230 protein-coding genes and 5 tRNA genes (1 of these 235 only partly in view) are annotated in these 223,887 nt (G+C 64.1%); 99 read left to right on the top strand and 136 right to left on the bottom strand.

What is annotated here, in order from left to right:
- From fsrB to UNPA324_RS04135, 4 genes are all read right to left on the bottom strand, one after another.
- Positions 1–654, bottom strand: the 5' portion of a protein-coding gene (gene fsrB / locus UNPA324_RS04150; protein ID WP_141933640.1) for a siderophore utilization protein FsrB. Its footprint begins 636 nt before the window's first position; 654 of the gene's 1,290 nt are visible here — the first part of the coding sequence; its start codon is at positions 652–654; the stop codon falls past the left edge of the window.
- Between the two features lie 56 nt (positions 655–710).
- Positions 711–2,948, bottom strand: a complete 2,238-nt coding sequence (locus UNPA324_RS04145) for a TonB-dependent siderophore receptor (RefSeq protein ID WP_502705447.1) — start codon at positions 2,946–2,948, stop codon at positions 711–713.
- A 350-nt stretch (positions 2,949–3,298) separates the two neighbouring features.
- Positions 3,299–5,296, bottom strand: a complete 1,998-nt coding sequence (locus UNPA324_RS04140; RefSeq protein ID WP_141933636.1) for a primary-amine oxidase — start codon at positions 5,294–5,296, stop codon at positions 3,299–3,301.
- Positions 5,297–5,311: 15 nt separating this feature from the next.
- A complete protein-coding gene (locus tag UNPA324_RS04135) occupies positions 5,312–6,508 on the bottom strand; it encodes a serine hydrolase domain-containing protein (protein WP_141933634.1) in 1,197 nt (398 codons plus the stop codon).
- Positions 6,509–6,682: 174 nt separating this feature from the next.
- Between UNPA324_RS04135 and UNPA324_RS04130 the strand changes: the two genes are divergently transcribed.
- A complete protein-coding gene (locus UNPA324_RS04130) occupies positions 6,683–7,672 on the top strand; it encodes a helix-turn-helix domain-containing protein (RefSeq protein WP_141933632.1) in 990 nt (329 codons plus the stop codon).
- 6 nt (positions 7,673–7,678) lie between these two features.
- Here UNPA324_RS04130 and UNPA324_RS04125 read toward each other — a convergent pair whose 3' ends face one another.
- From UNPA324_RS04125 to UNPA324_RS04105, 5 genes are all read right to left on the bottom strand, one after another.
- Positions 7,679–8,344, bottom strand: a complete 666-nt coding sequence (locus tag UNPA324_RS04125; RefSeq protein WP_141933630.1) for a methionine ABC transporter permease — start codon at positions 8,342–8,344, stop codon at positions 7,679–7,681.
- Entirely contained in the window at positions 8,334–9,470 is a 1,137-nt protein-coding gene (locus UNPA324_RS04120; RefSeq protein ID WP_246667112.1) for a methionine ABC transporter ATP-binding protein, read from the bottom strand. Before UNPA324_RS04120 ends, UNPA324_RS04125 begins: the two co-directional genes overlap by 11 nt.
- Positions 9,471–9,722: 252 nt before the next feature.
- Positions 9,723–11,195: a DASS family sodium-coupled anion symporter gene (locus UNPA324_RS04115; RefSeq protein WP_141933629.1), complete on the bottom strand. Its 1,473-nt coding sequence runs from the start codon at positions 11,193–11,195 to the stop codon at positions 9,723–9,725.
- 111 nt (positions 11,196–11,306) lie between these two features.
- The gene (locus UNPA324_RS04110; protein WP_128921801.1) at positions 11,307–12,113 is read right to left on the bottom strand and encodes an enoyl-CoA hydratase/isomerase family protein; all 807 of its coding nucleotides are present in this window, start codon (positions 12,111–12,113) and stop codon (positions 11,307–11,309) included.
- A 31-nt stretch (positions 12,114–12,144) separates the two neighbouring features.
- On the bottom strand, positions 12,145–12,903 hold the full coding sequence (locus tag UNPA324_RS04105) for a PA4824 family protein (protein ID WP_141933627.1): 759 nt from the start codon (positions 12,901–12,903) through the stop codon (positions 12,145–12,147).
- A gap of 60 nt (positions 12,904–12,963) precedes the next feature.
- On the opposite strand from UNPA324_RS04105, the gene nthA reads away from it, so the two are divergent.
- From nthA to UNPA324_RS04090, 3 genes are read left to right on the top strand one after another with little or no spacing between them, the layout of a single operon-like run.
- Positions 12,964–13,590, top strand: a complete 627-nt coding sequence (gene nthA, locus UNPA324_RS04100) for a nitrile hydratase subunit alpha (protein ID WP_128921803.1) — start codon at positions 12,964–12,966, stop codon at positions 13,588–13,590.
- Positions 13,587–14,246 carry a nitrile hydratase subunit beta gene (gene nthB / locus UNPA324_RS04095; protein ID WP_128921804.1) on the top strand — a complete coding sequence of 220 codons (660 nt, stop codon included), beginning with the start codon at positions 13,587–13,589 and terminating at the stop codon, positions 14,244–14,246. The genes nthA and nthB overlap by 4 nt, the downstream gene beginning before the upstream one ends.
- Positions 14,246–14,623, top strand: a complete 378-nt coding sequence (locus UNPA324_RS04090) for a nitrile hydratase accessory protein (RefSeq protein ID WP_164936554.1) — start codon at positions 14,246–14,248, stop codon at positions 14,621–14,623. Before nthB ends, UNPA324_RS04090 begins: the two co-directional genes overlap by 1 nt.
- Positions 14,624–14,826: 203 nt before the next feature.
- Here UNPA324_RS04090 and queC read toward each other — a convergent pair whose 3' ends face one another.
- The gene (gene queC, locus UNPA324_RS04085; RefSeq protein WP_128921806.1) at positions 14,827–15,576 is read right to left on the bottom strand and encodes a 7-cyano-7-deazaguanine synthase QueC; all 750 of its coding nucleotides are present in this window, start codon (positions 15,574–15,576) and stop codon (positions 14,827–14,829) included.
- A gap of 126 nt (positions 15,577–15,702) precedes the next feature.
- On the opposite strand from queC, the gene mazG reads away from it, so the two are divergent.
- Complete coding sequence (mazG, locus tag UNPA324_RS04080) at positions 15,703–16,554, top strand: nucleoside triphosphate pyrophosphohydrolase (protein ID WP_128921807.1); 852 nt, start codon at positions 15,703–15,705, stop codon at positions 16,552–16,554.
- Positions 16,555–16,760: 206 nt separating this feature from the next.
- On the opposite strand, the gene hflX is transcribed toward mazG, so the two are convergent.
- The 4 genes from hflX to UNPA324_RS04060 form a co-directional block, all read right to left on the bottom strand.
- Positions 16,761–18,143, bottom strand: coding sequence for a GTPase HflX (hflX, locus tag UNPA324_RS04075; RefSeq protein WP_164936555.1), 1,383 nt, complete (start codon positions 18,141–18,143; stop codon positions 16,761–16,763).
- 11 nt (positions 18,144–18,154) lie between these two features.
- Positions 18,155–18,403, bottom strand: a complete 249-nt coding sequence (gene hfq, locus UNPA324_RS04070; protein WP_007591126.1) for an RNA chaperone Hfq — start codon at positions 18,401–18,403, stop codon at positions 18,155–18,157.
- 313 nt (positions 18,404–18,716) lie between these two features.
- Positions 18,717–20,087, bottom strand: coding sequence for a nitrogen assimilation response regulator NtrX (gene ntrX, locus UNPA324_RS04065; RefSeq protein WP_128921809.1), 1,371 nt, complete (start codon positions 20,085–20,087; stop codon positions 18,717–18,719).
- A 17-nt stretch (positions 20,088–20,104) separates the two neighbouring features.
- Complete coding sequence (locus UNPA324_RS04060) at positions 20,105–22,495, bottom strand: sensor histidine kinase (RefSeq protein WP_141933625.1); 2,391 nt, start codon at positions 22,493–22,495, stop codon at positions 20,105–20,107.
- A 176-nt stretch (positions 22,496–22,671) separates the two neighbouring features.
- On the opposite strand from UNPA324_RS04060, the gene UNPA324_RS34985 reads away from it, so the two are divergent.
- Positions 22,672–22,818: a hypothetical protein gene (locus UNPA324_RS34985; RefSeq protein ID WP_164718604.1), complete on the top strand. Its 147-nt coding sequence runs from the start codon at positions 22,672–22,674 to the stop codon at positions 22,816–22,818.
- 168 nt (positions 22,819–22,986) lie between these two features.
- On the opposite strand, the gene ntrC is transcribed toward UNPA324_RS34985, so the two are convergent.
- From ntrC to dusB, 3 genes are read right to left on the bottom strand one after another with little or no spacing between them, the layout of a single operon-like run.
- On the bottom strand, positions 22,987–24,429 hold the full coding sequence (ntrC, locus tag UNPA324_RS04055; protein WP_128921811.1) for a nitrogen regulation protein NR(I): 1,443 nt from the start codon (positions 24,427–24,429) through the stop codon (positions 22,987–22,989).
- A 9-nt stretch (positions 24,430–24,438) separates the two neighbouring features.
- A complete protein-coding gene (locus UNPA324_RS04050) occupies positions 24,439–25,608 on the bottom strand; it encodes a two-component system sensor histidine kinase NtrB (protein ID WP_128921812.1) in 1,170 nt (389 codons plus the stop codon).
- The gene (dusB, locus tag UNPA324_RS04045) at positions 25,605–26,606 is read right to left on the bottom strand and encodes a tRNA dihydrouridine synthase DusB (protein ID WP_181769641.1); all 1,002 of its coding nucleotides are present in this window, start codon (positions 26,604–26,606) and stop codon (positions 25,605–25,607) included. Before dusB ends, UNPA324_RS04050 begins: the two co-directional genes overlap by 4 nt.
- 280 nt (positions 26,607–26,886) lie before the next feature.
- On the opposite strand from dusB, the gene UNPA324_RS04040 reads away from it, so the two are divergent.
- Both UNPA324_RS04040 and UNPA324_RS04035 read left to right on the top strand, forming a co-directional pair.
- Entirely contained in the window at positions 26,887–28,083 is a 1,197-nt protein-coding gene (locus tag UNPA324_RS04040) for a bifunctional 2-C-methyl-D-erythritol 4-phosphate cytidylyltransferase/2-C-methyl-D-erythritol 2,4-cyclodiphosphate synthase (protein ID WP_141933624.1), read from the top strand.
- Between the two features lie 3 nt (positions 28,084–28,086).
- Positions 28,087–28,692 carry a CinA family protein gene (locus UNPA324_RS04035; protein WP_128921814.1) on the top strand — a complete coding sequence of 202 codons (606 nt, stop codon included), beginning with the start codon at positions 28,087–28,089 and terminating at the stop codon, positions 28,690–28,692.
- A 9-nt stretch (positions 28,693–28,701) separates the two neighbouring features.
- Here the strand turns inward: UNPA324_RS04035 and UNPA324_RS04030 are convergent, their stop codons facing one another.
- The 3 genes from UNPA324_RS04030 to UNPA324_RS04020 form a co-directional block, all read right to left on the bottom strand.
- Positions 28,702–29,520 carry a class I SAM-dependent methyltransferase gene (locus UNPA324_RS04030; protein ID WP_246667110.1) on the bottom strand — a complete coding sequence of 273 codons (819 nt, stop codon included), beginning with the start codon at positions 29,518–29,520 and terminating at the stop codon, positions 28,702–28,704.
- Between the two features lie 18 nt (positions 29,521–29,538).
- Positions 29,539–31,869 carry a TonB-dependent receptor family protein gene (locus UNPA324_RS04025; RefSeq protein WP_141933622.1) on the bottom strand — a complete coding sequence of 777 codons (2,331 nt, stop codon included), beginning with the start codon at positions 31,867–31,869 and terminating at the stop codon, positions 29,539–29,541.
- Positions 31,870–32,197: 328 nt separating this feature from the next.
- Positions 32,198–32,974 (bottom strand): mechanosensitive ion channel family protein, encoded by a 777-nt coding sequence (locus UNPA324_RS04020; protein ID WP_141933620.1) that lies wholly within the window; start codon positions 32,972–32,974, stop codon positions 32,198–32,200.
- Between the two features lie 956 nt (positions 32,975–33,930).
- Between UNPA324_RS04020 and UNPA324_RS04005 the strand changes: the two genes are divergently transcribed.
- From UNPA324_RS04005 to UNPA324_RS03985, 6 genes are read left to right on the top strand one after another with little or no spacing between them, the layout of a single operon-like run.
- Complete coding sequence (locus UNPA324_RS04005; protein WP_141933618.1) at positions 33,931–34,638, top strand: c-type cytochrome; 708 nt, start codon at positions 33,931–33,933, stop codon at positions 34,636–34,638.
- A 46-nt stretch (positions 34,639–34,684) separates the two neighbouring features.
- Positions 34,685–35,902: a cytochrome c gene (locus UNPA324_RS04000; protein WP_430641991.1), complete on the top strand. Its 1,218-nt coding sequence runs from the start codon at positions 34,685–34,687 to the stop codon at positions 35,900–35,902.
- Positions 35,903–35,910: 8 nt separating this feature from the next.
- The gene (locus UNPA324_RS34980; RefSeq protein WP_164936559.1) at positions 35,911–36,087 is read left to right on the top strand and encodes a hypothetical protein; all 177 of its coding nucleotides are present in this window, start codon (positions 35,911–35,913) and stop codon (positions 36,085–36,087) included.
- Positions 36,084–36,647 carry a cupredoxin domain-containing protein gene (locus UNPA324_RS03995; protein ID WP_141933615.1) on the top strand — a complete coding sequence of 188 codons (564 nt, stop codon included), beginning with the start codon at positions 36,084–36,086 and terminating at the stop codon, positions 36,645–36,647. Before UNPA324_RS34980 ends, UNPA324_RS03995 begins: the two co-directional genes overlap by 4 nt.
- Positions 36,634–38,256 (top strand): b(o/a)3-type cytochrome-c oxidase subunit 1, encoded by a 1,623-nt coding sequence (locus UNPA324_RS03990; RefSeq protein WP_141933613.1) that lies wholly within the window; start codon positions 36,634–36,636, stop codon positions 38,254–38,256. Before UNPA324_RS03995 ends, UNPA324_RS03990 begins: the two co-directional genes overlap by 14 nt.
- Complete coding sequence (locus UNPA324_RS03985) at positions 38,256–39,071, top strand: c-type cytochrome (protein ID WP_181769283.1); 816 nt, start codon at positions 38,256–38,258, stop codon at positions 39,069–39,071. Before UNPA324_RS03990 ends, UNPA324_RS03985 begins: the two co-directional genes overlap by 1 nt.
- A 301-nt stretch (positions 39,072–39,372) precedes the next feature.
- Here the strand turns inward: UNPA324_RS03985 and UNPA324_RS03975 are convergent, their stop codons facing one another.
- Together UNPA324_RS03975 and lipA are read right to left on the bottom strand one after the other, a co-directional pair.
- Positions 39,373–39,843: a type II toxin-antitoxin system RatA family toxin gene (locus UNPA324_RS03975; RefSeq protein ID WP_128921821.1), complete on the bottom strand. Its 471-nt coding sequence runs from the start codon at positions 39,841–39,843 to the stop codon at positions 39,373–39,375.
- A 6-nt stretch (positions 39,844–39,849) separates the two neighbouring features.
- The gene (gene lipA / locus UNPA324_RS03970; RefSeq protein WP_141933609.1) at positions 39,850–40,806 is read right to left on the bottom strand and encodes a lipoyl synthase; all 957 of its coding nucleotides are present in this window, start codon (positions 40,804–40,806) and stop codon (positions 39,850–39,852) included.
- Between the two features lie 130 nt (positions 40,807–40,936).
- Here lipA and UNPA324_RS03965 point away from each other — a divergent pair, with 130 nt between their 5' ends.
- Positions 40,937–41,539, top strand: coding sequence for a DNA-3-methyladenine glycosylase (locus tag UNPA324_RS03965; protein WP_141933607.1), 603 nt, complete (start codon positions 40,937–40,939; stop codon positions 41,537–41,539).
- Between the two features lie 5 nt (positions 41,540–41,544).
- Here the strand turns inward: UNPA324_RS03965 and UNPA324_RS03960 are convergent, their stop codons facing one another.
- The 10 genes from UNPA324_RS03960 to UNPA324_RS03915 all read right to left on the bottom strand — a co-directional run bounded on the left by UNPA324_RS03960 (position 41,545) and on the right by UNPA324_RS03915 (position 52,746).
- Entirely contained in the window at positions 41,545–44,421 is a 2,877-nt protein-coding gene (locus UNPA324_RS03960) for a valine--tRNA ligase (RefSeq protein WP_141933605.1), read from the bottom strand.
- 126 nt (positions 44,422–44,547) lie between these two features.
- Entirely contained in the window at positions 44,548–45,309 is a 762-nt protein-coding gene (locus UNPA324_RS03955) for a PopZ family protein (RefSeq protein ID WP_181769282.1), read from the bottom strand.
- A gap of 303 nt (positions 45,310–45,612) precedes the next feature.
- Positions 45,613–46,998, bottom strand: a complete 1,386-nt coding sequence (locus UNPA324_RS03950; protein ID WP_128922018.1) for a TolC family outer membrane protein — start codon at positions 46,996–46,998, stop codon at positions 45,613–45,615.
- 206 nt (positions 46,999–47,204) lie between these two features.
- Positions 47,205–47,867, bottom strand: coding sequence for a protein-L-isoaspartate O-methyltransferase family protein (locus tag UNPA324_RS03945; protein ID WP_141933601.1), 663 nt, complete (start codon positions 47,865–47,867; stop codon positions 47,205–47,207).
- 138 nt (positions 47,868–48,005) lie between these two features.
- The gene (locus UNPA324_RS03940; protein ID WP_141933599.1) at positions 48,006–48,185 is read right to left on the bottom strand and encodes a hypothetical protein; all 180 of its coding nucleotides are present in this window, start codon (positions 48,183–48,185) and stop codon (positions 48,006–48,008) included.
- 214 nt (positions 48,186–48,399) lie between these two features.
- Positions 48,400–48,474: transfer RNA gene (locus UNPA324_RS03935), tRNA-Asn, on the bottom strand.
- A 138-nt stretch (positions 48,475–48,612) separates the two neighbouring features.
- Positions 48,613–48,981, bottom strand: a complete 369-nt coding sequence (locus UNPA324_RS03930; protein ID WP_141933598.1) for a hypothetical protein — start codon at positions 48,979–48,981, stop codon at positions 48,613–48,615.
- Between the two features lie 206 nt (positions 48,982–49,187).
- On the bottom strand, positions 49,188–50,888 hold the full coding sequence (locus UNPA324_RS03925; protein ID WP_141933596.1) for a flotillin family protein: 1,701 nt from the start codon (positions 50,886–50,888) through the stop codon (positions 49,188–49,190).
- Between the two features lie 21 nt (positions 50,889–50,909).
- Positions 50,910–51,572: an OB-fold-containig protein gene (locus UNPA324_RS03920; protein ID WP_141933594.1), complete on the bottom strand. Its 663-nt coding sequence runs from the start codon at positions 51,570–51,572 to the stop codon at positions 50,910–50,912.
- Between the two features lie 10 nt (positions 51,573–51,582).
- Positions 51,583–52,746, bottom strand: coding sequence for a PspA/IM30 family protein (locus UNPA324_RS03915; protein WP_141933592.1), 1,164 nt, complete (start codon positions 52,744–52,746; stop codon positions 51,583–51,585).
- A 734-nt stretch (positions 52,747–53,480) separates the two neighbouring features.
- Between UNPA324_RS03915 and UNPA324_RS03910 the strand changes: the two genes are divergently transcribed.
- Positions 53,481–53,678: a hypothetical protein gene (locus UNPA324_RS03910; RefSeq protein WP_128921832.1), complete on the top strand. Its 198-nt coding sequence runs from the start codon at positions 53,481–53,483 to the stop codon at positions 53,676–53,678.
- Between the two features lie 84 nt (positions 53,679–53,762).
- Here the strand turns inward: UNPA324_RS03910 and UNPA324_RS34975 are convergent, their stop codons facing one another.
- Entirely contained in the window at positions 53,763–53,909 is a 147-nt protein-coding gene (locus tag UNPA324_RS34975; RefSeq protein ID WP_164936562.1) for a hypothetical protein, read from the bottom strand.
- A 385-nt stretch (positions 53,910–54,294) separates the two neighbouring features.
- Between UNPA324_RS34975 and UNPA324_RS03905 the strand changes: the two genes are divergently transcribed.
- The 20 genes from UNPA324_RS03905 (at position 54,295) to UNPA324_RS03820 (ending at position 67,262) form a co-directional block, all read left to right on the top strand.
- Complete coding sequence (locus tag UNPA324_RS03905) at positions 54,295–55,491, top strand: tyrosine-type recombinase/integrase (RefSeq protein ID WP_141933590.1); 1,197 nt, start codon at positions 54,295–54,297, stop codon at positions 55,489–55,491.
- Positions 55,488–56,096 carry a hypothetical protein gene (locus UNPA324_RS03900; protein ID WP_141933587.1) on the top strand — a complete coding sequence of 203 codons (609 nt, stop codon included), beginning with the start codon at positions 55,488–55,490 and terminating at the stop codon, positions 56,094–56,096. The genes UNPA324_RS03905 and UNPA324_RS03900 overlap by 4 nt, the downstream gene beginning before the upstream one ends.
- A gap of 96 nt (positions 56,097–56,192) precedes the next feature.
- Complete coding sequence (locus UNPA324_RS03895; RefSeq protein WP_141933586.1) at positions 56,193–56,453, top strand: helix-turn-helix transcriptional regulator; 261 nt, start codon at positions 56,193–56,195, stop codon at positions 56,451–56,453.
- Complete coding sequence (locus tag UNPA324_RS03890) at positions 56,453–56,758, top strand: hypothetical protein (protein WP_141933584.1); 306 nt, start codon at positions 56,453–56,455, stop codon at positions 56,756–56,758. The genes UNPA324_RS03895 and UNPA324_RS03890 overlap by 1 nt, the downstream gene beginning before the upstream one ends.
- Before the next feature lie 137 nt (positions 56,759–56,895).
- Positions 56,896–57,141, top strand: coding sequence for a helix-turn-helix domain-containing protein (locus tag UNPA324_RS03885; protein ID WP_141933582.1), 246 nt, complete (start codon positions 56,896–56,898; stop codon positions 57,139–57,141).
- Positions 57,125–57,397, top strand: a complete 273-nt coding sequence (locus UNPA324_RS36125; protein ID WP_502705446.1) for a DUF6074 family protein — start codon at positions 57,125–57,127, stop codon at positions 57,395–57,397. Before UNPA324_RS03885 ends, UNPA324_RS36125 begins: the two co-directional genes overlap by 17 nt.
- Entirely contained in the window at positions 57,394–57,732 is a 339-nt protein-coding gene (locus UNPA324_RS36120) for a DUF6074 family protein (protein ID WP_502705445.1), read from the top strand. Before UNPA324_RS36125 ends, UNPA324_RS36120 begins: the two co-directional genes overlap by 4 nt.
- A complete protein-coding gene (locus UNPA324_RS03875) occupies positions 57,729–58,469 on the top strand; it encodes a hypothetical protein (RefSeq protein WP_210246755.1) in 741 nt (246 codons plus the stop codon). The genes UNPA324_RS36120 and UNPA324_RS03875 overlap by 4 nt, the downstream gene beginning before the upstream one ends.
- Positions 58,470–59,228: 759 nt before the next feature.
- The gene (locus tag UNPA324_RS03870; protein ID WP_141933576.1) at positions 59,229–59,537 is read left to right on the top strand and encodes a hypothetical protein; all 309 of its coding nucleotides are present in this window, start codon (positions 59,229–59,231) and stop codon (positions 59,535–59,537) included.
- A complete protein-coding gene (locus tag UNPA324_RS03865) occupies positions 59,530–59,946 on the top strand; it encodes a hypothetical protein (protein WP_141933574.1) in 417 nt (138 codons plus the stop codon). Before UNPA324_RS03870 ends, UNPA324_RS03865 begins: the two co-directional genes overlap by 8 nt.
- A gap of 13 nt (positions 59,947–59,959) precedes the next feature.
- Complete coding sequence (locus tag UNPA324_RS03860) at positions 59,960–60,865, top strand: hypothetical protein (protein WP_141933572.1); 906 nt, start codon at positions 59,960–59,962, stop codon at positions 60,863–60,865.
- Positions 60,866–60,875: 10 nt separating this feature from the next.
- Entirely contained in the window at positions 60,876–62,006 is a 1,131-nt protein-coding gene (locus UNPA324_RS03855) for a S49 family peptidase (protein ID WP_141933571.1), read from the top strand.
- 109 nt (positions 62,007–62,115) lie between these two features.
- The gene (locus UNPA324_RS03850; protein ID WP_141933569.1) at positions 62,116–62,427 is read left to right on the top strand and encodes a hypothetical protein; all 312 of its coding nucleotides are present in this window, start codon (positions 62,116–62,118) and stop codon (positions 62,425–62,427) included.
- Positions 62,424–64,457: a hypothetical protein gene (locus UNPA324_RS03845; protein ID WP_141933567.1), complete on the top strand. Its 2,034-nt coding sequence runs from the start codon at positions 62,424–62,426 to the stop codon at positions 64,455–64,457. Before UNPA324_RS03850 ends, UNPA324_RS03845 begins: the two co-directional genes overlap by 4 nt.
- A complete protein-coding gene (locus tag UNPA324_RS03840; RefSeq protein ID WP_141933565.1) occupies positions 64,454–64,753 on the top strand; it encodes a hypothetical protein in 300 nt (99 codons plus the stop codon). Before UNPA324_RS03845 ends, UNPA324_RS03840 begins: the two co-directional genes overlap by 4 nt.
- A gap of 36 nt (positions 64,754–64,789) precedes the next feature.
- Entirely contained in the window at positions 64,790–65,287 is a 498-nt protein-coding gene (locus tag UNPA324_RS03835) for a hypothetical protein (RefSeq protein ID WP_141933562.1), read from the top strand.
- Between the two features lie 166 nt (positions 65,288–65,453).
- Entirely contained in the window at positions 65,454–65,606 is a 153-nt protein-coding gene (locus tag UNPA324_RS34965; RefSeq protein WP_181769280.1) for a hypothetical protein, read from the top strand.
- A 207-nt stretch (positions 65,607–65,813) separates the two neighbouring features.
- Positions 65,814–66,236, top strand: coding sequence for an ASCH domain-containing protein (locus tag UNPA324_RS03830; RefSeq protein WP_141933561.1), 423 nt, complete (start codon positions 65,814–65,816; stop codon positions 66,234–66,236).
- 246 nt (positions 66,237–66,482) lie between these two features.
- Entirely contained in the window at positions 66,483–66,851 is a 369-nt protein-coding gene (locus tag UNPA324_RS03825; RefSeq protein ID WP_141933559.1) for a hypothetical protein, read from the top strand.
- A gap of 78 nt (positions 66,852–66,929) precedes the next feature.
- Entirely contained in the window at positions 66,930–67,262 is a 333-nt protein-coding gene (locus UNPA324_RS03820) for a hypothetical protein (RefSeq protein ID WP_141933557.1), read from the top strand.
- Between the two features lie 9 nt (positions 67,263–67,271).
- Here UNPA324_RS03820 and UNPA324_RS03815 read toward each other — a convergent pair whose 3' ends face one another.
- From UNPA324_RS03815 to UNPA324_RS03785, 7 genes are all read right to left on the bottom strand, one after another.
- Complete coding sequence (locus UNPA324_RS03815) at positions 67,272–68,801, bottom strand: AAA family ATPase (RefSeq protein WP_141933555.1); 1,530 nt, start codon at positions 68,799–68,801, stop codon at positions 67,272–67,274.
- Positions 68,802–69,017: 216 nt separating this feature from the next.
- Positions 69,018–69,091: transfer RNA gene (locus UNPA324_RS03810), tRNA-Cys, on the bottom strand.
- 141 nt (positions 69,092–69,232) lie between these two features.
- A complete protein-coding gene (locus tag UNPA324_RS03805; RefSeq protein WP_141933553.1) occupies positions 69,233–69,964 on the bottom strand; it encodes a tRNA-uridine aminocarboxypropyltransferase in 732 nt (243 codons plus the stop codon).
- 37 nt (positions 69,965–70,001) lie between these two features.
- On the bottom strand, positions 70,002–73,106 hold the full coding sequence (locus UNPA324_RS03800) for an efflux RND transporter permease subunit (RefSeq protein WP_141933551.1): 3,105 nt from the start codon (positions 73,104–73,106) through the stop codon (positions 70,002–70,004).
- Positions 73,106–76,255, bottom strand: coding sequence for an efflux RND transporter permease subunit (locus UNPA324_RS03795; RefSeq protein ID WP_141933549.1), 3,150 nt, complete (start codon positions 76,253–76,255; stop codon positions 73,106–73,108). The genes UNPA324_RS03800 and UNPA324_RS03795 overlap by 1 nt, the downstream gene beginning before the upstream one ends.
- A 37-nt stretch (positions 76,256–76,292) precedes the next feature.
- The gene (locus tag UNPA324_RS03790; RefSeq protein ID WP_141933547.1) at positions 76,293–77,711 is read right to left on the bottom strand and encodes an efflux RND transporter periplasmic adaptor subunit; all 1,419 of its coding nucleotides are present in this window, start codon (positions 77,709–77,711) and stop codon (positions 76,293–76,295) included.
- Positions 77,701–79,185 carry an efflux transporter outer membrane subunit gene (locus UNPA324_RS03785; protein ID WP_141933545.1) on the bottom strand — a complete coding sequence of 495 codons (1,485 nt, stop codon included), beginning with the start codon at positions 79,183–79,185 and terminating at the stop codon, positions 77,701–77,703. The genes UNPA324_RS03790 and UNPA324_RS03785 overlap by 11 nt, the downstream gene beginning before the upstream one ends.
- A 724-nt stretch (positions 79,186–79,909) precedes the next feature.
- On the opposite strand from UNPA324_RS03785, the gene UNPA324_RS03780 reads away from it, so the two are divergent.
- Entirely contained in the window at positions 79,910–80,944 is a 1,035-nt protein-coding gene (locus UNPA324_RS03780) for a cysteine synthase A (RefSeq protein ID WP_141933543.1), read from the top strand.
- 56 nt (positions 80,945–81,000) lie between these two features.
- On the opposite strand, the gene UNPA324_RS03775 is transcribed toward UNPA324_RS03780, so the two are convergent.
- The 7 genes from UNPA324_RS03775 to UNPA324_RS03745 form a co-directional block, all read right to left on the bottom strand.
- Positions 81,001–83,241 (bottom strand): tetratricopeptide repeat protein, encoded by a 2,241-nt coding sequence (locus UNPA324_RS03775; protein WP_164936563.1) that lies wholly within the window; start codon positions 83,239–83,241, stop codon positions 81,001–81,003.
- A gap of 107 nt (positions 83,242–83,348) precedes the next feature.
- Positions 83,349–85,622, bottom strand: coding sequence for an O-linked N-acetylglucosamine transferase, SPINDLY family protein (locus tag UNPA324_RS03770; RefSeq protein ID WP_181769279.1), 2,274 nt, complete (start codon positions 85,620–85,622; stop codon positions 83,349–83,351).
- Positions 85,623–85,737: 115 nt separating this feature from the next.
- Positions 85,738–87,978, bottom strand: coding sequence for a tetratricopeptide repeat protein (locus UNPA324_RS03765; RefSeq protein WP_181769278.1), 2,241 nt, complete (start codon positions 87,976–87,978; stop codon positions 85,738–85,740).
- Between the two features lie 98 nt (positions 87,979–88,076).
- A complete protein-coding gene (locus UNPA324_RS03760; protein WP_128921839.1) occupies positions 88,077–88,814 on the bottom strand; it encodes an amino acid ABC transporter ATP-binding protein in 738 nt (245 codons plus the stop codon).
- A 12-nt stretch (positions 88,815–88,826) separates the two neighbouring features.
- Positions 88,827–90,347, bottom strand: coding sequence for an amino acid ABC transporter permease (locus tag UNPA324_RS03755; RefSeq protein WP_128921840.1), 1,521 nt, complete (start codon positions 90,345–90,347; stop codon positions 88,827–88,829).
- Complete coding sequence (locus UNPA324_RS03750) at positions 90,344–91,549, bottom strand: amino acid ABC transporter permease (RefSeq protein ID WP_141933541.1); 1,206 nt, start codon at positions 91,547–91,549, stop codon at positions 90,344–90,346. Before UNPA324_RS03750 ends, UNPA324_RS03755 begins: the two co-directional genes overlap by 4 nt.
- Before the next feature lie 24 nt (positions 91,550–91,573).
- Positions 91,574–92,590: an amino acid ABC transporter substrate-binding protein gene (locus UNPA324_RS03745; RefSeq protein ID WP_128921842.1), complete on the bottom strand. Its 1,017-nt coding sequence runs from the start codon at positions 92,588–92,590 to the stop codon at positions 91,574–91,576.
- A gap of 392 nt (positions 92,591–92,982) precedes the next feature.
- Between UNPA324_RS03745 and metC the strand changes: the two genes are divergently transcribed.
- Both metC and UNPA324_RS03735 read left to right on the top strand, forming a co-directional pair.
- On the top strand, positions 92,983–94,167 hold the full coding sequence (gene metC / locus UNPA324_RS03740) for a cystathionine beta-lyase (RefSeq protein WP_141933540.1): 1,185 nt from the start codon (positions 92,983–92,985) through the stop codon (positions 94,165–94,167).
- 199 nt (positions 94,168–94,366) lie between these two features.
- The gene (locus UNPA324_RS03735; RefSeq protein ID WP_128921844.1) at positions 94,367–96,058 is read left to right on the top strand and encodes a Na/Pi cotransporter family protein; all 1,692 of its coding nucleotides are present in this window, start codon (positions 94,367–94,369) and stop codon (positions 96,056–96,058) included.
- 57 nt (positions 96,059–96,115) lie between these two features.
- Here the strand turns inward: UNPA324_RS03735 and UNPA324_RS03730 are convergent, their stop codons facing one another.
- The 6 genes from UNPA324_RS03730 to UNPA324_RS03705 all read right to left on the bottom strand — a co-directional run bounded on the left by UNPA324_RS03730 (position 96,116) and on the right by UNPA324_RS03705 (position 107,345).
- Positions 96,116–96,454 carry a lipid-A-disaccharide synthase N-terminal domain-containing protein gene (locus tag UNPA324_RS03730; RefSeq protein ID WP_128921845.1) on the bottom strand — a complete coding sequence of 113 codons (339 nt, stop codon included), beginning with the start codon at positions 96,452–96,454 and terminating at the stop codon, positions 96,116–96,118.
- On the bottom strand, positions 96,451–97,224 hold the full coding sequence (locus tag UNPA324_RS03725) for a glycosyltransferase family 2 protein (RefSeq protein ID WP_181769277.1): 774 nt from the start codon (positions 97,222–97,224) through the stop codon (positions 96,451–96,453). Before UNPA324_RS03725 ends, UNPA324_RS03730 begins: the two co-directional genes overlap by 4 nt.
- A 45-nt stretch (positions 97,225–97,269) precedes the next feature.
- Positions 97,270–98,115, bottom strand: coding sequence for a phosphatase PAP2 family protein (locus tag UNPA324_RS03720; protein WP_141933538.1), 846 nt, complete (start codon positions 98,113–98,115; stop codon positions 97,270–97,272).
- 1 nt (position 98,116) lies between these two features.
- Positions 98,117–99,859: an ArnT family glycosyltransferase gene (locus UNPA324_RS03715; protein WP_141933536.1), complete on the bottom strand. Its 1,743-nt coding sequence runs from the start codon at positions 99,857–99,859 to the stop codon at positions 98,117–98,119.
- A 50-nt stretch (positions 99,860–99,909) separates the two neighbouring features.
- Entirely contained in the window at positions 99,910–102,018 is a 2,109-nt protein-coding gene (gene pbpC, locus UNPA324_RS03710) for a penicillin-binding protein 1C (protein ID WP_141938673.1), read from the bottom strand.
- 122 nt (positions 102,019–102,140) lie between these two features.
- Complete coding sequence (locus UNPA324_RS03705) at positions 102,141–107,345, bottom strand: alpha-2-macroglobulin family protein (RefSeq protein ID WP_141933534.1); 5,205 nt, start codon at positions 107,343–107,345, stop codon at positions 102,141–102,143.
- Between the two features lie 404 nt (positions 107,346–107,749).
- Here UNPA324_RS03705 and UNPA324_RS03700 point away from each other — a divergent pair.
- The 3 genes from UNPA324_RS03700 to UNPA324_RS03690 all read left to right on the top strand — a co-directional run bounded on the left by UNPA324_RS03700 (position 107,750) and on the right by UNPA324_RS03690 (position 109,461).
- Positions 107,750–107,826: transfer RNA gene (locus UNPA324_RS03700), tRNA-Arg, on the top strand.
- A 9-nt stretch (positions 107,827–107,835) separates the two neighbouring features.
- On the top strand, positions 107,836–108,798 hold the full coding sequence (locus UNPA324_RS03695) for a hypothetical protein (RefSeq protein ID WP_128921869.1): 963 nt from the start codon (positions 107,836–107,838) through the stop codon (positions 108,796–108,798).
- A gap of 444 nt (positions 108,799–109,242) precedes the next feature.
- On the top strand, positions 109,243–109,461 hold the full coding sequence (locus UNPA324_RS03690; protein WP_245471901.1) for a hypothetical protein: 219 nt from the start codon (positions 109,243–109,245) through the stop codon (positions 109,459–109,461).
- Positions 109,462–109,671: 210 nt separating this feature from the next.
- Here UNPA324_RS03690 and UNPA324_RS03685 read toward each other — a convergent pair whose 3' ends face one another.
- Complete coding sequence (locus UNPA324_RS03685) at positions 109,672–110,946, bottom strand: PLP-dependent aminotransferase family protein (RefSeq protein WP_141933532.1); 1,275 nt, start codon at positions 110,944–110,946, stop codon at positions 109,672–109,674.
- A gap of 117 nt (positions 110,947–111,063) precedes the next feature.
- Here UNPA324_RS03685 and UNPA324_RS03680 point away from each other — a divergent pair, with 117 nt between their 5' ends.
- Positions 111,064–111,291, top strand: a complete 228-nt coding sequence (locus UNPA324_RS03680; RefSeq protein WP_128921872.1) for a DUF2171 domain-containing protein — start codon at positions 111,064–111,066, stop codon at positions 111,289–111,291.
- A 149-nt stretch (positions 111,292–111,440) separates the two neighbouring features.
- Here UNPA324_RS03680 and UNPA324_RS03675 read toward each other — a convergent pair whose 3' ends face one another.
- A complete protein-coding gene (locus tag UNPA324_RS03675; protein ID WP_128921873.1) occupies positions 111,441–111,677 on the bottom strand; it encodes a hypothetical protein in 237 nt (78 codons plus the stop codon).
- 694 nt (positions 111,678–112,371) lie between these two features.
- Between UNPA324_RS03675 and UNPA324_RS34960 the strand changes: the two genes are divergently transcribed.
- Positions 112,372–112,533: a hypothetical protein gene (locus tag UNPA324_RS34960; protein WP_164936569.1), complete on the top strand. Its 162-nt coding sequence runs from the start codon at positions 112,372–112,374 to the stop codon at positions 112,531–112,533.
- A gap of 388 nt (positions 112,534–112,921) precedes the next feature.
- Here the strand turns inward: UNPA324_RS34960 and UNPA324_RS03665 are convergent, their stop codons facing one another.
- The 3 genes from UNPA324_RS03665 to UNPA324_RS03655 form a co-directional block, all read right to left on the bottom strand.
- Positions 112,922–113,701 carry a hypothetical protein gene (locus tag UNPA324_RS03665; RefSeq protein ID WP_128921875.1) on the bottom strand — a complete coding sequence of 260 codons (780 nt, stop codon included), beginning with the start codon at positions 113,699–113,701 and terminating at the stop codon, positions 112,922–112,924.
- A 197-nt stretch (positions 113,702–113,898) separates the two neighbouring features.
- Complete coding sequence (locus UNPA324_RS03660; RefSeq protein WP_128921876.1) at positions 113,899–114,105, bottom strand: hypothetical protein; 207 nt, start codon at positions 114,103–114,105, stop codon at positions 113,899–113,901.
- 81 nt (positions 114,106–114,186) lie between these two features.
- Complete coding sequence (locus UNPA324_RS03655) at positions 114,187–114,423, bottom strand: hypothetical protein (protein WP_128921877.1); 237 nt, start codon at positions 114,421–114,423, stop codon at positions 114,187–114,189.
- A 261-nt stretch (positions 114,424–114,684) separates the two neighbouring features.
- Between UNPA324_RS03655 and UNPA324_RS03650 the strand changes: the two genes are divergently transcribed.
- Positions 114,685–115,032, top strand: coding sequence for a DUF6481 family protein (locus tag UNPA324_RS03650; RefSeq protein WP_128921878.1), 348 nt, complete (start codon positions 114,685–114,687; stop codon positions 115,030–115,032).
- Between the two features lie 138 nt (positions 115,033–115,170).
- On the opposite strand, the gene UNPA324_RS03645 is transcribed toward UNPA324_RS03650, so the two are convergent.
- The gene (locus UNPA324_RS03645) at positions 115,171–115,416 is read right to left on the bottom strand and encodes a pentapeptide MXKDX repeat protein (RefSeq protein ID WP_128921879.1); all 246 of its coding nucleotides are present in this window, start codon (positions 115,414–115,416) and stop codon (positions 115,171–115,173) included.
- Positions 115,417–115,748: 332 nt separating this feature from the next.
- Here UNPA324_RS03645 and UNPA324_RS03640 point away from each other — a divergent pair, with 332 nt between their 5' ends.
- Genes UNPA324_RS03640 through UNPA324_RS03630 form a run of 3 tightly spaced genes read left to right on the top strand, consistent with a single transcriptional unit; the run spans position 115,749 to position 118,677 of the window.
- Positions 115,749–116,771 (top strand): TRAP transporter substrate-binding protein, encoded by a 1,023-nt coding sequence (locus tag UNPA324_RS03640; RefSeq protein WP_141933530.1) that lies wholly within the window; start codon positions 115,749–115,751, stop codon positions 116,769–116,771.
- Positions 116,768–117,322, top strand: a complete 555-nt coding sequence (locus UNPA324_RS03635; protein ID WP_128921881.1) for a TRAP transporter small permease — start codon at positions 116,768–116,770, stop codon at positions 117,320–117,322. The genes UNPA324_RS03640 and UNPA324_RS03635 overlap by 4 nt, the downstream gene beginning before the upstream one ends.
- Positions 117,319–118,677, top strand: coding sequence for a TRAP transporter large permease (locus tag UNPA324_RS03630; RefSeq protein WP_128921882.1), 1,359 nt, complete (start codon positions 117,319–117,321; stop codon positions 118,675–118,677). Before UNPA324_RS03635 ends, UNPA324_RS03630 begins: the two co-directional genes overlap by 4 nt.
- 105 nt (positions 118,678–118,782) lie before the next feature.
- Here the strand turns inward: UNPA324_RS03630 and UNPA324_RS03625 are convergent, their stop codons facing one another.
- The 4 genes from UNPA324_RS03625 to UNPA324_RS03610 are packed head-to-tail and all read right to left on the bottom strand — an operon-like array spanning position 118,783 to position 124,514.
- The gene (locus UNPA324_RS03625) at positions 118,783–119,703 is read right to left on the bottom strand and encodes a hydroxymethylglutaryl-CoA lyase (protein WP_141933528.1); all 921 of its coding nucleotides are present in this window, start codon (positions 119,701–119,703) and stop codon (positions 118,783–118,785) included.
- Position 119,704: 1 nt separating this feature from the next.
- Positions 119,705–121,708, bottom strand: coding sequence for an acetyl/propionyl/methylcrotonyl-CoA carboxylase subunit alpha (locus UNPA324_RS03620; protein WP_181769276.1), 2,004 nt, complete (start codon positions 121,706–121,708; stop codon positions 119,705–119,707).
- A gap of 4 nt (positions 121,709–121,712) precedes the next feature.
- The gene (locus UNPA324_RS03615) at positions 121,713–123,317 is read right to left on the bottom strand and encodes a carboxyl transferase domain-containing protein (RefSeq protein ID WP_128921885.1); all 1,605 of its coding nucleotides are present in this window, start codon (positions 123,315–123,317) and stop codon (positions 121,713–121,715) included.
- Between the two features lie 24 nt (positions 123,318–123,341).
- Positions 123,342–124,514 carry an isovaleryl-CoA dehydrogenase gene (locus tag UNPA324_RS03610; protein WP_181769275.1) on the bottom strand — a complete coding sequence of 391 codons (1,173 nt, stop codon included), beginning with the start codon at positions 124,512–124,514 and terminating at the stop codon, positions 123,342–123,344.
- Positions 124,515–124,626: 112 nt separating this feature from the next.
- On the opposite strand from UNPA324_RS03610, the gene UNPA324_RS03605 reads away from it, so the two are divergent.
- The gene (locus tag UNPA324_RS03605) at positions 124,627–125,655 is read left to right on the top strand and encodes an AraC family transcriptional regulator (protein ID WP_128921886.1); all 1,029 of its coding nucleotides are present in this window, start codon (positions 124,627–124,629) and stop codon (positions 125,653–125,655) included.
- Between the two features lie 91 nt (positions 125,656–125,746).
- Here UNPA324_RS03605 and UNPA324_RS03600 read toward each other — a convergent pair whose 3' ends face one another.
- From UNPA324_RS03600 to UNPA324_RS03590, 3 genes are all read right to left on the bottom strand, one after another.
- Positions 125,747–126,040 carry a DUF3551 domain-containing protein gene (locus UNPA324_RS03600; protein ID WP_128921887.1) on the bottom strand — a complete coding sequence of 98 codons (294 nt, stop codon included), beginning with the start codon at positions 126,038–126,040 and terminating at the stop codon, positions 125,747–125,749.
- A gap of 264 nt (positions 126,041–126,304) precedes the next feature.
- Positions 126,305–126,796: an Lrp/AsnC family transcriptional regulator gene (locus UNPA324_RS03595; RefSeq protein WP_141933524.1), complete on the bottom strand. Its 492-nt coding sequence runs from the start codon at positions 126,794–126,796 to the stop codon at positions 126,305–126,307.
- Positions 126,797–127,048: 252 nt separating this feature from the next.
- Positions 127,049–127,354, bottom strand: a complete 306-nt coding sequence (locus UNPA324_RS03590) for an ETC complex I subunit (protein ID WP_128921889.1) — start codon at positions 127,352–127,354, stop codon at positions 127,049–127,051.
- A gap of 249 nt (positions 127,355–127,603) precedes the next feature.
- Between UNPA324_RS03590 and UNPA324_RS03585 the strand changes: the two genes are divergently transcribed.
- Both UNPA324_RS03585 and UNPA324_RS03580 read left to right on the top strand, forming a co-directional pair.
- On the top strand, positions 127,604–128,779 hold the full coding sequence (locus UNPA324_RS03585; protein ID WP_128921890.1) for an OpgC domain-containing protein: 1,176 nt from the start codon (positions 127,604–127,606) through the stop codon (positions 128,777–128,779).
- A 189-nt stretch (positions 128,780–128,968) separates the two neighbouring features.
- Positions 128,969–129,367, top strand: a complete 399-nt coding sequence (locus UNPA324_RS03580) for a translational machinery protein (RefSeq protein WP_128921891.1) — start codon at positions 128,969–128,971, stop codon at positions 129,365–129,367.
- An 82-nt stretch (positions 129,368–129,449) separates the two neighbouring features.
- On the opposite strand, the gene UNPA324_RS03575 is transcribed toward UNPA324_RS03580, so the two are convergent.
- Positions 129,450–129,644 carry a hypothetical protein gene (locus tag UNPA324_RS03575; RefSeq protein ID WP_128921892.1) on the bottom strand — a complete coding sequence of 65 codons (195 nt, stop codon included), beginning with the start codon at positions 129,642–129,644 and terminating at the stop codon, positions 129,450–129,452.
- A 339-nt stretch (positions 129,645–129,983) separates the two neighbouring features.
- Between UNPA324_RS03575 and UNPA324_RS34955 the strand changes: the two genes are divergently transcribed.
- Complete coding sequence (locus tag UNPA324_RS34955; protein ID WP_164936572.1) at positions 129,984–130,142, top strand: hypothetical protein; 159 nt, start codon at positions 129,984–129,986, stop codon at positions 130,140–130,142.
- A 171-nt stretch (positions 130,143–130,313) separates the two neighbouring features.
- On the opposite strand, the gene UNPA324_RS35570 is transcribed toward UNPA324_RS34955, so the two are convergent.
- The 5 genes from UNPA324_RS35570 to UNPA324_RS03550 all read right to left on the bottom strand — a co-directional run bounded on the left by UNPA324_RS35570 (position 130,314) and on the right by UNPA324_RS03550 (position 133,371).
- Positions 130,314–130,688 (bottom strand): hypothetical protein, encoded by a 375-nt coding sequence (locus UNPA324_RS35570; protein ID WP_128921893.1) that lies wholly within the window; start codon positions 130,686–130,688, stop codon positions 130,314–130,316.
- A gap of 235 nt (positions 130,689–130,923) precedes the next feature.
- A tRNA-Pro gene (locus UNPA324_RS03565) sits at positions 130,924–131,000 on the bottom strand.
- 74 nt (positions 131,001–131,074) lie between these two features.
- Positions 131,075–131,560: a DUF192 domain-containing protein gene (locus UNPA324_RS03560; RefSeq protein WP_128921894.1), complete on the bottom strand. Its 486-nt coding sequence runs from the start codon at positions 131,558–131,560 to the stop codon at positions 131,075–131,077.
- A 189-nt stretch (positions 131,561–131,749) separates the two neighbouring features.
- Positions 131,750–132,412, bottom strand: coding sequence for a cold-shock protein (locus tag UNPA324_RS03555; RefSeq protein ID WP_164936573.1), 663 nt, complete (start codon positions 132,410–132,412; stop codon positions 131,750–131,752).
- 197 nt (positions 132,413–132,609) lie between these two features.
- Positions 132,610–133,371, bottom strand: a complete 762-nt coding sequence (locus UNPA324_RS03550; RefSeq protein WP_164936574.1) for an SIR2 family NAD-dependent protein deacylase — start codon at positions 133,369–133,371, stop codon at positions 132,610–132,612.
- Positions 133,372–133,546: 175 nt separating this feature from the next.
- On the opposite strand from UNPA324_RS03550, the gene UNPA324_RS03545 reads away from it, so the two are divergent.
- A complete protein-coding gene (locus tag UNPA324_RS03545; RefSeq protein ID WP_141933522.1) occupies positions 133,547–133,777 on the top strand; it encodes a hypothetical protein in 231 nt (76 codons plus the stop codon).
- Positions 133,778–133,844: 67 nt separating this feature from the next.
- On the opposite strand, the gene UNPA324_RS03540 is transcribed toward UNPA324_RS03545, so the two are convergent.
- On the bottom strand, positions 133,845–134,135 hold the full coding sequence (locus UNPA324_RS03540; RefSeq protein WP_128921896.1) for a hypothetical protein: 291 nt from the start codon (positions 134,133–134,135) through the stop codon (positions 133,845–133,847).
- Between the two features lie 158 nt (positions 134,136–134,293).
- Here UNPA324_RS03540 and UNPA324_RS35565 point away from each other — a divergent pair, with 158 nt between their 5' ends.
- Positions 134,294–134,650 carry a hypothetical protein gene (locus tag UNPA324_RS35565; RefSeq protein ID WP_245471900.1) on the top strand — a complete coding sequence of 119 codons (357 nt, stop codon included), beginning with the start codon at positions 134,294–134,296 and terminating at the stop codon, positions 134,648–134,650.
- Between the two features lie 89 nt (positions 134,651–134,739).
- Positions 134,740–134,865, top strand: a complete 126-nt coding sequence (locus UNPA324_RS35930) for a hypothetical protein (RefSeq protein WP_128921897.1) — start codon at positions 134,740–134,742, stop codon at positions 134,863–134,865.
- Positions 134,866–134,898: 33 nt separating this feature from the next.
- On the opposite strand, the gene UNPA324_RS03525 is transcribed toward UNPA324_RS35930, so the two are convergent.
- Positions 134,899–135,096 (bottom strand): hypothetical protein, encoded by a 198-nt coding sequence (locus tag UNPA324_RS03525; RefSeq protein ID WP_128921898.1) that lies wholly within the window; start codon positions 135,094–135,096, stop codon positions 134,899–134,901.
- A 655-nt stretch (positions 135,097–135,751) separates the two neighbouring features.
- Here UNPA324_RS03525 and UNPA324_RS03520 point away from each other — a divergent pair.
- A complete protein-coding gene (locus tag UNPA324_RS03520; protein ID WP_128921899.1) occupies positions 135,752–135,970 on the top strand; it encodes a hypothetical protein in 219 nt (72 codons plus the stop codon).
- Positions 135,971–136,031: 61 nt separating this feature from the next.
- Here the strand turns inward: UNPA324_RS03520 and UNPA324_RS34945 are convergent, their stop codons facing one another.
- Complete coding sequence (locus UNPA324_RS34945) at positions 136,032–136,169, bottom strand: hypothetical protein (RefSeq protein ID WP_164936576.1); 138 nt, start codon at positions 136,167–136,169, stop codon at positions 136,032–136,034.
- Positions 136,170–136,631: 462 nt separating this feature from the next.
- On the opposite strand from UNPA324_RS34945, the gene UNPA324_RS34940 reads away from it, so the two are divergent.
- Positions 136,632–136,808, top strand: a complete 177-nt coding sequence (locus UNPA324_RS34940; RefSeq protein WP_164936577.1) for a hypothetical protein — start codon at positions 136,632–136,634, stop codon at positions 136,806–136,808.
- Between the two features lie 48 nt (positions 136,809–136,856).
- Here the strand turns inward: UNPA324_RS34940 and UNPA324_RS03515 are convergent, their stop codons facing one another.
- On the bottom strand, positions 136,857–137,153 hold the full coding sequence (locus UNPA324_RS03515; RefSeq protein WP_018323108.1) for an HU family DNA-binding protein: 297 nt from the start codon (positions 137,151–137,153) through the stop codon (positions 136,857–136,859).
- A gap of 341 nt (positions 137,154–137,494) precedes the next feature.
- On the opposite strand from UNPA324_RS03515, the gene UNPA324_RS03510 reads away from it, so the two are divergent.
- Both UNPA324_RS03510 and UNPA324_RS03505 read left to right on the top strand, forming a co-directional pair.
- Positions 137,495–137,977, top strand: coding sequence for a hypothetical protein (locus UNPA324_RS03510; RefSeq protein ID WP_128921901.1), 483 nt, complete (start codon positions 137,495–137,497; stop codon positions 137,975–137,977).
- A gap of 112 nt (positions 137,978–138,089) precedes the next feature.
- Positions 138,090–138,392 carry a hypothetical protein gene (locus UNPA324_RS03505; protein WP_128921902.1) on the top strand — a complete coding sequence of 101 codons (303 nt, stop codon included), beginning with the start codon at positions 138,090–138,092 and terminating at the stop codon, positions 138,390–138,392.
- 448 nt (positions 138,393–138,840) lie between these two features.
- On the opposite strand, the gene UNPA324_RS03500 is transcribed toward UNPA324_RS03505, so the two are convergent.
- Both UNPA324_RS03500 and UNPA324_RS03495 read right to left on the bottom strand, forming a co-directional pair.
- The gene (locus UNPA324_RS03500) at positions 138,841–139,068 is read right to left on the bottom strand and encodes a hypothetical protein (RefSeq protein WP_128921903.1); all 228 of its coding nucleotides are present in this window, start codon (positions 139,066–139,068) and stop codon (positions 138,841–138,843) included.
- On the bottom strand, positions 139,062–139,295 hold the full coding sequence (locus tag UNPA324_RS03495; protein ID WP_141933520.1) for a hypothetical protein: 234 nt from the start codon (positions 139,293–139,295) through the stop codon (positions 139,062–139,064). The genes UNPA324_RS03500 and UNPA324_RS03495 overlap by 7 nt, the downstream gene beginning before the upstream one ends.
- Before the next feature lie 97 nt (positions 139,296–139,392).
- On the opposite strand from UNPA324_RS03495, the gene UNPA324_RS03490 reads away from it, so the two are divergent.
- Together UNPA324_RS03490 and UNPA324_RS34935 are read left to right on the top strand one after the other, a co-directional pair.
- Positions 139,393–139,584, top strand: coding sequence for a DUF3072 domain-containing protein (locus UNPA324_RS03490; RefSeq protein WP_141933519.1), 192 nt, complete (start codon positions 139,393–139,395; stop codon positions 139,582–139,584).
- A gap of 58 nt (positions 139,585–139,642) precedes the next feature.
- Complete coding sequence (locus tag UNPA324_RS34935) at positions 139,643–139,795, top strand: hypothetical protein (RefSeq protein ID WP_155253518.1); 153 nt, start codon at positions 139,643–139,645, stop codon at positions 139,793–139,795.
- A 393-nt stretch (positions 139,796–140,188) separates the two neighbouring features.
- Here UNPA324_RS34935 and UNPA324_RS35925 read toward each other — a convergent pair whose 3' ends face one another.
- Positions 140,189–140,320, bottom strand: a complete 132-nt coding sequence (locus tag UNPA324_RS35925; protein WP_283810218.1) for a hypothetical protein — start codon at positions 140,318–140,320, stop codon at positions 140,189–140,191.
- Entirely contained in the window at positions 140,292–140,471 is a 180-nt protein-coding gene (locus UNPA324_RS03485) for a hypothetical protein (RefSeq protein ID WP_141933517.1), read from the bottom strand. Before UNPA324_RS03485 ends, UNPA324_RS35925 begins: the two co-directional genes overlap by 29 nt.
- A gap of 728 nt (positions 140,472–141,199) precedes the next feature.
- Between UNPA324_RS03485 and UNPA324_RS03475 the strand changes: the two genes are divergently transcribed.
- Both UNPA324_RS03475 and UNPA324_RS03470 read left to right on the top strand, forming a co-directional pair.
- A complete protein-coding gene (locus tag UNPA324_RS03475) occupies positions 141,200–141,652 on the top strand; it encodes a VOC family protein (protein WP_141933515.1) in 453 nt (150 codons plus the stop codon).
- A 289-nt stretch (positions 141,653–141,941) separates the two neighbouring features.
- Entirely contained in the window at positions 141,942–142,580 is a 639-nt protein-coding gene (locus UNPA324_RS03470) for a glutathione S-transferase family protein (RefSeq protein WP_141933513.1), read from the top strand.
- 126 nt (positions 142,581–142,706) lie between these two features.
- Here UNPA324_RS03470 and UNPA324_RS03465 read toward each other — a convergent pair whose 3' ends face one another.
- The 3 genes from UNPA324_RS03465 to UNPA324_RS03455 are packed head-to-tail and all read right to left on the bottom strand — an operon-like array spanning position 142,707 to position 143,439.
- A complete protein-coding gene (locus UNPA324_RS03465; RefSeq protein ID WP_128921908.1) occupies positions 142,707–142,874 on the bottom strand; it encodes a hypothetical protein in 168 nt (55 codons plus the stop codon).
- A 5-nt stretch (positions 142,875–142,879) separates the two neighbouring features.
- Complete coding sequence (locus UNPA324_RS03460; RefSeq protein ID WP_141933511.1) at positions 142,880–143,128, bottom strand: hypothetical protein; 249 nt, start codon at positions 143,126–143,128, stop codon at positions 142,880–142,882.
- A 56-nt stretch (positions 143,129–143,184) separates the two neighbouring features.
- Positions 143,185–143,439: a PilZ domain-containing protein gene (locus UNPA324_RS03455; protein ID WP_128921910.1), complete on the bottom strand. Its 255-nt coding sequence runs from the start codon at positions 143,437–143,439 to the stop codon at positions 143,185–143,187.
- A 226-nt stretch (positions 143,440–143,665) separates the two neighbouring features.
- Between UNPA324_RS03455 and UNPA324_RS03450 the strand changes: the two genes are divergently transcribed.
- Positions 143,666–143,740, top strand: a tRNA-Glu gene (locus UNPA324_RS03450).
- Positions 143,741–143,965: 225 nt separating this feature from the next.
- Here the strand turns inward: UNPA324_RS03450 and UNPA324_RS03445 are convergent.
- Positions 143,966–144,148, bottom strand: a complete 183-nt coding sequence (locus UNPA324_RS03445; protein WP_141933509.1) for a hypothetical protein — start codon at positions 144,146–144,148, stop codon at positions 143,966–143,968.
- 97 nt (positions 144,149–144,245) lie between these two features.
- Here UNPA324_RS03445 and UNPA324_RS03440 point away from each other — a divergent pair, with 97 nt between their 5' ends.
- The 3 genes from UNPA324_RS03440 to UNPA324_RS03430 all read left to right on the top strand — a co-directional run bounded on the left by UNPA324_RS03440 (position 144,246) and on the right by UNPA324_RS03430 (position 146,442).
- A complete protein-coding gene (locus UNPA324_RS03440) occupies positions 144,246–145,427 on the top strand; it encodes a DUF8462 domain-containing protein (RefSeq protein WP_141933507.1) in 1,182 nt (393 codons plus the stop codon).
- A gap of 158 nt (positions 145,428–145,585) precedes the next feature.
- The gene (locus UNPA324_RS34930) at positions 145,586–145,789 is read left to right on the top strand and encodes a hypothetical protein (protein WP_181769274.1); all 204 of its coding nucleotides are present in this window, start codon (positions 145,586–145,588) and stop codon (positions 145,787–145,789) included.
- A gap of 368 nt (positions 145,790–146,157) precedes the next feature.
- The gene (locus UNPA324_RS03430; protein WP_141933503.1) at positions 146,158–146,442 is read left to right on the top strand and encodes a hypothetical protein; all 285 of its coding nucleotides are present in this window, start codon (positions 146,158–146,160) and stop codon (positions 146,440–146,442) included.
- A 691-nt stretch (positions 146,443–147,133) separates the two neighbouring features.
- Here the strand turns inward: UNPA324_RS03430 and UNPA324_RS03425 are convergent.
- Together UNPA324_RS03425 and UNPA324_RS03420 are read right to left on the bottom strand one after the other, a co-directional pair.
- Complete coding sequence (locus tag UNPA324_RS03425; protein ID WP_141933500.1) at positions 147,134–147,421, bottom strand: hypothetical protein; 288 nt, start codon at positions 147,419–147,421, stop codon at positions 147,134–147,136.
- A gap of 3 nt (positions 147,422–147,424) precedes the next feature.
- Positions 147,425–147,724 carry a hypothetical protein gene (locus tag UNPA324_RS03420; RefSeq protein WP_141933498.1) on the bottom strand — a complete coding sequence of 100 codons (300 nt, stop codon included), beginning with the start codon at positions 147,722–147,724 and terminating at the stop codon, positions 147,425–147,427.
- Between the two features lie 420 nt (positions 147,725–148,144).
- On the opposite strand from UNPA324_RS03420, the gene UNPA324_RS03415 reads away from it, so the two are divergent.
- From UNPA324_RS03415 to UNPA324_RS03395, 5 genes are all read left to right on the top strand, one after another.
- The gene (locus UNPA324_RS03415; RefSeq protein WP_141933495.1) at positions 148,145–148,744 is read left to right on the top strand and encodes a hypothetical protein; all 600 of its coding nucleotides are present in this window, start codon (positions 148,145–148,147) and stop codon (positions 148,742–148,744) included.
- Positions 148,741–149,028: a hypothetical protein gene (locus UNPA324_RS03410; RefSeq protein ID WP_141933493.1), complete on the top strand. Its 288-nt coding sequence runs from the start codon at positions 148,741–148,743 to the stop codon at positions 149,026–149,028. Before UNPA324_RS03415 ends, UNPA324_RS03410 begins: the two co-directional genes overlap by 4 nt.
- A 175-nt stretch (positions 149,029–149,203) precedes the next feature.
- On the top strand, positions 149,204–149,746 hold the full coding sequence (locus UNPA324_RS03405; RefSeq protein WP_246667108.1) for a hypothetical protein: 543 nt from the start codon (positions 149,204–149,206) through the stop codon (positions 149,744–149,746).
- A 64-nt stretch (positions 149,747–149,810) separates the two neighbouring features.
- Complete coding sequence (locus UNPA324_RS03400; RefSeq protein WP_141933491.1) at positions 149,811–150,125, top strand: hypothetical protein; 315 nt, start codon at positions 149,811–149,813, stop codon at positions 150,123–150,125.
- A 7-nt stretch (positions 150,126–150,132) separates the two neighbouring features.
- The gene (locus tag UNPA324_RS03395) at positions 150,133–150,603 is read left to right on the top strand and encodes a hypothetical protein (RefSeq protein ID WP_141933489.1); all 471 of its coding nucleotides are present in this window, start codon (positions 150,133–150,135) and stop codon (positions 150,601–150,603) included.
- 180 nt (positions 150,604–150,783) lie between these two features.
- Here the strand turns inward: UNPA324_RS03395 and UNPA324_RS03390 are convergent, their stop codons facing one another.
- From UNPA324_RS03390 to UNPA324_RS03325, 14 genes are all read right to left on the bottom strand, one after another.
- A complete protein-coding gene (locus UNPA324_RS03390; protein WP_141933487.1) occupies positions 150,784–152,598 on the bottom strand; it encodes a hypothetical protein in 1,815 nt (604 codons plus the stop codon).
- Positions 152,599–152,936: 338 nt separating this feature from the next.
- On the bottom strand, positions 152,937–153,176 hold the full coding sequence (locus UNPA324_RS03385; RefSeq protein WP_141933485.1) for a hypothetical protein: 240 nt from the start codon (positions 153,174–153,176) through the stop codon (positions 152,937–152,939).
- 43 nt (positions 153,177–153,219) lie between these two features.
- Positions 153,220–153,459 (bottom strand): hypothetical protein, encoded by a 240-nt coding sequence (locus UNPA324_RS03380; RefSeq protein ID WP_141933483.1) that lies wholly within the window; start codon positions 153,457–153,459, stop codon positions 153,220–153,222.
- A complete protein-coding gene (locus UNPA324_RS03375) occupies positions 153,456–153,785 on the bottom strand; it encodes a hypothetical protein (RefSeq protein WP_141933481.1) in 330 nt (109 codons plus the stop codon). The genes UNPA324_RS03380 and UNPA324_RS03375 overlap by 4 nt, the downstream gene beginning before the upstream one ends.
- The gene (locus UNPA324_RS03370) at positions 153,785–154,291 is read right to left on the bottom strand and encodes a terminase small subunit (RefSeq protein WP_246667107.1); all 507 of its coding nucleotides are present in this window, start codon (positions 154,289–154,291) and stop codon (positions 153,785–153,787) included. The genes UNPA324_RS03375 and UNPA324_RS03370 overlap by 1 nt, the downstream gene beginning before the upstream one ends.
- Before the next feature lie 172 nt (positions 154,292–154,463).
- Entirely contained in the window at positions 154,464–154,676 is a 213-nt protein-coding gene (locus UNPA324_RS03365) for a hypothetical protein (RefSeq protein ID WP_246667106.1), read from the bottom strand.
- On the bottom strand, positions 154,673–155,248 hold the full coding sequence (locus UNPA324_RS03360; protein WP_141933479.1) for a hypothetical protein: 576 nt from the start codon (positions 155,246–155,248) through the stop codon (positions 154,673–154,675). Before UNPA324_RS03360 ends, UNPA324_RS03365 begins: the two co-directional genes overlap by 4 nt.
- Positions 155,245–155,427 carry a hypothetical protein gene (locus UNPA324_RS03355; protein ID WP_141933477.1) on the bottom strand — a complete coding sequence of 61 codons (183 nt, stop codon included), beginning with the start codon at positions 155,425–155,427 and terminating at the stop codon, positions 155,245–155,247. The genes UNPA324_RS03360 and UNPA324_RS03355 overlap by 4 nt, the downstream gene beginning before the upstream one ends.
- A 74-nt stretch (positions 155,428–155,501) precedes the next feature.
- Positions 155,502–155,738: a helix-turn-helix domain-containing protein gene (locus UNPA324_RS03350; RefSeq protein ID WP_141933476.1), complete on the bottom strand. Its 237-nt coding sequence runs from the start codon at positions 155,736–155,738 to the stop codon at positions 155,502–155,504.
- Positions 155,739–156,328: 590 nt separating this feature from the next.
- The gene (locus UNPA324_RS03345) at positions 156,329–157,582 is read right to left on the bottom strand and encodes a virulence-associated E family protein (RefSeq protein ID WP_141933474.1); all 1,254 of its coding nucleotides are present in this window, start codon (positions 157,580–157,582) and stop codon (positions 156,329–156,331) included.
- A complete protein-coding gene (locus UNPA324_RS03340; protein ID WP_141933472.1) occupies positions 157,579–157,806 on the bottom strand; it encodes a hypothetical protein in 228 nt (75 codons plus the stop codon). The genes UNPA324_RS03345 and UNPA324_RS03340 overlap by 4 nt, the downstream gene beginning before the upstream one ends.
- 65 nt (positions 157,807–157,871) lie before the next feature.
- Positions 157,872–158,093, bottom strand: a complete 222-nt coding sequence (locus tag UNPA324_RS03335; protein ID WP_246667105.1) for a hypothetical protein — start codon at positions 158,091–158,093, stop codon at positions 157,872–157,874.
- Between the two features lie 107 nt (positions 158,094–158,200).
- A complete protein-coding gene (locus UNPA324_RS03330) occupies positions 158,201–158,620 on the bottom strand; it encodes a hypothetical protein (protein WP_141933470.1) in 420 nt (139 codons plus the stop codon).
- Between the two features lie 300 nt (positions 158,621–158,920).
- Positions 158,921–160,237, bottom strand: a complete 1,317-nt coding sequence (locus UNPA324_RS03325; protein WP_246667104.1) for a tyrosine-type recombinase/integrase — start codon at positions 160,235–160,237, stop codon at positions 158,921–158,923.
- Positions 160,238–160,638: 401 nt separating this feature from the next.
- Here UNPA324_RS03325 and UNPA324_RS03320 point away from each other — a divergent pair, with 401 nt between their 5' ends.
- From UNPA324_RS03320 to UNPA324_RS03295, 6 genes are all read left to right on the top strand, one after another.
- A complete protein-coding gene (locus tag UNPA324_RS03320; protein ID WP_245471899.1) occupies positions 160,639–161,199 on the top strand; it encodes a hypothetical protein in 561 nt (186 codons plus the stop codon).
- 215 nt (positions 161,200–161,414) lie between these two features.
- Positions 161,415–162,041: a PilZ domain-containing protein gene (locus tag UNPA324_RS03315; RefSeq protein WP_141933468.1), complete on the top strand. Its 627-nt coding sequence runs from the start codon at positions 161,415–161,417 to the stop codon at positions 162,039–162,041.
- A 165-nt stretch (positions 162,042–162,206) separates the two neighbouring features.
- A complete protein-coding gene (locus tag UNPA324_RS03310; protein WP_141933467.1) occupies positions 162,207–162,476 on the top strand; it encodes a hypothetical protein in 270 nt (89 codons plus the stop codon).
- 547 nt (positions 162,477–163,023) lie between these two features.
- On the top strand, positions 163,024–164,064 hold the full coding sequence (locus UNPA324_RS03305; RefSeq protein WP_128921914.1) for a PrsW family glutamic-type intramembrane protease: 1,041 nt from the start codon (positions 163,024–163,026) through the stop codon (positions 164,062–164,064).
- Positions 164,065–164,133: 69 nt separating this feature from the next.
- Complete coding sequence (locus tag UNPA324_RS03300; protein ID WP_128921915.1) at positions 164,134–164,712, top strand: HdeD family acid-resistance protein; 579 nt, start codon at positions 164,134–164,136, stop codon at positions 164,710–164,712.
- 233 nt (positions 164,713–164,945) lie between these two features.
- Positions 164,946–166,031 carry a 3-deoxy-7-phosphoheptulonate synthase gene (locus UNPA324_RS03295; protein WP_128921916.1) on the top strand — a complete coding sequence of 362 codons (1,086 nt, stop codon included), beginning with the start codon at positions 164,946–164,948 and terminating at the stop codon, positions 166,029–166,031.
- Positions 166,032–166,088: 57 nt separating this feature from the next.
- Here UNPA324_RS03295 and UNPA324_RS03290 read toward each other — a convergent pair whose 3' ends face one another.
- The 3 genes from UNPA324_RS03290 to epmA are packed head-to-tail and all read right to left on the bottom strand — an operon-like array spanning position 166,089 to position 168,530.
- A complete protein-coding gene (locus tag UNPA324_RS03290; protein WP_141933465.1) occupies positions 166,089–166,340 on the bottom strand; it encodes a hypothetical protein in 252 nt (83 codons plus the stop codon).
- 31 nt (positions 166,341–166,371) lie between these two features.
- On the bottom strand, positions 166,372–167,469 hold the full coding sequence (locus UNPA324_RS03285; protein WP_128921918.1) for a lysine-2,3-aminomutase-like protein: 1,098 nt from the start codon (positions 167,467–167,469) through the stop codon (positions 166,372–166,374).
- Entirely contained in the window at positions 167,466–168,530 is a 1,065-nt protein-coding gene (epmA, locus tag UNPA324_RS03280) for an EF-P lysine aminoacylase EpmA (protein WP_128921919.1), read from the bottom strand. Before epmA ends, UNPA324_RS03285 begins: the two co-directional genes overlap by 4 nt.
- Before the next feature lie 162 nt (positions 168,531–168,692).
- Between epmA and efp the strand changes: the two genes are divergently transcribed.
- The 3 genes from efp (at position 168,693) to UNPA324_RS03265 (ending at position 171,981) form a co-directional block, all read left to right on the top strand.
- On the top strand, positions 168,693–169,259 hold the full coding sequence (efp, locus tag UNPA324_RS03275) for an elongation factor P (RefSeq protein WP_141933463.1): 567 nt from the start codon (positions 168,693–168,695) through the stop codon (positions 169,257–169,259).
- Between the two features lie 24 nt (positions 169,260–169,283).
- Positions 169,284–170,906: a M23 family peptidase gene (locus UNPA324_RS03270; RefSeq protein ID WP_141933461.1), complete on the top strand. Its 1,623-nt coding sequence runs from the start codon at positions 169,284–169,286 to the stop codon at positions 170,904–170,906.
- 82 nt (positions 170,907–170,988) lie between these two features.
- On the top strand, positions 170,989–171,981 hold the full coding sequence (locus UNPA324_RS03265) for a DUF808 domain-containing protein (protein WP_141933459.1): 993 nt from the start codon (positions 170,989–170,991) through the stop codon (positions 171,979–171,981).
- A gap of 24 nt (positions 171,982–172,005) precedes the next feature.
- Here UNPA324_RS03265 and UNPA324_RS03260 read toward each other — a convergent pair whose 3' ends face one another.
- Both UNPA324_RS03260 and UNPA324_RS03255 read right to left on the bottom strand, forming a co-directional pair.
- Positions 172,006–172,509 (bottom strand): cupin domain-containing protein, encoded by a 504-nt coding sequence (locus tag UNPA324_RS03260; protein WP_141933457.1) that lies wholly within the window; start codon positions 172,507–172,509, stop codon positions 172,006–172,008.
- 21 nt (positions 172,510–172,530) lie between these two features.
- A complete protein-coding gene (locus tag UNPA324_RS03255; RefSeq protein ID WP_141933456.1) occupies positions 172,531–173,010 on the bottom strand; it encodes a carboxymuconolactone decarboxylase family protein in 480 nt (159 codons plus the stop codon).
- 54 nt (positions 173,011–173,064) lie between these two features.
- Here UNPA324_RS03255 and UNPA324_RS03250 point away from each other — a divergent pair, with 54 nt between their 5' ends.
- On the top strand, positions 173,065–173,595 hold the full coding sequence (locus tag UNPA324_RS03250) for a MarR family winged helix-turn-helix transcriptional regulator (protein WP_128921924.1): 531 nt from the start codon (positions 173,065–173,067) through the stop codon (positions 173,593–173,595).
- A gap of 36 nt (positions 173,596–173,631) precedes the next feature.
- Here UNPA324_RS03250 and UNPA324_RS03245 read toward each other — a convergent pair whose 3' ends face one another.
- Together UNPA324_RS03245 and UNPA324_RS03240 are read right to left on the bottom strand one after the other, a co-directional pair.
- Entirely contained in the window at positions 173,632–173,883 is a 252-nt protein-coding gene (locus UNPA324_RS03245; RefSeq protein ID WP_128921925.1) for a hypothetical protein, read from the bottom strand.
- A gap of 67 nt (positions 173,884–173,950) precedes the next feature.
- The gene (locus UNPA324_RS03240) at positions 173,951–174,211 is read right to left on the bottom strand and encodes a hypothetical protein (protein ID WP_128921926.1); all 261 of its coding nucleotides are present in this window, start codon (positions 174,209–174,211) and stop codon (positions 173,951–173,953) included.
- Positions 174,212–174,357: 146 nt separating this feature from the next.
- Between UNPA324_RS03240 and UNPA324_RS03235 the strand changes: the two genes are divergently transcribed.
- On the top strand, positions 174,358–175,587 hold the full coding sequence (locus UNPA324_RS03235) for a lytic murein transglycosylase (RefSeq protein WP_141933454.1): 1,230 nt from the start codon (positions 174,358–174,360) through the stop codon (positions 175,585–175,587).
- Positions 175,588–175,705: 118 nt separating this feature from the next.
- Here UNPA324_RS03235 and UNPA324_RS03230 read toward each other — a convergent pair whose 3' ends face one another.
- From UNPA324_RS03230 to recJ, 3 genes are all read right to left on the bottom strand, one after another.
- Positions 175,706–176,503: an aldolase gene (locus UNPA324_RS03230; RefSeq protein ID WP_181769639.1), complete on the bottom strand. Its 798-nt coding sequence runs from the start codon at positions 176,501–176,503 to the stop codon at positions 175,706–175,708.
- 96 nt (positions 176,504–176,599) lie between these two features.
- Positions 176,600–177,409 carry an SDR family NAD(P)-dependent oxidoreductase gene (locus tag UNPA324_RS03225; RefSeq protein WP_181769273.1) on the bottom strand — a complete coding sequence of 270 codons (810 nt, stop codon included), beginning with the start codon at positions 177,407–177,409 and terminating at the stop codon, positions 176,600–176,602.
- Positions 177,410–177,517: 108 nt separating this feature from the next.
- Entirely contained in the window at positions 177,518–179,359 is a 1,842-nt protein-coding gene (gene recJ, locus UNPA324_RS03220; RefSeq protein ID WP_141933448.1) for a single-stranded-DNA-specific exonuclease RecJ, read from the bottom strand.
- Positions 179,360–179,636: 277 nt separating this feature from the next.
- Here recJ and UNPA324_RS03215 point away from each other — a divergent pair, with 277 nt between their 5' ends.
- The 3 genes from UNPA324_RS03215 to UNPA324_RS03205 all read left to right on the top strand — a co-directional run bounded on the left by UNPA324_RS03215 (position 179,637) and on the right by UNPA324_RS03205 (position 182,605).
- Positions 179,637–180,713, top strand: a complete 1,077-nt coding sequence (locus UNPA324_RS03215; protein WP_141933446.1) for a methyl-accepting chemotaxis protein — start codon at positions 179,637–179,639, stop codon at positions 180,711–180,713.
- 229 nt (positions 180,714–180,942) lie between these two features.
- Positions 180,943–181,380: a hypothetical protein gene (locus tag UNPA324_RS03210; RefSeq protein WP_246667103.1), complete on the top strand. Its 438-nt coding sequence runs from the start codon at positions 180,943–180,945 to the stop codon at positions 181,378–181,380.
- A complete protein-coding gene (locus UNPA324_RS03205; protein ID WP_128921932.1) occupies positions 181,373–182,605 on the top strand; it encodes an HlyD family secretion protein in 1,233 nt (410 codons plus the stop codon). Before UNPA324_RS03210 ends, UNPA324_RS03205 begins: the two co-directional genes overlap by 8 nt.
- 51 nt (positions 182,606–182,656) lie before the next feature.
- Here the strand turns inward: UNPA324_RS03205 and UNPA324_RS03200 are convergent, their stop codons facing one another.
- The 7 genes from UNPA324_RS03200 to UNPA324_RS03170 all read right to left on the bottom strand — a co-directional run bounded on the left by UNPA324_RS03200 (position 182,657) and on the right by UNPA324_RS03170 (position 189,750).
- Positions 182,657–183,145, bottom strand: coding sequence for a YkgB family protein (locus tag UNPA324_RS03200; protein ID WP_141933444.1), 489 nt, complete (start codon positions 183,143–183,145; stop codon positions 182,657–182,659).
- A 237-nt stretch (positions 183,146–183,382) separates the two neighbouring features.
- On the bottom strand, positions 183,383–184,387 hold the full coding sequence (locus UNPA324_RS03195) for a 4-hydroxythreonine-4-phosphate dehydrogenase PdxA (RefSeq protein WP_141933443.1): 1,005 nt from the start codon (positions 184,385–184,387) through the stop codon (positions 183,383–183,385).
- On the bottom strand, positions 184,384–185,922 hold the full coding sequence (locus UNPA324_RS03190; protein ID WP_128921935.1) for a tripartite tricarboxylate transporter permease: 1,539 nt from the start codon (positions 185,920–185,922) through the stop codon (positions 184,384–184,386). Before UNPA324_RS03190 ends, UNPA324_RS03195 begins: the two co-directional genes overlap by 4 nt.
- Before the next feature lie 11 nt (positions 185,923–185,933).
- The gene (locus UNPA324_RS03185) at positions 185,934–186,416 is read right to left on the bottom strand and encodes a tripartite tricarboxylate transporter TctB family protein (RefSeq protein ID WP_141933440.1); all 483 of its coding nucleotides are present in this window, start codon (positions 186,414–186,416) and stop codon (positions 185,934–185,936) included.
- 224 nt (positions 186,417–186,640) lie between these two features.
- Entirely contained in the window at positions 186,641–187,633 is a 993-nt protein-coding gene (locus UNPA324_RS03180; RefSeq protein WP_141933438.1) for a Bug family tripartite tricarboxylate transporter substrate binding protein, read from the bottom strand.
- Positions 187,634–187,692: 59 nt separating this feature from the next.
- Positions 187,693–188,946, bottom strand: a complete 1,254-nt coding sequence (locus tag UNPA324_RS03175; protein WP_141933436.1) for a CaiB/BaiF CoA transferase family protein — start codon at positions 188,944–188,946, stop codon at positions 187,693–187,695.
- Between the two features lie 9 nt (positions 188,947–188,955).
- Positions 188,956–189,750, bottom strand: a complete 795-nt coding sequence (locus UNPA324_RS03170; protein WP_141933434.1) for an enoyl-CoA hydratase/isomerase family protein — start codon at positions 189,748–189,750, stop codon at positions 188,956–188,958.
- Between the two features lie 118 nt (positions 189,751–189,868).
- On the opposite strand from UNPA324_RS03170, the gene UNPA324_RS03165 reads away from it, so the two are divergent.
- Both UNPA324_RS03165 and UNPA324_RS03160 read left to right on the top strand, forming a co-directional pair.
- Positions 189,869–190,609 (top strand): GntR family transcriptional regulator, encoded by a 741-nt coding sequence (locus UNPA324_RS03165; protein ID WP_246667102.1) that lies wholly within the window; start codon positions 189,869–189,871, stop codon positions 190,607–190,609.
- A 151-nt stretch (positions 190,610–190,760) separates the two neighbouring features.
- A complete protein-coding gene (locus UNPA324_RS03160) occupies positions 190,761–191,732 on the top strand; it encodes an MBL fold metallo-hydrolase (protein WP_128921941.1) in 972 nt (323 codons plus the stop codon).
- A 52-nt stretch (positions 191,733–191,784) separates the two neighbouring features.
- Here the strand turns inward: UNPA324_RS03160 and UNPA324_RS03155 are convergent, their stop codons facing one another.
- The 5 genes from UNPA324_RS03155 to UNPA324_RS03135 all read right to left on the bottom strand — a co-directional run bounded on the left by UNPA324_RS03155 (position 191,785) and on the right by UNPA324_RS03135 (position 196,740).
- Positions 191,785–192,504 carry a haloacid dehalogenase type II gene (locus UNPA324_RS03155; protein WP_141933432.1) on the bottom strand — a complete coding sequence of 240 codons (720 nt, stop codon included), beginning with the start codon at positions 192,502–192,504 and terminating at the stop codon, positions 191,785–191,787.
- A gap of 87 nt (positions 192,505–192,591) precedes the next feature.
- Positions 192,592–193,593 (bottom strand): class II fructose-bisphosphatase, encoded by a 1,002-nt coding sequence (gene glpX, locus UNPA324_RS03150; protein WP_128921943.1) that lies wholly within the window; start codon positions 193,591–193,593, stop codon positions 192,592–192,594.
- Between the two features lie 89 nt (positions 193,594–193,682).
- Positions 193,683–194,999, bottom strand: coding sequence for a homoserine dehydrogenase (locus UNPA324_RS03145; protein ID WP_128921944.1), 1,317 nt, complete (start codon positions 194,997–194,999; stop codon positions 193,683–193,685).
- A 29-nt stretch (positions 195,000–195,028) separates the two neighbouring features.
- On the bottom strand, positions 195,029–196,249 hold the full coding sequence (locus UNPA324_RS03140) for an LL-diaminopimelate aminotransferase (RefSeq protein WP_128921945.1): 1,221 nt from the start codon (positions 196,247–196,249) through the stop codon (positions 195,029–195,031).
- A 215-nt stretch (positions 196,250–196,464) separates the two neighbouring features.
- Complete coding sequence (locus UNPA324_RS03135; protein ID WP_141933430.1) at positions 196,465–196,740, bottom strand: hypothetical protein; 276 nt, start codon at positions 196,738–196,740, stop codon at positions 196,465–196,467.
- A gap of 252 nt (positions 196,741–196,992) precedes the next feature.
- Here UNPA324_RS03135 and UNPA324_RS03130 point away from each other — a divergent pair, with 252 nt between their 5' ends.
- Positions 196,993–198,801: a PHA/PHB synthase family protein gene (locus tag UNPA324_RS03130; RefSeq protein WP_181769272.1), complete on the top strand. Its 1,809-nt coding sequence runs from the start codon at positions 196,993–196,995 to the stop codon at positions 198,799–198,801.
- Positions 198,802–198,868: 67 nt separating this feature from the next.
- Positions 198,869–199,267: an MAPEG family protein gene (locus tag UNPA324_RS03125; protein ID WP_128921948.1), complete on the top strand. Its 399-nt coding sequence runs from the start codon at positions 198,869–198,871 to the stop codon at positions 199,265–199,267.
- Between the two features lie 121 nt (positions 199,268–199,388).
- Here UNPA324_RS03125 and argC read toward each other — a convergent pair whose 3' ends face one another.
- The 3 genes from argC to UNPA324_RS03110 all read right to left on the bottom strand — a co-directional run bounded on the left by argC (position 199,389) and on the right by UNPA324_RS03110 (position 201,806).
- Complete coding sequence (gene argC / locus UNPA324_RS03120; RefSeq protein ID WP_141933425.1) at positions 199,389–200,387, bottom strand: N-acetyl-gamma-glutamyl-phosphate reductase; 999 nt, start codon at positions 200,385–200,387, stop codon at positions 199,389–199,391.
- On the bottom strand, positions 200,384–201,049 hold the full coding sequence (locus tag UNPA324_RS03115) for an FMN-binding negative transcriptional regulator (protein WP_128921950.1): 666 nt from the start codon (positions 201,047–201,049) through the stop codon (positions 200,384–200,386). The genes argC and UNPA324_RS03115 overlap by 4 nt, the downstream gene beginning before the upstream one ends.
- Before the next feature lie 226 nt (positions 201,050–201,275).
- Positions 201,276–201,806 (bottom strand): DedA family protein, encoded by a 531-nt coding sequence (locus UNPA324_RS03110; protein WP_128921951.1) that lies wholly within the window; start codon positions 201,804–201,806, stop codon positions 201,276–201,278.
- 241 nt (positions 201,807–202,047) lie between these two features.
- Here UNPA324_RS03110 and parE point away from each other — a divergent pair, with 241 nt between their 5' ends.
- From parE to UNPA324_RS03090, 4 genes are all read left to right on the top strand, one after another.
- The gene (parE, locus tag UNPA324_RS03105; RefSeq protein ID WP_128921952.1) at positions 202,048–204,090 is read left to right on the top strand and encodes a DNA topoisomerase IV subunit B; all 2,043 of its coding nucleotides are present in this window, start codon (positions 202,048–202,050) and stop codon (positions 204,088–204,090) included.
- A 446-nt stretch (positions 204,091–204,536) separates the two neighbouring features.
- Positions 204,537–205,313, top strand: a complete 777-nt coding sequence (locus UNPA324_RS03100; protein ID WP_128921953.1) for an outer membrane protein — start codon at positions 204,537–204,539, stop codon at positions 205,311–205,313.
- Between the two features lie 302 nt (positions 205,314–205,615).
- Positions 205,616–205,801: a hypothetical protein gene (locus tag UNPA324_RS03095; protein WP_018641722.1), complete on the top strand. Its 186-nt coding sequence runs from the start codon at positions 205,616–205,618 to the stop codon at positions 205,799–205,801.
- A 21-nt stretch (positions 205,802–205,822) separates the two neighbouring features.
- Positions 205,823–206,593, top strand: a complete 771-nt coding sequence (locus UNPA324_RS03090; protein WP_128948522.1) for an SDR family NAD(P)-dependent oxidoreductase — start codon at positions 205,823–205,825, stop codon at positions 206,591–206,593.
- A gap of 113 nt (positions 206,594–206,706) precedes the next feature.
- On the opposite strand, the gene UNPA324_RS03085 is transcribed toward UNPA324_RS03090, so the two are convergent.
- The 4 genes from UNPA324_RS03085 to UNPA324_RS03070 all read right to left on the bottom strand — a co-directional run bounded on the left by UNPA324_RS03085 (position 206,707) and on the right by UNPA324_RS03070 (position 212,358).
- Positions 206,707–207,468 (bottom strand): outer membrane protein, encoded by a 762-nt coding sequence (locus UNPA324_RS03085; protein ID WP_141933423.1) that lies wholly within the window; start codon positions 207,466–207,468, stop codon positions 206,707–206,709.
- Between the two features lie 179 nt (positions 207,469–207,647).
- A complete protein-coding gene (locus tag UNPA324_RS03080) occupies positions 207,648–208,895 on the bottom strand; it encodes an FAD-dependent oxidoreductase (protein ID WP_141933421.1) in 1,248 nt (415 codons plus the stop codon).
- Between the two features lie 440 nt (positions 208,896–209,335).
- Positions 209,336–209,770 (bottom strand): hypothetical protein, encoded by a 435-nt coding sequence (locus tag UNPA324_RS03075; RefSeq protein ID WP_181769271.1) that lies wholly within the window; start codon positions 209,768–209,770, stop codon positions 209,336–209,338.
- Positions 209,771–210,849: 1,079 nt separating this feature from the next.
- A complete protein-coding gene (locus tag UNPA324_RS03070; RefSeq protein WP_141933420.1) occupies positions 210,850–212,358 on the bottom strand; it encodes a caspase family protein in 1,509 nt (502 codons plus the stop codon).
- A gap of 201 nt (positions 212,359–212,559) precedes the next feature.
- On the opposite strand from UNPA324_RS03070, the gene UNPA324_RS03065 reads away from it, so the two are divergent.
- The 3 genes from UNPA324_RS03065 (at position 212,560) to UNPA324_RS03055 (ending at position 216,603) form a co-directional block, all read left to right on the top strand.
- On the top strand, positions 212,560–213,522 hold the full coding sequence (locus tag UNPA324_RS03065; RefSeq protein WP_141933419.1) for a helix-turn-helix domain-containing protein: 963 nt from the start codon (positions 212,560–212,562) through the stop codon (positions 213,520–213,522).
- 301 nt (positions 213,523–213,823) lie between these two features.
- Positions 213,824–215,368, top strand: a complete 1,545-nt coding sequence (locus UNPA324_RS03060; RefSeq protein ID WP_141933417.1) for a DEAD/DEAH box helicase — start codon at positions 213,824–213,826, stop codon at positions 215,366–215,368.
- A 167-nt stretch (positions 215,369–215,535) separates the two neighbouring features.
- On the top strand, positions 215,536–216,603 hold the full coding sequence (locus UNPA324_RS03055; protein WP_128921960.1) for a GGDEF domain-containing protein: 1,068 nt from the start codon (positions 215,536–215,538) through the stop codon (positions 216,601–216,603).
- A gap of 84 nt (positions 216,604–216,687) precedes the next feature.
- Here UNPA324_RS03055 and UNPA324_RS03050 read toward each other — a convergent pair whose 3' ends face one another.
- Positions 216,688–217,608 (bottom strand): alpha/beta fold hydrolase, encoded by a 921-nt coding sequence (locus tag UNPA324_RS03050; RefSeq protein WP_141933415.1) that lies wholly within the window; start codon positions 217,606–217,608, stop codon positions 216,688–216,690.
- Between the two features lie 125 nt (positions 217,609–217,733).
- Here UNPA324_RS03050 and UNPA324_RS03045 point away from each other — a divergent pair, with 125 nt between their 5' ends.
- Complete coding sequence (locus UNPA324_RS03045) at positions 217,734–218,261, top strand: winged helix-turn-helix transcriptional regulator (protein ID WP_128921961.1); 528 nt, start codon at positions 217,734–217,736, stop codon at positions 218,259–218,261.
- Positions 218,262–218,438: 177 nt separating this feature from the next.
- Positions 218,439–218,969 carry a bifunctional 3-hydroxydecanoyl-ACP dehydratase/trans-2-decenoyl-ACP isomerase gene (gene fabA / locus UNPA324_RS03040; RefSeq protein ID WP_141933413.1) on the top strand — a complete coding sequence of 177 codons (531 nt, stop codon included), beginning with the start codon at positions 218,439–218,441 and terminating at the stop codon, positions 218,967–218,969.
- A gap of 97 nt (positions 218,970–219,066) precedes the next feature.
- Here fabA and UNPA324_RS03035 read toward each other — a convergent pair whose 3' ends face one another.
- The 6 genes from UNPA324_RS03035 to sufC form a co-directional block, all read right to left on the bottom strand.
- On the bottom strand, positions 219,067–219,519 hold the full coding sequence (locus UNPA324_RS03035) for a TfoX/Sxy family protein (protein WP_128921963.1): 453 nt from the start codon (positions 219,517–219,519) through the stop codon (positions 219,067–219,069).
- 166 nt (positions 219,520–219,685) lie between these two features.
- Positions 219,686–220,084 (bottom strand): HesB/IscA family protein, encoded by a 399-nt coding sequence (locus UNPA324_RS03030; protein WP_018323036.1) that lies wholly within the window; start codon positions 220,082–220,084, stop codon positions 219,686–219,688.
- 47 nt (positions 220,085–220,131) lie between these two features.
- The gene (locus UNPA324_RS03025) at positions 220,132–220,503 is read right to left on the bottom strand and encodes an SUF system Fe-S cluster assembly protein (protein WP_018641712.1); all 372 of its coding nucleotides are present in this window, start codon (positions 220,501–220,503) and stop codon (positions 220,132–220,134) included.
- On the bottom strand, positions 220,500–221,747 hold the full coding sequence (locus UNPA324_RS03020; protein WP_128921964.1) for a cysteine desulfurase: 1,248 nt from the start codon (positions 221,745–221,747) through the stop codon (positions 220,500–220,502). The genes UNPA324_RS03025 and UNPA324_RS03020 overlap by 4 nt, the downstream gene beginning before the upstream one ends.
- A complete protein-coding gene (gene sufD / locus UNPA324_RS03015; protein WP_128921965.1) occupies positions 221,744–223,048 on the bottom strand; it encodes a Fe-S cluster assembly protein SufD in 1,305 nt (434 codons plus the stop codon). Before sufD ends, UNPA324_RS03020 begins: the two co-directional genes overlap by 4 nt.
- Positions 223,049–223,060: 12 nt before the next feature.
- A complete protein-coding gene (gene sufC, locus UNPA324_RS03010; protein WP_164936581.1) occupies positions 223,061–223,813 on the bottom strand; it encodes a Fe-S cluster assembly ATPase SufC in 753 nt (250 codons plus the stop codon).
- Positions 223,814–223,887: the final 74 nt, after the last annotated feature.

Genomic DNA, 223,887 nt, shown 5'->3' with positions numbered 1-223,887 from the left:
GGCGCTGCCCGAGGTCTTGATGATCCAGGCTGGTGCCCAGCGCGCCCAGAAGCCACGCGCGAGCTGACGCGTGACTTCAGGTGCCCGCGCCGCCTTGGCGCGCCTGCGCGAGGGCAACGTCAGATAGAAGCCGACGAAGCAATCGATAGTCCAGATGATGGCGATCACGCCGAGCACGCGCATGCCCCAGCGGTCGCTGCCCCAGAACTCCGGGATGTGCATCGTGTAGTGCAGCTTGTAGAGAAAGGAGACGAAATTCTCCCGCGTCACCGGCCAGACCGCGCCCCAATAGCGCCGGCCAAGCTCCGCGCCGGTGTTCGGATCGAGAAAGACCTGATTAAAGTCGAGCGCGTAACGCTTGCCGGTCGACGGATCGATCCTCGGCATGACGAAGAACCACAGCGAATGGCCCTCCTCCGGCGTCATGAAGAGGTAGACCACACGCGCGCGGGGATCGCGCTGCTCGATCATCTTGGCGAGCTCGATCGAGGGAATCGCGGGGCCCTTGCTGGTGACGTCGAACAAATGGTTGTTCAGGACCTCGTCGATCTCGTGATCCCAGGAGATGATCGCGCCTGTGATGCCGGAGAAGAACAGGAATCCGGCCGTGAGCAATCCCGCCCACCGATGCAGCCTGCCGAATATCGCCCTCATCGTCTTCCACTCTCATCCAGTAGATCCGGCTCCCCATTGCCGAACCGTATTCGAATTCACCAGCGGTACGTCAGCTTGCCGATGGCTTTCCGTCCCTCGGCATACATGCAGCCCGACAGGCCGTAGCAGGCGGCGACATAGCGCGTGTCGGCGAGGTTGGTGACGTTCAGCGACAGACGCCAATTGTCCCTGGTGTAGGCAAGGAGCGCGTCGAGCACCGTGGCCGATCCCACCTTGAACGTGTTGGCATCATCGCCCCAGGTCGCGCCGACATAGCGAACGCCGCCGCCGAACTGCAAGCCTGCCATTGGCCCGGTCTGAAGCGTGTAGTCGCTCCACAGCGACGCGCGGTTGAGCGGCACGGTGACCGGCGCCTTGCCGACATTGACCGGATCCTGCGTGACCATGGCATCGACATAGGCATAGGCGGCCCGCAGGTTCCAGCCGTCGGCGAGCGACATCGAGCCTTCGAGCTCGATGCCACGCGACTTCACCTGCCCGGTCTGTTCGGAATAGGTCGTTGCGGGCACATAGACGACGACATTGTCGCGCGTGAGATCGAAGGCCGCGAAGGTGAACAGGGCGTTCCAGCCGAGCGGCTGGTACTTGACGCCCACCTCATACTGCACGCCGGTCTCAGGATTGAGCAACTGCCCGGACGGACCGGTCGCGAGCACCGGCAGGAACGACTCCGAATAGCTGAAATACGGGGCGATGCCGTTGTCGAAATTGTACATGACCGCGGCGCGGCCGGTGAAGGCCGAGGCATCCTTCGTGACCGACGTTGGGGTGACGACATCAGTATCGACCTGCGTCGTCACGAAGTCCTGGCGGCCGGCGAGCTGGAACGAGAGCCGGCCGAGCTTGATCTGATCCTGCGCGTAAAGGCCGAGCTGCGACTGCTTCACGCCCTTGTTGTCGTATATGTCACCCATAGTCCAGTCGTAGCTGTAGACCGGATTGAAGACGTTGATCTCCGGCGACGACGTCGTGACGGCAAAGGCGGTGTCGCGGAACGTGGTGTTGCGATAGTCGAGCCCGACCAGCGTGGTATGGCTGAGGATTCCGGTTACGAACTTGCCCTGGAGCTGGTTGTCCACCGCGAAGGAGTTGATGTAGGAGTTGCTGTAGCTGCCGAAACGACCCAGCTGCCCCGCCGCCTCGTCGGTGTATCCGGTGCCGTAGAAGGTCTTTTCCTCGTTGTGCTGATAGGCGTAGCGCAGGTTTTGCCGGAACGTGATGTTGTCGGTGAAAGTGTGCGACAACTGATAACCGGCGGTTGCGATCTCGGTGTTGAACGCATTGAAGCTCGGCACGCCCGCGAAGAACGAGACCGGGATGGTGCGGCCGTTGTTCGGCCACACCGTGCCCGAGGCCGGCAGGAATTGCAGGCCCCACCCTGCCCGATCGCGCTGGTAGTTGGCGAGCAGGGCGATGGTGGTGTCCTCGTTCGGCTTAAAGGTAACTGCAGGCGCAATGAAGACGCGGTTGTCCTTGGTGAAGTCGACCTGGGTTTCGCCGTCGCGCACGACGCCGGTGAGGCGCCACAGCACCGTGCCCTCCTTGTTGGCGGGGCCACCCATGTCGAACTGACCTTGGTAGCGGTTGAAGCTGCCGCCGGAGATCGAGACCTCGCCGAATTGCTGCGCGGTCGGCAGCTTGGTCACGTAGTTGAGGATGCCGCCGGTGCCGCTGCCGCCATACATCGCCGATGACGGTCCCTTGAGAATCTCGAGGCGCTCGGCGCCATAGGGATCGAGGCCGTTGAAATGCACGTAATTGCTCGAGGGGATCCGCAGGCCATCGATGTAGAGGCCCGACATGGTCGTGTCAAAGCCGCGGATCTGGAGCGCGCCGAAGCGGGTATCAGAACCGCCATTGACGTCACCGCTGACACCGGCGGTGTAGCGCAGTGCCTCGCCGATCGAGACCGCGCCCTGGTTCCTGACCTGGTCGGTGGTGACGACGGACACCGACTGCGGGGTTTCGATCAGCGGCGTATCCGTCTTGCTGGCGGTGCCGCTCCGTGTGGCCACGAAACCGCGCACAGCACCGTTGGCGCGTTCGGCCGTCGCGCCATTCGATGATGCCGATTGGGTTGGCGCGGCCTGCTGCGCCGGAGAGCGGCGATTGGCGCGCGAGGTGCGCGTCGCCGCACTTCGCGACGGAGCGGTCGCCGCAGGTCGGGCACGCTGGACTGGCGCATCGACGGTGACAGTGGGAATTTGCGTCTGGGCCTCCACGGGACCCAAGGGAACGAGGGAGACCGTGCCGACCGCCCCGAGGAAAAGCATCTGGATGTGTCGAGAACGCGTGTTGCCACGCAAACAAAGTTGGAAGTCGGTCACGTCTTTCGAGGCCCCACGCACTGCCGGCTTTGCCGGTATCGTTCTTGATGTCCCGCCGTAACTCAGGCGGTTTCGGAGTGCGATAGGAACGACGTTAGAATTTCTCCAGAGATGTGCGCAGCAGGTGCGACCAATGCGCTCATGTCGAATGAGCCCCTACGATGCCGCGCGGCACTTGCATGAGAGGCACCGGTCACGGCCATCTCGATGCTTCCGCATTTGGAATGCTTCCAGATAGAAACACTCCCTCACTCTTGGGCAATGCTCGGAAATAATCGGCTTGTTACCGCGAGGCCTTAAGTCTTCCCGGCGCGACAGCACGATTCGTTGCGAGCATTGCTCTCTCCCGCCAGCACGCTGCGACTGTTGCGATCCGGCGGAATGTCTCCGGCCGCATTGGCCGCAAAGAATCCGGTCGGCTTCAGCATGAAGCCGGCATATTCGACCGGCATAACCGGAAAGTCCTCGGGCTTGCAGACGTGGGTATGGCCGAACGAGTGCCACACCACGATGTCGGCATTCTCGATGTTCCGGTTCTGCGCGGCGTAGCGCGGCAGGCCATCACCGCCGGCATGGACATTGGGATAGTCACCGCTGGCGTATTTTTCGCTCGCGTCGAACGCGGTCACCCAGACATGCTTCGTGGCAAAGCCGCCGCGACTGCGTACGTAGCTGCCCTCCTGCGCCAGCATCAGCGGGCTCGGATTGACCACGAGCTTATAGGCGGGAGCATTGCCGACCGAGTTGGTCTCGTTGGGATTGCTGATCTTCCAGAACCGGCCGGTCTCCCCGTTGGCGATCGCTGCTGCGTCACGCTCGCGCGAGAGCACACGCGTGGTGACGTCGAAGACGTTGCCGTGTGGATTGTCGTGGCCCCAGGGCCGCGGCACGAAGTCGTGCTCCGTCACCGTGTTGCCGCCGCCGTCGAGGTCCATGTGCAGGCGCACGTTGAAGAAATGCTGATGCGTCGGGCCGCCCAGATTGTCCTCGACCATGCCGCCCCATTTGTAAGTCTCGCCCGGCTGCACGGCGGCGGTCTGGATGATGCCGGTGAGCTTGGTCTCCAACTGGATCGTGCCGTCCTGGTAGAGGTACCAGTAGAAGCCGTAGTCGTAGTTACCCACGGTCGCAAAGAACGAGATCACGAGCCGCCGCGACCTTCGGACCTCGAACAGGTCATTGCGGAACTCGTAGTGCTTCCAGGCAATTCCATAGTCTTCTTCATGCATGCAGATGGCGTTCTGCATGACGAAGGGCTCGCCCTTGCTGTCGGCGGCCGGGACGTCGAAATAATGGATGTTGCCGAGGCAGTCGCAGCCGAGCTTGAGCGCATTGGCGAGCATGCCAAGGCCGTATTCGCCGGCATCGAACGCCGACTTCCAGAAATGGTTCGCGTTCGGGTCGGCGTAAGGCACCACCATCTCGGTGACGCTGGCGCGATGGATCAGCGAGCGCTTGCGCACGCCATCCTGATAAGCAAGCTGATGCAGCACCAGCCCTTCGCGCGGGGTGAAGCCAACGCGAAAACTCCATTTCTGCCAGTCGACCTTCCAGCCATCGACCTTGAAGCTTGCCCCCTCCGGCTGCTCGATATGCAACGGCTTGATGTCGGTGCGCGGGTTTTCGACCTCATGCGCGCCGTAATTCCGCTTCTTGCGCGGGATCGGGACGATTGGGCTCTCGTCGGTGAGATCAATGACCTTGCCGCCGATCAGGTCGACCACGGCGACCACACCCTCGATCGGGTGCGCATAGCCGTTGTCTTGAAGATGCTCGCGAAAATAACTGACGGCCCGCACGATGCGGGCCCCGCGCTCGAACTCCTTGTCGAAGAAACCCGACGAGAACGGATCGACCTGGACCAGCGCGATGTCCTGGTCGGAGAGCCCGCGCCGGATCATCGCCGCACGCCAGCCGGGGTCGGCCTTCACCACGGCCTCGCATTTGAAGAACTCTTCCAGCATCACCGGCGGCTGCCCATAGGGCGCTTCGCGGTTCGGAATGATTTTGCGCGCGATGATCTCGTTGCGGCCGAGATCGACGATGTGCTCGATCGCCTCGCCGGTGGCCACATCGAGCGTCAGCACGAAGGCGCGGCGCCCTGCTCCGCCGGCCGCCAGCTCCTGCTTGGTCGGCTCCTCCAGGCGGACCGTCGGGAAGCGGCAGTTCTCCACCGAGCTTGCGGCGGCACGCACGAGTGTGCAGGCTGCGGCGATCTCTTCGGCTGTCAGCGGATCGAGCGGATGCGGCGCGGCAACTTGCGCTGACGATTCGGAGGTGACGATATCGAGCATGAGGCAGTCCAGAATTCAGCGCGGGGTGAGATGCGCAGTGATGGCGTTGAAGGCGGCGAACCAGCGCTTGTCGATCGGCACGTCCATCGCCTTCGGCTGCGTGGCGAGCTTGACGATGACGGTGTCGGAGTCCCAATCGACATAAAGATGCTGGCCGTGGATGCCGATCGCGATCATCGCGTTGCGCGACGGATCGATCGTGAACCATTTGCTGCGGTAGCGCGCGCCCGGGAAGAATTCGGCGAGGTCGCCGTCGGCCCAAGCCTGGGGATCGCCGTTCTCGCGGATGTCGTCGATCCACCAGCCCGGCACCACCTGTCGTCCCTGGACGACGCCGCGGCAACGGATCATCTCGCCGAAGCGGATGAGATCGCGCGCCGTGAAGGAAAGGCCGCCGGCGATGCGGCCCATGCCGTGGCTGTCGAGTGTCAGCGAGCCGTCCTCCTCCGCGCCCATCGGCTGCCAGAGATATTCGGAGAGGATGCGCTGGTAGGGCATGCCGCAGGCGCGCTCATAGACCCAGCCGAGCACTTCGGTATTGGGCGAGACGTAGTGGAACACCTTGCCGTGTGGCTTGCCGGTGCCGCGCAACGTGGTGAGATAGGCGCGCTGGTGGCCGGGGTCGACGCCTGGGGGCGGCACATCCCAGCCGGAGGAAAAGCGATAGCGCACGACGTCGCCGGCGGGGGCCTCGTAATCCTCCTCGAACTTGATGGCGACGGCCATGTCGAGGAGATTGCGGACGGTGCAGCCGCCGTAAGCGGAGTTCTCGAGCTCCGGCACGTAGCGCACCACCCTCGCCTCGGGATCGAGCAATCCGCGCGCGGTAAGCACGCCGCCGAGCGTGCCGGCGATCGCCTTGCTGATCGAGCAGATCAGATGCGGCGTTGTCCTGCTCATGCCGTCGCCGTACCATTCGTGGATCAGCGTGCCCCGATGCATGACCAGCAGTGCATCGCCAAAGGTCTCTCGCAGCGTGGCCTCGATCGTCGTCGACTTGCCGCCAGGCGCGGCAAAGTCGAGCTTCGACAGCTCGCGCGGTGCATTCAGTATGGGCGTCGGCTGTGACGAACGTCGGATCTCCGCGGTCGGCAGCACTTCGCGGGTATGGGTGAAGCCCCAGCGTATCGCGGGAAAGCTGCGCCAATTGGCGCGCGTCACCTGGGCCTCGGGCGCTGGCGGGCTGCCGCGCATCACATCGGTTGGTCGCATTCGGTCCTCCGCAAGCATTCCAACCGGAGGTCGGAACGGCTGGAGCGAAGCCTGCACCGCGGCGCCATCAGGCGTTATCGAGATCCGGCAATATTTTGCTGGACTCGGGCACGGGGCGTGCCAGTCTTGGCGCAATTCTTGCGGGTTTCGGCAGGTCAATTTCGACATATCGTCATGGTCTTAGGCGCAGATTCTCAGATTCAAGACTCGGCTGTCTGCCTGCTTCAGGCGAGCAGCACGGATGTCGATGAGCATTGCGCCGGTCTCGGCCGCTGGCGACTGAGCTATGACCAGATCAGCGCCGGCGCGTTTCGAGGCAGCTTTACGCAACTGTCCCTGCCCCACCTCGAGGTGTTCCGGGAAATCACCAGCCAGCAGGTCCGCCAATATGGGCAGCTGGGCGCTGACAGCTTTGGCATCGGCCTGCCTTGGCACGGCGACGGTGAGGTCAGCTGCAACGGGACCAGAGCCAGCGGCGCGCGAGTGCTCGCCAGCATCGACGCCGAGATCGACATGTGCACGCCGAGGGCGTTCGAGCTGCGTGGCATCGTTGCCAGCACGATGCTAATCGCGGAGCTTGCCGCCCGGCTCGATATCGAATTGCCGCGTGCAGTCTGGCACCAATTGCGGGTGATCGAGATGGCGGAAGCGCCGGTCGCGCGGCTGCGCGCGCATCTTGCCGCGATTCAAGAGATGATCGCGACCGCCCCCGAAGGGTTCAATGATCCGGTGGCCCGGCAGGCGCTGGAAGACGCCCTCCTCGTCGAGATCATGGACATGTTGCCGACCGCACGCCCCAGCGATCCCGGTCGCAGCGCAAGTGCGCGCAAACGCACCGTCGATCGCGCGCGCGAGCTGATGCACGGCAACGGCGATCGTTCGCTGTCGCTGCTGGAGGTCTGCAAGGCGGCGGGCGCGAGCCCGCGCAAGCTCGGCTATTGCTTCCAGGAGGTTCTGGGTACGAGCCCGATGCATTATTGGCGCGCGATGCGGCTGAATCGCGTGCGGCGTGACCTCAAGCGCGCCGGCGGCACGGATTCCTCCGTTTACGACATCGCCGTGCAGCACGGATTCTGGCACTTCAGCCAATTCTCGCTCGACTACAAGCGCCACTTCTCCGAAAAGCCCTCGGAGACGCTGCGGCGGGCAAGGCGTGCCGCGTGATCCGGCTCAGTGCTGCCGCAGCCGGCGGTTGACCCGCCGCGCCAGGTAGTCGCCCGCGCTCTGGACGAGTTGCACCAGCGCAATCAGCACGACGACAACCGCCAGCATCATCTCCGGCATGAAGCGCTGGTAGCCGTAGCGGATGCCGAGATCGCCGAGGCCGCCGCCGCCGACCGCGCCGACCATCGCGGAATAGCCGAGCAGGCTGACCACTGCGAGCGTCAGCGCCAGCAGAAGTCCCGGCAGCGCCTCGGGGATCAGCACCTTGAACACGATCTGAAGCGGCGAGGCCCCGAATGAAGACGCGGTCTCGATCAGGCCGCCATCGACCTCGCGGATCGCAGCTTCGACCAAGCGCGCGATGAACGGCGCGGACGCGATCGTCAGCGGTACGATCGCCGCGGTCGATCCGATCGAGGTGCCGGCAACGAGGCGCGTGAACGGGATGATGGCGACGACCAGGATGATGAAGGGGGTGGAGCGCGTCGCATTGACGATGATCCCGAGCACGCGGTTGACAAGCGGGGCCGCGAACAGCTCCCCCTTCCGGCTGGTGGCGAGGAAGACACCGAGCGGCAGGCCGAAGACGGTGCCGAGCAGCGCCGCGATGCCGACCATGTACAGGGTTTCGAAGGTGGCCTGGACGATCAGGTTGATGAGTTCAGGCGACATAGCCGAGATGCTCCGCCGGGAATTGATGTTGAGACAGAAAGGCCAGCGTCCGCGTCGCCGCGTCGTCACGGCCAGAACTACCGAGAGGAATGCCGAGAACGAGCGAGCCGACATGCTGGCCGCCGATCTCGTCGATGCGGGCCGACAGCAGCGACACGTCGAGGCCGAGCTCGCGGGCGAGCCGGACGACCAGCGTGTCGCCGGCCCCCGCTCCGCGCACCTGGAGGCGGATCACGGCCTGCCCGCCGGCAGATGGCTCCGCCACGATCCGGCTCGCCAGCGAGACCGGCAAGCTGTCGCCGATCACCTCGGCCAGGAAGGACTGCGTGATCGGATGCTTCGGGTGGGTGAAGATGTCGGCGACATGGCCGCTCTCGACGACGCGGCCGGCATCGAGCACGACGACTTCCTTGGCAAGCTGGCGCACCACGGACATTTCGTGGGTGATCAGCACGATGGTCACGCCGAGCTCGCGGTTGATGTTCGCGAGCAGATCGAGGATCGCGCGCGTGGTCTGCGGATCGAGCGCGGAGGTCGCCTCGTCCGACAAGAGCACGCTCGGCCGGGTCGCCAGCGCGCGGACGATGCCGACGCGCTGCTTCTGACCGCCGGAGAGTTCCGACGGATAGCGGTCATGCTTGTCGGCAATGCCGACGAGCGCGAGCAGTTCGGCCACGCGCGTCTTGATGTCGGCCTTGGCCCAGCCGGCGATCTCCAGCGGCAGCGCAATGTTGTCGGCCGCGGTGCGCGAGGACAGCAGGTTGAAATGCTGGAAGATCATGCCGATCGAGCGTTGCGCCAGCCGCAACTCGCGGCCCGCCAGCGCCGAGATATCGCGGCCATCCACGATGACATGTCCGGTGGTCGGCTTCTCTAGCCCATTGATGAGCCGGACCAGACTCGACTTGCCGGCGCCGGAGCGGCCGATCACGCCAGTGATGGAACCGCGTGGTATCGCGAAATCGATATTCTCAAGCGCGTTGACCCCGGGCTTGCCGCGGTAAGCCGGATAGGTCTTCGAGATGCCGGCGAAACGGACCATCGCCTCCGACTCGACGGCAGCACGCGAAATCGCTTCGAACCTCTCGATCGGCTGTCCGATCGCGAGCGATTGGTGGGCATTCATGGAAACGGCCTTCATGCACAATAATTGGGTTGCCGCACGCCCCGGGCGTAAGGGAACCAGATCGCATCCAGCGACGGGGGTGGAACAGCGGTGAGGGCTCGGAATGGAACGCACTGCACCGCAGCACGCACCATCGCCCTTTCGGGCCTGTCTTGCAATGTCAGATATTTGCGAGGAGTTGGACGAAGTTTTCCCAATCCTTCCCCGGAGAAGAATATTCCTTCGCCAGGGCGTATCAGCCTCCCGCCCGGCTCATCCCATCTGCAGCCAGGGCAACACGATCAGCAGAAGCCCGGCGAAGTAGAGCAGCCCGAAGATCAGACCAAAGCCCCAGAACTGGCCCTTCCCGATATAGCCGCTGCCGAAATACATCGGCGCGGGTCCGGTCGCGTAAGGCGAGATCACGCCCATCAGGCCGAGCGAGTACATGCAGAGCATGGCGAGGGTCGTGACCGGCAGATCGGGGATGCCCGATCCGACCGCGAGCACGACGGGCAGCACCGCGGCGGCATGCGAGGTAATGCTCGAGAAGAAATAATGGATCCAGAAGAACAGCGCGACCAGGAGCAGCATCGCGGTCGACGGGGACAGCCCGGCGAGCGGCTTTGCGTATTCGGTCGCGAACCATTTGATGAAGCCGATCTCGTTGAGGCCAGAGGCCAGCGTCAGCAGCGAGGTGAAATAGAAGAACACCTCCCAGGCGCTCTTCTCGCTGACGATATCGGCAAACTCGATCACGCCGGTCACCAGCATCAAGGAGATCACGATGAACACAACGGTGGTCGCGTTGACGAAGTTCGAGCCGAGCACGGGCACATGAATGTCCGGGCTCGACCCCGCGATCCACAGGAACATCGCAAGCGCGATCAGGCCGAGCATGATCCACTCGTTGCGCGACATCGGGCCCATCGTCTGGAGTTCTTTCGCCGCCCAGTCGGAAATCTCCGGGCTGCGCTTCACCTCGGGCCGGCACACCAGATAGCTGAGCAGCGGCACGAGCACCATCAGCAGGATGCCGAGCGGCGCGAAGCCGAGAAACCACTGGCCCCAGCTGACCTCGACCCCGACCGTCTTCCTGGCGATCGCCAGCGCCGCCGCGTTGGGCGCGAGCGCCGTGAAGAACAGCGAGCTTGTGACGGCGGTCGCGGCAAAGGCCGTCCACATCACATAGGTGCCGATCCTGCCGGCGGTCGGTCCCGGCTCGGAGCCGTAGATGCGCGGGATGTTGCTGATGATGGGATAGACGATGCCGCCGCTGCGCGCGGTGTTCGACGGCGTTGCCGGCGCAAGCAGGAAGTCCGACATCGCCACCGCATAGCCGAGGCCGAGCGTGTTGCGGCCAAGGCGCTTCACCAGCACCAGCGCGATGCGCCGGCCGAGCTGGCTCTTGCGATAGCCGATCGAGAACACGAAGGCGCCAACGATCAACCAGACCGTGCTTTCGGCAAAGCCTGCCAGCATCCAGCGCAGCGACTTGGTCGGATTGGGATCGATATAGCCGCTGATACCGGCGACCGTCAGGCCGATGAAGCCGACCGCGCCGACCGGCATCGATTCCAGGATGAGTCCGGTGATGACGGCCGCGAACACCGCGAAATAGTGCCATTGATTGACGTTGAGCCCCGAGGGCGCCGGCCACAGATAGATCACCAGCCACACCGCCAGCGGTGCCACCAGTTTCCAGCGAAACCCTTTCGCCTCAGGCGCCTGCGAATTGGCGGTCATGGGCCCTCCTCTCGAATGTCGTCGCATGATGCGGCTCGTTGGCCGAGCCTGCTTTGTCCCAGTGCGGCGTATACGGACTGTCGGGGCTGCGATCAATGGCCTGGCATCAATCTACCGCCCCTTGAAGCGCGGCTTGCGGCGCCCCAGGAACGCTTCGACGCCCTCCTTGTGGTCTTCGCTGAAACTGGCGAGCGCGAACTGGTCGACGTCCATGTGGCTGGCGAGATCGTCCAGCGCATGCGCGAGCCGGTTGACGGTGAGCTTCGTCATCGCAACCGAGAGCGGCGGCTGCGCGGCGACCTTGCGGGCGAGCTCCATGGCGGCATCGAAGGCATGGCCGGGATCAGTCACCTGTTCCACCAGGCCCCACTCATAGGCCTCATCCGCCGAGATGCGCTGATCGGCCAGGATCACCGCCTGCTTGGTGCGGGCGGGTCCGATCAGGTGCAGCATGCGCGGAATGCTCTGCCAGCTCATGTTCATGCCGAGCCCGATCTCGGGCACGCGCAAGTGGGCATCGTGCCCCATCACGCGGAAGTCGAGTGCCACGGCGAGCGCGACACCGCCGCCGACGCAAAACCCCTCGATCGCCCCGATCGTGATCTGCTCCATCTCCTGCCAAGCGTGTGTGAGGCGCGGCCCGAGCTTGAGATGCCGGCGCAGCGTGCCGAGATCCATCTCCTTGCGCGAGCGGCCCTCGGCGTCTTTCAAGTCGAAGCCGGCGCTGAATGCGCTTGTGCTGCCGGTCAGAACCACGACGGAAGTCGCTGCATCGTCTTCGAAGCTCCGCGCGGCCGCGGTGAGCTGCCGCAGCGCCTCGGGCGACAGCGCGTTGATGCCATCGCCCCGGTCGAACCGCACGATCGCGATCCGCCCTTCCGGCCCATGACCTTTCTCGATCGCCACGTAATTGGCCAACGGAAGTCTCCCCTGTTCTTGTTGCTCTTGATCACAAATGCCCAGTGCGCCGGTGCTCCGGCTCGCCGCCGCGAACCGGAAACCGGATCGTCGTCCCGATCGTGATCCAGTTGGCGTTCTCGCCGCCGATGTTGCGGCCGTAGATCACGTCGACGGAAAATATCTCGTTCGGCCGGTAGCGTACACCGGTCTGCAAGCGCGGTTGCACAACGCTCGCGACCTCGGACGCGCCAGCCTGGCCATAGGCCTCGATGGTCCATTGCAGCGTGTCGGTGAACTTCCAGTCGAACCCGACGCCATAGGTCAGGTAATGGCGATCCACGGTGCGATCCCAGAGCCAGCCGCCGTTCACGTTGATGCGCATCGTCTCCGACAGGCGAAAGGTCGCGGGGATGACCGCAAAGGCGGACAGCGCCTCGCCGGTCGCCACGTCGAACGATCCCCCGCCATAAGCCGACAATCCCCATCGCCCCACCCCGGTCGGGATGAAGTTCGTTTTGGCTTTGGGAGCTATCGTCGTGGTCCAGTCGCCATCGCTGCGGGCGCGGATGGTCTGGAGGCTCAGCTCGATCGGCCGGAAGGGGTCGACCACGCAGGAGGGATTGGCGACCGCCAGGAAATCCGTATTGGAAGCAGTCGACATCCAGCTCTCGACCTTGCAGGAGCCGACCTCGGAGATGTCGGCGGCATCGACCGCATAGGCGCCATTCGCAGCGCGCGCATCACGCGCCGCGAATGTCACAAGAGCCGCAATTGCGACAATTATTCCGGTTCGTGCAGCCCAGCCCATGGCTGGATGTTAGCAGAGTCTTCCTCGACAAGGCCCGGATTCTGGGACTATCTTCGCGTCATGAGCGAGCATCATCACGACCACGATCACGACCATTCCGAGCTGTCGGAGACCGAGCTGCGCGTGCGCGCGCTCGAGACGATTTTGACGGAAAAGGGCTATGTCGAACCGGCCGCGCTCGACGCCATCATCCAGGCCTACGAGACCAAGATCGGACCGCACAACGGCGCGTGCGTCGTCGCCAAGGCCTGGAGCGATCCGGCCTTCAAGAAGGCACTGCTGGAGGATGGCAGCAAGGCGATCGGCACGCTCGGCCATGTCAGCCGCGTCGGCGACCATCTCGTCGTGGTCGAGAACACACCCGAGCGCCACAACATGGTCGTGTGCACGCTGTGCTCCTGCTACCCCTGGGAAATGCTGGGGCTGCCACCGGTCTGGTACAAGGCCGCACCCTACCGCTCGCGTGCGGTGAAAGATCCGCGCGGCGTGCTCGCAGATTTCGACGTCACCCTGCCCAAGGAGATGGAAATCCGGGTATGGGATTCCACCGCCGAAACGCGCTTCCTGGTGCTGCCAATGCGGCCTGCGGGTACCGAGGGATGGAGCGAGGAACAGCTCGCCGAGCTCGTCACGCGCGATTCCATGATCGGCACCGGCTTTCCCAAGACGCCGGGAGCACCGTCATGAACGGCGTGCACGACATGGGCGGCATGGACGGGTTCGGCAAGGTCGAGCCCGAGCCGAACGAGCCGATGTTCCACGAGGAATGGGAGTCGCGTGTGCTCGCGATGGTACGCGCGATGGGCGCGGCCGGCGCCTTCAATATCGACACCTCGCGCTACTATCGCGAGACGTTGCCGCCAGACGTGTATCTGTCGAGCTCCTATTACAAGAAATGGTTTCTCGGGCTCGAGGAGATGCTGATCGAGAAGGGCTACCTCACGCGAGAGGAGGTCGCCGCCGGCCATGCGATGCAGCCCGCAAAGGCGCTCAAGCACGGCAAGTTCGATCTCGCCAATGTCGAGCGCGTGATGGTGCGCGGCAAGTTCGCCCGCCCTGCCCCGGCGCCTGCCAGGTTCAAGATCGGCGACCGCGTGCGCGCCAAGAACATCCATCCGGCCACGCATACAAGGCTGCCGCGCTACGTGCGCGGCCATGTCGGTGTCGTCGAGCTCAACCATGGCTGCCACGTGTTTCCGGACACGGCGGCGATGGAGCGCGGCGAACATCCGCAGTGGCTTTACACCGTCGTGTTCGAAGGCCGCGACCTCTGGGGCGATGACGGCGATCCGACCCTGAAGGTCTCGATCGACGCCTTCGAGCCGTATCTGGATCCGGCGTGATGAGCAGCACGGCAGCGGCGGTCGCAACGGCGGCCATTCCGAGTATTCCACGCGATGACGACGGCCCGGTGTTCCGCGCGCCCTGGGAAGCGCATGCGTTCGCCATGGCGTTGACGCTGCACGAGCGCGGCGTGTTCACCTGGCCCGAATGGGCAGCAAGCCTGGCCTCCGAGATCAAGCGCGCGCAGGCCGCCGGCGATCCTGATACGGGCGAGACCTACTATCTGCACTGGCTCGCCACGCTGGAAGGCTTGGTCGCACGCAAAGGCGTCGCCTCGATGGACACGCTGCACCGCTATCGCGATGCCTGGGACCACGCGGCGGATCGCACCCCGCACGGCAAGCCGATTGAGCTTCGGCCGGAGGATTTTGGCTAGCTCGCGCTCCACCCGTCATTGCGAGCGCAGCGAAGCAATCCAGAATCTCTCTGCGGCGGCAGTCTGGATTGCTTCGTCGCAAGAGCTCCTCGCAACGACGCGTTGAGAGAGAACGAGCTCTATCCTCCGTCGTCGCCCGGCTTGACCGGGCGACCCAGTACGCCGCGGCTTCTCGGCTCAAGCATGGTCTCTGGGATACTGGATCACCCGCCTTCGCGGGTGATGACACCGAACGTATGGCCTCGCCCCGCCACGAACTCCCGCCATCCCTTCGCCCGCAGGCTGCACGCCGGGCACTCGCCGCAGCCGTAGCCCCAATCGTGCTGCGCGCCGCGTTCGCCGAGGTAGCAGGTGTGGGAGTGCTCACGGATGAGGTCGACCAGCCCCTCGCCGCCGAGATCCTGCGCGAGCTTCCATGTCGCGGCCTTGTCGATCCACATCAAGGGCGTATGGAGCTCAAACTTCCTCGCCATGCCGAGCGAGAGCGCCGTCTGCATGGCGCGGATGGTTTCGTCGCGGCAATCGGGATAGCCGGAGTAATCCGTCTCGCACATGCCGCCGACGATGTGGGTGATGCCGCGCCGATAGGCCAGCGCCGCCGCAAAGGTCAGGAACACGAGGTTGCGGCCGGGCACGAAGGTGTTCGGCAGGCCGTCGGCGCCCATCGCAATCTCGACGTCGCGGGTCAGCGCGGTCTCTGACACCGCCGCCAGCGTCGGGATCGACAGGGTATGGCTGTCGCCGAGCTTTGCGGCCCAATCCGCGCGCAGGCCCTTGACGCCGTCGAACAGCCGCTCGCGGCAGGCCAGCTCGATGGCGTGGCGCTGGCCGTAGTCGAACCCCAGCGTCTCCACGCGCGCAAAGCGGCTGAGCGCCCAGGCAAGGCAGGTGGTGGAATCCTGACCGCCGGAAAACAGCACCAGCGCAGTTTCCGATGAAAATGTATCGCTCATGGCCCGCGCTTTAGCATTGTGGAACGCATCAGCCAATCGGTGGAAATCGGCCCGTTCCGCACGCCCGCGCTGGGAACGGCCGCCCGGTTTTGGCATAACGCTGGCAGCTAGGAGAATGGCCCCGCAATGACCCCTTCCCGCGACATTTCCCGCCTGATCGAGATCATGGCGGCGCTGCGCACGCCGGTGACCGGCTGCCCCTGGGACCTCGAGCAGAATTTTGCGACGATCGCGCCCTACACGATCGAGGAGGCCTATGAGGTGGTGGAGGCCATCACCCGCGGCGATCTCGACGATTTGCGCGAGGAGCTCGGCGACCTGCTGCTCCAGGTCGTGTTCCACGCCCAGATGGCGTCCGAGCAGAACGCTTTCGCATTCGGCGACGTCGTCGAGGCCATCACGCGAAAGATGATCCGGCGTCACCCGCACGTCTTTGCCGACAAGGACGGCAATCTCGCCTCCTCTCACGTCAAGGAAGTGTGGGACCGCATCAAGGCCGAGGAGAAAGCCGAGCGCGCTGCGCGTCGGCCGCCGGAACAGGCGCCGACGCACAAATCGCTGCTGTCAGGCGTGAAGGCCGGCCAGCCCGCCCTGACGCGCGCGATGGAGCTGCAGCGCAAGGCCTCCACCGTCGGATTCGACTGGAACGACCCGCGCGCGGTGCTGGCAAAGATCCGCGAGGAAGCCGACGAGATCGAGGCGGCGCTCGATCGTGGCAACAAGCAGGAGCTGGCCGAGGAAACCGGCGACCTGATGTTCGCCCTCGTCAACCTCGCCCGCCACGTCGATGCCGATCCGGAAGCCGCCCTGCGTGCGACCAACGCAAAATTCGAGCGGCGTTTTGCCTATATCGAACGCGCGCTGGAAGCGCAGGGCCGGACGCTGGAGCAGGCCTCGCTGGCGGAGATGGACGCGCTGTGGAATGCAGCGAAGGGTGAGGAGACCGCGCCAGAGGAGCGCAATCAAGCCCGCCGCTAACTTCGCCGTCGTCCCGACAAGCGCGCCTCAAGCGCGCGCAGATCCAGGACCCATACTCCCAGGGAGCGGTCGTATCGGCAATCTGATAACCACGGGCCTTCCGTCAAACGACGTCCTGTGGCTATGGGTCCCGGATCAGCGTTTACGCTTGTCCGGGACGACAGCACCGTTGAGGCCGCAGTTGGCGCAACTCGCGCGGCGGGGGCCTATGTCGCATGATGTGGCACCGCGTCGAACCTCGACACCACGATATCCCGCTTGGTCTCGTCCACCCGCACCGTCATGTCGAAGCGACCGTCGTGCAGCTCCTTGGCCAGCACCTCGGAATTGCGGTGCAGCCAGCTGATGCCGGCGCCGTCTGCAGCATCGATCGAGAGATCGAGCGTGGTGCGCTTGGCCGCTAACCGCTCCTCGATCGCGGCGAGCAATGCGTCGACGCCCTCGCCTGACACGGCGGAGACCAGCATGGCTGGATGATCTTCGGGCCGGCGCGCTGCGATGTTCAGAAGCTCTTCGCGCTGTTCAGCGTCGTAGCGATCGATCTTGTTCCAGACCTCGATGATGCGGCCGCTATCGTCCGGGTTGATCCCGAGCTGGCGCAGCACGGCATCGACGTCGCTCTGCTGGGCCTCGGCGTCGTCGTGCGAGATGTCGCGCACATGGAGGATGACGTCGGCCTCGAGCACCTCCTCCAGCGTGGCACGGAAGGCGGCGACGAGCTGGGTCGGCAGGTTGGAGATGAAACCGACCGTATCCGACAGCATCGCCTTGCCGCCATGCGGCAGGCTGAGCGCGCGCAAGGTCGGATCGAGCGTCGCAAACAGCATGTCGGCGGCCTGCACGTCGGCGCGGGTCAGGCGGTTGAACAGCGTCGACTTGCCGGCATTGGTGTAGCCCACCAGCGCAACGACGCGATACGGCACGCGCCGACGTCCCGCACGATGCAGCCGCCGCGTCGCCTGCACCTTCTTCAGCTCGCTCTCGAGCTTGGAGATGCGCTCCTGGATCAAGCGGCGGTCGGCTTCGATCTGCGTCTCGCCGGGACCGCCCATGAAGCCGAAGCCGCCGCGCTGGCGCTCCAGATGGGTCCACGAGCGCACCAGGCGCGAGCGCTGGTAGTTGAGATGCGCGAGCTCGACCTGGAGCGAGCCCTCCTTGGTCTTGGCGCGGCGGCCGAAGATTTCCAGGATCAGCCCGGTGCGGTCCAGCACCTTCGCGTGCAGCTCTTTCTCGAGATTGCGCTGCTGGATCGGCGCCAGCGCGCAATCCATCACCACGAGCTCGACATCGAGGGTCTTGATCAGTCCGGCGATCTCCTCGACCTTGCCCTTGCCGATATAGGTGGCGGGGCGGATCTGGCTGATCGGCGCGATGATGGCGTCGGCGACAACGAGATCGATCGCACGCGCGAGGCCCGCGGCTTCGTCGAGCCGGGCCTCGGCGTCGCGCTGAACATGGCTTTCCGATTGCGCGTCGGCACCGCCCGCGCGCACACGCAAGTAGGGGCCGATGACAAGCACCCGCCCCGTTTGCTTAGCCCCCGCCGACCGCGGACGGTCGGCATCCCCGTCGAAATTCCGGGGTTCCAATCAGATCACTCTCAAGCCGGCTGATCCTCGCCGCCTTCGAACAGCTGGATCGGAGCACCGGGCATGATGGTCGAGATCGCATGCTTGTAGACGAGCTGCGAATGACCGTCGCGCCGAAGCAGCAAACAGAAATTGTCGAACCAGGTCACGATGCCCTGGAGCTTCACTCCGTTGACCAGAAAGATCGTCAGTGGCGTCTTGGTTTTGCGAACGTGATTGAGGAAGGTGTCCTGTAGGTTTTGTGCGCGGTCTGCCGCCATTGTTTTTTTCTCGCTTTGAGTTTCTTTTTATTGCGCCGGTTGCGGCCCTCTTTGTGAGGTTCGGGGCCTCTCCCGGTTGCCGTTCCCTCATGAGATCCCCCTCGGAAGGAATAGCTGTGCGATTAGAGGACAGGTAGGCCTATTAGGCAAGCCGCTTCACGCGGCAGCCCCCGCCCTATTGCCCCGAAAAACTACGGAAATCGATGATTTTCCTGGTTTATCCCTAAGGTGCCGCCGCAATGTCGCGGTGCTAGATTCTTGTTTCGACGTCTTTTTCCTTATGCGGGCCGGTGGCCGCTTCGCGCGAAACGCGCTAGCCGACACCGAGCGCCTTCAGCTTTCGATGCAGCGCCGACCGTTCCATGCCAACGAACTCGGCCGTGCGAGAAATATTTCCTGAAAAACGGCTGATCTGTGCAATCAAATAGTCGCGCTCGAACACTTCGCGCGCCTCACGCAGCGGCAGGCCCATGATGTGCTCGCCATTGTTGCTGGTCGGCATCGCCGGCACCATGGAGCCGACGTCCTGTGGCAACATGTCGGCCGTGATGATGACCTCCGGCCCGCCTGCCGCGAGAATCATGACCCTCTCAACATTATTGCGGAGCTGGCGCACATTGCCCGGCCAGACATGCGACTGCAGCACCGCCATCGCGTCCTGCCCGATCTGCCGCTTGGGCAGGCCGCTGCCGGCCGAGATCTGCTCCATGAAGTAGTCGATCAATTCCGGGATGTCCTCGCGCCGTTCGGAGAGCGCGGGCACGCGGATCGGCACCACCGAAAGCCGGTGATAGAGGTCCTCGCGGAAGTGGCCGGCCGCGATCTCTTCTTCGAGATTGCGCGCGGTCGACGAGATGATGCGGACGTCGACCTGCACCTTGGCGGTGCCGCCGACGCGCTGGAACGACTGCTCCACCAGCACGCGCAGGATCTTGTTCTGGGTCTCGCGCGGCATGTCCGCGATCTCGTCGATGAACAGCGTGCCGCCATGGGCTTCCTCGAGCGCGCCGGCCTTGCGCGGCTGCTCGCCGTTGGACTGTTCGACACCGAACAGCTCGTGCTCCATGCGCTCAGGCGTGATCGCGGCGGCGTTGATGACGACGAAGGGACCGTCGGCACGGCCCGAGGCCGTGTGCAGGGTACGTGCGGCCAATTCCTTGCCGGCGCCGGCAGGGCCGACGATCAGGATGCGGCTGTTGGCCTTGGCGGCGCGCTCGATGGTCTGGCGCAGCTGGTTCATGCTGGGCGAGCGGCCGACGAGCTGGCTGGCGCTCGGCGCGAGCTGCTTCAGCTCCTTCACCTCGCGCTTCAGCCGCGAGTTCTCCAGCGCCCGGGTCGCGACCAGGATCAAACGGTCGGCCTTGAACGGCTTCTCGATGAAGTCGTAAGCGCCGCGCTTGATCGCCGCGACCGCGGTCTCGATGTTGCCGTGGCCCGAGATCATCACGACCGGCAGGTCGGCGTTGTCCTTCTTGACCTGCTCCAGCAGCTGCAAGCCGTCGAGCTTGGAGCCTTGCAGCCAGATGTCGAGGAACACCAGATGCGGCCTGCGGTTGGCGATCTCGGCGAGTGCCGTATCGCTGTCGCGTGCGGTCCGGGTCACGAAGCCCTCGTCCTCGAGAATGCCCGCAACGAGATCTCGAATATCGGCCTCATCATCGACAATCAGAATTTCACTTGCCATGGGTCACGCCTGTCTTGTCAGCTGCCTGTCGAGGCTTCGATCTTCGTTGAATCATTGGTCTTTTCAGCCGGCTCTTTGGTTTCGGCCGCCTGCTCCTTTGTTTCGGGCGCCGCGTCTTTCGCCGGCTCCGTCACAGCTTCCTTGGTGATTTCGGCAGCCACCGGCGCCTGCTCGGCGACCTCGGCCTTCGCGGCTTGCCCGGAGATCGCAAAGCGCATCCGCATCCAGGCACCGCGCTGGCCCTCGCGGAAGTCGGAGGCATCCTTCAGCTCGATGCGTCCGCCATGGTCTTCGAGCACGCGGCCGACGATCGCGAGGCCAAGGCCGGTGCCCTTGGCACGGGTCGTGACGTAGGGTTCGAGCAGCCGCGAGCGCGCGACCTTGGGCAGGCCGATGCCGTTATCGATCACGTCGATCAGTACGTCATCGCCTTCGCGGGAGACCACGACGTCGATACGGCCTTTGCCGAGCTCTTCCGGCGGGACCTGCTCGATCGCCTCGGTGGCGTTCTTGACGATGTTGGTGACCGCCTGGGAGATCAGCCGCCGGTCGAACTGGGCCCGGAGCGGATCCTGCTTGAACTCGGCCTCGATATCGATCTCGGGATGGGCGACCTTCATCAGGAACACCGCTTGCCGCACGGTGTCGGCGACGTCCTCACCCTCCATCACCGGTTTCGGCATGCGGGCAAAGCGCGAGAACTCGTCGACCATGCGGCGGATGTCGTCGACCTGGCGCACGATGGTGTCGGTGCATTGTTCGAAGATCTGCTTGTCCTTGGCCTCGGTGATATCCTTGCCAAACTTGCGGCGGATGCGTTCGGCCGAGAGCTGGATCGGCGTCAGGGGGTTCTTGATCTCGTGGGCGATGCGGCGCGCCACGTCGCCCCAAGCCGAGGTGCGCTGCGCCGAGACCAGCTCGGTGATGTCGTCGAGCGTGATGATGTAGCTGTCGTGCGGCTGGTTCTTCTCGGCGCTGACGCGGACTGACAGATTGCGTTCCTGCCCGTCACGGGTGATCGTGATCTGGCCCTGCACCAGGCGCTGGGTCCCTTCCCGGGCCGCCTTCATCATCTCGTCGAGCTCGGGCAGCACCTCGGAGAGCGGATGGCCGAGAGTTTCGGATTCGGCGTGCCCGATCAGCTTCTCGGCCGAGCGGTTCAAAATGCCGACGCTGCCGGAGGCATCGACGCCGATGATGCCGGCGCTCGCCGAGGACAGCACGGCCTCGATGAAGCGGCGGCGACTGTCGATCAGGTCGCTGGCGTTGACGAGCTCGTCGCGCTGGCTGCGCAATTCCTGCGTCATCTTGTTGAAGGTCTGGCCAAGCTGGGCCAGATCGCCTTCCGACTGGTGCACCGGCACCTGGACATGGAGATCGCCGGTCGAGACGGTATGGGCCGCATTCATCAGCCGCCGAATTGGCGAGACCAGCGAGTTGGCGAAGTTGAGGCCGATCAGCACCGAGGCCATCAGGATGGTCAGCGCGATCACGGCAAACATCAGCGCGAAGGCGACCTGGATACCGAGCCGGCGCGACTCGATCTGGGCATATTCGGCGACGCTGACCTCGGTCTGCTTGAGCTGGTTGACGACATTCGGATCAAGGGGCCGGGCGACATAGAGGAAGGTGTCGTTGAAGGCGCGCAGGCGGATCACCGCGGCGACGAAGCTCGCATCGGGGAGCACCGCGATCTCGGGCTCGTTCTCGTTGACGTTGCTGAGAAAGTCCGGCGCCGGCGGCGAATAGGCGAGCCGCATGCCAGTGTCGGCGGATTCCAGGATGTTGGTGTTCTTGTCGATGATCATCGCGCCCGGCAAATTGCGCGAGCCGGCGCTGGTGGTCAGCATCTCGCGGAACGAGCGGCGATCCTGGTCGTAGAGCGGCCGGGCATGCGCGATGTCGTTCGCCATGCCGAGAATGTCGCCGCGGATCAGCTGGGCATGGTCCTGCATATAGGCCCGCGCGATCGTCAGCGAGTTCTGGATCACCTCCCTGGTCGGCCCGGAGAACAGCCGGTCGAGGCCACGCTCGATGGTGACGTTGGCGACGACGGCGACCAGCACCGCCGGCAGCACCGCCACGATCGAGAACAGGCTGACGATCTGGACGTGGAGGCGTGCCGCCGCCCTGCCCCGCCGCCGCGCCAGGATCAGCTGCCAGAGCTCGCGGACGATGATGCCGACCAGCAGCAGGATCGTGGCCGCATTGATCAGATAGAACGAGCGGACGAGCTCGGGCGTCGGCTCAATATTGGTGAGGCCGGTCAGGACCACGAAGGTCAGGAAGGCCGACAGCAACGCCAGCGCCACGGCAAACGGCGCCAGCCAGCGCCGTGCCGACCAACGCCGGGGCTCTTCCGCTGGGGCCGTGTCAAAGTGTGCGGCCGAGGTATCTGCGCTGGTCATTCCGGCAATGGTGGTGCTGAAAACGGGTCCGCGGGCGCGCGGATACTGATGTATTCGTACCACATTGTTGCCGAATTGCGACAATTCCGCGGCGCTTCCCCCGCGACCGACGCCCACCATCCACAACCACATCGGTTCGACGGGAACGGATTCCCGCTATCCCGGCTTGACCCGGCATGGATAGATATTTTCTCGCGACGATGGTGTCGGCCGTTTTGCTGCTCATTGTGGCCGCCGACCTCCTGGTCAACGGCCTGGGTCTCCAGCAGCCGCTGGTGAATGTCGCCAGCGTCATGCCGGCATCGGGCCGGCTCGTCAGATAGGTGCGACGCCGCGTCTTGCGGCCGAATGACCAATTTGAAGGTGCGGACGGAACATTTCGCCCCGATCCGGACTTCTGCTCACCGCGTCAGCCACTACGGCCAGCGCGATCCGGACAGGCTCAGCTCTGCCTTGGTAGGGGGAGCTGAGCCACCGTTCGTTCCGCCAGATTATCCCCCGCTCCGATAGACCTGGATGTCGAGATCCCGGATCTTCTTGCGCAGCGTGTTGCGGTTGAGGCCGAGCAGGTCGGCGGCGCGGATCTGGTTGCCGCGGGTGGCCGCCAGCGCGGCCGTGAGCAGCGGCACTTCGATCTCCTTGAGGATGCGGTGATAGAGGCCGGGCGGCGGCACGCCGTTCGGAAAGCCCTGGAAGTGCGACGACAAATACGCTTCCACGGCGCCGCCGAGATTATCGACGCCCTGCTGGACCGCAGCACCCGGGCTGACCGAGGGCGGTGCAAGCTCGCCGTCGATGACGGACGCCGTGATGACGTCCTGCGGATAGAGCGCGGCGAGACGCCGGGCGAGATTCTCCAGCTCGCGCACGTTGCCGGGCCAGCGGTGCTGCTTCAGCCGCTCCAGCGCCAGCGCGTCGAGCTTCTTGGGCGGCAGACCGTCCTTCTCGGCGAGTGCGAAGAAGTGCCGCACCAGATCCGGCAGGTCCTCGATGCGCTCGCGGAGCGGCGGCAGGCGCAGCGGCACGACGTTGAGGCGGAAGAACAGATCTTCCCGGAACAGGCCCTGCTGGATCAGGACGCGCAGATCCTTGTTGGAGGCCGCGACGATGCGCACGTCGGTCTTGATCGGCGTGCGGCCGCCGACGGTGGTGTATTCGCCCTGCTGCAGCACGCGCAGCAATCGCGTTTGTGCCTCCATCGGCATGTCGCCGATCTCGTCCAGGAACAGCGTGCCGCCCTCGGCCTGCTCGAACCGGCCGGAGGCGCGGGTGTTGGCGCCGGTGAAGGCGCCGCGCTCATGGCCGAACAGCTCGGATTCGATGAGGTCGCGCGGAATCGCGGCCATGTTCACCGCGACGAACGGGCCGTTGCGGCGCTTGCCGTAATCATGCAGCGCGCGCGCCACCAGCTCCTTGCCGGTGCCGGACTCGCCCGTGATCATCACGGTGAGGTCGGTCTGCATCAGACGCGCGAGCACGCGGTAGATTTCCTGCATCGCCGGCGAACGGCCGACCAGCGGGATCGCCTCCATCTCGGCGTCCTCGTCCGGCGTCGAGACGCGCTCCTTCGGCTCGGCGAGCGCGCGGCCGACGATGGCGATCAGCTCCTTGAGGTCGAAGGGTTTTGGCAGATATTCGTAGGCCCCGCGCTCGGAAGCGCGGATCGCTGTCATGAAGGTGTTCTGCGCGCTCATGACGATGACCGGCAGATTCGGCCGCATCTTCTTGATCCGCGGCAGCAGGTCGAAGGCGTTTTCGTCGGGCATCACCACGTCGGTGATGACGAGATCGCCCTCGCCCTGGCTGACCCAGCGCCACAGCGTTGCGGCATTGCCGGTGAGTCTGACCTCATACCCGGCCCGGGACAGTGCCTGATTGAGAACGGTGCGGATGGCGGTGTCGTCATCAGCTACGAGAATGCTACCTGCGGGCATCGTTAATCCTCATTTCGCCCCCTGTGACACAGGCGACGACTTCCCGGCAGAGTCGGCGCGACTGCTTTGATCGGCATGTTTCGCCGATGTGGAATACATCGGCATCAGCACGCGGAAGGTGGTTTTGCGCGGCTGAGATTCGCATTCGATGATGCCCCCGTGATCGCCGACGATCTTGGCGACCAGCGCAAGACCCAGGCCCGAGCCGGTCTGCTTGGTGGTCACGAAGGGGTCGAACAGGTTGGGCAGAAGATCGTCCGGCACGCCAGGTCCGTTGTCCTTCACGCAGAATTCGAGCGGCAAGGATACCCGGGATTTTTGACCGGGGACTGACAGGCGCACGCCGGGGCGGAACGCGGTGGTGAGCTGGATCTCGGCGTCGGGCACGTCGATCAGGGCTTCGGCGGCGTTCTTCACGAGGTTGAGGAACACCTGGATCAACTGATCCTGGTTCGCCAGCACCGGCGGCAGCGAGGGATCGTAATCCTCGATGAAGCGGATGTTGCGGGCAAAGCCGGACTGCGCCAGCCGCTTCACGTGGTCGAGCACCGAATGGATGTTGACGGGGCCACGCACCACGGGACGCTCGTCGCCGAACACCTCCATGCGGTCGACCAGCGTCACAATGCGGTCGGCCTCGTCGCAGATCAGGCGCGTCAGCATGCGATCCTCGGACGAGGCCTGCTGCTCCAGGAGCTGCGCCGCGCCGCGGATGCCGGAGAGCGGATTCTTGATCTCGTGCGCCAGCATCGCGGCCAGCGCGATCACCGAGCGCGCCGCGCTGCGATGGGTGAGCTGGCGGTCCATCTTGTCGGCAATGGTGCGCTCCTGCAGCATCACCACGATATGGCCGGGCCGCTCGGTGAGCGGGGCGACATGCAGATCGACCTGGCGGTCGCCGCCCATCCGCGGCGTGCCGAGATCGACCTTGTATTCGTTGACGGGCGAGTTCGACGAGCGCACCTGGTCGATCAGCGCCAGCAAGGGACTGCCGAACGGCACCAGCTCTTTCAACGACTGCCGCTTCAGGAACTGCGTCGAGATCTCGAAGAAGGCTTCGGTGGCGATATTGGCGGCGACGATCTTGCCGTCCGGCCCGATCATCAGCACGGGATTGGGAAGTGCATCCAGCATTGCGTCGCTGTCGGATGGACCGCGATGTTCAGCGGCTGAGCTCATGCAGCAGCGCTCCATGCGAAGTCGTCGAACGCATCCTGCAGCGACTGGTGGACGAGGCGCGGATCCTCCGAGGTGAGGATCTTCCGGCGCCAGGATTTCAGCGTCTCGGCCGGCGCACGGCTCGCCTGTGCCGCGACGTCGAGCGCCCAGCCCAGATGCTTGCGGGCATGCTTCAGTCCGACGCGAAGACCATAGAGCGCGCAGACGCCCTCATAGAGCGTGCGGACATAATGCAGCTGGGTTTCGAGCGAGGGCACAGCTTCCTCGGCCCCGCCCTTGAGCCGGCGGCCGATCTGGCCGGGCAGCCAGGGCTGGCCCTGCGCGCCGCGGCCGATCATCACGGCATCGGCGCCCGAGGCCTCGAGCGCCGCGAGCGCCCTCTCGTAGGAGGTGATGTCGCCGTTGACGACGAGCGGAATGGCGATGGCCTCGCGCACGGCGCGGATCGCCTCCCAATCGGCGTCGCCCTTGTAGAACTGGCTGCGGGTGCGGCCATGGACCGTGACGAGCCTGACGCCAGCGGCTTCCGCGCGCCGCGCCAGTTCCGGCGCATTGCGGCTGCGGTCGTCCCAGCCGAGCCGCATCTTCAGCGTCACCGGCACCTTCACCGCCGCGATGGTGGCATCGATCAGGCTGACGGCATGGTCGAGGTCGCGCATCAAGGCCGAGCCGGACTGGCCACCGGTGACGTGGCGGGCCGGACAGCCCATGTTGATGTCGATGATATCGGCGCCTTCGGCTTCGGCGATCCGGGCGCCCTCGGCCATCCAATGCGCCTCGCAGCCGGCGAGCTGGACCACGTGCGGGCCGATTCCCGTGGCCTCGCAACGCAACCGGGACATCCAATGGCCATTGGCGAGCTCATCGCTGGCGGTCATTTCGGACACGACGAGACCGGCCCCGAGCTCCGCGGACAGCCGGCGGACGGGCGAGTCAGTCACCCCCGACATCGGCGCCAGGAAGACCGGGGTAGCGACATCAATATCGCCTATTTTCAACGGCTTAGAGCCGGATACTGCCGAACCGGTCACTGGGGTCTCGTCGACTGGGCAGGGCCTCATCGCGCCTGCCATGACATATCTTGCGCACAATTCTTGTGCAGTCAAGCGTCATGCCTACAGTTTAGACAATTCTGCAAATCTTTCAAGTGCAGTGCAGCAAATTGCTGTTTCCAACAATCCGGGGAAACCCCCTTTTTTTGCGGGCCTGCCGTGCTAGAGGCATGCGGCAATCACCCCACTCCCCGACTCTCCATCACCAACTGAGTATTTGAGTCCTATGGCGAAATCACAGCGCACCGCAGTTGTCCTCGTCGCAGCCGGGCGTGGACTGCGTGCAGGCGCCGGCGGGCCGAAGCAATATCGAGAGATCGGTGGCGTGCCCGTGATCTATCGCGCCATGGAAGCCTTCAGCCGCCATGCCGATGTCTTTGCGGTGCAGCCGGTGGTGAACCCCGATGACAGCGCCATGTTCACGGCCGCCGTCGCCGGGCTCAAGCACGAGGCGACGACCAATGGCGGCGCGACGCGGCAGGCTTCGGTGCTTGTCGGCCTCGAGGCGCTCGTCAAGCACAAGCCCGATATCGTGCTGATTCACGACGCCGCCCGGCCGTTCGTCTCGGCAGGATTGATCTCGCGCGCGATCGAAGCCGCAAGCCGCACCGGCGCCGCAATCCCCGTCGTCCCCGTCACCGACACCATCAAGCTCACCGGCGATGCCGGCCATGTCGAGGGTACGCCGGACCGCGCGCGCCTGCGGATCGCGCAGACGCCGCAATCCTTTCGTTTCGATGTCATCCTCGAGGCGCATCGTCGCGCGGCGAAGGACGGGCGCAGCGATTTCACCGACGATGCCGCGATTGCCGAATGGGCGGGATTGACGGTTGCAACCTTTGAAGGCGATGTTGCCAACATGAAGCTCACCACTCCCGAGGATTTCGTGCGCGAGGAAGCGCGCCTGGCGGCCCAGCTCGGCGACATCAGGACCGGCACCGGCTACGACGTGCACGCCTTCGGCGAAGGCGACCACCTCATGCTCTGCGGCGTGCGCGTGCCGCACACCAGGGGTTTTCTCGCCCATTCCGACGGCGATGTCGGCCTGCATGCGCTGGTCGACGCCATCCTCGGCGCGCTCGCCGACGGCGACATCGGCTCGCACTTCCCGCCGAGCGATGCGAAGTGGAAAGGCGCCTCCTCCGACCAGTTCCTGAAATACGCCATCGAGCGCGTCACGGCGCGGGGCGGCCGCGTAGCCAATCTCGAGGTCACCATGATCTGCGAGCGGCCCAAGATCGGCCCGTTGCGCGATGCCATGCGCGCGCGCATCGCCGAGATATCCGGCGTCGACGTCTCGCGCGTCGCGGTGAAGGCGACCACCAGCGAGCGGCTCGGCTTCACCGGCCGCGAGGAAGGCATCGCGGCCACCGCGAGCGCCACCATCCGTCTGCCATTTAACGAAAAGACCGGGAGCGTCTAGGCCATGGGCGGCAGCGACGCACGCGCCCTCTCCCGCTCGCTGCTCGATCTGTGCCGGATGCGCAAGCTGACGATCGCGACAGCTGAATCATGCACCGGCGGCCTCGTCGCCGGCGCGCTGACCGACATTCCCGGCTCGTCCGACGTGATCGATCGCGGCTTCGTCACCTATTCCAACGACGCCAAGCGCGCGATGCTCGGCGTCGAAGCCGGCACGCTCGCCCATTTCGGCGCCGTCAGCAAGGAAACCGCAACCGCGATGGCCGTCGGCGCACTGGAGCGGGCCGGCGTCGATCTCGCCGTCGCCATCACCGGCATTGCCGGCCCCGGCGGCGCGACGCCCGGCAAGCCGGTCGGTCTCGTGCACTTCGCCGCCGCGGCACGCGATGGCCGGATCATCCACCGCGAGCATCGTTTCGGCGCGATCGGCCGCTCCGCCGTGCGTCAGCGCTCCGTCGTCGAGGCGCTGCGCATGCTGATGGATCTCGCCCGCGGCCCGCAAGCCCAGGTCAAGCCGCGCGCCGCCGCAACCCGCCTGCGCCCGCGCGTCACCCGCTCGCCGCGCCGGCATGCGGCTAAACGCCGAACGCCGCGGTCGCCGCGGGGCTGATCGCTCCGCTTACGGCTTGCGCGCGATCACGCGGATCGCAGCCAGATTGGCGCGATGCTGCTCGAACACCCGCCGCATCGCCAGCACCCGACGTCGCGCCGCCCGATCGAGCAACAGGTTCTTGGCGAGCCGCAACGCACCGACCAGACCCTCGTCCTGCACGAGGCGCCGTGGCCGGAGCAGATGCATCGGCGCGAATTCAACCGCCACGATTTGAAAGCCGACGCTCTCCAGCAGCCCTCGCCAGCCGTCGCCGGACAATGGACGGGCGCCGACATGGATGGCTCCGGAGAGCGCACGATCGATCTGCTGCCTTTGGCCGAACGGCATGTCGTCGGGAATCACGGCGAGCTCGTGGATGCCATAGTGGCCGCCGGAGCGAAGCAGCCGGAACGCTTCCGCCGCGATGCGGCGCTTCTGTTCCTGGGTGTGCATGCTCAGCATGGCCTCGCCGATCACGACCGACGCGAAGCCCGCCGGCAGGGTGGTCTGATCGGCCGTCCCGACGACGACCGAAACATGTCCCTTCGCGGGAAGCTGCCGGCTCGTCCACGCCGCCGCCTGCGCATCGCGCTCGACGCCGACATAGCGCCGTGGGCCTCGCTCCAGGATCATGCGGGCGGTGACGCCAAGCCCAGGCGCAAACTCGACGACGTCGTCTTCAATGCCGATCACCAGGCCGTGCAGCAGCGCGCGCGTCAGGCCAAGGCCGCCGGGACGCAGCACGCGCTTGCCGAGCCGGGCCAGCAGCCAATGGCCCGGCATCTTCGCCACGTCGAGATCACTGCCCGGCAGGTCAACCGGCGGCATCGTGTGGTCCGCAATCATTGGAGTCTCCTTTGCAAGTTAGAACCGCGCCCGAAGGCCGCCGTAATATCCGCGTCCGTCGCCGGGAATGAACGCGGCTTGGTCCGGCCGCGCCTGATCGACGATCAGGGTCGATGCGGCATAGGTCGCGTTGAACAGGTTGGTGATCTCGCCGAACACCGAGAAGCGCTCGCTGATCCGGTATTCGGTGCGCAGATCGGCGACGACGAACGGATCGGCAAACAGCGTGTTCATGTTGTCGATCGGCATGTGACCGGGACTCCAGCGCACCACGCCCTCGAGCTTCCAGGCATCCGTCGCCCGATATTGCAGGACCGCGTTGACGAGATGCGGCGGCGCGCCGGCCAGACGGTTGTTGCCGCGCAGCGGATCGTTGTCGAAGCGGAAGTCCTGATAGGTATAGGCGACGCGGCCGGTCAGCCGCTCCGTGATCCTGACCCCGACGCCGAACTCGACACCGAAATGGGTGGTGCGGTCAGCATTGAACGCCGCCATCAGCGCGCCGGTCGAGTCGCGCAGGCTGAGCAGCTCGTTGTCGACCCAGGAATAGTAGGTGACGGCGTCCCACGACAGCACGCCGTCCCGGCCGCGCCAGCCGCCTTCGACCGTGGTGGCGGTTTGAGCCTTCAGGTCGGGCGTCGCGAACACCGCGGCGACGAGGCCCGGATTGCCCGGCGTCGGCCGCCCGGGACTGCTGTTCGGCGTCCCGTTGATCGTTGCAAGCAGATCGTCATGCGACGGCGGCTCGAAGCTCCGACTGACCGCGGCAAAGATGGTCTGGCCAGACACGGGGCGGAAGGTCACGCCGAGGCTGGGGCTCCACGCCGAATAGCTGCGCGCATAGCTCGAGCTCTGCGTCGGCACCGCCCCGTTCGGCAGCAGCATGGTCGGGTTTGCCGGATTGTAGGCAATCGTCGGCCGTGTCGCACTCCGGTAGATGTCGTCATTGTCGCGCGTGGCATAGCCATAGGCGATCGCCGGCGACATGGTGACCCGGTCCCAGATCGGCAAATTGAGGCCGGTATGCAGCGCGAGCGTGCTCGCATCGAGCCGACTCTCGCCGAACTTGGCGCCGGTCTGCCCGGCCTGGTTGATGAAGTTCTCCCGATCCGCCGATCCCACGGAATATTGCGCCGTCGTTTCCAGCAGCGGCAACGCGGCCGCGCTTTCGGGCTTGTAGGCGTAGCGAAACACGCCCGTCACATCGTCGCCTCGCGTGGCGCGGACGCCCGAGGAGATCGGAAAGCGGAACATGTCGTCGGTGTGGGTATAGCCAAGCGCCACGTCGAACAGATGCGCATCGAACGTCGCGGTGGTCCGCGAGCCCGCCACGAACTGGTCGGCCTCGCGGCGTGGCCTGTCGCGCACGACATTGGGCCCCGGATTGATCGAGGTCGATGGCGGGATGAAGGTTGGTCCCGCGGAGACCTGGCGTGGATTGGCCTCCATCGCGCTCTTGGTCAGCGGCCCAGCCACGTCGAAGCCGAGATCGGTGTAGCCGATGAAGAAGCGTGTGCTGACATTCTCCGACAGCACGGCCCCGACATTGGCGTTGAAGCTGCTGCGCTCGGAGCTGTTGTAGTCACGAAAGCCGTCACGGTGGCTGAAATCGGCCTGGACCAGCGCATCGACATTGTCCTTCCTGCCGCCGGTCTGCGCACTGGCATTGATCTGCCCGAAGCTGCCGCCGCTGACGGCGGCTTGCGTGCCCGGCGACGACGATCCCGTCGGCGACACAAAGTTCAGGGCCCCACCGAGCACGGTGGCGCCGAGGCGGTTGGCCATATAGCCGCGATAGACCTCGATGGCCTCCGCCTGCTGCGGATTGGCAAAGCCGACAATGTAGGAGCCGTCGGCCCGGTTGATGGGCAGGCCGTTCTGGAGCACCAGCAGTCCGCGCTCGACCGGATTCTGCTGCAGGCCGGAGCCGCGGATCTGAATGCGCGGCTGGTCGTTGCCGCCGAAGAAGTTTTGCACCACGACGCCGGGAACGCCGCTCAAGGCGCGCGCCACGGTCGGATTGCCGGTGGGCGAGAGATCTTCGCGCCGGACCAGCGCGACGCCGCCCGCGAGCGCCTCGAAACGCTCTTGCACCGATGCGGCCGCAGCAGCGGCAGACGGCGCCTCTTCGCCGGGCGCGTCACCACCGCGAGGCTGCGGCTTGGCGGCACGGCGCCGTGCCGCGACCCGCTCGCGAGATACCGCCGCCGGCTTCGCCGCGCTGTTCGGCGGAGCCACGACCACCGGATCGAGCTGGATGGCCGTGCCCGGCGTCGCCGATTGCGCGAGGCAGGCTTCTCCGGCAAGCTCCGGCAGCAACAAGACCGATGCCGTCAGGGACAGCCGCATCGTGCCGGGTATCCTGCTTGCGCCTCGTGACCGCCCTCGCCCGGATGAAAAGTTGATGTTCTTACGTCCCACTGCAGCCCCATTTCCTTGCAGCCCATCGCCTTTGCAGCGCGCGCCGGTGTCCGCGCGACGGTGCACGCCGTCGCGATCGGCCGCGAAGCTCGGCGCTGGGCTTGTGAATCTGATTGCGCTGGAACAAACAGCGCGCAGCTTGGAATTAGTTTCGTTCCAATTCGCGCGTCGGCAGGTGTGTCGCTCCGGCAGATGCCCTCGCCGCGAGGGCCATCGCGGCCTTAGCTTTCCTTTGGCGATTTGAGCTTAAGGCGCGTCACGCTACCGCAAGCAGCGCGCTCGCATGGTCAAGCACGCGCTGTTTGACGGCATCGGCGTCGGACGGCTTGACCTTGGCGCTGACCGTCAATTCCACCAGCGGCGCTGCGGGATCGGCCGCGATGACCTTGGACACATTGACCGTGGGTGCGGCCCCCTCGTCGATGCGAGGGTCCTCGCGCAGCTGCTCGAGGATCCGGTCGGCCAACGCATTGGCCGATCCGGCCCTGACCGGGAACGCCACCTTGACCTCACCGGCGCCGGGATAGGCGCTGTGGTTGACGATGGCCGCGCCCCACACTTGTCCGTTCGGCAACAGGATCTGCGTGTTGTCGAGCGCGACCAGCTCGGTCATGAACAGCGACAAAGACTTCACCTTCCCCGCCTTGCCGGCCACCTCGACGTCATCGCCAATGTGAAAGGGCCGGAACAACAGCAGCATCACGCCGGCGGCGAGATTGGAGAGCGTGCCTTGCAAGGCGAGACCGATGGCAAGTGACGTGGCGCCCAGCACGGCAACGAGGCTCGCGGTCTGGATGCCGAAGAGCTGAAGCCCGGCGATGCCGACCACGGCCAGCACACCGTAGCGCACAAGACTGCCGACGAACAATGTGACGAGCGGGTCGACGCGGTGCGTGACGCTCAACACGCGTGTGACGAAGCGCTGCATGGCGCCGGACAGATACCAGCCGATCGCGAGCAGCAGAATCGCGTAGATCGCGTTCAGGCCATACAGGATGAGCGAGGCTTTCAGCGTGTCGAAGTTGACGGTCATGACGGCTCCAACCCGGACAATCGGTTGAGAACGCACTGCGATGCGAAATGATCCCGGCGTTGGCCGAGGCGGGAACTCGGCACGAAACACTGGTAGGGTGGATTAGCGCAGCGTAATCCACCTCTTCTCTTGCCGCCGCGGAAGAAGCGGTGGGTTACGCCTTCGACGAACCCACCCTACGAAATCTTGCGTGGCCCGACGGGCAAAACACACAATGGGGCGGTCAATCGGCGTCCGCAAAAATATTCGTCTTTACAGAATTTCGGCTTTGTCGCATTCTCCCGCCACCTCATCCCAGTCAGAGGGGCGTATCGCGATCGTCACGAAACGCGGGGTGAGCCGTGGTGGACGCTGGCAGCACCGGCGCGACGGGCATCGCAGGGCGGCAAAACCGTGAGCGACAGCCAGCGCGCACACGACCGGTGCAGCCTGCGTACGGCAAAATCGTGTGGTCCTGACGCCCGGGGTCTGTGCGTCAAGTGTTGCGGTGAGGTGGCGGCCCGACCGGGTCCGCAATCTCAGCCATCCGCAAGGCGACGGGGGCAATAGTGCATCGCTCCCCGGGGAGAGCTCGGCATAAGCCGTCAAACCATTGCGCAGGGAAGGCCGGCTGTTTGGCTTCACCTGTATGCCGCTGTGCAGCTTCTTAACACGCAGGTTTCGCACAGTGGACCGCGGGTGCCAGCCGGCATCCGGTCTTCCCTGCACCCTCTGACAAAAGAGGGTGATATGACCACGCAAGACTCGGGCAGGAACTGTCGCGAGACTGCTGCGTTATGTCCAGTTTTCAATGAGCACGCAAGTTGTGTCGAATTCGATCGGGATCGCACATGCGAAGACCGCGGCCAAACGTCGTGACGTGTGCGCGGTCTTGCGCAGGACCATATTGGCGCAATAATGCTTTGCTATCTGGTGATCCGGAATCAACCGGTCCCGTTCTTTGGAGGGTGACGAGAGTGTTCGCTCGCACCATTGCTTTGGCCGTCGCCATTGCCAACTTGGCCGCGTATGATGGTGCGGTCGCACAAACGGTCAACCAGCCGCCCGACACGATGGCGGCACGGGTCGAGGCCTGCACGCCCTGTCACGGCAATCAAGGCGAAGGCACGAGCGACGTCTATTTCCCGCGGCTTGCCGGCAAGCCGGCCGGCTATCTCTACAACCAGCTTCTTGCCTTCAAGAACGGCCGGCGAAAATACCCGCCGATGAACTATCTGCTGGAATTCCTCCCTGATCCCTACCTGCAGCAGATGGCCGACTATTTTGCGGATCAGCATCCACCTCTGCCTCCCGTGGCGGCAAGCGACGCAAGCAAGGAAGTGCTGCAGCACGGCCAGTCGCTGGTGTCGCGGGGCGATCCACAGCGACAGGTTCCGGCGTGCGGAAGCTGCCATGGCCCGGCTCTGACCGGAATGGAGCCGGGAATTCCCGGCCTGCTCGGACTGCGCCCGAACTACATCAGCGCGCAGTTGGGAGCGTGGCGTTATGGCACGCGCACCGCGAAAGCGCCGGACTGCATGCAGCAGGTTGCTGCCCGGCTGACCGAGGAAGACGTGACGGCGGTCGCGGCGTGGCTCGCAAGCCGTCCAGCGCCCGTGACCGTTGCGCCGGCACCGAAGGGCACGTACGTGCTGCCGTTCGCCTGCGGCAGTGAACCGGATTGAGGAGACCGAATTGCGATCGTGTTCACCAATCCTTGCGGTCTGGCTGCTGCTCTTCGCCGGCTCGTCCGCCGAAGCGCAGCGGAAGCCTGATCCTGACGGCGATAGCGTTGTCGCGCGCGGCGAATATCTGGCGCGTGCCGGCGACTGCATCGCCTGTCACACGGCTCCCGAGGGACGCACCTTCTCCGGCGGACGCGCCATGCCGACGCCGTTCGGCACCCTGTATTCCTCCAACATCACGCCGGATCGAGACACCGGGATCGGCAAATGGACTGCCGAAGACTTCTACAAGGCGATGCACTACGGCCGCTTTCCCGACGGCGGATTGATGTATCCGGCAATGCCGTTCGCGTCCTACACCAAGGTCACGCGAGCCGATACGGAGGCGATCTTCGCTTATCTGAAATCAATCCCGCCCGTGAACCAGCGGAATCGCGAGCACGATTTGCGCTTCCCCTATTCGAACCGCCAGCTGATCCTCGGCTGGCGCACGCTGTATTTCTCAGAGGGCGAGTTCAAACCTGACCCGACCAAATCCGCCGAATGGAATCGCGGCGCCTACCTTGTCGAGGGCCTCGGTCATTGCGGCATGTGCCATTCGCCGATCAATGCGCTCGGCGGCACCTCGCAATCGGACGCCTTCAAGGGCGGCCTGATCCCGATGCAGAACTGGTACGCGCCCTCGCTGACGTCAAACCGCGAGGCCGGGCTCGGCGACTGGAGCATCAAGGACATCACCGACCTGCTTCAGACCGGCGTTTCCATGCGCGGCGTCGTCTATGGCCCGATGGCCGAAGTGGTTCACAACAGCCTGCAATACCTCAACGACGACGATACGCGCGCCATGGCGGTGTACCTCAAGGGCATTGCGGAGCCCTCGCCTTCGCCACCGGCAAGCTCGACGCTGCCGACCAGCGAGAGCAGCCTGCTGATCAGCCTCGGCAAGACTGTCTACGACAAACATTGCGCGAGCTGTCACGGCACGCAGGGCGAAGGCAAGCCGCCGCACTGGCCACCGCTCGCCAACAACCAGTCGATCGAGATGCAGTCGGCGGTCAATCCGATCCGCATGGTGCTCAATGGCGGCTATCCGCCCGGCACGAATGGCAATCCCATGCCCTACGGCATGCCGCCGTTCGCGGGGCTCTTGTCCGACAACGAGATCGCCGCCGTCGTCTCCTACATCCGCACCGCCTGGGGCAATCGCGGCGCGCCGGTCTCGGCGCGCGAGGCCAACGAGCTGCGCTCCGCGCCGCTGAACTGAGACATCACATGATCAATTCCGATCCGCCGACCAGCCCAGCTGCCGCCGACCAGGCCGTCGAGGAGGTCGTTTCGCAAGGCCCCTCCGGCGCGATCGTGCTTGCCGGCATCGCCACGGCCTGCGTTGTCGCGATGTGGCTCGCCTTCTATCTGTTCGTGTTCCTGCCACGCGGGTCGCTGCAATGAGCGCACAAGACACCCACGCCAGCGCCGAGGTCGCGGCCCGCGTCGAGCGGCGCTGGGCCACCCTTGCCGTGATCATCATCGTGATGATGGCGCTGCTGGCGGCCTTCGCCGGCATCCATCGCGCGACCATGCCGCAGCCGCGCGTCGAGACCACCGACCCCTCGCGCCTGCATCTGACCGGCGAATTCGTCGAGAGCAATCTCGGCAGCGTGCTCGAGAGCAACGGCAACGTGACCGTGCGCGCGATCGGCCAGCAATATTCCTTCACGCCGGCCTGCATCCTGGTGCCCGCGGACACGCCGATCACGCTGCGCGCCACCAGCGCCGACGTCGTCCACGGCATCCTGATCCAGGGCACCAACGTCAACACCATGCTGGTGCCGGGCTACATCTCCGAGCAGCTGATGCGCTTTGCGAAGACCGGCGACTATCTGATGCCCTGCCAGGAGTTCTGCTCCTTCGGCCACGAGGGCATGTGGGGCAAGGTCAAGGTGATCGACAAGACCGAATTCGCAGGTCGCGCGAAGGGTGGCGGGAGGTTGAGCTGTGTTGGCCAATAGGAAGCTCATCCTCGCCCATTTCTGGCTCGCCTTCGCCGTGTTCGGCATCGCGCTCACGCTCGGCGCCTGGCAGATGTTCATCCGCAGCCCGATCGGCACCTGGCTGTCCAATCCCGAGCTCTATTACCGCTCGCTGACCGCGCACGGCACGGTGATGGGCTACGTGTTCCCGACGCTGGTCGCGATGGGATTCGGCTATGCCATCAGCGAATCCGCGCTGGAGCAGCGCCTGGTCGGCGTGCGCTGGGCCTGGGCCGGCTTCTGGCTGATCGTCACCGGCAGCATCATGGCGGTGATCCCGGTCGCACTGGGGCGCGCCTCGGTGCTCTACACCTTCTATCCGCCGCTGATCGGCAACGTCTTCTACTACCTCGGCGTCGTGCTGGTCGTGGTCGGCTCGTGGATCTGGGTCGCGCTGATGTCGATTAACTTGCGCGTTTGGCGCAAGGCCCATCCTGGCGCGCCGGTGCCGCTCGCGATGTTCGCCAATGTCGCGGGCTCCTATCTGTGGGCCTGGACCGCGGTCGGCGCCGCGCTGGAGCTGCTGCTGCAGATCATTCCCGTCGCGGCAGGCCTGAAAGCCACGATCGATGCCGGTCTTGCCCGCGTGTTCTTCTCCTGGACGCTGCATGCCATCGTCTATTTCTGGCTGATGCCGACCTACATCGCCTATTACACCATCGTCCCGCGCGCGATCGGCGGCCGCGTCTATTCCGACAGCATGGCGCGGATCTCTTTCATCCTGTTCCTGGTGGTGGCGATGCCGATCGGCATGCATCACACCTTCGCCGATCCGCAAGTCGGCGCCGGCTTCAAGTTCATCCATTCGGCCTTCACCGCGCTGGTGGCGTTGCCGACGCTGCTGACCGTGTTCACGATCTGCGCCTCGGTCGAGATCGCGGCGCGGTTGCGTGGTGGGCGCGGCCTGTTCGGCTGGATCAGGGCCCTGCCCTGGGACAATCCGATGATGCTGGCGCTGGCGTTCTCCTTCGTCATGCTCGGCTTCGGCGGTGCCGGCGGGCTCATCAACATGAGCTACCAGCTTGATACCTCCATTCACAACACGCAGTGGATCACCGGCCATTTCCACCTGATCTTCGGCGGCGCCATCGTGATCATGTATTTTGCGATCGCCTACGACCTGTGGCCGCATCTGACCGGGCGCGAGTTGACCAATCTCCGCCTGATCCGAACCCAGCTCTGGCTCTGGCTCATCGGCATGATCGTGACGACGTTCCCCTGGCATTGGGTCGGCATTCTAGGCATGCCGCGCCGCATGGCCTATTTCGACTTCGGCGATCCCGCCATCGCGCCGCAGGCACTCTCGGTCACGTTCTCGGTGATCGGCGGCTTCATCCTGCTGGCCTCGGGCATCATCTTCATCGTCATCCTGGCGCGGGGCATGCGTGCGCCTCAGGCCGAGGCCGGTCCCTATCGCTTTGCGATGGCCGTGCACCAGCCGATAACCGTGCCGGTCGCGCTCAATACCCACGCGCTGTGGGTGGCGCTGATGATCGGCCTGACGCTGACCAATTACGGCTATCCGATCCTCAACCTGGCGCTGAGCGAAGGCACGTCGGTGCCGGCCGTCTACGTGGGGGCGCAGTGATGAGCACGCGCGACCTCTTCACCCTCCGTAACAGCCATTTCAGGATCGGCGTCGGCCTCACCGCCGCGATCCTGATCGTGACCGCGATTGGCGGATTCATCGTGCTGCCCTTCGCGCAGCCCTGGGTGCAATTCGCCAATGTCTGGGATGCGATCTGCAGCGCCGCCGGCCTGCCGCAGCGCGCGGCAAGCGTGACGGCGCCGGAGCAGACCAGGCGCCTGTCGGGGGTCGTGCTCACCTCGAACACGCTAGCGCGCCCGAGCCAGGAGGCGATCGGCCGGGGCGCGACGCTCGCGCAGCGTTGCGCGATCTGCCACGGCCCGACCGGCGTGAGCCGCGCGGACTCGCCCAATCTCGCCGGCCAGTATGCGGCCGTGATCTACAAGGAGCTGCTCGACTTCCGCTCGGGCGCGCGCAGCAATGCGGTGATGACGCCGTTCGCCACCAATTTGACCGACCAGGAGATCGCCGATCTCTCCAACTATTACGCCTATCTGCCGCGGCTGCCGGCCTATCATCCGACGCCGCAACTGCCGAAACCCAACATCGTCATCTACGGCGCGCCGATGCGCGGCATCGCGCCCTGCGGCTCCTGCCATGGCAGCCTCGACAACAAGACTGGCAGCCCATGGCTGGAAGGCCAGTCGGAAGCCTATATGAAAGCGCAGCTCCAGGCCTTCGCCTCCGGTGAGCGGCGCAACGACATCAGCCAGCAAATGCGCAACATCGCGCGCGCAATGACGGCGCAGGAAATCGAGCAAGCCGCTGCGTATTATGCCTCGCAGCCGCCGGATGTCGTGAAGACGGTGGATTGATTAGTTGGCGCACCGGCCTCCCCGCCGTCATTGCGAGGAGCTCTTGCGACAAAATTGCGAAGCAATTTTGCGCTGATGCGACGAAGCAATCCAGAATCTTCCCGTCCGTGTCCCGGACGCAGTGCAGCGCTGAAGGGCGCTGCACTGCGTCCGGGGCACGAGAAGGAGAGAATACGCACTGCTCCCACCCCGTCATTGCGAGCGAAGCGAAGCAATCCAGACTGCTCTGCGGAAACAGTCTGGATTGCTTCGTCGCAAGAGCTCCTCGCAATGACGGTGGAGAGAGCGGTGCCTGCAACAGCTACGTCGGCGCCAGCTTCGGCCGTCCGTAGATCGCGTCGGCCCGTTTTTCGAACGCCATCGAGAACCGCGCGAAGGCGGCGTCGAACATCGAGCCCATCAGCATCGCCAGCATGCGGCTCTTGAACTCGTAGGCGAGGAAGAAACCGACGTCGCAGACGCCCTCACCTTTGGGCTCGAACGTCCAGCGGTTTTCGAGGTTGCTGAACGGACCTTGCAGATATTCGACCAGGATTTTCAGATTGGCGCGGTCGAGCGTCACGCGGCTGGTGAAGGATTCCTTGACCAGCTTGAACGACACCGTCATGTCGGCGACCAGCACCTCGGTGCCGTCGGGCTTCGCCATCCGCTGGCGCACCTTCAGCGCGCTGCACAGCGGCACGAATTCCGGATAGCGCTCGACGTCGGCGACCAGATCAAACATCTCGGACGCGCTGTGGTTGACGCGGTGCTTGCTCGAAACTCGATGCATGATACGTCAGCGGGCGTGAGCTGCCCGCGCAGCCTTCAGTCTCGCGAAATCCTCTCCGGCATGATGCGACGAGCGGGTGAGCGGGCTCGCCGACACCATCAGGAAGCCCTTGGTGTAGGCGACCTTTTCATAAGACGAAAACTCGTCCGGCGGCACGTAGCGCATCACGGCGTGGTGCTTGCGGGTCGGCTGCAGATACTGGCCGATGGTCAGGAAATCGACGTCGGCAGAGCGCAAGTCGTCCATCACCTGCTGCACCTCGTGGCGCTCCTCGCCGAGGCCGACCATGATGCCGGACTTGGTGAAAATGGTGGGATCGAGCTCCTTGACCCGCTGCAACAGCCGGATCGAATGGAAGTAGCGCGCGCCGGGCCGCACCGTGAGATAGCGCGACGGCACGGTCTCGAGATTGTGGTTGAAGACGTCGGGCCTGGCGGCAACGACGACCTCGAGCGCCGCCTCCTTGCGCAGGAAGTCCGGTGTCAGGATCTCGATCGTGGTCGAGGGACAGGCGGCGCGGATCGCGCGGATGGTCTGGGCAAAATGCTCGGCGCCGCCGTCAGCGAGGTCATCGCGGTCGACCGAGGTGATTACGACATGGGCAAGGCCGAGCTTGGCGGTCGCCTCGGCGACGTTCTGCGGCTCGGCTGCGTCCAGCGCATTCGGCAGGCCGGTCTTGACGTTGCAGAAGGCGCAGGCGCGGGTGCAGGTGTCACCCATGATCATGAACGTGGCGTGCTTTTTGTCCCAGCACTCGCCGATGTTCGGGCAGCCCGCTTCCTCGCACACCGTGTGCAGGCCGTTGGACTTCACGATGTTGCGGGTGTCGGCATAACCGCGGGTGTTGGGTGCGCGCACGCGGATCCAGTCCGGCTTCGGCGGGGAAGCGGAATCGGGCCGGTTCACCTTTTCGGGGTGACGCGGGCGCAGCGGGTTCGAGATGGTATCGACGATTACGACCATGGGGTGTCCGGTCTGTTCAGGTCCTACCTAGTCGGTCTGGCGGGGCATCGCAACCCGGCTCGCGCCGCTTCAGGGAACATGGCAGATATGGGCAATATCCTGCTCTGTCCTCTGGCGATTCTCACCTCGAATGGCTCCAAACTCGAAGGCCTCACTCCCGCGGCTCGGCAAACCGTTGAAGCGTGCCTTTTTCGACCGCAGCGTCCACGAGGTCGCGCCCGAGCTGATCGGCGCGACGATGCTGGTCGATGGAATCGGTGGCATCATCGTCGAGGTCGAGGCCTATCATCATACCGACCCCGCGGCGCACTCCTACAACGGGCCGACGCCGCGGAACCAGGTGATGTTCGGCCCACCCGGCTATGCCTATGTCTATCGCTCCTACGGCATCCACTGGTGCATCAACTTCGTCTGCGAGGAGGAAGGCTCGGCCAGCGCCGTGCTGATCCGCGCGCTAGAGCCGACGCATGGCATCGCCACCATGCGCCGCCGCCGTCATCTCCAGGACGTACATGCGCTGTGCTCGGGCCCCGGCAAGTTGACCGAGGCGCTCGGGATCACCATCGCACACAACACCCTGCCGCTGGACCGGCCGCCGATCGCACTGCATGCGCGAACGGAGGATTTGGAGGTCGCAACCGGCATTCGGATCGGCATCACCAAGGCGGTCGAGCTGCCCTGGCGCTATGGCGTCAGGGGCTCGAAGTTTTTGAGCAAGCCGTTTCCGAAGTAGCGTCCTCACGACGCCTGCTTCAGCCGCTCCAAGGCCTCGAGCAGCTTGGCCTTGCGCGCCAGCGCGGCCTCGCGCTTTTCGCGCTCCTCCTCGACGACCTCCTCGGCCGCGTTGGCGACGAATTTCTCGTTCGCCAGCTTGGACTCCGCGCGCTTGATGTCGGCGTCGGCCTTGCCGATCTCCTTGTCGAGACGCGTGCGCTCGGCGGCCACGTCGATCACGCCCTTGAGCGGCAGCGCGGCGACCTCGCCGCGCACGAGCAGCTGGACCGCACCGTCCGGCGCACGGTCGGCGAAGGAGATCTCCGACAGCCGCGCCATGCGCTTGATGACGTCAGTCCAGCGGGGCGCGCGCTCCCTGGTCTCGGCCGAGGCGCCGGCAAGCACCAACGCCGTCAGCGTCGCCGGCGGGATGTTCATCTCGGCGCGCACCGAACGGATCTGCGTGACCAGGTCGATCACCCAGCCGATCTCGGCCTCGGCCGCAGGGTCCGTGAAGTCGGCGTGGTCGAAGATCGGCATCACCCAGGCCGGCGAGACGAGCGGATCGGTCGTCCCTGTCGTGGCGGCCAGCATCGCAAGCTGCTCGGGCGTCGGCTCGGCCCGCTTCAGCGGCCATGGCGCCAATGCGAGCAGGCCGTCGCGCTTGGCCGTCACCTCCCACAGCTCTTCGGTGATGAAGGGCATGAACGGGTGCAGCAGCTTCAGGATCTCGTCGCGCGCCCAGGCGACCATGGCGCGGGTCTCGTCCTTGGCGGGACTGTCCGGACCGAGCAGCACGGGCTTGGCGAGCTCGACATACCAGTCGCAATAGACGTTCCAGACGAAGCGGTAGATTGCGCCTGCCGCATCGTTGAAGCGATAGGCCTCGATCGCCTCGGTCACCTCGCGCGTGGTGTGCGCGCTCTCATGCGCGATCCAGCGGTTCAGCGTCTCCTTCGCCTTCGCCGGCTCGAAACCGTCGGGCACGGCGCAGTGGTTCATTTCCGCAAAGCGCGACGCATTCCAGAGCTTGGTCGCGAAATTGCGGTAGCCCTCGACGCGGCTGGTGGCGAGCTTGATGTCGCGCCCCTGCGCCGCCATCGCCGCCAGCGTGAAGCGCAGCGCGTCCGCGCCATATTCGTCGATCAGGTTGAGCGGATCGATGACGTTGCCCTTCGACTTCGACATCTTGGCGCCCTTCTCGTCGCGGACGAGGGCGTGGATGTAGACGGTCGAGAACGGCACCTCCTTCATGAAGTGAAGGCCCATCATCATCATGCGGGCGACCCAGAAGAAGATGATGTCGAAGCCGGTCACCAGCGCATTGGTCGGATAATAGCGCTGCACCTCGGGGGCATCTTCGGGCCAGCCGAGCGTCGAGAACGGCCACAGCGCCGAGGAGAACCAGGTGTCGAGCACGTCCTCGTCGCGCGTGATGAAGCCTTCGCGCTTGTTACGGTCGAGCGCCATTTCGCGGCCCTGCTCGGCCGTGATGACCTCCTGCTCGACGTAATAGCCGAGCGCGTGGCTGATCGCCTCCTCCTCGGTCTCGGCGACGAACACCTTGCCGTCGGGCCCGTACCAGGCCGGGATCTGGTGACCCCACCACAGCTGGCGCGAGATGCACCAGGGCTGGATGTTCTCCATCCAGTCGAAATAGGTCTTTTCCCAGTTTTTCGGCACGAACGAGGTTTCGCCCGAGCGCACCGCCGCGATCGCGGGCTTTGCCAGCGTCTTGGCGTCGACATACCATTGATCGGTCAGGTACGGCTCGATCACAGTGCCGGACCGATCGCCGTGCGGCACCATGTGGGTGTGCGGCTCGATCCGCTCGACGAAGCCGAAGCTCTCCAGCCGCTCGACGATGCGCTTGCGCGCGGCGAAGCGGTCGACCTTGTGGAACTCCTCGGCGAATTGCGATGCGCCCTCCGGCAGCTCGTGCAGATAGTCCTCGTTGTCGACGAGATCGAGACACCCTTCCCTGTCGATCACGCTGATGCGGCGCAGGCCGTGGCGATTGCCGACCTCGAAATCGTTGAAGTCGTGAGCCGGCGTCACCTTGACCGCGCCGGAGCCCTTTTCCGGATCGGAATAATCGTCGGCGACGATTTTGATCTTGCGGCCGACCAGCGGCAGGATCACGTTTTTGCCGACCAGCTTCTGGTAGCGCTCGTCCTCCGGATGCACGGCCACGCCGGTATCACCGAGCATGGTTTCGGGGCGCGTGGTGGCGACGACGATGAAGGTCGAGGGATCCTCAGGGCTGAACGTCTTGCCCTCGATCGGGTAACGCAGATACCAGAGGTGGCCCTTGACCTCGGTCTGCTGCACTTCGAGATCCGAGATCGCGGTGAGCAGCTTGGTGTCCCAGTTCACCAGCCGCTTGTCCTTGTAGATCAGCCCCTCGCGGTGCAGCTCGACGAACACCTTGACGACGGCTTTCGACAGGCCCTCGTCCATGGTGAAGCGCTCGCGCGACCAGTCGCACGAGGCGCCCAGCCGCTTGAGCTGGTTGATAATGGTGTCGCCGCTCTCGGCTTTCCACTGCCAGACCCGCTCCAGGAATTTCGCGCGGCCCATCTCGCGGCGGCCGGGCTGCTGGCGCTCCATCAGCTGCCGCTCGACCACCATCTGGGTGGCGATGCCGGCATGGTCGGTGCCGGGCTGCCACAGCACGTCGCGGCCGCGCATGCGCTCGAACCGGCACAGGATGTCCTGGAGCGTGTTGTTGAGGGCGTGGCCCATGTGCAGCGAGCCCGTCACGTTCGGCGGCGGGATCACGATGGTAAACGGCACAGCGTCGCGGCGGTCGGGGCGGCCGGCCTTGAAAGCAAGGCTGTCCTCCCACACCACGGACATGCGGGCTTCGATATCGGCGGGCTGATAATTTTTCTCGATCATGGGGCTGTAGAAAGCCGCGTGTGCGGGTCAAGTCAACGGGAAGCTCAGCGGCAAAGGGCGTCCTGCCCGGTCCGCAGGCCGAATATGCCCTGGGAGCAGGGCTTTATCGGGGCCGCACCGCCGGTGTCAGCGGCCGCCGCGCGAGACCCGCTCGATTTCGGCCTTCACGATGCGTTCGACGAGGCCCGGCAGATTGTCGTCGAGCCAGGATTTCAGCATCGGGCGCAGCATCTCCTTGACCAGATCCTCAAGCGTCCGCGCATTGCTGCTGAGCACCGTGTGCGCCAGGGAATTGAAGGCGGATTCCACCGCCGAGACGGTCGACTGCGCGAGCATGGGCTGCTGCGGCGGCAGCGGCGGGGCATCGAAGTCCACCGGCGCGTAAGACGGTGGCGGCGGCGGCGATTCGGCGAATTCCAGATCGTCGCGCGGCTCGACCTTGCGGAAGCTCGGTGGCGGCGGAGCCGGTGTCGGATCCATCGCCATCTCGTCGGTCAATTCGAGTACGTCGGGTTCAGGCTCGGGCTCCGGCTCAGGCGCGCGCATCTCGGGCGCGGGTGTGGCTGCATCGAGCCCCGCCAGCAGCGCGTCGATGTCGTCCTGGCTGTTTGGCGATACATCCGCCGCAGGTGCGGGAGCTGAGGCCGGTGCCGGCTTTGCGGCCGGGGGCGCAGCGGGCTTCTCGGCGGTCGGTTTGGCCGCTGCGACCTTGGAGGGTGGAATGTCGTTCATCGCCTGCGGCTTTGGCGGCGCGGCGGGCGCGGCGGCTTTCTCGGGTTTGGCGGTTTCAGCCGGCGGCGGCTTGGCCTCATCGTCGGCAATGATGCGCCGGATCGAGGCCAGAATCTCCTCCATCGAGGGTTCTGTGACCTTTGCAGGCTGCGTCATCTCCGACTCCACATCATCAACGCCCTCGCATGCGTTGTTTTACACCAAGCACGGCAGGATTGGCCGGTTCCGGACCGATGGCCGGTCATTTTCGTCACGGCAGCCCGACTTGTCCCCAGATCACGGCTCAACGTGCGGCGGTGCGCCCCTGCCCCCGGCACTCAAGCTTTACGCACACGGCATCAATGCGAAGCGAATCGATCCGCATTGTCTTGGCAAGGCTATGTCAGGGATTTTGATGATTGCAAGCAAAGCGCCGGTCGGCCTCGGCTATTGGCGAGGCCGACCGGACGACAACGGGTATCAGCGCCCGTCAGGCGTACGCACGCCGGCCCAGCTGTCGCGGACCTGATGGTAGTGAACACTGGGATCGTAAACATTGGTCGCAAGGCCAAGGACCTGCGGCGCCAGACGGCCGACCGCGGCGAGGACGTTGTACGATGCGACGACACGGTCGTGCTGCGCGGTCACGAGCGCGACGCGCGCATTGACCAGCGCCTGCTGGGCGTTGAGGACGTCGAGGGTCGTGCGCTGGCCGGCCTTGGCTTCCTCGCGCACGCCGTTCAGCGCGATCTCGGACGCCGTCACCTGCGCCTGCGCCGACTGCACCTGCGCCTTGCCGGCCTGCAGCGAGCCCCACCATTGCACGATGGTCGCACGAACCTGATCGCGGGTCTTTTCGAGGTTGAGGCGCTGCTGCGCCAGGTTTTCCTTGGATTGGCGGATCAGCGAATATTCGCCACCGCCATTATAAATCGGCACCTGGAGCTGCGCGATCGCCGATGCGGTGTACGAGCGCATCTGAATCAAGGACTGTTCGTCGGCCCGCTGGGCCGTTACCTGAGCCGTAAGTGTCGGCAGCAACGCTCCTTCGGCGATTTTGACCTGCAGATAATTGACGTCGATGCCATACATGGCAGCCGTCACGTCGGGATGCTCGACCAGACCGAGTTCGATCGCCGAGGCAAGCGTGGGGGGAAGAAATCGATCGACCGGTGAGCCCGGCGCAAGGTTCGTCGGATCGTTGCCGATGACCCGACGGAAGGCGGCACGGGTCGTGTTGAGATTCGATTCCGCGGTAAGGGCCTGGGTCTTGCCGGCAGCCAGCTGTGCTTCCGATTGCGCGACGTCCGTGCGTGTCACCTCGCCAACATTGAAGCGATCACGGGTCTGCTTCAGTGTCTGTTCGAGGACGCGCACGTTGCTGCGCTGGACCTCGAGCGTGGCGGAATCCCGCAGATAGTCCATGTAGGTCGTTGCGGCGCTCAGCAGCACGCTCTGATCCATACCGCGCAGCGCTTCACGGGTGCCGGAAACCTGACTCTCCGCCGCCCGCGTCTTGTTGCCGGTAATGTTGCCGTTGTAGAGCGTCTGCGTCGCGGTAACGCCAACGCTGCGGGGGGTCCTGGTTCCGAAGACTGAGTTACTCCCTACGCCACTCTGCAAATCCTGATATTGATAGCCACCGGTCGCCGTCAGATTGACCTTGGGCCGGTAGCCGGACAAGGCCTGCGGCACGCCCTCGTCAGTCGAGCGCACCTGGGCACGCTGTGCGTTGAGCTGCGGATTGTCCTGATAGGCGCGCACCAGCGCGGATTCGATCGTATCCGCCAAGGCAGGCGTCGGCCCGGCAAGCGCCAGCAACAGGACCGAAACCGCAGCTCCGGTGAAGAGCTTCACCCCATGCATCCCTGAAATTCCGTTCATTCTAACGCCCGGCTCGTGCCCGCGAGCTGGGTTACGTCTATCGAGTGGAGTCGTTGCCCCGCCGCAACATAGGATGCGGATTGGCGCGACGGAACTACCCGAGGGTAGTTCCCGGTGGAAACTCTTCACGTGCAGCATCCCGGCCACACTTCTGATTCAGAACGGGATTTTAATGGGACTTTGGACCGTCAGAAGACGAAAGCGGCCGCCCGTTCGAGCCCCGGAAGGACCGGAGCAGCAGCGTCGAACAGGGTTCGATGGCCGAATTCACCGTGGGTACGGGTCACGATCATGGCCCGCGGCGGCCGTGATTCCGCGGACACTCCCACCAGGCGCCCGCCCTCCTTCAGTTGCCCGAGCAATGCCTCCGGCATCACCTCGGCAGCGCCATTGAGGATGATCACGTCGTAGGGAGCGGCGGACGGATCGCCTTCGGTGCAGGCTGCGGCCTTGCAGGTGACATTGGCAAGCCCCAGGGACGTGAGGGAATCCTTGGCCTTCGCGGCCAGGGCCGAGTCGCATTCCGTTGCGGTGACCTGGCGGGCCAGCTTCGCAGTCAGCGCGGCGAGGTATCCCGTGGCGCAGCCGACCACCAGGACATTGTCGCCCTCGCCGATGTCGGCGGCCTGAAGCAGCTTGCCGGTCAGCTGAGGCTTGATGAGGAAGCGCTTGACTGTGCCCTCGCTCACGTCGAGGTCGAGATCGAGATAAGCCAGGGCCTGCCGGGCGGCCGGCACGAAGACCTCGCGCGGAACCGTGAGCATGGCATCGAGAATACGACGGTCGGTGACATCATTGGTGCGCACCTGGCCATCGACCATTTTGAGGCGCGCGGTCGAGAAACCGGACATTTGCGGACCCTGCAATGCGGACGATGCCGCGGACGAAATTCGCGGCATCTTTGGAGCATGCACGGCCAAAACGCAACACGGCCGTTCACCTGCGGGGCCAGGGCTTCCGTATCTTACCGCATCGGGCGCCGGAACGGATTATTCGATGGCCACCGCGAGGCGGCCGATCAGAGCTGCGACCTCATCCAGCCGCGCCGAATCGGGCGTCTCAACCGCACGCGCCAGACAGGCGAGGCATTCATCGTCGCTGAGTTCGGGAATGTCCGCCGGCAGAATCGAGGGGGCCATATGAGAACGGTCGACCTGGATGTCTGGCATGGGAATCAGCTCCGTAAAGATCCGGCAGCTGTCGAAGCTCAATTTCAATTGAGTCGATTTGGCGCCGTCCCCATGGCGCGACGACGCCCGTCCACACATCCGCTTGAATGCGATTCCAGCCAAAAATCGCGGACGCGCTATTCAGAAATCAATGCAACGAGATCGCGAGGCGCTCGAAGATGAGACCACAAGCCATTGAATTTGCGGAAAATTTTGGCTCCCCGGGCTGGATTCGAACCAGCGACCATCCGATTAACAGTCGGATGCTCTACCGCTGAGCTACCGAGGAAAAGGCGAACCAGTCGTTCGCGCGCGGCTGCGTATAACAAAGCCGCTTGCGCTTGCAAAGGACGAATTCGTCATCCTCCGAAACGTCCTTGAGGAAGGGCCTGAGCGGGCCCCTCCTCCCGGCGATATCGGCCAATCGCTATTCCGCAAGAAACGAGGTTTTCTTGGTGCCGGAATCGTAGCGCAGCCGAAGCGCGGTGATCTTGCAGAGGTTGACGTTCTTCCACAGCACGGCCTCGTCGTAGTTCTGCCAGTCGACGCGAATGTTCCAGACGCAGCCCTCGTCGTCCTCGTCGAACTCGACATAGGTGCTGGCCTGGTTCTGCAACACCTTCTCGAGTTCGTTGTCCCACTCGTCCAGGCCATCGTCCGGTGCGTTGAAGCCCAGGAACTTGATGGCATAGCCGGTTTCGTTGACGACGGTGACGTTGCGGGCGTCAGCCGCAAACGACGGCATGGCGGCGATCGACAGGCCGATCGCGATCAATCCAGACAGAAAATACTTCATGAAAATCCTCCGATCGAAACAGGCCTCGGCGCCCGGCATCGATCGGCGCAGGCGCCGCGGCAACAAAAAGCGTTGCCTCAAGACATGCCCGGAGTGCGATCGAAGGGTTCAACACGCCGTCGATCTGCACTCCGGAACGTTGCGCGACGCGAGACGCGCAGGACCTGTTCTATCGTTTCGAATTCTCCGCAGCAATGAACGGGCATTCATAGATCGGCGGTGTTTGTCTTCTCCGGCACGGGAGCAGCTACCGGCACAGCGGCACCGTTGCTCTTCCCGGTCACCGCGCCGACCAGCGCCTTCACGGGATCATCGCCGGGCGCAAAACCGCTCTGGCGCAGGATCTCGTCGATCATCGGACGCAGCGCGTGCACCTTGAGCAGCTCGCCGGCCAATCCCTCGCCGAAGCCGACATTGCCTCCGCCTGCGCCGTTGCCGCCGAAGGCGCCGCCGGTGTGCAGGATGCGGACGTCCTTGAGGTTGGCGATCGGCTTGACCATCTCGGCCAGCGCCGACGGCATCGTCTCGATCCGCTTCTTGGCGATCTCGAATTCGATGACGTTGCTGCCGAGCTTGTTCTGCGCCTCGTTCTTCATGGTGATGACGGCGGCCTCGGCCTCACCGATGTTGCGGACGCCGACAGCCTTGATCTTGTTGGACTCGGCTTCGGCGGTGGCCAGCGTCTTCACGGCTTCGGCGCGATCGAGCGAGGCCTTCTTCTCGGCCTCGGCCGCGACGATCAGCTCGGTCGATTTGCGTTCGGCCTCGGTCCGCGCGGCCAGCACCTGGGTGAGACGGGTGCGATCGGCGACCTCGACCGCACGCGCAGTCACGACCTTTTCCTCCGCGGACACCGCGAGCGCCTCGGCGGTCTTGGCTTCGGCGACGGCTTCCGAGGTCTGCTTGCTCTTGGCGGCGATCTGGATCTCGTTCTCCTGGGTGGCGATCTGGATCTCGCGCTGGGCATCGGTCTTGCGCTTGTTGATCGCCAGATCCGATTCGATCACCGCGGTTTCCTTGACCTGCTTGGCACCGGCCTCCTTCTCGGCAACGGCCCTATCGGTATCGATGCGGGCGTTCTCCTCGGTCAGGCGCGCGGTCTGGGTTGCGGTTGCGACCTCGGCGCGGGTGCTCGCGGTCTTGTTGGCGATGTCGCGCTCCTGCGAGAGCTCGGCTTCCTTCTTGGTCCGCTCGATGCCGAGGGTCTGTTGCCGCGCCTCGAGGTCCTTTTGCGCAATCGCCACCTCGTTGTCCCGCACGATGGCGTTGCGGTCGCGCCGGCGGGTTTCGGTGACAGTCTTCAATTGGGTGAGACCTTCGGCGTCGAAGAAGTTTTCGGGGTTGAAGAACTTGACGTCGGTCTGGTCAAGCTTGGTCAGCGACACGGATTCAAGCTCGAGGCCGTTCGATTTCACGTCGGACTCGACCGTGGACTGCACGTGCTTGACGAAGTCCGAGCGCTTCTCCTGAAGCTCCAGGATGCTCATGGTCGCGGCGACCGAGCGCAGGCCGTCGACGAATTTCGCCTCGACCTGGTTGCGCAGCGCCTCGGCGTCGTTGGTCAGCGCGCCAAGCGTCTGGCTTGCCAGCGCGATGCTCTCTTCATCCGGGCGGACGCGGACGTAGAACTCGGCGACGATGTCGACGCGCAGGCGGTCCTTGGTGATCAGGGATTCCCGCTCCTTGCGTTCCACGGTGAGCCGCAGCGTCTTCAGATTGACGCTGGCGTAGGAGTGGAAGATCGGCAGGATCATGGCGCCGCCGTCGAGCACGACCTTCTTGCCGCCGAGGCCGGTGCGCACGAAAGCTTCGTCGCGTGTGGCACGCTTATAGAGGATGGTGAAGACGATCCCGAGGACGATGATCAGCGCAACGCCGATCATGGCCGGGACTGCGATGTCGAACATGACTTTCTCCAATGAATGACCTTAGCTACTGCTTAGAGGTGACTTGGACGGCTTGAGTTCATCGTCGGCCTTCACTGCGACGAAGCGCGTGCCATCGCGATCGACCAGCAGCACTATGGCTCCCTGCGGCAGCGGCGAGGACGACGGCGCGGCGACTGCCCAGACGAAATGGCGATTGCCGTGGATATCGGCGACGCTGACCTTGCCGGGCGGGCCCTGGTCGAGCGGGCCGATCACGACCTCACCGATGCGGCCGACAAGATCGCCGAGGCCGACGACATAGCTTTCATCTTTCGGAATGACCCGCGCGATGGCCCTGCTGGCGGCGCGGACCAGCGGAACCGAGACCACGACCGCTCCGACCGAAGCAAGCGTCGCCGGCAAGGGGCCGGCCACCATCCGCGCGACGTCTTGGATCAGGAAGCCGGTGATGGAGAAGGCGCCGAGCAGCAGCAGCAGGAAGACCAACAGCGGCACGCCGCCGATATTGATCCAGGAGATGGCGTTGATCACGCCATTGTCGCTGGGTTGACCGAAATCGACGTGGGTGCCGAGCATCTCGCTCAAGGAGGCTCCGACCAGCATCGAGACCACCTCGATCGAGCCGACGATGACGATCATGGCCGCCGCGATCGCGAACGGCCTGACCTCCGGCGCCATGACGTGTTCGAGCAGAGCGCTCATGCCACGGCACTCAGGAGCGCGACTTCAGCCGCGCCAGCCTCGCCGCAATTTCCTTGTCGCGATGGAGCGTGCTGAGCTCGTCGATGTCGCTCGAATAGGGGATACCCTGGGGCACGCCGGTGGCCCGCGCCACCGCCTTGCCTGCACGCAAGGCCTTGGCTGCAGCGGAAGTGCCGCCCTGCTTACGGAACGACGTCGAGCCCTGCTCACCTGCGGCCGCCTCGCTCTTTTCGAGATCGGCGCGGCGCTGCTCGGCGTCCTGGAGTGCCGACAGCACCGCGCGCAGGGAGGTGACACATTGTTCGATCTTCTCGTTGTTCTCGTCGATGGCGCGGGAGAGCACGTCGAACTGCGCCTCCAGATCCATCTGCCGCGCGATGCCGGCACGAGCGAGGTCGTCGCGGCTATCAGCGATCGCCCCTTCGATCTTGGGAGCGAGATCGGCCATCTCACGCTCGATCTCGGTGCGGCGCGCGTTGAGGCGGTATTCCTCGGCACGCGCAGCGGCGAGCGCGTCACGCGCTTCGCTCTCGGCGTGCTCGATCTCGCGGATGGCCTGTCCGACCACCTTGAGCTTGTTCTTGCCTTCCGCCTGCTCGATCGCGTCATAGGCGATTCCGGCGATCAGGCGCCCGACCCGGGACAGGAAATTGTCGGGGGCGGCAGCGATGGTGTCCATAGCGTTCTCCTCCTCTGGCAGAGTGTTCGGCGTGACGCCGTAGTGGACTTCGAAACCGTCCTCGGTGCGAACCAGGCGCGCGGGCACGCTTTGCCCCCAGCCTTCGGTATAGCCGGCATAGTCGAAGGGCACGCTGAAGCGCCCTTGCACGGTCGCAATCGAGATGGTGGCCGGGCCTTTGATCTTGGCGAGCTTGTCGTCGAGCGGCAGACGGCGGCCCTGCGCCGCGCGATATTCGGTGCGGTCGCGCAGCCCCAGCGTCACGAGACGCGACGGCAGCGCGGTTGCTTTCCGGATCGGCTCATAGGCGTGGGCATGCAGCAGCACGACGTTGGAACCGACGTTGTGGCTCCGCGCGACCTTCTCCAGGATTTCCATCATGCGGTCATAGGCCTGGAACGTCGCCTCCAGTGCGGCCTTGGCGGCCGGGTCAGGGGCAAGCCTGTAACGCAGCGCGGACGGCGCGTTTCGGGGCGACTGGCTCATACAAAGCACTAAAGCACCATTTTGGTGCTTTAGGAAGAGGACGCCTGATCACGTTTCCCTGATCCTCATGCACGCTATCGATTAGTCGTTGTGCCCCAGCGCGGCGTTCAAGTCGCGCATTCACCTCTAAGTCACCCGCCAATCAAGACTTCTTGCACGCGCGGGTTGTAATTTGAGTCGAAATGCCGAGAGGGACCGGCAACGACGTGTGCCGCGCACTTGGCTCTGATGTCCCCCCGACGATCAGCCGGACGACGCGAGCAGCTGTCGATCCACAGCCTGTCCGCAGCATATCCACAGGGCCGATATTGGGGATTCGTCAGCAGGTTGCGCGTCTTGCTGCGCACCAACCCACAGGTGGCTCACCCACCAGCCACGCTTCGGCAAGCGGAAGCGAACAGGGTGAGGAACAGCCCGACCGTGGGGCGCGCCGCGCGCCCGGCTCCTCACCTCCGCAAATCGCAAGAACCTCGCCTTCATGGCCAGTCTCCTGTCCGCCCTGCCCGCCTCCAGCCTTTGCCAGCGGGGGTCGCGCCAAGGGGTAGGAGAAATAAATCGTGGAGGATGTGATCTTTTTCACACGAGCGATCGTCGGGCGGAACGTAGGTTCCCGACGGGACTTTCTAGAAATCGCTAACCAATCGAGCCGCGATCGCCGGATCGTTAAAATGCGAGCAATCGGCTCAATCGGATGACAAACCGACTTTGCGACATTGCGCCATCCGCGTTCTGCGAGGGGTGTGATGAGAAGCGAAGCCGAATTCAACTTGATGCTGGATGCCGTCCGGGACGCCATGGTCGTTGAAGATTTCGCGCCCGCGCCAGAAAAGGAATTCGTGCCCCGCTCGTGGAGCTTCGACGCGACACCCAAAGCCGCCAATGACAATGAGGGCGCCTGGCCCCTCCTGCCGTTTCCCGACGGCTGGTACGCGGCCTGCTGAGCGCTGCTTTCAGCGTAAGCCGAACCGCCCGCCTCGCGGGCGTTTTGCTATGGGGCCTGCGCCGGAAATCCGGCTCAGCAACGATCAGGTCTTGGCGCGATCCTCGCCATCCTGCGGCGCCTGGTCGGGTACGGCCGATGGAAAGATGCTGTCATAGATCGCGCGGGCCTCACGGATGAGGCGAGCCCGCTCCAGCTCGGATTTCGAGACAAATCGGACGATGTCGCCCATTTGTGGCTCCAGTGCTCGGATGGCGAGATGCATCCCTTCGCAGATGCGAAGTCTATGCCAGCGGCCTGAATCAGGGGTTTCCAGCAGGCTCCGGGCAAACCCGGTGATCGAGCCGCCGCGCTCCTCGGCGGAGCGCCGCGCGCAGCATCGGCGCAACCGACAAGGAATCAAATTGTGACGGGAGATCAGAGGGTTGCGATGGAGGCCACGTCCGGAATTGAACCGGAGTACACGGTTTTGCAGGCTCGTCAGGCCGGGTTGAGGGGTCCCCATATAGCTGTTTCTATGTTGTTTTTGCTGTTGAATTTTTGATCTTGATCCGTCTACATGGACCGAGTTGGACCCCAAAGTTGACCCTGGGGACCCGGGACGAGGTAGACGGTTTGTGCCCAAACTGACGAACGAACTGATCGAGAGCTTCGTCGCGAACGCGGTCGCTGAGAAGGTCGAGCGCACCATCTTCGACAGCTCGGTGCCGGGCTTCGGACTGCGCGTCACCGCTAAGGGCAAGCCGCTCTGGATCGCCCGGGCCCGCTCAGGGGCCGGCCGACACAAGTTGACGTTGGGCACCTACCCCGAGAAGAAGCTCTCCGCGGCGCGCGCTGAGGCGCACGCCGCGTTGCAGGACATCCGGGAGGGCAAAGACCCGCGGGCAGAGAAGGCGCTCAGGCGCGCGGCCGTTGAAGCCGGCCGCACGACCGTTGCGGAGCTGGCGGACCGCTGGCTCGCTGAGTACGTCCGGATCAAGTTGAAGGCGAGGACGATCGCCGACTACGAGCGGCTCCTCGAGGACAAGATCAAGCCCAGGCTCGGCGCCCTCCCCGTTGCGTCGGTGACCAAGGCCGACGTCATCTCGTTTCACGCCACGATGGCAAACACTCCCCGCCGCGCGAACTACACGGTGGCAACGTTCCGTGCCCTGATGACCTTCGCCGAGGACGTGGGCTTGCGACCTCCGCACTCGAACCCCGCGAAGAAGCTCAAGATGTTCCGGCAGGGCGTGCGCGAGCGGTTCTTGTCGGAAGAGGAAATCGGGAAAGCCGCCGACGCGATCGCCAAGGCGGAGATGGAAGGCAAGATCGGCCCCCATGCTGCTGCCGGACTGAGGCTCGCTCTTTTCACCGGAGCACGAAGCGGCGAGATCACTGCCGCGAAGTGGTCGCACGTTGACTGGCAGCGAAAACTGATCCGTCTGCCGGACAGCAAGCTCAACGAAGGTCGCACCATCCATCTGAGTGAAGCCGCGCTCGCGGTGCTGCGCGAGTTGCCTCGCGCTGGCACGTACATTGTTGCAGGCAGGTATAGAGATGAGCCGCACCAAAACCTCTCGCGCGCCTGGATCATCGCGCGCGAGTACGGCGGTCTGCAGGACGTCAGGTTACACGATCTCCGCCACAGCTTCGCCTCACTGGCAGTCGGCCGCGGGATCTCGCTCTACATCGTCGGGAAGCTGCTCGGTCACAAGGTGCCGGCGACTACGCAACGCTATGCACACCTCGCCCGCGATGTAGCTTCCTCGATCAACGACGAGCTCGGCTCGGTGATGCAGGCCGCAATCGACAAGTCGAAGGCGGCCCAATGAGAGACGGTCGCTACGATGAAGTAGAGCTCGAGCGCATCGGAGCCGCCTTTCCTCGCGCAGGTGCAGGCGATCTGATGCAGGTGCGTCAAGCCTTGGAGACCGCCGCCCGTGAGTATACCGACCAGAGTGTCACGGCTGAGTTGATGACGAAAGCCGCGGAGCAAAGAGACCACTGGAACAAGGTCGATCAGACAGCACGCGAATTGCACCGTCTGCTGATGGCAACGGATCATGGGCTCCCGCCCGTCTGGTGGAGCCCTGATCCGACCCATGATGATCCGGCCTGGCTCGCTACCGCTAGGCGCTTTGCGGACGAGACGGCAGCTCACGCCCGAGGCAATGCTGTTGACTTCGACGCGCATTCCAAAGCGAATGGCGGAACGCGAAACCCAAGTCGGGAGGCGTACTATGGTCAGGTGCTCGCTGTATGGACCGACCTGCTCGGCGGCGAGCTCAAGATCAGCAAGAATGCATCCGACATTGTGCGCGGTCCACTCTGGCGTTTTTTCGATGCCGCCGTGTCACCGGTCCTCGGCACCTCCGCCCCGAGGCCGGGGGCGGTCGCAGACATCGTGAAGCGAGAGAAGCTGCGGCGGGGGTCTTAGGTCCTCAAATAAATTTCAAAGCTCCATCCTCACAGGGTTGCCGACAACAACTATCACTCAATCCATCCGAACGAAGCGAAGTTCAGGTGGAGGCAAATGAGTACAATCCAAGCGAACGTCACAGGCCGCCGAGCCGGTCCTGACACCGTTGTCAAGAGCGTCGATCCCGACGAGTTGGTCGATCCCACTGAGGCGGCCAGGTTGGTGCGGCAGAAGCCTGACACGCTGGCTCATTGGCGGTGCGATGGTCGAGGTCCCGAGTACCTCAAGATCGGTCGCAGCATCTTCTATCGCCGCTCGGCGATCTCGGCGTGGCTCGCCACGCAGATCGTCCGCCCCCAGGCGGAGGTGCGCTGATGACTGAGACCCCCACCTATGACCGCGCCGTGCGGATCGCGAAGGCGATCGCAAGGATGATCCAGAAGGACGGTGGTACCCCTTCACACGTCGCAGCCGTGACCGTGGGCCTCCCTGCATCGACGTTCGATCAGATCAAGCGGGAGAGCCCCGGTCATCGTCACGCTGACGGGGAAATCATGTTTCGCATCGGGGTCAGTGACAAGTTCTCAAATTACCTCGTCGCCTTCGAGCGCGGCGACGACAATCTCACGATCATCAACCGAAACCTCGCCTGGCTCGGGAAACCATTACTACCCCGTTGACCCTTGCAGCCGCGCGGGTGGCAGTTTCCCGCGCCGGCGCAGCCGCCGCCGGCCGGATGGACGCCGGCGGCACAGCGCCCGCAGACCCAAGCCCCGGTGCCTGCGGGCGCATCCCTCCACCAGATCGAGGATCCGAGATGAGTGAACGCTCTCCCTCCCCTTATGCACGCGCCGGCACGTTGATCCGCCTCGTGCGCGACCTTCACAGCTTTTGCGAACAGCACCAGCACGGCGAGATGGCCGGCGGCATGACTTACGACGAGCTCTTCCAGATGGAGCACCAGCTCGCCGAGGCGCTTCGCTGGGTTGAGCAGCTCGGAGCAAGCCGCGCGCCGAAAGCGCGCGCGGCTGAGCGCGTGCCCGAAGATGACGAATGTTTTTAAGGAGAGGACGATGCGCCTAGTCGTGTTTCCCCGATCCCGCAATGTAGGAATGGTCGAGCGCATCGCGCAGCAAATGGCGACCAAAGGCTCGATCGACGCCGCCGAGGACGAACTCGCCTTCGTCCTCGAGGTCGTTGCCGGCAAACTCGAAAGCATCGGCGTCGGCGACGCAGACATAGACCACGAGTGTCATTCGTTGGCGCGGGCTGCTTGGCTGCGATGGCAAGAGCTTCAACTTGACGCGGGTGTCGCATGAAGCGGTTTAGCGCCATCGCGGCAAGCTACCGACCCTCTCCAGCACCACCATCGCCTCGACTTCACGTCGAGATCGCTCTGTGGAAGGCGCAGGTCCTCCCGCTTTCAGGCCGCTTTCGCGGCGCCGAGCACGTGGAGCGGCACGTTGACTTTGTGCTCACCCTCGATGCCGAACGAGGCGAGCAACACGTTCAGCGAAATTTGAAGGCACTCCGGCGAACCCTTGATGAACTCGGTGTCGACCAGACGGCAGCGGAACGCGAGGTTCGTCGCTTCGAGGGCGCGGTGCGCGCCGAGCTCTGGCGTCGGGTTCTCCTGCAAGGTGGTGACCAATGAGCACTGCCACCGCCCGCCACGTCCCTGTCGCGGAGGATCGCGCCCTTCCACATCGAACAGACCATCACGTCGCTCGGTTTCGACCTCGGGAACTCCTTCGCCTGATGTCGATACGATACGGGCGCGAAATCCACGCCGATGAAGCGGGCCTACGCCTGCGGGATCGGATGCTGGATGCCCTCGCATTGAGCGGGAGCGAGGGACGACGTCGAGCCGAGAACTTCCTCAGCCTGTACTGTCGCTGGATGACGCCTTCCGAGCGCGAGAGCGCCATCGAGGCAGCTTTCCGCGATCAACGTCTCTGGTCCGCCGAAGCATTGGGCAACGACTTGGACGTCACCGAGGCAGAACGCAGACGGGCTCGCATTCTAACCTTCCGCGCCGCCGGCATGACCGACGACGTCATGAAGGCCAGGAGGACCGCCTGCAACACGGCCGGGAGACAAAAAAAGCGGGAGGAAGCTCGATTATACCCGAAGGCCAAGGTGAGCCGTGTCGCTCAGCGGCTTGAGGCCATTGTGAGGATCCTTCCGGCCGACTGGGTGAGCATCAAGACCGCTGGTGCTGAGGCCAAGCGACAAAGCCCCACTCACTTCGCTGGCAAACCCGGGAAGAAGCATTTAGCGGCCGCAGTTCATGATGCCGTGAACCTCGGCCTCGCCCAAGGTCGGCTGGAAAAGAGGGTCGTCCCTGGACCGAAATTTCAGGTTGCCGAGATTAGACGGAGCCGCCGATGAGTGCGGTTCCAACTGCCCGCCCTCCCAGACTGCGGACACAAAATCCTATCGATAGGATCACGATAGGAAAAAGTTGTCCGCAGTCTGGATTTCAGACTGCGGACGCGAAAATCCTATCGATAGGAAAAGTGCGTCCGCAGTATTCTTATATAACTGATAGCGGACTGCCGGGCGGTACCGATCATGGTGCTTGCGCTCTGGGCCGGTCGGCTGATCGCCGCCGGCCCTCTAACCAGATCAGCGAGGCCGGCGCGCTCCAGCGCGTCCGGCCGCTTCCGAGCACAGAACTGGCTTATGCACCGTCGTCCACAAGGGCGGGACGATCGCTGACGCGACGCCCGCCTGGCACCGGCGGTCGTGAACAGGACCCTCGCCGCAACACCGCCCACCATCACCACCAGCACGCCAAGACGAGAGAGAGTATGCGCGCGCGTGAGCACGCGGGACGCGCTGGCCCGCTCGGCGGCGCCGCGAGCTGCGGGACAGCGGTCCGGCGGTCGAGCCACCAGCGCCGCTCGCATCAATGCCAGCGCCCCTCCTGCGCCCGGTGCTGGTGCGTCCAATTTCTCAGCCGCTCTTTTCGTCCATCGAGCGGCGGGGAGCCGCCAGCGAGCTCGGCAGCGCGACTGCGACCCCGGCATCGCGGGAAAATCGTCAAGTATCTTTCACCGGGCCGCCGCCATGCGACGCTGACGGGCCCTTCTCTCCTACCTATGAAATTTCACCCGGCTTTTATTTGAGTTTTGGAGCGCCAGCAGGATGACGACAGCGCGATCGCTTTATTCGGGGTTCGCCCACCGGCCCTTCGCATTGCGCCGCCGGCTGCTCGAAGTCCTTAAGCAGCTCGACGCCGCGTCCGCTATGGAACTCGCCGGCCATGCCTACAGCGGCCGTATCGACCGGATGCGCCCAGCGCGCTGCTCGCCGGTACAGGTCGCGACCGTTCGCAAAGCGCTCCGCAGAATGCTGAGGAACGGTAACGCGACCATCGTCGGCCATCGTCGCGGCCGGCGGCTGTACGCCTGGTCCTGCCAGACGCCGATGCGGATCGGTCGGCTCGATGTCTGATCAGCTCGCAGCCGTCCTCGCCATGGTCTCAGGTCTATCCGAGGAGGACCGACGCACATTGGTGGCGCTCATCTCCGGTAGACCGCCGCCGGGCCATCCCGCATCAAGGGCGAAGCGTATACGCAACGCGCTGTTGATCGGTTGCTGGGCGGAGTTCTTTCCTGATCGCAGTCCGTACGATGCCGCGCAGGAGATCGCCACAGCGTGGCGGCGCTACGCCGCCGACGCTTGGCCGCGCGATCGGCTGATGTCCTTGGATAGTTGTCCGGTCAAGTACGCCGGAACCATCCGTTCCTGGTTGTGGGCGCTGCAGGTCGAGAGCCCCGGCTCGTTAAGTGCCGAGACGATCAGGAAAATTCTTGGTCAGGTTGAACTGACCAACCGGAAGGATCACCGTCTGCCTCATTGATTTGGAGGAAGATGTGATCGACACCATCAACTTGCCGGCAGGCGTTCCGTATGCAGTAGCCGAGAAGCTGCAGGGCATCATGGATGCCGCGGCCAATCAAAATGCGGCTCTGCGATCCATATCTGCGGAAATGCGCGACCTGCGTGCCGTAATCGAGAAGGACGAGGCCGTCGTCCAGCAACTCGAAGGGTCGAGCGGCGCAAACGCTCAGCAGATCAGCCAGCTCAGGAACAAGATCCAGCATAGCCGAGCTGATCTCTCGAAGCTGATCGATCGCATCGAAAAGCTCGGTCCTCTTTGGACCTCAGCGAAGCAGCTCATGGACAGGTGCTTGAGCTATGCGCGGGCGAACGCCGGTCGCATCATGCTCTACGAGGGCGACGAGCCCCAGTTGCGCGCCGGCGAGAAGACGCTCGCGGGCCTCGACCGCGCAGCGCGCCGCGTGCGCGGTCTCAAGATGGATCGGCGCGAGGTCGAAATCGCGCCATATCCAACAGCGGACGCAAAGCGGAAGGCGGGCGAGTACCTTGCAGCTCGGGCGCAGGCGGCGCGGCCTGACGTATCGGGCGCGCTCGAACACCTCGAAGGCCCCATCTTTCCCACCAGGGTGCTTGAAAAGCTCGGCAGCGGATCGCTCGACTTCGTGACGATCGACGTCATCGGCACTCTCGCATGGCTCTTTCCGGAGCAGATGCAGGCAGCGATCGACCGCGAGATAGACATCATGGGCGAGGACGAGATCGCCCTCTCGACGCAGGAAAGAGCCGACAAGCTCGCGATCATCGACGCGGACATCTTGGCGGCCGAGCGTGAGGTGGTCACGTTCAGCGAGTTGGCGGGACTGATGCCACCGGCGGACACCGACCCGCGAGCAGTATTGCGGCTCTCCAGCTCCATGCCTGCACCGGCTCTGGATTGAGGAGCTGGACATGAGCAGCACCGGCATCACCTTCGAGCATCTGAAATCGCAACTGTTCAACCGGCCACTCCTGGTCGACGCCGACCGCATCGCCGTGATGATCGACGTACTCGCCGATCGCACCGGCATCGCATTCGACCCGGCCGAGATCGAACGCGCCAACGTCCGGATCGACAGGCTTCCGGTAGGCGCGCGGGCCGCGATGCGCGGACCAGCGCGTCCCCGCTCCCCGAATTCGGGCGACAAGCTCTATCCCATCGAGGCCGGAACGGCGGTGATCCCTGTGCACGGCACGCTTGTGAACCGTGGCGCGTGGGTGGGTCCGTACTCCGGGCTCACGTCGTATGAAGGCCTACGGCGTCAATTCCGCGAAGCGGCGGCGGACGAGGACGTGAAGTCCGTGATCCTCGACGTCGACAGCGCCGGCGGACAGGCCTCCGGCGCTTTCGAGATCGCCGCGGTGGTTCGCGAGCTGCGCGCGTCGAAGCCGGTCGTCGCCGTCGTCAACGATATGGCGGCGAGCGCGGCGTACGCGCTCGCCTCTGCCGCCACGAAGGTAATCATCACGCCGTCCGGCGTCGCGGGCTCAATCGGCGTCGTTCTCGCGCACTTCGACCACAGCGCGCGGCTGGACAAAGCTGGAGTGCGACCGACGCTGATCCACGCCGGTGCTCGAAAAATCGACGCAAACCCCTTTCAGCCGCTGCCCGAGGGTGTTCAGAAGAACCTCCAGGCAGAGGTCGATAAGTTTTACGAGATGTTCGTGGAGACCGTCGCGTTGAACCGGCCGTCGCTCACGCCGGCCGCCATTCGAGGCACCGAGGCCGCAACCTTCATCGGGAAGGCAGCCATCGACGCGGGGCTGGCTGATCAGATCGGCGGCATGGAGGAAGCGCTGGCGCACGTCCGTGCGGCTGCGCCCAAGCCGGCCGCTGAACATGGTCTGCACGGCGTCCAGCCCGCCGCACAGAAGTCGGCACCTCCGCAGCTCTCACCGTTTGAAGCTGCGCTCGCGGCCGCCCATGCTGCCGCGGCTCAGAAGGCCGTAGCCGAAGCTGCCGAGCGTGCTCGGCAAAAAGCCATCAGCGACAGTTGGGCGTCGGTCGTTGATGACCTGGCGCGGAGGACGAGAGGTCCATGAACCAAGTTTTCGACGCACCCTTCAGCAGTCGGGGTGGTCGTCGACACCGCCGCCGGGGAGTTTCTTGGCTTTGCCCGGCGGCGGCTCAATTCTGTGGAGGTTTCGAACCATGACGTTCGCTGAAATGCGCGCCAAGGTGATCCAGGCGGTGCTCGACGATCGTGATCGGTCGCTTGAAGGCGCAGTTGAACGAGCAATCAGAGCCGGCGCCGAGCTTGAGCGAAAAAGGCTTCATTCCATTCTGAGCGAGGTCACTCCGCGCCCGGGCTTAGAGAGGCTCGCGATCCTTCGGGCGCTTGATCCTGAGGAAACGGCTGAGAGCGTCGCACAGTTCTTGGACGGGTATCCGATCGCGCAAGCTCACCATGCGAGCTTGCGCAGGACCATTCACGTCGTCGACAACAACAGGGACGCACAATGAGCAAGATCATCGAGGCGAAGGCTGTAATTTCCGCCGTCGACAAGACCGGCGCGGTGCTCGACCAGATCGCCAAGAAGTTCAAGGGCGTCGAGAAGGCGGGCAAGGCGCTGGAGAACGTCAAGGCGCCGAAGTTCACCGGCGATCTTTACAAGGAGCTGGAGCGGCTCAAGCTCAGCGAGAAGGAACTTGCCGGCGTTCGCAAGGAGTTCGACCGCTTCCACGACACGCTCAAGGCTGGTCCAATCCGCGCCAGCAATTATTTTCGCGCGATCGACGAGTGGAAGGGCAAGACCGTCGACCACTGGCGCAACGTCAAGGCAGCGGTCGATGAAACCGACAAGGCGCACCAGAGGTTTTTCAAGCGGGCTGGTCGCTTCGCGCTGCTCGCAAGCGGTGTCGGCGGCGCCGCTTACGCCGCTGGTAACATCGGTCGCGCCGGCTTCTCGGCGGCAGCTATCGCTCAGCGTGAGAGCGCCCGCGATTATCTGGCCGGGGTCTCGTCGAGCGAGAGCGACCGCCTCGCAGCTGCGGCGCAGAGTGCCTCGACGCGATACAGGTCCGTCGATGCTGCCACCATGCACGAGCGCCTGCGCGACACCGCCATGAGCACGCGCTCCACGGACAAGGCGATCGAGCTGGCCGACACCATCGCCGAAGGCACCACCGTCCTCCAGTCCCTCAAGGGCAAGGACAAGGCGATCGAGGAAGGGCGAAAGTTCTTCGCTGCACTCGACGTGCTCGGCAAGAACGTGGACCCGAAGGAAGTCCGTTCGCTGTTCGACGGCTATATCAAGGCGCTCGGCGTGGAAGGCGAGGACATGGACCTCGGCGGCGCGCTGGCGATGGCGCGGCAATCCCGCGCCGCCGGCGGCGTTCTCTCGAACCGCTTCCTCATGACCACCGCACCTGGCCTTGCTCGCGACCTGGGCGATCCGCAGCTCGGTACCGCGCTGTCATCCTCGCTCTCGCAGAACGTCGGCGGGCGCGCCACGAAGGCGTCTAAGGCGGCTCAGCAGGCGTTCGGGCTTCGTGACGGGCAAGGTCGCTTCCTCGACGCCGACATGATTATGCGCGACCCGGACAAGTACGCCTGGGAGCGCATCATTCCCGCCCTTGAGAAGAAGGGCATTGACGTCAACGATCAGGTCAAGGTCACGGAGGCGCTCTCGAAGCTGTTCTCCAACCGCGTCGTTCAGGACGTGTTCGGCAAGCTCATCACTCAGCGGGAGCAGTATCAGGCGAAGGCGGAGCAATACGGTCGCGCGCCGGGCCTGAGCGCAGCGGGCCCGCTGATGGGTAAGGATCCGTTCGTCGCCTTTGAGGCCCTGCAAGCGCAGCTCCGCAACTTCGCGGCACTCGCGCCGGTGATGGATACGGCGACAAAAACGCTCAATGAACTGACCGACGCGGTCGCGAAGCGAGCGACCGCGGTCCAGAACGGTGATTGGCTCGGTCTCCTGCCCGAAGATGACCAACGCATTCTCCGCGGTGCTCAGAAGCTGCTCACCGGCGGCAACATGATGACGAGTAACGACCTGGATCGGGACCGCATCAAGGCGCGCATTGCGGACACCCAGAAGATGCTCGATTACGGCCTGGGCGACGAAGGCAAGGGTCGGCTACGGATGTTCAACCTCGAACAGGCGCTCTATCAACACGATCAGTTCGCCTCGATGCCGCCGATCTATTCCGAAGCCGAGCTGAAACAGTGGCAGTCCAAGTACGGCAACATCGGCCCGAACGTACCGCTGCCGCGTGCAAGGCCTGCCGGCCTTGGCGAGGCTCCTCCGGTGCAGACGCTGGAAGGTGCCGAGCAGCGGGTTTCGGTGGAGGGCAAGCTCGAAGGTCAGGCCGACATCAACGTCAAGGTCGAGGCCGGCGACTACCTCAAGGCGCTGGTCTCAAAGATGGAGCAGGGTATCAAGCTGCTTGGCTCTGTCAGCTCTAACGGCGCCGGCTCGACCGGCAAGAGCAGTCCCGACGCCAACGCGCCGGCGACTGGCTTCAACACCGGGATGCCCCTTCCATGACCGCCCTGCCCCCGACCGAGCTGGAGGACCGCGTAGCCGCACTGGAGCGGCTCACTCCCGTCGTCAATGCGACACTGGTGGCGCTTTGCGGGTTGATCCTGGGCACCGTGCCACCGGAGAGCCAGCGCCGGATACTGGGGCTCCTGCGGGCGGGCAGCGCGTCGATCCTCGACGGCCTAACAGGCAGCGCACCCGGCGAGCTGCCGGACCTCGTGGCGGACGAGATCTTCGCCGGGCTGCTCGACAACATCGAGCGCCTTGCGAACAACCATCGGGCCGATCGCCACCGGGCTTGAAAGCAACGCCCAAATCATTGCCTGTGCTTGCCGGGCATGGGCGTAAATCGGGACGATCTCCTCGCGGAATATTACCTCAAGGCGGCCGGCGTCGCCGCGGTTTGGATCGACCGCGACGGGCTGATCGGCTCCGAGGATGCCGCGCGTCTCCAGCTCGAGGACGGTCGCGTCGCCTATTGCTGCCCGCGCGGGGCCAACTTCGTGCTCGCTTACCGTCTGCAGCTATGGAAACAAGACCACGATCACGTCGGACCGCCCAGCCAGGCGGCAATGGCTGAGCGGCTGGAGCAGTTCGCCGACGAGGGCGGCGTGGGGATCACGCCGCACGCCACGGCTATCGGTCGGGCCCGCGCGGCAGTCGCTGAGGTGAATGTGAGGCTCGCAGCGATGAAGTCCAAGGGCGAGCTGCGGGAGCTGAACCAAGCGTTTAGAGCCGCCCGCGCGGTGGACAGCTCTCTTCGATACGAAGCATTCATGGAGGCGAAGAAGGCGGCGCTGCTGGAGGCGCTGGCGAGGCGGATGAGCACCCCCTAAGGGAGGAAATGCTAGACCTGCCTCCTTTATGGGCAGCTGGGCTGAACTAACGCAAAGACGAAGTCACTCGGGCCATGCTAACGTTCGGCATCACCGCACGGTTCGTGGCCTCGATCGGTGACTGAGAGCCGAAATGCTCCCGCCTTCGATGGAGCGGGAGACGGCGATGAAAGACGAGACCAGGCATTTCTCAACGACTGAGCCGACGATTGTGGAGCGCTATGCGCGCGCCGCGCGTGAGGACATGGACGGTCCCGAACTCCTCAAGTTGATTAAAGAGCTAGAGGACGAGATAGCAAGGCGGGAGGGGCTTGCTTGAAGCTGCATGAGATCACAGAGGAAGAGCTTCGAACACGGTGAACCGACTACAGTCGCGCAGGGTGTATCGCCTAGTCTGCGACGCTGCTGGCTCTCCCCAGCAGAGCGAGTTTTGCCCGGCTGGTACGCTCCAAAGTTGCTGGTTTAGCTGTTGGAACGGTGGCTTTGCCGTTGGCTTTGCCGGGTCAGCCGATAGTCTGATCGGGGCATGAAGATAATCTCGATACGCCAGCCCTGGGCGGCTCTCATCATCAGCGGCGGGACCGACGTCCAGACCGGCGCGACCGCGTTCAAAGACGTCGAGAACAGGACCTGGGCGACCTCCTATCGCGGTCCGGTGCTGATCCACGCGAGCAAGCGTCCGGACGCGGTCCGGCCCGAGGAGATCGAGCGGCGCTTCGGCGTGCGTCTCAGCAGCGATCAGCAGCTCGGGGGCATTATCGGCATGGTCGACATCATCGACTGCGTCCGGCCGCATCCGAGCCGCTGGTACGCGCCCGAGCACTTCGCGTTCGTCCTCGCCAACCCCCGACCGCTCCCCTTCGTCCGATGGAAGGGCGCGCTATCGCTGCGCTCTGCGCCGGCCGAGCTGCTCGCGCTCATTGACGAGCAGATCAAGCGAGCAGCTTGACGACCGTTTCGCGCTGAAAGGGCGATCTCGCCGAAAAAAAATCGCCTAACACAAAGCGTAGTTGCCCGACTACATTTCGTAGAGTGCTCGCTCGCGACTGGGATCAAAGGCGATTTTCGGCTGTCGCTGCGATTTCACTACAGATCGTAGAAATCCACGTCGCACAACTCTACGCTTGGCAACTACAGGCGACGCCGTCACGCTTCTCTCGCGATCAACAGCGCATCAGCGCGAGAGGAGAACGACATGCAACAGAACTGCCCAGTGCTTGCCCTTGCTCAGAGGTACGACCTCGTCGCGAAGCAGTGGCTCGACAGCGAAAGCGACGTCTCTTATCAGAAGCTCGGGTACATGGTGCTCGCGGCCGATCAACTCACCCCTCAGAGCATCACGGGCGCGACCTTCCAGATTGCGTGCGCGGTGTCGGAGCTTGATGTAATCGCTCGCGGGAGCGATGCTCCGCACATTCGTTTAGCTGCTGAACGGCGCGTGCTGCGGCTGCTGCGCAACGCGCTCATCTTGCTCGAGGAACGCAGCGCCGATCTGCCGTCCGCTTGGAAATTTGTCGTTCCAGCTGGCGACGGACAACTCAAGCGCAAGTACGGTTCTAACTGACGACGTCACGCGAAAAGGAGATCAGGCCGATGGAGCGGCGGTGCGAACCGCCGCTCCTCCTCCACGAGAGCCCTAACGATGAGAGCGATCGACCGCCAGACAAGATTGAAGCGAGGCAAAGAGCTCGGGCGGCTGGCGTACGACATGCTGAGGTTCGAGGACCTCATCGGCAACATAACCGTCGAAGGCGAGCAGAAGCAGCTTCGGGAGTTCGCGCGGAGCGGCTTGTCCGGATCGCTCCTCACGCCATTTAGACCGACGCGGCTTGATGAGTTCTCGCGAATTGAGATCCGGTACCTCGGTCGCAAGGTGCTCGACATTCGTTGGTCGAAGGCCGGCGACTTCCAGCTGATCGTCTACGAGCCGGGCGAATGGGAAGAGCTGCTCGACCGGCTCGCAAACGTGTTCTGAGCTTGCTCTTTACCCAGGCAGAGCGCCGGTGGTCGGCGGAGCGTGAGGCACCGATATTCCCGGCGCGATCGCGACTTTGTTGATGAGCGCATCTTCGACAGGCAGCCTGATCTTCGTGGCTTCTTGTGGTGGTAAGCAATGAACTGCCCATTCTGCACAAAGCGCCTGCCAGAGCGTATCACCACTGAGGAGCAGCTTTGTCGCCGCGAAGCTGACCCACTCGTGATGATCGTCTAAAATCATTGCCTGAGTGCAAGCGTCAGCGACGTCAGCGTAGGGGCGTCCCGTACGAGCAGCTATAGCGTTCCACCCCATCTTCGAGATCGCCGTGAACACTTCGATTTCAGGAGCACTGTCCCCAGGAAGGTTTGTGCACCCCGGCGCAGGCTCAACATCAGCATCCAAGAAAACAACTGTGGGTCGCGGCCATCGCTTCTGAGCTGCCATGATACCGAGCGAACGCCCTACCGAAGATGCACCGTACGATGTGATTTGACATCTCTGGACTAGCTGAGGTGCGTGCGCGGTCAGTATCTCTTGCAGCATCACTGCTGCTCTATGATCTTCGACGTACAGGTCACACTCGAAGTGTGGTTGGTCGTCCATCTTCGACATCGCGAAATCCGGACTGACACCATATACGATCTCGCGACCGTCGGACCGCTTGAGAATTTGAGCCCTCGCTTGGAGAGGAAGCTCATCTAATACGTAGGGTGAGTGCGTGGTCAGAATGATCTGGAGTTCTCGCTCGCGACACCGCTCAGCCAAATCTCGAATGAGCCGGCGTTGTGAGCGAGGATGGAGGGACGTCTCGATTTCGTCGATCAGAATAAGTCCATACTTCGGCAAATCAGCCTGCAAAAATTCAGCGACTGTCGTCTCGCCGGCGCCGGAATGAAAGCCCGAGTAGGAAACACTGTGCTCGCTCAGAACAGACACCGCACGATCGGGATCTGCATCGGTGGCAGCCATCTTCGCCAGATCATACTGACGGCCCATGATTTGATTGAAGCGAGCTAGTCGATACTGGTCAAACGGCTCGGCCGAAGCTTCCTTGTATTGCGGCTTTGCAATGCGAGCGTAGCCACGACGCGCTCCGACCGGCACGATCCGGCTCAGGTCAATATACTCAATCGCGCGCTCGCGACGATCAGGATTGCCGCGCCATCGCCCGCCGGGCTTCCGAACACTGTTTTGAAATATGGCGTCGCCTTCACGTAGCGAGTAAGAGATCGCGGCGTCCTTGATTTGCTCCCAAGCCGTATCAGGGAAAAAGTCGGAGGCGTACTCCGCCTTGGTTGCGTATCTCGATCGGACCTGTTGTTCGGCCGTGCGGTAGACCGAGGCGGCACATTGCAGGATGGTGCTTTTTCCCGCTCCGTTCTCGCCGACTACGGCCATGATCGGAAAGTTGAGATTGAACCGCTGATTTCTCCAGCCGCGCAGTCCTTCGATTGAAATCCAGTCCAGCCGACGCGGCCAACCAGTGTTGGTCAGCCACTTGGCGTTAAGACGCTTCATCTCATTGCTGATTGGCATTCGGGAACTCCACCGGTTCGGATCCGTCCGGGGATATCACGCGCAACTCCAGAAAGTCCCGCAAAAGGGCGGCGCTAAGCGCCATTCGTGCCGCCAAGGACCTTGCGAGCGGAACTCAAGCTCCCCCGCCTCCCGGGTCCCCCTTGGGTCCCCAAGCGTCGCAAGTACACACTCGAAGCTAGGAGGAATTTCGCACTAACCCATTGATCTCATTGATGGAGGCCACGACCAGAATTGAACTGGTGTACACGGTTTTGCAGACCGTTGCGTAACCACTCCGCCACGTGGCCCCGTAAGGGCGGACCAATATAGGGGATCAATGGCTTAGGCAACTGCCTTCATCCGGCTTTGACCGGAGGCAACCCCGGCTGGCGCCCTGCGCAGCCACTCCGCCCTCTTCCTGCCGGCACCACCGATGATGTGGGCCGAAGTCAGGCTCGTTTGCGCCGCCGGAAGTCGCGCCGCCCCTTCGGGGCGGGCTTGGGCGCCAATTCCGGCATCTCGGCCTGGACCTCGCGGTAGCGTGCCAGCAGTCGTTCAAAACTCGCATGCAGCGTCTCGGCGATGTCGGGGCGTCGCTCGAGGCCGGCGAGAATCGTCGCCGCGGCTTCGATGGTCGAGAGCCCGTCGCGGCGCGGCTCCTTGCGCAGACGTCCATAGCGCGAGGGGTGCGCAGGGTTGAGGATCACGCGCTGGCACTTGAGCATCCAGGGATTGCGCCACCACAGCGCCTTGGCCTGGCTCCAGGTACCGTCGAGCAGCACCACGCCTTCGAGCTTGCCGAGGATCGCGCGCTGATTCTCCGCAACCTCGCCCTTGCGGTTGAGCGCGACGATCTCGCCTTCCGCGTCGAGATCGGCGGCGCGTGCCGAGCCGAGATAGAGCACGGCCCAGTGCGCGGCATTCTCGACCGGCCGGCCCAGCGCCTTGGACAGGCTCGGCCAGGACAGGCCGACCCGCACCGTGGCGTCGGCGAAATGCCGCGCGAGCAGGCGCGCGGTGCCGAGCGCCCTGTCCTGCTCCTGCGGGTGCTGCAGGATCAGAAGCGACAGCCGATTTTCAATCGGCGTGACGCTGTCGCAGATGCACAGCGGCATCGGCTTCTGGCAATGCGGGCACTCGGGGATCGGATCGGCGGCGGCGATATCAGGCGGGTTCGACATGAGCGCCGCTATACGCTTGAAGCGGGGCCTCAACAACTCATTCCGCGGGCGCAGGCAGCGGGCGCGGCGCGGACCGCCGCCGCAGGCGGTCGATCAGCAGATAGATCACGGGCGTGGTGTAGAGCGTCAGGATCTGCGACACGAACAGGCCGCCGATGATGGTGATGCCGAGCGGCCGGCGCAGCTCGGTACCGGGGCCGGTCGCCACCACGAGCGGAATGCCGGCAAACAGCGCCGCCATGGTCGTCATCAGGATCGGGCGGAAGCGCGCCTGGCAGGCCTCGAAGATCGCCTCCGCTGACGACAGGCCGCGCTGGCGTTCGGCGTCGAGCGCGAAATCCACCATCATGATGCCGTTCTTCTTGACGATGCCGATCAAGAGGATGATGCCGACGAAGGCGATCACCGTCAGCGGCGTGTTGGTGAGCTGCAAGGCGAGCAGTGCGCCGAGCCCTGCCGAGGGCAGCGTCGAGATGATCGTGAGCGGATGGGCGAGGCTCTCGTAGAGCACCCCTAACACGATATACATCGCCACCAGCGCACCAAGGATCAGAAGCGGCTGGCGGCCGCTGGTCTTGGCGAAGTCGCCGGCATTGCCGTCGAAGCTGCCGCGGATGCCTTCGGGCATGTGCAGTTCCTCGACCGCGCGCTGGATGTTCTGCGTCGCCGCCTGAAGCTGCACGTTCGGCACGAGGTTGAACGACACCGTGGTCGAGGGGAACGACTGCGAGTGATAGACCGCGAGCGCGGCGAGGCTGCGCGTGGCATGCACCACGGCCGACAGCGGCACCTGCGCATCGCCCGCGCCCGCGACATAGATGCGTTCGAGGTTGGAGGGATCGACCTGGAATTTCGGATCGATCTCCAGCACGGTCATGTATTGGTTGCGCTGGGTGTAGATGATCGAGATTTGACGCTGCGAGAAGGCGTTGTTCAGCGCGTTGTTGATGTCCTGAACCTTGACGCCGAGCGCCGAGGCCTTTTGACGATCGATCGCGAGCGTGAGCTGAAGGCCGCCGGGGTCGCGGTCGCTGGAGATGTCGGTGATGCCTTCGACGGTCTCCATGCGCTTGGCTACGATCGGCGCCCACTTCTGCAGCAGACTGAGGTCGGTGCTGGTCAGCGTGTACTGGTAGTCGGAATCGCTCTGCCGCCCGCCGGCACGGACGTCCTGGGCGGCGAACATGAAGAGGCGGATGCCGGCCACGGGGTACAGCGCGCGCCTCAGACGGTCGATCACGACCTCCGTCGAGACGTGGTCGCGCTCCTCCGGCGGCTTCAGGCTGATGTACATGATGCCGCGGTTCGAGGTCGCTCCCCCCGGTCCGCCTCCGGCGCCGACGGTCGAGCCAATACCGGCCACGGCCGGATCCTTCATCACGATGTCGGCGAGCCGCTGCTGCAGACCGAGCATCGACTGGAACGAGATATCGGCCGAGGCGCGCGTCGCTCCGATCACGAAGCCGGAATCGTCGGTCGGAAAATAGCCCTTCGGGACCTTGATGTAGAGCGTCACGGTGAGGCCGATGGTGGCGAAGAACACCAGCAGCGTCGCCAGCGGGTAGTCCAGCACGGTGCGCAAGGTTCGAGCGTAGAAGGCGACGATGCGCGACAGCGAGCCCTCGATGATGCGATCGAACAGTGTCGCGGTGCCGGACGTGGCGTGGCGGATGTAATGGGCGCAGATCATCGGCGTGACCGTGAGCGAGACCAGCGTCGAGACCAGGATGGCGAAGGTCAGCGTCAGCGAGAATTCGCGCAGCAGGCGGCCGACGATGCCGTCCATGAAGATCAGCGGCGTGAACGCCGCGACCAGCGACAGGCTGATCGAGACCACCGTGAAGCCGATCTGCTTGGCGCCCTCCTGCGCCGCCCGGAACGGCCGCATGCCGTGCTCGAGATTGCGATACATGTTCTCGATCATGACGATGGCGTCGTCGACCACAAAGCCGACTGAGATCGCGAGCGCCATCAGCGACAGATTGTCGATCGAGAAGCCCGCGACCCACATGCCGGCGCAGGTGCCGGCCAGTGCCAGCGGCACCGAGATGCCGGCCGCGATCGTCGGCGTCAGCCGCCGCAGGAATACGAACACCACGACCATGACCAGGATCGCGGTCGCCAGCAAGGTCCATTGCATGTCGAGCACGCTGGCGCGGATCGTGCCGGTGCGGTCCACCAGGGTGGAAATCTCCACGCCGGCCGGAATCCATTGCCTGAGCTCGGGGATCAGCGCCTTCACCCTGTCGACGGTGTCGATGACGTTGGCATCGCCCTGCTTGGTGATCTGGATCAGCACGGCCGGCTGCTTGTTGAACCATGCGATCGAGCGCGCGTTGCGGACGGAATCCTCGATGTCGGCGACGTCGGACAGCCGCACGAAATTGCCATTGACGCTCTTGATGACGATGTCGCGGAATTCCTTGGCGGTGCGCATCTGCCGGTTGAGCGCCAGCGTCTCGCTCTGGCGTTCGCCGTTGAAGATGCCGACGGGACCGAGCGGATTGGCGCTGATGATCGCGGTGCGGACGTCGTCGGTGGCAATGCCTGCGTTCGAAAGTGCCACCGGATTGAGCTGGACGCGGACCGCCGGTTGATCAGCGCCGCTAATCGCCACGTTGCCGACACCCGGAACCTGCGAGATGCGCTGCGCCAGGACCGTATCGGCGACGTCGTAAATTGCGCTGGCTGACAGCGTCTTCGAGGTCAGAGCCAGCACGAAGACGGGCGCGCCAGCCGTGTTGGCCTTGCGGAAGCGCGGCAGCGTCGGCAGGTCGCTCGGCAGGTCGACCATCGCGGCGTTGATCGCCGCCTGCACGTCGCGGGCGGCCTTATCGATGCTGCGGCCGATGTCGAACTGGAGCTGAATGCTGGTGTTGCCGAGCGTCGAGGTCGAGGTGATCTGGTTGATGCCGGCGATCTCACCCAGCCGCCGCTCCAATGGTGAGGCCACCGTTGCGGCCATCACGGCCGGGTCGGCGCCCGGCCGATTGGCCGAGACGAAGATGGCGGGGAAGTCGACGTTCGGGACCGAGGCGACGGGAAGGAACTCGTAGGCGACCGCACCCAGCAGGAACAACCCGATCGACAGCAGCGTGGTCGCGACCGGGCGGCGGATGAAGGGCTCCGAGATCGATGCCATCACTGCATCCCCTCGGTCGCGCCCGCGACCGGCGGGCCGCCGGATTCAGCCGGCGGCAGCGCCTGCTCGAGGCGGCGGTTGATGCGGTCGAGCGCGAGGTAGATCACGGGCGTCGTGTAGAGCGTCAGCAACTGGCTGAGCAGCAGTCCGCCGATGATGGAGATGCCGAGCGGAAAGCGCAACTCGGCGCCGGTGCCACTCTCGATCGCCAGCGGCAGCGCGCCGAACAGGGCCGCCAGCGTCGTCATCATGATCGGGCGGAAGCGCAACAAGCAGGCTTGCACGATCGCCTCGTTCGGCGACATGCCCTGCCCGCGCTCCGCCTCGAGCGCGAAGTCGATCATCATGATCGCGTTCTTCTTGACGATGCCCATCAGGAGAATGATGCCGATCAGGCCGATGACCGACAGGTCCTGCCCGCACAGCAGCAGCGCCAGGATCGCGCCGACGCCCGCCGAGGGCAGCGTCGACAGGATCGTGATCGGGTGGATATAGCTCTCGTAGAGCACCCCCAACACGATGTAGATCGTGATCACGGCGGCGAGCAGCAACCAGGGCTGGCCGGCGAGCGCCTTGGCGAATTCGGCCGCATCGCCAGCATAGACGCCGACGATGCTGCCCGGCATGCCGATCCGGGTCTCGATGGTTTTCACGGCTTCGACGGCATCGCCGAGCGCGGCGCCCGGCGCGAGGTTGAAGCTGAGCGATACCGACGGGAATTGCGCCTGATGCGAGATCGCGAGCGGCGCGGTGGTGCGTTTCAGCGTCGCCACCGCCGACAGCGGCACCTGGGCGTTGGGCGCGCCGGCGGTGGCGCTCGCACCGCCCGGCAGATAGAGTTTTGACAGGATCGAGGGATCGCGCTGATACATCGGCAGCGCTTCCAGCACCACGCGGTACTGGTTGGCCTGGCCGTAGATGGTCGAGATCTGCCGCTGCGCGAACGCGTCGTTGAGCGTGTCGGTGACGGCCTGGAGGCTGACGCCGAGCTGGCCCGCGCGGGTGCGGTCGACGTCGAGCCGCGCCCGCAATCCGCCCTCCTGCGCTTCGGAGGAGACGTCGCGGAACAAGGGATCGCGCCGCATCTCCGTCACCAGCTTGCGCGCCCATTCCGACACCAACGTCGCATCGGTGCCGGTCAGGGTGTACTGGTATTGCGAGCGGCTCGACTGGGTCGAGATCTGCACGTCCTGCACCGGCTGGAAATAGACGGTCATGCCCGGGATGCCCGCGACCCTCTGCTTCAGCCGGGTTATGACGGCCGCGACATCGTCGCGCCGCTCGCCGCGCGGCCTCAAGCTCATGACGAGCCGGCCGACATTGGTGGTCGGATTGACCGAACCCGCCCCGATCACCGAGACCACGCCGACCACGTCGGGATCCGCCTTGATGGCGTCGGAAGCTTCGGACTGCCGCTTCTGCATCTCCGCGAACGACACGTCGGGTCCGGCCTCCGTCACGGCCGTGATCGAGGCGGTGTCCTGCAGCGGCAGGAAGCCCTTTGGCGCGACGACATAGAGGACCAGGGTCGCGATCAGCGTGGCGAAGGTCACGACCAGCGTGGCGCGCTGGTGTTCCAGCACCCAGAGCAGCGTCCGATGATAGGCCTCGACGGTGCGGTCGATGAAGCGGCTGATCGCGGCCAATCCCGACACCGCCAGTTCCTCATGGGCGTGCTTGAGCAGGCGTGAGCACATCATCGGCGTCAGCGTCAGCGAGACCACGGCCGAGGTCACGACCGCGATCGTCAAGGTCAGTGCGAATTCGCGGAACATGCGTCCGACGAGGCCCGACATGAACAGCAGCGGGATGAAGACCGCGATCAGCGACACCGTCAGCGAGATCACGGTGAAGCCGATTTCGCTGGCGCCCTTCAGCGAAGCCTCCATCGCGCCGTCGCCGTTCTCCATGTGGCGCACGATGTTCTCGATCATGACGATGGCGTCGTCGACGACGAAGCCGGTGCCGATCGTCAGCGCCATCAGCGACAGATTGTCGAGGCTGAACCCGGCGAAATACATGATGCCGAAGCTCGTGATCAGCGACAGCGGCAGCGCGACGCCCGCGATCAAGGTTGCGCGCAGCGAACGCAGGAACAGCAGCACCACCAGGGTCACCAGCACGACGGCAAGGACCAGCGTGAACTGCACATCGCGCACCGAGGCGCGGATGGTGACGGTGCGATCGGACACGATGGTGAGGTTCACCCCGGCCGGGATCGCGCGCTGCACTTTGGGGATTTCCGCCCGGATCTGCTTGACGACCTCGATCACGTTGGCGCCGGGCTGGCGCTGGATGTCGATGATGACGGCCGGCGTGCCCTGGTACCAGCCGCCGGTGCGGTCGTTCTCGAGGCCATCGACGATCTGCGCGACGTCGGCAATGGTGACCGGCGAGCCGTTGCGATAGGCGATGATGACGGGCTTGTAGGCTTCGGCCGCGGCGATCTGGTCGTTGGCCGCGATGATGTAGGATTGCTGCGCGCCGTCGAGCGAGCCCTTCGGCCCGGAGACGTTGGCGTTGGCGATTGCGGTGCGCAAATCTTCCATGGCGATGCCGTAGGCGGCGAGCCGCGCCAGATCGGCCTGGATGCGCACGGCCGGTTTCAGCCCGCCGAGCACCGAGACCCGTCCGACGCCGGAAATCTGGCTCAGCCGCTGCGCCAGAATGGTGTCCGCAATGTCGCTCATGACCCGCAGCGAGGTCGTGTCCGAGCGCAGCGCCAGCGTCATGACGGGCGCGTCGGCCGGGTTCACCTTGGCGTAGGTCGGCGGATAAGGCAGGGTCTTCGGCAAGACGCCCGCCGCGGCGTTGATCGCGGCCTGCACGTCCTGGGTCGCGCCATCGATGTCGCGATTGAGATCGAACTGGAGCGAGATCTGGCTGACGCCGAACGAACTCGTCGAGTTCATTGCCGACAGCGACGGGATCTGCCCGAGCTGCCGCTCCAGCGGCGCCGTGATCAGCGAGGCGATCACGTCGGGGCTCGCGCCGGGAAGCTGCGTCGTCACCTGCACGGTCGGGAAATCGACCTGCGGCAGCGCCGAGACCGGCAGCGCGAAATAGCCTAGCAGCCCGCCGATCAGAAGCGCGATGCCGAGCAGCGAGGTCGCGATCGGCCGGCGGATGAAGGGTTCGGAGACACCCATGGGATCTGCCTGCCGCTTCAAGCGGCTGTTGTCGGGATCATGGCTGCTTGGCTCCAGGTCCCGATGCTCCCCGCCCAGGTGCAGGTCCAGGAGCCGGCCCGGTCTGCCCCTTCTGGTCGCCTTCGCTGCTGTTGCGCTTGGCGCGGAATTCGCCGCCCTTGCCCTGTCCGTCCTTCGGACCGTCCTTCTGACTTTCCTTGGCGCCATCCTTCTTCTGGGCGTCCGGCCCGCGCGAGCGCTTGCGCGGAGCGAGATCGGCCGACGGGGTCTGGTCGTCGCGGCCGACGATCACCTTGGAGCCGTCGGCCAGATTGGCGAAGCCCGTGGTGACGACCCTGTCGCTCGCCGATAGGCCGCTGGCGATCACGGCGTCATGCTCGTTCTGCTGTGTCACCACTACGGGCTTGGCCGAGACGACGTTGTCCTCGCCGATGACATAGCTGAAGGTCCCGATCGGGCCGCGCTGCACGGCCGACGTCGGTATCACCAGCGCCTGCACCAGCGTCTCGACCTTGAGACGGACATTGACGAACTGGCCCGGCCAGAGCTGGTAATTGGCGTTGGGAAATGCCGCCTTGAGCTTGAGCGTGCCGGTGGTCTGGTCGACCTGATTGTCGATGCCGGTCAGCTTGCCGGTGTCGATCACCGTGATGCCGTCATTGCCGAACACGTCGACCGCGAGCGTGCCCTTCGCCGCGGCCGCATTGACGCGCATGATCTGTTGCTGCGGCAGGCTGAACCACACCGCGATCGGCTGCAATTGCGTGATCACCACGAGACCCGTGGTGTCGGAGGCATGGATGATGTTGCCCTGGTCGACCTGGCGCAGGCCGGCACGGCCCGAGATCGGGGCCACGATCTTGGTGTAGCTCAGCGTCGCCGCCGCATTGTCGATCGCGGCCTGATCGGCCTTGACCAGCGCCTCGGTCTGCGCCACCAGCGCGCGCTGGGTGTCGGCCTGCTGCTTGGAGCCTGCATTGGAGGCGGCGAGCTGCTCGTAGCGCGTCAAGTCGATGCGCTGGTTGGCAAGTTGGGCCTGGTCCTGCGCCTTCTTGGCGACTGCTTGGTCGTACTGCGCCTGGTAGATCGCCGGATCGATCTCGCCGAGCACGTCGCCCTTCTTGACGTCCTGTCCCTCGGTGAAGTTGACTGCGATCAGCTTGCCGTCGACCTGGGAGCGCACGGTTACGGTGTTGAGCGCGCGGATCGCGCCGACGCCGTCGAGATAGACCGGAACGTCCAGCACTCGCGGGCTCGCCGCCAGCACGGGCACCGGCAGATCGAGCCGCTGGTTGTTGCGGTTGTTGGCCTGCTGTTGATGCGTGGCGTTCCAGCCGAGATAGAACAGGCCGCCGAGGATCGCGAGCGTGATCAGGGTCATGACGAAGCCGCGGCCACGCGACCTTTTCGCCGTTCCCTCCTCTACGCCTTGCTTGCTATCCGGCTTAAAGAGCATTGACCGGTTTCTCCATTCGCGGCTCCCAGCCGCCGCCGAGCGCCTGATACAGGCTGACGATGGCGAGCAAGCGGGCCAGTTGCGCCTGCGACAGCGCGTCTTCCGCCTGGAACAGGGTGAGTTGAGTGTTGAGCACGGTCACGATGTCGGCGGTGCCGGCGCGCAATTGCTGCTCGGAGAGATCGAAGGCACGGCGCGAGGCGACGACCACGTCGCGCTGCAATTGCAGCTTGATCGTGGTCTGCTTGATCGAGAACAGCGCGTTATCGACGTCGGCAAAGGCCTGCACGATGGTCTTGCGGTAGGTCTGGAGCAGCTCGTCCTGCCTTGCCTTGGCGAATTCGAAATTGCCGAGGATCTTGCCGCCGTCGAAGATCGGCTGAGTGGCGCTGCCGACGAGCTGGAAGAAAGCCGCATGCGGCTGGAACAGCGAGACCAGTGCCGAGCTCTGATAGCCGCCATTGCCTGTGAGCTGGATGGTCGGAAAGAACTGGGCACGAGCATTACCGATGTTGGCGGTCGCAGACGCAAGCTGCGCCTCCTGGCGGCGGATGTCGGGCCGCTGCGTCAGGAGCTCCGACGGCAGGCCGGGCGTCACGCGCGGGATCGCGACCCGGTCCAGGGAGCTGCCGAGCACGCGCACGCTCTCGGGCGGGCGCGAGACCAGCACGGCGAGCGCGTTGACGTTCTGGTCCAGCGTCTGGCGCAGCGGCGGCACCAGGGCCTTCTGGTTGGCGAGCACGCTCTCCTGCTGGGCGACATCGAGATCCGTGCCGGTGCCGGCCTTGCGCCGCTCCCTGACCGCATCAAGGATGCGCTGCGCGCTCGCGATGTTGCGCTGTGAGGTCCTGATCCGGTCCTGCGAGGCCAGCACCTGGAAATAGGCATTGGCGACGGCTGCGAGCGTCGTCAGCGCGACGGTATCGCGATCGAAGCGATTGGCGTTGGCGGTCTCCTCGGCCGTTTGCAGCGCATCGCGGTTCTGGCCCCAGAAGTCGAGCTGATAGCTCGCGCTGAGCGAGGCCGAATAGTTGACGACTTCGCGGCCGCCAATGGACAGGCCCGAGGAGCTTGCGCCCGACGTGCGCGAATAGGTTTCCGATCCGCCCGTCGACACGCTCGGCAGCAGCGCCGCGCCCGCCTGCCGCGCCTGGGCGTCGGCCTGGACGATGCGTGAAACGGCTGCGGCGATATCCAGGTTGACGGTCTGCGCCTCTTCCATCAGCTGCGTCAGCTCCGCCGAGCGGAAGCCACGCCACCAATCCAATGACGGCGGCGCATCGCCCTTGCCGGCGTATTTGTACTGCGTGGGAACGTCGAGGGCGGGATCGGGGAGATCCTGAGTCAGCACGCAAGCACCGGACCCAGCGGCGAGGCACACCACCGCAACCCAGCGCGCCGCGCGCCGCGTCCGGGATGCAGACCCTTCGTACCGCCGCATGGCGATCGCCGGAACATCCTGTGTCACATCCACCCCCCGCCGGGCAGATCGAGCCGCCGCGGGACCGGATTAACCGATTCGCGGCGGGACAATCGGGGGGCTTTGGACAACTCGCTCACAGGGGTGATGCTTTCTGCGGAACCTGAGATCCATACTAGCCGGACGCGGAACGGCGGGACAGTCCGGCAGTTGCGAGATGACCACGCCGACGAGCCCGGCACGAACTGCCAAAACTGTGAAATGTGCCTGTCTTGCAGCCACTTCTCTCATGGCGAAACAACTGGAAATGGGATCAAGCTTACCAAGATTTCATGTGATATTGCTGCCACACCGTCCGTTGAGCCCTTCAATCCGAGCACCCCTCACCGCTTCAGCTCAGTCGCGCCCACTGGTCACTTCACAACACCGTCAATTGCCGCAAGCGAAGCTCTTTCCTCATGCCGATTTTTCCTCACCCTTCCCCCACTCTGTCCACGCTCCTCGACCGCGATCCGCTCGCCCGTGGCAAAAATTGGTCGCAAGACCACTCACCATGGGCGTTATCGTTTCGTGCTCTGGCGGACCTCAGTCATTTCCTCCTACCGATCTCCGGCCGCGTGGCCGCGCGCATCATCGGCGGTCGCACGGTTGGAGAATATCGCTGTTCGGACAGGAGTTTCAGACGGTTTCGCCGCAGCGCAAAAGCCTTCCCCTTTGTCCCCCCAAGCACTAGGTTCTGGCCAACCAGATCAATCCTCTTGGTGGCGATTTACCTGACATGAGCATTCGAAACGACGTTGTCGAAGCGATCGGCAACACCCCGCTGATCAAGCTGAAGCGCGCCTCGGAACTGACCGGCTGCACTATTCTCGGTAAGGCCGAGTTCATGAACCCCGGCCAGTCGGTCAAGGACCGCGCCGGCAAATGGATGATCCTGGAGGCCGAGAAGCGCGGCGAGCTCAAGCCCGGCGGTCTCGTGGTGGAAGCGACCGCCGGCAACACCGGCATCGGCCTCGCCGTCGTCGCCAGCGCACGCGGCTACCGAACCCTGATCGTGATCCCGGAAACGCAGAGCCAGGAGAAGAAGGACTTTCTGAAGCTGTGCGGCGCCGAGCTGATCGAGGTGCCGGCCCTGCCCTATGCCAACCCAAACAACTATCAACACGTCGGCCGGCGGCTTGCCGATGAGCTGCGCAAGACCGAGCCGAACGGCGTGCTGTTCGCAGACCAGTGGAACAACCTCGACAACGCCAAGGCGCACTACGAATCCACCGGACCCGAGATCTGGGAGCAGACGGGCGGCAGGGTCGACGGCTTCGTCTGCTCGGTCGGCAGCGGCGGCACGCTCGCCGGCATCAGCCGTTATCTGAAGGAGAAGAACGAGAACGTGCGAATCGCCTGCGCCGATCCGCACGGCGCCGGCATGTACGAATATTTCAGGACCGGCGATGCCAAGGCGACGCCCGGCGGCTCGATCACCGAAGGCATCGGCCTCAACCGCGCGACCGCGATCGTCGAGACCGCGAAGGTCGACGACGCCTACCTCATTCCCGATGCCGAAGCCGTCACTGCGATCTACGAATTGCTCCAGCACGAAGGCCTGTGCCTCGGCGGCTCGACCGGCATCAACATCGTGGGCGCGATGCGCCTTGCCAAACAGCTCGGGCCCGGCAAGACGATCGTCACCGTGCTGTGCGATTCCGGCAGCCGCTATCAGTCGAAGCTGTTCAACGCGGACTTCATGCGCGCGAAGAACCTGCCGGTGCCGGAGTGGCTGGAGAAGCGCAGCAACATCAAGCCGCCGTTCGTGTGATCGTCACGGAGCCCCGGGGAAGAACGCACATCCACAGGCTCGGCGCCTCGGCCGGGTTACGCGACCTCGCCGCGTTCCGAGGCGGCAGCACAATAGTCGCGCCAGAACCGGCGGTAGCCCTCCTCGACCCTGCGCGTGTAGATCTCGACATTGCCGGCGGCTGAGGCTGCGATCTGAGCCGGCAAACCCGCGCGCAACTTCGCCAGGTGCTCAGGCTGCGCCGCAAACCTGCGGGCGATTTCGACATAGCCATCGTCATCCGCGGCGACCCAGTCGCCGAGACCGACGGCGGTCACGATGGAAGCGCCGGCGCGCGAAGAAGCCCCGTTGCCGAGCTTGGCGACGACCGGAACGCCCGCATAGAGGGACTCCCAGGTGCTGACGCCGCCGTTTTGCGGGAAAGTATCGAGCGAGATGTCGACTTGCGCGAACGCCAGCAGGTGCTGGTGGCGCGGCGTCGAGCCCACGCAGATGACGTTCTCTTCGGCGATGCCCTGCGCGACGAAGCGCGCGATCAGACCGTCGCGGACCAACGGATCGTCGAGCAGAGTGTGCTTGATGATGATCTTCGAACCGGCCACCTCCCGCATCACTTTCGACCATACACGAATGGCCTGATCCGAGATCTTGGAGATGCGATTGAAGACGCCAAAGGTCACGTGGCCGTTGCGGAGCATGGGCAGATCCGAAGCAGGCACATCCAGGATCGGATCTGTCGTGATCAGGCACGGCAGGTCATAGACCTTTTCGGCCACCAGGTGGCGGGCCGATTCCGCAATGAAGATCGGATCGGCGAGCACGTAGTCCATGGTCTGCAGGCCGGTTCCCGTGGCGTGGCCGAAGCCCGTGACCTGGATCGGAGCCGGCTTGCGGGCGAATACCGGGAGCCTGTTGCCGGTGGTATGCCCGGACACGTCGATCAGGATATCGACCTTGTCGGCCTCGATACGGTCGGCCAGTTCGTCATCGGACAGCTGCCAGGCGTCGACCCAGACGTCCGCCAACGACTTGAACTTGGCGGTCATCTCGTCTCGCGTCGGCGAGCACGAATAGCAGACGATCTCGAACCTGGCGTGATCGTGATGGCGAAGCACCGGCAACAGACCGAACGCCGCCGAGTGGTACCAGAATTCGGCAGCGACATAACCGACCACGATCCGCCTGTCAGGATCGAGCTGCCGTGGCGCGAGCTTCCTCTGTGGCAATCTGGCGCCGATCGCATCCCCCCAGGATTTGCGCGCCGCCTGCTGGACCGCGAAATCGGCCTCGGAGAGGAAGTCCAGAAAGTAAATCTTCCGCGCGATCAGGTCCGGCTGGTCCGGCGCGAGGGCGAGCGCGGCGTCGAGATGTTCGATCGCGGCTGCGATGTCTCCCTGGTTCGCAAAACAGGAACTCAGCAGCGCGAGCGCAATCGCCGAGCGCGGATTTTCTTCGAGCAACGCCGTGCAGGCCAGCATCGCCTGCGCATTATTCCCCATGCTCAGCGAGACTTCCGCCTTCCCCCGCAAGGCCACTTCGAGCTTCGGCGAAAGCGCAAGTGCGGCATCAAAATCCGCAGCCGCCTGCTGTGGTCGCGACAGCGCAAAATTGAGTCGCCCGCGATGCGCGAGCGTCTTCGCCGAACCGGGCCTGATCGCGAGCGCCGCTGCGAGGGCGGCTTCCGCCTCATCGTAGTGCTTGAGCTCGATGCTGACCACGCCTTTGCCGACGAGCGCTTCGGCGTGGCGCGGCTGAAACAACAAAGCGCGCTCGAAACTCTGCCTGGCCCGGTCGAACCGGCCGAGCGCCAGCTCGGCGAGGCCACGATTGCAGAGCGCATCGGCATGATCCGGCTTCAGCTTGATCGCGCGATCGTACATCTCGATGGCCTGCTCGGGCAGGTTCATCTGAAGCAAGGTGTTGCCGAGGCCGGCCAGGGCCGGCGCAAAATTGGGCTTCAGCGCGATCGCCTTCTCCAGGCAGGCGCGAGCGGCCTCAAATTTCTGAAGAGCCAGGTGCACAGCAGCGAGATTGTTATGGGCCTCGTGCGAACGCGGATCGATCGCAATTGCGCGTTCGAGCAGCTGTTGCGCCTCCTCCAGACGCCCACCCTGTTGCACGCTCAGGCCGAGCAGGTGCGTGGCGTCGAAGTGATCCGGAACAGCTTGCACGATCTGGCGGCAGAGTGCCTCGGTCTCCGCATATCTGCCCTGGCCATAAGCGCTCGCCGCGGCGGAGATGATGGCGTCGGCCTGCTTCTTCAACTTCTTCTGCAATCGCGCATTCTGGAATGCGCGCGCGCCAGCGCTGCTCTGCAAGGTGTCTCTCCGGAAGATGGCCGGCGGCGAGTCTAGCTGATTCGTGCGGCGGGCCGGCGGGGCGGGAAATCCTTCCGGGCTATCCCGGGGGCGCTACCGGATCCTGCTCAGCAACCGCGAGATGCGTCCGCCCCGCTTACAGCAGCGTCGCCGCCTTCCGAGGCGGCGGCACAATAGTCGCGCCAGAACTTGCGGTACCCCGCCTCGAGCTCGCGCGTGTAGATCTCGACATTGCCGGCGGGCGAGGCTGCGATCTGGGCCGGCAGCCCGGCGCGTAACTTCGCCAGATGCTCGGGCTGCGAGGCAAACTTGCGGGCGATCTCGACATAGCCGTCGTCATCCTCCGCGACCCAGTCGCCGAGGCCGACGGCCGCCACGATGGAGGCGCCGGCACGCGAGGAGGCGCCGATGCCGAGCTTGGCGACGACGGGAACGCCCTTGTAGAGGGATTCCCAGGTGCTGATGCCGCCGTTTTGCGGGAACGTGTCGAGGGAAATATCGATCTGGTCGAAGGCCTTCAGATGGTCGTCGCGCGAGGTGGTGCCGAGGCAGGTGATGTTCTCCTCCGCAATGCCCTGCGCGATGAAGCGTGCGATCAGGCTATCGCGCAGCAGGGCATCGTCGAGCAAACCATGCTTGAGGATGATCTTCGATCCCGGCACCTGCCGCATGATGCACGACCACACACGGATCGCATCATCCGAGATCTTGTAGATGCGGTTGAACACGCCGAACGTGACGTGGCCGTTGCGGAGCATCGGCAGCTCGGACGGCTGCAGATTGGTGACGGGCTCCATCGTGATCAAGCACGGCAGATCGTGGATCTTCTCGGGAAACAAGTGCCGGACCGATGGCGGAATGAAGATGGGATCCGCGAGGACGTAGTCCATGGTCGGCATGCCCGTGCCCGTCGCATGACCGAAGCCGGTGGCCTGGATCGGCGCCGGCTTCCGCGCGAAGCATTGCAGCCTGTTGCCGGTCGTGTGGCCCGAAACGTCGATCAGGATGTCGACATTGTCGGCCTGAATACGATCGGCGAGTTCATCGTCCGAGAGCCCCCAGGCATCCACCCAGACGTCCGCCAGTGATTTGAACTTGGCGGTGTACTCGTCCGCGCCCGGCCAGGAGTAGTAGCAGATGATTTCAAATTTGGCGTGATCATGGTGGCGCAGCACCGGCAGCAGCGTGAGCCCCGCCGAATGCTGGCGGAATTCGGCAGCGACATAGCCGACCACGATCCGCTTTTCCGGATCAAGTGGCCGCTTCGGCAGCTCGCTTCGCGGCACCTTGGAGCCGATCTGATCCCACCAGGATTTTCGCACCGCCTGCTGGACCACGAAATCGGCCTCGGCGCGGTAGTCCTCCAGGAAGATCTTTCCCCTGATCGCGTCCCCATAGTCCGGTCGGAGCGCCAGCGCGCGATCGAGGTATTCGATCGCGGTATCCATGTCTCCCTGGTTCGAATAAGCGAAGCCCATCAGCGCCATTCCCATCTCGGAGCGCGGATTTCGCTCGATCAAGGTCGTCGCGGCCGCCATCGCCTGCGCGGTCTTTCCCATGACGAGGCAGGTCTGAGCCTTGCCCCGGAGCGCCAGCTCCAGCTTGGGCGAGATCGCAAGCGCCGCCTCGAAATCCGCAAGCGCGGGCTCCAGGCGCTGCAGTTCGTAACTGAGCCGCCCGCGCTGGGCCAGAATCCTCGGCGCACCGGGCTTGATCGCGAGCGCCGTGGCGAATTTGGCGGCCGCCTCTTCGTGGTGCCGAAGCTCCATGCTGACCATGCCGCTGCCGACGATGGCCTCGGCGTGACGCGGCTGGAACAGCAGGGCGCGCTCGAAACTCTCCTTGGCGCGCATAATCTGTCCAAGCACGATCTCGACCATGCCGCGGTTGCAGAGCGCATCGGCATAATCCGGTTTCAACTTGATGGCGCGCTCGTGCATCTCGAGCGCCTGCTCGTACTGCCCCATATGCATCAGCGTATTGCCGAGATTGGTCAGCGCGACCGCGAAATTCGGCTTCAGCGCGATCGCCCTCTCCTGGCACCGCCGCGCCTCTTCGTAATTGCCGAGATCGAAATGCACGGTCGCGAGGTTGTTGTGGGCATCGTGGAGGCGCGGATCGAGCGCGATCACGCGCTCGATCAGCTCTTGCGCCTCCTCGAGGCGCCGGCCGTCATGTGCGCACATGCCGAGCAGATGCGTGGCGTCGACATGATCCGGAAGGGCTTTCAGGATCTCACGGCACAGTGCCTCGGTCTCGGCATATCGGCCCTGACCATAGGCGTTCGCCGCAGCGGCGATGACCGCATCGGCCTGCTTCATCAATTTCTTCTGCAGTCGCGCGTTCTGGAATGCGCGCGCGCCGCCGCCGCTGTTCTGCAAGGTGTCTCTCCGGAGGATCCCCTGGGCAGAGTCTAACTGATTCGCAAGCCCCGCCGCCCGGTCGGCGGACCGGCATCGCCCCCGGGATTTTCCGGGGGCGCAACGCAAGATCTGGCTATGCCATCTCGCCGCGCTCCGAGGCGCCGGCACAATGATCTCGCCAGAACCGGCGATAGGCCGCCTCGACCTCCAAGGTGTAACGTTCGACGTTGCCGGCGGCCGAGGCTGCGATCCGAGCCGGCAGATCGGCGCGCAACTTCGCCAGATGAGCGGGCTGCGCCGCATATCTGCACGCGATCGCGGCATAGCCGTCGTCATCCTCGGCCATCCAGTCCTCGAGGCCCACGGCCGCGACGATCGAGCCGCCGGCGCGCGACGAGGCGCCCTTGCCGAGCCTGGCGACGACCGGAACACCCGCATAGAGGGATTCCCAGGTGCTGATGCCGCCATTTTGCGGGAACGGATCGAGGGAGATGTCGACATTCGCAAAGGCCAGCAGATGCTCGTGGCGCGAGGTCGAGCCCAGACAGGTGATATTCTCTTCGGCAATGCCGTGGGCCACGAACCGCGCGATCAGGCCGTCGCGCAGCAAGGGATCGTCGAGCAGCCCGTGCTTGATGATGATCTTCGAACCCGCCACCTCACGCATCACTTTCGACCACACCCGGATCGCCTCATCGGAGATCTTGTAGATGCGGTTGAACACGCCGAAGGTCACATGGCCGTTGCGGAGCATGGGAAGCTCCGACGGCGGCAGATCCAGGATGGGATCGATCGTGATCAGGCACGGCAGATCATGGACCTTCTCGGCCAGCAGATGGCGGGCCGATTGCGGAATGAAGATTGGATCCGCGAGCACGTAGTCCATGGTCTGAAGACCCGTGCCTGTCGCGTGGCCGAAGCCCGTGACCTGGATCGGGGCCGGCTTGCGGGCGAACACGGGGAGTCTGTTGCCGGCCGTATGTCCCGACACGTCGATCAGAATGTCGATCTTGTCCGCCTGTATGCGATCGGCCAGTTCGTCGTCCGAGAGCTGCGCCGCGTCGACCCAGACGTCTGCGAGAGGCTTGAACCTCTCGGTGATCTCGTCCTGTAACGGCCAACAGGAATAGCAGACGATCTCGAACCTCGTGTGATCATGATGGCGCAGCACCGGCAACAGCGCAAACGCCGCCGAGTGGTTCCTGAATTCCGAGGCGACATATCCGACGACGATCCGCCTGTCCGGATCGGGCTGCCGCGGCGGCAATGCCCTTTGCGGCAGTCTGGCGCCGATCGCATCCCACCAGGATTTCCGCACCGCCTGCTGGACCGCGAAATCCGCCTCCGGCAGATAATCCAGGATGAAGATCTTGCGTGCAATGGCGTCGGCATAATCCGGCGAGATCTCGAGCGCCGCATCGAGATGCTCGAGCGCGGTGGCGACGTCTCCCTGGTTCGCATAGCAGGCGCCGAGAAGCACGATTGCGTAATCGGACCGCGGATTGTCCTCGAGCAGGGTCTTGACGGCCGCAATCGCCTGCGTCGTGTTGCCCAACAGAAGGTTGACCTGCGCCTTCCCGCGCAGCGCGAGCTCGAGCCGCGGCGATCGCGCCAGCGCCGCATCGAAGTCCGCCGCCGCCTGCTCCAGCCGGTACAGATCGAAGTTCAGCCGTCCGCGCTGCGCCAATATCCGCGGTGAACCCGGCTTGATCGCGAGGCCAGCTGCGAGGGCGGCTTCGGCCTCCGCATAGTGCCGCAGCTCGATGCACACCATGCCCCTGCCGGCGATCGCCTCCGCATGACGCGGCTGAAACAACAGAGCGCGATCGAAACTCTCATTGGCGCGCTCGAACCGGCCGATCATCAGCTCCGCCATGCCACGGTTGCAAAATGCATCGGCATAGTCCGGTCGCAGCCTGATCGCGCGTTCGTGCAATCCGATCGCCTGTTCGCCGAGGCCGAGGTTCAGCAGCGTATTGCCGAGATTGGTCAGGGTGATCGGACAATTCGGCTTCAGCGCAATGGCCTTCTCCTGGCAGGCGCGGGCGTTCTCGAATTTCTCGAGCGCGAAATACACGGTCCCGAGATTGCCGTGGGCATCGGGCGAGCGCGGATCGAGCGCTATCGCGCGCTCGAACAGCTCTTGCGCCTCCTCAAGCCGCCCGCCCTCATAGGCGCGCAGGCCGAGCAGATGCGTGGCATGGAAATGATCCGGCAACTCCTTCACGATCTCGCGGCAGAGTGTCTCGGCCTCGGCAAATCTGCCCTGCCCGAGTGCCTCGATCGCCAAGGACATGACGGCATCCGCCTGCTTCCTCAACTTCTTCTGCAATCGCGCATTCTGGTAGGCGCGCGCGCCGACACTGCTCTGCAAGGTCTCTCTCCGGGATGCCCGAAAGGAGGCAAAGCTGATTCGGATGGTGCCAGGCTGGCGGGGCGGCTAGACCGGCGAGGCCACGGAATGCAGGGCGTTCAGCGCAAGATCTGGCTCAGGAACAGCTTTGTGCGGGCGTGCTGAGGCGCCGCAAAGAACTCGTTCGGGGTGTTGGCCTCGATGATCTGGCCCGCATCCATGAACACCACGCGGTTGGCTACCTCGCGGGCAAAACCCATCTCGTGGGTGACGACCAGCATGGTCATGCCCTCCCCGGCGAGATCAACCATGGTGTCCAGCACCTCCTTGACCATTTCAGGGTCGAGCGCCGAGGTCGGCTCGTCGAACAGCATGACCTTCGGATTCATCGTCAGGGCGCGGGCGATGGCGACGCGCTGCTGCTGGCCGCCGGACATCTGTCCCGGAAACTTGTTGGCCTGATGCGGGATCTTGACTCGCTCCAGGAACTTCATCGCGGTCGCCTCGGCGTCCCTCTTCGGGATGTTGCGCACCCAGATCGGTGCCAGCGTGCAATTGTCGAGCACCGTGAGGTGTGGGAATAGATTGAAGCTCTGAAACACCATGCCGACTTCGCGGCGCACGGCATCGATGTGCTTGAGGTTGGGCCCGAGCTCGATGCCGTCGACGACGATCTCACCCTCCTGGAATTCCTCGAGCGCGTTGATGCAGCGGATCAACGTCGACTTGCCGGAGCCCGAGGGTCCGCAGATCACGATGCGCTCGCCCTTGCGGACATCGAGGTCGATGTCGCGCAGGACGTGAAAGTCGCCGTACCATTTGTTGAGGCCGGAAATCTTGACGATGGGGTCTGACATGGGGGACCTCGATCAGTTGCGACGGTGGGCGTTGAGACGATGCTCGACGAACAGCGAGTAGCGCGACATTCCAAAGCAAAAGATGAAGTAGATGACCCCGGCGAAGGCGAAGCCGGTGAACGCGGTCGAAGGCGTCGACCATTTCGGATCCGAAAACGATGCCCTGAGCGAGCCCAACAGGTCGAACAGCGCGACGATCGAAACCAGCGAGGTGTCCTTGAACAGCGAGATGAAGCTGTTGACGAGGTTCGGAATGACGTGACGCAGCGCCTGCGGCAGCACGATCAGCGAGGTCGTCTTCCACCAGGACAGGCCGAGGGCTGCCGCGGCCTCGCCCTGCCCGCGCGGGATCGCAGCGAGCCCGCCGCGGACGTTCTCGGCCTGGTAGGCGCCCGTGAACAGCGCAATACCGATCAGCGCGCGGACGAGACCGTCGACGCTGAAATTGCCCGGCAGGAACAGCGGGAGCATGTAGGTGGCGAAGAACAGCACGGTGATCAGCGGCACGCCGCGCCAGAACTCGATGAAGGCGATCGAGAAGATCCGGATCAGCGGAATGGTGGAACGCCGGCCGAGCGCCAGCGCGACGCCGATCGGCAGCGAGGTGACGATGCCGGTGACGGAGACCACCAGCGTCACCAGCAGGCCGCCCCACAAATTCGTCGCCACGACCGGCAGGCCACCGCGATCGAGCCCCATCAGCTTGATCACGGCGGCGATGGCGACGAAAGCGAAGATGCTCGAGGCCAGAGCGCGCCCACCGGCGCGCAAGCCGCCGCCGAGGCCGAAGGCGATCAGGCAGACGACCGCGGCCGTGACGGCGAAATCAGTCCAGACCGACTGTCCCGCTCCCTGGATCTGGTCGCGCAGCCAGGTCAGCGGCAGGATCAGCCAATGGATCGCGGTGCCGACCAGCACAATGAAATTCCCGACCAGCCACAACAGCGGCCCGACTGCCGACGTCTTGCTGGAACTGAGCAGGGCCTGCCCGGCGCCGATGATGCTGTCGTCGAACAATTCCAGCAAGCCCGCCGTCCAGCTGAGGCCAAAGCCCTTGATGCCGCCACCGTGCAGCAGGAAGAACGCGACAACCGGAAAGGCGACGAAGAACAGGCTGGCGTTGAGCCCTTTCGCCGGCAGGCGCGGCACGAGCAGCGGCACCAGCAGGACCACCGCAAGAACGAATGTGAGGTTCACCCGCCAGCGTTCCGCCTCGGGATAGAAACCATAGATCAATTGCGGCAGCTTGGCCTGGATGTAGGGCCAGCACGCCCCGACCGCAAAGCCGGCGTTCTCCGTGAGGCATGCCGCGCGGTCCTTACCGCTCCAGACCGCATCGACCATCAGGAACCTGACCGAGGGAACGATGGTGAACCATAGCAGCAGCGCGCCCACGATGGTGAGTAGGATGTTGGTCGGCGAGTTGAACAGGCGCGTGCGCATCAGCCCGACGAAGCCCGTGGTCTTCACCGGCGCGGGACGCTCGGTGAGCAGGTCCTGGCGGACGAAGCTGCTCGAGGCGATATCGCTCATGCGCCCAAACTCCGGCTGACGCGCCAACCGTAGACGCTCATGATCGCGCTGGTGAGCAGCGAGATCAGGAGATAGATGCCCATCGTCATCGCGATGATCTCGATCGCCTGCCCGGTCTGGCTCAGCGATGTGCCGGCGAACACCGAGACGAGGTCAGGATAGCCGATCGCGACTGCCAGCGACGAGTTCTTGGTGAGATTGAGGTATTGGTTGGTCAGCGGCGGCACGATGACGCGCATGGCCTGCGGCACGACGATCAGCCGGAGCGTGGTGCCGCGGCTGAGGCCCAGAGACGATCCCGCCTCCATTTGCCCCTTGTGCACCGACAGAATGCCGGCGCGCACGATCTCGGCGATGAAGGCGGCGGTATAGGTCGACAGCGCCAGCGCCAGCGCCACGAACTCGGGAATGATCCGCGAGCCGCCGGCGAAATTGAAGCCCTTAAGCTGCGGCAGCTCGAAGGTGAAGGGCAATCCCGTGACCAGAATGGTCGCGAGCGGCAGCCCGAACAGCAGACCCAGCACATAGGGCCAGATCCGGATCATCCGCCCTTCCTGAAACAACGCGCGCCGGGCATAGAAGCGCAAGGCCAGTGACGCGACGATGCCGAGCGCCAGCATCGCCAGGAACGGCTCCAAGCCGCTTCCGCCGACCGGGCTCGGAATGACAAGGCCGCGATTGCTGATGAAGGCGATGCCGAGCAGCGAAATGCTCTGCCGCGGATTGGGCAGGGCTGCCAGCACCGCGAGATACCAGAACAGGATCTGGAACAGCAGCGGCAGATTGCGGATGGTTTCGACATAGATCTCGCCGACGCGCGACAACAGCCAGTTGGGCGAGAGCCGGCACAGCGCAACGATGAAACCGATCAATGTGGCGAAGACGATGCCCACCACCGAGACGATGAGCGTGTTCAGGAGCCCGACCACGAACACCCGCAGGAACGTGTCCGAGCCGGTATAGGAGATCAGGGTCTGGTTGACGTCGAAACCGGCATTGTTCCGCAAGAAGCCGAAACCGGCGGCAATGTGCTGGTTTTCGAGGTTGGCGCGGGCATTGGAGACGATCTCATAGCCGATCCAGCCCAGGATTGCCGCGAAGGCAAACTGGACGGCGACGCCGTTCCAGCCTGCCTTGCCGCCCAGAAGGCGCCTGATCTTCAGCGCGATCTGGGGCGGCGGTTTTCGGGCCTCGGTGCTCATGCTGCCGCTGCCAGCGGGGGGCGATCAGCGGATCGGCGGCGCGTACTGAAGACCGCCCTTGTTCCAGAGATTGTTGAGACCGCGATTGATGCCGAGCGGCGAGCCTGCGCCGACATTGCGATCGAACACTTCGCCGTAATTGCCGACCGCCTTCACGATCCGCACCACCCAGTCCTTGGTCAGGCCGAGCTGTTCGCCGAAATTGCCGTCGGTGCCGAGCACGCGCTTCAACTCGGGATTTTCCAGCTTGGCTTTCTCGTCGACGTTCTTCGAGGTCACGCCGAGCTCTTCGGCGGTGAGCATCGCGAACAGGGTCCACTTCACGATGTCGAACCATTGGTCGTCGCCGTGGCGCACCATCGGGCCGAGCGGCTCCTTCGAGATGATCTCGGGGAGCACCATGTGGTCATTGGGATTGGCGAGCTTCAGGCGGTTGGCGTAGAGGCCCGACTGGTCGGTGGTGAAGACGTCGCAGCGACCGGCCTCGTAGGCCTTGACGGTTTCGTCGTTGGTGCCGAACGCGATCACCTCATACTTCATGTTGTTGGCCTTGAAGTAGTCGGCGAGATTCTGCTCGGTGGTGGTGCCGGTCTGCACGCAGACCGAGGCGCTGTTGAGCTCGAGCGCCGAGTTCACCTTGAGCGACTTCTTCACCATGAAGCCCTGCCCGTCATAATAGGTCACGCCGGTAAAGTTGGCGCCGAGCGAGGTGTCGCGCGAGATGGTCCAGGTGGTGTTGCGCGAGAGCACGTCGATCTCGCCGGATTGCAGCGCGGTGAAGCGGTCCTTGGCGGACAGCGGCACGTACTTGACCTTGCTCGCATCGTTGAAGATCGCCCCGGCGATCGCCTTGCAGACGTCGACGTCGAGGCCGGTCCAGTTGCCCTTGTCGTCGGGCGAGGAGAAACCCGGCAGGCCCTGGCTGACGCCGCAGGACAGCATGCCCCGGTCCTTGATGGTCTTGAGCGTTTGTGCATCGGCGGCTTGCGCGGAGAGGCCGGCGGCGAGAGCAAGGGTGAGAGCCAGGGTTACGCGTTTCATGGGCTTTGGGCCTTTCAAAGTCGTCTCAAGGAACGTTGTCTCAGGATCATCCCTGCCGCGCCGGGCGTATCAAAACCGGCCCTGCAAGAGTCATGCTGGAAAACCTTGCCGAACACTCGCCGATCCCGGGAGGCCATACCTTAATCCCCGCCGCTGGCGCCCGCCCTTTTGTTTAGCTGTGGCGCAAGGTTCGGTCAGACGATGGATCGAAGGTCGCGGCAGGCCCCTCAACATGCGGCGACTGAATAGCACCTCCGCATCACAGAACGACTGGCGTGCCGGGTCAAGGGGTTGACGGGACTCTTCTGTGTTCTGTTATTAACGATAGCGGCCTTTCGGCCAGCCCGTCAGGCGCCACGCCCGAGCGGAAACGCGGTTTTGAAAGCAGACGCATGGATTCCTCGCACCCCCAAGAGCAGCAGGCCGAGACCCGGCTGGTCACCTCCGGCCGCGACACCAAGGCGCAGAAGGGGTTCGTCAATCCGCCGGTTTTCCACGGCTCGACCGTGCTCTATCCGACCGCCGAGGACCTGCACGCCCATCGCGGCGAGTTCACCTATGGCCGGCACGGTTCCCCCACGACCAAGGCGTTCCAGGAGACGCTGATGGCGCTGGAGGGGCCGCAATGCGCCGGCGTCGGCATCGTGCCATCGGGGCTGTCGGCGATCTCCACCACCCTGCTCTCGGTGCTGAAGACCGGCGACCACATTCTGGTCGTCGACAACGTCTACCGGCCCTCGCGCAATTTCTGCAACGGCATGCTGGCCCGCTACGGCGTCGAGACCACCTACTTTGACCCGCTGATCGGTGCCGGCATCGACAAGCTGTTCAAGCCGAACACCCGTGCGGTGCTGGTGGAGGCGCCGGGCTCGCAATCGTTCGAGATGCCGGACATTCGCGCCATCGCCGAGGTGGCCCATGCGCGCGGCGCGCTCGTCATCGACGACAACACCTGGGCGACGCCGCTCTATCACCGCTCGCTCGACCAGGGCGTCGACGTCAGCATGCAGGCCGCCACCAAATATATCGGCGGCCATTCCGACATCATGTTCGGCACGATATCGGCCAACGCCAAGGCTTGGCCGATGGTCGCCGAAGGCATCCGCCTGCTCGGCGTCTGCGCCGGTCCCGACGATGTCTTCCTCGCGCTGCGCGGCCTGCGCACGCTGTCGGTGCGCCTGGCGCAGCATCATCGCTCCGGTCTCGACATGGCGCGCTGGCTGGCCGGCCGTCCCGAGGTCGCTAGCGTGCTGCATCCGGGCCTGGAGACCGATCCCGGTCACGCCATCTGGAAGCGCGACTTCACCGGCGCCTCAGGGCTGTTCAGCATCGTGCTGAAGCCCGTGCCGCAGAAGGCGGTCGACACCATGCTCAACACGCTCAAGCTGTTCGGCATGGGCTTTTCCTGGGGCGGCTTCGAGAGCCTTGCGATTCCCTTCGATTGCGACGCCTATCGCACCGCGACCAAGTGGTCGCCGGGCGGCCCCACACTGCGCCTCCACATCGGGCTCGAGAGCGTCGACGATCTCAAGGCCGATCTCGATCGCGGCTTCGCTGCCCTCAAGGCGGCAATGTGAGCCTGCTCACAGGGCATCGTGCGCGAAGACACGGCATAGCGCCGCGGCGGACGCACGAGGTGCGCCGCGGCGGACGCACGAGGTGCGCCGCGGGAGCGTGCACGTGTCGTAAACGTTAACGCTGACGCGCCAACAAATGGTTTGAACCTCAAGCATTTGGCGCTAGCCTCACCAATCGACTCCAATCCGGACACGGAGCATGGGAACGTTGGTTCTGCTCGATCTTATGGGCGGCGTGGCGCTGTTGCTGTGGGGCCTGCATATGGTCCACAGCGGGATTTTGCGCGCCTTCGGCCCTGACCTGCGGCGCCTGCTCGGCAAGGCACTGAGCAACCGCGCCAGCGCCTTCGCCGCCGGCCTCGGGCTCACCGCCCTGCTCCAGAGCAGCACGGCGACCGCCTTGATCACCAGTTCGTTCGCGGCCGAGGGGCTCGTCAGCCTCGCGGCGGCGCTCGCCATCATGCTCGGGGCCAATGTCGGCACCACGCTGATCGTGCAGGTGCTGTCGTTCAATATCGCAGCCGTTGCGCCGGTCCTGTTCGTGCTCGGCCTCGTCGCCTTCCGCTCCGGCCCGCGCTCACGGATCAAGGACGTCGGCCGCGTCTGCATCGGCCTCGGCCTGATGCTGCTCTCGCTGCATATCCTGCTCGACACGCTGGCGCCGGCCGAGAACGCGCCCGGCGTTCGCGTCGTGATGTCGGCCATCACGGGTGATCCCATTCTGTGCGTCGTCATCGCCGCCCTCGTCACCTGGGTGGTGCATTCGAGCGTCGCCAGCGTGCTCTTGATCATGTCGCTGGCCTATTCGCAGTTCATCACGCCCTACGCCGCGCTGGCGCTTGTGCTCGGGGCCAATCTCGGCAGTGCCATCAATCCGGTGTTCGAGGGCGCCAAGCGCGACGATGCCGCGAGCTATCGCCTGCCGGTCGGCAATCTCGTCAACCGCGTGATCGGCATTGCCCTCGTCCTGCCCTTCCTGGGCACGATCGCCGAGCATATGCACGCCTGGCAGCCCGATCTCGCCAAGATGACGGCGGCCTTCCACATCGCCTTCAACCTCGGCACGGCCCTCGTCTTCATCGGCCTGCTCGACGCCATGTCGCGCCTGCTCATCCGTCTCTTGCCGGATCGCGTGCAGGAGGCCGACCCGGCCCGGCCGCGCTATCTCGACGAGACCGCGCTGGAGACGCCGTCGCTGGCACTCGCCGACGCCGCTCGCGAGACGTTGCGCATGGGCGATCTCGTCGAGGTCATGCTGCGCAAGGTGATGGCCGCGATGATGACGGGCGACCGTGCGCTGGTCGACCAGGTCTCCAAGATGGACAATTTCGTCGACGGTCTCGACGAAGCCATCAAGCTCTACGTGACCAAGCTGATGCGGGGTAGCCTCGACGAAAGCGAGGGGCGGCGCGCGATGGAGATCATCTCCTTCGCCATCAACCTCGAGCATATCGGCGACATCATCGACAAGAGCCTGAGCGAGCTCGCGACCAAGAAGATCAAGCGGCGTTTCCAGTTCTCGGCGGAAGGGGCCGACGAGCTCGCCGCCTTCCACAAGCGCACGATGGACTCGCTGCGGATCGCCTTCGGTGTCTTCATGTCGGGTGACGCCAACGAGGCGCGCAAGCTGCTGGTGGAGAAGACGGCGCTGCGCAACACCGAGCTTGCCGCGGTCGAGCGGCATCTCGACCGCCTGCGCGAGGGTCGCCCCGAAACCATCGAGACGACGTCGCTGCATCTCGACGTGCTGCGCGACCTCAGGCGCATCCACTCGCATATCTGCTCGGTCGCCTACCCCGTGCTGGACGCGGCCGGCGTGCCCTATCGCAGGACCGAGGCGGAGACAGCCGCCCTGCCCGCGTCGGGCACGGCCTCGGCGGTGCCGCGCTGAAGCGCGATGCGATGAGGATAGATACTCATCGCGCTTCACATTGTCGTTGCAGGAGCCTCACCGATCCAGCGTCTTCGAGGCGCTGCCGCGGTTCTTGATGATCAGCATGATGTTGCGGATATAGATGATGGTCGCCAGCGCCTGTCCGAGGATGATGACCGGCTCGCGCTTCACGACGCCGTAGACCAGCGTCATCAGGCCGCCGCCCATCGAGCAGAACCAGAACGCCATCGGCACCACGCTGTTGCCGGCGCGTTCGCTCGCGATCCACTGCACCAGGAAGCGCGCGGTGAAGAACAGCTGCGCGACGAGGCCGAATGCCAGCCAGAAATCGAACTTGGCGACGAAGACGTCGTAGAGATAATTGCTCAGCGCCTGACCGTATTGGATGATCATGCGTTCACCTCAGTCACTTCTGGTGTCGGCTTCTTGCGGCGGATCAGCCACCATACACCGGCGAGATCCATGATGCCGATCCACAGCCGATCGAAGAAGCCGTAGTTCGACACGCCGGAATGGCGCGGCCGGTCGATCACGTCGACATAGGCGATATCGTAGCCTTCGCGGCGAACCAGCGCCGGCAGGAAGCGGTGCAGCCCGTCGAAATAGGGCAGCATCAGGAAGACGTCGCGCCGGAACGCCTTCAGCCCGCAGCCGGTATCCCGCGTGCCGTCCTTCAGGATGGCGTTGCGGATCCCGTTCGCCACGCGCGACTGGAATTTCTTGAAGCCGGTATCCTTGCGTCCGACCCGTTGCCCGGCGGCGAGTCCGACGCGCCCTGCGCCCTTCTCGACCGCCGAGATCAGGTCGGGCAGGAAGGCCGGATTGTTCTGGCCGTCACCGTCGAGTGTCGCCACGATCATGCCGCGCGCGGCGCGTACGCCGCTGCGCACGGCCGCGGATTGGCCGCCTGATCTGGCATGGCGGAGCTGACGCAGATTGCTCCGCTGCGCCATGATCGCCGCGAGCCGTTCGCCGGTCGCATCGGTCGAGCCGTCGTTGACATAGATGATCTCATAGGCCCAGCGCTCATCGAGCGCCGCACCGATCTCCGCGATCAGCGGCGCGATGTTGTCGGCTTCGTTGCGCACGGGGACGACGATGGAAACCGAAGGCTGAGAAACCGAAGGCTGGGACGTCGACAAATCATAGCTCGTGGTTGGCATTGGCTTGCGACCCGAGGAACCGACGGCCCCGGCAGGCAGCCGCTTTTATGGGGCGGATGCCCCGTGGGCAACCCTTTTGAGGCGGCCCGAGATTGCCCCCGCGAGAGGCACGATGGTGCCATCGGCACGGATGGCAAAGCCCAGCCTGCGGGCCGCGAACCAGTAACGGACTGCCATGGCGCCGACCGTGCCGACCAGGGCGCCGGCCACCACGTCGCTCGGGTGATGCGCGACCAGCACCAGCCGCGTCAACAAGATCACGATTGCGTAAGTGAACATGAACACGCGCAGGCGCGGCCACAATGCCGATACCGCGAACGCCAGGGCGAATGCTGCCACGGCATGACCTGACGGCAGGCTGGCATAAGCCCCCGTCCCGTCGAACGGCATGAAGTTGAACGGATTGGCCCTGCCGCCGACAAATGGACGTCCGCGGCCGACGACATATTTCAGGATCTCGGCAACGAATGCCGACACAGCAATCGACAGAAACAGAAATTGCAGCCGCGTGCCGAGGCCGAGCAGCAGCGCGCGGCGAGTTCCGTGATGCCCTGCCGCAACGAGCGCCAATACCACCAGCGCGGCCCCGAGCGCCGCGAGCAGATACTCGTCCTTGCCGAAATCGGTGAGGATGCGGATCGGCCACAGGCCGGGCGTGCCGCGCGCGGGCATCAGCTGGATCTCGGCCTGGTCGAACGCGACCATCAGCACGATGACGAGGGCGGCGCCCGCCGCACTGAGCCACAGCGAATGCCGCGCCAGTTTTCGCGCGGCCTCCGCGCGGCGTGAATGCGAGGGCGTGCGAACGAGCTGCGCCAGCGCCCGCCGCGACACGGCGAACAATTGCGCGGGATAGCCCGGACGTGGCGCAGTGCTGGTCGAGGCCGGCATCCTATTCGGTGCCTTCCGAGCGGAAGATCGCGATCGAGATCGCGCGGCCTTGCGAGAAATTGTAGCCGTCGATGCGGATGCCGACCTTATAGCGCAGCCCGATCGCCTCGGCGCGCTGCGCGAAGCTGCGCTCCGAGCGCTGCTCGATCAGCGCAAATCGGCAGCTTCCTTGCCGCAGGAAATCCGCCGCGCCCGACCCGTCGGTGAGCACCGTCTGGGTGCCCGTCAGAAAGACGAGGCTCGGCTCGTGATAGCCGGCAGCCGCCGCCTTCGGCCCGACGCAGGTGACGTTGCGGAGCGCGCGGGCGACTTCGATGCTCGGAAACAGCGGCGCCAGCGACGGCAGCACGATGCCGTACACCGTCACCGCCAGCATCAGGGCCGCAACCAGCGCGTTGAGCAGCGAGCGCTCGGCGCGATTGTTGTCGTAGAGCCACCAGGCGAACAGGCCGAAGATCAGCGACGCCGCGATGAACGGCCAGGCCACGAAGGCCGGCTGCCGCGTCAGCATCACCGCGCCGACCACCGCGATGATCGAGGCGGCTGCGGGAATCGCGAACCACCAGGCCGAACCGCGCATCAGCCAGGAGCGCGACAGCACGCGCCGCTCCACCGCACCGGCGGTGAGGATGGCGATCGCCGGATAGAGCGGCAGCACGTAGTGCGGCAGCTTGGTCAGCACCGCCTCGAACACGATCCAGGACGGGATCAGCCAGGCCAGCAGAAACTGCGCGCCGGGCTCGCGCCGCGCCCGCCACACCGCGGGCGCCGCCATCGCCGCCAGCGGCGCGCCGGGCCAGAACGTGATCCAGAACAGCGCCAGGTAAAGTCCGGGCGGGGCGCCATGGGATTCCTGAGCCCCTATCTTGCTCAGCATGTCGCCGCCGACGGAATCGGCGAAAAAGGCATCGCCCGCGCGCCAGAAGATCGCGACGAACCAGGGCAGCACCAGCACCAGCATCCACATCAGGCCCCAGACCGGACGCAGCTTCCACAGCCAGGAGGCATCGCGGTCCTGGATCGCGAGCGCAACGATGGTCAGGCCTGCGAACATCAAGATCAGCGGGCCCTTGATCAGGATGCCCACCGCAAGCGCGGTCCAGAAGATCGCGGGCCAACTCCAGGGCGGATGGGTCTCGTCCTCGGCGCGCTGCCAGGACAGATAGGCCCGCGCCATCGCCCCCATCGCGGCGACCACGCAGAACAGCAGCATCGCGTCGGTCTTGGCGAGCCGCGCCTCGACGCCGAGCAGCACCGAAGCGCACATCATCAGCGCCGCCAGCACCGCGGCGCGCCGTGTGACGAAGCCGAGCGCGGCCCAATAGGTCATGAGCACGGCGCCGATCGCCCCGAACAGCGACGGCAGCCGGTAGACCCAGATCCGCAACTCGGCTTTCGGCAGCTTGAGCATCGAGGCCGCTTCCACCGTCGCCGATTGCAACCAGTAGATGCCGACCGGCTTCTTGTAGCGGACGTCCTCCTGGAAGCGGATATCGACGTAGTCGCCGCTCTCGACCATCTGCTTGGTGGCCTGGGCAAACCGCGCCTCGTCGCGATCGATCGGGGGGATCGTGAAGAAGCCCGGCAGGAACAACAGCAGCGCGCACAGCAGCAGGAAGGCGATGGCGCGGGCGTGGCTGGCCGTGACCACATCGAGCATGCGCACGAGCCCGCTGCCCGGATTTGCCGGCGATTTCGGCTCGCGGGGTGCTCCAAAACGGGGGGATGGGTAGGTCTCGGCCATTGGTTCCGCTTACGCTGAAACCGCCATCGCCACAACCGCTTGAGCCAGCTTCATTGAATTCGAATGACGACTGTGTCCGCGGCGCCAGTGGCATCGATCACGGTGAGCCGCGCAAAGCCGGGACCAGGTGGATCGATCAGGCGCTGGCGGCGGCCGTCGATCTCCCCAAGCGCCGTGCCGTTAACCATGACGGTCATCGGCAGAACGCCGCCGGCGACCTTGACCGGCATTGCTGCGCTCTCCTGCCCCCCGGAACGATCGACATCGATCCGCGAGCCGTTCAGCGGAAACTGGATGTGAAGCGACTGCTCGCGGCCGGTCCGCACCAGCTCCCCCACGGGACGGAACCGCTTCAGCGGCAACGGCAGCTTGGTGTTGCTGGCAAGCAGAGTTCCCCTTGGCGGCTTCGGCAATGGGGCCAGCGTCTTGCCGGTGCGGGCAAAGGCATCGAACAGAATCGGTGCAGCGGCGACCCGCCCGATCAGGCCCGGAACCGGCGCGCCGTCGGGCCGGCCAACCCAGACGCCGATGGTCATCCGGCCGTCGAACCCGACCGACCAGGCGTCGCGATAGCCGTAGGAGGTCCCGGTCTTGAAGGCGATACGGTTGTGAGCGGCATTCTCCGGCGGCGGCGTTCCCAAGAGCACGTTGCCGACCTGCCAGGCCGCGACCTGATCCAGTAACCGGAGCGGCTCGCGGTCGTCCTTGTCAGCCATGACCTCGCGCAGCGGCTTGGTGGTGCCGAGACGGGCGAAGCCCGCATAGAGCTGGGCGATATCCTGCAGCGTCACGCCGACGCCACCGAGCCCCATCGCGAGCCCCGGCGCTTCATCTTTGGGCAGCACCAGATTGCCGCCGGCCTGGCGCAGCCGCGACGCGAGCCGGCTGGAGCCGACGCGGTCGAGCAGCACGATCGCCGGGACGTTGAGCGACAATTGCAGCGCCTTCTTCACCGGCACCGTGCCCTGGAAGGTCATGTCGAAATTTTCCGGCGCATAGGAGCCGAAGCGGGCGGGACGATCGTCGATCAGGCTTTCCGGATGAACGAAGCCGTCTTCGAAGGCGAGCCCGTAGATGAAGGGTTTTAGCGTCGAGCCCGGCGAACGGATCGCGCGGGTCATGTCGACCTGCCCTGCCCGGCTCTCGTCGAAATAATCGGCCGAACCGACGCGGGCGAGCACGTCTCCGCTCTCATTGTCGACCACGATGATGCCGACCGAGATGTTCGGCCCGAGCGCAATGGCGCGGTCGCGCGCCAGCGGCTCCAGCACCTTCTGCAGGTTCGCGTCCAACGTCAGCTTGATGACCGGCTTGTCCTTGACGGTGGCCAACGCGGTATCCGACGCATGCGGCGCCAGGATCGGCATCGGCTTGCGCAGTTTTGGCACGGGCACGGCCTTGGCCTGCCGTGCGTCGTCTGCGCTGACGACTTGCTCCTCGACCATGCGATCGAGCACGCGGTCGCGCGCCTTGCGCGCGGCCTCCGGATGGCGATCGAGCCTGCGCGTCTCCGGCGATTGCGGCAGCGCGACCAGCAGCGCGGCCTCGGCCAGCGACAGGCGCTTCGGCTCCTTGCCGAGATACCCGATCGAGGCGGCGCGGATGCCTTCGAGATTGCCGCCATAAGGCGCCAGCGCGAGATAGAGGTCGAGAATCCGCTCCTTGCTCATGCTGCGCTCGATCTCGATCGCGCGCACCATCTGCCGCAGCTTGGCATGGAGCGAGCGCTGACGTCTGGGCTCCATCAGCCGCGCGAGCTGCATGGTGATCGTCGAGCCGCCCGAGACGATGTGGCCGCGCGTCGTGAGCTGTAGCGCAGCCCGCCCCAACGCCAGCGGGTCGATGCCGTCATGGGCGTAGAAGCGCTGGTCTTCATAGGCGAAGAGCAGTTTGAGATAGGTCGGGTCGACGTTGGACCTGGCATCGACCGGCAGCCGCCAGCGGCCATCTGCCATCGCATAGGCCCGTAGCAGCTTGCCGTTGCGGTCGACAATGGTGGTGGAGACCTGACGCGCCTCGTCGAGCGGCAGCGGGCCGAGCGAGTAGACCCATGCGACGAAGCCGATGATGGCGAGGATGAAGGTGAGAGCGGCGGCTGAGAGGATGCGAAGCCCTCTGCCCCGTGCTCCGTCATGGCCGGGCTTGTCCCGGCCATCCACGTTCTTGCCGGCCGTGCCGCAGGTCGTGGATGCCCGGGACATCTGCGCGAAGACGCGCTTCGCGCTCTTGCCCGGGCATGACGACTGTGTATGCGGCTCCGTTGCGCTCATTCAATCGCCACTCACTTCGCCGCCCGCACCTCAACCGTCCCCGTGCCGGTGCGGCCATAGCGCGAGGGATTGTACATGTCCTCGACATAGGCCTGCGGCAGCACGTATTTGCCCGGCGACACCGCGCGCACGACATAGGCGACGGTGAAGACCGATTTGGAATCCGAGGCCCGATCGACCGCCGCGGTGAAGCGGTCGTCGCGGAATTCGGTGTTTTCGGGCTCCTCGCCGTCTTCGATCCAGTCCAGCGTGCCGCTGTCGCCGGACGAGACCAACTGCGGATTGTCGATCTCGAGGCCGGCCGGCAGATAGTCGGACACCATGATATGGCCGTACTCGGGCTTGGCCTCGGTGATTTTCAGCACCACCGCGAAGCGCTGGTTCTGCTTGACCTTGCTGATGTCGGCCGGCTTGCCGTCGAGCGTGAAGTAATTGCGCTCGATCTTGAAGCCGTTCGACGCCGCCGGCTCCGGCGTCACCGGCGAACCCGACACCGAGACGACCGCCTGCACCGGCGCATCGCCGGTGTTGGAGATCTTCAGCGGCTTGCCGCTCAGCGTATCCGCCTTGTAGCTGCGGTACAGCGCAGTCTTCACGGGCTGACCGTCCACTTCCATGGACAGGTTCTCCTTGGCGAGCGCCCGCGCCGCCAGCACCAGCCACGCATTCTCCTGCGTCGAGGTGTAGGGCGTCAGCCCGCGCGCGGTCTCGACCCGCGACACCGCTTGCGTCAGCGTCGCCTTCGGCGCGTTGCCTTCGCTGGCAAGCGACACCAAAGCTGCGGCATCGCGCAGCTGCGAGCCGTAGTCGGTGCGTCCGAACTCCAGCACCGGCTTCGGCGCGAGGCTGTCGAGCGCGGCGCCATAGACCCGCTCCGCACGGTTGCGGTCGCCGACCAGAGCGAGTGCCGCCGCGAGCTGCGACTTCGCGATCGGCGTCGCGAGGTTGCTCAGCTTGGTGTCGGCGAGATAGCGAAGGTCGCCGATTGGCGCAGCGCCGTTGCGCGCGAGCACGTAGAGGCCGTAAGCGAGATCGCGGCCGCCGTCCTTCTCCGGCTCGTTCGCGTTAACGACCGAGTTGCGGATGCGGTCGAGCGCGTTCTTGAACAGCACGTCCGGCACCGCAAAGCCCTTTTCACGGGCACGGGTCAGGAAGTCCGTCACGTAGGCGTCGAGCCAGGCATCGTCGCCGCCCGCCGACCACAGACCGAACGAGCCGTTCGAGCCCTGGCGCGCCAAGAGCCGCTCGATCGCATCGCGGATGCGCTGGTCGACTTCGGTGTCCATGGCGAGATGCGCGCCGGCCGCAAGGTCGTTGACATAGAGCAGCGGCATGGCGCGGCTCGTGATCTGCTCCGAGCAGCCATAGGGGTAGCGGTCGAGCGCTTTGAGGATCGTCGCGGCGTCGAGCGCGGTCGACAGGCTCGCCGATACCGAGACGCTGCCGGTGCCCGGCACGAGGTCGGAGAACATGTCCGAGGTCAGCGTCAGGCTCTCGCCCTTCGCAAGGGTCCGGATCGAGCGCCGTGCCAGCACCTGCGTCGCCGCCTTGACGTCGAGCGCGTAATGGCGCGCCAGCGTCAGGCCGTTCGGCCCCTTGATATCGACGTCGAGCGTCGCCTGCCCCGCCGCGGTTGCGTCGACCGCGAGCGAGAAGGAATTGCGCTGCTTGGCGGCGAGCTTGACCGTGGTCGCGGGATTGCCGGTCATCTTCAGCGGCCCGCCGGTCTTGACGTTGATGACGTAGTCGCCGGCCTGGCCCTCGACATTGTCGATCTCGAGGTTGACCGTGCCGTGGTCGCCATTGAGGAGGAAGCGCGGCAGGGTCGTGGTCAGCACAACAGGGTCGCGGATCACGACGTCGGTGTTGGTGCGGCCGAGCTTGGTCGCGGTCCACGCCACTGCCATCACGCGCGCGGTGCCGGCGAACTCGGGAATGTCGAAGCTGACTTCCGCGGTGCCGTCAGCGGCGACGGTCACGATGCCGGAATAGAGCGCGAGCGGCTTTTGCGTGGGCGGCGAGCCCTGGAGCTCGCCCGCACCCGCATCGCCGCCGGACTTGATCTGGCCGCGCGTGCCGGACATGCCGTCGATCAATTGCCCATAGAGATCGCGGATCTCGGCACTCAGGCGACGCTGGCCGAGATAGTAATCGTCCGGAGCCGGCGGCTTGTAATTGGTGAGGTTGAGGATGCCGACGTCGACCGCAGCGATGACGATCTTGGCGTCCTCGCCCGGATTGAGCCCGTCGAGCTTGACCGGGATCTTCAGCGTCGAATTCGGCCGGACCAGCGCCGGCGGCGACACCTTCACCTGCAAGGTGCGGGTCTGCTTGTCGATGCCGAACCATTTCAGCCCGATCGCACGGCCCGGCATGCGCTGGGCAGCGGCATCGAGCGGACGACGCAGCGTCGCCACCACGTAGGCGCCCGTGCCCCAGTCCTTGCCGACCGGGAGCTTCACTTGCGCGGTGCCTTCCTTGACGTCGATGGTCTGGGTCGTCAGCAGGCGGTCGCCGAGCACGTTGATGGTCAGCTTGCCGGCGCTGCGGACGTTGACCGACACCGTCATGGTGTCGCCGGAGGAATATTGCGGCTTATCGATCGAGGTCTCCAGCAGGTCCGGCGTGTCGGCGCTGCCGTCGGAATACCAGCCGACGTCGAACTGCACCGAGGTCACTGGGCCATCGGCGTCGCTCGACTTCACATCGAGCCGGTAGCGGCCCGGCTGGGGGCTGAGCGAAATCCGCGCCGGCTTGTCGGCCGCAACGGTGACGTCACCGTCGGCGACGCGCGAGGTCGACTTGACCGGCTCGTACTCCCAGTAATTGTTCTGGCGATACCATTGGTAGCGCGACTCCATCTTCAGGAGCTCGTAGCGCAGGCCGTCGCGGCGCAGCTTCTCGCCCTCGGGCGAGACGAACACGACGTCGAACTCGGCCTTGTCGCCCTCGGCGACGTTCTTGTCGCCGAACAGCGGCTTGACGCCGATCTGCGCCGCGGAGGGCGCGACCGGCAGCACGATCTTGCGCTCGACGGCACGGCCGCCGGTCTCGACCATGCGGACGAAGATCTGCGCCTCCTGCGGCCGGGTCGAGACCGGCTGCTTGTCCAGCGTCACCGGGAAGGTCGCAACGCCATTGGCGTCGGCCTCGGGCAGGTTCTCCAGCGGCGTGCGCTCGTTCGAATTGGTCTCCTCGTCGGCGACGCCGAACTGGTAGCCGGCAAAGCCCGGACGCTCGGCCGCAGGCGCGACCAGCATATCGCCTTCGAGTGCAAGCCCCGAGGCAGGCGCGCCATAGAGGAAATGGCCGTCCGCCTTAAGCTCCACTGGAGCGTTAGCCTTGATCAGCTTGTCCTTGGCCGACAAGTCGAATTCGATCCTGTCAGGGACGTAATCCTCGACCATGAAGGTGGTCTCGCCGACCGAAGAACCCTTCGGGTCAGTGAAGGCGCGCACCCGCCACGTCCCGGTCGGCACGGCCGAATTGAGCGGCACGGCCAGCGTCCGGCCGCCGGCACCCTGGTCGGCCAGCAGGGCACGGCGGAATTCGACGCCGTCGGGGCGTTCGATCACCAGCGTCAGCGGGCCGCCGGCGACGGCATTGCCCTGCCCGTCGCGCAAGAGCGCGGTGAGATAGACGGTCTCGCTGGAACGGTAGACGCCGCGCTCGGCATAGACGAAGGCATCGGCGCCTGCAGGCACCACGCGGCCGGAGACGCCGCGGTCGGACAGGTCGAAGGCGGAGGACTTCAGGCTGAGGAAGGCATAATCGGCCTTCTCGCCGGTGACCGTCAGCATCGCCGGCGACAGGCCGCCCTCGCCGCGTGCAAGGCCGGCCTCGAACAGCACATGGCCGCTGTCGTCGGTCTTGCGGGTCGCCAGGATTTCGTTGTTGCGGGCAACCAGCCGCACCTCGGCCTTACCGACCGGATCGGTCGAGGCCAGCGAGTTGACGAACACGTGGATGCCGTCATTGCCGGAATAGGCCGACACGCCGAGATCGGAAACGATGAACCATTGCGTTGCTAGCTGATAATCGTCGTCCGAGCCCGGGCCCTTGGCCGCGGCCGTCATCACGTAGACGCCGGGCTGAAGCTCGCCGAGCGCCTGGTCGACCGGGAATGCCGTGGTGACGTCCTGGTTCAGCGTCATCGCGGTCGCGAGTTCGCCGGTCCAGACCTTGACCCCGCGCTCGTCGCCGAGATCGCTGAGCTGATACTTGGACAGCGTCTTCTGGAGGTCGCTGTCAACCACCGTGTTGATCAGGTTGCGGTCACCGATCCGGAACACGTTGATGTTGACCGCGGGCGTGTTGACGCTGACCACGGGAATGCCGCGCTGCCCGGTCCTCGGCAGCACATAGGCCCGGCTGGTGAAGCGCACGAACGGCTTGCGGTCGCGCACATAGATGTTGAACTCGGCCGATTTCGGCAGGCCTTCCTTCACCGTGGACGGCAGGCCGGCGCGCAAATTGATGTTGTAGCGCTCGCCGTGCTTCAGCCCGTCGACGCAGAGCTGCTTGCCCTCGGCAGACAGCGCCGGCTTGTCCTGGCCCGCCAGCGCCAGGAACGGCGCGAAGTCGGTGCGCTTGGCCAGTTCCTCGGAGAACTGGAAGCAGGCGCGCGGGCTCGCCGAGTCCGAGTCCACGGTATAGTCGAGCAGCCTGAAGCCGTGCTCGTCGCGCATTTTCTCATATTGGCCGCGGACGTCGGCGACCTCGCGCATGTCGAGCGACAGCCGCAGCGCATCCAGCGCCGGCCGCCACAGCTTGCGTTCGGCCAGCGACTTGCCGAGCACGGCGAGCGCGTCGGCCTCCTCGCCCGGATTGCCGGCGCGCTGGTAGGCGATGTAGGCCGCGGTCGAGGCGCGCTCCAGCAGGAAAGTCTGCTCGCTCGAGCTCTTCGGCGAGATCTGGAAGATCACCTTGGCGAGCCGCAGCCAGTTGCCGGTGTCTTCCGGTGCGGTTGCCGCGATCTGGCCGAGCACCGACAGCCCGGTGCGATAATCGTTGCGCCGGAAAGCGGCGTCGGCGTCCGTCTTCAGCGTCGCGCTGGTCTTGGCGACCGGCCCCGCCTCGCTCTTGATCTGGGCCTCCAGCTTGATCGCGGAATCGGCGAGGTCGTCGCGCTTGAACGCCTTGTCGGCAGCGTGCGCCGCGCAAAGGCCGAGCGCCAGCGCGGCGCAGAATGTGACGGCGCGAACAAGACCGATCATGATGGACTCCCGGAAATCGCGGACAGCCGCCCGCAGGCAGCATGAGATGCGCGGAAAGGTGACGGACTCAAGGCGATGGAACCAAAGGTGCAAATCGTCGCATTCGCCATGGAAAGGCAAGCCCAGAGGAGACCGATCAAAATACCGCCGCGCACGCCGTCCTGATGGCGCAGCAATACCTGACCCGTCGTCCGGCGACCCTATCCCGGAAGCTGGCCAGCGTTCCCGGCGATGTGATCCATCGTCCAGTCCGCTGCCGCTCACCCCGGCACCCTGACATGCCACCGTCTCGCTTTGTCGCGGCATTGAGGAAAACGGTTCGGTTCAGGCTTGGCGAAAGACGATATTTTTCATAATGGCATGGTAGATGAACAGCCAGCCCCCAAACCGGAGGGGCTCCAGACGGTCCCGTAGCTCAACTGGATAGAGTAGCGGATTTCTACTCCGCGGGTTGCAGGTTCGAGTCCTGCCGGGATCGCCAGCCTCATTGTTGTCCAGCCCGATTCGCCAGCCCAGATCACGGGCCGCCCGCCAGGAAAAGACTGCGATTGTTCCTGTTCGAAAACTCGGCTACTGGTTGCAGCATCGATCTATTGGAACTGCATCGATGATGGCCCGGGGGCTCACATTTATCTATGTCGAATACGGCGACATGGAACGGCTCCAACTTGAGCTGCGATATAGTCTCTCGACTTTGCTCTATTGGGGTCGACCGTTCCCTTTGGATGTCGTTGTCTACACCGACAAGCCGGCGCGCTACGCCGATTTGCCGATCCGGCTGGTGGACATCTCGGGCGAGATTTCGGAGTTTTCCCGCGGCGGGCTTTACCATCACCGCATTAAGCCATGCGTCCTCCTGAAGGAGATGACGACGAGCTCGAACTACTGCGTTATGGCCGACACTGACACCTTCTTCCGCGAGGGCTTCTTCGAGCGGCTGTTGCCGGCGCTAAGCTCCGGCGCGGTTGCCGTCGATCGCCGCCACGGTCGCAATCCTATGCCCCAACTCGCCGGGTTCACGACCGATCTGCCGAACGTCGGCCCCTATCGCTACGATCCAAATCTTGCCGTTGAATACAACAGCGGGCTCACCGCGGTTGATCCAGAGCGGCATCTTCCCGTGGTGCAGGACGCTATCGCCTGGATCGACGCCGTGCTCTTTCATGGCGCGCGGCAGCTCACCATCGAGCAGATCGCACTGTCGGAGTGCCTGCGCGTCCACGCGATTCCCATCGCCACGATGCACCCCGCCTTCGGCCACTACTACCGGATCGCCCACAAGCGCTACATGCAGTGGCAGCTGCAACGCTGGAAGGAGAAAAATGGCCGGCGCTTTCAGCCGCAGCCAGGCACGATTCCGTACACCCGACTGCACGTAAGAGGCTTCAGAATCTTCGCCAAAGTGAGTGCGGTGCTCGGGCGCAAAGTCGAAACGCAGACCCGCTGGCGATGACCGCTCCGAGTGTCACGGTCGGCGCCAGAAAATGAGCGCGACGATCGTGGCTAGCGGAACCAGCATAGCGCTGATCCTGCCGACCCATTTCGCCATTCGCTCGATCCGGAATTGCAGCATCAGCCTGGCGGCTGATGCGGCGGCAGGGTCAGTTCTACGCATGGCAGCCTAATAGACGAGCGTCAGCGCGAAAGGAAGGCCGATTGGCTAGCGTTCGAGAACGGGCGTAAAACAAGCCGGCTAACCGCGACCGTTAATCGATTGATTCTTCGTGTTGTTGCCATTCCTGCCGGGATCGCCAGTCTCATTTGCCGATCAACCGTTCTTCACGAACGCGTGGGTAACCATACGCCGGCCTTTGCGCGGCGTGGATCAGCCCTATCTATCCGCCGGGCGAGATACGCCCGACAGGTTTTTTGAATGCAGCAATCCGAGTGGACGAGAATGGCGATCGCATCTGCGGTGGCAATCGTCGCGATGTCGTATTTGGCAATTGACGCAGGTGTGGTGAACACCAATGTGGTCACAAAGCCCATCGAGATGGCTCAGGCCTCCGTCGTCGGCGCCGCGATGGGGCAGCATCAGCTTGCCTTCGCCGTTCAGGAGTGGGCGCGTCGCGGCCACGAGAAGCCGCAGCTGGAGCATTGCCTGGCGATCGACTGATTGAGGCGCCCTCCTGGGCTATCGGCGAAACATTCATTCTTCACCGCCCGCCGACTGATGCAGGGCCCCTCTGTATGAGCCGGACCGTTTCTGGGCACGATAGTCTCCGCATCGTCATGGCCGGCCCTGTCCCGGCCATCCACGCCGTGGCCGCAGCAAAAAGAACGTGGATGCCCGGGACAAGCCCGGGCATGACGACGTCAAATGCAATCAGCCTGCCGACTGATGGTCCCGCCACCACCGCGCAACCGCCGCGGTGAGATCGTCCCACAAATCCGTCGGCAAGTCGGGGACCGCTACCCGAACGCTGTACTGGTCCGTGGTCGCGTCGTGAAACCACTCGGTCGCGGCGAAGTCGAAACCGAAGCTGCCGGCGTGGCGGATCGGAAAGCCTTCTCCACGGAGTTCGTTGCTCATGTCCTCGGCCGCCTGCCGCGCGCTCGTTTCGTCGAGGGGGCGCCTGCCCCGGAGGGTGACGTAGAGACCGTGGGCGAAATGGAGTTCGGCTGAAAGCTCCGGGAGCTTCGCAGCAAAATGGCAAGCCATGTTTCGGCCGTTGCGCAAGATCGCTGCAACACGCCGCTTCGTGAGGCCCCAATAGGCCGCGCTGCCCACAAAGGGCGGGAAGTGCGCCGGCAACGCCGCGCCGCCGAAAAGTCGCACCGCGTTGCGCGTTTCGGCCGAAAGACGCCTCCAACGATGCTCCGCCCGTGGCTCGTGCTCATTGTCATCCACGAAAACCGCCGAGCCGAGCCGGCCATATTCCGCTCCGAGCGAATCGAGCTTGTTGTGACTTCGCACCAGCACCAGCGGAATTGCGTATCGCCGGGCCCACCTCAGGATGCGCCGGATCCGGCCCGACCTGCCCGCAAAGCAGGTCGTGTCGCAGATCAGAAGATCAAGGACGGAGCCGTCACAGCGTAGCACCGCCTCGAAAGCGCCGGCGACGGAGCAGGAATCTAACAGAAGAATCCGCGGCGAATCCGCCGGAGCAAGCGCATCGCCCAGCGGCAGGCTCAAAACCTCGAGCCGCAAATGAGGAATAAAGCCCCGGATCAGCTCCAGTGTCTCGCCGTACGAGCCCGGAAGCACCAGGATATCAGCCTCCTCGACGATTTGCGCGGAGGCGAGCAGCACGGCGGAGATCGCGGCCATGCCCGAGGCAGTGTAGATCGCCGTGCTCGCGCAGCCGCTGTCGAGCTCATAGAATGAAGGACCGCGCACCGTCAGATCGGCCCGCTGGTAATCGTAACTGAATTCGAAAGGCCCGCTCGCGGGATCGGTCGTCTGCGACCAGGCCGTCTCCGTCGCCTTCCACTCGTGCAGCTCGTACTCCGCCCTCAGCGCCGCCGTGAGCTGGAATTTGAACCTGACGACCTCGTCGACCGATCGCGGACGCGCCAAATCGAGCCGACGTCTCAGGCAGTCGTTCAACAGCCCGAGTTCCTCATGCTTCCGTTCGAGATAGGCCTGAATGGTCTCCATGCGCGTCTTGATAGATCCGATCGCCTTTCAACGTGCGGAAAGCCTCCCGGGTCCAACGCGCGCCTGCTGCAACGAACGTCGATGTTCGCAGTTGAGACCTAAGCCAAGGAGGATCACATGGCTGACATCAGAGAGCACATGAAAATCATCGGCAAGGACGGCGCACATGTCGGCACCGTCGACCGCGTCGAGGGCAACCGGATCAAGCTGACCAAGAAGGACAGCCCGGAAGGTCACAAGGACCATCATCACTACATCGACACGAAATATGTCGGTGCCGTCGAAGGCGATGTCGTCAAGCTTTCAGTGAATGCCGACGCAGTCCCGAAGACGGAAGCCGCCTAAAGACGCCTGGTATCTTCTAAGGCACTTGGCTCTAAGGCACTTGGCCCCTTCGGGGGCCTTTTGTTTGTTCACGATCCGACTCCGCTTCGTTCCCAAAGCACGAATCGCAACCGGAAAAATCAGCGCGGCGCATTTCTTAATGTCGCGTTTCATCCAACCAACTTGTTCACGCATTCAGCCTCGCGAGTACCCGGCCGCAAACGGTATGCGTCGATCGCGGCATTCGACAGCAGCAGCCTGCGCCGCTCTCCTCGCAGCATCATGCGGTCGATCCTGTTTAGGATGAAGCGGGCTGACTCCCGGTGCTCTCCCGTGAGCAGGCCGGATCGGTCGAGGTATGTCCAGGCAATCTCAAAAGACTGTGCGCGCAGCTCGGGGTCGGTCATAACTGGCCAACGTCCGCAAGGAACGGATGTTCCTGTTCGAGCGCGAGCCAAGCGGGCCGCCCCGGGCAACGCCAGGCGCATCGAACCACGGCCGAATGGTAAAATGTGAAGGCCGCGCGGAACGAGATCACGACCAGCTCGTTGACGCCATGAAATCAAGTGGTGCCGATCTGCCAGCCCCGATCGGCTTTGAAGGGCCCCGTGCTTGTCCCCCGAGCACGGGGCTTTCTCATGCGGGATCGAGCGGCTGATCGACCTCGGCCTGTCCCGCCAATTTCCTCATGGAATGTCCTCAGTCCGCCCGCTCGTCGCGCCGCTCGCGCGCGAGCTCGTGCCAGGCCAAAGCGAGCTGAATCAGGCGTTGCCGGTCGGCGCCTTCCGACGCCGCGGCCCGCTTCATTGCGGCCTCCGCCTCACGCTGTGGGTCGTACTTGGTACACATGCGGCCGACCGTAGCTCGCCATCTGGACAAGCGCATGGCAATTTCATCCGTATGATTGCGGGGTGACGTCGTTTGCCGGACGGGGCGAGCGCCCCGGCGACCTCGCCGCATTGCTTGCGCTGATTGCGAAGCCATCAGGTTGAGCTTCATTCAGACGATCTGTGAACGGCGTCACAGTCTTGGGCCGGTATCTCGGTTAACAATGTCCCGACGCTCCAGGAGCGCGCGAAGGCAGCGATGGTGTTTTCCGTCATGACACAAGAAGCAGCAGCCTCAGCCAACGCCCCGACGCAACGACAAAGGGGCGACCTGCTCGGCATCGCCTATCTCGGGACCATCGCCATCGTGATGCTGGCCTGGATCGCCGGCCTGGTATGGGGCGCGATGGCGTTCTTCAACTGGCTCGTGGCTTGATCTACGGCGACATGCCTTCTTCCCAGGCAGGTCTTCTTCCCAGGTAAGGCTCTGACCCGACCAAGGCTCGTCGACGGGATGGTGAGCTAGAAAAGGCAGTGCATCATCTGCCCCAGCTTGATTCCGCCGCAAACGATCATAGCCCAAAGCGCCAAGCTGATCTGGATTGCATCCAGCATGCCCCACGTCCCCGCGAATCGATCTCCGCCCCATTTTTTTCTTTTGAGAATCGCGTGAAGCGGCCGCGGGAGCCAGTGCTATTTTGAGGAAGTTGTTGTGCGCCGCCGAACACCTCGTCGACAAGTGTTCAAAATACTGGTTGGTCGCGCCCAAATGAAAGAGGCGGGCCTTCGCCCGCCCCTCTCAGATCAGGACACGCCCCCGTGCCTCAACGACACGCCCGTGGATCGGCCGCCACGTACTGACCATCCGGGTAGCGGTAGTAGCAATTGCCCTCCGCCCAGTAATAGCCGGGCTGCGAAGCGGCGGCGGCGCCCGTGATAGCGCCGGTTGCGCCGCCGAGAACCGCGCCGGCGGCGGCCCCTGTCGCATTGCCTGAGATCAGTCCGCCCAGCACACCGCCGACGATGGCGCCGCCAAGCGCGCTCGCGCCGGGATCAGCCGGTGGCGGCGGCGGAGGTGGCGGCTCATAGGCGACCGGAGGCGGCGGCGGAGCATAGGCCACCGGCACGTCGTCATAGTACTCTTCCGAGATGTAGGCGGGCGGGCCAGCCATTCGCTGCGGATAATAATACCAGACGCCGCCAACGTCCCACCACCAGCCCGAGCGGCCGTTGTGAACCTCGTGGCGCCAGCGCCCGCCATCCCAAGCGCGGTTGCCGCGATAGGCATGTCCGTCCCAATCGCGCGTCGGTGCGGGGCCCCTGGCGTAATTACGCACGGACGGCGGGCCGCCCGCGTTATGCGGACCGGGACCGGAATGAGGCCGACTATCCGGCTGCGGCGCGGGCCGGGCCGCCTGCTGCGGTGGCGGCGGGCTCTTGCGCATGTTCGGGTTGTTCGCAGCCGGCGCGCCGGCGGCAGGGCCGGCCGGAGCCTGGCCGACCTCCCTCGACGGCCTGGCGTCCTGGGCCTGCGCCGAAAGCGCAAGCAAAGACATGGCCGAAACCAAGGGAAAAATGATCTTGATGCGGCTGGACGCACTCATGCGTGCTTGCCCCCTGCTCTTTCGATTGCTCTCGCAATTGCCGTGGTGCCTGGCGCGATAGACGATTCGGACCGCGCCGGGCTTGATGCCGGCTGACATAGCTGACCTGCTTTGGTCGGCGAAGTCTCGTTACAAATGATTAAGATCAGGGCAATTTTTCGGCCCCAACGGGCTGCGAAGAGCCACGCTGGAGGCTTCTAGCGGGCCGGCTCGATCACGTTGCAGTTGCTTCGCCCGGACATCAGGCAATCCTGCATCTTGCTGGCTGCGGTGAGGTCCCGGGCGAGCCACCAACCGATGCCGAGGATCACCATCGCAATGATCAGGCCGGCGATCGCCCCGCGGCGGTTGTCGCCAGATGGAGGTCTGGATTTCGGCTTCTCGCCCCGTTCGGGCTTGGACATGGCGACCTGATCGTGCGGGCACGCCAGCTTATCACCTCTGCGACGTGCCGTCACATGCCGATCAGCCGCCTCGGGTCAAGTTCAGCCTCGGGTCGCCCGAATCGCATCCTTGCGGGAGGTTTCGACCGCCGGGGTCGCCTGCTCGATCCGCGGTGCGCAGGTCGTGAGCACGAACGCGATCTGGGTGCATTCCCAGCCGGTACCCAGAACGGCGCTCTCGATGGGCTGCGGACGCGCGAGCAGCAGCATGGCACCGGCCACGGCGACCAGGACGAGGGCAATCGAGAGCGTCTTCAGGGTTAATCTTGAGATCGGCATGCCCGTGCTCCGTATCGGGGCGGACGCTAGGCGCCGCCCTCGTGATCCCTTATGAGGGACATCACAATTCGGCAGTTTTTCCGGGCTACGAGAGATCGTCGGGGATGGCGATTTTCGTTGACCTGATCGGCTGCGATTATGGGTGGCTTCGCGACGCGCAGCGATGTACACGCTTCTGTGTCGCGCGGCGCCTGCTATGCCCAGCCGACGTACCAACAGGCAGTGATGTAGGATCGAAAGCGAGGAAGACAAGGCTCGTCGATGAGTGGATTCAGGGAACCCGGCTTCACAGACCGGCAAAAGGCGGCGCAGGAAGCCCGCAAGAATCTTTTGAACAAATTCAAATCCCAACCGGGGCCCGATGATCCCGCGGTGGCGGCGAAGCGTGCCGAGCGTGAAGCATTGGCGGCCAAGCGCGCCGAGGCGAAGGCTGCGCGCGAGGCCGAAAAGGCCGAGCAGAAGCGTCTGGAGGAAGAGGCCAAGGCCGCCGAAGCTGCGCGGGTCGCGCGCGAGGCCCAGGAAGCTGCCGAGAGAGCCGCTGCGCTCGAAGCCGAGCAGAAGGCCAAGCGCGACGCGCGTTACGCAGCCCGCAAGGCCAAGCGCAAGTAATTTGACGCGTGACCTTCGCAGGTCACGTTCAATTCAAATTGAAGCAAGACATGATTTGGGGCGGTCCAGCTGACCGCCCCAGACATTCGAGCGCGCGTTTGCTGTTTGCCAAACGCCTCGATCGCGAAGGGGCGAAGATCAGTTCTTCTTCATCATCCCGTCGTCTTTCTTCATCCCGTCCTTCGTCATGTGATCCTTCTTCATGCCGTCGTCCTTGGACATGGTGTCCTTCTTCATCATGCCGTCCTTGGACATCGTGTCCTTTTTCATCATGCCGTCATCCTTGCCCATCTTGTCCTGGGCAAAAGCGGCCGGCGACAGCGCGAGGCCAAGCGAGAGAGCGGCAGCCGAGACGCCGAGCACGATGCGGGTGCGAATGGTCATGGATCATCTTCCCTTCGAGGTGGTGTTTGTCAGCGACGGACGCCGCTATTCAGTCTCGACGGATGAACGATCTGCGTTGTTACGCCGCCGCCGATAAATTTTGGCGTGCCGCCTGCGATCCGCCGTTCGAAGGAGCCCGGAGCCTGCCGCGGCGACCGGATGTGTGCAGCGCAGCACAGCCGACACTTGCCGCGGCATTCGGTCTCGAACTATCAGATGAGAGAATATCGGGTGAAAGACCGGCTAGGATGGGCCTACGCACCGGTCACACATGACCCGCCCAATCACGCCAAACAAGAATCGTTCAAAGAAACGTTCAAAGGGATCACACCATGCTCACGCGCCGCCATCTGATAGCGACAGCCGTCGCCGCACCCGCCATCCTCCGCCTTGGCACCGGCACCGCGCAGGCCGCGACCACGCTGAAGATCTCGCACCAGTTCCCAGGGGGCACCATCGACAAGGGTGACTTCCGGGACCGGCTCTGCCGCATGTTCGCTGCCGAAGTTGCCAAGCGCAGCAATGGCGACATGGCTGCCGAGATCTATCCGAACTCCTCGCTGATCAAGACCAACGCGCAGTTCTCGGCGATGCGCAAGGGCGCGCTCGACATCTCGCTCTATCCGATGCCCTACGCCGGAGGCGAGCTGCCGGAGACCAATATCGGCCTGATGCCCGGCCTCGTGACCACCTACGACCAGGGCTTGCGCTGGAAGAAGGAGCCGGTCGGCAAGGCGCTGACCGACTTCCTCGCCGACAAGGGCATCATCCTGCTCACCTGGGTGTGGCAGGCTGGCGGCGTCGCCAGCCGCTCCAAGCCGATCGTCGCACCGGAAGACGCCAAGGGCATGAAGGTGCGCGGCGGCTCGCGCGAGATGGACATGGTGCTCCAGACCGCCGGCGCTTCGGTGCTTTCGGTGCCCTCGAACGAAATCTACGCGGCGATGCAGACCGGCGCCTGCGATGCCGGCATCACCTCCTCGACCAGCCTGATCTCGTTCCGGCTGGAAGAGGTCGCCAAATCCCTGACCTCGGGCGCCGGCGCCTCCTACTGGTTCATGCTCGAGCCGCTGATGATGTCGAAGGCCATCTTCGACAAGCTGCCGAAGAACCACCAGGACATCCTGCTCACGGTGGGCACCGAGCTCGAAGCCTTCGGCCGCAAGGGTGCGCAGGATGACGACGTCGAGGTCACCAAGGTCTACGAGAAGGCCGGCGCCAAGGTCTCGGCGCTCGATGCAGCGACCGTCGGCAAGTGGCGCGACATCGCCCGCGACACCGCGTGGAAGGATTACAGCGCCAAGACTGCGACCGCGGCTAACCTGCTCAAGCTCGCCGTCGACGTCGCGGCATGAGCCACGGTCCGCTTCCGGATCGGGACGACACGGCCAACGCTGTCGCAAGGACAGGCCTTGCGGCAACGGTCGATCGCGGTCTTGCCATCCTCAACACCGTCATCGTGGTGTTCGCAGCGGTGGCGCTGGTCGCTGCTTGCGTGATCCTGAGCTACAGCGTGCTCAGCCGTGCGCTGTTCAAGGCCGCCAATTACTGGCAGGACGAAGCCGCGGTGTTCCTGCTGGTCGGCGCGACCTTCATGACGGCTGCGTACGTGCAGCAGAACCGCGGCCATATCGGCATTGAGGCCTTCGTCGGCTTATTGTCGCCGCTGGCGAACAAGATCCGGCTCTGGCTGGTCGACGCCGCCACGTTCCTGTTCTGCGCCTTCTTCACCTGGAAGTCCTGGACGCTGGCCCATGAAGCCTATGTCGACGGCCAGGTCTCGAACTCGATGTGGTCGCCGCCGCTCGCCATTCCATATTCGCTGATGGCGCTCGGGATGAGCCTGCTCTGCATCCAGATCCTCGTGCAGCTTGCGCTGCCCTTCACCGGAGCCAAGCGTTCATGAGCGTATTCGGTATCGGCCTCGCCTACGGGGTTGCGACGCTGCTCGTGATGTTTTCGGGGATGCCGATTGCGTTCGCGCTCGGCGCGGTCGCAGTCGTGTTCATGGGCATCTACATGCCCTCAGCCTCTCTCGATACGGTGACGCAGAACGTCTATGAGGAGATGGCCTCGATCACGCTCTTGTCGATCCCGCTCTTCATCCTGAAGGGCGCCGCGATCGGCAAGTCGCGCGCCGGCCAGGACCTCTATTCGGCCCTGCATGCCTGGCTGCACCGCGTGCCCGGCGGCCTCGGCGTTGCCAACGTGTTCGCCTGCGCATTGTTCGCGGCGATGGCGGGCTCCTCGCCCGCCACCTGCTCGGCGATCGGCTCGGCCGGCATCCCCGAGATGCGCAAGCGCGGCTATTCCGGCGGCTTTGCGGCCGGCATCATCGCTGCCGGCGGCACGCTCGGCATCCTGCTGCCGCCCTCGATCACCATGATCCTGTTCGCGGTCGCAGCCGAAAAGTCGCTCGGGCGGCTGTTTCTCGCCGGCATCGGCCCCGGCCTGCTACTGGTCTCGCTGTTCGGCACCTACGCCGTGATCCGCTTCCGCCGGGAATATGCGGCCGCCGAAGCGATCTACAAGAAAGGCGGTCCGGAGGCTCCGATCCTCGCCCGCGACGAATACACGCTGGCCGAACGTTTCAGTGTCCTGCCACGCGTGATCCCCTTCGTGCTGCTGCTCACCGGCGTCATGATCGCGCTCTATGGCGGCTACGCCACGCCGTCGGAAACCGCAGGCCTCGGCGGCCTGCTTGCGCTGGCGCTGATTGCGGCGATCTACAGCGTGTGGCGGCCGAGCGATCTCGCACCCATCATGAGATCAACCATCCGGGAATCGACCATGCTGATGATGATCATCGGCATGTCGCTGCTCTATTCCTACGTGATGAGCTATCTGCACATCTCGCAGTCGGTCGCCGAATCCATCGTCGCGATGCACCTGCCGCGCTGGGAGCTGCTGTTCGCGATCCTGGTCATGGTCGTCGTGCTCGGCTTCTTCCTGCCGCCGGTCTCGATCATCCTGATGACGGCGCCGATCATCCTGCCGCCGCTGCGTGCCGCGAACTTCGACATCATCTGGTTCGGCGTGGTCATGACCATCGTGATGGAGATGGGGCTGATCCACCCGCCGGTCGGGCTCAACATCTTCGTCATCCGCAACGTCGCGCCGGACATTCCGCTTCGCGAGGTGATCTGGGGCACCCTGCCCTTCGTGCTGCTGATGATGTTCGCAGTGCTGCTGCTGTGCCTCGTACCGGAGATCTCAACCGGCCTGCCGGATCTGGTGATGGGGCCGGACGGGAGCAGGTGACGGCGTCACGGGTGCCGTAGGGTGGGTTGGACCTGCGGTCGCGCAAAGCGCGGTCCGGAGGGCGCAACCCACCTCTTCTGCTTCCGAGAGACAAACAGCGGTGGGTTACGAAGCTGAAGTCGCCGCTCGCTTCCTCTTCGCGTTCAGCGCCGACGCCACGCGGCTCACCGGTGCCTTGCCCAGCATGCCGCCCATCGCGTTGGTGGCCGCGAGCAGTTTCTCCATGTCGACGCCGGTCCTGATGCCCATGCCTTCGAGCATGTAGACGACGTCCTCGGTCGCGACGTTTCCGGTCGCGCCCGGTGCATAGGGACAGCCGCCGAGCCCGCCGGCCGCGGCATCGATGACGTGCACGCCTTCCTCCAACCCGGCATAGAGATTGGCAAGCGCCTGGCCGTAAGTATCGTGGAAATGCATCGCGAGCTTGGCGGGGGGAATGTTGGCGGCGACCGCGCGCAGCATTGCCTTGGCCTTGGTTGGCGTGCCGACCCCGATGGTGTCGCCGAGCGAGATCTCGTAGCAGCCGAGATCCCATAACGTGCTCGCGAGATCGGCCACGGCCTTCGGCTTGATCTCGCCCTCGAACGGACAGCCGAGCACGCAGGAGATATAGCCGCGCACCGGTATGCCGTCCGCCTTGGCGCGCGCCAGCACCGGCTTGAAGCGCTCGATGGACTCCGCGACCGTGCAGTTGATGTTGGCGCGCGAAAAACCCTCGGAGGCCGCCGCGAACACGGACACGACTTTCGCGCCGGCGGCACGCGCGGCGTCGTAGCCTTTCTCGTTCGGCACCAGTACGTGGAATTCGGCGTCCTTCACATGCGCAACGCCGCGCAGCACGGCGTCCGAGCTTGCCATCTGCGGGATCGCCTTGGGCGAGACGAAGGCGCCGACCTCGACCGTATCGAGGCCAGCCGCGACCAGCGCCTCGATAAAGGCGATGCGGGCCTCGACGCTGACAGGAACCTTCTCATTCTGGAGCCCGTCGCGCGGCCCCATCTCGATGATGCGAACCTGATCGCTCATGTCACTCTCCGGACGGCTCGACCACCGCGAGCTCGACGCCTTCCTGCACGATGTCGCCAACCCTGCACTTGATGGACTTCAGCACGCCGGCATAGGGCGCCCGCAGCGTCTGCTCCATCTTCATGACTTCGAGCGTGAGGATCGGCGCGCCCTTCTCGAGCGTGGCGCCCTCCTCGGCCAGCACCGCGACGACCGTTCCCGGCAAGGGTGCCGCGATCTTGTCCTCACCGGTCTGCTCCTCGCTCTCGCCACCGAACGGATCGACCCAATGCAGGTCGAAGCGACCGTTGCGGGTGCGCAAATACAGCTCGTGACCGTCGATCACGGCCGCGACCGACGATTTGACGCCGTCGAGCGTCAGATCGAAGCCGCCGTCACGTGGCGCAATCGCGAACGCCAGCTCGCGATCGCCGATCAGCAATGTCGACGGCCCGCTGCCATAGTTCAGGATGATCTTCTGTTCCGGTCCGTGACCAACGCGGAAGGCAAAGCTGCGCTGACGACGGCCGACCGGCTGCCAGCCGAACGTCTGCCACGGCGAATTCGCCTGGGCCCGTGCAGCCTGCTGCTCGTCGTTGATGACAGCGGCCACCGCGGCGCACAGCTCGAGCTCGCCCGGCGCCGGGGCGGCCTGTGTCAGAACAGTCAGCTCGCGCTCGATGAAGCCGGTGTCGATCGCATTGGTCCGTACCTTCGGATGCGTCATCAGTGCCGAGAGGAACGGAATGTTCGTAACGATGCCGCGAACGTCGGTCTCCTCCAACCCGCGGTTCAGTCGTTCGATCGCGACATCCCGTGTCGGCGCCCATGCGATCATTTTGGCGAGCATGGCGTCATAATACGGCGAGACGCTATCGCCCTCGCGATAGCCGGCATCGATACGCAAGCCGCCGGCCTCCCCCGGCAGGCGCCAGGTCGAGATCCTGCCGACCGACGGCATGAAGTTCTTGGTCGGGTTTTCCGCGTAGACGCGCGCCTCGACCGCGTGGCCGTTGAGCCGGATCTCGTTCTGCTTCAAGGGCAGCGCCTCGCCGAAAGCGACGCGCAGCTGCCATTCGACGAGGTCGATGCCGGTGATCAGCTCGGTCACGGGATGCTCGACCTGGAGGCGGGTGTTCATCTCGATGAAGAACACGTCCTTGCCGTCGGAGACGAACTCGATCGTGCCGGCGCCGACATAGTTCACCGCACCCGCCGCTTTCCGCGCGGCGGCACAGACCGTCTCACGCTGAGCGGGATTGAGCGTCGGCGATGGCGCCTCCTCGATCACCTTCTGATGCCGGCGCTGCAAGGTGCATTCGCGCTCGAACAGCGATAACAGATTGCCGTGGCTGTCGCCGATCACCTGCACTTCGATATGCCGGGGATTGTCGACATACTTTTCGATCAGCATGCGATCGTCACCGAACGCGGCCTTGGCCTCGCGCTTGGCGCTGACGATCGCAGGCGCAAGCTCGCCAGCCGAACGCACGATGCGCATACCGCGACCGCCGCCGCCGGCGGACGCCTTCACCAGAATGGGGAAGCCGATCTTGTCCGCGGCCTTTGCAAGCGTCGCCTCGTCCTGGGCCTCGCCGTGATAGCCCGGCACCAGCGGCACGCCGGCCTTTTCCATCAGCTCCTTGGAGCCCGATTTCGAGCCCATCGCATTCATCATCCCCGCGGTCGGGCCGACGAAGACAAGGTCCGCATCGAAGCAAGCCCGCGCGAATTCGGCATTTTCCGACAGGAAGCCGTAGCCGGGGTGCACGGCCTCGGCGCCGGTCTTGCGCGCCGCCTCGATCAGCCGCTCGACGTTGAGATAGCTGTCGCGGGCACGTGCGGGCCCGAGCAGCACGGCTTCATCGGCGAGCGCGACATGCATCGCGTCGCGGTCCGCTTCGGAATAGACCGCGACGGTGCGCAGGCCCATGGCGCGCGCGGTGCGGATGACGCGGCAGGCGATCTCGCCGCGATTGGCGATCAGGAGCGTGCGAAATCGCCGGTAAAGCTTTGTACGGTCCATCGCATCACATCCTGAACAGGCCGAATTTCGTCGGCTCGATCGGCGCATTCGACGAAGCCGAAAGTCCCAGGCCGAGCACGAGCCGGGTGTCGGCGGGGTCGATCACGCCGTCGTCCCAAAGGCGCGCCGTCGCGTAATAGGGGTGCCCCTGGCTCTCATATTGCGCGCGGATGGGCTCGCGGAATTTATCTTCCTCTTCCCTGGACCAGCTGTCGCCCTTGGCCTCGATATTGTCGCGGCGGACCTGGCTCAGCACCATCGAGGCCTGCTCGCCGCCCATCACCGAGATGCGCGCATTCGGCCACATCCACAGGAAGCGCGGTGAGTAGGCGCGGCCGCACATGCCGTAATTGCCGGCGCCGTAGGAGCCGCCGATCACGACGGTGAATTTCGGCACCGAGGCGGTCGCAACCGCCGTCACCAGCTTGGCGCCGTCGCGCGCGATGCCGCCGGCCTCGTATTTCTTGCCGACCATGAAGCCGGTGATGTTCTGCAAAAACACCAGCGGAATGCCGCGCTGGCAGCACAGCTCGATGAAATGCGCCCCCTTCAGCGAGCTTTCACTGAAGAGGATGCCGTTGTTGGCGATGATGCCGATCGGATAGCCCCAGATATGGGCGAAGCCGCAGACCAGCGTCGTGCCGTAGAGCTTCTTGAATTCGTCGAACTCCGAGCCGTCCACGACGCGTGCGATGATGTCGCGCACGTCGAACGGCTTGCGGCCGTCGACCGGCACTACGCCGTAAATCTCCTCCGCCGCGAACAGCGGATCGCGCGGCTTGTGCATGTTGAGGTTCGGACGCACCGACGGTTTCAGCGTGCCGACGATGCGGCGGGCGATGCCGATCGCATGGGCATCGTTCTGGGCGTAGTGATCGGTCACGCCCGACTGGCGCGAATGCACGTCGGCGCCGCCGAGCTCTTCCGCGCTGACCACTTCACCGGTCGCGGCCTTCACCAGTGGCGGACCGCCGAGGAAGATGGTGCCTTGATTACGCACGATGATGCTCTCGTCGGACATCGCCGGCACATAGGCGCCGCCGGCGGTGCAGGAGCCCATCACGATCGCGATCTGCGGGATGCCCTGCGAGGACATCTGCGCCTGGTTGTAGAAGATGCGGCCGAAATGCCGCTCGTCCGGAAAGATCTCGTCCTGCAGCGGCAGGAAGGCGCCGCCGGAATCGACCATGTAGACGCAGGGAAGATTGTTCTGCCGCGCGATGTCCTGCGCGCGCAGATGCTTCTTCACGGTCATGGGATAATATGTGCCGCCCTTGATGGTGGCGTCGTTGGCGACGATGACGCATTCGCGGCCCGAGATGCGCCCGACCCCCGTCACGACGCTCGCCGAATGCACGTCGCCGCCATAGAGCCCGTAGGCCGCCAGCGGCGACAGCTCCAGGAACGAGGTGCCGGGATCGACCAGCAAATCGACGCGCTGGCGCGCCAGCATCTTGCCGCGCGCGGTGTGGCGGTTGCGCGAGACCTCGCCGCCGCCGCCGGCAACCTGGCTCAGCTTCTCGCGCAAGTCGGCGACGAGGGCGCGCATGGCCTCGGCATTGCGCGCGAAATCTGACGAAGACGGATCGATGCTGGAATGGAGCGGCATGGTGATTCCGATTGTGTAGAGGTCTTAAGCCGTCTCGGCCATCAGCTCACGGCCGATCAGCATGCGGCGGACTTCGGACGTTCCCGCGCCGATCTCGTAGAGTTTTGCGTCGCGCCACAGACGCCCGACGGGGAATTCACTGGTGTAGCCGACCCCGCCCAGCGCCTGGATCGCCTCGCCGGCCATCCAGGTCGCCTTCTCGGCTGAATAGAGGATCGCGGCCGCGGCATCCTTGCGTAAGCTGCGCGCGTGATCGGCGCGGTCGCAGGCGCGTCCCACCGCATAGACATAGGCGCGCGTGGCCTGCCAGGTCGCATACATGTCGGCGAGCTTGCCCTGCATCAACTGGAAATCGCCGATCGGCTGCCCGAACTGCTTGCGCTCGTGCATGTAGGGCACGACCGCGTCCATGCACGCCGCCATGATGCCGAGCGGGCCGCCCGACAGCACCGCGCGCTCATAGTCGAGGCCGGACATCAGCACCTTGACGCCCTCGCCCACCTTGCCCATCACGTTCTCCTCCGGCACCTCGCAATCGTCGAAGAACAGCGGATAGGTGTTGGAGCCGCGCATGCCGAGCTTGTCGAGATGCTGGCCGTGGGTGAAGCCTTTAAATCCCTTCTCGACGAGGAAGGCCGTCATGCCGCGCGGGCCAGCCTCCGGATCGGTCTTGGCGTAGACCACCAGCACGTCGGCGTCGCCGCCATTGGTGATCCACATCTTCGAGCCGTTGAGCACATAGCGGTCGCCGCGCTTCTCGGCGCGCAGCTTCATCGAGACCACGTCGGAGCCGGCGCCGGGCTCGGACATCGCGAGCGCGCCGATATATTCGCCGGAGATCAGCTTCGGCAGATAGCGCTGGCGCTGCGCGTCGTTGCCGTTGCGGCGGATCTGGTTGACGCAGAGGTTGGAATGGGCGCCGTAGGACAGGCCCACGGCAGCCGAGCCGCGCGAAATCTCTTCCATCGCGACGATGTGGGCGAGATAGCCCATGCTGGAGCCACCATATTGCTCCGGCGCGGTCATGCCGAGCAGACCGAGGTCGCCAAAGCGCTTCCACAGGTCGGCCGGGAACAAATTGGCCTTCTCGATCTCTGCGGCGCGCGGGGCGATCTCCGCCTCCACGAAGGCGCGCAGCGTGTCGCGCAGCAGGCTGATGTCTTCGCCCAGATCGAAATCGATGCTCGGGATGTTCAAGGCGATTCCTCCGTATTTTGGGGACCAAACCTAGCGGGGTCAGAGCCCTTCTGCAGTCGAAAAGGTTGCATTTTCCGCCAAACTTGGCGAGGATTTTCCGGAAGGAATTCTGATGCCTTTTCAAGCCGCAACCGCGATCCCGCGCCGCGCCGTCACGCCCGCCGCCTTTGTCCGTGGCGTAGTTGCTGCCTATGCGCGCTACGGACTGGACCCGGCTGAAGCGTTGCAGCGGGCTCAGGTACCGCCAGACCTTGTCAATTCTCCGGACGGGCGGATCACGGCCGCCCAGTTCGAGGCCCTGGCGGGCCATGCCATGCGCGAGCTCGACGACGAGGCGCTCGGCTGGTTCTCGCGCCGCCTGCCCTTCGGCACCTACGGCATGCTGTGCCGCGCCTCGATCACGGCGCCGACGCTGGAGGTCGCACTCAAGCGCTGGTGCCGGCATCACCGCCTGATCACCGAGGACGTTCTGCTCGATCTCGAGATCGGCGAGGAGACCGCGATGGTCTCGATCAGGGAGCTGCGCGACCTCGGGTCACTACGCGAATTCTGCCTGGTCACGCTGCTGCGCTACGTGCTCGGCTTTTCCTGCTGGGCGGTCGACTCCAAGATCGCGCTGCGCGCGGCGGAATTCCCGCACGCCGAGCCGGGCCATGTCTCGGTCTATCCGACCATCTTTTGCCGAAACATCCGTTTCGATGCCGACCGCGCCCGCATCGTCTTCGACAAGCATTATCTCTCGCTGCCGTTGACGCGCAGCGCTGTCGATCTCGACAACATGCTCAAGGGCGCGCTCAGGCTGACCGTGCTGCCCTATCGGCGCGACCGTTTGCTGGTCGAGCGTGTCCGCCGCGTGCTCCGCAATGCGCGCGGACGCAGTCTCGGGGCCGAGGACGTCGCACGCGAGCTCGCGCTCTCCACCCGCACCATGCATCGCCGCCTGCGCGAGGAAGCAACCTCGCTGCGCGATCTCAAGGAAGAGGCAAAGTTTGAACTCGCCAAGCAGGAGCTGATGCGCGGCCGCACGCCGATCAAGCGGATCGCCGAGATCGCGGGCTTCCGCAACGAGAAGAGTTTTTCCCGCGCCTTCCGCACCTGGACCGGCGCAAGCCCACGCGAGTTTCGCGGCCGGTATCGCTAAGAGATCATAGCGTCCTGCCCCTCAGACGTTTACGGCCTCCGGGATCATCCCGAAGGCCGTAAAGGTCGAAACCACCAGTCTCAACGCCCGATCAGTTCGAGTTGGTCTGGGCGCCGGACCGAAGCTTGGGATGCTTCGTCTGCTTCGGTTGGAAGGCGAGCGCGTCGTTGGTCTTCGCGCCGCCGCTCTGCGCACACACTCCACCGATACCGCCGGCAGCGGCGCGGCAGGTCTCCATCGTCGGATAGCCGCAGCCGTGAGCGGCCTGGGCGCCGTTCGTGATGCAATAATCTTCCGCTTTCGCAGTCGGCGCCGTCAGCACAAGAAACGCAGACGCAAACAGCGTCGCGGCGGAAACTGCGAACGTTTTCGAAACCGAGGTCATGTTGTCTTTTCCTGCTTAAGGAGTCCCACATAGAGCTCCCGACGAGCGATGCGCGCTGAGGCTCATCCCCCGCATGTAGGCCAACGAATGGAACCATCAATCACGGTTCAGCGCATTGCAGGGTTGTGATAATCACATTTCTAAGTTAGGTGATTTAATCAGCAATATAGTGCCGACCCGACGTGCCTTCGCAGCTCGGCCGCGACCGCCGTTTCCAACCTCTTCGCAATTGATCCAAATGCAGGCCGCCGGCGGCGTGACCTGCTAACCCACGGAGGCTTCCGCGACGTCCTGTAGCGGCAGCGGCACGTCCTTGGCAACGCCCAGCACCGGGAAGCTGCGGACGTTCTTCACGTCGGGCATGGCCGCAAAATGCAGCAGCTGCCGGCGCATGCTCTCCACGCTCGGCGCCACGCATTTCAGGAGATAATCGGTGTCGCCCGAAATCCGCCAGCATTGCTGGATGCGCGGGATCGCGGCGATCGAGCTCTCGAACGCCTCCAGCACGGGCTGCGCCTGGCTGCCGAGCTGGATCGAGACGAACGAGACCACCTCATAGCCGAGCCGCCGCTCGTCGATGACGGCCCGCACCGCTCGGATCACGCCGCGGCTGAACAGCGATTTCAGCCGCCGCAAGCAGTTCGGCGCGGACACGCCGACGCGCAGCGCCAGCTCGTTGTTGCGCACCCGTCCGTCCTGCTGCAGCTCGGATAGTATTTTCAGATCGACGCCGTCGAGCTGCTCACGCCCCACCATACCCTGCCCTCGTCATGAGCCTGTCACGGCCGCCAGCGAAGCACGCGGGGGAATTGGTGCCAACCTCCTTGGGCTGCTCTGGGCTCGAAAAGCGTGGCGGAAATCGCGCCTGCGGCACATCCTTCGAGACGCCCGCCTTCGGCAGGCCCTCAGGATGAGGTCGCGTTTCGCGGCGGGATATCAAACCCTCATGGTGAGGAGCCCGCCAAAGCGGGCGTCTCGAACGACGTTACTTCAGATGAGAATGGCCCCTCAATGCGTCCACGGCTCGCCGCGCCGGAACGAGAAATTGTCGGCGTAAGCGACCGGGCGGCGGATCGAATCCTGGGGCCCGATGACCTGGTAGGCGATGCCCTTGCGCTCGCAATAGGCGATGGCCTCTTCCTTGCTGTGGAAGCGCAGCGTGATCTGCTGTTTCATGTCACCCGAAGAGGTCCAACCCATCAGCGGCTCGACCGAGCGCGGCTGCTCCGGCTCGTAGTCGAGCTGCCATTCCTTGGTCTTGGACCGGCCGGATTGCATCGCGTTCTTGGCGGGCTTGAAAATGCGTGCGGTCATGGGTGATCCGGGCCTCGTTTTCGTCTTTCGTTCGATTTCGATGCGTCAGGGTGGCAGTTGGTGCAAACCTCAGGGATAGTATAGAGACACCGGTTGGGAACTGTTTGGTGATTCCGGCCCCCGTGGTCTCTGCGACGGTATAGTCATTATGCTGCACCGTGACAATTGCGTACCCGCCTTCCGTGCCGGGATCCCGCCCGGCGGCACTGCCTCCCCGACCTCAGCGCCCCCTTCGAGAGCTCCCCTCGCATGGCCTTCCTGAACATCAACGCCACGCTCCCCGACAAAGGCCGCGACCTCAGGCTCGACCTGTTTCGCGGCGTCGCGAACTGGGCGATCTTCCTCGACCACATCCCCGACAACGTGGTGAACTGGATCACGACGCGCAATTACGGCTTTTCCGACGCCGCTGACCTGTTCGTCTTCATCTCCGGCTACACGGCCTCCTTCGTCTATGCGCGCATGATGCTGGAGCGCGGCTTCCTCGTCGGCGCCACGCGGCTGACCAAGCGGGTCTGGCAGCTCTACGTCGCCCACATCATCCTGTTCGTGATCTACATCGCCTCGATCAGCTATCTGGCGCTACGCTTCGGCGATTCCGAGATGATCAACGAGTTCAACGTCGCCGGCCTCGTCGACAACGCCACCGAGACGCTGCGCCAGGGCCTGTTCCTGCGCTTCAAGCCGCTCAATCTCGACGTGCTGCCGCTCTACATCGTGCTGATGGGCCTGTTTCCGCCGGTGCTGTGGTTCATGCTGCGCAAGCCCGATTTGACGATGGTGCTTTCCATCATCCTGTGGCTGACCGCGCGCCACTTCGGCTGGAATCTGAACGCCTATCCGGCCGGCCAATGGTACTTCAACCCCTATTGCTGGCAGGTGCTGTTCGTGTTCGGCGCCTGGTGTGCGATGGGCGGCGCGCGGCGCTCGATGACGCTGATCAACGCGCCGATCACGCTCTATCTCTGTCTCGGCTATCTCTTGTTCGCGCTGATCATGACCATGGCGGGCCGCTTCCCCGCGTTGGGCGGCATGTTCCCGGAATGGCTGTTCTCGGCCTTCAACCCGAACGACAAGACCAACCTCGCGCCCTACCGCTTCATCCATTTCGTCGTCATCGTGATCCTGGTGATCCGCTTCGTGCCGAAGGAATGGCCGGGGCTCGAATGGAAGGTGTTCGATCCCCTGATCGTCTGCGGCCAGCAGTCGCTCGCGGTATTCTGCGTCGGCGTGTTCCTGTCCTTCGTCGGCCATTTCGAGCTGTCGATGAGCTCGGGCTCGCTGCTCGCGCAGATTTTCGTCAGCATCGCCGGCATCGCGATCATGACGACGGTGGCCTATTACATCTCGTGGTCGAAGAAGCAGGACAAGCCGCTGAAGCCGCCGCCGCCCAAGCCGGCGACAACCGTGGCGAAGGGGGCCTGAGCCGGGAACGCCTTGCCATTTGGGGCGCGCCGTTCGCGCACGCACTGCCGCGCTGGCGGCTTAGGCCGCGATCGATTGAAGATCGATTGACCTGGGTCAACGGGAGCGGCGCCGGCCGGCATAATGTCGTGCCGACACGCGCCGCCGCAGCGATGTCGGCGGCCCCCTCTCGGACAAGGCTAAGAGCACATGCCCTCTCATTTTCACGCCGTGGTATGGATCGACCATTCGCAGGCCAGGATCTTCCATCTCGGCCTGAGCGGCTCCGACGAAATCACGTTGCATCCGCAACTGGCGACACGTCACCTTCATCACAAGGCCAACGCGATCGGCAGCGGCCACGCCGCCCCTGACAAGACGTTCTATGCTGAAGTGAGCAAAGCCCTCGCCGATGCCGGTGAGATCCTCATCATCGGCCCGGCGAGCGCGAAGACGGAGCTTGCCGGCTACATTCGCGCGAACGCACCCGATATCGCCAAGCGGATTGCCGCGGTAGAAGCGGCAGATCATCCCTCGGACGCCGAAATCGTCGCCTTTGCAAAACGTCACTTCAAACTGCCGCTGCCGCGCGTGCAGGCACGGGGATAGGCTGCAGGCGAGCGGCAATCGGACCGAACGCCTCAGCCCTAACCCCGGGCGCGATGAGGGGTCATTCCAGGCTCATCGCGCTTCAGGCCGCTTCCTCGCCGTCGAACTCGGTGAACTTCTTGTAGATCCATTCGCGGCCGTCATGGCGGCGCCAGACCTTGCCGTACACGAGCTGCCCGTTGATCGAGCGGCGGGGCACAATCACGGTCCAGAGGTGCCAGACCTCGCTCCAGCTCGACTGCGGACCGGCGGTTCGGAGATTGCGGTCGAAAGACATGGCATAGAACTCGTTGGCGCAGAACTCAACTGATGCGCGCGCCGCGACGAGCCCGTGATCTCCGTAGCACGGGTGGAAGACAGCTCATCGCGAGCCGGGTTCGATCTGATAGCATCCAGCAAAATGCGCGCAACAACCGCTCGCCTTTAACCTAACCGATCAACCTTACTTCTTGGGATGAAGCTGCGCGATCGGTTGAATGCCGGAACCGGCTCTTCTAGAATGCACGCGATTTGAGAACGGGCGCGGGCCTTACGCGCCAAGTGAATTTTTGAGCTGACGTCGAGCCTTGAAACGGGTTCGAAGTTTGAAGATCATTGACGGGCTGGGGCGACCACGATGAATTTACAATATGCATATTTGCGCGTCGTGCTGCGCTCGGTGCGGTCTGCGCAGGTCGCGAAGACTGCTGCCCCGGAGCCGCCGAAGGCCGCCAACGACAACCAGATGATCTGGCCCTTCGTGCCGTTTCCCGCCGGCTGGTACGCCTCGGGCTGACCGGCCAGAGTTGACAAGAATGCCATCTGAAAAGCGCAACGCCGCGCAAGCCGAATATCATCGCTTGGCGGCGTCCGTTTAGACATTGGGCGCTGAAATCCCCAACACGCATATGTCTATGGCGACAGCAGGAAGGTTCGACGACGCTTTGGTCATTCTGACCGGCGTCCCTCAGACTCCGGCGCTTGACGCCGCCTGGCCATTGGCTTGAAGCCCGCCTTGCGCGGTGTAGGTCTGTCCCGCCTGATTGCCCTGGCTGCCTTGCGCGCTTGCCGAGGTCTGCACCTCGGTGCTGCCGTCGGAATAGGTAATCGTCGTCGTGGTGACGCCGTCGAGGGTGATCGAGACCTCGCTGACGATGGTCTTGGCCGAGCCGCCGCCGCCCGATCCCGCGCTGGCGCCCGCCGCTTGCGAGGACGATGACTCCGACGTCGCTGACGTCGAGGATGCCGCCGACGTCGGGGATGCCGTAGAAGCCTGCGTTGTGGCAGTCGACGGGGACGCCGTCACCGTCGCACTGGCCGATGCTATCGCACTGATCGACATGAAGACCTCGCCTGAAGGGAATATCGGACGCCGGTTGCGCGCCCTCTCCTTCAACGCGGCGAGCGGGCAAAGCAGGCGCTCGATCTGCGTCCCTCGGTCGCCCTCGCCTGACGCAGGGCTGCTCGGCGGGCACATTTTGCAGGGATGGATCCGGCGCCCGGACCATCCTTGGTCGCAGCGGAACGCTGGCGGAGGTCAAAATCGCGAGGAAAATGAAGGGATTCGACCTCGGGACTGGTCGGGGCAGCTGGATTCGAACCAACGACCTGCAGTACCCAAAACTGCCGCGCTACCAGGCTGCGCTATACCCCGAATGTCCGGCGAGCCCCGTCGATACACGCTTCCAGGCGCGCCAGCAAGGCTGGCGAGGCTCTTCGCCGGCCCGCCTATTTGCTGCCGAACAGCGGGTGACCGACGCGGTCGCCAGGGCGGATGCCGTATTTCTGCGCCGTTCCCGCCACCACCTCCAGCACGGCCCGGGCGGGCCCCCGGGACGAGATGATCTTGGTCGACAACGGCTCGGTATTCTCGGCGATGCGCAGGATGCGCCCGTTGGCGCCGATGAAGATCATGTCGAGCGAGACATAGGTGTTCTTCATCCACATCGACACTTCCTGCTCGGGACTGAAGTCGAACAGCATGCCTTTGCCGTCCGCCAGCTCCTTGCGGTACATCAGGCCGGTCTGCTTCTCCTCCTCAGTCGTCGCCATCTCGACGGAGAACACCTGCACGCCGTTCCTGGTGACAATCTCCAGCGGCTGGAAGGTGGCGGCGCCGGCGGGCGCGCTGGCGACCGAACAGCCGGCGACGACGAGGATGGCGGCAAGCCAGCCCTTCAGAGCGGACCAGACAGCCTTTCGATCAAAATTCATGGGAGACACTCGAGGCGTGGGACTGGAGCCAGTGCTTACGCGGCGGTCGCCGGAAAAGCCAGAGGCGCGCCGGCCGGCCAGCGCGCCTCTGCTCACGATTGCGGGACTTGAAAGCTGGCAGCGCTTCGAAGCTAACAGCAGATGGCAGTTCGCGGGACTCTGAAGCCAGCGCTCGAGTCTGATCGCGCTCTAGTGCGACTGCAATCCCGGCGATCCGGTCTCGGGATGAATCTCGGCCGCCATCATGCCCTTGGAGCCGGGCCCGAAGCGGACCAGGACATACTGGCCGGGCCTGAGCTCGGTCATGCCGAAGCGGCGCAGCGTCTCCATGTGCACGAAGATATCGGGCGTACCCTCGCCGCAGGTCAGGAAACCGAAGCCGCGCAGCCGATTGAACCATTTGACCTGGGCCCGTTCCAGCCCGCTGGTCGGGGTGACCGTGACATGGGTACGCGGCGGCAGCATCTGCGCCGGATGGATCGCGGTCGACTCGTCCATCGAGACAACGCGGAACGCCTGGTAACCCTTGGCGCGCTGAATGCACTCGACGACGATGCGGGCGCCCTCATAGGCGGTCTGGAAGCCGTCGCGCCTAAGCACGGTAACGTGCAGGAGCACATCCGGCCAGCCATTGTCGGGGACGATGAAGCCGTAGCCTTTGGAGGCATCGAACCATTTGATGACGCCGTGGACTTCGACGAGGTTGGCGCTGGCTTCACCCAACCCGCTGAAGGGATTGAGACCGCTCTCGCGACCGGCACCGCCGTGTTCACCCGGCGTGATCCGCCCCGGCGATGCTCCCTGCCCGGGAACCCCGAGCTTCTTGGACTCAAATCCGTCCGACGACCCCATAACCCCGGACCCCACACTGTCATGCGACCCGCCTCAGCAGCGGCGTCGAATCACGCGTCTTTCGAGAACCTTCTCAACTGGACGCGACGCGAATCTTTCGACTCAAAAGATAACACTCCCGGTTGCGAGGCATAGACAAAAAAGAGATTCGCCGGAACCTATGAACAGCTTGCACAGCCGCGAATCAAATTGATGCCTCAATTGCGGACAAAGGGCCCGAGCGTTTCGCCGATGTCGTGATGGATGACGAGGTCGGCGATGTCGTCTTGCTCGGTCGGCTCGCGATTGATGATCACCAAACGTGCACCGGCATTCTTCGCCATCATCGGAAAGCCCGCCGCCGGCCAGACCACGAGCGAGGAACCGATCGCGATGAAGAGGTCGCAGGCTTGCGACAGCGCGGTCGCGCGCTGCATTTCATCATCCGGCATCATCTGCCCGAAGGAGATCGTGGCGGTCTTCACCGGCTCGTCGCAGGCGGTGCAGTTGGGCGCGGCGCCCTCCTCGTCGAAGCGACGCTTCACCCAGTCGAGCTGATAGGCCTGCCCGCACCCAATGCAGCGCGCATAAGTTGTATTTCCGTGAAGTTCAATCACGTGCTCGGCGGCGAAGCCGGAGGCCTGGTGCAGGTTGTCGATGTTCTGGGTAATGACGGCGGGAACTTTGCCGGCGCGGTAGAGCGAGGCCAGCGCGCGATGGCCGCGGCCGGGCTTCGCCGCCGCAAACACCTCCTCCATCGCAAAACGGCGACGCCAGGATTCGTCCCGCGCCTGTCGGCTTGCGACGAATTCGTCGAATGGGATCGGACGGTTGCGCGTCCAAATTCCGCCTGGCGAGCGGAAGTCGGGAATACCGCATTCGGTCGAGATGCCGGCGCCGGTGAACGGCACGATGACCCTTGCCTCGGCGATCATGTCGCCGAGGTGTTCAACGCCGCTCTGAAGATCCGATGCAATCAATCACGGCCTCCCGATTCGTTTTGCCCTGGCAGCAACATGTCCAAGCGGCAAGATTGTTGACGCTCTTATCAAGCGCTAACACGATGCGCTCGGCAATTTCTTCCGGCCTTCGCATATCACAATCCTGCAATGCCTCCTCCCCATTGACGCCCCATTCGGGAGCATCAATGGATGTGTGAATGCGACTCAAGATGATGCGGCGGCAGTGCTTGAGTTCAGTAATAAACCCGAGGGGATGGCCATGACCGAAGACGAAGAACGCAAAGCCCGTGAGCGCGATGAGATCGCCGCCCGTGTCGCCGCCTTCCGTGCCACGCAGGAAAAATTCAAGCGCGAGCGTGAACAGTATTTCGTGTCGACGCTGGAGAATGCCCGCAAGGTCGAACGGCCCTCGTTGTGGCCGTAAGACGCGTCTGATCAATGCGCATGAAAAAAGCCCGGAGCATCGCTCCGGGCTTTTCGCTTATTGGTCGCTACCAATGGCGCCAGTAGTGATGGTGCCGGTAGTACGGTCCGCCACCGTAATAGGCGTAGGGGCCAGGCTCGTAATAATAGTCTGGGCCGTCATAATAGCCGTAGCGGGGGCCGTAATAGCCGTACGGATGGGACGCTGCGACCGCGCCCGCGGTGATCGCGCCGGCGGCGAGGCCGAATGCGAGGCCCGGGCCGATGCCGCGCCCGCGTGCCTCGGCAGGCGCAGGAGCCGCAACCGCGGTCAGGCCGACGGCTGCGACGGTGGCCAGAACTGCCAGTGTCTTCTTCATGCTCTCCTCCTTCGCGGTCTTGTCGAGATAACGACGTGCGCCTGCGATAGTTGCGCGCACCGCGGGGAACCGGCTGCTGCAAAAAAAGCCGACGGCACCGGAACGAAATCGCCGGGCGCGCATTGCCTCTTCAAGTGCGGGAGCCTCCGCCATCCGGGTTGAGGCAACAGCACGAAGACCCCGTCGGCATCTCCGCGATGCTGGCGGGGTTTTTCAGTTTCACGGGAACAAATGGCAGCACACGACAATGGCTGCCAGCGGGGCGGATGATCGAGGAGGAAGATTTGCCGTTATCCGCTTTGCTGGCCCGTATTCGTAGATTGGTTCCCAGATCCGACGATCGGCATTACGACGAGATCGTGCGTAACTTCGGTGTCGGCACACTGCACCCGCCGCCGACGCCTATGAGCGACCACGAATTGGCGCGGGCCATCGCCGAGTTCCTGAAAGAGCAGCCGTCGAGCGAATCCGTTGCAACCCTCGGCCGCCGCCTCGACCCCTCCTCTCCGGTGTGAGCTTGCTCTGAGTTTTCCCGGCGGGAGCATGGAACCAGGATTGCGCGCGGACGTTGAGTCCTTCCTCACGCAGAGCGGAAGAGGCCGACATGCCCGCGTGGCTCGAAGTCTTGCTCAACCTATCTGGCTATGCCGGCTTCGTGGCGCTCGCCTCGCGCGGCACCGCGTGTCCGCGGGCGCCGGCCGACAATCGCAGCTACAGCGACAAGCGCTAATTGGCGTGGGCCACTCTGGTTGGCGTGCACACTCTAATTGGCATGCGCCGCCTGGCCCGCCGTGCGCACCAGCCGGTCCGCCTTGACCGCAACGCGCGTGTCCTCGAGCTGCGGCCGCAGCGAAAAGCTGACCACCACGAAAGCGAGACAGAACAGCGTGCCGACGATGGCGACGCGCCGGTAGGTGTGCCGATCGCCTTGGTAAAAGGAAGGCTGTGAAAAAGGTGTCATGACAAAAGTGCTTCTTGGCAAAGTCGTTTCTTGCTTGTCTTGGCCAGACACCTACCTCAAGCAGCGGCAAGCGCAACGCGATTGGGCTTTTAACCTAACCGAATAGGGTTATCGGCTTCGGCGCAAATGATCGTTAGGAATTTGCGGGATGCGCCTCCGATCGCAGAGAGCCGCCTTCCATATTGCGAAGCCGGCGTTGCGACCGCGCGCGGGCTTGCCGACCGGCTTTGTTCCAGCTTCGACACCCTTTGTTCTCGAAGAACGAATCGGAATCGAAGAAATCGGGGCGAGCAGGTCTTAACAAAATGTGCGGATCGCGTGCACGACGATCCGATCAGGGTGCATCGGCGCACGGCGCATCAGAAAGATGCCGACGTCGGCGGCGGCACTTGCGGCGCCGAGCGCGGGTGCCGGTCATGGCAGAACAACTTTGCGATCTCGACGAGAAACCAGCCCGCATTCATGTCGCCCTCCCTCGCTTCACTCGTTGCGGAGGAGACGCGGATGGACTGCGCGAGGCTTCACATTGTCTCGTTCCGATACGCGTGGCCGCATCGCTGCGACAGGCGCAACTTGTTCTGCATCCGACTCCATTTCGTTCTCAAAGAACGAATCGGAGTCGGAAACATCAGCGCGAAGCGATTCCTAACGATCGATGAAAGCGCACGGCGCGACGTCTTCTGCGGCGGGACTCGTCGTCGGCACGATCTTCGACGGCAAGATCTTCGGCGGCAAGATCTTCGGCGGCAAGAATTTCGAGACAACCGCAAACACGATGACGATCTCGCGGCATGGCTCGCATCGGAAGCTGTTGGCGGAAATCGCCGTCATCGGCTTGGCACATCGCGGGCATGTCATGCAGGCCGAACGCTGACGGCACATGTTCGTTCCTGCACCGCCGTTCCCGCCTGTTCGCTTCTGCCCGCCGGCGCAGATCAAGCCGCTCGCTTCGCTTTGCCCTTCCCCGAGAAGCATTCCAGGATCTGAATGCGGAGTTCTTCTGCCGCCGGGCCCTCGAGCCTCCTGAGCTCGTTCCAGAGCCTGATCACTTCTCGCTGTTTTTCGACGGTCATGATTCACCTCCCAGTGGTCTACCTAAGGCGCCTCACTAGAACAAAAAGAGAACAAAAAGTCCAGCCCCTCGCGCGATTTTCCCCGGCATGTCGCGTTGAACCTTTTCGGCGCAGCGCGGACCCATGGAAGCTGGGGATTTCAGCGCCCAGTCATACGGCAGCGCCGCCTGACGAATATATTCCGTCACCGCGGCGCTGTTGCTTTCTGGATTGTCAACTTTAAGTTAGAGCTATGGCTGACGGCCAGGCGCTGAAATCCCACGTCGTCAGCCAGAAGAGCCCCGTGCGAAAGCGCGGGGTTTTCTTCTGAAGTCGTGACCGATGGCCGCGCAGCAGGCCGCAGCAACGGGAACGAATTTTCCGTCTTTCGCATTGACCGGCCTAACGAAGCGGTGCTGCCCGTCGCGCGAGACAGCGTAGCTGCTGAGAGTCCGCACCGCGCCCTTCGCTCTCGAGGCGCCGATGATCTGCGAGTTCTGTGAGACCGACATCCCGATCGGACTTGCGGTCTGTCCGGCTTGCGGGAAGCCGCAGAGCGCAACCGGACAGGCCCACCGGCGCTCTCTGTGGTTTGTCCTGATCCTCGTGGTGATGTTCGGCGTCGCGGTCGCCGAGCACCACCTTTTCTTCAGCCCTTGATCGCTGCGCCGTCTCGCGAAGGAGCGCCGCAACGATGTCGCCAGCGCCTTAGACGGCGTCCTTGGCCACCTTCAGCGGCGAGGCCTTGACCGACTTGCTCGCCGGCTTGGCCGCAAACTGCATCGGCTCCTTGGTGAAAGGATTGACGCCCATGCGGGCTTCGGTCGCAGGCTTGTTCACCACCGACATCTTGACGAAGCCGGGAATGACGAACTCGCCGGACTCGTTGAGCTCCTTGTAGCCGACCGTCGCCATGTACTCGATCACGGACTTCACGTCGTTCTTCGAAAGCTGCGTGCCCTCGGCAATTGCATCAATCAATTGAGTCTTCGTCATCTTCGCCATGTCTGAATTCCTTTTGTGCGCGCGAGCGTGGACGCGGCCTGAAGCGCGGGGGCGCGCTGCTGATTTCATGCCAGAGGTCATGAAGTGACGGGGCTTAGAACCCATCGAGGCCGAAAACGCAAGCAGGGGTTCTGCGGGGTTCCCTACTTCCCGTCAACGATGCCGCAGGACGCGTCACCTTCTTTTTGAACCATTTTGCGGCTGGCGCGTCATATCATTGAAGTCCCTAAGCTTCACCCACCAGAGAGCCCCGCTTCCCCCAGGCGGGGTTTTCGCTTTTGCGTGCCTGGCAGAACGTCCCCGGTTGTTATAATGGCCCGAGGGTTTCCCGTGGGGTGCTCATGAAGTTCGCTATCGTCATCGCAGGTTTGATCGTTGTCGTTGTCGCAGCCCTCGTCGCGATCCAGCCGAGCTTCCTGAAGCCTGCGTCCCTCGCCCTCGTGAAGAAGTCCGACATCTTCGGCTTCTCGCCCGGGATGACATTCGACGAGACCAGCAAGCTCGTCAGTCAACGCCATTATCTCTGCCGCCAGGGCCGCAACTCGCACACCCTCGAATGCGAGATCAACGGGGCCAAGGTCACGGTTGACAGCGACGAGGCCGACGCCAGCCACCCGATCTGGCGCGTCAATGCGACGTTGAACAATCCCGGGGCGCCGGACGCCGCCGTCAAATCGATCTCCGAGCAGTTCAACGCGCAAGCGATCAAGGACCGCGAGGGATGGACATGGATCGTCGGGCGCGGGCTCAAGTTGAGCTATGACGGCCTCGCCTTGAACCTGGTGGACGAGGCCGCGGAGGCCCGGCTTCGCAAGGAGCGCTAGGGCCTGAAGTCACCTCGTCGTGAAACTTGTGGCTCGGCTCACCTTGTTGACACTTCAGTAACCCAACGCGGCCAAGCTTCATTCAGTATCGTTGCGTTGGAGTATCCTCACCGTGCTGGATTTTAACGAGCTGCGTGAACTCGCGGCCGATGTTCGTGTCTTTGTCGAGCTCGCCGAAGACAAGGCCGAGGCGCTCAGAGCCGTCATCGCGGCCTATGACGTGGTGCTGGCGATCTTCCCCACCGACGAGGGCATGGGCCTCCATGTCATCAAGGGCAGCGAGATCCTGGACAGGATTGCAAAATCAGGAAGCCATGCGATCTACAGCCACACGGCGATCGCGGTCCCCGACCTGCAACATGCCCAAGCGCTCAAGCTGCTGACGGCCCCGGCCGAACAACGGATTGCAGCCTAGCGGCACCAGTTTCAACGAGTACCAATGCTACTTAGCCTCATCCTGATGAGACCGCGAAGCGGTCGTCTCGAAGGACGACGCGCGCGGCTCAGGTCGCGCAAAGTGCCATATGCGATAGCGCCCCGCGCTAGACGGTGACGAGGCCGGCCGCCCGTTTCCCTCGCGAATGCGTGGATGACATTCAATTCAGCAAGGACGTGAGCAGCCTTCGCTCACCCGTTGCGGTACCTGCGCAAGATCGAGCGACGATACTCTTCCGCGGAGAGGCCCTTGGCGTCCGCTTCGGCAGTCCGTTTTGCAATCGCCGGCTTCAAACGAATGCCTTCAACAGCGCTGATCTTCGCAAAGCCGGCGCGGCCAACCGCGAAGCCGCCCCTTGGCGGTCTTTCCAGTCTGTCGCTTTTGCTTTGGCATGCATCGAATTTATCACGCTCTTCGCCACAACTCTCTATGGAATGTCTCCCGTCTTCCGGCTGCCACCAATCGAGACCGGCTTGTTCAGGAAATACTCGCGGTTGCCGGTCGCGGCTTCCGCGTACTGGTCGATCGCCACGATGATGGCCTGGACGTGGGCATAGCACCACCCTTCCCGCGTCGCCCGTCGGCGAACGTCCTCGAGCGCGGTCAGGAAAGGCGACAGGTCTCTCTCGTCGTCGAACCATCGCCTGCTCACCATGTTCTCCCGCCGAGCACCCTGCCCTTGGCCTCGCGTGGCTCTGCCGCCTTCAGCGCGTCCCGCTCGGCGCAAAGAGCATCGACCTTCGCCTCCATCCGCGACAGCAGCGCTTCGGCCGAGGCCGTCCCGATGCCGGCCCGCTGCAGCTGAAGGATCTCCTTCCTCTGCCTGCCCATCTGGATACGCATCCGTTCGATCCCCCGCCTGACGTAGTCCAGGTCCGGCATTGTTCCGCCTCGCGAATTCTAGATAATACGCATGAGAACAAAAACGGAACGCAGAGTCGAGTCCGACGTTGTAAGGACACGGAAAAGGAGACGTGCGATGGCCGACAACACGCAGAAGGACCCGAAGGACTGGACCTCCGGAGACGCCCCGATGACCGGAGCCCAGCAATCCTATCTCAAGACCCTCGCCGAGCAGGCGCACGCGAGCCCGCCCGAGGACGACCTGACCAAGGCCGAGGCCTCCGAGCTGATCGACAAGATGCGGCAAAAGGCCGGGCTGGAGGACTGACCCGTTCAATTGCGGGAGCCCACGGCCGTGTGTATGCAAACGAAATTGGGAATCAAAAATGCCTTATTTCGTTTGTGCCCGCGATGGAGCGGGCCAGATCATCCTGAAGCGGGACACCAGGGAAGCGGCTGAGAAGAAGGCCGCCGAGCTCCGTGACATGGGCTATTTCGAAGTCGAGATCATCGCGAAGGGTGTTGAGAAGGCTGCCTGAGGAACTGGGGCGCTGTCGGCCGAGTTGGCCAGGTATGACCAAGGACTCCCTCAAGCAGCAGGCCGACCGCGCCGAAGCTCTCGCCGCGCAAACTGCGGATGGCGAAATCAGAGAAGCACTGTTGAAGGCTGCGGAGGAATAACGAGCCCAGCTTGAGAATGGTGACGGCGAAGCCGAAGCAGAGTGAGACCCGGCCTCGGCGTTTCCTCACATCCGTATTCGGCTGCGCCGGCTCTCCTCAGCCCTTGACGCCTTCGTCGACCCGGTCTGAGCGGTTGTAGGCGCACGGCGCCCCCGCCCCGCACTGACACCCCAGCTGTTCACTCCAGGCGCGATCGGGATGGTTTTCACAGACGAAGCCGACGCCGAAGCAGATCGGGCATTCAGGTTTGGTCAAAACAGGTCGCCGACAAACTTGATGATGCTGACGATCAGGCCGGAGAGACATGCCGCGGTACCGAGGTCGGCCAGGTAAAGCAACGCGTGACGTTCGTCCTCACTGAGTTCGGCCAGCGCCTTTCGCATCTTCCCTCTCCATGGCCTCGATGAGCTCTTCGTCATCGAGAACATTCAGCAGATTGTTGATCGCCTTGTTGCAGTCGCCCGATCCAGGCTCGACGTAACTTGCGAGAATGGCTCGGGCCTGTTCGACGGCTTCTCTCACACGATCCGGCATGCCGGCACTCCACTCATTCTGTGAAGCAGAACGCGATCAGGAACGGCGCGTTCCTTTGCTCAATCCGTTGAACGAGCTTGCGCGCAACAACCTTCGGAGGTGATGTCGCGATACTCAACGTCAGCGTAGTATTTCGGCTCGACCCAAGTCGCCTTCGGCTTCCCGATGGGCTTGGTGAGAGCCTGGTCTTAGAACGACGCGCGACTCTTGCATCTGCAATAAGCGGGTCTCGACGCCGCGCCGCTGGGAACAAGTCCGGCGAACCTGAATTCACGGATCGAGCGGGGCCGGCATTCTCCCCTGCATGTCGGCGCTGACAGCCCCGTGGCGCCGCTGCTGCGAGCCTTGCATTTAGGGGGCTGTCATGAGTGACCGCACAGGCAACGAACCCGCACCGCTGGTGCTTTTCGGCGTGGCCATTCTCCCCGTCATTGAGGTGCTGGCGCGGTTCGCGTTCTGACTTTTCCTGATTCCGAAGCGCGCTCCGGCTCGGCGGCACGTTCTAAGCGGCTTGCATTTGCTGTTGCGCTGACACGTTCGATCTCGTTCTAAGGCTCGCGCTGAGGAGCTGTATGGCCTTCGGAGATGAGAAAGCCCCCACGCAAAGGGCACGAGGTGGCACGTAATTGTCACGCAACACCCCTGCACCGCTCCGGAATTTACTGCTATTTGTTGCCCGTCGTGCCGAAATGGGCGGAAATACCAACGTTCTGACAAGGATAAGAAACATGCGATATCTCCACACCATGCTGCGCGTGCGCAATCTCGATGTCGCGCTGAAGTTTTACCAGGATGCGCTGGGCCTGAAGGAGGTACGGCGGATCGAGAATGACAAGGGACGGTTCACGCTTGTCTTCCTGTGCTCGGCGGACGATCTCGAGGGACTGAAGAAGCAGCCGCAGACGCGCGGCGCGCCGCTGGTCGAGCTCACTTATAATTGGGACGAGGAGAAGTACGGCGAGGATCGCTTCTTCGGCCATCTCGCCTATGAGGTCGACGACATCTACGCCACTTGCGAGAAGCTGATGAAGGCCGGCGTCACCATCAACCGGCCGCCGCGCGATGGCAGCATGGCCTTCGTCCGCTCGCCGGACCTGCACTCGATCGAGCTCCTGCAGAAGGGCGAGCCGAAGCCGCCGCAGGAGCCCTGGGCGTCGATGCCCAACACCGGGCATTGGTAGGGTCGCGGGACAGGAACAAGCGCTTAGCCCCAGCGTTCACCCTCCGACAATGCGATTGGAGGAGGAAACCATGGGACGCGGAATTCTGCTGTGGCTGCTGGGCGTGCCGATTCCGGTGATCATTCTGTTGTGGCTGTTCTTCGGCCGCTGAGCGACAGGTTCGACGTTGCAATGGAAGCTCCGCCGCGTGCGGAGCTTTTTGCATGAGAGGCGCGCTGCAATCGTATCGCGCGCTTCTGGAAATTCCGCTATCACCCGCGCAAAGCGATAACGCCGCGGGAGACGCCTGATGCCTGACACCAAGCCGACGATCTGGGGCCGCGCCAATTCGGTCAACGTGCAGAAAGTGCTGTGGTGCCTGACCGAGCTCGGCCTCGCCTACGAGCGCATCGATGCCGGCATGAGTTACGGCAGGACGCGCGAGGCCGAGTATCTGGCGATGAACCCCAACGCGCGGATCCCGACGCTGGTCGAGGGCGACTTCGTGCTGTGGGAATCCAATTCGATCATGCGCTATCTCTGCCTCGCGCACGCAAGCGGCACGCCGATCTATCCCGAAGCGCCGAAGCAGCGCGCCTCGATCGATCGCTGGCTCGACGGGACGCTGTCGACGGTGCAGCCGGTCGACCGCCCGGTGTTCTGGGCCATCGTGCGCACGGCACCCGCCGAGCGCGACATGATCCAGGTGCAGCGCGATGCCGATGCCGCCGCCGAGGTCTGGGCCATCGCCGACCGCCTGCTCTCTTCGCGCCGGTTCATGGAAGGCGATGCCTTCACGCTCGCCGACATCGCACTCGGCTGCTATGCGCGGCGCTGGCTCGGGGTCGAGGGCATCAGCCGGCCGGCGCAGCCGCATCTAACGCGCTGGCTCGCCGAGCTCGGCAAACGGCCCGGATTTGCACAACATGTCGCACCGCCGATGTCGTGAGCCGGCGGCGCGGCGTAAGCTGCGGTGGGAGCGCGACAAATCCGCGTTTCGGCGCAGGCGACAAGCGTCAACTCGGCACTTGACGGCTACTGTGCATGGGGTTGTTTTCGCGTTTTTGTCTTTGGCCTAGAGCCAGCCGCGCTCGACCAGCAGCACGCAGATGATCAGCACCAAGGTCACCGCCGCGGTCGCCAGCCGCGCCGCCCAGCTCAGACCTCGGCCGACCCACCACAGCAGCGCGCAATACATCACGATGGGAACGATGAGGTCGAGGCGCAGTAGATCCGCCGGCATGGATCTTAGCGCCTCACGGTGGTGTCGATGCTGATCGAGCCGCCGATCTTCACGCAGGTCCCGGTGCCCTCGACCATGACGAAGCGCGGGCCATAGGAGGCGCAGGAGCCCGGCCTTGCCTTGGCGGCCGTGCCCTTCAGCGGCACATTAGTCGTGCCCGCCTGGGGCCGCTCGGCAGGCGGCAGACGCAGGTCCTCCGCCGCGGCGGCGGATGTGACGAACAACGAGATCAGGACGAGGAGCGGCCTGCGCATGGCGGCGTTCTAGCCCGGACGGGCGCGGCGCGCCATCGGGGCGGCCGCAGTCGCGATCAGATGAACTTGATGCCGGCCGATTTGCCGCGGCGCCAGACCACTTGGCAGCTCCGCCCGGTGCGCGCATCGCGTGCGAAGGCGATCCGGATCACGCCCGGGAGCTGGCTCGCGTCCTCGTCCATCGTGATCTTGGCGCCCGAATCCGAGATGTCCTGGACCAGGCAATGCCGCGCGGCGAAGCCGCCGTCGAGCGTGATCCAGGCGTGCTGCGACAGCAGCTTGCGGGCTGCGCGCTTCTTCGGCGGTGGCATTGGCGAGAGATCTCCCGCTCCAGCGCTACTCAGGGAACCCTAAGAAACCGTTGAAATCGCCTTCTGATCATCCCGGGATCGGCGCTGTCCACCGGGGCCAAAAGACCGGCCCCGAACGGCTTGCCCGGAGGCAGAAAGGCCACTATACGTTCGCCCGCTGCAAGCCGCCGGGCCCTGTTCGGTCGGCCAGCGGCCGTGCCGGGAACAACGGCAAGGCCCTGCGTTTGCTCCCTTCGTCTATCGGTTAGGACGCCACCCTTTCACGGTGGAGAGAGCGGTTCGATTCCGCTAGGGAGCGCCAACGAAATCAATCACTTAGCGCCATTCCTTGCCGCCATGTCCAACACATGGCCAATAAACCGGTGTGGACGCAGACGCGAGCGCTCGACAAAGCCGCTCTTGCGCTCCTTGGCGCTATCGCCGCCCTGGCAGTGCTGTGGGGCGCAGCGAACCGAGCACCAGACGCGCCGCCCAACGCAGACCCCCCGCCGTGCTATTCGATTGGCGGGTCAGTTGCGCGAGGCTGTTATGTGCGCCCAAGGTGAGCGATGCCTTCCCAGGATTGCGGCCCAATATTGCCGGCCATGATCTTGAGCCCTGTCCGCTCTGTCCGGCATAGCCGCCGCGCCGGCCAGACCCGGCGGACGCGCTCGATGCGCGCGAGCTCGTCGATGTCGTGCTGATCTTTCCCCATGGCGAAGGCAGGCAAGGCCGGAACTTCCTGTTGGCAAAAAAAGCGCGTTCGTTGACTGATAGCGTAGTTAGTCGTTTATATAAGAAAATCACTAGATTCGGATAACTTTGCTATGGATCCAGTTCGGAACCCTTTTGCCCCCGGTGCCGGTACGCCGCCGCCAGAACTTGCTGGACGATCCGAACTGATTAACGAAGCCACGGTTGCGCTTCGCAGGACGCAGGCTGGCCGCCCTACGCAAAGTCCCATCTTGGTAGGGCTGCGGGGTGTGGGAAAGACGGTCCTTCTCGTCAAGATGAACGAGATGGCGGAGAAGGAAGGATTTCACGCGATCTCAGTGGAAGCCCATGAGGGAAAGACCCTTCCCGAGTTGTTGGCTCCCGGGCTTCGAAAAGCCCTGTTGTCCTTAAGCACCGTAGAGTCTGCGAAAGAACTCGGCCGTCGCGGCCTTCGCGTGTTTCGGAGCTTCTTGAACTCCGTGAAGATCAACGTTGCTGACGTCGAGGTGGGGCTTACAATTTCTCCTGAGGTTGGGACGGCCGATTCTGGGGACATCGAGGCCGATCTCCCAGATCTCATGCTCGCCATTGGTCAGGCTGCCAAAGCAGCCAACAGGCCGGTAGCTCTCCTCATCGATGAGTTGCAATATCTCTCCGAGAGCGAATTTAGCGCTCTCATCATGTCGATACACAAGCTCAATCAGCGCAGCCTGCCAGTCATTCTCGTAGGCGCCGGCTTGCCGCAAATTCTCGGTCTCGCGGGAACTTCAAAGTCTTATGCAGAGCGCCTCTTTAGATTTCCCGTGATCGGAGCTCTTGACGAGAGAGATGCCGTGAACGCAATCGTTAATCCGGCGCGCGAAGAGGGCGTCGAGATCGAACCCGCGGCGGTCAATCAGATCCTAAGCCTTACCGAGCGATATCCCTACTTTCTGCAGCAATGGGCTCACGAAGCATGGAATGTAGCTGAGGGAAACCACATCCGGGCAAGAGACGTCTTGCAAGCCCACAACAATGCAATCGCCGTTCTTGATGAGGGGTTCTTCAAGGTACGCTTTGACCGCTGCACTCCGTCGGAACGGAAATATATGCGAGCTCTCGCAGAGCTCGGCAGCGGAATTCAGAGATCGGGCGACATCGCCCAGCTGCTAAAAGTCAAAACCGCCAGTGTCGCTCCGACGCGTAGTAGTCTCATCAAGAAGGGCATGATCTATTCGCCTTCGCATGGCGATACCGCCTTCACTGTGCCCCTCTTCGACCAATATATGAAGCGCGCAATCCCGCAGGCAAAGTGATGATTGGATCCGTCCAGCCGCGGGGCTGCAAAAAAGGATTCCTGCCACACCCACGACGCGCAGTAGCGCGCGCGTTCCGAGCCGCTAGGAATCGAGCTGCCGCATAGATATCAGAAGTTTCATTAGCGTTGCAGCATCGATAGAAGCCGCTGTCGGTCTTGCTGACGCTGCCGCTGGTTCTCGCGCATTATTTCCAGTTCGGCCTGCGCGCTGCTGACATCCTGGTGTTGCCGTTTCAGGTCGACAATCATCGCCTCCTGCTCGGCCAGTCGCCGCTCAGCTTCGACGACATCGCGCTCCAGCTGCCTCAACTCATCAAAGAGTGCATCGTTAAACATGACGCGCATCAAGGGCAGAAGTAGAAACGGCCCCAGCACAACCCTAAATGCCGAGGCCGTTGAAGGTTGCTGGCCTTGGGGCCAGCGCCGCCAGCCTAGACCCGTTCTGAATTTTATTACGGTCCACTTTTGCACAGAGCGATGGGAAGGGAGCTATGAAAGGAACTGAGAGCCCTGATGACAATTTGGAGTCTGCCAGCTCGCCGTTAGAGCCGGCAGAGCGGCCCCGGCCTACCTCAAAAGCCCCCCTGCAGCCGGGGCCGTCTCTCTGCGCCGAGCAACGAGAAAAGCCGCAGCGTGGTTCGACCTACGACGTTCAGTAGCTCTCGACCGTTCCGGGCCACCAGTAATCGACAATTTGACTCTCGCCGGCGCCGCACTTCGATAGCGCCATGCCCCGCCCCGTCCGCCGCCACACGCCCACCCACCCCGACGGCCGGCCGATGAAGATCACTTTCGGCCAGATGCGCGAGATGGGCTTGCGCGGTGTCCTGGTCTACTGCCATTGCGGCCATCACGTGGCTCTGAGGGCCGATCGCTGGTCTGACGACGTCAGACTGTCCGACATCGAGCCCCTGTTCGTCTGCGCGGCCTGCGGAAGCCGCGGCGCCGACGTCAGGCCCGACTTTGAACGGGGTAATCCGCAGATGGCAATCGTGGGCGATCGAAGGCAGTAAGAAAGGCGGCCCCAGCCATTTGGCGGTGACTGGGGCCGTAACTCTGGCCTGCAGACGGGGGGCTGAAGGCCAGAGCACGACCAAGTCCGCCGCATTGCCACTTGTTCCTAAATGATGGGCCGCCCGGGGCGATCTACTTCTGTTCCTGCACAACCGCATTTAAACTGCTAGGTTGTGGCGCATGCGAACAAACAGAGAAGTGGGAAGGCCCGCCAGCGTGAACCGGCGGGCCGCGCAGGAGTGGTGCTCAAGCGTCGACATTCGCGAAAATTAGCGAGTCATGTCAGACGCTTGGGGTGATTCCGCTGCGAGATGTTCATCGCAGCCTAGCCACACTGCGCTGCCGAAGCGGACTTCGGAGGTCGGGTGGCCTATACTTGGCCGAGTAGCCAGTCACAGTTTAGCTGGAGTGGCCGCCATGATGAAGAACGTTGTAGCCGGATGCGTCGCAGCGGCTTTGATTGTCCTGGCCTTGATTGGCTTCGCCCAAAAGCACCGTGAATGTCGGAACGGGTACATTTTCCAAACTTGGCACGGGCACGTGCTCAAAAAAACCCATGAGCCCTGCGGGTCCGTCGGCCCTTCAATATAGGCGCGGGACCGAAGCCCCGCGCCCTGGCTTCACCGCCTCAGCCGGCGGGCGTGCACCGCCAGCCGCTGGCGATGGTCTTGTGGGTTCGGCGTCGGCGCTTCATGACGCCTCCTGGCTGACGTGCCAACCATCATCTTCGTATTTCATCTCAAAGCACTGCAGCATTTCTAAGAGATGGTACACGGCGAACAAAGCCAAGTTTCGCTTCTCGCAGAGCGGAGGTTCGCCGTCCGCATCGTGGGCGAGATTTGCAGCGATGCGGCCCATGTTGACCACGTCACGTAGATCACTCTCCAACTCGCGGTAGGCCCTTGCATCTCGTCGGTCGCGTTCGATCTTTTCCATGCGTCCAGCGTCGGAGCCCGGGAAGCTGATGGCGTTGCTCATGGCTCAGCACTCCTCCTCAACGATCCGCGCCAATTCATCTGCTAAGAAACGCGCGGCCTGGGCGCCCTTGCGAAGGCACTTAATCTCGTCGAGCCAGCCGTCGTCGACCCGGAGCGGTTCTCCCCGATGCAACTTGCCTGCTACCACCACGGCCATCGCGGCCTGATTGTAATGGTACCGTAACGGATTGCGGCTGCGGCTGGCGCGCTGGCGGCCGGTTACGAGGAGGTCGAGGGAGCGGATGTTTTCGGGCGGCAGAGCGCGTGCTGCTCGCCGCGCGGACAGGTCGATGACGTTGGACATGGTGGTGCTCTGGATCAAAACCGGCTTCTCACGGCCGGGTGCCAGCGGTCAGCACTGGCGCCGGGAGGGTGAGAACATCGCCAGAGACGATGCGCGACGGCCTTTCCCTTTCGGGTCTTGTATAGCCGCCGCTCTCCCGGCATAGTGGTGCCGTTCACGCTGGCGGCTAACCAGCGCGTCCTAATCGATGGCGACAGTTGATCCCGGCAAGGATCGCCCTGCCATCGCCCTGGTGCCAAACGGGCCCCGGCAAGGGTCTTTGGCGGGAGTTCTCACGCTCCGCCGAGCATCAGACCTGATTTGCGTTGAGAAATCCATAAGGAACATCCCCTTCCGGGGACGCCTCGGCGTATACCCGCGCAGTGGATTGCGGGCATTTGCTCAGCTTGAGTCTATCGATGCGCGAAGAGGCGTGCTGGCATGTCGCTCATGAGCCGCCGTGCACGAGTGACGCAAGCTGCAATTCGCCAGGCGATCCGGGCGGCCCAGCAAACGGGTGCAGGACTGGTGCGAATCCTGCCCGATGGCTCGATCTGTATTGACCCAAGCCCTCCCGCGGAAGAACGGCTAGGACGCGGCGAGCTCGCGTCGAAGTGGGACGATGTGAACCCGCCACGCCGTCGTTTTGGCGAGCGTCTTGCAGAGCGCGCAAACACCAATTCCGATGATCCATTGGCGCTGGCATTCGCCCGATGGGAACGAGGCGAGATCAAGATGGACCAGCTGCCGCCTGGTCGCTATCCAAACGGCATGCGCGTTTATGCTGATGGCGAGTGGGAGGCTATCGTGCGCGCAAAGCCGCTCAGAAAGCGGGAGATCGCTTCCCTCAAAGCGTACTTCGATGCGGACGGTGCGCCAAACTTCTGCAGCGGAGGGATCGACACCAATGAAAGGCTCGAGATCCGTGGGCTGACGGAAAAGTCGTCCATTCCGCAGAAGGATCGCATGCCGTTCTATCGGATCACTGCCGCCGGGAAGGACGAGTGGCGCCGCCAAGCCGCAGCGCAAATCGAAGCATGACCGCTCCCGCGCCTGAAACTCTTGAACGCGAGCAAGCCAAGCTGTGGGTGTCGGACGCCGAGATGATTCGTCGGCTCGGTGTGCCAGAGAAGATCGCGCGCGCGGCGCTGCGAATGCTTGATCGCGATCCGACGAGCGGATTCCCGCGCAAACAGAAGCTCTGGGGTGATCGGCGATACTGGCCAGCGATCGTCGCCTATTTTGATCAACACTACGGACTACCCGATGGCGGTGGACAAGTAAGGCAATCGCGTTCGCTCGGTCGAACATGGGCCATTCGGTAGCGCGTCGCCTCCGTTGCGTGTGATTGCTGCCCACGAAGCCGGCGCCTGAGTCGCGGCGACTGGATGTCAGCGGGCGTCATGAAATATCCGGGAATCAGGCAGCGAGCCTGCTGCTCGACCTCCGTATTTTTACGAGGGCAGCGAGCCGCCTATTGATCTCGCGTGATGGTTGCGCTTGGATGCCTTTTTTGAGAATTGGCCGGGGGGCTGTTTTATGCCGAATTTGGGAATCGTGGCGCTAAGCGCCGCGTTGGCGGGCTGCGCTTCTTCGGCGGCCGACATCACGCCGGCGTACGTCTCCCCGGTCCAATATCAATCCTACACCTGCCAGCAGCTCGCCCTCGAGGCTCAATCAATCTCGACGCGAGCGGCAACATTATCAGGCGCCCAGGACAGCCAGCGTACGAAAGATGGCGTCGCCACCGCGGCCGCGATCGTCATCTTCTGGCCGGCGGCTTTTTTCGTCGGCGGGGATAAGCAAACGGCCGCTGAACTCGCTCAGATGAAGGGCCAGATGGTAGCGGTCGAGCAAGCCTCGATCGCCAAAAAGTGCAACATTCAATTCCAGGGCAAACCTGATGGCGAGACCGCCGGGGCTGAGCCCGAGACACTGCCGCCGACCGCCCAACCCAAACCCCGCGCGAAGTCAAAGCCTCGAGTACAGGCGGCAGTGGCTCCCACTACACCGCCGTCGCATGAAGAGCCGGTTAAGCAATAGGGCGGCACATCGGGCTTCCTTGCGCTCGCTCTCCGGTTGCGCTTGGATGGATGGGGAGGTGCGCATGAGCATCGAAGTGCAACTTAAACAGCTGGCGCTCGCGATGGCGACCGACACCGCCATGCGATTGAACGTTCTCCGATCGCAGCTTCAGGACATAGAGCGCCAAAAGCTCGAACTGCAAAAGAAGATTGAGACCGCCTCTCAAAGCAGTAAACGGGCTGAGGAATTTCGGCCTAAATCCGGCATAGATTACCTGTGTCCCCGGTGCTGGGTGCAGCACTGCCGAAACAGCCTCTTGCGACCCATTCCCTCAACGACTCGTCAGGACATCTTCCGCTGCGGTTCCTGTGGCGCCGAATTTTCTCTTGATCCATAGGCGCTTCATGACGAATTTGTCTGAAACCCTTTCGAAGCATATCGAGGCGGCCAACGTACTTGTTCTCGCTGGCAAGATTGAAGACAATCTTGAAAAGTTACTGCTCGTGGCCGGCCGGGAGATTCCAAACAAGGTGGCAAAACGCATCTTCGCAGGAATGGGACCGCTGAGCTCCCTCGCCGGGAAGATCGAGGTAGCCTACCTGTTCGAACTGATCGACGAACCAGCGTTCAAGGATCTGCTGATCATAAAGGACGTGCGCAATGCTTTCGCGCACACCACCCAATACGTATACTTCTCGCAAGAGCACATCGCAGCCAAATGTCGCAATCTGTCGAATTGGATTGGAGATCCGCAAGACGCTTTCTACAAGCGAGGTCTTGAGCTTTTTGATGAGATTTCAGACTCCATCGACAAATTGATTTTTCGCAAGGCGCTTCAGGAGGCGCCGCTTCCTGTCGTGGACGAGGAAGAATAGCCCAGCGCCCACCTCAACTCCCTAATCCTCTCCACCCGTTGCTCTCGGCTCAGCGCCGGACACTTGTCAGCGTTCCACAAGTGCTCGAGCTGGAGGCGGATCGAGCAGTCATCCATGGTGCGGCTGCCAAGGCGGCAGTGAGCCCTCCCAGGGTCGATTGCGTCTGCCGCCTCGTCAACCTCACGGATTGAAGATCGTGTCGCTAACCACAGGACCGGTCAGGTTCGACCCGCCTTGACCATTGGTCACGAGCCGAGTGCAACCGTTGACCGCGTTCGGCGGACTGAGCATGAAATTGCCCGCCGTGTTGCCGCTGGCAAGCGTGAACATGCCGACGCAGTCGACGCCGCCGACGACAGAGCGGGCCCGGATCTGACCGGCCGACAAACCTCCGGTGATGTGAATTACGACAGGGTTCACAACCTGCTCAGCATGAATGCCGACGATGTCGACGAAGCCGCCATCGATCGCGAGTCCGTTGGCCCGCGGTCCGCCGGAGCCAGACGAGAAGCCGGAAAGGTTCAGGTTGTTGATGATGACCTGCGTCGTACCATAGTTGATGTAGACCTCTGCGCCGTTGGCCCCGCCGCAATTTGCATCAGACTTCCCGCCCTTGAACTCGACGCTGTCCAGCAGAATGTAGGTGGCGCCACCATAGCCGGTTTCGTAGGTCGCGCCGCGGCCGCATCCGCCGGGATAGATCGCCATGCGACGCATCCCGGACTCGTGCTGGGCGTTGTTCGTATAGACGACGGAGCGCGAAGACGAGCCGTTGATGCCGACGACATTGAAGATCTGGAAATCCTCGAGCAGCGTGCCAAAGCAAGCAAGGTGCGTAAGACTGTCACAAAGCTCCCATTGATTGACGCCGGTCGAGAATGTGTCACAGAACTTGATCACGCTGGTGTAGTTGCCTTGCCCCTTTACCTTCACGCCGTACGGCGAGACGATCGGCGACGTGGCGCCGCATCCAACCATTGCGGTGCCCTTCGTGAGCAAGACTTGACCGCCGAGGGCGCCGCCGAGGTCGCTGCCGGTGGCGGTCTTATAGTACGCGAAGCTCAGAGCATTTTGCAGTGTGGTGTAGTTGTCTGTGGCAGATCCGTCGTTCCCGTCCCAATCGAATTTGACGCCCATAGATCGAACATCAAGGCCAGCAGCCGGGAAAACGATTTGCCACTTGTTGCCGGCGCTATCGGTAAAGGATCCGGTCGGCGTGCTCACGCTGGTGACCGTGTAAGTCTTGGATCCAGAGCACCCAGGAACTGTGCTGCCAATGCTCAGAACATCTCCAACCGCATACCCGGCTGTCGACGGCAATCCAGGGATCATTTGAGTGACGACGCCACCGGCCACACCGACAACGCCAATAGCTCCGCGGCCCGAACCACCGTCGTAGGCGACGCCGTAATATGTTCCGTTCGTGCAACCTGACGTGCCGTTCGTCGTCTGCGACCCAGCCAAGATTCGGGTGTCTTTGAAGTTGCCCGCGATCTTCTGGAATGTCGCTCCACCGCCATCTCCGGCGGTCGTATAGCCAAGCGTCACCACGGACGTATAGGCGGACAGATCCAGCGCGGTGGCTGTAGCTCGCGATTGGATTACCGCAGTCGACGTCAAACAGGTCGGGCAACTGATGTTGCCGGTGGTCGCGTTAAGCACGACCGGCAATGTGGCATTGCTCGCCAGCGTACCGGACGTGTTCGGCAGTTTCAGCGTCGGCGTTCCGGCCACGGCCTGAGCGCTGAGTGTCGCCGTGCCGCTGGTCGAGCCAGCGAACACAATGGACGACGTGTTGAGGGTCGGGATAGTGGGCGAGCTCGCCAGCATCGTGCTGAGGAGCTGCGAGAACGGGACAGCCTGCGCGGGACCGGTGCCGGAGAGCGTCCGGCCGATGACGGTGCCGGAGGGCACAGTGGGGAATTGCTGCGCAAATGCCTGGATCGGTGCGAAGATCAGCGCAAGCAAGAGGACCGCGCGAAGGTGCTTCCTCATGGCGTGCACCGATCCGCAGAACAGAGCGTCAGCAGAACGTCAAAGCGACGCTTGCACCGGAGCGTGATCGAGCGGCCGCCGTCGAACGCGGGCTCGACCATGATCGTGCAGCGGCTTGCGGGGATGTTGCGCCAGGGGATTTGATAGATGCTTTGCGCAACCGCAGGCGCGGTCCATAGAGACGCGGCAACTGCGAGAAAGGCACACCGGTAAACGAACATGGACCGACCTCGATGGATCGGCTCAGATCGGTGAGCCGCCGGAGGTCGTTTGCGCCGTTGACCGTGGCGAGGCTCGTTGCGGAAAGCCCACTCCGAAACGCGCTTTGTGCGCGCTACCTACTCGGTAGGAAGAGACTCTGCCTTGAGCAGATTGCGAAACTGCCCGTCGTCAAGACCGGCGAGACCGCGCAACATCACGCACACCTTGCGCCAGCTCGCATTCTGATCCTTCAGTTCGCGCGCCGTTGCGCGAACCGTCTTGATCTCGCGCTTCAGTCCGATGATCGCTGTCTCTCTGTCGCCCATTTTTGCCTTGCAAATTTGATGGCGGTTCAGTCTCCCCAGGCGAACCGCCAAGCCTGGATGAAAGGGCTCCGCAGCCCCTGGAGCTCTCACAAGTTCACGCGCCACCGGTGCCGAGATCGCGCAGCGCCTGATAAAACTGAGCTGACTGCTGCCCGTTAGCCATCGCGCTGTCGCGGAGTGCGCGATAAAACTTGATCTCTGCAGCGCGCACCGCCGCCGCGACGGTTGCGCTTCCGCCACCGGCAACGATAGCCGCCGAAACCTCCTGCTGCCTGGTGCCCTCCGCAGCGACACAGGCCGCTGCGTGATTCCTATTATCGTGGGTGACAATCATCGTGCTCCGTACCTTTCAAATGCCGCCTTATAGGCTCGCTGCAAACTGGGATTGAGAGCGGCGAAGACGTCGAACTTCTCCGCGTAGACATCGAGGGCGCTGGGCCGCCCCTTGTAACCAAGCTTGCCCGCCTCCTTGGATAGTTCGAGCCCTTTGTCATCCATCGGCTCGACCATCGCGATGACCTCTGGGGTCAACCACTGATCGACCATCCTTTCGAGGTAGGTCAGAAACTGCAGCCGCATCGCGGGCGGCATGTCCTCGGCCGTCAGCGCATGCTTCGCGAGGCTTGCACAAACAAGGGTGTATTTGTGACCATAGGACACTAGCCCGCCCTCTCGTGCTCGATGATCTTCGGTGCCGGCAACGCAACCATGAACTTGGCCGTCAACTCCTCGATGCGCTTCATCACAACAGCGGCATCCGCAGCCGAGACCTTCACCTCACCTTCTACCTTCAGCACGGCGGTCGATTGCACCGGCGTGACGCGATCCATGATGATGCCCAGCGCGCGGCCGTGATCCTTGTGCTTTGGATCGTCGAGCAGCCTGCGCAGAGCGCGAACCGCCGGCGGGCCCAGCGTCGTCAAATAGGTCGCAGACACTTCCGAGATTGCAGCCTGGACCTTCGGATCGGTCGAGAGCTGATGCCCGATCTGCGACAGCGACTGGCGCGAGCTCGTCGGCGTGCCGTAGCCGGCGGCCCGGGCGGCGAACGTGCGGGAGCCGTGCGACTTCGGCGCCAGGAAAAGGGCGTGCACGAACCGCTTCTGCCGCTCGTTCAGCGCGGCCATCGCGGGCCCCTCGGTGCTGATCGCCTCAATCTGCGCCATCTTTTCCAAATCCAGACATGACTTCTCAGCGGCAAAAGCAACGTTGAACGCCCTCACCCGCTCTGATCCGTATCTTCGTGGCCTTGTCCTTGGCGGGGGCCGGTGTTGGGGTCTTGCCCTTGTGGGGACCCGTCAGTCCAAAGCGGTCTTGCCCTTGCGGGGACCGTACGCCTTACGCAACTGCACCCGGCACGCTCATCGCGCCGAAGTCGATCGCGAGCGCCTGACCGGCGGGGCTGTAGCCAGCGTCCTTAGCGGCCTGCATTCGCTTGCGACGAACTTCCTCAATCTCACCGCGCGCCTGATCCTGCAGCGCACTGCCCCCATACCCCGCGCCGAGTGCGGCGCTACCGGCCGGCGACATCTGGCCAAGCACCGACATCATGCGGCCGCCACCTTGATGCTGCTCGAAATGATCACGTTCAAAAGCGTCATCTGCCGCTTGGCCTCACCGTCGCCAGCAGTGTAGCGAGCGACAAACGCCTGATCGTTCATGAGCCGCGCCTTGGTTTCAGACGCCGCGGCGTGCTCTTGCGGTGTCACGGAATCACCCGCCAGGACCTGACGGATCACTCCCGTGTCGCTGATGCCACCTTCGCGCAACATCGCGGCAGTGCCGATCATCGTCATCCGCTTCGAGGTCTGGATCGGTGCGTCGTCCAGAACGCCCGCGATGGCTCGGTCGACCTCTGGATTGCCGCCCTTGTCGATCACAGCTCGCAGGTCGCGCATTTCCTTCGCGTGCCGCACGGAGCCGCCGAAATATTCGTTCAGCCAGGTGGGATCACCGCGCAGCTCGTTTAGCCGGGCGGCCGCGTCGCTCGGCAGCGTCGGGATAACCAGATCCGGCGCCGCAGGCTTCGACACCGCCACGGAGGCAGCCGCCAGGGCCGCCTGGTCATTCGCAAATAGCATCTCGCCCGTCGTGGGCGCCCCCGAACCGTCGTTGCTGCTCATGCCGCGCTCCGCTGGGTCCTGGACTGCCGTTCAGCAGCCAGTGCATCTTCGACGATGATCGCCACAACGTGGCTCAGCGGTCGGCGCTCCTTAACAGCGCGCGCCTTCAGCTCCTCGTCGACCTCCGGCTTGGGCCGAAACGAAATCAGGGGCTTCAACGGTTTCTCCGACCTTGCCATGGCTGTCTCCTGCGTTGACAAGATCATCGGCGCGTTCGAAGAAATCGTCACCGCACTTAAGTGCAGTATTTGAACTAGCTCGGCATTTTTTCCATGGGCCGCAACTCGACCTGGAGCGCCGCGCAGATACGGACGATGATCTCCCCGCCGGGGACCTTCTTGCCGGCACAGATTTTTGAGAAGTAACCGTCGGTCAGATTGGCCAACCCGTCGACTTCACGATGTGTCAATCCGAGCTCTCGCGCGCGGATCCTGAACAAGGTTGCCCAGTCTGATGGCGCCGCAATAACTCTGTTGGAAATCTGCGTCATCCGCGACAACCAACTTTTTCGGGAAGGTCGCCGCCAGAGATTGAGCGGACGTCGAAATTTAATGGCGATGCTGATTTTCCGGGGCCGGCATGCCCTACACGGGTCTTCTTGGGTCGAAAGCCAGGCATCTCGGCGAGCTCAGCCGGTTCGTTCGTGCTGCGGGCGCTCGCGCATCCTTCCCCTGATAGACTCGTTTCACTGCGTGCGTATTTATAGTCCCCTCCTCTCGCGATCGGACGATGCATATTGGCCGTGCGTTGGACATCAGCCGGCAAACATGCGGTGTTTGCGGCTTTTTTCGCTCCGCAACTCCACCTTGTCGAAGTGGAGGATTGATTTTCAGCGCAACATGCGATGAGAAAGGGCGCGCTGTCAGATCGGGCGCAATGGGTCGCATCACCCAACAACCAGGCCGCGATCGAGATTGCGGAGATCAATGCAAGTGGCCGCCTGCGGAGATCAATTTCGCCCCCATTGTCACCAGTCACCACTCTATCGTCAAAACTTCTACCATCATGCTCCCTCATGTGTATTACACCAACATGTGGTGACAGTGGTGACAGTGGTGACAACCCCTTATTTTGCAGCATCTAGCGTGTCACCACTTTGGCTGGTGTCACCACCTTGAGAGTGGTGACAACCTCGCTGGAGGGTGAATTCGGGTCGTTTGTCACCACTCGGCGATAAACCCAGTGGCGTTTGTCACCACTCCGAACCTGAGTGCGCTGGAAGCCGAGCGACTTAAGGCAAGCGACCACGCGGTTCTGTTCGGGCTGGCCACAGCGCGCGAGGTCGAGTCCGACGCCATCTCGCATGACCTTCTCCAGACTGACTTGCGTTTCGCCTTGGACGTAACGCTCTACCGCGGCGTCCCACACGTCGCCGACATAGCGCTGGCGCTGCTCGTCCTCGACCTGGCGCAGGATATCCGGCTTGATGATCCACCACGGGTAATCAGCGCGGAAGAGCGTGACGGCCTCGGCCCAAAGCTGCTCGCGCGCTTCGGTCAACCCGGCAATGTCGATCTTTCCCACCTTCACCGGCCAGAAGCGCCGGCCGCCGGTTTCGTCCTTCAAATATCGGTCGCTGTTCGTCGAGCCCCAGAATACGCACGACCGCGGGCTCTCGATGATGCGGCTGCCGTACGGCGGCCGGAACCGGTCGGTGGTACGGCTGATGAACGCCTTGATGCGGCTGACTTCGCTTTTGGACATCGCGTCGAGCTCGCTCACCTCGATGCCCCAAGCACCGCGCATCTGCATGGCGGAATCCTTGGAGCCGAAGTCGGCCAGCTCGTCCGTAAACCACGGCTCGAACAAGGTGCGGATTGCCGTCGACTTGAGCGCACCTTGGACACCTTCGAAGATCGGCATCGTGTCGTTTTTGCAGCCCGGCTTGTAGATGCGCGCGACCGCACCAACTAGCATCGCACGGCCCACATGCTGGTGGTAGGCGTTCTCGGCGGCGCCGAGATACGCACTCAGCCAATTGCCAACGCGTCCTTTGCCGTCGTGCCTCAATTGATCCAAGTAGTCGATCACCGGATGAAAACTGCGATCGCGCGCCACGGTCTCGACAGCCTTTTCGGTTGTGGCCACATTGACGCCGATTCCATGACGCTGCATCCAGTCCGTGGCGAGAACGTCATCATCCGGCGTCCAGATCCGGTTGCCATCTCCACCCCAAGGTGGCGCAAGGTCGGCAATCGTCTGCATTCCGAATGCGTCATAGGCGAGCACTGAGTGCCATTGCGGACAGGTGCGCAGCGCGGTGACAACGTTTGCCAAAAGCGGCTTCGGTCCTGCCGGCGTCGAAATCAGTTTTTTGTGCCACTCCTCGCTCACTTGAAGGCCTCCGACAGGATAGCCTGAGTGGCATCGATGCCGATCTTCCGGATCACGCCGCTGGTAGTGGCGAATCTCCACAGGCCGTCTACAGCCGACGGCTTGTCAGCAATCATGTGGTTTTCGAGAAGCTTGGCGATCGCCCAAGCGCGGGCTCGGAAGACTTCAATGGGGTCAGCGGGAGCCGCAATGTTGCGGAGAGAGGCCTGTTGCGCTACATGCATGGGTGTGATCGATCTGCTGTTGAACAAAAGCGAGCGCCGCCCGGCCAGGGGCGGCGTTTCTCGTTTCAGGCGGCTTGATTGTCGGCCAGCGACTTCGTCTGCGGCAGGGATGCCAGCCAGGCACTTTCGTCCTCGATGGTGATCAGCGTCGCGCTGCCGACCTTGCGCGCGTTGAGGCGGCCTTCCTTGAGCTCGACGTACACCTGCGCACGGCTGATCCCGTTGCGGCGCGCGAATTCCACAATTCGAAAGGAACGCCTCGTCAGGGTGTGCGGGTCGATATCCACTGAACTTCTCCTATGGCTGCTGTCGTCCATAGGAGGAATGCACGGCATTGCGGATTGCAGTCCGGTGATATCATTTCGGGCTTTGCCCGGGTTTGCGTCACCGCGCGTTACAGTGCTTTGGCGATCTCCGTGTAGAAGGCTGGCAGGCTGTAGGATCCGGCCGGTCCCCACCCATCTATTCCGAGCGCACTGTCGTTCAGCTCGCCCATGAACCTCTGAAACCAAGTGGGCTTGCCGCTTTCATCTGAGCTGGCATAGACGCGGCCAGTTGCCGCTGGGTCGAGCCCGGCCTTGTGGAGGGACTGTTTCACGGCGCGCACCAACTCTGGGCGCGCAGTCATCGTACTGAGCTCACCAACTCCGCGAAGTGCATTCAGCCGTCGGGCTGCATCGCGCGCTATTGTATCGAGCTGCGGGCCGAGATCACTAAGCAAGCCGAGGCGATCGTCAATCAGCTTGCCAACGGTCCTGCTTGCGTAGTCCGACGCTGAATTGCCGCCCATCTCAGTCCATGCATCGGCCGCCATACGCAATCCCTTAGCCAACTTCTCGAGTGAGGAAGGTTGCCGCTTGCCCGGAGATCTCAAAGCTTCCGCCGTAACCGCGCCGTCCCGCAGTTCTCGACAACGGGACAGGAATGTCCCGCAGCAGCGATCTATGTCAGCGCGGAGCTTTGCCGCCACTTGGGGGCTGATCTGGTGAGGGAGGTGAGCTCTTAGCCTCGCCCACATACCGTCGCTCATAGTGAATGTTACGCTCGCAGAATAGCTGGGCGCGGGAATCCCTCTCCGCCGATGCGAGCCGGTACCGGCATCCTTTCTCATTGCTCAACTCGCTTGCAGCGCAGCCACGTTTTCATCTTCAACAGCACCGAACCGGGGGGCCCCCGCCCTGATGGCGTCCGCAATGTAGCTGGGCGCCAGATGCCCATAGTGCTTTTCGACCATGCGCGTGTCGCTGTGCCCCAAGTTCTTTGCCACAACGATCAATGGCACCCCGGCCATGACCGCGTGGCTCGCCCAAGTATGGCGCAATCCGTGAAAGCCCATCGGCGGGTCGATCTTCGCCCGTTCGCAGGCCTCGCGCATCGGATCCTTTTGGTGATCCTTTTTCCACGGTTCCCCGTTCTCCTTGAGGAATAGAAAGGCGGTGCCGGCGCGGCCGGCGGTGATCGACCGGAAGAATGCGACTCCGTCCTCGGTGAGGTGGATGTGGCGCGCCTTGCTGGACTTCGACTTGCGAATGGCTACCGTGCCCGAGTTGTGGCTGAAGTCGACCACCTTCAGACGCGTCAGCTCGCCATACCGCGCGCCGGTTTCGACCGCACCGCGGGCCAACCGGCGGAAGTCGAGGTCTGAGCCCTTGAGCAGCCGCGTCACTTCGGCGAGCTCGAGGTACCGCACGCGGGCCGCGTCCACGCCCTTAAACGGCTCAACAGCGCGCCAGGCGGCATCGCTGGGAACCTTCTGCTCCCGCCAGGTCCGGTTCAGCGCGGCCTTCAGAACCGTCAGGATGCGGTTTGCAGTCGATCGTCGGCGGCGCTGATGCTCCTCGGGGTCTTCGATCTCCTTGAACCTCTGTTCGTCGCCCTTCTTCACCCGAATGCGTGCGCCGGCCTTCGCGAGATCATGGTGCCATTTCTCGATCTTTTCCTTTGTCAGATCCTTGACCTCGGTCTCTCCGAGGACGGGCAGGATGAAGGCGTCGGCGGCGTACCGGCTGAACTTCGCCGACTTGCGCTTGGCTTCCAAGAATTCAATGTAGGCGTCGACGGCGGCTTTCACTGTCAGCGGGCCGGACTTGCCTGCCGCCTTGTGCGCGCGGTCGACCATCAGCTCTCGCGCCTTCGCCTGTGCCTGGGAGAAGCTCAGGATCTTCACGCCGTCGGCGTCGGACAGATCGTCGGCTGGGCCGATCGTCTCGACCTCGTACTTCTGATCACCCACATAGCTGCGCACCACCCAGTTGCCGGCGCCGGACTTGAGCCGCCGATAGCCGAGATGAACCCCCTCCTCCATCACCCGGTAATACGGCTTGCCGCGCGCATCCAAGCGCCTGCGGGCTTCTCGCTTTTCCAGATTTGCGTCGCGCACTGTGCGGGCCATGTCGCCACCTTGGGAAGGTTGAGAGAGCGTCGTGTCCAACACTTGTCCAATATCCATGACTGGACGTCAATGGACTGGCATGGTCCTATGTGGCAGTATCTGTTGATTAAATTTGGCTATTTGGATGGAGGTGGACTGCTATGGACCCGTTCTTATCTCTTTCACGGTGGAGAGAGCGGTTCGATTCCGCTAGGGAGCGCCAGTGCGCAGGCGATGAACGCGCCGGATGAGAGCTGGCACGGCAGCCGAACGGCAATTTCCGCTGCTTCCGCATGAACCTCCCCACCGCTCGCCGCCGACCAATGTCAGTTGGAACCGGTCCTGGCCATGCGCAGCGCTACCCCGAAATTGAAGCTTCGTCCGGCGCGTCCGCAATGACGCCGGACCTTCCGCCATGGCTGGGCCATTCTCGCCCGCATCCATCGGACCGGCGCGCCAGGATGCTGGAGCACATGGCACGCACGAGATCGCCTCCGCAGCTCCATGCAGATCTTGCGCCGGCCGCGCCCGTGCCGCCAGGCCGGATCGCCCGGGACGTCCTCGGCGATATCATCGGCCGCGTCATCCTGTTCGGTGTCGTCGCCCTGCTCTTCCAGTCGCGCATCCCTCTCTATTTGGGAGCGTTCATCTTCCTGACCGACGGCGAGCGCATTGAAAGCGCCCTGGCAGGGATCGGTATCCGCTTCGAGCCCGCAACGATCGGCCCAGACATCGTCAAGCGCTCCGCATTCTGGTTCGGATGGTTCGCGTTGCTCGCCGCCTTGAAAGGCTCCGTCCCTGCCTGGCTCGCGCCGTGGATGCCTCCGACGGAGTCATGGTCTTTCCTCGCCGGGATCGCTCTCTTGCTCGCCATCGTCGAAGCATTCACGGCGCTCGCGTTGCGGCGCGCATTGCCGCAATTGGGATTGCAGATCAGCCCGGACGGCCTGACATGGACGACGATCCAGTTCGCCATGGCCGTTGGCGCATTGGCCTTGCTGGTGCTGTTCGGATTTCCCTAGGCGTCGCGCAACGCGATTGCTCCACCACGCCCGCAATGACGAGGTTGTGAGAAAGCCTGTAGCAAAGCGGGTCCTTATGTCGCGCCTTTCTCTGCGCCATCGAGGCGCGCGTTTACCAGAAATTTACCCCCGCTTTTGTGCGTTGGTATCATTTACTTAGAATTTGACCGCTACCGTGGAATTACGGAATCGATCCCGAACATCATTGGTCCCCCATGTCCGTCGCAGAGTTCCTCAGGCAGCGCGCAGTGGACGTCAGCGTGAACGGCAGCTACTCGCTGCCGCGCTGGTATGATTGCGAGGGCAAGCTGCGCAGCTTCGCTTGCCGGACCAAGCGCGTCTCACCGTTCCGCATGATCGTGGACGTGCCTGTCGTCGGCAAGGTCGGCGAGCGCCTCACGTCCTATTTCCAGGATTTCGGCGAATTCCAATGCACGATCAGCGCGACGCTGAAGTCGGGCTTCCTGATGGAGCTCGACATGACGCGGGCGCGGCGCGCCTGGATGTCGGAAAAGCTGACATGGCTGGAGAAAAAGCAGAGGGACGACAGCGTCCAGGAGTTGCGGCGGGACGCCCGTTTCGTTCCCCAGGTCTCGCACACCTTCCTGACCCTCGCCGACGGCAGCATCCATCCCTGCTTCATCATCGACGTCTCCACGGCCGGCGTCGCGATCTCGTGCGAGTACGACCCGCCGGTGGGAACGGCGCTTGCCGTCGGCGCCTGCGTGGGACGGGTCATCCGCAAATTCGACAACGGCTTCGCGGTCAAATTCGCCGAAAGGCAGTCGCGGGACGATTTGGTCCGCCTCATTGTGCGCTCGCCGCTGCAGCAGTCGGCCTGAGCCGGGCCGACCGCCCCTAAATTTCGATTAAATCGGCAGGCGGCCGCGCGTCCGGCCGTCCTGCCTCCGCATCGCCGCCCTATCGCGGCCCCATTGCGGGATCAGCTTTTGTCGGTCCGTGCCTCACGCCGGACGTCATGTGCAGACTTGCGATCGGGGGACCGGATGGCAGTCGACAAGATCACGCTTGATAAGACCACGGTTGATAAGGTCACGTGGGACAGGGTCGGTCGGGTCACCGAGCCCGGACGCTACATGTACACCTTCGGCTGGCTTACCATCACCGCCGGCGATCTGGAGATCTGGAAACTCTACCCACAGGCCGCGTTCACGCTGCTGGCGCAACCGGGTGGCCCGGACGCATCTCTTGGCGAAGAATTCCATCTCGGCACCTTCGACGTCGCCCCCGGCGCGCCGCCGTTCACCACCCACTGACAGCGGAAAGCGCCGGCCGTCGCGGGAACGCATGGCATGGGCGTTGCTTTATCATCGCCATGATGCACATCCCCGCCGTCGACCAGGCCCTCCTGCTGTTGCTCATCGTGTTCTGCCTCGGTACGTGCCTCGTGCGCGCCTTCTGGGAGCTGGAACAGGCGCGGACGCGCCGGATCGCCTCACCGCGCCCCGGGGACTCAAGACGCAACTAGCTGGCCTGCCCGGCCATTCCCGCTTCAGGATCTGTCCCGCCTTGGGCGCTCCACCGGGCTTGGCGGGAGCTACGCGGCGAATCAAAGAAACCTGCGCATATCGTTGATCTAGCTTACCAATCGTGCTCCGATCTCGGCCGGCGCGGCCGTTGCCATGGCTGACGAACTCGTTCTGTGATGCAATTGATTACGCTTGTATTCTACAGACCGGAGCGGGCGACGGCGGATGAACGGAAGCTGTCGCGCTCGTTAAGTGAGCCGACAGCGGGCGCATGACACATGGTCGCATCGGTGAATGTAGATAAGCGGACCAAGGGAACCTATTTTCGGCGCCGATGTACCTGATCGAAGCGTTGCCCACCGTCATCGGAACTGCTGCCATCGCCCCGGCGCTGCTGGTGCTGTGGCTCGTCATCGCTGCTGAAGAGCGCCCCGGCCCGCCGGCCCAGGTCTGGACCGCATTCCTGTTAGGTGCGGCCAGCATCTCGCTGCTGGGCCTCGCCCGGGCCCCCTTCGCCAAGATGGTCGCAGCTCCCGACGACCCCTGGGCGGCGCTGGCCATGCATTCGATCTTCGGCGTCGCGCTGCCTGAGGAAGCCGTCAAGGTGATCGCCATCGTGGTGGTGTCCTCGACCAAGCGGCGGACCTTTGCCAACCCGATGGACACCGTGGTCTATGGCGCCGCGGTCGGCCTCGGCTTCGCCGCTTACGAGAACCTGGCTTATCTGGTTCAGCACGCCGAGATGTGGCGCTCGCTGGCCGCCTTGCGCAGCGTGCTGACCGTGCCGTTCCACGGCGCGCTCGGCATCATCGCGGGCGCCTACCTGACGATCGCGCGCGCCGGGACGGCACTGGGCGCGAACCGCCACCATCGCGACTGGGCTCGCCTCTCCAGCCGCCTCCTGATGCTGGCCGGCCCGCTCGCGCTGCATTCGGCCTTCGACTTTCCGCTGCTGACCTTGCAAAAAATGCCCGACCTCGATCCGACGCTGCGGATGTGGCTGGGGGCTGCAAGCCTGCTGGTCGGCTTCAGCTCGATCGCCTTTGCGATCCGCCTGGTCCGGCGCGTCGCCCGCCACCACGCACCCCGGACCGATGTCGCACGGGAGCGGCTCAGCCAGCTTCGCCGGATGTGGGCGCTGCTGCTCGCCGGCGGCGGCGTCGGCTTTCTCGGCCTCGCCTTTGTGCTGACCTCGATCCATCACTGGCTGATCAACCCCGAGCGCAACCTGACGCTGGCCCTGATCCCGATCGGCTTCGTTTCGATCCTGCTCGGCCTCGCTCTTCTGGTTGTCACAACCGCGATCTACATTCTCGGCCGCAACCGCATCCGCACCAGCGCGGAAGGTTTTTCCTCGGCGCCCGGGGGCGGTTGATCCACCGCATGGCAAGCGCGCCGCGCGCGTACTAGATTGAGTGCTGACCTTTCGATCTGGAGTCTGCCGATGACATCGCCCGAGGATTTTTCACGGCTGCAATCCGCCATGAACCAGACCGTCAAGGCGCATTGGAAGGCCTTCCTGTTCGAAGGCATCCTGCTCGCCGTTCTCGGCGTCGCGGCGCTGATCCTGCCGCCGCTCGCAAGCCTTGCGATCGCGATCTTCCTCGGCTGGATGTTCCTGATCAGCGGCATCGGCGGGCTGATCGCGACCTATTGGGCGCGCAACACGCCAGGCTTCTGGTGGTCGCTGATCTCGGCTGCGCTCGCCGTGCTCACCGGCATGCTGCTGCTGGCCCGGCCGATCCAGGCTGTGCTGACGCTCACCATCGTGCTCGGCGCCTACTTCCTCGCCGAAGGCGTCGCCACCATCATGTACGCACTGGAGCACCGCCGCGAGCCAGGCAGCCGCTGGTCGTGGCTGCTGATCTCGGGCCTCGTCGACATCGCGATCTCGTTCATGGTGATCACGGGGCTGCCGAGCTCCGCGGAATGGGCCATCGGCATCCTCGTCGGTATCAATCTGCTGTTCGGCGGCGCCAGCCTGATCGGCATGGCGATGGCAGCGCGCAACAGCAACACCTGAGGCGCCTCGTCGCCCTCTGCGCCGATTGGGGGGTGACAAGCCGCCAATGGCGCGCTATATGGCCTGCCATGATCACCGTCGCCACCAGCTATTTTTGGTACTTTAGCTACGACAGCTCGCTGGCGGCAGGAGGATCGCGCTCAATCTGAATATTGAAGCAAACGTCCGAACAAGCCGCCAGACCTGGCGGCTTTTTTGTTGGCCGGCAGGTTCGAAACAGACAGGAGCCCGCCGTGCTGAGCACGACCGACGATCTTCGTATCCGCGAACTGAAAGAGCTGAGCAGCCCGGAAGAGGTGATGCGGGAGGTCCCGCGCACGCTCACCGCCACGCGCGTGGTCATGGCCGCGCGCAACGCCATCCATGCCATCCTGAGCAGCCAGGACGATCGTCTTCTCGTCGTCGTCGGCCCCTGCTCGGTGCATGATCCCAGGGCCGCGCTCGACTACGCCGAGCGCCTCACGAAGATGCGTGAAGACCTCGCCGATCAGCTCGAGATCGTGATGCGGGTCTATTTCGAGAAGCCGCGCACCACGGTCGGCTGGAAGGGCCTGATCAACGATCCCGATCTCGACGGTAGCTTCGACATCAACAAGGGTCTGCGGCTGGCGCGCAACGTGCTGTCGGCGGTGAACAATCTCGGCCTGCCCGCCGGGACGGAATTCCTCGACATGACGACGCCGCAATACATCGCCGACCTCGTGTCCTGGGCCGCGATCGGCGCGCGCACCACCGAAAGCCAGATCCACCGCGAGCTGGCTTCCGGGCTGTCGTGTCCGGTCGGCTTCAAGAACGGCACGGACGGCAATGTGCGGATCGCAGCGGACGCGGTGAAATCAGCCTCGCATCCGCATCATTTCATGGCGGTCACAAAACTCGGCCGCTCGGCGATCGCCTCGACCGCTGGCAACGAGGACTGCCACATCATCCTGCGCGGCGGCAGCAAGCCGAACTATGACGCGGCAAGCGTCGCGGCCGCCTGCAACGAGTTGACCAAATCCGGCGTCGCGCCGCTCGTGATGGTCGATGCAAGCCACGCCAATTCGAGCAAGAAGCCGGAGAACCAGCCGCAGGTCGCGGCCGACATCGCCGGTCAGATCGCCGGCGGCGAAAACCGCATCATGGGCGTGATGGTCGAGAGCAATCTCGTTGCCGGCCGCCAGGACGTGGTGCCGGGCAAGCCGCTCGTCTACGGCCAGAGCATCACCGATGGCTGCATCGATTGGCCGACCACGGCGACCGTGCTCGAACAGCTCGCCGACGCGGTCGAGGTCCGCCGCAACACCCGCCGTGCCGGTCTGCACGAGCGGTCGGCATAAGGCCCAAGCAAATGCGGGCGGGGCGAGTCGTGGCGCCCTGCCCGCAACTGTCATGGATCAGCAGCCGCGGCAGATGCTCTTGATCTTCTTGTCGAGCGCCTGATTTTCCTTGCTGAGCGGATCGTTCGGATCGCTCACATTCTTCTCGCTCGGCACGTCCGAGGCGCGCGGCTGGCGATGGCCCACGGGAGCCTGCGGCAGAGAGCCGGGGCTGGCACCGCCCGATGTCGATCCCTTGGTCCCGGTCTGCGCAATCGCCGCGCCGCCCAGCAAGACCACGAGCGATGCTGCCAGCATGATCTTCTTCATGTCCGATCCTCCATTCTCTAACCGGCGCTTCTCACCGCTCAGGCGGATAGAGATGAACGTCGCCGCAATAGTCCACGATACGATAGCGTGTTTCGGCTGCCGCTTCACCCGCATCGGGTGCGGTATTTTGCGGCGCCGATATATAGCTCGGCCCCACCGGCGACTTGCCGGCGCCGCCCGGAATGTCGATGACATAGTCTGGCTGACACAGTCCTGACACGCGTCCGCGCAGCTGCCGCATCAAGTCCTGCCCCTCCGCCAGCGTCGTTCGCAAATGCGCAGTGCCCGGCGCGAGATCGCCGTGATGCAGATAATAGGGCTTGATCCGGCATTCGACGAAAGCTCGCATCAAATCCGACAGAGCGGCGATGTTGTCATTGACCCCGCGCAAAAGCACGGACTGGCTCACCAATGGAATTCCGGAATCGACGAGCCGCGCGCAGGCGGCACGCGCCGGCCCCGCCAATTCGCGCGCATGATTGGCATGCACGGCCACCCAGGTGGTCGCGCCCTCGACCTTGAGCGCCGCAACCAACTCGTCGCTGATGCGGGCGGGCTCGGCCACGGGCACGCGGGTGTGGAGCCGGATGACCTTGACGTGTTCGATGGCCGCGAGGTCGGCCATGATCTCGCCCATCCGTCGCGGCGACAGCATCAGGGGATCGCCGCCGGTCAGGATCACTTCCCAGATCTCGTGATGCGAACGGATGTAATCGATCGCCGCGCGATAGGCACTGTCCGACAGCGCGCTCTCCTTGCCGGGCCCCACCATCTCGCGGCGGAAGCAGAAGCGGCAATAGACGGCGCAGACGTGAACGAGCTTGAACAAGACGCGATCGGGATAGCGATGCACGATGCCGGGAACCGGTGAGCGCGGATGATCGCCGATCGGATCGGCGCTCTCGCCCGGCTGCATCTCCAGCTCCGCGGCCGTCGGAACGAACTGCCGGGCTATAGGATCGTCCGGATCGGACGTGTCGATCAGGTCGATCAGCGCCGGCGTGATCGCGACCGCATAGCGCGCGGCCACGCGCTCGAGCGCGGGCAGCGCTGCGGCCGGAGCAAGATGCTCGGCCACAAGCTCGGCCGGCTCACGCAAGGTACGTGCAAGATTGGTCGTCTTCGTCATGTCTCACTTGACGTTTCATTTGCAGGCGGTGTCCACACCACCTGGTCAATTCGCGATGCACCGCTCGCCAGCATCACCAGCCGGTCGAAGCCGAGCGCAACGCCGCTCGCCTCCGGCATTGCCGCAACAGCGGCCAGAAAATCCTCGTCCAGCGGATAGGCTTCGCCGTAGCGGCGCTGCTTCTCAATCATCGATTCCGTGAAGCGTTTGCGTTGCTCCTCGGCATCGGTCAGTTCCCCAAAGCCGTTGGCGAGCTCGACGCCGCACGCATAAACCTCGAAGCGCTCGGCAACCCTGGGATCCCCAGTCTTCACCCGCGCCAGCGCCGCCTCTGGAGATGGGTATTCGAACAGGATGGTCAAACGCCCCTGCCCCAGATGCGGCTCGACATGCTCGACCAGGACCTTGCTGAAGATGTCGGACCAGGTGTCGTCCTCGGCTATTCGAACTTTTCCGTCGGCCGCTCCGGCGAGCGCGGCACGGTTACCCTCGCTGGCCGAGATTGTCGACAGCAGGTCGATGCCGGCGAACCGCTCGAAGGCCCCTGCGACCGTCAGAAGCTCCGGCTCGGCGAAGGGATCGGCGGTCCGGCCCCGGAACGAGAAGGTCCCGATCCCAGTCGCCTGCGCGGCCCGGGCGATGACCACCACGGTGTCGGCCATGATGGCGTCATAGGGGGCGCCTGCCCGATACCATTCCAGCATGGTGAACTCGGGCAGATGCAGGTCGCCGCGCTCGCGGTCCCGGAACACCCGGGCGAGCTCGAAGATCCGCGTCTCGCCGGCCGCCAGCAGCTTCTTGCAGGCGAATTCGGGCGACGTCCGCAAGTAACGGCTGGCGCGGCTGCCGTCCGGGCGCATCAGCTCGGTCCGGGGGGCGTGCAAATGGGTCTCATTGCCGGGGGAGACCTGGAGAACGGAGGTTTCGACCTCGACGAAGCCCTGCTCGGCGAAAAAGCCCCGTATTGCTCCGGTAATGGCCCCCCTTGCCCTCAGGAAGGGCCGCCGGTCGAGGTGGCGGTCGGGCGACCAGAACGGCGAGATGGGCTTGTCCCCAGCCATTAACCGACCGCCCCAGCCGCGAGCAAAACGCTGGCATCTAACGGCAAAATCAGTATGTTGCGGCCCGAAACGGGCGCCGAGGTCCGATTTGAGGCCCCAAGTCCCCCATCGATCTGATCATGTCCTGGCCGGTGCCGGGCCAAGCAAGCAGGAAATATAGCTTTGAGAGTCATCGCCAGTTCTATTCGCAAAGGCAACGTGATCGAGCAAGACGGCAAGCTCTATGTCGTCGTGAGCGCCGAAAACATCCACCCCGGCAAGGGCACCCCGGTCAGCCAGATCGAAATGCGCCGAATCTCGGACGGGGTAAAGATCTCCGAGCGCTACAAGACCACCGATCAGGTCGAAAAGGCCACCATCGAAGAGCGCAATTACACGTTCCTGTATGAAGATGGCGACGGCTTCCACTTCATGAACCCGGAAACCTATGACCAGGTCCAGGTCTCCAAGGACGTCGTCGGCGATGCGGCCGCGTATCTTCAGCCGGACATGTCCGTCAAGCTGTCGACCCACGACGTCAACGTGGTCTCGCTCGCGCTGCCGCAGCGCGTGACGCTGGAAGTGGTCGAGACCGAGCCGGTGACCAAGGGCCAGACCGCCTCCTCGTCCTACAAGCCCGCGGTGCTCTCCAACGGCGTGCGCACCACCGTGCCGCCGCACATCTCGGTCGGCACCCGCATCGTGGTGATGACCGAAGACGGCTCCTATTCCGAGCGCGCCAAGGACTGACGGGGAACAGAGCGGTCGCAACAGGTGGCGCCGGGGGGCGAGACAGTGGTTAGGAAGGTTTTCCGCTTCGTCTCGCACCTTCTCGTGTCGCTTTCGCTCCTCATTGCCTCGCCGCTCGCTGCGGATGAATTCCGCAGTCCCTCGCTCACGGCTCTGCGCGTCGATTGGCGCGCAGCGCTGGACCAGCTTCGCACCGAGATCAACAGCCGCCCCCGGGTCGCGGACGACTTCAGCTTCGCACCTCGCCATTTGGTGCCGCGCTACGATCCGCGCGCGACGCCCGCGCTGGTGCAGCTCAACGCGGTCTCCTCGCGCTTCTTCACCGGCATCACCCGCAGTCCCGTGCCCGTGCTGCTGCCGTTCGACGCCGCCGCCTACCTCGAGGCCCAGCGCAGCGGCGCGCCGGCGACGCTCGCCCTCTCGCGCTACCAGGCGGACTTCAATCCCGTCGACATGTTCGATGCCGGTCCGGCCGGCTATAGCGCGACCTTCTCGCTCGAGCCCGGCGCCGGTGACGGCATGCCGGCTCGCGTGTTCGCACGGCCGGTCGAAGTGCAGATCACGGGCTCGGCGCTCATCTATGACATCGCCGATCCCTCAGGTGGCAAAGGCGAGCCGGTCAAACAGCTCGCGACGCTCTATCCGGACCTGCGAAGATTCATCCGCGAGGGCTATGTCCGCTACGCCTTCACGCGCTTCGGCGTTGCCTATGTGGTGTCGATCCAATGCCTCGACAGCGTCGCCAAGCCGCGGCGGCTCGCCTGCAAGGAAGCCTATCCGGTCGCCGAACGCTTCCTGAAGGCCCTGCGTGTCGCCGGAGGCCAGCGCATGCGGCCATCGACGGACATTGCCTCCAACATCCTCGATCGTCCGGCGGAGCGTTCAGTGGACTTCGGCTACCGGCCGAGCGGCGACATCATCCCGAACACCGGTTACCGCAAGCAAGGCGGCCATCCCGACGTGATGGCCTATGCCCAGATCCGCTTTCCCCTCGAAAAGGCACCCGCCTTCGTGCGCTCGCAATCCTACGGCAAGCGCGACAAGAACGATGGTCCGACCGCCTATGCCTGGCGCGACAATTTCTGCGAGTCGCGCAGTTTCGAGGTGGGGCAATGTGACGGAGGCTATGGCCACCAAGGTGAGGACATCCGCGCCGCCGACTGCCCGCCCCCCGGCGAAGGCCGCGAGCCCTGCGATCCCAAGCAGCGCGGCGTCGTCGCCGTGCGCGACGCCATCGTGATCCGCGGGGCCAAGGACCAGGCCGCGACGCTTCAGGTCAACAGCCGTACCGAGCACATCCGCTTCCGCTACATGCACATGAACCCGCATGCGATGAACGCCGACGGCGTGCTCGATGGCCGCATCGTCACCGAAGGCGAGAAGATCGGTGTGATCTCGAACTATCTCGACCATCCCGCCGGAACGTCGCTGCACCTGCATTTCGACGTGCAGGTGTTCACCCGCGACGGCTGGATCTGGGTCAGCCCCTACGTCACCCTGGTCTCCGCCTATGAACGCCTGATCCACGCCCGCGGCCGCGAGGTTGGACCGGAGATCGCGGTCACGGCACAGCCGGTCGCCCATGCGCTGCCGGACGACGTGATCAAGCCCGACCAGCGCGAAGGATCGAGCGGCGAGGACAACTGACGGCTTGCCCCGCTCAAGGCCGGGCAGCGCAAGAGCTGTTGCCGCGCACATCGCCGGCTCGAACGAACAAAGGACAGGGTCGATGAGTGTCGGACTGATCGGTCTTCTCGACGACATCGCGGCGATTGCAAAGGTAGCGGTAGCCTCGCTCGACGATGTGGCGGGCCAGGCCGCCAAAGCAGGCACGAAAGCGGCTGGCGTGGTCATCGATGACGCGGCCGTCACGCCGAACTACGTCATCGGTTTTGCCTCAAAACGCGAACTGCCGATCGTCGGCAAGATCGCGATCGGATCGCTACGCAACAAACTGCTGATCCTGCTGCCCATCGCCCTGCTGCTTGGTTATTTCCTTCCCGCCGCGGTCACGCCGCTGCTCATGCTGGGCGGCGCCTTCCTCTGCTACGAGGGTGCCGAGAAGGTGCTCGAAGCCCTGATGCCGCATCAGGCGCACCACCACGAAGCTCAACTCCAACCGATCGCGTTGGATGCCCGGTCGATCGAGGACGAGAAGGTCGCGAGCGCCATCAAGACGGATTTCATTCTGTCGGCGGAGATCATGGCGATCACGCTGGCGGCGATCCCCGCAGGCAGCATCTGGACGCAGGCGCTAGTGCTGGCGCTGGTCGGCTTCGGCATCACGGTCGGCGTCTACGGCGTGGTGGCCTTGATCGTGAAGGCGGACGATGCCGGGCTGGCCCTTGCGCGCTACGACGGCGCCTCATTCATTGGCGGCGCGATCCGCCTGCTTGGACGCGCGCTCGTCCGCGGTATGCCCACCTTCCTGGCGGTGCTGAGCACCATCGGCACTGCCGCCATGATCTGGGTCGGCGGCGGCATCATCCTGCACGGCATCGAGAAATACGGCCCGCCCGTGGTCGGCCGCACGGTTCATGCCGCAACCGAGGCTGCCGCGCATGCCCTTCCATCGGTTGCCGGAATCATCGAATGGTCGCTCGAAGCCGCCATTTCAGGCGTGCTTGGACTGCTTGTCGGCGCACTTGCGATTCCGGCAGTCCAATACGGTCTCTCACCGGTCTGGGAACGGTTGAGGCGATCGCGGGATCGAGCGTCTTAGCTGCATCCGAACGATGCGTGCGAGCTACTCCAGGAACGTCGTGAGCTGCGCGCCCTCATCCGCCACGAACACCGCGATCAACTCCGCCGGCTCGGTCGCGCTGGCGTTGGCCGAAACCAGATGCGTCGAGCCCGGCGGCTCGAAGAAGGACTGGCCGACGCCGAACGTCTCGACCGGGCCACCGCCGAGTTGGGAGCGGATCTCGCCCTTGGTGATGGTGGCGGTCACCGAGCCTGCGTGTCGATGCGGCCGCGAAAACCCGCCGGGACCGTAGGACACGCGCACGATGGTGACGCGCTTGCCCGGGACGTTGGGCAGCGCGTAGGAGCCGATCGGCTCGACCTTGTCGAGCGGCGAACCATCCGCAGCGTTGGCGCAGAGCGGCGCCAGTGCGCCCGAGACAGTGTCCATCGTCATCGGAAGCGCTTTGCTAATTGCCAGCGCACAGGCGAGCCCTGCGACGACGGCGAACGCCGTCGAATGCGACGGCGCGGGGCGTTGCACGGCAGAAGAACTCATTGCTGTCATCGCGACCTCCTCGCGTGCCGATCAGGATGCCGCAGCATTCGCGGCCACCGGCCGCGACGTCGGCGTCCAACGAAATGCAGCACCAAAACGGTTCCAGACGTTGATCGAGGCGACGGCCGAGGTCAGGTACATCAGCTCGGTCTGTGAGAACTCACGGGCGGCTTCGGCGTAAACCTCCTCGCTGACGCCATCGGGCAGCAAGGTCAGCGCCTCGGCGCAGGCCAGCGCGGCGCGCTCGCGCGCGGAGAAGATCGGCGCCTCGCGCCAGACGGCGACCAGATGAAGCTTGTCGACGGGAACGCCGATCCGTTCCGACAGCAGGACATGGTGCTGCACGCAGAAGGCACAGCCGTTGATCTGCGAGGCGCGCAGCTTGACGAGCTCGATCAGCTGCTTGTCGAGGCCGGCCTTGCCCGCAAGCTGACCGAGCGCCAGCACCAGATCATAGACGTCAGGCGCGACCTTCTTGAAATCCTCGTATTCGCTGCGGGCATGGGACATTGCGGTTCACCTGGTCTTATTGTAAGTGTGCTTATATCTTATAAGAGCTCTGATATGTCGCGCAAGGCCGCTGCCATCACAAGATCGAAAACTGCCCGCAAGGTGCCCGAACCTGCCGACGACGGCACAGTGCGTGTGCCCGCGCCCGGCGAAGGCAAGCGCGGCGAGCAAGGCTATCTCGGCTATCTGCTGCGCCAGGCCCACGCCGCGGTTCGGCTGACGATGGAGCGGACCCTCGCCGATCTCGGCGTGACCTCGCCGCAATTCGCGGTGTTGACGATGCTGAACGCCTATCCGGGCCTGTCGGGTGCCGACGTTGCCCGCCTCACCTTCCTGACGCCTCAGACCGTCGGCGTCATCATCCGTAATCTCGAACGTGACGGCGCGATTCTGATGACGCCCCATCCCGTTCACGGCCGTATCCAGCAATGGACGCTGACGCCGCGCGGCGCAGCGCTCTTGAAGGCATGCAGGGAACGGGTGATCGAATTGGAGAAGCGCCTTGCTCGGGGCCTGGACATGAAGACGGAGGCCGCAATCCGGCGCTGGCTCACCGGCATCGCGACCGAGCTACAAGAGGATTAGGCGCCCTTGTTCCCGCCTCTTGCGACCCGCAGGACTCTACCCGCCCTTCAGCGCATCCTTAACCTCGCCGTCGGGCCAGGCTTCGCCTGCGGCGATCACCCGCACGCGGGTTCTATCGGCAGCATTAATCAGCACATGCGAACTCACCCGGTCGCGGCTCGGCTCCAGGTGCAGATCGGTTTCGGGCTTCCAGCTCAGCGTGGTCGCGAGATCGCCGGGAAAGATCTGCCAGCGAGATCCGTCATCGAGCTCGACGACATGACTTTCCGCATGGGCTTGTATCTTCATTCCACCCCGATTCGATTTGCCGATCGCGCAAAGGAAGGCCCCGGCATCGAGCCGGGGCCCCGTTCCGTCAGTCGTTGTCGTGATGAATCACGGTCTTTTCGCGATTGCCGAATTCATCTTCCTTCTTGATCACCGTGGTGCGATCAGAGGGCTCGCGCTCCTTGATAACGGTGGTGCGGTCGCGATCGCGGTCTCGCTCGCGATACTCGTGGGATTGACCGACCGTCACGCCAGCGCCAACCGGACCGACGTGCACGCCGACTTCATCAGCGAATGCGGGAGCCGCGATGGCGGTAACCATGGTGGCGGCAAACAGAAATTTCCTCATATTCATCTCCTCATCTCGTGCGGAGGGAATGCGGGACTGCGACAGTTGTTCCGGCGAAACGGGCTATCGAGCCGACACCAAGTCGTGGAACGGAGCCGTTCCAGGAACCGCCTCGCACGGGCCATGTTTCCGGCTAGAATGTGCCAATGAAACACGCTGATTCCTCGCCCCGTCAAACGCGCCGCGCGCTGCTGAAATCCACGCTGGGCGCGACCGCCCTGCTCGCGTTGCCCCAGGGCGTTCGCGCTACGCCTCCGGGCTTTGAGGAATGGCGCGAGAGCTTTCGCGCACGGGCGATGACCAAGGGGATCTCGGCCGCGACGTGGCAACGCGCAATGGCGCGGGTCGAGCCGGACATGAGCGTGTTCAAGCAAATGCGCAACCAGCCCGAATTCCACGAGCAGGCCTGGCAATACATCAATCGCCGCGTCTCCGATTGGCGCATCATCAACGGCAAGATCGCGCTGAAGAACAACGAGGCACTGCTCGCGCGCATCGAGCGCGATTTCGGCGTCGAACGCGGCACGTTGCTGGCGCTATGGGGCGTCGAGTCCGCCTATGGCGATCCCCTGGTGCAGCAGAACCACATGACGCCGGTGTTTCCCTCGCTCGCCGCGCTCGCCTGGAACGAGCCGCGCCGCAAGACCTATTGGGAAACCGAGCTGATCAACGCGCTGCGCATCGTCGACAGAGGCTGGAGCACGCCGGAGGAGATGATGGGCTCCTGGGCCGGCGCGATGGGGCATTCGCAATGGATGCCGGAGGTCTGGCTCAATGTCGGCATCGACTATGATGGCGACGGCAAGGTGTCGCCGTTCGGCAAGCCCGACGACGCGCTGGGATCGACCGCGAAATATCTGGTCAATCGCGGCAAATGGCATCGCGGCGAACATTGGGGCTATGAGGTTCGCACGGCCGGCAATATGAGCGGCAGCCGCACCTATGCGGCCTGGCAGGCGGCCGGCGTCACCCGCGCCGACGGCCAGCCCTTCCCGCAGCCGAACGCATCCGCGCAGATGTGGACGCCGGTCGCGGGCGGACCGACGTTCTTGCTGGGGCCGAATTTCTACTCGGTGAAGAGCTACAACCCTTCCATGAACTATGCGCTGGCGATCTGCCATCTCGGCGACCGCTGCCTCGGCGCGCCGCCTTTTATTCAGCCCTTCCCCGGCTCCGAGCGCGCACTGACGCTCGCCGAGGTGCAGGAGATGCAAACGCGTCTGACGAAAGCCGGCTTCGACACCGGCGGCACCGACGGCCGCGTCGGCAACGACACCATGAAGGCGATCAAAGATTTTCAGCAGCGCGCCGGCATCACGCCGGCGGACGGCTATGGCGGGCTGAAGGTGCTGGCGAAGCTGCGACAGGGATCGTAAGCACCCCGTCATTCCGGGGCTCGCGGAGCGAGAACCCGGAATCCATTGGGCAGCAACCGACGCGGAAAAATGAATTCCGGGCTCGCGCCAAGCGGCGCGCCCCGGAATGACGCTGGGGTCAATGCCGGTACTGAGGCTCCTCCGCGTCCAGCTGCCGCCGGATCGCGGCGAGATGCAGCCGCGCGGATTCGGAATCGCCCTCGCGCATTTGCCGGTAAGTTTCGGCCGCGATGGCGGGATCGACCGGCAGCACTTTCCGTCCCGTCGACATCGCCAGCACCTGCACCTCGGCGGCGCGTTCAAGGTAGTAGAGGTCGTCCCAGGCCTCTGCGATGGTCGGGGCCAGCACCATCACGCCGTGATGTTTCATGAAAACGATGTCCGCGTCACCCACGGCCGAGGCGATCCGCGCGCCTTCGCGGTTGTCGAGCGCGAGGCCGTTGTAGTCGCGGTCCACTGCTGTCCGGCCATAGAATTTCAGCGCGGTCTGGCCGGCCCAAATCAGCGGCTCGCCCTCGGTCATGGACAAGGCCGTCGCATAAGGCATATGCGTGTGGAAGGCGACCTTGGCGCGCGGCAGCAACCGATGCATCTCGGCATGGATGTAGAACGCGGTCGCCTCGGGCACGCCCTCGCCATCGAGCACGTTGCCGTGGAAATCGCAAACCAGCAGCTTCGACGCGGTCAACTCGCGAAACGCGTAGCCATAGGGGTTGACGAGAAACAGATCGTCATGACCAGGTACGACGGACGAGAAGTGGTTGCAGATGCCTTCCTCAAAACCGTTGCGCGCGGCCATGCGGAAGCAGGCAGCCAGATCCTCGCGCGCGGTGCGGATTGCATCGGTGGCAAGGTCCGGCCGGTTCGAGCGGAATGGCGCTGGCGCGGGTGAGGAAGCGTGAAGGCTGTGCGCCATAGCGAAGGACACCTCTATCGGTCGGGAGCTATTCGCGTTGTACAGGGGCCGGGCCTGCGCGTCAGCCCCTGCGCGTGCCACCCTGCCTTGCGCGGCTCAGGCCCGCCGCGGCACGCCGCCGGCGTTCATGCCGCCGTCGATCACGAGCTCGCTGCCGGTGACGTAGCGCGAGGCATCGGAGGCCAGATACAGCACGCCGGAGGCGATCTCCGCGGCCTGCCCGGCGCGGCCGAGCGGGGTTGCGACCTTGGCCCGCTCCTCCGGGTCGATCGGCGCGTTCTGGCCGGCGCCGGTCGCCCCCGTCGGAATCTTGCCCCAGATCGGCGTGTCGATGATGCCGGGATGAACCGAGTTGACGCGGATGCCGTCGCCGGCGGCAGCGCATTCCATCGCGATCGACTTGGCGAACAGCCGCACGCCGCCCTTGGTCGCCGAATAGGCCGACAGGCCGGGCGCGCCACGCAGGCCTGCCAGCGAGGACATCATGACGATCGAGCCGCCGCCATGCTTGCGCATCAGGGGGAGGCAATGCTTGACCGACAGAAAGACACCGTCGAGATTGATCGCGTTCTGCTTGCGCCAGTCAGCGAGCGTCATGTCAACGATCGAGGGCACGGCGATGCCGATGCCGGCATTGGAGACCATGATATCGAGCCGGCCGTAGCGCTTGGCGACCTCAGTGACGATCTCGATCCAGCTCTCCTCGCTGGTGACGTCCTGCTCCAGGAAGATCGCCTTGCCGCCGGCGTTTGTCACGCGCTTGGCGAGCTCGGGCCCGCGCAGTTCGTCGATGTCGGTGATGACGACGGTGGCGCCCTCGCGTGCGAACAGCTCGACGATGGCCTCGCCGATGCCCGAGGCGCCGCCCGTTACCAGCGCGACTTTGCCCTCAACCTGCCCTGCCATGTTCACTCCCTTTTTTGTTGTTTGAGGCCGCTATCTTTTACGCATGATCTTTTCGGAAAACCGCTTCGCACTTTGCGCTAGCGCGGCCCTTCGGGTCCGGATCATGCGTCATCTAATCACGGATGGCCCCTGGTCCGGTAGCGCGACATCGACGACGCGGAATTGCACTCGCTCGACGCCCTGGTAACGATCGACCGAGAGCGAACCCGCGACATGCAATTGCTGGCCGCGATTGGCAAGCAGCGCATTACCGAGCTTCTGGCCGACCGAGCGGAACGCGATGCCGTTGACGATGGCGCCGTCGCCCGACTTGAACCGCAGCCTCAAGTGAGCCTGGCCGACTTCGTCGGCAAAGACGAGCTGGTGCGCCGGCAGCGCCAGCACGGGCTCCGGATTGCCGCTGCCGAAGGGACCCGCGCGGTTGAGCGTCGTCGCCAGCTCCGTCGTCACGGCGCGCGCGGAGACCGCGCCGTCGATATAGATTTCGCTGACGTGGCGTGCCTCGGCGACGTCCTGCGCCAGCGCGTTTTCGAGGTAGGCGCGAAACTCGGCGAGTTTCTCCTTCCGCAGCGTCACGCCCGCGGCCATCGCGTGCCCGCCGCCCTTGAGCAGGATGCCATCGGCGACCGCCTGCCGCACCGCCTTGCCGAGATCGACGCCGGCGATCGAGCGGCCCGAGCCGGTGCCGATGCCGCCAGGCTCCAGGGCTATGGCGAACGCGGGTCGCGAGAACTTCTCCTTCAGGCGGGAGGCAACAAGGCCAACCACGCCGGGGTGCCAGCCTTCGGAGGCCGTGACGATGACGCCGAGCTTGTCCTCCAGCCCGATCGAGGCCAGCGCCTCGGCTTCGGCCTGGGCTTCCGCCGCCTGCTCGATGACGCGGCGCTCGCTGTTGAGGCGGTCGAGCTCGGCGGCGATCCGCGCGGCCTCGACACTGTCGCCCTCCAGCAGCAGCTGCACGCCGAGATCCGCGCGGCCGATCCGGCCGCCGGCATTGATGCGCGGCCCCAGCATGAAGCCGAGATGCCAGGCCTCCGGCGGGCCATTGAGCCGCGCCACGTCCATCAATGCGGTATGGCCGACATGATCGCGGCGCCGCATCGCGATCAGGCCCTTGGCGACGAAGGCGCGGTTGAGGCCGATCAGCGGCGCCACATCCGCGACCGTGCCGAGCGCGACGTGATGCAGCATGCCGAGCAGATCCGGCTCGGGCAGCTCTGCGCTCCAGAAGCCGCGCTGGCGCAGCTCGCGATTGACCGCGACCAGCGTCACCAGCACGAGGCCGACCGCGGCGAGATGGCCAAGGCCGGAGAGATCATCGGGGCGGTTCGGATTGACCAGGGCATCGACCTCAGGGAGATCGAGGCCGCATTGGTGGTGGTCGATCACGACCACGGACATGCCGAGGCGCTTGGCCTCGGCGAGCGGCTCGATGCTGGTGGTGCCGCAATCGACGGTGACGAGCAGCGTGGCGCCCTTCGCCGCCAGCCCGCGCACGGCCTCGACGTTGGGGCCGTAGCCTTCGAAGATCCGGTCGGGAATGTGGATCAGCGGATCGAGCCCGCAATGGCGCAGGTGCCAGGCCAGCAGCGCCGCCGAGGTCGCACCGTCGACGTCGTAGTCGCCGAAGATCGCGACCTTCTCGCCCTTCACGGCGGCATCCGCGATCCGCTTGGCGGCGGCCTCCATCTGCGTCACCGTGAACGGATCCGGCAAAAGCTTGCGGATGGTCGGATCGAGGAAGTCGGTCACAGCGTCGATATCGACCCCGCGGCCGGCCAGCACCCGCGCCAGCAGCTCCGGAAGCTGGTGCTGCTGCACGATGGCAAGCGCCTTGGCCGCGCCGCGGGCGTCCAGCCGATCGCGCCAGAGCTTGTCGGTGAGCGAGCGCGCCACACCCAGGAACGCCTGCGGCGCTTCGACGGGTAAGGCGGTGGCAGGCGGCGTCATGAGTCGCATTTGGTTTGAGGGCCCGCAGCCGACGAGATCGCGTCGGTCCGGCTTGCAGAACGATTGACCCGGAATTCCCAGGGATTTGCAATCTCCGCGCCGCACAAAGCGGTGGATTGCCGATTTGCTGCGCCGAGTGACTATCATTTGGGCAATCCGCGGAACAGCAAATTAAGCAGGCGTTAGGCGGAATCCTCGAAAAAGAATCATATTCGATCTGTAATTTTTAGTTCCGGGTTCATTGCAGATCAGACCTCATTGCCAAGGGAAATCCCCGATGTCTGCTGCGCTGGGTCTGAAAGCCAAGCCGATCGCCACCGAACCCGCTGACGATGATTCCGACATTTCCGCGCTGATCAACCGCCTGACAGCGGAGGTCAACCAGATCGCGGTCGACAAGACCAAGTCGATCCAGCAGATCACCAACCAGATGAAGATGCTGGCGCTGAACGCGCTGATCGAGAGCTCGCGCGCCGGCGCGCAAGGCGCGGGCTTTGCCGTGGTGGCGCAGGAGGTGCGCGGCGTCGGCCAGCAGGTCGAGACCATTGCACGCGAGCTCGAGACCCAGCTCACAAAGCGGACCGGCGACCTCGTCTCCTCGATCGAGCGCATGAGCCAGCGATCGCGCGGCGAGCGCATGACGGACTTGTCGCTGAACGCCATCGAGCTGATCGACCGCAACCTCTATGAACGCACCTGCGACGTGCGCTGGTGGGCGACCGATTCCGCCCTGGTCGATTGCGCGGCCTCGCCGAACGCCGCGGCGGTTTCCCATGCCTCGCAGCGCCTGGGCGTGATCCTCGGGGCCTACACCGTCTATCTCGACCTCTGGCTCTGCGACCTCGACGGCAACGTCATCGCCAATGGCCGGGCCGACCGCTTCCGCGTCGTCGGCCAGAACGTCGCCCACACCAAATGGTTTCGCGAGGCGCGCGGCTTGCGCTCCGGCGACGATTACGTCGCGGGTGACGTCGAGAACCAGCCGCTGCTCGGCAACGCTCAGGTGGCGACCTATTGCGCCAGCGTCCGCGCCGGCGGCCAGGCGAGCGGCGCCCCGATCGGCGTGCTCGCCATCCATTTCGACTGGGAGCCGCAGGCCCGCGCCATCGTCCAGGGCGTGCGAGTCGGCGACAGCGACAAGGCCCGCGTGCTGCTCGTCGATTCGAATTTGCGCGTGATCGCGGCGTCCGACGGCCAGGGCATCCTCAGCGAGCGCATCTCGCTCTCGCTGAACGGCCAGCGCTCCGGCTTCTATCACGACCGCAACGGTTCGCTGGTCGCCTTCCATGCGACGCCGGGCTACGAGACCTATCGCGGGCTCGGCTGGTACGGCATGATCATCTGCGGGGCTTGAGGTCGCAGGCCGACCTCAAAACTGCGAAAACAACCCCATGCACAGTAGCCAAGGGGTTGTTTTCTCTGGTTATTTTTTGCAACGCGCCAAGCCCGCAGAACAGCAGCAATCGACGCAACCGCAGGCTCGATCCAATCCTTGCTGCAGGTCCGGTGTTGGGGAACAATGCCCGACAATGTGCGAGCCTCAGTATGGGCTCTCAGGCTTCTTCTGGCCAAGGAGAACGAGCTTGAGCGAACAAATGCATCCGGCAGCGCCTCATCATCTGCCGTTCTTCGTACCTGGGCCTGACGGCTCGGACGGCCTGATGATCGTCATGGCGATCTTCCTCATCGCCGTCGTGTTGTGGGTGGGAACGCTCTATTGGAAGCTGCACAGCCTTCCGGAGCGCATGGCGCACAAATCGCAAAAGCTGCAATTCGAGATCGTCGCCGTGCTCGGCCTCATCTCGCTGTTCACGCACATGCACATCTTCTGGATCGCGGGCCTGCTGCTCGCGATGATCGACCTGCCGGACTTCTCCACGCCGCTGCGCTCCATGGCTGGCTCGGTAGAGCGGATCGCCCATGCAACACCGCAGACGCCGCAATCAGCATCCGAAGCCGAGCCGACCGGAAATTCCGGCACCAAGAATGCGTCGAACGAGGGAGTTCAAGGGCATGCTTGAACTTCTGCTCTGCTCGCTCGTGACAATCCTTCCGGACTACCTCTATCGCCGCTATCGGCAGAACAAGCGGTTCGGCAAGGAGATCACGCTCTTCTCGGTTTGGTACGAGCTGAGGTGGGGCATCACCGGCTGCCTGATGCTGACCGTCGCGCTGATCACCATGATCTTCTACTATCATCCCTCGACCAATTCGGCTGTGCTCTACTTCCGCACCGTGCCCATTCTGCCCGAAGTCGCCGGCCGCGTCGCGGAGGTCAACATCGATTACAGCGCGCCTGTGAAGAAGGGCGACGTCCTCTTCCGGCTGGACAATGCCAAGCAGCAGGCCGCGCTCGAGACGGCGAAACGAAAGGTCGCCGAGATCGACGCCTCGCTGATCAGCGCGCGGGCCGACGTGGTGAAGGCGGAAGCCCAGATCGGAGAAGTCAAGGCGGCCTGGCAGCAAGCGAAGGATGAGCTCGACACCAAGAGCGAATTGCAGCGGCGCAATCCCGGGATCGTGCCGCAGCGCGATATCGAAAAGCTCCAGGTCACCGTCGATCAGCGGCAGGCGGCCATCGATGCCGCCAGCGCCGCCCGGGAGGCTTCGGCTCTCCGGGTCTCAACACTTCTCCCGGCCGAGAAGGCGAGCGCCGAAGCCGCGATGGCAGAGGCGCAAGTGGACCTCGACAAGACCTCCATTCGGGCGGGCGTCGACGGACGAGTGGAGCAATTCCTTCTGCGCACCGGCGATGTCGTCAATCAGATTATGCGGCCGGCCGGTGTCTTGATCCCGGAAGGCGCGGGCCGGCGGGCGTTGCAGGCTGGCTTCGGCCAGATTGAAGCCCAGGTCATGCGACCCGGCATGCTTGCGGAAGCGACTTGCATCTCGAAGCCCTGGGTCATCATTCCGCTCGTCGTCACAGGCGTTCAGGACTACATCGCCGCCGGTCAATTTCGATCGGGCGAACAGCTCGTCGATCCGCAAAATCTGCGCCAGCCGGGCACAATCCTGGCGTTTCTGGAACCGCTGTATAAGGGCGGGCTCGAGGGCGTCACGCCAGGCTCGACCTGCATCGTCAACGCCTACACCAGCAACCACGACGCGATCGCGGACCCCAAGACCGGCGCGCTGAAGGGATTTGCCCTGCATGTCGTCGATGCCACGGGGCTCGTTCATGCCCTTCTGCTGCGCATTCAAGCGCTGCTGTTGCCGGTCAAGACACTGGTGCTCAGCGGACATTGATCCCTCGATTTCAGGGAATGTTCCGCTGCGCGCGAGGATAGCTCCCGACGGCTAAGCCACCGGGGTTTGCGCACTCTGGCGAGGCAGCGAGGCCAGGAACAGAACGACGCAGACGCAAAGCAGGACGATGTCCTTGAACAAGAACTCGCCTGCCAGATTCCACGCCATGGGATCGGTCGAAATGCTCCATTTGACCACGCCCGGCGTCGTAAAGAAGAACGACCACGTCACCGCAAAGGTGGCGATGCCCATGAGCGAGCCGAGCGCCGACAAAATCGGGCTGAAAGCACCGGCCGCAAGCAGTGCCGCAATCACAAACTCGACGACGCCGAGAACATAGGCCTCACCTCTGAGGCCAAAGAGCGACAGCCACGACACGAACGGAGAGTTGGTGATGAACTGGGCGATCCCCTGCGCCGACTGCAATGTGAATTTTTGCATGCCGAACGAGACGAAAATGACGACCATGACCCAGCGTAGGATGGCAAGCGGCCGGTAGGAGCCACTTCCCTTCTCGGCAACATTGAACGATACGCTCATGTGAGGCACTTCTTCCCTTGACGTTGATTGAACCAGCCCTCGCCATCGCTCTCTACGGACGGCTCACTCCGGCGTTACGGTCACCTGCCGACCCGCCGCTCACAAAGGCGTGCGTGCAGTGTGAACAGTGCCGGACAGCGGCAGGCGGGAGGAAGCTGTGCAGATCCTTAGGGATCGCAGCTCGGCCCCGACAAAGAGCTGACGACGCCGATCGCGAAGTAGCGGACCGGCGTGCAATCAACCGGCGCGGCGCGCCGCCATCTCCGCGGCGAGCAGCAACGCGGCGCGGCTGGCGCCGATCGAGGCGATGCCCTGCCCTGCGATGTCGTAGGCGGTCCCGTGCGCCGGTGTGCAGATCGGGAATGGAAAGCCGCCGAGCAAGGTGACTCCGCGATCGAAGCCCATCAGCTTCATCGCGATCTGGCCCTGGTCGTGATACATCGTCAGCACCGCATCGAAGGCGCCGGCCTTGGCGCGCAGGAATACCGTGTCGGCCGGAAACGGCCCTTCGGCGGCAATGCCCTCGCGCTGGCCGGCTCCGACCACGGGCGCGATAACGTCGATCTCCTCGCGGCCGAAATTGCCGCCGTCGCCGGCATGTGGATTGAGACCGGCGACCGCAATGCGCGGCCGCGCGAAGCCGGCCTTTCGCATGCAGGCATCGGTCAGCTCGAGCGCACGATGGATGCGCTCGCTGGACAGCTTTGCAGCGACGTCCTTCAGTGGGATATGGGAGGTCACGCGTGCATTCCAGAGCCTGTCCAGGACGTTGAACTCGCTGGCAGGCGTTGTGAGGCCGACCACCTCCGCGGAGAATGCGATCTCGTCGTCGTACTCGGCGCGCGCAAGCCGCATCGCCTGCTTGTTGAAGGGGGTGAAGCAGACCGCGTCGACGCGGCCGTCGCGACCAAGTTCGAGCGCGTGCTTGTAATTGGTCAGCGCGAATTTTCCGCCGGCGAAGGTAGCGGTCCTCGGCTCGACCTCCCGGGGATCGAGATGGCCGAGGTCGACAAACAGCGCCTCGCCCTCTGCCGCGCGGAGGTCGGTGCCCTGCTCCACCGTCGTCAGCACCGGCTTGAGGCCGGCAATGCGCGCACCCTCGTCGAAGATGCGGCGGTCACCGATGACGACGAGCCGGCTTTGGGCGCGGATGTCGTCCTGTGCTGCCAGCTTTGCCGTCAGCTCGGGGCTGATGCCGGCGGGATCTCCCATGGCCAGCGCAATCAGCGGCTTTGCGGTCATATGATCACTTTCTCCTGGCTTGTCGCGCCGGCGGCGGGGGATGCGGGTTTGCGCCAGAAGCGCGCGAGCTGCAGCACAAGCGGTAGCAGCAGAAGCGCGATGCCGGCCACGATCAGGCATGTCACCAGCTTGTTGGCGAAGAAGATGCCGAGGGATCCCTTGGACATCAGCATCGACTGCCGGAATGCGTCCTCGGCCTTGTCGCCGATGACGATGGCGAGCACGAGCGGCGCCAGCGGATAGAACAGCTTCTTGAAGAGATAGCCGATGACGCCGAAGCCGAGCATCATGACCACGTCGAGATAGGAGTTCGAGACGGAATAGGCGCCGACGACGCAGATGATCACGATCAGCGGCGCGATCACCACGAAGGGAATCCGCATCAAGGCGGCGAACACCGGAACGGTGAGCAGCACCAGCGCGACGGCGACGATGTTGCCGACATACATCGAGGCGATCAGGCCCCAGACGAAATCCTTGCTATCGACGAACAGCATCGGTCCGGGATTGAGGCCCCAGATCATCAGCCCGCCCATCATCACCGCCGCCGTCGCCGAGCCGGGAATGCCGAGCGAGAGCATCGGCAAGAGCGCGCTGGTGCCGGCGGCATGATCGGCGGTCTCCGGCGAGATGATGCCTTCGACCTCTCCTGTGCCAAAATATCGGCCGCGGCGCGAGAAGCGGCGGGCGATGCCGTAGCTCATGAACGACGCCGCGGTCGGGCCGCCCGGCGTGATCCCCATCCAACAGCCGATCGCGGCACTGCGCAGCAGTGCCACACCATGCCGCGGCAGGCGGCCGACCGCGCGGAACACCTCGCGCCAATCGATCTTGGAGGACACGGCGCGGGCGTGAAACTCCTCCTCGACCGCGACCAGGAGCTCGCCGATGCCGAACAGGCCCATCACCGCGACGACGAAGCTGACGCCCTTGACGAGCTCATCGATGCCCATGGTGAGCCGGACGCTGCCGGAGACGGTGTCGATGCCGATCGCGGCGATGGCAAAGCCGATCGCGAGCGCCACGACCGTCTTGATCGGCGCTGCACCGCCCATGCCGACAAAGCTCGCAAAGGCCAGGAAATAGACCGCAAAATATTCCGCCGGGCCGAAAGCGAGCGCGACCTGCGCCACCCAGGACGCGAGGAACGTGATCAGGATGACACCAACCAGGGCGCCGAACGCCGCCGAACCGAAGGCCGTCGCGAGCGCCGTGGTCGGCCGGCCGTCACGCGCCATCGGATAGCCGTCGAAGGTGGTCGCGACCGACGAGGGCTCTCCCGGAATATTGAACAGGATCGAGGTCACGGAGCCGCCGAACAGCGCGCCCCAATACATGCTGGAGAGCAGGATGATCGCCGACACCGGCTGCATGCCGAAGGTCAGCGGCAACAGCAGCGACACGCCGTTCGGCGCGCCCAGCCCCGGCAACACGCCAACGAGAATGCCGAGCAGCACGCCGACGGCCATCAGGGCCAGATGCGGCGCGGTGACCGCGATGGTGAAGCCGTGCAGGAGCTCTGCGAGATTATCCATCGGCTTCTCCGTCAGAGCCCGAGCGCGGCGGCGAGCGCGCCGTGCGGCAGGCTGACCTGGAACATGCGCTCAAACACGACATAGAGCGCGAGCGCCGTTGCCCCCGCCATGGCCAGCGCACGGGGCACGGATTGGTGCCGGGGGATCGCCAGCACGGCGAAGACATAGAATGCGGAGGCGACGTACATCCCGACCAGGGGAATCGCAGCAACGAAGATCGCGGCCGGCACGAACAGGCCGGCAAGACGGCGCAGTTCGACCTGTGTGATCGCGATCGGAACATTGGCCAGGGACGCCACCGGCAGCACGCCCCGCACCAGATTGTAGAGGCTTCCGAGCACGATGATGATGCCGGTCAGGAACGGAAACGTCCCGGCGTCGACGCCCGCGCTCGACCAGCCGATGCCGTTGTCGAGGCTGGAGACGACGACGGCCACACCGAAGCCGCCGGTGAGAACGGCGGTTGCGAGTTCGAGGGCGCGGCGTGAGATCATGGGAGGCTCCGCTCAGGCTACGGACCGTGGCCAGTTATGACCCAAGCACTTTCCCAGCGCTCGGGGTCGTCCCTGCGAACGCAGGGACCCATAACCCCAGGGTGGAGTTTGATGAGGACTGGTAGCCAAGTCTGTATCACCACCCAACGCTCCTCGTTAGATCACGCGGTATGGGTCCCTGCGTTCGCAGGGACGACAGTGGAGATTGTGGCACGATAGACGCCTCACTTGACCAGCCAGCCCTGCTCGCCCGCGACCTGCTTGACGTGTTCAAGGTCCTCCTTGATGAACTTGTCGAACTCGGCGCCGGTCAGGAACGTGTCGACCTGGGAGGTCTTCTCGATGTAATCCTTCCACTCGGGCGTCGCCTGCACCTTCTTCATCAGGTCGACGTAGAACGCGGCCTGGTCCGGCGTCACCTTTCCGGGCAGCCAGACGGTGCGCGGCTGCTCATATTGCTTGATATCGAGGCCCTGCTCGACACAGGTCGGAACGTCGCCCCAGCCTTCGGTCGCGGTGACCTTCGGCCCCTGCGGCAACCGCTTCGGGCTGAACACGCAGAGCGGACGCTGCGTGCCGCCGCGCCATTGCCCGAGGCTTTCGCTGGGATTGTTGACGTGGGAGTCGAGATGTCCGCCGGCAAGCTGCACGGCGGTCTCGGCGCCGCTCTTGAAGGGGATGTAGGTCAGCTTGACCTTGCCGGCCTTCTCGATCATGCGCGTCAAGACCTCGTCGGTGTCCTTTGACTGCGCGCCACCCATCTTGAATTCGCCCGATGCGGCCGCCTTCAGATAATCCCCCGCATTCTTGTAGGGCGCGTCCTGCTTGACCCAGAGCAGGAACTCGTCTTGCGCCATCGCCGCGATCGGGGTGAGATCGGTGTAATTGAAGGCGACCTTGGAGACGAGCGGCTGCTGCCAGGCGTTCGAGGTGCCGAAGATCACCTTGTAGGGATCGCCGGCCGACGCCTTGCCGTAGACGTAGCCTTCGGCGCCGCTGCCGCCGCCCTTGTTGACGACGACGATCGGCTGGTCCGTCAGTTTGTGCTTGGTGATGATGTTCTGCACCGCGCGAGCGAGATTGTCGGTCCCACCGCCCGGCCCGGCGGTCGCCACGAACTCGATCGGCTTTTGCGGTTGCCAGGCACTGAGCGCCGGCACCGTGCCGGCGAGCACGATCGCGGCTGCGGAGAGCAGAGATGTTAACGTCCGACCCATGATTTCCTCCAGCTGATTTTTTGTCTTTTGTATTTTGGTCTTGTCGTATCGACGTCCGGTCAGGCGACGCGTTCCTCGCATCTTGCCGAGCCCAGGACGATTGCGCCTTCTTTTGCGAGCGCTTCGATCTGCTTCTGGTCGAACCCGTGCTCGGCCAGCACCTCGCGCGTGTGCTCGCCATAGACGGGAGCGCCTGATCGCACCTTGCCCGGGGTCTCCGAGAACTTGACCGGAAGGCCGATCGTCTTCACCGGACCGAGCGTGGAATGCTCGACCTCGACGACCATCTCGCGGGCCAACGTCTGCGGGTCACTGAGGGCTTCCAGCATGTCGTGCACGGGGCCGCACGGCACGCCCTTCTCGTCCAGCGCCGCGAGCCAATGCGCCCGCGATTTGGTGCGGAAGCGCTCGCTCAAGACCGCTTCGAGCTCCCTAAGATTCGCCATGCGGTCGGCCCCGTTAACGAAGCGCGGATCGGCGGCGAGCTCACTCGCGCCGAGCGCTTCCAGCATCAACAGCCAGTGCTTCTTGTTGGCGCCGCCGACCACGAGCCAGCCGTCCGAGGCTTCGAAGGCCTGATACGGCGCGTTGAGCGGATGGGCCGAGCCCATCGCGCGCGGCGCGGTGCCCGCGGCGAGTGCGATGGTGGACTGCCAATAGGTCTGCACCAGCGCGGCCTCGTAGAGCGAGGTCTCGACCCACTGCCCCTCGCCGGTCTTGAGACGGTGCGTGTAGGCCGCGAGGATGCCCATGCTCGCGAGCAGGCCGGCGGTGATGTCCGACAGTGGTGGGCCGCATTTGACGGGCGGCCCGTCGGGACGTTCACCGGTAAAGCTCATGATGCCGCTCATGGCCTGCGCGACGAGATCGAAACCACGACGGTGCTTGTAGGGACCGGTGCGGCCAAAGCCCGACAGCGAGCAGTAGATCAGCGAGGGATAGTGCTTGTGCAGCTCTTCGTAACCGAAGCCGAGACGCTCCATCGCGCCCGGCGCAAAATTCTCGACCAGCACGTCGGCGTCCGCGATCAGGCGCCGCAGCACCTCTTTGCCACCCTCGGTCTTGAGGTCCAGCACGATGCCGCGCTTGTTGCGGTTCATCATCAGGAAGGAGGCCGCCTCATCGCCGATCTTTGGCGGCACCGAATGGCGGGTGTCGTCGCCGTTCGGCGATTTCTCGATCTTGATGACGTCGGCGCCCATGTCGGCGAGCATCAGGGTGCAGGTCGGCCCAGCCATGACATGGGTGAGATCGACGACCTTGAGGCCGGCGAGCGGGCCCGAACGGGGAGAGGTGGATTGCGAGCTTTGCATCAGGGCGTCCTATTGGCCGCGCCATTGCGGCGCGCGCTTGTTGAGGAAAGCATCGAGCCCTTCGCGAAAATCCTGGCTCGTGTAGCACATCAGGATGAGGTCCTCGCCCTCGTCCCGCGTCAGCCGCATTTGCAGACGCGCCACCGCCTGCTTGGTCGCGTTCAGCGTCAGCGGCGCGTGGCTGGCGACGAGCCGGGCGACCTCGTCGGCCCGCTTGTCCAGCGCGGCAAGATCCTCGACCACCTCGCCGAGCAGCCCGCCGCTCGCGGCCTCCGCGGCATCGACCAGACGCGCGGTGAAGATCAGGTCCTTGACGCGCGCGGCGCCAATGAGGGCGGTCAGACGACTGACATTGGACATCGACAAGCAATTGCCGAGCGTCCGCGCGATCGGGAAGCCGATCTTCGCGCTTGCAGTGCCGATGCGCAGGTCGCAAGCCGCGGCAATCCCCGCCCCGCCGCCCGTGCAGAATCCGTTGATCGCCGCGATGGTCGGCACGCGGCACTGCTCCAGCGTGGTCAGAACCCGATCGATGCGGTTCTCGTAGTCGATCGCGTCCTGCGGTGTCCTGAACTCGCGGAACTGGTTGATGTCGGTGCCCGAGGCGAACGCCTTGTCGCCGGCCCCGCGCAGCACCAGCACCTTGATCGACCGGTCGCTATTGGCCGCCTCGCAGATCGCGGCGAGCCGCTCATACATGGCGAAGGTGAAGGCGTTGCGGGCCTGCGGGCGGTTGAAGGTGATCCGCCCGATGCCGTCGTTGCATTCAAAAACGAGGTCGTCCGCCTCCGCAGCCAGGTCCATTTCCTCAGTTCCTCTTGTTTTTTACATTTTTGAATGCAAAAATTGCGATTAGCAAGCAGGAACTTCGAGGTTTCGGGAAATTCCTACAATTTTGCATTCAAATTGGAGCGCTGGTCCCATGCTTCACGAGGATGTCGTCGGCCGCATCCGTACGATCCTGCTCGACGGCGAGATCCCGCCGGGCGCCCGGATTCCCGAGCGCGAGCTGTGTGAGCGGCTCGGGATCTCGCGCACGCCGCTGCGTGAGGCGCTCAAGGTGCTCGCCGCCGAAGGCCTCGTGCAGCTCTTGCCGCATCGCGGCTCGCGCGCAGCAAAACTGACCGACAAGGACATGCGCGACCTGTTCGAAGTCTGCCAGGGCCTGGAGGCCCTCGCCGGCGAACTCGCCTGCGAGCGCATCACGGACGCCGAGATCGACGAGATCGCCGCCGCGCATGCAGCCATGGTGCAGCATTATCGTGACGGCGATCTGATCCAGTACTACCGCGGCAATCGCGCCATTCACGAAGCCATCGTGAACGCTGCCGGAAACCCTGTGCTCGCGGGGCTTTACACGTCGGTGACAGCACGCATCCGGCGGGCGCGCTACGTCACACCCATGACGCCGCAGCGCTGGGCGCTCGCCGTGAAGGAGCATGAGGCGATTCTGAACGCGCTGCAGAGGCGCGACGGCACCGGCCTCTCCCACATCCTGCGCGCGCATCTTCGCCACAAGCGCGAGGAGGTGTTTGCAGGCAGGCTTTGCCGAGACGGAAGGGAACGATCTCACGCTGAGAATTGCGTAAGGCGCAATTCATGTTGTCCTGGACAGCGGACAGCGTGTCCACACGTGGCCTTCCCGCTCGGCAGCTCGTTCTAGCTCCGCGTGAATCCGCGCACTAATTCTACTTGCTAGCTTGTCGCGGCGGGCGCAGCATACTTGTCTGCCGACTTGCGGCCCGCGAAGCCGATCAGGCCGGCCCTAACGCGCGAACAATCGCGCAAATAGAAGACAAAAGCGGAGGAAATGCATGACAATCGATGTCTCACGTCGATCCTTACTTGCACTCGGAGCAGGCCTTGGTGCCAGCGCGATGCTCGGCAGCAGCGCGTTGGCGCGGGCGCCCAAGCTTGGCACCCAGACGCCATACTGGCACCGCTTTGTTCTCGGCGATGCCGAGGTGACCGTCGTGTCCGATGGACCGCTGCCGCTCGGCGATCCCTCCGGGACCTTCACCGGCGTTCCCAAGGAAGAGGTCAAGAAGATGCTGGCCGACAATTTCCTGTCGCCGGACAACGTCGTGCTCGAACAGAACTCGCCGATCGTGAACACCGGCGACAAGCTGATCCTGTTCGATACCGGCATGGGCTCGTCGAAGATGTTCGGCGCCAGCACCGGCCGGCAGCAGAGGAGCATGATGGAGGCCGGCATCAAGCCTGAGGACATCGATGCCGTGGTCTGCTCGCATGCCCATATCGACCACATCGGCGGCATCGTGGATGCCAACGACAAGCCGCTGTTCCCGAACGCCCAGATCTACATCTCCCAGACCGATTTCGACTTCTGGACCGACGAGGGCAAGCTCGGTAGCCCGGCCAAGGACTTCGTCATTCACGCCCGCAAGAACCTGCTGCCGGTTCGCGAGCGGATCAAGTTCTTCAAGGACGGTGAGGAATTCCTGCCCGGCGTGCAGGCGATCTCGGCGCCCGGCCACACTGTCGGCCACACCATCTTCATGGTGTCGTCGGCGGGGAAATCCTTCGCCTTCCTCGGCGATCTCTCGCACCATTCGGTGCTGCTGCTGGAGCGGCCGCGGATGGAGTTCTCCTACGACACCGATCCGAAGCAGGCGGCGGAGTCGCGGGTGAAACTGCTGACGATGCTTGCGGCGAACAAGACCCCCGTGATGTCGTATCACTTCGCCTGGCCGGGCTACGGCCATGTCGCCAAGGTCGGTGAGGGATTCCACTATTATGCGGAACCGATGAAGATGACGCTGTAGCTCGTCACACCAGGTCCGGGCGGCGCATGGGCTGCCCGGACCAAGGACACCGCTAGCACCAGAGCTTGTCGGCAATCCCGCCAAAATCCTTGGCGACGATGTCCCAATGGCCGGTGGCCTCGAAGTCGACCTTCTGCAGCGGACCGTACTCCGTCGGCCGGGCAACGAACGCGGTCTTCAGTCCGTTCTTCTGCGCGGCCGCCAGATCGCCGTTGTGGGCGGCGACCATCATCACCTCTTCCGGCTTGAGACAGAGCAGGCGTGCGGCGCCGAGATAGGTTTCGGGATCGGGCTTGTAGTGCTCGAACAGCTCGGCCGACATGATGAGATCCCACGGCAGGCCGGCGAACTTCGCCATGTTGGTGAGTAGCGCGACGTTGCCGTTGGAGAGTGGCGAGATCACGAATTTCGACTTGAGCCGCGTCAGGCCGGCGACGCTGTCCGGCCAGGGATTGAGGCGGTGCCAGCCCTTGGTGAGATAATCGAGATCGGCTTCGGTCAGCCCTTTGATGTCGAATTTCTCGACCAGCTTCTCCAGCGAGCGGCGGTGCAGATCATCGAGCATGACGTAGCCGCGCTCGGGATGTTGGCGCACGTCGTCCATCGAGGCCATGTACATGCCGCGCCAGCCGTCGACCAAGGCGGTCCAGTCGGCGCTGATGCCGCGCTGCTTGCTCCACCACATGAAGTCGGTGATGAGGCTGGTGCGCCAGTCCACGACCGTGCCGAACACGTCGAAAACGAGGGCTTTGACGGCGGAGAGATCCGACATGTGCGCTTCCCTGAATGTTGCTTGTTCTTGATCATTCCGGGATGCGCTGCGAAGCGCAGGCCCGGAATGAGGGTCGCGTGTCGTGACTTAGTCCAGATGAAACTTCGCCAGCTCGCGATGCTCGGCCTTGATGTAGCGCACGGTGCCGGTGACGGAGCGCATCACGACGGTCTCGGTCTCGATCACGCCGTCCTTGCGGAATTTGACCCCTGAGAGCAGCGAGCCCGTGGTGACGCCGGTGGCGGCGAACAGGCAGTCGCCGCGCGCCATGTCCTCGATCCCGTAGATCATCTTGGGATCGTTGACGCCCATCTTGGCGGCACGCTCGCGCTTTTCGTCGGAATCGAGGATCAGGCGGCACTGCATCTGGCCGCCGATGCAACGCAGCGCTACGGCGGCCAGCACGCCTTCCGGCGCGCCGCCCGTGCCCAGATACATGTCGACGCCGGTGTTATCAGGGTCGGCGCAGTGGATCACGCCGGCGACGTCGCCGTCGGTGATCAGGCGCACGGCGGCGCCGGTCGAACGCACGCTCGAGATGATGTCGGCATGGCGCGGACGGTCGAGCACGAGAACGGTGATGCCCTCCGGCTTGACGCCCTTGGCTTTGGCGAGGCGGCGGACGTTGTCGGCCGGGCTCGCATCGAGATCGACGACGCCCTTGTCGTAGCCGGGGCCGATCGCGAGCTTCTGCATGTAGACGTCGGGGGCGTGCAGCAGCGTGCCGCCATCGGCCATCGCCATGGTGGCGATCGAGCCCGGCATGTTCTTGGCGCACAGCGTGGTGCCTTCGAGCGGATCGACGGCGATGTCGACCTCGGGGCCAGCCTTGAGACCGACCTGCTCGCCGATATAAAGCATCGGCGCCTCGTCGCGCTCACCTTCCCCGATCACGACGGTGCCCTGGATCGGCAGCTTGTTGAGCTCACGCCGCATGGCATCGACGGCGGCCTGGTCAGCCGCCTTCTCGTTGCCGTGCCCGCGCAGCCGCGCCGACGACACAGCCGCCCGCTCCGTCACCCGCACGATCTCCAGCGTCAGGATGCGCTCAAGCAACGCCTGCGGCGGGACTGAAATATGGGTCGACATCGGCTAACTCCTTCGAAACGGTTTGGGACGGAAATCTCCGTCCACATCAACTCACAACGCCCGCGGTTCGTTCGATCGAACGAACCGCCTCAGTTCTTCTCGATCCGGATCACCTGCGGCCGTCCGCTGATCACCTTGTCCTTTTGCACGGCGGCGAGCGCGCGGCGCACGGCGTCCTCGTGCGTCGCGTAGGTGATCAGGATGACAGGCACGGGGACCGCTTTGCCGTTTGCGGGTGCAACGCCGCCATTGGGATGACGCTGCACGATCGACTCGATCGAAATCTTCTGTTCGGCAAGCCGCGTCGCGATCGCAGCCGCGGTGCCGGGGAAATCGCGCGCCAGGAGGCGGATGTAGTAGCCGCCCTCGTGGCGCTCCATTGGCGCCTTCTTGGTGTCGCGCAATTGCGCAATGGGCCGGCCGAACGGATTGGCACGGATGCCGCGCGCGACATCGGCGATGTCGGCGACCACGGCGGATGCCGTCGCGGCGCCGCCGGCGCCGGGGCCGACCAGCGTGATAGGCGGAATGCCCTCGCCGTCGATCGTGACCGCATTGGTGACACCCATCACCTGCGCGATCGAGGAGGATTTTGGCACCATGGTCGGATGCACGCGCTGCTCGATGCCCTTGGCGGTGCGCACCGCAACGCCGAGCAGCTTGACGCGGTAGCCGAGATCGGACGCCGCGCGCAGATCTTCCGGCGCAATGGATGAGATGCCTTCGACATACACCGCGCTTTGAGCAACTTTCGTGCCGAAAGCGAGGCTGGCGAGGATCGCGAGCTTTTGCGCGGTATCGTGACCATCCACATCGAACGACGGGTTGGCCTCGGCATAACCGAGCCGCTGCGCGTCCTTGAGGCATTCGGCGAAGGACAGCCCCTCCTGCTCCATCCGGGTCAGGATGTAATTGCAGGTGCCGTTGAGGATGCCGTAGACGCGATTGACGCCGGTGCCGGCGAGCCCCTCACGCAACGTCTTGATGACGGGGATCGCGGCGCCGACGGCTGCCTCGAAATTCAGCGCGCCGCCGTGCTTTTCGGCCGATTTGGCGAGCTTGATGCCGTGCTTGGCCAGCAACGCCTTGTTGGCGGTGACGACCGACTTGCCGGCGTTGAGTGCGGCCTCCACCGCCGACAGCGCGGGATCGCTCGCGCCGCCCATCAGCTCGACGAAGCAATCGATGCCTGGATGCGTGGCCAGCGCCATCGGATCCCTGGCCCATTCGACGCCGCGCAGATCGACGTCGCGCTTCTTCGCTTTCGAGCGCGCGGTCACGGCGACGACGCGGATGCCGCGGCCGCTGCGGCCCGCGAGCACGCGGGCCTGGGTTTCAATCAAACGGACCACTTCGGCGCCCACGGTGCCGAGCCCCGCTATGCCCACTTTCAGGGGTGCAACCATGATGTCTTAGAAAACCTGCCGAAGAGAACTCAACGCCGATTGGCGAGCGGAACGACGTTGTGCAACGTTTCGATGCCGCTTTCAAGGAAGCGTCGCACGCCGCGCGCGGCCTGCCTGATCCGTTGCTCGTTTTCCACCATGGCGATGCGGACATATCCTTCACCATGCTCGCCGAAGCCGACGCCGGGCGAGACCGCAACGCCGGATTTCTCCACCATCAGGGTCGCGAACTGCATGCTGCCGACGCTGCGGAAGGCCTCCGGCAGCGGCACCCAGGCGAACATCGAGGCCTCCGGCGGCGGGATCTCCCAGCCGGCACGGCCGAACGATTCCACCAGCGCATCGCGGCGCTTGCGATAGGTATCGCGCATCTCCTTGATGCAATCATCCGGACCGTTCAGCGCGGCGGTCGCCGCGACCTGAACGGGAGTGAAGGCGCCGTAATCGAGATAGGATTTGACGCGGGCGAGCGCGGCGATCACGCGCTCATTGCCGACCGCAAAGCCCATGCGCCAGCCGGCCATCGAATAGGTCTTCGACATCGAGGTGAACTCGACGGTGACATCCATTGCGCCCGGCACCTGGAGCACGGAGGGCGGCGGGTTGTTCTCGTCGAAATAGACCTCGGCATAGGCGAGATCGGACAGGATCAGGATCTCGTGCTTCTTCGCAAATGCGACGAGGTCCTTGTAGAAATCGAGGCTCGCGACATAGGCAGTCGGGTTCGACGGATAGCAGACGACGATCGCGAGCGGCTTCGGGATCGAATGCACGATCGCCCGCTCCACCGCCTCGAAGAACTGCGGCGTCGGCTCGGAGGGCACCGAACGGATCACGCCGCCCGCCATCAAAAAGCCGAAGGCGTGAATCGGATAGCTCGGGTTCGGACAGAGGATGACGTCGCCGGGCGCCGTGATCGCCTGCGCCACGTTGGCAAAGCCCTCCTTCGAGCCGAGCGTCGCCACGATCTGGGTGTCGGGGTTGAGCTTCACGCCGAACCGGCGGGCGTAGTAGCCGGCCTGGGCCCGGCGCAGTCCGGGGATGCCGCGGGAGGCCGAATAGCGGTCGGTCCGCGGCTTGCCCAGCGTCTCCTTCAGTTTCTCCAGCACATGCGCCGGGGCCGGCAGATCCGGGTTACCCATCCCGAGGTCGATGATGTCGGCGCCGGCATTCCGCGCGGCCGCCTTGGCCCGGTTGACCTGCTCGAACACGTAAGGCGGTAGGCGTCGGATGCGGTAAAATTCTTCCATGGCTCTCTGGGCTCCGGGCAACCGGTCAGGACAGAATCGACAGGACAGGACGGTTTTACGGAAAGGGGCTCAGCCTCGTCGCAAAAATTACTCAAAATCAAATACTTAGAGCAATCATCGACAACGAGGACTGAAGTCGTTCGCCCTGACTGTTGGCTGAACTGAGGTCTTTTAGCACGGCAAGGCGGGGGCGCCAGCGATTACCTTGCAGCGTCTCACTTCGCATCCTTGCCGGCAGCGGCCTGGCGATCGCGCGCGGCGGCGAGCTCGGCCTCGATCTTGGCGCGCTGTTCCGGCGGGATGATCGCTTGATCGCGATCCGGCGGCAGGTCGTGCACCGGCAGATAGGCCCCGGACTCCTTCGGATGCGCCTGCGCATCCGCGGGCGCCATATCCGCGAACTGACTCGAACAGCCGCCCAGCGCAAATGCCACGCTCAACAGCGCGCCACCGATCAGCAGCGACCTTTGTCGGACCCACAACGCCAACACTTGGGAAATCCCCTACTCGTCCCAATGCAAGCTGCCGCACACTAACCCGGCAACCTGCCCAAGCTCAAACCATTGCTGCCCACAAATGGAACGAGCGAGAAAACATCTAAGGCCCACGATCAGAGGGTTGCACCGCGATTGTGACAAAACCAAGAAACTTTGTCGCAGTGCAGCACATCTTGGAGGGTGTTTAACGTCAAACATGCGAGCTTCGCGGTGACGAATACGGAATGACTCGTTACTGTTCTGCCTATGAGTATGGCCACGACCGATACGCCTAAACCCGAGACGAAGTTCGATGCGGAAGCCTTCGCGATGAATGTCGCGCGGGCGATGGAGAGCGGCGGCAAGGCGCTCGCGGCCTATCTCAAGCCGCGCGAGAGCGGCGAGGTGCAGGATCGCCCGCCGGCCGAGCTTGCCGAGGTGGTCAAGACCTTCACTTCGGTTGCCGAATATTGGTTGTCGGACACGTCCCGCTCCTCCGATCTGCAGACCAAACTCGCCAAGGATTACCTCGACCTCTGGGGCTCGGCTGTGCGCCGCATGGCCGGCCAGGACGCACCGCCCGCGATCGCGCCCTCGCCGCGCGACAAGCGCTTTGCCGATCCGGAATGGAAGTCGAACCAGTTCTTCGATTTCGTCATGCAGCTCTATCTGCTCACGACCAAATGGGCGCAGGAGCTGGTGCGCGATGCCGAAGGGCTCGATCCGCAGACCCGCCGCAAGGCGGAGTTCTACGTCCAGCAGGTCACCAACGCGCTGTCGCCGTCCAACTTCGTGCTGACCAATCCGGAAGTGCTGCGCGAGACCGTGGCGAGCAGCGGCGAGAACCTCGCGCGTGGCCTGACGATGCTGGCGGAGGACATCGCGGCCGGCAAGGGCATGCTGAAGATTCGCCAGTCCAACCCGGACAACCTCGTCGTCGGCGTCAACATGGCGACGACGCCGGGCAAGGTGATCTATCAGAACGAGATGATGCAGCTGATCCAGTATTCGCCGACCACGGAGACGGTGCTGCGCACCCCGCTCCTGATCGTGCCGCCCTGGATCAACAAGTTCTACATCCTCGATCTCAAGCCGGAGAAATCCTACATCAAGTGGTGCGTCGACCAGGGCATCACCGTGTTCGTGATCTCATGGGTCAATCCCGACAAGCGGCTCGGCAACAAGAGCTGGGAAGACTACATGAAGGAAGGCCCGCTCACGGCGATGGACGTGATCGAGAAGGTCACCGGCGAGATGAAGGTGCACACCGCCGGCTATTGCGTCGGCGGCACCATGCTCGCGACCACGCTGGCCTGGCTCGCCGAGAAGCGCCGCCAGCGCGTCTCGTCGGCGACGTTCTTCGCGGCGCAGGTCGACTTCACCCATGCCGGCGACCTCCTGGTGTTCGTCGACGAGGAGCAGATCTCAGCGCTGGAAAAGGACATGAAGGCGGCCGGCGTGCTCGAAGGCTCGAAGATGGCGATGGCCTTCAACATGCTGCGCTCCAACGATCTGATCTGGTCCTACGTCGTCAGCAACTACCTGAAAGGCCAGCAGCCCAGCGCGTTCGACCTGTTGCACTGGAATTCCGACGCAACCCGCATGACAGCGTCGAACCATTCCTATTATTTGCGCAACTGCTATCTGGAGAACCGGCTCTCCACCGGCACGATGGTGCTCGACAACACGCTGCTCGACCTCTCCAAGGTCCGGGTGCCCGTCTACAACCTCGCCACCCGCGAGGACCATATCGCGCCGGCGGAATCGGTGCTGTACGGCTCGCAATTCTTCGGTGGTCCGGTGAAATATGTGCTGTCGGGGTCGGGCCATATCGCAGGCGTCGTCAATCCGCCGGCTTCGAACAAGTATCAGTACTGGACCAACGACAACATCAAGGACGTCAACGTCGCGCAGTGGATGAAGGACGCCGTGGAGCACAAGGGCTCGTGGTGGCCGGACTGGCGGCAATGGCTGGGCGAGCTCGATCCGGAGCAGGTTCGCGCGCGCGCACCGGGAAACGAAGCATTCCCGCCGATCGAGGACGCGCCCGGCAGCTATGTCAGGGTTCGCGCATAGCGGACTCTGACGCGCTCTTGTATAGACTCGCTCTCAACACAGCTGCGACGACAGAGGGGATCGAACCATGACGCGCGAATTGTTCTGGCTGACACTGACAGTGATCCTGACCGGGATCCTCTGGATTCCCTACACGATCAACCGGTGCCAGGTCCGCGGCCTCAGTGGCGCGATGGCCAATCCCTCGCGCGGCGACAAGCCGCAAGCCGAATGGGCCAACCGGTTGATGTTCGCGCATGACAACGCGGTCGAGAACCTCGTCCTCTTTGCGCCGCTGGTGCTGATCCTCAATGCGATCGACTATTCCACCAAATGGACCGTGCTCGCCTGCGCGGTCTATTTCTGGTCCCGCGTCGCGCATCTGATCGTCTACGCGCTCGGCATCCCGGTATTCCGCACGCTCGCCTTCACCGTCGGCTTCCTGGCGCAGGCCGTGCTGGCGCTGGCGATCTTCAAGGTGTTTTGAGGCTCTCTCCCTCGTCATTGCGAGGAGCGAAGCGACGAAGCAATCCGGGCTGTTTCCGCGGACATATTTCTGGATTGCTTCGCTTCGCTCGCAATGACGGAGAACGAAGGAACGCCCTCTCCTACTCCTCCGGCAGGCCGAGCATCAGCCGCATGTTCTGCACGGCTGCGCCTGAAGCGCCCTTGCCGAGATTGTCGAGCCGGGCGACCAGCACCGCCTGGTGATATTTGTCGCTGGCGAAGACGTAGAGCTCGAGCATGTTGGTCTCGTTGAGCGCCTCCGGCTCGAGCCGGCCGCCCTTGGTCGCCTCGTTCTGCAGCGACATCACCTTGACGTACTTTGAACCGGCATACCGCTTGGCCAGCGCGGCTTGCAGGTCGGCTCCGCTGGGCTTGCCCGGCAGCGTGTCGAGCTGGAGCGGCACCGAGACCAGCATGCCCTGTCGGTAATTACCGACCGAGGGAATGAAGATCGGCCGCCGCGTCAGGTTGGAATAGAGCTGCATCTCGGGCAGATGCTTGTGCTCGAAGCCGAGGCCATAGAGCTCGAACGACGGCGCGCTGCCGTCCTCGAAGCTCGCGATCATCGACTTGCCCCCGCCGGAATAGCCACTCACCGCGTTGACCGTGACGGGGTAGTCCGGCGGCAGCAGCCCGGCATCGACGATGGGCCGCAGCAGCGCGATCGCGCCGGTCGGATAGCAGCCGGGATTGGAGACCTTCTTGGCGGCCTTGATCTTCGCGGCCTGGTCAGGCGTCAGCTCGGGAAAGCCGTAAGCCCAGTCCGGCGCAACACGGTAGGCGGTCGAGGCGTCCAGCACCTTCGGGCCTCGAGCCCCCATGCTGTCGACGAGCGCCACCGTTTCCTTGGCGGCGTCGTCGGGCAGGCAGAGGATGACGAGGTCCACCTCCTCCATCAGCGCCTTCTTGGCCGCGGGGTCCTTGCGCTTGTCGTCGGGAAGCGCCTTCACGACGACGTCGTTCTGGAGCTTCAGCCGCTCGTTGATGCCGAGCCCGGTGGTGCCGGAGCCGCCGTCGACGAAGACGGTGGCGGGCTTGTCGGCCGCACTGGTGATCGGAGCTTTGGTGGTGTCAGCGAGGCCGGTTTCGGAAAGGCTCATGGCGCGCTCCCTTCGAGCATGGTCGTCTCGTCTGCGAAAACCTGCGGCCTTGCCTGCCGCATCAAATCTGAGATCTGCTTGGCGTCGGCATCGCCGGCACTGAGCGCATTGGCGATCGCCGCATAGTCGGCGTCCGATTTGTGCTGGTTGAGCTTGAAGCTGCCTTCGACCTCTTCAACATTCATGACCAGACCCACGATCGCCTTCTTCATCGTCTCGAGCCGGCCCGCCGTCATCTTGCCCGACGTCCACGGCTTCTTCGGCAGCAGCCAAGTCTCGAACTTGTCGCTGAGCGTGTCGATCTGCACCGACAATTCGTCGTCCGTCAGGAGCCGCACCGGCCCGCTCAGATGCACCGACTGGTAGAGCCAGGTCGGCACCTGATCCGGCGAGACGTACCAATCCGGCGATACATAGGCATCGGGGCCGTTGACCGCGAGCAGCCAGGACGCATCGCCGCCCGCAAGCTTTAGCAGCGGATTGTGACGGGCGACATGAAAGGCAGCCTGCGGCGTGCCGTCCGCGGCGTAAGTCAGATAGAACGGCAACGGCGAGGCGATCGGCTTCTTGCCGTCAAAAGCACACATGGTGCCGAAGCCGCGCGCTTCGGCGAACTTCAGGCTTGCGGCGCGGTCCTGCTTGAAAAAGGGTGGCGTGTACATCGTGGTCTCCTGCTGGGCCTCCTTGTGGGAGCCGCCGGATCAGATCGCGCTGACAGGAGAGAGAATGCCGCGGATCGGATCCAGCGGCAAAGACGATGATCTCAAACGCGATCGACCGCCCAAACCGCTAAAGAGCGGCGACGGCGACGGGCGAACAGGATGGTCGCGGCGTTGATCATGGCGCGGGGCTATAGAGCGAGATCCGGTTCCCGTCAAGGTTCGGGCGTCAGATCACCCGCCAGATCCATTCCATGATCTTGGCGAGCACGTCGCCGAACAGCAGGAGCACGGCCGACCAGACCAGGGCGGAGACGAAATTGGCGGCCTGGAAGCTCCAATAGGGCATCTCGAAGATGCCGGCCGCGAGCGGCACCGAGGCGCGCAAGGGGCCGAAGAACCGGCCGATGAAGATGCTGGGGATACCCCAGCTGCGCACGAAAGCCTCGCCTCTGGGCAGAAGTCCCGGATAGCGCGAGAGCGGCCACATCTCGGCGACCTTCTCCTTGTAGCGATAGCCAAACCAGTAAGATACCCAATCGCCCAGGGCCGCTCCGAGGCCGCCGGCGATCCAGACCGGATAGAAGCTGATGCCGCTCACCCCGATCAGCGCACCGATCGCGACCAGCGCGCCCCAGGCCGGGATCAGCAGGGAGATGAAGGCAAGCGACTCCCCGAAAGCGAGCAGGAACACGATCGGGGCCGCCCAAGCCTGGTGAACGCGCACGAAATCGGCCAGGGCGTGCGCAAACTGCTCCATCAAAAATAGCCTTCCCGCCCCGTCTCAAGGTGCTGCTCGATGAAAAGGACTGGTAAGCCAAGGACTTGTGTGACATCAAGTCACAAAACCCGGCACAGGCCGGGCGTGGACGTCAAATTGCCGGGATTGACTCCCAACCACACCGCCCGGTCCGCCCTGCGGTAACCTTTCCAAGTCAGAAGTGGCATAGTCGGCGTAATCGATTCGCCGCTCATGCGGCCCTCAAAACGCATCAAGATATATGTCCAAGCAGTTGAAACCCAAAGCAAAAGACGACTTTTTCGGCGGCGACGAGCCGAAACCGCGCTCCGCCAGGGCCGCGCCGCGCGGAAGCGGCGGGGAAGCCGACTACACCGCAGCCGACATCGAGGTGCTCGAAGGCCTGGAACCGGTGCGGCGCCGGCCGGGCATGTATATCGGCGGCACCGATGAGAAGGCGTTGCATCATCTGTTTGCCGAAGTCATCGACAATTCGATGGACGAGGCGCTGGCCGGACATGCGACCTTCATCGGCGTCGAGCTGAGTGCGGATGGGTTCCTGACCGTCACCGACAACGGCCGCGGCATTCCGATCGATCCGCATCCGAAGTTCCCGAAGAAATCAGCGCTCGAAGTCATCATGTGCACGCTGCATTCGGGCGGCAAGTTCGACTCCAAGGTCTACGAGACCTCCGGCGGTCTGCACGGCGTCGGCATCTCCGTCGTGAACGCCCTCTCCTCGCGGCTCGAGGTCGAGGTCGCGCGCAGCCAGAAGCTCTACCGCATGTCGTTCGAGCGCGGCCACCCCAAGGGCAAGCTCGAGGACCTCGGCAAGGTCAACAACCGTCGCGGCACGCGCGTGCGCTTCAAGCCCGACACCGACATCTTCGGACCTAAGGCCGCGTTCAAGCCGCAGCGCCTGTTCAAGATGACGCGCTCGAAGGCCTATCTGTTCGGCGGCGTCGAGATCCGCTGGAACTGCGCGCCCGAGCTGCTCAAGGGCATCGAGGACGTGCCGGCGGAGGCCACGTTCCACTTCCCCGGCGGCCTCAAGGACTATCTGGCGGCGGCGATCCACGCCGACACGCTGGTGCATCCCGACATCTTCTCCGGCAAGTCCGGCCGCAACGGCGCGCATGGCGCCTGCGAATGGGCCGTGGCCTGGACCGCGGATGCGGACGGCTTCCTCTCTTCGTACACCAACACCGTCCCCACGCCCGATGGCGGCACGCACGAATCCGGCCTGCGCAGCGCGCTGCTCCGCGGCCTGAAGGATCACGCCGAGCGCGTCGGTCAGGGCAAGCGCGCCTCGTCCATCACCTCGGAAGACGTGATGGTGGGCGCGGCCGTGATGCTGTCCGTGTTCGTGCGCGAGCCCGAATTCCAGGGCCAGACCAAGGACCGTCTCGCCACCGCCGAAGCACAGCGCATCGTCGAGCAGGCGATGAAGGATCCGTTCGACCACTGGCTGTCGGGCAATCCGAACATGGCCAACCGGCTGCTCGACTTCGTGATCGACCGCGCCGAGGAGCGGCTGCGCCGCCGCCAGGAGAAGGAAACTGCGCGCAAGACCGCCGGCAAGAAGCTGCGCCTGCCCGGCAAGCTCGCCGACTGCACCGACGCCGGCACCGAAGGCTCCGAGCTCTTCATCGTCGAAGGTGACTCGGCCGGTGGCAGCGCCAAGCAGGCGCGCGACCGCAAGACGCAGGCCGTGCTGCCGCTGCGTGGCAAGATCCTCAACGTCGCTTCCGCCGGCAAGGACAAGCTGACGGCGAACGCGCAGCTCTCCGATCTCGTGCAGGCGATCGGCTGCGGCCAGCTCCTGCAATATCGCGAAGAAGATCTGCGTTACCAGCGCATCATCATCATGACCGACGCCGACGTCGATGGTGCCCACATCGCTTCGCTCTTGATCACCTTCTTCTACCGGCAGATGCCGAAGCTGATCGACGAAGGACATCTCTTCCTCGCGGTGCCGCCGCTCTACAAGCTGACCCACGGCACGAAGTCGGTCTACGCGCGCGACGACAAGCACAAGGAAGAGCTGATCAAGAGCGCGTTCAATGCCAACGCCAAGGTCGAGGTGAACCGCTTCAAAGGTCTCGGCGAGATGATGCCGGCGCAGCTCAAGGAGACCACCATGGATCCGGCCAAGCGGACCCTGCTCAAGGTGGTCCTGCTGCCCGACGACCGTGACACCACCGCCGATTCGGTGGAGCGGTTGATGGGTACCAAGGCCGAGGCGCGCTTTGCCTTCATCTCGGACAAGGCTGAGTTTGCCAGCGAAGAGTTGCTGGACGTCTGAGCCTCAGCACCGCCGCACTCCGTTCAAGAGCCCCCGGCACGAAGCCGGGGCTCTCTTTTTTCTGCGGGGGCCACCGTTTGCCGGATAATACCTGCCTACCGTCCGCCTCGCGTCGGGCGATTCCCGGCACCGTCGCCGCGACTCGGCCACCGACTCACGGTGCTCGGACCGTGGCAGGATGGCCTCCATTTCCGAGAAGGCCGAATTTCCTAACGAAACCCTACGCGAATTTGAGGCTCGGAAATCTGAACAAGCCTTTGAATTAAAGCCATTATTTCTGATCCCGGCGCTCTGGCCCCGAATGCGCACTCACCGGCGTTTTCCGGCGACTGTGCCTGCCCGGCAACAGCATTTCGGCGGGAAACGTCTATAGTCCGGGTCATCAGATGACACGAACTTCAGTGCGCTCGCGCCTGCTACGACAGACCAAGGTTGGGGATTTTGACATGAAGAAGGTTTTGCTCGCTCTGACCGCGGTTGCCGCGATGACCGGTTCGGCCTCGGCGGCCGATCTCGCTGCCCGTCCCTACGTGAAGGCGCCGATGGCGGCGCCCGTCGCCAACTGGACCGGCTTCTACATCTTCGGTGGCGCCGGCGGCGGCATCTGGGATGCGGACTCCCACACCAACTTCGTTGGCGTTCCCGTCACGATCGATCAGCGCGTCGGCGGCGACGGCTGGTTCGGCACGGTCGGCGCCGGCTACGACTGGCAGTTCAGCGGGACTTGGGTCGCTGGCGTGTTCGCCGATGGTCAGTTCGGTAGCTTGCGCGGCAGCCTCAACGATGAGTTCGCTGCGCTGACCGGCCGCATCAAGATGCAGGACGCCTGGGCTGCAGGTGTTCGCCTCGGCTATCTGGTTGCTCCGAACGTTCTCTCCTACGTCAATGCCGGTTACAGCGGATCGCACTGGTCGGGCACCGGCTTGACGAATCTCGCCGGGACGGCCTCGGGCTTCCACACCGACTCGTTCAACCGCAATGGCTGGTTCGTCGGCGGTGGCGTCGAGAACAATCTGAACATCTTCGGCATCTCGGCGCCGGGTTGGTTCATGAAGACCGAATATCGCGCTGCCTACTACGATCGTAAGGACATTGCCGTCCGCACCGACGTCGGCAACGTCGCGACCACCGACTCCATCAGCTTCAAGCCCTGGGTGCAGACCATCAGCACCTCGCTGGTCTATCGCTTCAACTGGACCGGTCCGGTCGTCGCGAAGTACTGATCCGATCTCACGATCAAACGTCAAAGCCCCGGCATCGTCCGGGGCTTTTTCGTTAGGGGCTTGTCGACGGCCGATGCTCGCCTTCAGCGACGGCACACAGCGCTGCTGGGCCTCGATCGCCATCCATGCAACATCGGTGATCGCGCCGCCCTGTGCTTGCGACATGCGCCCGCGACGGCTTGTGCCGGCACCGCCATTGTATCCGAACCAGAGCTACGGTTACTGTGCGCCCAAGCTTTCGAGGCCGCAGCAGATCCTTCATGCCGCGAGTCGCGTCAGAAGCGGACCGATGGGAGGAACGCATGCGCAGATTTCTGCTGGTCGCAGGCCTGTTTGCGACTGCCGTCGGGCTGCTCTGGATCGGACAGGGCACGGGCACCGTTCCCTGGCCGCGATCGAGCTTCATGGTCAACCAGCTGCAATGGGCCGGCTATGGCGCCGCCATGGCCGGCTTCGGGCTGGTGCTGATCTGGCAGAGCAACCAATAGAAGAAACCAGGGAATACAAGCATGACATCCAGCCGGTTCGATCTCCGCGGCAAGGTCGCGATCGTCACGGGAGGCAATGGCGGCATCGGCCTCGGCATGGCGCGCGGACTTGCCGATGCAGGCGCCGACATCGCCGTGGTCGGACGCAACGAGGCGAAGTCCAAAGCAGCCGTCGAAGATCTCCGGCAGCGCGGCGTCAAGGCGATCGCTGTTCCGACCGATGTCACCGACAGGGCCGCGATCGAAGCCATGATTGCCCGCGTGGTGAAGGATCTCGGCCGCATCGACATCCTCGTCAACAATGCCGGCATGAGCATCCGCAAGCCGCCGCACGAGCTCGAGCTCGACGAGTGGAACAAGGTGATCGACACCAACCTCACCAGCGCCTTCCTGTGCTCGAAGCTCGCCTATCCGGCGTTGAAGGCGTGCGGCAACGGCAAGGTGATCAACATCGGCTCGATGATGTCGATCTTCGGCGCGAGCTTCGCCACCGCCTATGCGGCGAGCAAGGGCGGCATCGTGCAGTACACCCGCGCCTGCGCCAATGCCTGGGCGCCCGACAACATCCAGGTCAACGCCATCCTGCCGGGCTGGATCGATACCGACCTCACCCGCGGCGCGCGGCAGCAGGTGTCGGGATTGCACGAGCGGGTGCTGGCGCGCACGCCGGCGGGACGCTGGGGCGACATCGACGACTTTGCCGGCATCGCCGTGTTCCTGGCATCGCCCGCGTCGAACTTCGTCACGGGCACCGCGATTCCCGTCGATGGCGGCTTCTCAGTGATGGCCTGAGGGCATACCTGCCTTCGCAATCCGGCAACGCAAAAAAGAAGCCCCGGACCAAGCCGGGGCTTTTGAATTTGGCAGTGCTTTTCTTGATCGTTGGTCGCGTTGCGTCGACGTGCTCAGTAACGTGCGATGGTCGGGGCGTCGAACTTGTAGCTCGCGCGCACGACGGCCCATTGGATGTCGCGCGGCTTGGCGTCGAAGGTGTAATTAGCCGCGGTGCCGCCGAGCTGATAGGTCTGGCTGCCGAAAGCCGCGTAGTTGTATTCGAGGCCCACGATCCAGTTGCGGGTGATGCCGTATTCCCAGCCGGCGCCGACGGTCCAGCCGTTGTGCCAATGAGTTTGTCCGCCCGTACCCGTCACAAACGGATCGGTGACCGAAAGCCGGTTGTTGACCCCCGCGTAGCCGCCCTTGATGTAGAACAGGTTGTTCTGCACGGCGAATCCGGCACGACCGACGACAGTCGCCAGCACGTTGGCACGCCAGGAGAACACGTCGTTCGCCGGGGGGAAGGCGGTGTTGGTAAAAGAGCCCTTGTTGTCGAGGCCGGAGATCGTGCCTTCCATGCCGAACACGTAATTGTTGGCCTGCCAATTGTAGCCGATCTGGGCGCCGCCCATGACGCCCGAATTGCGCTGGCGATAGCCCTCTCCTGGCAACAAATCGCCGAAGCCGCCACCGTTGCCGTTGTTGATGAACTGCTCGTTGGTCCATGCGCCACCGATGTGGCCGCCGACATAGAAACCGGTCCAGTTGAACAGCGGCTCGACATAAGCAGGCGCCTTGGTGTAGCGCGCGCCGAGATCGGCGGCGGAGGCAGCGCCGGCCGTAACCAAAGCGGTCGTGCAGGCGAAGGCGGCAATCAATTTATTATGCATGGTACACCCCGTGTCCTTTGATGGGTGCACGGTCACAGACGGGTGTTACTAAAATTCGAATCAACAGAGTTAACGCGGCGCATCGGCACGCGCGGGTCCGCAAATGCGCCCGCGCTGTTGCATACCCGCAACGCCGTTGTCCCGATTTAACGCGACGTTATCCCTACCGATGTCCTGCGCTACGATTCCGACGCGACCTTCGAATGCACGTGCTCGGGCCGCACGCCGAGCGCAAGCAGGCGCGCCGGAATGCCCTGGAGCCATGGCAGCGCGGTGATGAGGCGCACGATCAGCGGCACCTTCAGCGGCCGGTCGCCGCTCTGCAGAGCGCCGCTGATGATGTTGTTCTGCACCACCACCTGCATGCGCTGCGTCATCTTCACCGGGAACTCGCGGCGACGCCTCACGGCATCGAGCTCGCTCTCGGACGGGCGGCCGTGCTGCAGCTTGCCCGCCAAAAGATTGGCGGTCGCGACCGCATCCTGTACGGCGAGATTGACGCCGACGCCGCCCACCGGCGACATCGCATGCGCGGCATCGCCAATGCAAAGCAGGCCCGGCCGCGTCCAGCGCGGCAGGCGGTTGATCGCGACGGTCAGCAGCCTGATGTCGTCGAAGCTCTTCACGTCGGCAATGCCTGCCTTAAGGATCGGTGCCATGCGCACGACGTCGTCGAGCAACGCCTGCAGTCCCCTCGCCTTCACCGCCTCGTACTGTCCCTTGCCGATGACGTAGGCGCATTGCCAATAATCGCCGCGATCGAAGGTGATCATCATCTTGCCGGGCTCGACGCGCGCGAACACGTTTTCGGTCTCGTCGGCCTTGCGACCGGCGCGAAACCACAGCACGTCCATCGGTGCGCCGATCTCCTCGACGGCCAGGCCCGCGCGCTGGCGCACCGTCGAATGCCGGCCGTCGCAGGCGATGGTGAGATCGGCTTCGATACCGATAAGGCCGTCAGGCGTTTTCGCCCGCACGCCGGCGATGGTCTCGCCACGACGGATCAGATCGACCGCCTCGGTGCTCATCATGACCTCGAGCGAAGCAAAGCGCCGGCCGGCCTCGCGTAGGAAATTCAGGAAATCCCATTGCGGCATGAAGGCGATGAAGGGGTATTTGGTGTGGAGTCGGGAAAGATCGGCGATGCGCACCGGCGTGCCGCCGAACAGGCCGTCCATCTTCTGCAGCCGCTGATGCGGCAGCTTCAGGAAGCCGTCGATCAGGCAGAGCTCGTCCATCACCTGAAGCGTCGAGGGATGCACGGTGTCGCCGCGGAAGTCGCGGAAGAAATCCGCGTGCTTTTCCAGCACCACGACCTCGATGCCGGCCCGTCCCAGGAGATAGCCGAGCATCATGCCGGCCGGTCCTCCGCCAACGATGCAGCAGCGGACTCTTTTCGTCCGGTTTGATTGTTGGCCGGATGTCATTGCAACCACGATCCGCGACGTGAGTATCGATCAAGATATGGTGGGCAATGTAACGCCGATTCCGGTCGAGCGGAGCTTGAATCTGGATGCGCGGTGCCAGCGTTGGCCGGCAGCTCGGATCACGCCGGCCCGTCCGATCCCGGGAATAAGCCGCGTCCCCCGATGTTAATGGGAGATAAGACCCAACAGGGCATCAGAGGGAACGTTCAACGTGGCATGGTTGCTTGCAGGCGTGGCAGCCTGGCTGGTCATCAACGTCGCGCTCGTCTATCTGCGCACGCGCCGGAGCCGCGATGCGGAAGAGAGCGAGCCGCGGGTCTAACGTTGCTGACGGCGAGCGCCGCGCCTGCGACAGCAGTTCGCGTCAGGGCCGCAGGTCGCCACTTGCGAGGTAACAGATAGGCCAGCGCCGCGCGGGCCTCTCCTGGACGGGAACTGGACTATTTCTGATCTTCATTGCTGGTCCCGGTGCCCGGACTGCCGATCGGCAACCCGTTCGGCGCATGACCGACACCTGCGTTCCGTTCAGCTTGCGCGGCCGACGGCGAGGTGCCGTTTGCAGTCGGGGGCTGAACGTTCGGGTTGGTCTGCCCGGTATTGGTGTTGATGTTGGCCCCGGTGGTGGTGCCATGAATCCCCATCCCTGAAGGAGCCGACGGCCCCGAATTGGCGCTGCTGGATGAGGTGCCCATTCCGGCCCCCGAGCTGGCCGCAGATCCAGCGCTTCCGCCGCCAGTTCCCGTACCGGCTGCAGCACTGGCACCGCCACCCGCACCACCACTGCCTCCTCCGCCAGCACCCCCGCCTCCCTGAGCAAAAGCGGTCGTCGAAAGCGCAGCGCATGCGAAGGCGATGAGGATGGTCTTGCGGATCATGGATGGTCTCCCTGGTTTGGTGGACAATCCGGGGATCCGTAGAGTTGTTCCTTTGCCGAACTTCTTAAGCCCCAGTCGCCGCACGCCGAAGGCGTTAGCTTTCGTCGTTTTGCCAGAAGCTCAGTGATGGGTGGACGACGACCGCAAACGCTGCAAGGGCGAGGAAGATGACGACGACAAATGCAATTGCGATCTCTTCCATGGAGTCTCCCGGCGCCACAGCCCCCTCGCGTGGATGCCGGACCGTTGTGGCGGCATGGTGACTCCAAGGTGGATTTAAGATGCCTTTTGAAGAACAGTTCCGTGTCAGTCCGCGCCCCTTGGGAGAGCGAACGCCAGCATCAACGACGCCCGTTATTCCGACTACATCGCCTTTGTCGCCCGCGTGCCGGCCTCGTCGCCGTCCCGGATGGTTGGGTGGCAAGCGGCAGGCAACGCTTTCGGACTTCTGGCTGGCGCCCGCGAACGCGAGCTTTCATAGCTCGCTCTAGCTCTATGAGATGAGGTGCGGCAGTTCTTGCGGCTACCGACGCGACGATCGTGTTCGAGTCCTACAGACACGCCACGGCCGATCGAATGATCCGGCCGAATGCGTGACCGAGTTGTTCGAAGGCTTGCGGATGTGCGTTCATAACGACCCTCCGCGGCTGGCTAGTGCGGCGTCTTATTCGTCTACCCACCAGGTAAGCGACGGATAGACGACCAGCAGGCCAACGAGAGCCAAGGATGATCCGGCGAGAAGCATTCCTACAATCCAAGCGCACATCGGACGGGTACTCCGACTTTGCGCCATTATATGCGCATTAAATTTTAAACGACAATAAATAAATTAAATAGCGTAAATTTCGTCCACTCCTTCAGACCATAGGGGGCGCATCCAAGTCCACGACATGGCTTGGTATCATCCGCATAACGCGCAGCCGAGTGGCTTCGGTCGTTTGACTGTACGAGCTAGAACCCGACCGAGCCCGAGCGCTATAGGGCGGCGCCGCCGCTGATGGGCATCAGCCGCGTCGTGTACTCCCGCGCGCGCCCTGCTCTCAGGGCCGCGCCGCCGCCGAGCACAATGGTCTCAATTGTTACTGCCGGTTCGCGCTGCGAAAACTCTTGATCTCGGAGACGCTGCCGTCGCGATAGGTCAGCTCCACCGAGACGGACTGCGTCGCTGGTGCGAGCTTCATGTAGAGCGGCATGCCGGCGGTGATCGCGCTGGGATCGCGCATGTCGCAAGGCGGCATCTTCAGCACCTGGTTGGGCACGGCGGTGTCGATGCCGATACGCACCTCGCGAATGGCGCAGCGATAGGACACGAGGTGCGTGTAGTAGACCAAGAGTCCGTTGAACTCGCGGAACGACAGCCAGCTCGTAGCGGTCATGTCGAGGATCTTCCGCTGGTCGCGGATCAGCGCGGCCTCGGGATCGAACCTGATCGGGAACGGCCCCTGCATGTCACCGGACTGATCGACGTAGCGGACCTCGATGGTGCCGGCCTGCGCATCCGGCGGCAATTCGATCGACGGGTTCGGCATCCGCTTGCGCGTGCGCGGATCGAGCGTGTCGATGAAGCCGGTCTCGCGGAAATCGCCCTTGCCCGCCATGCGCCAGGAAATGCCGAGCGTCGGGTCGGCAAAGGAGAACACCACGCTCCAGCCGCCATTGTGCCGCGAGAAGCTCGCGATCGGCGCGTTGATGGCCTCCTCTTTCGGCAGTTGCGGCACCGACATCGGCGGCAGCGCGGCGAGCTTCTGCGGCGGCGGATCGGCCGGCCGCGCGGCGGCATCCTTCGCCATGCCGCTGAGAAAGACGTCGTCGACCATCTGGTCGAAATAGACCGGCACCTGCCTGTGCTTCACGGTATCGGCCATCTCGCTGACGGCGCGGCGGGTGCGCTGCGCCACCTGCACGAGGTTCTCGCCGGGCTCAAGCAGCTCCTTGGCGAAGGTGCGCGTGAACACCGAATTGGGATTGGTGTCGTCATTGGACAGACGATCGAGCGCGGTCTGGCGGGGACCTGCCGAGAACACCGAAAACACGCCTTCGGGCAGCTGCGTCATCGGCGCGAGCCCGCCGGCACCGGCGACCGCGCGGGTGCCCTTGCGCTCGAACGGATTGTTGCGGCAGGCGTCGAACACCAGGATCGAGGTTCGCGCCTTCTTGTTCTGCAGACGCTCGATAATGCGATCGGCGAGGATCGAGGCGTCGCGCACCAGCTCTTCCTGCCCTTCCGTCGCCGCCGGTACGTCGGTCGGCAGCAGATAGTTCTGGCCCGCGATCTCGAAGCCGTGGCCGGCGTAGAAGAAGAACGCGGTATCGCCGGGCTCGATCGCCTTGTCGAAGGCGAGCAGCGTCTCGGAGAATTGCTGCCGGTTCTGGTTCTCTGCGACCATCACCGAGAAGCCGAGCTGCTTCAGCGTGTCGCCCATGGTGCGGGCGTCGTTGACGGCCTTGAGCAGCTTTGGAACGTTCCTGTAGTCGTTGTTGCCGACGACGAGCGCAACGCGCTTCTCGGCATGGGCGGGAAGCGCAAAGCCGCCGAGGCTTGCTGCCAGGCCAAGGGCCGCCAGAGTTCTGAAAAGCCGACGCGTCATCGCAAGTTTCCCGTTGCAGAACGGCGGAGAGGCCGCTTCCTTCGAACGGCAGTTCGTTGGACCCCCTGCCGCTGTGTGATAGTCGGCCCAGACGTAACGACGGTTCAAGGGACCTGGGCCTCCGGATCCACGATCTGGCTATGGCAGATTCCCGCGGAATCTGCTCTTTCTAGGACAATTGCGCTGCAAGCGGGGGCTGCCGTGTATCGCTGGTGTACTGATGAGGTCGAGCCGCATGAGCGGTTCGACTATTGGCGCGAGGTGCGCTCCAAGGGATTGTTCGGCGTCACTGCCGAGCTCGCGCGCGAACGGCGCGCGGACTTCTTCGGCGAATTCTCGCTACGCCAGTTGGGCGGCGCCGGCCTCGTCGAGCTGAAGGCCTCCCCCTACGCGGTCGAACGCAGCAGCTCCGACATCGCCTACGCGCCCGGGGACGCGATCTGCGTCTATCAGCAGCTCGGCAACGGCAGCTGGTTCGGCGGCCTGCGCGGAAGCGACTTTGCGATCGCCAACGGCAGCTTCGCGACCAGCCATACCGACCTGCCCTACCGCACCGCGCCGCTGGGCGCCGAGGGCTTCCACCTGCGGATCCTGAAGATCCCGCTCAGCACCATCCCGGCGCAGGACAGGCGCATGCGCGAGCTTGCGCCCCGGACGTTCGACGATCCCGCCTTGGCTCCGCTGCTCGGAGCCTGCTTTGCCGAACTCGGCGAAGCCTCCACGGATCAAGACGCCGACGATACGACCTCCCTGGTTCAGGCCTTGGCCCATCTGGCGCTGATCGAGCGCGGCATCGTCAGACCCGGCAGCCGGCGTGGACAGGCCGCGCTGCGGACCGCCCGCCTCTCGCAGGCCCGCCGCCTGATCGCGCGCCACCTGCAAGATCCCAATCTCGCGCCGATCATGGTGGCTGACCTGCTCGGCGTGTCCGTGCGCCACCTGCACATGCTGTTCGAGACCGCGGCAAAGAGCTTCTCGCAGACCGTAACGGACGAACGGCTGAAACAGAGCCGCCGCCTGATGCGCGAGGCGCCCGAGCGGCTGATCGCCGATATCGCGGCTGCCTGCGGCTTCGAGAGCCTGGCGACCTATTACCGGGTCTTCAACGCCGCCTATGGCATGGCCCCCGGCGATTTCCGGGCCCAGGGCTCGCAGGCGTGCTAGCCGCCGTTTTGACGCCTTGGGCCGGAGTGCGGGACTGGGCGGAAAACCTCAGTCGCGCCCGTGATTTGGGCAAAAACCTCAGGTTTTTTAGGGCCTTCCCGCGCCCGCTCCATTGACTTTGGCCGATTCCCGCCTATGTTCCGGGGCGACGCGGCTCAGATCGAAGAGCGATTCCTGAGCCTTGCGCTTTGTTCGCGTGTGTCAGCACCCCCAGCTTCTTTGAGAGCGCGCCGTTTCGGGGTGGAACGCGACCAGCCTTAATTACCCTCGATTCCGAACGGCGGTTTCGACCAGAGGCTCAATGTCCTTTTCACATCTCGGACTGTCCGAAAAAGTCCTCGCCGCAGTGGCGGCCACCGGTTACACCACCCCCACCCCCATCCAGGAACAGGCGATCCCCCACGTCCTCGCACGCAAGGATGTGCTCGGCATCGCCCAGACCGGCACCGGCAAGACCGCGGCCTTCGTGCTGCCGATGCTCACCATCCTCGAAAAAGGGCGCGCCCGCGCACGCATGCCGCGCACGCTGATCCTCGAGCCGACCCGCGAGCTCGCGGCCCAGGTCAAGGAGAACTTCGACCGCTACGGCGCCGGCCAGAAACTCAACGTCGCCCTCCTGATCGGCGGCGTCTCCTTCGGCGACCAGGATGCCAAGCTGACGCGCGGCGTCGACGTGCTGATCGCAACCCCCGGCCGCCTGCTCGACCACACCGAGCGCGGCGGCCTCTTGCTCACCGGCGTCGAGCTGCTCGTCATCGACGAAGCCGACCGCATGCTGGACATGGGCTTCATTCCCGACATCGAGCGCGTCTGCAAGCTCGTCCCGTTCACACGCCAGACCCTGTTCTTCACCGCGACCATGCCGCCGGAGATCCGGCGCATCACCGAAGCCTTCCTGCACAATCCGCAGAAGGTGGAGGTCTCCAAGCCCGCCACCACCGCCGTCACCGTCACGCAGGTCCAGGTGCCTGCCGGGCGCGAGGCGCACGAGAAGCGCGAGCTGCTGCGCCGCCTGCTGCGCGAGGCCAAGGATCTCAAGAACGCGATCATCTTCTGCAATCGCAAACGCGAGGTCGCGGTCGTTCATAAATCGCTCCAGAAGCACGGCTTCAGCGTCGGCGCCCTGCACGGCGACATGGACCAGTCCGCCCGCACGGCCGCACTCGAGCAATTCCGCAAGGGCGAGCTACCGCTGCTCGTCGCCTCCGACGTCGCCGCGCGTGGCCTCGACATTCCCGAGGTCAGCCACGTCTTCAATTTCGACGTCCCCCATCACGCCGACGATTACGTCCACCGCATCGGCCGCACCGGCCGCGCCGGCCGCACCGGCACCGCGATCTCAATCGTGACGCCGCTCGACCAGAAGTCGATGGTGGCCATCGAAAAGCTGATCGGCCAGAGCATTCCGCGCGCCGAAGGCGATTACGAAATCCAGGCTGAATCCTCCGACGGGACCGAGCGTCCGCGCGAGGCGCGTGGCCGCGAACGTTCACGCGGCGGACGCGGCAAGCCGCAGCGCGGCCGTGAGCGAAGCCACGAGCCGCGCGAGGCGCGTGGCGAGGCAAGGCATACTTCGGAGCCAAGGCATGCTTCGGAAGCAAGGCATGGTTCGGAAGCAAGGCCCTCCTCGGAAACAAGACAGCCGTCCGAAGCAAGGCCTCGGTCCGACGACAAGCGCAGGGCAGAGCCGCGTCACGACGCGCGCCAGCAGGCCAATAATTCGCATGTGCCGTCGATCGGCCGCCCCGAGCCGCGCCGCCAACGCGAGATCGACACCGAGCCGGGCGATCACTCGCATCTTCCGGCATTCCTGCTGCGGCCGGTCCGCTCTCCCGCCGGCGCCTGAAGCGCGAGAGCGCGCTCCAGGTTTCGGTTGCGGAAATAGGAAGCACACGTTTTTAGACATTTCGTGAACGTATATTTACGGGGCGTTCACGATCGTCCGTTAGCCTACGAACATAATTTAAGCATTGCTGCGGTCGTCGGCGCTCCGACCGCTGTGGGGTATGTTCCGTGGTCAAGGTGCTCGACGAACACGAACGCACGATGGCGTTCGCCGAAGTGGCGCTCGGTCAGATCCGATCGCTTCGGCAGACGGCGATTCCCCGCAATTACGAGATCTGGTACGTCTACGCCACCGGCTACAACGCACCGCTGAATAAGATCATCAACGAGACGCTGGCGCGCAGCGGCAAGCTGACCGAAGCCGATCTCGAGCAGATCTACGAGACCTATCTCTCCCACATCAAGACCACCGACCGCATCGACAAGGTCGGCGCGCGAGTTATCGGCGAGATCGACGACGTCATGAGTGTCCTGAGCGACGCGCTCGGCATGACCGGCTCCTACGATACCACCCTGTCGAGCGCGACCGCGAAACTGGCGTCGGCCAAGAGCCGCGACCAGATCAAGGCAATCGTCGAAACGCTGCTGCGCTCGACCAGCGAGATGCGCGAGACCAACAAGGCGCTGGAAGACCGCCTGACGCTGTCGAAGAACGAAATCAGCAATCTCCAGCACAGCCTGGAGGCGATCCGTGCCGAGAGCTTGACCGATCCGCTCACGGGCCTCGGCAATCGCAAATATTTCGACCGCATGATCGACATGGCCGTGCAGAGCGCGCTCGCATCGGGCGAGTCGCTGTCGCTGCTGCTGTTCGATATCGATCACTTCAAGTCGTTCAACGATTCCTACGGCCATCTCACCGGCGACCAGGTGCTGCGGCTCGTCGGCCTTTCGCTGAAGCAGACCATCAAGGGCCAGGACATCACCGCGCGCTACGGCGGCGAGGAATTCGCAGTCGTGCTGCCCAACACCGCGCTGCGCCAGGCGCTCACGGTGGCCGACCACATCCGCCGCGCGGTGATGGCGAAGGAATTGAAGAAGAAGTCCACCGGCGAGATCCTCGGCCGCGTCACCATCTCCGTCGGCGTCTCCATGCTCAAGCCCGGCGACGACACCGACGCGCTGATCGAGCGCGCCGATGCCTGCCTCTACGCCGCCAAGCGCAACGGCCGCAACCGCGTGATCTGCGAAGCCGATCCGGAATACGCCGTCGAATCGCACAGCCGCGTGGCGTAATCACCGCCGCTCCCTGCAAACCTCGTTTCAAACTGAAACCTCCGGGCTGGGCTCAATGTCCCGGGCCTGCGTTTCTCGGCGAGGTCAGGTCTGGCTGATGAATTCCGCGATGAGACGATTGACGGCCTCGGGCGCATCCTCGAGGCAGTAGTGGCCGGCTCCCGGGAGACGATGGACGCTCGCAGTCGGGAAAACCGATGTGAAGAGCGGCAAGAAATGCGAAGCGTGGAGCGTACGATCCGCGTCGCCCCAGATCGCGAGCGCCGGCCTGTCCCGGATCATGCGGTCTGCGGCGGCATCGGGCATCTCGAACCGGTGCGCGCCGATCGCAAAACCCTTCGCCCAGCCGATCGCCCCGAGGCATTCGGCCGGATTGGCAAACGGCGCGCCATAGGCCGCAAGCCAGTCATCGGAGATGATTGCGTTGTTCTCGAAACCGTTCAGCTTCAGCGTGCTCAAGATGTTGAAGTTGAGCTGGCCGAGCACCGCGTCGAGATTTCCATCTGCCTCCGCTTGCCCGATCCAGCGAAACCACCGTGAAGCAGCTGCATTTGCGCTCACGCGCTCCAGCAGGTCGACCTGACCGAACGGTGTCGGGCCATTGGTCGAGATGAGCCGGCGGATGCGGTGCGGATGCCGGGCTGCGATCCCCATGCCGACCGGACCGCCGAAATCATGCATCACGAGCGTGATGTCCGTCAGGTCGAGCGCGAGTACGAATTTTTCCAGGTTGTCGATGTGGTCCTGCAGCCAATAGCTGCGCGTGGCCGGCGTCTCGCTCTTTCCAAATCCCATGTGATCCGGGACGACGACGCGGTGTGTCGCGCTCAACACCGGGATCAGGTTCCGGAACAGATAGCCCCAGGTCGGCTCGCCATGCAGGCACAGCACGACCTCGCCATCGCGAGGTCCCTCGTCGACGAAGTGCATCTTGAAATGCGACGCGTCGTTGAAATGCGGTGCAAAGGCAAAGCTGCCACCGAACGTGGCCTCGGGTCTGATCATGGGTATTCCTTTCTGCACGGTTTCAATTTGAAACCGATATCGGCATACCGCTTGAGGTTTCAGTTTGCAACCGATATATGGAAGTTCGCTGCACTCGAACGACACGGCGGAGATGGACGTCAGGAATGGGCAAGAGAATTAGCCACAAGGATTCGTTGTGCGGCGTGGCACGTCCGCTGGACGCGATCGGTGACTGGTGGTCGCTTTTGATCGTGCGCGACGCCTTCGATGGCTTGCGCCGGTTCGGTGAGTTTCAGAAGAGTCTCGGCCTCGCCAAGAACATCCTCTCGGCCCGGCTGCGCAATCTCGTGGCACACGGCATCGTGGACATTGTGCCCGCAGCAGAGGGCGGCCCCTATCAGGAGTACGAGCTGACGGAGAAAGGACGCGGACTGTTTCTGGTTCTTGCAGCGCTCAGGCAGTGGGGCGAGGACTTCTTCTTCGCGCCCGACGAGGCCCACGTGCTGCTGGCCGACAAGAAGTCGGGGCTTCCCGTGCGCAGGCTCGAGCTACGAGCTCGGGACGGACGCGTTCTCGGTCCGGCCGACACCATCGTGCGGCGCCCGCCGAGCATGGCGAGGGTCGAGCTGGCGCGCCCACAAGTTCGGACAGCTTCGAACCGCCGAGATTTCAAGCCGCGCACCAGGAAGTAGCGATCGCCACCGCGTGATCTGCGAGGCGAATGCGGAATTCCCCGATCGGGATACGCAAGCGGGTGGCGCGAGGCGACGCGACGCGCCGAAACACCGCCGCGCTTGACATTCCAACTTGCCGACCGACATCTTCCTCGCTGCCGCGACACCGACCGCGAGCATCGAGGACTGACCGCCGTGCCCAACCCTCACGATTTCCACACGCCGCAACCATCCTACACCAGTGACGAGCTGCTGAGATCGAGCGAAGGCGGCTATTTCGGCCCGGGCAATGCGCAATTGCCGGCACCGCCGATGCTGATGATGGATCGCATCACGGAGATCAGCACGAATGGTGGCGCGTTCGGCAAAGGCCATATCGTCGGCGAGCTCGATCTCGCGCCTCACCACTGGTTCTTCGATTGCCACTATCGCGGCGACGCGATGATGCCGCCAACTCTGGGCCTCGACGCCATGTGGCAGATGATCGGCTATTGGCTCGGCTGGTCCGGCTCACCGGGCAAGGGCCGCGCCATCGGCGTCGGCGAAGTGGAATGCACCGGCACCGTCACGCCCGACACAAAGAGCGTTCGCTACGAGGTCGCGATGCGCATGGTCCGGCGAGGCAAGCTGGTGCTCGGAATTGCCGACGGGCGCGTGCTCGCCGACGGCGTCTGTGTGTTCACAGCCAAGGACATGCGTGTCGGCCTGACCAAGGCCGTCGATTGATCTCTCGTAGGGTGGGCAAAGGCGCGCAAGCGCCGTGCCCACGATCTCTGCATAACTATTTCGAACGGTGGGCACGCTTCCGCCTTCGCTCTGCGAGCTACGGCGGGCGAGTCGCTTTGCCCACCCTACGCACCGTCTTCTTGACTGCCTTCTTGGCCGCCCTCTTCTTGGCAGCAGGCTTCTTTGGCTCGGTCTTCTTCGTGACCGCCTTCTTCCCCTTCGGCCGCTTCTTCACCTTGGCGCGCTGGGCGGCGGCGAGGGCCGCCCTGGCCCATTGCGCCAATTCCTCGGAATCGTCGAACAGACGTGCCGGCAGCTCCCAGTAGGAATTCACCAGCACGGTCTTGGCGCGGGTCGAATATTGGAACGGCTTTGAGCCCTCGGCCTCGAAGTCCGGGATGGTCACTTCGTCGGCGCGGAAGAACAGGCCGGCGCGCAAGGCGAGCGCAAAGTTGACGCCGTCGACGGAGATGCCGTGGCCGGAGAACATCTTGCGGATGGTAACGGGGCCGAAATCGGCGAACAGGTCAGTCAGGAATTCGCGGTCCATGCTCACGCTCTCTCGTGCCCCGGACGCAGCGCGCCGTGAAACGGTGCGCTGCTGAGCCGGGGCCCAGGCCCTCTGCGACAGGAAGTATAGCGTGGGTCCCGGCTCTGCGCAGCAGCGCAAGAGCGCTGCAGCGCGTCCAGGACACGAGAGCGATGCGTTGGGCTGATTACCCGTCGATCTTCGCCGGCCGCAGCTCGACCGACTCGCCGCAGCCGCAGGCGGAGATCTGGTTGGGGTTATTGAAGACGAACTGGGCCTGCATCTTGTCGGCCTTGTAGTCCATCTCGGTGCCAAGCAGGAACAGCACGGCCTTGGGGTCGACCAGGATCTTGACGCCCTTGTCCTCGACGACCTCGTCGGTCGGCCGGACATCGTGGGCGTATTCGACCGTGTAGGACTGGCCGGCGCAGCCGCCGTTCTTCACGCCGACGCGCAAACCGACGATCTCGGAATCGGCGCGCTGGGTCAGCTCGGTGATGCGCTGGGCGGCCGCATCCGTCAGCCGCATCACCTGCGGGCGCGGACGCCGCGGCTTCGGAGTGGATGCTGGGGTCGCCTGGGTCATCTTGTTTATCTGGTCCGTTGCGGAACGAATTCAATACCGGGTTTATGTCACCACATGTTGAGGACGAGGCGCGCCTCGTCGCTCATGCGCTCGGGCGACCACGGCGGCTCCCAAACGACCTTGACGTCGACCACGCCGACCCCGGGAACGCTGGCGACCGCGTTCTCGACCATGGTCGGCAGCTCGCCCGCGGCCGGGCAGTTCGGCGTCGTCAGCGTCATCTGGACGTCGACCGAGCGATCGTCCTTGATCTCGACCTTGTAGATCAGGCCGAGCTCGTAAATGTCGGCGGGAATTTCCGGATCGAACACTGTCTTGAGCCCGGCGATGATCTCGCGGGTCAGGCGCTCGGTCTCCTCCGGCGGCAGCGCCGAATGGGTCTCCATCGGATTGGCTTTGATTTCGGCCGTGTCACTCATGCGAACAAATCCCGCGCCTTCAAGAGCGCCTGTGCCAGATGATCGACTTCTTCCCGCGTATTATACATGCCGAACGAGGCCCGGCAGGTGGCCGTCACGTTGAACCGCTCTAAAAGCGGCATCACGCAATGGGTGCCGGCGCGCACCGCGATGCCCTGGCGGTCGATGACGGTGGCGACATCGTGGGCGTGCGCCCCCCCAAGCTCGAACGAGATCACCGGGCCCTTGCCCCGCGCCGTGCCGATCAGCCGCAGCGAGTTGATCTCGCGCAGGCGATCCTGGGCATAGGTGGTGAGATCGTGCTCGTGAGCGGCGATGCGCTCCTTGCCGATCGAATTGACGTAGTCGATGGCGGCGCCAAGCCCAACCGCCTCGACGATCGCCGGCGTGCCCGCCTCGAACTTGTGCGGGGGATCGCCATAGGTGACGACCTCGCGCGAGACTTCGCGGATCATCTCGCCGCCGCCGTTGAAGGGACGCATTGCGACCAGGTGGTCGTATTTGGCCCAGAGCGCGCCGATGCCGGTTGGCCCATACACCTTGTGGCCGGTGAAGACGTAGAAGTCGCAGCCGATGTCCTGGACGTCGACCGGCAGATGCACCGCGCCCTGGCTGCCGTCGACTAACACCGGAATGCCGCGGGCATGCGCGATTCTGACGACCTCCTTGACCGGCACGATGGTGCCGAGCGCGTTCGACATCTGGGTGATCGCGACCAGCTTGGTCTTGGCCGTGAGCAGCTTCTCGAACTCGTCGATGAGGAAGTTGCCTTCATCGTCGACCGGCGCCCATTTGATGACGGCACCCTGGCGCTCCCGCAGGAAATGCCAGGGCACGATGTTGGAGTGGTGCTCCATGATCGAGATGACGATCTCGTCGCCTTCCCCGATGTTCGGCCCGCCCCACGAAGACGCGACCAGATTGATCGCCTCCGTCGCGTTGCGGGTGAAGATCACTTCCTCAGTGCGCGAAGCATTTATGAATTGCGCGACCTTGGCGCGGCCGCCCTCATAGGCTTCGGTCGCCGCGTTGGCGAGGTAATGCAGGCCGCGATGCACGTTGGCGTATTCGGACGTATAGGCCTGCGTCATGCGATCGAGTACGGCGCTCGGCTTCTGCGCCGAGGCGGCGTTGTCCAGATAGACCAGCTTCTTGCCGTAGACTTGCATGGCAAGCGCCGGAAAGTCCTGGCGGACGCGGCCGACGTCGTAAGTCCCGTTCTTGACGGCCGGATGCGTGCTCATTGGCGCCGCTCCAGCCAGCGCTCGGCGACGCCGATCACGTGCTCGCGCAAACCGTCATCGGCGATCTGCTCGATCGCCTCGCCGACGAAGGCCTGGATCAGCAGGGCCTGGGCCTGCTTCTCCGGCAGGCCGCGCGCCTTCAGATAGAACAGCAGGCTGTCGTCGAGCGCGCCGGCGGTGGCGCCGTGGCCGCAGGAGACGTCGTCGGCAAAAATCTCGAGCTCCGGCTTGTTGTCGGCTTCGGCCTCGTCCGAGAGCAGCAGCGCGCGCGTCATCATCTTGCCGTCGGTCTTCTGCGCGTCGGGACGGACGATGATGCGGCCCTGGAACACCGAGTGGCCACGGTCGTCGACCACGGCGCGGAAGATCTCGCGGCTGACGCAGTTCGGCACGGCGTGATCGACCACCAGCGTGGTGTCGCCATGCTCGGTCTTCTTCAACAGGTTGACGCCGTTGGCCGAGAGCTCGCTGCCCTCACCCGCCAGCGCAATGAAGCCCTGAAGACGACTCACCGCAGCGCCGGTGGTCATGTTGAAGAAATTGAACTTCACATTGGCGCCGATGGTGACGAACTGCGAGGTCACGTTCACCGCGTCAGGCGCATCGTCCATCAGACGGATGTGGGCGACGTCGGAATCGTCACCAACCGACACGAGGACGGCGTCATTGACCTGGTAGGCCTTGGCACCCGCCGCGACAAAGGTCTCGACGATGGTGGCGCGAGCGCCCTTCCCGACCGCGACCTGCGAGCGGGTGAACGCCGACGCCGACGCGGCGGTCGCGATGTGAATGATCTGGATCGGCGCGGACAGCTTGGCGCCATCGGCGATCGACAACACGACGCCGTCGGTCGCCATCGCCGCGTTCAGCGCGATCATTGCATCGATGGACGCGGTCTTCAGCAGACCGGCGTCCTTGTCCAAGGTCTCCCGCAGGGTCTTGAAGCCCGCCTCGGCGACAAGCGCCTTCACGTCGGACAGATCGGCCGCGAACACGCCGTCGACCAGCACCAGCTTGCGGGCGCCGTCGATCGCATGCACCTTCACCGCGTCCGCGGCGCGCTTCAACGTGGCCGCATCGGGGCTGGCTGCCAGCGGCAGCACCTCGCCGACCAGTGCACGCAGGTCAGTGTATTTCCATTCCTCGAGCCGGCGGTGCGGCAGGCCGAGACGCTCATAGGTCTCGAACGCCTCGCGGCGCACCGCGGTGACCGCGGGCGAACCCGGCAGCCGGCCTTCGGCGCTGGTGAAGAGATCGCTCACCGCGCGGCCCTTTCCGGTCTTTGCCACAGCAACGTTCATCGCAAACAATCCTTACGCGGCATCCTCGAACTGGGCGTAGCCGGACGCTTCCAGTTCCAGCGCCAGCTCCTTGCCGCCGCTCTTCACGACACGGCCCTTCGACATCACGTGCACGACGTCGGGCACGATGTAGTTGAGGAGCCGCTGATAGTGGGTAATGACGACCATCGAACGCTTGGGCGAGCGCAGCGCGTTGACGCCGTCGGCCGCAATGCGCAGCGCGTCGATGTCGAGGCCCGAATCCATCTCGTCGAGGATGCACAGGCTCGGCTCGAACAGCGCCATCTGCAGCACCTCGTTGCGCTTCTTCTCGCCGCCGGAGAAGCCGACATTGACGCCGCGCTTGAGCATGTCCTGCGGGATGTTCAGCGACTTCGAGACCTCGCGGACCTTCTTGAGGAAGTCCGGGGTCGAGTATTCATCTTCGCCGCGTGCCTTGCGCTGGGCGTTCAACGCCGTGCGCAGAAAATTCATGGTGGCTACGCCGGGAATCTCGACCGGGTACTGGAACGCCAGGAACACGCCCTTGGCGGCGCGCTCGTTCGGCTCCATCTCCAGGAGGTCTTCACCCTTGAACAGAATCTGGCCGTCAGTAACCTCATAGCCGGGCTTGCCGGCGATGACGTGGGAGAGCGTCGATTTGCCGGAGCCGTTCGGCCCCATGATGGCGTGGATCTCGCCTTCGTTCACGGTCAGCGTCAGCCCGTGGAGGATCTCACGCTCCTCGACACGAACCTTCAGGTCTTTCACTTCAAGCAAAGCCATCTTGGTGTCCAGTTTGTTCAAATGATGCATGGAGCGCCGCAGCGCACCGCCAGGGTCAGCAATCAGCCGACCGA

This window comes from Bradyrhizobium sp. UNPA324, from assembly GCF_006658635.1.
Lineage (GTDB): Bacteria > Pseudomonadota > Alphaproteobacteria > Rhizobiales > Xanthobacteraceae > Bradyrhizobium > Bradyrhizobium nanningense.
Note: the sequence above shows the minus strand (reverse complement) of the source record. Positions and strands in the feature narration are given on the sequence as shown.

Coding starts and splice junctions, on each gene's coding strand:
- UNPA324_RS04145 (WP_502705447.1), bottom strand. CDS start 2,948: ATGCTTTTCCTCGGGGCGGTCGGCACGGTCTCCCTCGTTCCCTTGGGT.
- UNPA324_RS04140 (WP_141933636.1), bottom strand. CDS start 5,296: ATGCTCGATATCGTCACCTCCGAATCGTCAGCGCAAGTTGCCGCGCCG.
- UNPA324_RS04135 (WP_141933634.1), bottom strand. CDS start 6,508: ATGCGACCAACCGATGTGATGCGCGGCAGCCCGCCAGCGCCCGAGGCC.
- UNPA324_RS04130 (WP_141933632.1), top strand. CDS start 6,683: ATGGTCTTAGGCGCAGATTCTCAGATTCAAGACTCGGCTGTCTGCCTG.
- UNPA324_RS04125 (WP_141933630.1), bottom strand. CDS start 8,344: ATGTCGCCTGAACTCATCAACCTGATCGTCCAGGCCACCTTCGAAACC.
- UNPA324_RS04120 (WP_246667112.1), bottom strand. CDS start 9,470: ATGAATGCCCACCAATCGCTCGCGATCGGACAGCCGATCGAGAGGTTC.
- UNPA324_RS04115 (WP_141933629.1), bottom strand. CDS start 11,195: ATGACCGCCAATTCGCAGGCGCCTGAGGCGAAAGGGTTTCGCTGGAAA.
- UNPA324_RS04105 (WP_141933627.1), bottom strand. CDS start 12,903: ATGGGCTGGGCTGCACGAACCGGAATAATTGTCGCAATTGCGGCTCTT.
- nthA (WP_128921803.1), top strand. CDS start 12,964: ATGAGCGAGCATCATCACGACCACGATCACGACCATTCCGAGCTGTCG.
- nthB (WP_128921804.1), top strand. CDS start 13,587: ATGAACGGCGTGCACGACATGGGCGGCATGGACGGGTTCGGCAAGGTC.
- UNPA324_RS04090 (WP_164936554.1), top strand. CDS start 14,246: ATGAGCAGCACGGCAGCGGCGGTCGCAACGGCGGCCATTCCGAGTATT.
- queC (WP_128921806.1), bottom strand. CDS start 15,576: ATGAGCGATACATTTTCATCGGAAACTGCGCTGGTGCTGTTTTCCGGC.
- mazG (WP_128921807.1), top strand. CDS start 15,703: ATGACCCCTTCCCGCGACATTTCCCGCCTGATCGAGATCATGGCGGCG.
- hfq (WP_007591126.1), bottom strand. CDS start 18,403: ATGGCGGCAGACCGCGCACAAAACCTACAGGACACCTTCCTCAATCAC.
- ntrX (WP_128921809.1), bottom strand. CDS start 20,087: ATGGCAAGTGAAATTCTGATTGTCGATGATGAGGCCGATATTCGAGAT.
- UNPA324_RS04060 (WP_141933625.1), bottom strand. CDS start 22,495: ATGACCAGCGCAGATACCTCGGCCGCACACTTTGACACGGCCCCAGCG.
- UNPA324_RS34985 (WP_164718604.1), top strand. CDS start 22,672: ATGGATAGATATTTTCTCGCGACGATGGTGTCGGCCGTTTTGCTGCTC.
- ntrC (WP_128921811.1), bottom strand. CDS start 24,429: ATGCCCGCAGGTAGCATTCTCGTAGCTGATGACGACACCGCCATCCGC.
- UNPA324_RS04050 (WP_128921812.1), bottom strand. CDS start 25,608: ATGAGCTCAGCCGCTGAACATCGCGGTCCATCCGACAGCGACGCAATG.
- UNPA324_RS04040 (WP_141933624.1), top strand. CDS start 26,887: ATGGCGAAATCACAGCGCACCGCAGTTGTCCTCGTCGCAGCCGGGCGT.
- UNPA324_RS04035 (WP_128921814.1), top strand. CDS start 28,087: ATGGGCGGCAGCGACGCACGCGCCCTCTCCCGCTCGCTGCTCGATCTG.
- UNPA324_RS04030 (WP_246667110.1), bottom strand. CDS start 29,520: ATGATTGCGGACCACACGATGCCGCCGGTTGACCTGCCGGGCAGTGAT.
- UNPA324_RS04025 (WP_141933622.1), bottom strand. CDS start 31,869: ATGCGGCTGTCCCTGACGGCATCGGTCTTGTTGCTGCCGGAGCTTGCC.
- UNPA324_RS04020 (WP_141933620.1), bottom strand. CDS start 32,974: ATGACCGTCAACTTCGACACGCTGAAAGCCTCGCTCATCCTGTATGGC.
- UNPA324_RS34980 (WP_164936559.1), top strand. CDS start 35,911: ATGATCAATTCCGATCCGCCGACCAGCCCAGCTGCCGCCGACCAGGCC.
- UNPA324_RS03995 (WP_141933615.1), top strand. CDS start 36,084: ATGAGCGCACAAGACACCCACGCCAGCGCCGAGGTCGCGGCCCGCGTC.
- UNPA324_RS03985 (WP_181769283.1), top strand. CDS start 38,256: ATGAGCACGCGCGACCTCTTCACCCTCCGTAACAGCCATTTCAGGATC.
- UNPA324_RS03975 (WP_128921821.1), bottom strand. CDS start 39,843: ATGCATCGAGTTTCGAGCAAGCACCGCGTCAACCACAGCGCGTCCGAG.
- lipA (WP_141933609.1), bottom strand. CDS start 40,806: ATGGTCGTAATCGTCGATACCATCTCGAACCCGCTGCGCCCGCGTCAC.
- UNPA324_RS03965 (WP_141933607.1), top strand. CDS start 40,937: ATGGCTCCAAACTCGAAGGCCTCACTCCCGCGGCTCGGCAAACCGTTG.
- UNPA324_RS03960 (WP_141933605.1), bottom strand. CDS start 44,421: ATGATCGAGAAAAATTATCAGCCCGCCGATATCGAAGCCCGCATGTCC.
- UNPA324_RS03955 (WP_181769282.1), bottom strand. CDS start 45,309: ATGACGCAGCCTGCAAAGGTCACAGAACCCTCGATGGAGGAGATTCTG.
- UNPA324_RS03950 (WP_128922018.1), bottom strand. CDS start 46,998: ATGCATGGGGTGAAGCTCTTCACCGGAGCTGCGGTTTCGGTCCTGTTG.
- UNPA324_RS03945 (WP_141933601.1), bottom strand. CDS start 47,867: ATGTCCGGTTTCTCGACCGCGCGCCTCAAAATGGTCGATGGCCAGGTG.
- UNPA324_RS03940 (WP_141933599.1), bottom strand. CDS start 48,185: ATGCCAGACATCCAGGTCGACCGTTCTCATATGGCCCCCTCGATTCTG.
- UNPA324_RS03930 (WP_141933598.1), bottom strand. CDS start 48,981: ATGAAGTATTTTCTGTCTGGATTGATCGCGATCGGCCTGTCGATCGCC.
- UNPA324_RS03925 (WP_141933596.1), bottom strand. CDS start 50,888: ATGTTCGACATCGCAGTCCCGGCCATGATCGGCGTTGCGCTGATCATC.
- UNPA324_RS03920 (WP_141933594.1), bottom strand. CDS start 51,572: ATGAGCGCTCTGCTCGAACACGTCATGGCGCCGGAGGTCAGGCCGTTC.
- UNPA324_RS03910 (WP_128921832.1), top strand. CDS start 53,481: ATGAGAAGCGAAGCCGAATTCAACTTGATGCTGGATGCCGTCCGGGAC.
- UNPA324_RS34975 (WP_164936562.1), bottom strand. CDS start 53,909: ATGGGCGACATCGTCCGATTTGTCTCGAAATCCGAGCTGGAGCGGGCT.
- UNPA324_RS03900 (WP_141933587.1), top strand. CDS start 55,488: ATGAGAGACGGTCGCTACGATGAAGTAGAGCTCGAGCGCATCGGAGCC.
- UNPA324_RS03895 (WP_141933586.1), top strand. CDS start 56,193: ATGAGTACAATCCAAGCGAACGTCACAGGCCGCCGAGCCGGTCCTGAC.
- UNPA324_RS03890 (WP_141933584.1), top strand. CDS start 56,453: ATGACTGAGACCCCCACCTATGACCGCGCCGTGCGGATCGCGAAGGCG.
- UNPA324_RS03885 (WP_141933582.1), top strand. CDS start 56,896: ATGAGTGAACGCTCTCCCTCCCCTTATGCACGCGCCGGCACGTTGATC.
- UNPA324_RS36125 (WP_502705446.1), top strand. CDS start 57,125: ATGACGAATGTTTTTAAGGAGAGGACGATGCGCCTAGTCGTGTTTCCC.
- UNPA324_RS36120 (WP_502705445.1), top strand. CDS start 57,394: ATGAAGCGGTTTAGCGCCATCGCGGCAAGCTACCGACCCTCTCCAGCA.
- UNPA324_RS03875 (WP_210246755.1), top strand. CDS start 57,729: ATGAGCACTGCCACCGCCCGCCACGTCCCTGTCGCGGAGGATCGCGCC.
- UNPA324_RS03870 (WP_141933576.1), top strand. CDS start 59,229: ATGACGACAGCGCGATCGCTTTATTCGGGGTTCGCCCACCGGCCCTTC.
- UNPA324_RS03865 (WP_141933574.1), top strand. CDS start 59,530: ATGTCTGATCAGCTCGCAGCCGTCCTCGCCATGGTCTCAGGTCTATCC.
- UNPA324_RS03855 (WP_141933571.1), top strand. CDS start 60,876: ATGAGCAGCACCGGCATCACCTTCGAGCATCTGAAATCGCAACTGTTC.
- UNPA324_RS03850 (WP_141933569.1), top strand. CDS start 62,116: ATGACGTTCGCTGAAATGCGCGCCAAGGTGATCCAGGCGGTGCTCGAC.
- UNPA324_RS03845 (WP_141933567.1), top strand. CDS start 62,424: ATGAGCAAGATCATCGAGGCGAAGGCTGTAATTTCCGCCGTCGACAAG.
- UNPA324_RS03840 (WP_141933565.1), top strand. CDS start 64,454: ATGACCGCCCTGCCCCCGACCGAGCTGGAGGACCGCGTAGCCGCACTG.
- UNPA324_RS03835 (WP_141933562.1), top strand. CDS start 64,790: ATGGGCGTAAATCGGGACGATCTCCTCGCGGAATATTACCTCAAGGCG.
- UNPA324_RS34965 (WP_181769280.1), top strand. CDS start 65,454: ATGAAAGACGAGACCAGGCATTTCTCAACGACTGAGCCGACGATTGTG.
- UNPA324_RS03830 (WP_141933561.1), top strand. CDS start 65,814: ATGAAGATAATCTCGATACGCCAGCCCTGGGCGGCTCTCATCATCAGC.
- UNPA324_RS03825 (WP_141933559.1), top strand. CDS start 66,483: ATGCAACAGAACTGCCCAGTGCTTGCCCTTGCTCAGAGGTACGACCTC.
- UNPA324_RS03820 (WP_141933557.1), top strand. CDS start 66,930: ATGAGAGCGATCGACCGCCAGACAAGATTGAAGCGAGGCAAAGAGCTC.
- UNPA324_RS03815 (WP_141933555.1), bottom strand. CDS start 68,801: ATGCCAATCAGCAATGAGATGAAGCGTCTTAACGCCAAGTGGCTGACC.
- UNPA324_RS03805 (WP_141933553.1), bottom strand. CDS start 69,964: ATGTCGAACCCGCCTGATATCGCCGCCGCCGATCCGATCCCCGAGTGC.
- UNPA324_RS03800 (WP_141933551.1), bottom strand. CDS start 73,106: ATGGCATCGATCTCGGAGCCCTTCATCCGCCGCCCGGTCGCGACCACG.
- UNPA324_RS03795 (WP_141933549.1), bottom strand. CDS start 76,255: ATGGGTGTCTCCGAACCCTTCATCCGCCGGCCGATCGCGACCTCGCTG.
- UNPA324_RS03790 (WP_141933547.1), bottom strand. CDS start 77,711: ATGCTCTTTAAGCCGGATAGCAAGCAAGGCGTAGAGGAGGGAACGGCG.
- UNPA324_RS03780 (WP_141933543.1), top strand. CDS start 79,910: ATGAGCATTCGAAACGACGTTGTCGAAGCGATCGGCAACACCCCGCTG.
- UNPA324_RS03760 (WP_128921839.1), bottom strand. CDS start 88,814: ATGTCAGACCCCATCGTCAAGATTTCCGGCCTCAACAAATGGTACGGC.
- UNPA324_RS03755 (WP_128921840.1), bottom strand. CDS start 90,347: ATGAGCGATATCGCCTCGAGCAGCTTCGTCCGCCAGGACCTGCTCACC.
- UNPA324_RS03750 (WP_141933541.1), bottom strand. CDS start 91,549: ATGAGCACCGAGGCCCGAAAACCGCCGCCCCAGATCGCGCTGAAGATC.
- UNPA324_RS03745 (WP_128921842.1), bottom strand. CDS start 92,590: ATGAAACGCGTAACCCTGGCTCTCACCCTTGCTCTCGCCGCCGGCCTC.
- metC (WP_141933540.1), top strand. CDS start 92,983: ATGGATTCCTCGCACCCCCAAGAGCAGCAGGCCGAGACCCGGCTGGTC.
- UNPA324_RS03735 (WP_128921844.1), top strand. CDS start 94,367: ATGGGAACGTTGGTTCTGCTCGATCTTATGGGCGGCGTGGCGCTGTTG.
- UNPA324_RS03730 (WP_128921845.1), bottom strand. CDS start 96,454: ATGATCATCCAATACGGTCAGGCGCTGAGCAATTATCTCTACGACGTC.
- UNPA324_RS03725 (WP_181769277.1), bottom strand. CDS start 97,224: ATGCCAACCACGAGCTATGATTTGTCGACGTCCCAGCCTTCGGTTTCT.
- UNPA324_RS03720 (WP_141933538.1), bottom strand. CDS start 98,115: ATGCCGGCCTCGACCAGCACTGCGCCACGTCCGGGCTATCCCGCGCAA.
- UNPA324_RS03715 (WP_141933536.1), bottom strand. CDS start 99,859: ATGGCCGAGACCTACCCATCCCCCCGTTTTGGAGCACCCCGCGAGCCG.
- UNPA324_RS03705 (WP_141933534.1), bottom strand. CDS start 107,345: ATGATCGGTCTTGTTCGCGCCGTCACATTCTGCGCCGCGCTGGCGCTC.
- UNPA324_RS03690 (WP_245471901.1), top strand. CDS start 109,243: ATGGCGATCGCATCTGCGGTGGCAATCGTCGCGATGTCGTATTTGGCA.
- UNPA324_RS03685 (WP_141933532.1), bottom strand. CDS start 110,946: ATGGAGACCATTCAGGCCTATCTCGAACGGAAGCATGAGGAACTCGGG.
- UNPA324_RS03680 (WP_128921872.1), top strand. CDS start 111,064: ATGGCTGACATCAGAGAGCACATGAAAATCATCGGCAAGGACGGCGCA.
- UNPA324_RS03675 (WP_128921873.1), bottom strand. CDS start 111,677: ATGACCGACCCCGAGCTGCGCGCACAGTCTTTTGAGATTGCCTGGACA.
- UNPA324_RS34960 (WP_164936569.1), top strand. CDS start 112,372: ATGACACAAGAAGCAGCAGCCTCAGCCAACGCCCCGACGCAACGACAA.
- UNPA324_RS03665 (WP_128921875.1), bottom strand. CDS start 113,701: ATGAGTGCGTCCAGCCGCATCAAGATCATTTTTCCCTTGGTTTCGGCC.
- UNPA324_RS03660 (WP_128921876.1), bottom strand. CDS start 114,105: ATGTCCAAGCCCGAACGGGGCGAGAAGCCGAAATCCAGACCTCCATCT.
- UNPA324_RS03655 (WP_128921877.1), bottom strand. CDS start 114,423: ATGCCGATCTCAAGATTAACCCTGAAGACGCTCTCGATTGCCCTCGTC.
- UNPA324_RS03650 (WP_128921878.1), top strand. CDS start 114,685: ATGAGTGGATTCAGGGAACCCGGCTTCACAGACCGGCAAAAGGCGGCG.
- UNPA324_RS03645 (WP_128921879.1), bottom strand. CDS start 115,416: ATGACCATTCGCACCCGCATCGTGCTCGGCGTCTCGGCTGCCGCTCTC.
- UNPA324_RS03640 (WP_141933530.1), top strand. CDS start 115,749: ATGCTCACGCGCCGCCATCTGATAGCGACAGCCGTCGCCGCACCCGCC.
- UNPA324_RS03635 (WP_128921881.1), top strand. CDS start 116,768: ATGAGCCACGGTCCGCTTCCGGATCGGGACGACACGGCCAACGCTGTC.
- UNPA324_RS03630 (WP_128921882.1), top strand. CDS start 117,319: ATGAGCGTATTCGGTATCGGCCTCGCCTACGGGGTTGCGACGCTGCTC.
- UNPA324_RS03625 (WP_141933528.1), bottom strand. CDS start 119,703: ATGAGCGATCAGGTTCGCATCATCGAGATGGGGCCGCGCGACGGGCTC.
- UNPA324_RS03620 (WP_181769276.1), bottom strand. CDS start 121,708: ATGGACCGTACAAAGCTTTACCGGCGATTTCGCACGCTCCTGATCGCC.
- UNPA324_RS03615 (WP_128921885.1), bottom strand. CDS start 123,317: ATGCCGCTCCATTCCAGCATCGATCCGTCTTCGTCAGATTTCGCGCGC.
- UNPA324_RS03605 (WP_128921886.1), top strand. CDS start 124,627: ATGCCTTTTCAAGCCGCAACCGCGATCCCGCGCCGCGCCGTCACGCCC.
- UNPA324_RS03600 (WP_128921887.1), bottom strand. CDS start 126,040: ATGACCTCGGTTTCGAAAACGTTCGCAGTTTCCGCCGCGACGCTGTTT.
- UNPA324_RS03595 (WP_141933524.1), bottom strand. CDS start 126,796: ATGGTGGGGCGTGAGCAGCTCGACGGCGTCGATCTGAAAATACTATCC.
- UNPA324_RS03590 (WP_128921889.1), bottom strand. CDS start 127,354: ATGACCGCACGCATTTTCAAGCCCGCCAAGAACGCGATGCAATCCGGC.
- UNPA324_RS03585 (WP_128921890.1), top strand. CDS start 127,604: ATGGCCTTCCTGAACATCAACGCCACGCTCCCCGACAAAGGCCGCGAC.
- UNPA324_RS03580 (WP_128921891.1), top strand. CDS start 128,969: ATGCCCTCTCATTTTCACGCCGTGGTATGGATCGACCATTCGCAGGCC.
- UNPA324_RS03575 (WP_128921892.1), bottom strand. CDS start 129,644: ATGTCTTTCGACCGCAATCTCCGAACCGCCGGTCCGCAGTCGAGCTGG.
- UNPA324_RS34955 (WP_164936572.1), top strand. CDS start 129,984: ATGAATTTACAATATGCATATTTGCGCGTCGTGCTGCGCTCGGTGCGG.
- UNPA324_RS35570 (WP_128921893.1), bottom strand. CDS start 130,688: ATGTCGATCAGTGCGATAGCATCGGCCAGTGCGACGGTGACGGCGTCC.
- UNPA324_RS03560 (WP_128921894.1), bottom strand. CDS start 131,560: ATGAATTTTGATCGAAAGGCTGTCTGGTCCGCTCTGAAGGGCTGGCTT.
- UNPA324_RS03555 (WP_164936573.1), bottom strand. CDS start 132,412: ATGGGGTCGTCGGACGGATTTGAGTCCAAGAAGCTCGGGGTTCCCGGG.
- UNPA324_RS03540 (WP_128921896.1), bottom strand. CDS start 134,135: ATGAAGAAGACACTGGCAGTTCTGGCCACCGTCGCAGCCGTCGGCCTG.
- UNPA324_RS35930 (WP_128921897.1), top strand. CDS start 134,740: ATGCCCGCGTGGCTCGAAGTCTTGCTCAACCTATCTGGCTATGCCGGC.
- UNPA324_RS03525 (WP_128921898.1), bottom strand. CDS start 135,096: ATGACACCTTTTTCACAGCCTTCCTTTTACCAAGGCGATCGGCACACC.
- UNPA324_RS03520 (WP_128921899.1), top strand. CDS start 135,752: ATGAAAGCGCACGGCGCGACGTCTTCTGCGGCGGGACTCGTCGTCGGC.
- UNPA324_RS34945 (WP_164936576.1), bottom strand. CDS start 136,169: ATGACCGTCGAAAAACAGCGAGAAGTGATCAGGCTCTGGAACGAGCTC.
- UNPA324_RS34940 (WP_164936577.1), top strand. CDS start 136,632: ATGATCTGCGAGTTCTGTGAGACCGACATCCCGATCGGACTTGCGGTC.
- UNPA324_RS03515 (WP_018323108.1), bottom strand. CDS start 137,153: ATGGCGAAGATGACGAAGACTCAATTGATTGATGCAATTGCCGAGGGC.
- UNPA324_RS03510 (WP_128921901.1), top strand. CDS start 137,495: ATGAAGTTCGCTATCGTCATCGCAGGTTTGATCGTTGTCGTTGTCGCA.
- UNPA324_RS03500 (WP_128921903.1), bottom strand. CDS start 139,068: ATGGTGAGCAGGCGATGGTTCGACGACGAGAGAGACCTGTCGCCTTTC.
- UNPA324_RS03495 (WP_141933520.1), bottom strand. CDS start 139,295: ATGCCGGACCTGGACTACGTCAGGCGGGGGATCGAACGGATGCGTATC.
- UNPA324_RS03490 (WP_141933519.1), top strand. CDS start 139,393: ATGGCCGACAACACGCAGAAGGACCCGAAGGACTGGACCTCCGGAGAC.
- UNPA324_RS34935 (WP_155253518.1), top strand. CDS start 139,643: ATGCCTTATTTCGTTTGTGCCCGCGATGGAGCGGGCCAGATCATCCTG.
- UNPA324_RS35925 (WP_283810218.1), bottom strand. CDS start 140,320: ATGCGAAAGGCGCTGGCCGAACTCAGTGAGGACGAACGTCACGCGTTG.
- UNPA324_RS03485 (WP_141933517.1), bottom strand. CDS start 140,471: ATGCCGGATCGTGTGAGAGAAGCCGTCGAACAGGCCCGAGCCATTCTC.
- UNPA324_RS03475 (WP_141933515.1), top strand. CDS start 141,200: ATGCGATATCTCCACACCATGCTGCGCGTGCGCAATCTCGATGTCGCG.
- UNPA324_RS03470 (WP_141933513.1), top strand. CDS start 141,942: ATGCCTGACACCAAGCCGACGATCTGGGGCCGCGCCAATTCGGTCAAC.
- UNPA324_RS03465 (WP_128921908.1), bottom strand. CDS start 142,874: ATGCCGGCGGATCTACTGCGCCTCGACCTCATCGTTCCCATCGTGATG.
- UNPA324_RS03460 (WP_141933511.1), bottom strand. CDS start 143,128: ATGCGCAGGCCGCTCCTCGTCCTGATCTCGTTGTTCGTCACATCCGCC.
- UNPA324_RS03455 (WP_128921910.1), bottom strand. CDS start 143,439: ATGCCACCGCCGAAGAAGCGCGCAGCCCGCAAGCTGCTGTCGCAGCAC.
- UNPA324_RS03440 (WP_141933507.1), top strand. CDS start 144,246: ATGGATCCAGTTCGGAACCCTTTTGCCCCCGGTGCCGGTACGCCGCCG.
- UNPA324_RS03430 (WP_141933503.1), top strand. CDS start 146,158: ATGCCCCGCCCCGTCCGCCGCCACACGCCCACCCACCCCGACGGCCGG.
- UNPA324_RS03425 (WP_141933500.1), bottom strand. CDS start 147,421: ATGAGCAACGCCATCAGCTTCCCGGGCTCCGACGCTGGACGCATGGAA.
- UNPA324_RS03420 (WP_141933498.1), bottom strand. CDS start 147,724: ATGTCCAACGTCATCGACCTGTCCGCGCGGCGAGCAGCACGCGCTCTG.
- UNPA324_RS03415 (WP_141933495.1), top strand. CDS start 148,145: ATGTCGCTCATGAGCCGCCGTGCACGAGTGACGCAAGCTGCAATTCGC.
- UNPA324_RS03410 (WP_141933493.1), top strand. CDS start 148,741: ATGACCGCTCCCGCGCCTGAAACTCTTGAACGCGAGCAAGCCAAGCTG.
- UNPA324_RS03400 (WP_141933491.1), top strand. CDS start 149,811: ATGAGCATCGAAGTGCAACTTAAACAGCTGGCGCTCGCGATGGCGACC.
- UNPA324_RS03395 (WP_141933489.1), top strand. CDS start 150,133: ATGACGAATTTGTCTGAAACCCTTTCGAAGCATATCGAGGCGGCCAAC.
- UNPA324_RS03390 (WP_141933487.1), bottom strand. CDS start 152,598: ATGAGGAAGCACCTTCGCGCGGTCCTCTTGCTTGCGCTGATCTTCGCA.
- UNPA324_RS03380 (WP_141933483.1), bottom strand. CDS start 153,459: ATGATTGTCACCCACGATAATAGGAATCACGCAGCGGCCTGTGTCGCT.
- UNPA324_RS03370 (WP_246667107.1), bottom strand. CDS start 154,291: ATGGCGCAGATTGAGGCGATCAGCACCGAGGGGCCCGCGATGGCCGCG.
- UNPA324_RS03365 (WP_246667106.1), bottom strand. CDS start 154,676: ATGATGTCGGTGCTTGGCCAGATGTCGCCGGCCGGTAGCGCCGCACTC.
- UNPA324_RS03360 (WP_141933479.1), bottom strand. CDS start 155,248: ATGAGCAGCAACGACGGTTCGGGGGCGCCCACGACGGGCGAGATGCTA.
- UNPA324_RS03355 (WP_141933477.1), bottom strand. CDS start 155,427: ATGGCAAGGTCGGAGAAACCGTTGAAGCCCCTGATTTCGTTTCGGCCC.
- UNPA324_RS03350 (WP_141933476.1), bottom strand. CDS start 155,738: ATGACGCAGATTTCCAACAGAGTTATTGCGGCGCCATCAGACTGGGCA.
- UNPA324_RS03340 (WP_141933472.1), bottom strand. CDS start 157,806: ATGCATGTAGCGCAACAGGCCTCTCTCCGCAACATTGCGGCTCCCGCT.
- UNPA324_RS03330 (WP_141933470.1), bottom strand. CDS start 158,620: ATGGCGGCCGATGCATGGACTGAGATGGGCGGCAATTCAGCGTCGGAC.
- UNPA324_RS03320 (WP_245471899.1), top strand. CDS start 160,639: ATGCTGGAGCACATGGCACGCACGAGATCGCCTCCGCAGCTCCATGCA.
- UNPA324_RS03315 (WP_141933468.1), top strand. CDS start 161,415: ATGTCCGTCGCAGAGTTCCTCAGGCAGCGCGCAGTGGACGTCAGCGTG.
- UNPA324_RS03310 (WP_141933467.1), top strand. CDS start 162,207: ATGGCAGTCGACAAGATCACGCTTGATAAGACCACGGTTGATAAGGTC.
- UNPA324_RS03305 (WP_128921914.1), top strand. CDS start 163,024: ATGTACCTGATCGAAGCGTTGCCCACCGTCATCGGAACTGCTGCCATC.
- UNPA324_RS03300 (WP_128921915.1), top strand. CDS start 164,134: ATGACATCGCCCGAGGATTTTTCACGGCTGCAATCCGCCATGAACCAG.
- UNPA324_RS03290 (WP_141933465.1), bottom strand. CDS start 166,340: ATGAAGAAGATCATGCTGGCAGCATCGCTCGTGGTCTTGCTGGGCGGC.
- UNPA324_RS03285 (WP_128921918.1), bottom strand. CDS start 167,469: ATGACGAAGACGACCAATCTTGCACGTACCTTGCGTGAGCCGGCCGAG.
- epmA (WP_128921919.1), bottom strand. CDS start 168,530: ATGGCTGGGGACAAGCCCATCTCGCCGTTCTGGTCGCCCGACCGCCAC.
- UNPA324_RS03265 (WP_141933459.1), top strand. CDS start 170,989: ATGAGTGTCGGACTGATCGGTCTTCTCGACGACATCGCGGCGATTGCA.
- UNPA324_RS03260 (WP_141933457.1), bottom strand. CDS start 172,509: ATGACAGCAATGAGTTCTTCTGCCGTGCAACGCCCCGCGCCGTCGCAT.
- UNPA324_RS03255 (WP_141933456.1), bottom strand. CDS start 173,010: ATGTCCCATGCCCGCAGCGAATACGAGGATTTCAAGAAGGTCGCGCCT.
- UNPA324_RS03250 (WP_128921924.1), top strand. CDS start 173,065: ATGTCGCGCAAGGCCGCTGCCATCACAAGATCGAAAACTGCCCGCAAG.
- UNPA324_RS03245 (WP_128921925.1), bottom strand. CDS start 173,883: ATGAAGATACAAGCCCATGCGGAAAGTCATGTCGTCGAGCTCGATGAC.
- UNPA324_RS03240 (WP_128921926.1), bottom strand. CDS start 174,211: ATGAGGAAATTTCTGTTTGCCGCCACCATGGTTACCGCCATCGCGGCT.
- UNPA324_RS03235 (WP_141933454.1), top strand. CDS start 174,358: ATGAAACACGCTGATTCCTCGCCCCGTCAAACGCGCCGCGCGCTGCTG.
- UNPA324_RS03230 (WP_181769639.1), bottom strand. CDS start 176,503: ATGGCGCACAGCCTTCACGCTTCCTCACCCGCGCCAGCGCCATTCCGC.
- UNPA324_RS03225 (WP_181769273.1), bottom strand. CDS start 177,409: ATGGCAGGGCAGGTTGAGGGCAAAGTCGCGCTGGTAACGGGCGGCGCC.
- recJ (WP_141933448.1), bottom strand. CDS start 179,359: ATGACGCCGCCTGCCACCGCCTTACCCGTCGAAGCGCCGCAGGCGTTC.
- UNPA324_RS03215 (WP_141933446.1), top strand. CDS start 179,637: ATGTCTGCTGCGCTGGGTCTGAAAGCCAAGCCGATCGCCACCGAACCC.
- UNPA324_RS03205 (WP_128921932.1), top strand. CDS start 181,373: ATGCTTGAACTTCTGCTCTGCTCGCTCGTGACAATCCTTCCGGACTAC.
- UNPA324_RS03200 (WP_141933444.1), bottom strand. CDS start 183,145: ATGAGCGTATCGTTCAATGTTGCCGAGAAGGGAAGTGGCTCCTACCGG.
- UNPA324_RS03195 (WP_141933443.1), bottom strand. CDS start 184,387: ATGACCGCAAAGCCGCTGATTGCGCTGGCCATGGGAGATCCCGCCGGC.
- UNPA324_RS03190 (WP_128921935.1), bottom strand. CDS start 185,922: ATGGATAATCTCGCAGAGCTCCTGCACGGCTTCACCATCGCGGTCACC.
- UNPA324_RS03185 (WP_141933440.1), bottom strand. CDS start 186,416: ATGATCTCACGCCGCGCCCTCGAACTCGCAACCGCCGTTCTCACCGGC.
- UNPA324_RS03180 (WP_141933438.1), bottom strand. CDS start 187,633: ATGGGTCGGACGTTAACATCTCTGCTCTCCGCAGCCGCGATCGTGCTC.
- UNPA324_RS03175 (WP_141933436.1), bottom strand. CDS start 188,946: ATGCAAAGCTCGCAATCCACCTCTCCCCGTTCGGGCCCGCTCGCCGGC.
- UNPA324_RS03170 (WP_141933434.1), bottom strand. CDS start 189,750: ATGGACCTGGCTGCGGAGGCGGACGACCTCGTTTTTGAATGCAACGAC.
- UNPA324_RS03165 (WP_246667102.1), top strand. CDS start 189,869: ATGCTTCACGAGGATGTCGTCGGCCGCATCCGTACGATCCTGCTCGAC.
- UNPA324_RS03160 (WP_128921941.1), top strand. CDS start 190,761: ATGACAATCGATGTCTCACGTCGATCCTTACTTGCACTCGGAGCAGGC.
- UNPA324_RS03155 (WP_141933432.1), bottom strand. CDS start 192,504: ATGTCGGATCTCTCCGCCGTCAAAGCCCTCGTTTTCGACGTGTTCGGC.
- glpX (WP_128921943.1), bottom strand. CDS start 193,593: ATGTCGACCCATATTTCAGTCCCGCCGCAGGCGTTGCTTGAGCGCATC.
- UNPA324_RS03145 (WP_128921944.1), bottom strand. CDS start 194,999: ATGGTTGCACCCCTGAAAGTGGGCATAGCGGGGCTCGGCACCGTGGGC.
- UNPA324_RS03140 (WP_128921945.1), bottom strand. CDS start 196,249: ATGGAAGAATTTTACCGCATCCGACGCCTACCGCCTTACGTGTTCGAG.
- UNPA324_RS03130 (WP_181769272.1), top strand. CDS start 196,993: ATGAGTATGGCCACGACCGATACGCCTAAACCCGAGACGAAGTTCGAT.
- UNPA324_RS03125 (WP_128921948.1), top strand. CDS start 198,869: ATGACGCGCGAATTGTTCTGGCTGACACTGACAGTGATCCTGACCGGG.
- argC (WP_141933425.1), bottom strand. CDS start 200,387: ATGAGCCTTTCCGAAACCGGCCTCGCTGACACCACCAAAGCTCCGATC.
- UNPA324_RS03115 (WP_128921950.1), bottom strand. CDS start 201,049: ATGTACACGCCACCCTTTTTCAAGCAGGACCGCGCCGCAAGCCTGAAG.
- UNPA324_RS03110 (WP_128921951.1), bottom strand. CDS start 201,806: ATGGAGCAGTTTGCGCACGCCCTGGCCGATTTCGTGCGCGTTCACCAG.
- parE (WP_128921952.1), top strand. CDS start 202,048: ATGTCCAAGCAGTTGAAACCCAAAGCAAAAGACGACTTTTTCGGCGGC.
- UNPA324_RS03100 (WP_128921953.1), top strand. CDS start 204,537: ATGAAGAAGGTTTTGCTCGCTCTGACCGCGGTTGCCGCGATGACCGGT.
- UNPA324_RS03095 (WP_018641722.1), top strand. CDS start 205,616: ATGCGCAGATTTCTGCTGGTCGCAGGCCTGTTTGCGACTGCCGTCGGG.
- UNPA324_RS03090 (WP_128948522.1), top strand. CDS start 205,823: ATGACATCCAGCCGGTTCGATCTCCGCGGCAAGGTCGCGATCGTCACG.
- UNPA324_RS03085 (WP_141933423.1), bottom strand. CDS start 207,468: ATGCATAATAAATTGATTGCCGCCTTCGCCTGCACGACCGCTTTGGTT.
- UNPA324_RS03080 (WP_141933421.1), bottom strand. CDS start 208,895: ATGACATCCGGCCAACAATCAAACCGGACGAAAAGAGTCCGCTGCTGC.
- UNPA324_RS03075 (WP_181769271.1), bottom strand. CDS start 209,770: ATGATCCGCAAGACCATCCTCATCGCCTTCGCATGCGCTGCGCTTTCG.
- UNPA324_RS03070 (WP_141933420.1), bottom strand. CDS start 212,358: ATGACGCGTCGGCTTTTCAGAACTCTGGCGGCCCTTGGCCTGGCAGCA.
- UNPA324_RS03060 (WP_141933417.1), top strand. CDS start 213,824: ATGTCCTTTTCACATCTCGGACTGTCCGAAAAAGTCCTCGCCGCAGTG.
- UNPA324_RS03050 (WP_141933415.1), bottom strand. CDS start 217,608: ATGATCAGACCCGAGGCCACGTTCGGTGGCAGCTTTGCCTTTGCACCG.
- UNPA324_RS03045 (WP_128921961.1), top strand. CDS start 217,734: ATGGGCAAGAGAATTAGCCACAAGGATTCGTTGTGCGGCGTGGCACGT.
- UNPA324_RS03035 (WP_128921963.1), bottom strand. CDS start 219,519: ATGGACCGCGAATTCCTGACTGACCTGTTCGCCGATTTCGGCCCCGTT.
- UNPA324_RS03030 (WP_018323036.1), bottom strand. CDS start 220,084: ATGACCCAGGCGACCCCAGCATCCACTCCGAAGCCGCGGCGTCCGCGC.
- UNPA324_RS03025 (WP_018641712.1), bottom strand. CDS start 220,503: ATGAGTGACACGGCCGAAATCAAAGCCAATCCGATGGAGACCCATTCG.
- UNPA324_RS03020 (WP_128921964.1), bottom strand. CDS start 221,747: ATGAGCACGCATCCGGCCGTCAAGAACGGGACTTACGACGTCGGCCGC.
- sufD (WP_128921965.1), bottom strand. CDS start 223,048: ATGAACGTTGCTGTGGCAAAGACCGGAAAGGGCCGCGCGGTGAGCGAT.
- sufC (WP_164936581.1), bottom strand. CDS start 223,813: ATGGCTTTGCTTGAAGTGAAAGACCTGAAGGTTCGTGTCGAGGAGCGT.